This is a genomic window from Pelomonas candidula (genome assembly GCF_043555985.1).
In the GTDB taxonomy this organism is placed as follows: domain Bacteria; phylum Pseudomonadota; class Gammaproteobacteria; order Burkholderiales; family Burkholderiaceae_C; genus Pelomonas; species Pelomonas candidula.
The window spans coordinates 1-224,600 of record NZ_JBIGIC010000012.1 but is presented as its reverse complement, the minus strand read 5'-3'; the positions used below and the strand labels follow the sequence as shown (position 1 = coordinate 224,600).

At 69.6% G+C, this 224,600-nt stretch carries 203 protein-coding genes, 2 tRNA genes and 1 other RNA gene (1 of these 206 running past the window's edge); 115 read left to right on the top strand and 91 right to left on the bottom strand.

Annotated features, from left to right (window positions below; translation table 11 throughout):
* A protein-coding gene (locus ACG04R_RS22130) for an OmpA family protein (RefSeq protein ID WP_394415794.1) crosses the window boundary here: on the top strand, nt 1-539 show its 3' portion. Its footprint begins 334 nt before the window's first position; the window shows 539 of its 873 coding nt (coding positions 335-873); its start codon lies beyond the left edge, outside the window; the stop codon is at nt 537-539.
* Nucleotides 540-575: 36 nt separating this feature from the next.
* Entirely contained in the window at nt 576-986 is a 411-nt protein-coding gene (locus ACG04R_RS22125) for a hypothetical protein (protein ID WP_394415793.1), read from the top strand.
* A gap of 98 nt (nt 987-1,084) precedes the next feature.
* Here the strand turns inward: ACG04R_RS22125 and ffs are convergent.
* From ffs to ACG04R_RS22105, 4 genes are all read right to left on the bottom strand, one after another.
* An RNA gene (gene ffs / locus ACG04R_RS22120) (signal recognition particle sRNA small type) lies at nt 1,085-1,181 on the bottom strand.
* A 10-nt stretch (nt 1,182-1,191) separates the two neighbouring features.
* Nucleotides 1,192-1,578, bottom strand: a complete 387-nt coding sequence (locus ACG04R_RS22115) for a SirB2 family protein (RefSeq protein WP_394415792.1) — start codon at nt 1,576-1,578, stop codon at nt 1,192-1,194.
* 19 nt (nt 1,579-1,597) lie between these two features.
* Nucleotides 1,598-2,707, bottom strand: a complete 1,110-nt coding sequence (locus tag ACG04R_RS22110; protein ID WP_394415791.1) for an AIR synthase-related protein — start codon at nt 2,705-2,707, stop codon at nt 1,598-1,600.
* Between the two features lie 38 nt (nt 2,708-2,745).
* Nucleotides 2,746-3,708, bottom strand: coding sequence for a zinc-binding dehydrogenase (locus tag ACG04R_RS22105; protein WP_394415790.1), 963 nt, complete (start codon nt 3,706-3,708; stop codon nt 2,746-2,748).
* Nucleotides 3,709-3,796: 88 nt separating this feature from the next.
* Between ACG04R_RS22105 and ACG04R_RS22100 the strand changes: the two genes are divergently transcribed.
* The 5 genes from ACG04R_RS22100 (at nt 3,797) to ACG04R_RS22080 (ending at nt 8,109) form a co-directional block, all read left to right on the top strand.
* On the top strand, nt 3,797-4,687 hold the full coding sequence (locus ACG04R_RS22100) for a LysR family transcriptional regulator (protein WP_394415789.1): 891 nt from the start codon (nt 3,797-3,799) through the stop codon (nt 4,685-4,687).
* Between the two features lie 43 nt (nt 4,688-4,730).
* A complete protein-coding gene (gene dnaX, locus ACG04R_RS22095) occupies nt 4,731-6,641 on the top strand; it encodes a DNA polymerase III subunit gamma/tau (protein WP_394415788.1) in 1,911 nt (636 codons plus the stop codon).
* A 16-nt stretch (nt 6,642-6,657) separates the two neighbouring features.
* Nucleotides 6,658-6,984, top strand: a complete 327-nt coding sequence (locus tag ACG04R_RS22090; RefSeq protein ID WP_394415787.1) for a YbaB/EbfC family nucleoid-associated protein — start codon at nt 6,658-6,660, stop codon at nt 6,982-6,984.
* 136 nt (nt 6,985-7,120) lie between these two features.
* Nucleotides 7,121-7,702, top strand: a complete 582-nt coding sequence (recR, locus tag ACG04R_RS22085; RefSeq protein WP_394415786.1) for a recombination mediator RecR — start codon at nt 7,121-7,123, stop codon at nt 7,700-7,702.
* A gap of 14 nt (nt 7,703-7,716) precedes the next feature.
* Nucleotides 7,717-8,109, top strand: a complete 393-nt coding sequence (locus ACG04R_RS22080) for an MAPEG family protein (RefSeq protein WP_394415785.1) — start codon at nt 7,717-7,719, stop codon at nt 8,107-8,109.
* Nucleotides 8,110-8,113: 4 nt separating this feature from the next.
* Here the strand turns inward: ACG04R_RS22080 and ACG04R_RS22075 are convergent, their stop codons facing one another.
* Both ACG04R_RS22075 and gloB read right to left on the bottom strand, forming a co-directional pair.
* Nucleotides 8,114-9,709, bottom strand: a complete 1,596-nt coding sequence (locus ACG04R_RS22075) for a transglycosylase SLT domain-containing protein (protein WP_394415784.1) — start codon at nt 9,707-9,709, stop codon at nt 8,114-8,116.
* Nucleotides 9,706-10,488: a hydroxyacylglutathione hydrolase gene (gene gloB, locus ACG04R_RS22070; RefSeq protein ID WP_394415783.1), complete on the bottom strand. Its 783-nt coding sequence runs from the start codon at nt 10,486-10,488 to the stop codon at nt 9,706-9,708. The genes ACG04R_RS22075 and gloB overlap by 4 nt, the downstream gene beginning before the upstream one ends.
* Nucleotides 10,489-10,522: 34 nt before the next feature.
* On the opposite strand from gloB, the gene ACG04R_RS22065 reads away from it, so the two are divergent.
* The 5 genes from ACG04R_RS22065 to dcd all read left to right on the top strand — a co-directional run bounded on the left by ACG04R_RS22065 (nt 10,523) and on the right by dcd (nt 16,244).
* Complete coding sequence (locus ACG04R_RS22065) at nt 10,523-11,230, top strand: class I SAM-dependent methyltransferase (protein ID WP_394415782.1); 708 nt, start codon at nt 10,523-10,525, stop codon at nt 11,228-11,230.
* Nucleotides 11,227-11,709, top strand: a complete 483-nt coding sequence (rnhA, locus tag ACG04R_RS22060) for a ribonuclease HI (RefSeq protein WP_394415781.1) — start codon at nt 11,227-11,229, stop codon at nt 11,707-11,709. Before ACG04R_RS22065 ends, rnhA begins: the two co-directional genes overlap by 4 nt.
* 35 nt (nt 11,710-11,744) lie before the next feature.
* Nucleotides 11,745-13,772 carry an amidohydrolase family protein gene (locus ACG04R_RS22055; protein WP_394415780.1) on the top strand — a complete coding sequence of 676 codons (2,028 nt, stop codon included), beginning with the start codon at nt 11,745-11,747 and terminating at the stop codon, nt 13,770-13,772.
* Between the two features lie 5 nt (nt 13,773-13,777).
* Nucleotides 13,778-15,328: an ABC transporter substrate-binding protein gene (locus tag ACG04R_RS22050; RefSeq protein ID WP_394415779.1), complete on the top strand. Its 1,551-nt coding sequence runs from the start codon at nt 13,778-13,780 to the stop codon at nt 15,326-15,328.
* A gap of 349 nt (nt 15,329-15,677) precedes the next feature.
* The gene (gene dcd / locus ACG04R_RS22045; RefSeq protein WP_394415778.1) at nt 15,678-16,244 is read left to right on the top strand and encodes a dCTP deaminase; all 567 of its coding nucleotides are present in this window, start codon (nt 15,678-15,680) and stop codon (nt 16,242-16,244) included.
* A 14-nt stretch (nt 16,245-16,258) separates the two neighbouring features.
* Here dcd and ACG04R_RS22040 read toward each other — a convergent pair whose 3' ends face one another.
* Nucleotides 16,259-16,660 carry a GFA family protein gene (locus tag ACG04R_RS22040; RefSeq protein WP_394415777.1) on the bottom strand — a complete coding sequence of 134 codons (402 nt, stop codon included), beginning with the start codon at nt 16,658-16,660 and terminating at the stop codon, nt 16,259-16,261.
* A 338-nt stretch (nt 16,661-16,998) separates the two neighbouring features.
* On the opposite strand from ACG04R_RS22040, the gene ACG04R_RS22035 reads away from it, so the two are divergent.
* Nucleotides 16,999-17,376 carry a hypothetical protein gene (locus tag ACG04R_RS22035; protein WP_394415776.1) on the top strand — a complete coding sequence of 126 codons (378 nt, stop codon included), beginning with the start codon at nt 16,999-17,001 and terminating at the stop codon, nt 17,374-17,376.
* Nucleotides 17,377-17,489: 113 nt separating this feature from the next.
* Nucleotides 17,490-19,682, top strand: coding sequence for a S46 family peptidase (locus ACG04R_RS22030; protein WP_394415775.1), 2,193 nt, complete (start codon nt 17,490-17,492; stop codon nt 19,680-19,682).
* 60 nt (nt 19,683-19,742) lie between these two features.
* On the opposite strand, the gene ACG04R_RS22025 is transcribed toward ACG04R_RS22030, so the two are convergent.
* Complete coding sequence (locus ACG04R_RS22025) at nt 19,743-20,312, bottom strand: YceI family protein (protein ID WP_394415774.1); 570 nt, start codon at nt 20,310-20,312, stop codon at nt 19,743-19,745.
* Between the two features lie 93 nt (nt 20,313-20,405).
* Here ACG04R_RS22025 and ACG04R_RS22020 point away from each other — a divergent pair, with 93 nt between their 5' ends.
* Complete coding sequence (locus ACG04R_RS22020; RefSeq protein ID WP_394415773.1) at nt 20,406-21,725, top strand: hypothetical protein; 1,320 nt, start codon at nt 20,406-20,408, stop codon at nt 21,723-21,725.
* Nucleotides 21,726-21,739: 14 nt separating this feature from the next.
* Nucleotides 21,740-22,303 carry an Lcl domain-containing protein gene (locus ACG04R_RS22015; protein ID WP_394415772.1) on the top strand — a complete coding sequence of 188 codons (564 nt, stop codon included), beginning with the start codon at nt 21,740-21,742 and terminating at the stop codon, nt 22,301-22,303.
* Between the two features lie 9 nt (nt 22,304-22,312).
* Here the strand turns inward: ACG04R_RS22015 and ACG04R_RS22010 are convergent, their stop codons facing one another.
* The gene (locus ACG04R_RS22010; protein WP_394415771.1) at nt 22,313-23,878 is read right to left on the bottom strand and encodes a methyl-accepting chemotaxis protein; all 1,566 of its coding nucleotides are present in this window, start codon (nt 23,876-23,878) and stop codon (nt 22,313-22,315) included.
* A 184-nt stretch (nt 23,879-24,062) separates the two neighbouring features.
* On the opposite strand from ACG04R_RS22010, the gene ACG04R_RS22005 reads away from it, so the two are divergent.
* Nucleotides 24,063-24,398, top strand: coding sequence for a YnfA family protein (locus ACG04R_RS22005; RefSeq protein ID WP_394415770.1), 336 nt, complete (start codon nt 24,063-24,065; stop codon nt 24,396-24,398).
* A gap of 1 nt (nt 24,399) precedes the next feature.
* Nucleotides 24,400-25,281: an alpha/beta hydrolase family protein gene (locus ACG04R_RS22000; protein ID WP_394415769.1), complete on the top strand. Its 882-nt coding sequence runs from the start codon at nt 24,400-24,402 to the stop codon at nt 25,279-25,281.
* 3 nt (nt 25,282-25,284) lie between these two features.
* On the opposite strand, the gene ACG04R_RS21995 is transcribed toward ACG04R_RS22000, so the two are convergent.
* Nucleotides 25,285-26,442, bottom strand: a complete 1,158-nt coding sequence (locus tag ACG04R_RS21995) for a serine hydrolase domain-containing protein (RefSeq protein WP_394415768.1) — start codon at nt 26,440-26,442, stop codon at nt 25,285-25,287.
* 345 nt (nt 26,443-26,787) lie between these two features.
* Between ACG04R_RS21995 and ACG04R_RS21990 the strand changes: the two genes are divergently transcribed.
* Nucleotides 26,788-27,339: a GNAT family N-acetyltransferase gene (locus ACG04R_RS21990; RefSeq protein ID WP_394415767.1), complete on the top strand. Its 552-nt coding sequence runs from the start codon at nt 26,788-26,790 to the stop codon at nt 27,337-27,339.
* Complete coding sequence (locus ACG04R_RS21985) at nt 27,332-27,718, top strand: nuclear transport factor 2 family protein (RefSeq protein ID WP_394415766.1); 387 nt, start codon at nt 27,332-27,334, stop codon at nt 27,716-27,718. Before ACG04R_RS21990 ends, ACG04R_RS21985 begins: the two co-directional genes overlap by 8 nt.
* 10 nt (nt 27,719-27,728) lie before the next feature.
* Here ACG04R_RS21985 and ACG04R_RS21980 read toward each other — a convergent pair whose 3' ends face one another.
* From ACG04R_RS21980 to ACG04R_RS21970, 3 genes are all read right to left on the bottom strand, one after another.
* A complete protein-coding gene (locus ACG04R_RS21980; protein WP_394415765.1) occupies nt 27,729-28,883 on the bottom strand; it encodes an alpha-hydroxy acid oxidase in 1,155 nt (384 codons plus the stop codon).
* Between the two features lie 69 nt (nt 28,884-28,952).
* On the bottom strand, nt 28,953-29,873 hold the full coding sequence (locus ACG04R_RS21975) for a LysR substrate-binding domain-containing protein (protein WP_394415764.1): 921 nt from the start codon (nt 29,871-29,873) through the stop codon (nt 28,953-28,955).
* Between the two features lie 44 nt (nt 29,874-29,917).
* Nucleotides 29,918-30,694, bottom strand: a complete 777-nt coding sequence (locus tag ACG04R_RS21970; RefSeq protein ID WP_394415763.1) for a tetratricopeptide repeat protein — start codon at nt 30,692-30,694, stop codon at nt 29,918-29,920.
* Nucleotides 30,695-30,909: 215 nt separating this feature from the next.
* Here ACG04R_RS21970 and ACG04R_RS21965 point away from each other — a divergent pair, with 215 nt between their 5' ends.
* Nucleotides 30,910-31,266, top strand: a complete 357-nt coding sequence (locus ACG04R_RS21965) for an MmcQ/YjbR family DNA-binding protein (RefSeq protein WP_394415762.1) — start codon at nt 30,910-30,912, stop codon at nt 31,264-31,266.
* 20 nt (nt 31,267-31,286) lie between these two features.
* Here the strand turns inward: ACG04R_RS21965 and ACG04R_RS21960 are convergent, their stop codons facing one another.
* The 6 genes from ACG04R_RS21960 to ACG04R_RS21935 all read right to left on the bottom strand — a co-directional run bounded on the left by ACG04R_RS21960 (nt 31,287) and on the right by ACG04R_RS21935 (nt 37,996).
* Entirely contained in the window at nt 31,287-31,676 is a 390-nt protein-coding gene (locus ACG04R_RS21960; RefSeq protein ID WP_394415761.1) for a VOC family protein, read from the bottom strand.
* 57 nt (nt 31,677-31,733) lie between these two features.
* Complete coding sequence (locus ACG04R_RS21955; protein WP_394415760.1) at nt 31,734-33,044, bottom strand: anthrax toxin-like adenylyl cyclase domain-containing protein; 1,311 nt, start codon at nt 33,042-33,044, stop codon at nt 31,734-31,736.
* 87 nt (nt 33,045-33,131) lie between these two features.
* A complete protein-coding gene (locus ACG04R_RS21950; protein WP_394415759.1) occupies nt 33,132-33,779 on the bottom strand; it encodes a CAP domain-containing protein in 648 nt (215 codons plus the stop codon).
* A gap of 98 nt (nt 33,780-33,877) precedes the next feature.
* A complete protein-coding gene (locus ACG04R_RS21945) occupies nt 33,878-34,381 on the bottom strand; it encodes a DUF7482 domain-containing protein (protein WP_394415758.1) in 504 nt (167 codons plus the stop codon).
* A gap of 94 nt (nt 34,382-34,475) precedes the next feature.
* Nucleotides 34,476-36,788 carry an ATP-dependent DNA helicase gene (locus ACG04R_RS21940; RefSeq protein WP_394415757.1) on the bottom strand — a complete coding sequence of 771 codons (2,313 nt, stop codon included), beginning with the start codon at nt 36,786-36,788 and terminating at the stop codon, nt 34,476-34,478.
* Nucleotides 36,788-37,996 carry a DNA polymerase Y family protein gene (locus ACG04R_RS21935; RefSeq protein WP_394415756.1) on the bottom strand — a complete coding sequence of 403 codons (1,209 nt, stop codon included), beginning with the start codon at nt 37,994-37,996 and terminating at the stop codon, nt 36,788-36,790. Before ACG04R_RS21935 ends, ACG04R_RS21940 begins: the two co-directional genes overlap by 1 nt.
* A 158-nt stretch (nt 37,997-38,154) precedes the next feature.
* On the opposite strand from ACG04R_RS21935, the gene ACG04R_RS21930 reads away from it, so the two are divergent.
* Complete coding sequence (locus ACG04R_RS21930; RefSeq protein WP_394415755.1) at nt 38,155-39,540, top strand: patatin-like phospholipase family protein; 1,386 nt, start codon at nt 38,155-38,157, stop codon at nt 39,538-39,540.
* A 26-nt stretch (nt 39,541-39,566) separates the two neighbouring features.
* On the opposite strand, the gene ACG04R_RS21925 is transcribed toward ACG04R_RS21930, so the two are convergent.
* Complete coding sequence (locus tag ACG04R_RS21925) at nt 39,567-40,547, bottom strand: aldo/keto reductase (RefSeq protein ID WP_394415754.1); 981 nt, start codon at nt 40,545-40,547, stop codon at nt 39,567-39,569.
* 110 nt (nt 40,548-40,657) lie between these two features.
* Between ACG04R_RS21925 and ACG04R_RS21920 the strand changes: the two genes are divergently transcribed.
* Nucleotides 40,658-41,086 (top strand): YidB family protein, encoded by a 429-nt coding sequence (locus ACG04R_RS21920; RefSeq protein ID WP_394415753.1) that lies wholly within the window; start codon nt 40,658-40,660, stop codon nt 41,084-41,086.
* Here ACG04R_RS21920 and ACG04R_RS21915 read toward each other — a convergent pair.
* From ACG04R_RS21915 to ACG04R_RS21900, 4 genes are all read right to left on the bottom strand, one after another.
* On the bottom strand, nt 41,083-41,385 hold the full coding sequence (locus tag ACG04R_RS21915; RefSeq protein WP_394415752.1) for a high-potential iron-sulfur protein: 303 nt from the start codon (nt 41,383-41,385) through the stop codon (nt 41,083-41,085). The two genes, ACG04R_RS21920 and ACG04R_RS21915, sit on opposite strands and share 4 nt — an antisense overlap.
* Nucleotides 41,386-41,399: 14 nt before the next feature.
* Nucleotides 41,400-43,082 (bottom strand): PhoH family protein, encoded by a 1,683-nt coding sequence (locus ACG04R_RS21910; protein ID WP_394415751.1) that lies wholly within the window; start codon nt 43,080-43,082, stop codon nt 41,400-41,402.
* A 166-nt stretch (nt 43,083-43,248) separates the two neighbouring features.
* Entirely contained in the window at nt 43,249-43,728 is a 480-nt protein-coding gene (locus ACG04R_RS21905) for a peroxiredoxin (RefSeq protein ID WP_310324952.1), read from the bottom strand.
* Nucleotides 43,729-43,869: 141 nt separating this feature from the next.
* A complete protein-coding gene (locus ACG04R_RS21900) occupies nt 43,870-44,244 on the bottom strand; it encodes an Mth938-like domain-containing protein (RefSeq protein WP_394415750.1) in 375 nt (124 codons plus the stop codon).
* Between the two features lie 118 nt (nt 44,245-44,362).
* Here ACG04R_RS21900 and ACG04R_RS21895 point away from each other — a divergent pair, with 118 nt between their 5' ends.
* Genes ACG04R_RS21895 through speD form a run of 6 tightly spaced genes read left to right on the top strand, consistent with a single transcriptional unit; the run spans nt 44,363 to nt 50,179 of the window.
* Nucleotides 44,363-45,589, top strand: a complete 1,227-nt coding sequence (locus ACG04R_RS21895) for a pyridoxal phosphate-dependent aminotransferase (protein WP_394415749.1) — start codon at nt 44,363-44,365, stop codon at nt 45,587-45,589.
* A 16-nt stretch (nt 45,590-45,605) separates the two neighbouring features.
* Nucleotides 45,606-46,925 carry a homoserine dehydrogenase gene (locus ACG04R_RS21890; RefSeq protein WP_394415748.1) on the top strand — a complete coding sequence of 440 codons (1,320 nt, stop codon included), beginning with the start codon at nt 45,606-45,608 and terminating at the stop codon, nt 46,923-46,925.
* A 15-nt stretch (nt 46,926-46,940) separates the two neighbouring features.
* The gene (gene thrC / locus ACG04R_RS21885; protein WP_394415747.1) at nt 46,941-48,332 is read left to right on the top strand and encodes a threonine synthase; all 1,392 of its coding nucleotides are present in this window, start codon (nt 46,941-46,943) and stop codon (nt 48,330-48,332) included.
* Nucleotides 48,325-49,533: a molybdopterin molybdotransferase MoeA gene (locus tag ACG04R_RS21880; RefSeq protein WP_394415746.1), complete on the top strand. Its 1,209-nt coding sequence runs from the start codon at nt 48,325-48,327 to the stop codon at nt 49,531-49,533. The genes thrC and ACG04R_RS21880 overlap by 8 nt, the downstream gene beginning before the upstream one ends.
* Nucleotides 49,530-49,787 (top strand): MoaD/ThiS family protein, encoded by a 258-nt coding sequence (locus tag ACG04R_RS21875; RefSeq protein ID WP_394415745.1) that lies wholly within the window; start codon nt 49,530-49,532, stop codon nt 49,785-49,787. The genes ACG04R_RS21880 and ACG04R_RS21875 overlap by 4 nt, the downstream gene beginning before the upstream one ends.
* Nucleotides 49,788-49,792: 5 nt before the next feature.
* Nucleotides 49,793-50,179: an adenosylmethionine decarboxylase gene (gene speD / locus ACG04R_RS21870; protein ID WP_394415744.1), complete on the top strand. Its 387-nt coding sequence runs from the start codon at nt 49,793-49,795 to the stop codon at nt 50,177-50,179.
* Here speD and ACG04R_RS21865 read toward each other — a convergent pair.
* From ACG04R_RS21865 to ACG04R_RS21835, 7 genes are read right to left on the bottom strand one after another with little or no spacing between them, the layout of a single operon-like run.
* Nucleotides 50,137-51,687: a flavin monoamine oxidase family protein gene (locus ACG04R_RS21865; RefSeq protein WP_394415743.1), complete on the bottom strand. Its 1,551-nt coding sequence runs from the start codon at nt 51,685-51,687 to the stop codon at nt 50,137-50,139. The genes speD and ACG04R_RS21865 overlap by 43 nt on opposite strands.
* On the bottom strand, nt 51,684-53,249 hold the full coding sequence (locus ACG04R_RS21860) for a polyamine aminopropyltransferase (RefSeq protein WP_394415742.1): 1,566 nt from the start codon (nt 53,247-53,249) through the stop codon (nt 51,684-51,686). The genes ACG04R_RS21865 and ACG04R_RS21860 overlap by 4 nt, the downstream gene beginning before the upstream one ends.
* A 1-nt stretch (nt 53,250) precedes the next feature.
* Nucleotides 53,251-53,592 carry a YciI family protein gene (locus tag ACG04R_RS21855; RefSeq protein ID WP_394415741.1) on the bottom strand — a complete coding sequence of 114 codons (342 nt, stop codon included), beginning with the start codon at nt 53,590-53,592 and terminating at the stop codon, nt 53,251-53,253.
* A gap of 7 nt (nt 53,593-53,599) precedes the next feature.
* Nucleotides 53,600-54,280 (bottom strand): hypothetical protein, encoded by a 681-nt coding sequence (locus tag ACG04R_RS21850; RefSeq protein ID WP_394415740.1) that lies wholly within the window; start codon nt 54,278-54,280, stop codon nt 53,600-53,602.
* Nucleotides 54,273-54,494: a DUF350 domain-containing protein gene (locus ACG04R_RS21845; RefSeq protein WP_394415739.1), complete on the bottom strand. Its 222-nt coding sequence runs from the start codon at nt 54,492-54,494 to the stop codon at nt 54,273-54,275. The genes ACG04R_RS21850 and ACG04R_RS21845 overlap by 8 nt, the downstream gene beginning before the upstream one ends.
* Before the next feature lie 12 nt (nt 54,495-54,506).
* Nucleotides 54,507-56,102 carry a DUF4178 domain-containing protein gene (locus ACG04R_RS21840; protein WP_394415738.1) on the bottom strand — a complete coding sequence of 532 codons (1,596 nt, stop codon included), beginning with the start codon at nt 56,100-56,102 and terminating at the stop codon, nt 54,507-54,509.
* The gene (locus tag ACG04R_RS21835) at nt 56,095-57,123 is read right to left on the bottom strand and encodes an SPFH domain-containing protein (RefSeq protein ID WP_394415737.1); all 1,029 of its coding nucleotides are present in this window, start codon (nt 57,121-57,123) and stop codon (nt 56,095-56,097) included. The genes ACG04R_RS21840 and ACG04R_RS21835 overlap by 8 nt, the downstream gene beginning before the upstream one ends.
* 113 nt (nt 57,124-57,236) lie before the next feature.
* On the opposite strand from ACG04R_RS21835, the gene ACG04R_RS21830 reads away from it, so the two are divergent.
* From ACG04R_RS21830 to clpB, 3 genes are read left to right on the top strand one after another with little or no spacing between them, the layout of a single operon-like run.
* Nucleotides 57,237-57,710, top strand: coding sequence for a molybdenum cofactor biosynthesis protein MoaE (locus ACG04R_RS21830; RefSeq protein ID WP_394415736.1), 474 nt, complete (start codon nt 57,237-57,239; stop codon nt 57,708-57,710).
* Nucleotides 57,707-58,072 (top strand): fluoride efflux transporter CrcB, encoded by a 366-nt coding sequence (gene crcB, locus ACG04R_RS21825; RefSeq protein ID WP_394415735.1) that lies wholly within the window; start codon nt 57,707-57,709, stop codon nt 58,070-58,072. Before ACG04R_RS21830 ends, crcB begins: the two co-directional genes overlap by 4 nt.
* A 59-nt stretch (nt 58,073-58,131) precedes the next feature.
* Entirely contained in the window at nt 58,132-60,723 is a 2,592-nt protein-coding gene (clpB, locus tag ACG04R_RS21820; protein WP_394415734.1) for an ATP-dependent chaperone ClpB, read from the top strand.
* An 88-nt stretch (nt 60,724-60,811) separates the two neighbouring features.
* On the opposite strand, the gene ACG04R_RS21815 is transcribed toward clpB, so the two are convergent.
* The 3 genes from ACG04R_RS21815 to ACG04R_RS21805 all read right to left on the bottom strand — a co-directional run bounded on the left by ACG04R_RS21815 (nt 60,812) and on the right by ACG04R_RS21805 (nt 64,191).
* Nucleotides 60,812-62,137 (bottom strand): GGDEF domain-containing protein, encoded by a 1,326-nt coding sequence (locus ACG04R_RS21815; protein WP_394415733.1) that lies wholly within the window; start codon nt 62,135-62,137, stop codon nt 60,812-60,814.
* 87 nt (nt 62,138-62,224) lie between these two features.
* Entirely contained in the window at nt 62,225-63,208 is a 984-nt protein-coding gene (locus ACG04R_RS21810) for a DUF2804 domain-containing protein (protein WP_394415732.1), read from the bottom strand.
* The gene (locus ACG04R_RS21805; protein WP_394415731.1) at nt 63,208-64,191 is read right to left on the bottom strand and encodes an AraC family transcriptional regulator; all 984 of its coding nucleotides are present in this window, start codon (nt 64,189-64,191) and stop codon (nt 63,208-63,210) included. Before ACG04R_RS21805 ends, ACG04R_RS21810 begins: the two co-directional genes overlap by 1 nt.
* A gap of 126 nt (nt 64,192-64,317) precedes the next feature.
* Here ACG04R_RS21805 and ACG04R_RS21800 point away from each other — a divergent pair, with 126 nt between their 5' ends.
* Nucleotides 64,318-65,193, top strand: coding sequence for a sterol desaturase family protein (locus ACG04R_RS21800; RefSeq protein WP_394415730.1), 876 nt, complete (start codon nt 64,318-64,320; stop codon nt 65,191-65,193).
* A gap of 13 nt (nt 65,194-65,206) precedes the next feature.
* On the opposite strand, the gene ACG04R_RS21795 is transcribed toward ACG04R_RS21800, so the two are convergent.
* Both ACG04R_RS21795 and ACG04R_RS21790 read right to left on the bottom strand, forming a co-directional pair.
* The gene (locus ACG04R_RS21795) at nt 65,207-67,267 is read right to left on the bottom strand and encodes a S46 family peptidase (protein ID WP_394415729.1); all 2,061 of its coding nucleotides are present in this window, start codon (nt 67,265-67,267) and stop codon (nt 65,207-65,209) included.
* 133 nt (nt 67,268-67,400) lie between these two features.
* Entirely contained in the window at nt 67,401-69,407 is a 2,007-nt protein-coding gene (locus ACG04R_RS21790; protein ID WP_394415728.1) for an alpha/beta hydrolase family protein, read from the bottom strand.
* Nucleotides 69,408-69,628: 221 nt separating this feature from the next.
* On the opposite strand from ACG04R_RS21790, the gene nadB reads away from it, so the two are divergent.
* Nucleotides 69,629-71,233: an L-aspartate oxidase gene (nadB, locus tag ACG04R_RS21785; RefSeq protein ID WP_394415727.1), complete on the top strand. Its 1,605-nt coding sequence runs from the start codon at nt 69,629-69,631 to the stop codon at nt 71,231-71,233.
* Here the strand turns inward: nadB and ACG04R_RS21780 are convergent.
* From ACG04R_RS21780 to nadA, 3 genes are all read right to left on the bottom strand, one after another.
* Nucleotides 71,211-71,663, bottom strand: a complete 453-nt coding sequence (locus ACG04R_RS21780) for a hypothetical protein (protein WP_394415726.1) — start codon at nt 71,661-71,663, stop codon at nt 71,211-71,213. The genes nadB and ACG04R_RS21780 overlap by 23 nt on opposite strands.
* Nucleotides 71,664-71,666: 3 nt before the next feature.
* A complete protein-coding gene (locus ACG04R_RS21775) occupies nt 71,667-71,957 on the bottom strand; it encodes a late competence development ComFB family protein (RefSeq protein WP_394415725.1) in 291 nt (96 codons plus the stop codon).
* Between the two features lie 196 nt (nt 71,958-72,153).
* Nucleotides 72,154-73,254, bottom strand: coding sequence for a quinolinate synthase NadA (gene nadA / locus ACG04R_RS21770; RefSeq protein WP_394415724.1), 1,101 nt, complete (start codon nt 73,252-73,254; stop codon nt 72,154-72,156).
* Nucleotides 73,255-73,391: 137 nt separating this feature from the next.
* Between nadA and ACG04R_RS21765 the strand changes: the two genes are divergently transcribed.
* Nucleotides 73,392-74,129, top strand: coding sequence for a substrate-binding periplasmic protein (locus ACG04R_RS21765; protein ID WP_394415723.1), 738 nt, complete (start codon nt 73,392-73,394; stop codon nt 74,127-74,129).
* 11 nt (nt 74,130-74,140) lie between these two features.
* On the opposite strand, the gene ACG04R_RS21760 is transcribed toward ACG04R_RS21765, so the two are convergent.
* The 4 genes from ACG04R_RS21760 to ACG04R_RS21745 form a co-directional block, all read right to left on the bottom strand.
* A complete protein-coding gene (locus ACG04R_RS21760; protein WP_394415722.1) occupies nt 74,141-75,079 on the bottom strand; it encodes a DnaJ-like protein C-terminal domain-containing protein in 939 nt (312 codons plus the stop codon).
* Between the two features lie 122 nt (nt 75,080-75,201).
* A complete protein-coding gene (locus ACG04R_RS21755) occupies nt 75,202-75,738 on the bottom strand; it encodes an RNA polymerase sigma factor (RefSeq protein WP_394415721.1) in 537 nt (178 codons plus the stop codon).
* A complete protein-coding gene (locus ACG04R_RS21750; protein ID WP_394415720.1) occupies nt 75,735-75,938 on the bottom strand; it encodes a YgaP-like transmembrane domain in 204 nt (67 codons plus the stop codon). Before ACG04R_RS21750 ends, ACG04R_RS21755 begins: the two co-directional genes overlap by 4 nt.
* 87 nt (nt 75,939-76,025) lie before the next feature.
* On the bottom strand, nt 76,026-76,835 hold the full coding sequence (locus ACG04R_RS21745; protein WP_394415719.1) for an AraC family transcriptional regulator: 810 nt from the start codon (nt 76,833-76,835) through the stop codon (nt 76,026-76,028).
* A gap of 70 nt (nt 76,836-76,905) precedes the next feature.
* On the opposite strand from ACG04R_RS21745, the gene ACG04R_RS21740 reads away from it, so the two are divergent.
* From ACG04R_RS21740 to ACG04R_RS21730, 3 genes are all read left to right on the top strand, one after another.
* Nucleotides 76,906-78,162 carry an MFS transporter gene (locus ACG04R_RS21740; RefSeq protein WP_394415718.1) on the top strand — a complete coding sequence of 419 codons (1,257 nt, stop codon included), beginning with the start codon at nt 76,906-76,908 and terminating at the stop codon, nt 78,160-78,162.
* A gap of 87 nt (nt 78,163-78,249) precedes the next feature.
* Entirely contained in the window at nt 78,250-78,693 is a 444-nt protein-coding gene (locus ACG04R_RS21735; protein ID WP_394415717.1) for a hypothetical protein, read from the top strand.
* A gap of 46 nt (nt 78,694-78,739) precedes the next feature.
* The gene (locus ACG04R_RS21730) at nt 78,740-79,489 is read left to right on the top strand and encodes a hypothetical protein (protein ID WP_394415716.1); all 750 of its coding nucleotides are present in this window, start codon (nt 78,740-78,742) and stop codon (nt 79,487-79,489) included.
* A gap of 99 nt (nt 79,490-79,588) precedes the next feature.
* On the opposite strand, the gene ACG04R_RS21725 is transcribed toward ACG04R_RS21730, so the two are convergent.
* Nucleotides 79,589-79,717, bottom strand: a complete 129-nt coding sequence (locus ACG04R_RS21725) for a hypothetical protein (protein WP_394415715.1) — start codon at nt 79,715-79,717, stop codon at nt 79,589-79,591.
* Between the two features lie 9 nt (nt 79,718-79,726).
* Here ACG04R_RS21725 and ACG04R_RS21720 point away from each other — a divergent pair, with 9 nt between their 5' ends.
* The 3 genes from ACG04R_RS21720 to ACG04R_RS21710 all read left to right on the top strand — a co-directional run bounded on the left by ACG04R_RS21720 (nt 79,727) and on the right by ACG04R_RS21710 (nt 82,454).
* The gene (locus ACG04R_RS21720) at nt 79,727-80,233 is read left to right on the top strand and encodes a hypothetical protein (RefSeq protein WP_394415714.1); all 507 of its coding nucleotides are present in this window, start codon (nt 79,727-79,729) and stop codon (nt 80,231-80,233) included.
* A gap of 300 nt (nt 80,234-80,533) precedes the next feature.
* On the top strand, nt 80,534-82,246 hold the full coding sequence (locus tag ACG04R_RS21715) for a thiamine pyrophosphate-binding protein (protein WP_394415713.1): 1,713 nt from the start codon (nt 80,534-80,536) through the stop codon (nt 82,244-82,246).
* The gene (locus ACG04R_RS21710; protein WP_394415712.1) at nt 82,239-82,454 is read left to right on the top strand and encodes an RNA-binding S4 domain-containing protein; all 216 of its coding nucleotides are present in this window, start codon (nt 82,239-82,241) and stop codon (nt 82,452-82,454) included. Before ACG04R_RS21715 ends, ACG04R_RS21710 begins: the two co-directional genes overlap by 8 nt.
* A 3-nt stretch (nt 82,455-82,457) precedes the next feature.
* Here ACG04R_RS21710 and serB read toward each other — a convergent pair whose 3' ends face one another.
* The gene (gene serB / locus ACG04R_RS21705; protein WP_394415711.1) at nt 82,458-83,165 is read right to left on the bottom strand and encodes a phosphoserine phosphatase SerB; all 708 of its coding nucleotides are present in this window, start codon (nt 83,163-83,165) and stop codon (nt 82,458-82,460) included.
* A gap of 50 nt (nt 83,166-83,215) precedes the next feature.
* Nucleotides 83,216-86,683 (bottom strand): transcription-repair coupling factor, encoded by a 3,468-nt coding sequence (gene mfd, locus ACG04R_RS21700; protein ID WP_394415710.1) that lies wholly within the window; start codon nt 86,681-86,683, stop codon nt 83,216-83,218.
* A 119-nt stretch (nt 86,684-86,802) separates the two neighbouring features.
* Between mfd and ACG04R_RS21695 the strand changes: the two genes are divergently transcribed.
* A complete protein-coding gene (locus tag ACG04R_RS21695) occupies nt 86,803-88,587 on the top strand; it encodes a DUF885 domain-containing protein (RefSeq protein WP_394415709.1) in 1,785 nt (594 codons plus the stop codon).
* Between the two features lie 46 nt (nt 88,588-88,633).
* Here ACG04R_RS21695 and ACG04R_RS21690 read toward each other — a convergent pair whose 3' ends face one another.
* Nucleotides 88,634-89,257 carry a PEP-CTERM sorting domain-containing protein gene (locus ACG04R_RS21690; RefSeq protein ID WP_394415708.1) on the bottom strand — a complete coding sequence of 208 codons (624 nt, stop codon included), beginning with the start codon at nt 89,255-89,257 and terminating at the stop codon, nt 88,634-88,636.
* 281 nt (nt 89,258-89,538) lie between these two features.
* Here ACG04R_RS21690 and ACG04R_RS21685 point away from each other — a divergent pair, with 281 nt between their 5' ends.
* The 4 genes from ACG04R_RS21685 to ACG04R_RS21670 all read left to right on the top strand — a co-directional run bounded on the left by ACG04R_RS21685 (nt 89,539) and on the right by ACG04R_RS21670 (nt 96,201).
* A complete protein-coding gene (locus tag ACG04R_RS21685) occupies nt 89,539-90,879 on the top strand; it encodes an MFS transporter (protein WP_394415707.1) in 1,341 nt (446 codons plus the stop codon).
* Nucleotides 90,857-92,689, top strand: a complete 1,833-nt coding sequence (locus ACG04R_RS21680; protein ID WP_394415706.1) for a sensor histidine kinase — start codon at nt 90,857-90,859, stop codon at nt 92,687-92,689. Before ACG04R_RS21685 ends, ACG04R_RS21680 begins: the two co-directional genes overlap by 23 nt.
* A gap of 10 nt (nt 92,690-92,699) precedes the next feature.
* On the top strand, nt 92,700-94,061 hold the full coding sequence (locus tag ACG04R_RS21675) for a sigma-54-dependent transcriptional regulator (protein ID WP_394415705.1): 1,362 nt from the start codon (nt 92,700-92,702) through the stop codon (nt 94,059-94,061).
* A gap of 118 nt (nt 94,062-94,179) precedes the next feature.
* Nucleotides 94,180-96,201, top strand: coding sequence for a PEP-CTERM sorting domain-containing protein (locus tag ACG04R_RS21670; protein WP_394415704.1), 2,022 nt, complete (start codon nt 94,180-94,182; stop codon nt 96,199-96,201).
* A gap of 6 nt (nt 96,202-96,207) precedes the next feature.
* On the opposite strand, the gene ACG04R_RS21665 is transcribed toward ACG04R_RS21670, so the two are convergent.
* From ACG04R_RS21665 to ACG04R_RS21635, 7 genes are all read right to left on the bottom strand, one after another.
* The gene (locus ACG04R_RS21665; protein WP_394415703.1) at nt 96,208-99,339 is read right to left on the bottom strand and encodes an efflux RND transporter permease subunit; all 3,132 of its coding nucleotides are present in this window, start codon (nt 99,337-99,339) and stop codon (nt 96,208-96,210) included.
* A gap of 12 nt (nt 99,340-99,351) precedes the next feature.
* Nucleotides 99,352-100,554, bottom strand: coding sequence for an efflux RND transporter periplasmic adaptor subunit (locus ACG04R_RS21660; RefSeq protein WP_394415702.1), 1,203 nt, complete (start codon nt 100,552-100,554; stop codon nt 99,352-99,354).
* Between the two features lie 3 nt (nt 100,555-100,557).
* A complete protein-coding gene (locus ACG04R_RS21655; RefSeq protein ID WP_394415700.1) occupies nt 100,558-101,715 on the bottom strand; it encodes a TolC family protein in 1,158 nt (385 codons plus the stop codon).
* Between the two features lie 164 nt (nt 101,716-101,879).
* Entirely contained in the window at nt 101,880-102,221 is a 342-nt protein-coding gene (locus ACG04R_RS21650) for a hypothetical protein (protein ID WP_394415698.1), read from the bottom strand.
* A 19-nt stretch (nt 102,222-102,240) separates the two neighbouring features.
* Nucleotides 102,241-102,840 (bottom strand): chalcone isomerase family protein, encoded by a 600-nt coding sequence (locus ACG04R_RS21645; RefSeq protein WP_394415696.1) that lies wholly within the window; start codon nt 102,838-102,840, stop codon nt 102,241-102,243.
* An 89-nt stretch (nt 102,841-102,929) separates the two neighbouring features.
* Complete coding sequence (locus ACG04R_RS21640) at nt 102,930-103,967, bottom strand: RNA methyltransferase (RefSeq protein WP_394415695.1); 1,038 nt, start codon at nt 103,965-103,967, stop codon at nt 102,930-102,932.
* A 29-nt stretch (nt 103,968-103,996) separates the two neighbouring features.
* Entirely contained in the window at nt 103,997-104,434 is a 438-nt protein-coding gene (locus ACG04R_RS21635; RefSeq protein WP_394415693.1) for a hypothetical protein, read from the bottom strand.
* A gap of 80 nt (nt 104,435-104,514) precedes the next feature.
* Here ACG04R_RS21635 and ACG04R_RS21630 point away from each other — a divergent pair, with 80 nt between their 5' ends.
* The 3 genes from ACG04R_RS21630 to ispD are packed head-to-tail and all read left to right on the top strand — an operon-like array spanning nt 104,515 to nt 106,964.
* Nucleotides 104,515-105,264 carry a class II aldolase/adducin family protein gene (locus tag ACG04R_RS21630; protein ID WP_394415691.1) on the top strand — a complete coding sequence of 250 codons (750 nt, stop codon included), beginning with the start codon at nt 104,515-104,517 and terminating at the stop codon, nt 105,262-105,264.
* A gap of 31 nt (nt 105,265-105,295) precedes the next feature.
* Nucleotides 105,296-106,243 carry a bestrophin family protein gene (locus ACG04R_RS21625; protein ID WP_394415689.1) on the top strand — a complete coding sequence of 316 codons (948 nt, stop codon included), beginning with the start codon at nt 105,296-105,298 and terminating at the stop codon, nt 106,241-106,243.
* A gap of 7 nt (nt 106,244-106,250) precedes the next feature.
* Nucleotides 106,251-106,964, top strand: a complete 714-nt coding sequence (gene ispD, locus ACG04R_RS21620) for a 2-C-methyl-D-erythritol 4-phosphate cytidylyltransferase (RefSeq protein ID WP_394415687.1) — start codon at nt 106,251-106,253, stop codon at nt 106,962-106,964.
* Here the strand turns inward: ispD and ACG04R_RS21615 are convergent.
* Nucleotides 106,937-109,123, bottom strand: coding sequence for a patatin-like phospholipase family protein (locus ACG04R_RS21615; RefSeq protein WP_394415685.1), 2,187 nt, complete (start codon nt 109,121-109,123; stop codon nt 106,937-106,939). The two genes, ispD and ACG04R_RS21615, sit on opposite strands and share 28 nt — an antisense overlap.
* Before the next feature lie 40 nt (nt 109,124-109,163).
* On the opposite strand from ACG04R_RS21615, the gene ispF reads away from it, so the two are divergent.
* Entirely contained in the window at nt 109,164-109,649 is a 486-nt protein-coding gene (gene ispF, locus ACG04R_RS21610) for a 2-C-methyl-D-erythritol 2,4-cyclodiphosphate synthase (protein ID WP_394415683.1), read from the top strand.
* A gap of 34 nt (nt 109,650-109,683) precedes the next feature.
* Nucleotides 109,684-110,388: a hypothetical protein gene (locus ACG04R_RS21605; protein WP_394415681.1), complete on the top strand. Its 705-nt coding sequence runs from the start codon at nt 109,684-109,686 to the stop codon at nt 110,386-110,388.
* A 57-nt stretch (nt 110,389-110,445) separates the two neighbouring features.
* Here ACG04R_RS21605 and ACG04R_RS21600 read toward each other — a convergent pair whose 3' ends face one another.
* Nucleotides 110,446-111,765, bottom strand: a complete 1,320-nt coding sequence (locus ACG04R_RS21600) for an ATP-binding protein (protein WP_394415679.1) — start codon at nt 111,763-111,765, stop codon at nt 110,446-110,448.
* A 148-nt stretch (nt 111,766-111,913) separates the two neighbouring features.
* Nucleotides 111,914-112,648: an osmolarity response regulator transcription factor OmpR gene (gene ompR / locus ACG04R_RS21595; RefSeq protein WP_394415676.1), complete on the bottom strand. Its 735-nt coding sequence runs from the start codon at nt 112,646-112,648 to the stop codon at nt 111,914-111,916.
* Between the two features lie 134 nt (nt 112,649-112,782).
* On the opposite strand from ompR, the gene ACG04R_RS21590 reads away from it, so the two are divergent.
* Nucleotides 112,783-113,493 (top strand): SIMPL domain-containing protein, encoded by a 711-nt coding sequence (locus ACG04R_RS21590; protein ID WP_394415674.1) that lies wholly within the window; start codon nt 112,783-112,785, stop codon nt 113,491-113,493.
* 6 nt (nt 113,494-113,499) lie between these two features.
* On the opposite strand, the gene ACG04R_RS21585 is transcribed toward ACG04R_RS21590, so the two are convergent.
* Nucleotides 113,500-114,270: a 3-hydroxybutyrate dehydrogenase gene (locus tag ACG04R_RS21585; protein ID WP_394415672.1), complete on the bottom strand. Its 771-nt coding sequence runs from the start codon at nt 114,268-114,270 to the stop codon at nt 113,500-113,502.
* 46 nt (nt 114,271-114,316) lie between these two features.
* Between ACG04R_RS21585 and ACG04R_RS21580 the strand changes: the two genes are divergently transcribed.
* The 3 genes from ACG04R_RS21580 (at nt 114,317) to ACG04R_RS21570 (ending at nt 117,567) form a co-directional block, all read left to right on the top strand.
* Nucleotides 114,317-115,198 carry an alpha/beta fold hydrolase gene (locus ACG04R_RS21580; protein ID WP_394415670.1) on the top strand — a complete coding sequence of 294 codons (882 nt, stop codon included), beginning with the start codon at nt 114,317-114,319 and terminating at the stop codon, nt 115,196-115,198.
* Nucleotides 115,195-117,444, top strand: a complete 2,250-nt coding sequence (locus ACG04R_RS21575; protein ID WP_394415668.1) for a RelA/SpoT family protein — start codon at nt 115,195-115,197, stop codon at nt 117,442-117,444. The genes ACG04R_RS21580 and ACG04R_RS21575 overlap by 4 nt, the downstream gene beginning before the upstream one ends.
* Before the next feature lie 46 nt (nt 117,445-117,490).
* Nucleotides 117,491-117,567 (top strand) — tRNA-Val (locus ACG04R_RS21570).
* A 248-nt stretch (nt 117,568-117,815) separates the two neighbouring features.
* On the opposite strand, the gene ACG04R_RS21565 is transcribed toward ACG04R_RS21570, so the two are convergent.
* The 10 genes from ACG04R_RS21565 to uxaC form a co-directional block, all read right to left on the bottom strand.
* Nucleotides 117,816-118,475, bottom strand: a complete 660-nt coding sequence (locus ACG04R_RS21565) for a GntR family transcriptional regulator (protein ID WP_394415667.1) — start codon at nt 118,473-118,475, stop codon at nt 117,816-117,818.
* A 110-nt stretch (nt 118,476-118,585) separates the two neighbouring features.
* On the bottom strand, nt 118,586-120,457 hold the full coding sequence (locus ACG04R_RS21560) for a glycoside hydrolase family 28 protein (protein ID WP_394415665.1): 1,872 nt from the start codon (nt 120,455-120,457) through the stop codon (nt 118,586-118,588).
* Entirely contained in the window at nt 120,450-123,059 is a 2,610-nt protein-coding gene (locus ACG04R_RS21555; protein WP_394415663.1) for a pectinesterase family protein, read from the bottom strand. Before ACG04R_RS21555 ends, ACG04R_RS21560 begins: the two co-directional genes overlap by 8 nt.
* 5 nt (nt 123,060-123,064) lie before the next feature.
* Nucleotides 123,065-123,838, bottom strand: a complete 774-nt coding sequence (locus ACG04R_RS21550; RefSeq protein WP_394415661.1) for a rhamnogalacturonan acetylesterase — start codon at nt 123,836-123,838, stop codon at nt 123,065-123,067.
* Nucleotides 123,835-125,769 (bottom strand): glycoside hydrolase family 28 protein, encoded by a 1,935-nt coding sequence (locus ACG04R_RS21545; protein WP_394415660.1) that lies wholly within the window; start codon nt 125,767-125,769, stop codon nt 123,835-123,837. Before ACG04R_RS21545 ends, ACG04R_RS21550 begins: the two co-directional genes overlap by 4 nt.
* Before the next feature lie 26 nt (nt 125,770-125,795).
* On the bottom strand, nt 125,796-128,522 hold the full coding sequence (locus ACG04R_RS21540) for a TonB-dependent receptor plug domain-containing protein (RefSeq protein ID WP_394415658.1): 2,727 nt from the start codon (nt 128,520-128,522) through the stop codon (nt 125,796-125,798).
* Nucleotides 128,523-128,573: 51 nt separating this feature from the next.
* Nucleotides 128,574-129,884: an MFS transporter gene (locus ACG04R_RS21535; protein ID WP_394415656.1), complete on the bottom strand. Its 1,311-nt coding sequence runs from the start codon at nt 129,882-129,884 to the stop codon at nt 128,574-128,576.
* A 48-nt stretch (nt 129,885-129,932) separates the two neighbouring features.
* Nucleotides 129,933-131,342, bottom strand: coding sequence for a tagaturonate reductase (locus tag ACG04R_RS21530; protein WP_394415654.1), 1,410 nt, complete (start codon nt 131,340-131,342; stop codon nt 129,933-129,935).
* Nucleotides 131,339-132,952 carry a UxaA family hydrolase gene (locus ACG04R_RS21525; protein WP_394415652.1) on the bottom strand — a complete coding sequence of 538 codons (1,614 nt, stop codon included), beginning with the start codon at nt 132,950-132,952 and terminating at the stop codon, nt 131,339-131,341. The genes ACG04R_RS21530 and ACG04R_RS21525 overlap by 4 nt, the downstream gene beginning before the upstream one ends.
* Before the next feature lie 2 nt (nt 132,953-132,954).
* Nucleotides 132,955-134,349 carry a glucuronate isomerase gene (gene uxaC / locus ACG04R_RS21520; RefSeq protein ID WP_394415650.1) on the bottom strand — a complete coding sequence of 465 codons (1,395 nt, stop codon included), beginning with the start codon at nt 134,347-134,349 and terminating at the stop codon, nt 132,955-132,957.
* 399 nt (nt 134,350-134,748) lie between these two features.
* Between uxaC and ACG04R_RS21515 the strand changes: the two genes are divergently transcribed.
* Both ACG04R_RS21515 and ACG04R_RS21510 read left to right on the top strand, forming a co-directional pair.
* The gene (locus ACG04R_RS21515) at nt 134,749-135,711 is read left to right on the top strand and encodes a cation diffusion facilitator family transporter (protein ID WP_394415648.1); all 963 of its coding nucleotides are present in this window, start codon (nt 134,749-134,751) and stop codon (nt 135,709-135,711) included.
* A 6-nt stretch (nt 135,712-135,717) separates the two neighbouring features.
* On the top strand, nt 135,718-138,240 hold the full coding sequence (locus tag ACG04R_RS21510; RefSeq protein WP_394415646.1) for a cation-translocating P-type ATPase: 2,523 nt from the start codon (nt 135,718-135,720) through the stop codon (nt 138,238-138,240).
* A 2-nt stretch (nt 138,241-138,242) separates the two neighbouring features.
* Here the strand turns inward: ACG04R_RS21510 and ACG04R_RS21505 are convergent, their stop codons facing one another.
* Nucleotides 138,243-138,980: a cytochrome b/b6 domain-containing protein gene (locus tag ACG04R_RS21505; protein ID WP_394415644.1), complete on the bottom strand. Its 738-nt coding sequence runs from the start codon at nt 138,978-138,980 to the stop codon at nt 138,243-138,245.
* Between the two features lie 120 nt (nt 138,981-139,100).
* Between ACG04R_RS21505 and ACG04R_RS21500 the strand changes: the two genes are divergently transcribed.
* From ACG04R_RS21500 to ACG04R_RS21490, 3 genes are read left to right on the top strand one after another with little or no spacing between them, the layout of a single operon-like run.
* Entirely contained in the window at nt 139,101-139,475 is a 375-nt protein-coding gene (locus ACG04R_RS21500) for a PepSY domain-containing protein (RefSeq protein ID WP_394415642.1), read from the top strand.
* Nucleotides 139,472-140,134, top strand: coding sequence for a response regulator (locus ACG04R_RS21495; protein WP_394415641.1), 663 nt, complete (start codon nt 139,472-139,474; stop codon nt 140,132-140,134). The genes ACG04R_RS21500 and ACG04R_RS21495 overlap by 4 nt, the downstream gene beginning before the upstream one ends.
* Nucleotides 140,135-140,194: 60 nt before the next feature.
* A complete protein-coding gene (locus ACG04R_RS21490) occupies nt 140,195-141,529 on the top strand; it encodes a sensor histidine kinase (RefSeq protein WP_394415639.1) in 1,335 nt (444 codons plus the stop codon).
* A 10-nt stretch (nt 141,530-141,539) separates the two neighbouring features.
* Here ACG04R_RS21490 and ACG04R_RS21485 read toward each other — a convergent pair whose 3' ends face one another.
* Together ACG04R_RS21485 and ACG04R_RS21480 are read right to left on the bottom strand one after the other, a co-directional pair.
* Complete coding sequence (locus ACG04R_RS21485; RefSeq protein ID WP_394415637.1) at nt 141,540-142,313, bottom strand: alpha/beta fold hydrolase; 774 nt, start codon at nt 142,311-142,313, stop codon at nt 141,540-141,542.
* A gap of 63 nt (nt 142,314-142,376) precedes the next feature.
* Nucleotides 142,377-142,886 carry a hypothetical protein gene (locus tag ACG04R_RS21480; protein WP_394415635.1) on the bottom strand — a complete coding sequence of 170 codons (510 nt, stop codon included), beginning with the start codon at nt 142,884-142,886 and terminating at the stop codon, nt 142,377-142,379.
* A 153-nt stretch (nt 142,887-143,039) separates the two neighbouring features.
* Here ACG04R_RS21480 and ACG04R_RS21475 point away from each other — a divergent pair, with 153 nt between their 5' ends.
* From ACG04R_RS21475 to ACG04R_RS21465, 3 genes are all read left to right on the top strand, one after another.
* A complete protein-coding gene (locus tag ACG04R_RS21475; RefSeq protein WP_394415632.1) occupies nt 143,040-143,357 on the top strand; it encodes a hypothetical protein in 318 nt (105 codons plus the stop codon).
* A gap of 140 nt (nt 143,358-143,497) precedes the next feature.
* On the top strand, nt 143,498-144,964 hold the full coding sequence (locus ACG04R_RS21470) for an ATP-binding protein (protein ID WP_394415630.1): 1,467 nt from the start codon (nt 143,498-143,500) through the stop codon (nt 144,962-144,964).
* An 88-nt stretch (nt 144,965-145,052) separates the two neighbouring features.
* Nucleotides 145,053-146,366 carry an MFS transporter gene (locus ACG04R_RS21465; RefSeq protein ID WP_394415628.1) on the top strand — a complete coding sequence of 438 codons (1,314 nt, stop codon included), beginning with the start codon at nt 145,053-145,055 and terminating at the stop codon, nt 146,364-146,366.
* Here ACG04R_RS21465 and ACG04R_RS21460 read toward each other — a convergent pair.
* The 4 genes from ACG04R_RS21460 to ACG04R_RS21445 form a co-directional block, all read right to left on the bottom strand.
* Nucleotides 146,363-148,846, bottom strand: a complete 2,484-nt coding sequence (locus ACG04R_RS21460; RefSeq protein WP_394415626.1) for an ATP-binding protein — start codon at nt 148,844-148,846, stop codon at nt 146,363-146,365. The two genes, ACG04R_RS21465 and ACG04R_RS21460, sit on opposite strands and share 4 nt — an antisense overlap.
* Nucleotides 148,843-151,644, bottom strand: a complete 2,802-nt coding sequence (locus ACG04R_RS21455) for an ATP-binding protein (protein WP_394415624.1) — start codon at nt 151,642-151,644, stop codon at nt 148,843-148,845. Before ACG04R_RS21455 ends, ACG04R_RS21460 begins: the two co-directional genes overlap by 4 nt.
* A complete protein-coding gene (locus tag ACG04R_RS21450; protein WP_394415622.1) occupies nt 151,634-153,733 on the bottom strand; it encodes a TonB-dependent receptor in 2,100 nt (699 codons plus the stop codon). The genes ACG04R_RS21455 and ACG04R_RS21450 overlap by 11 nt, the downstream gene beginning before the upstream one ends.
* Nucleotides 153,734-153,908: 175 nt before the next feature.
* Nucleotides 153,909-154,586, bottom strand: a complete 678-nt coding sequence (locus ACG04R_RS21445) for a LuxR C-terminal-related transcriptional regulator (RefSeq protein ID WP_394415620.1) — start codon at nt 154,584-154,586, stop codon at nt 153,909-153,911.
* Nucleotides 154,587-154,787: 201 nt separating this feature from the next.
* On the opposite strand from ACG04R_RS21445, the gene ACG04R_RS21440 reads away from it, so the two are divergent.
* From ACG04R_RS21440 to ACG04R_RS21385, 12 genes are all read left to right on the top strand, one after another.
* Nucleotides 154,788-155,555 carry an SDR family oxidoreductase gene (locus ACG04R_RS21440; RefSeq protein ID WP_394415618.1) on the top strand — a complete coding sequence of 256 codons (768 nt, stop codon included), beginning with the start codon at nt 154,788-154,790 and terminating at the stop codon, nt 155,553-155,555.
* Between the two features lie 34 nt (nt 155,556-155,589).
* Nucleotides 155,590-156,519 carry an alpha/beta fold hydrolase gene (locus ACG04R_RS21435; protein WP_394415616.1) on the top strand — a complete coding sequence of 310 codons (930 nt, stop codon included), beginning with the start codon at nt 155,590-155,592 and terminating at the stop codon, nt 156,517-156,519.
* A 36-nt stretch (nt 156,520-156,555) separates the two neighbouring features.
* A complete protein-coding gene (locus ACG04R_RS21430) occupies nt 156,556-157,161 on the top strand; it encodes a flavodoxin family protein (protein ID WP_394415614.1) in 606 nt (201 codons plus the stop codon).
* Nucleotides 157,158-157,556, top strand: a complete 399-nt coding sequence (locus ACG04R_RS21425) for a DoxX family protein (protein WP_394415612.1) — start codon at nt 157,158-157,160, stop codon at nt 157,554-157,556. Before ACG04R_RS21430 ends, ACG04R_RS21425 begins: the two co-directional genes overlap by 4 nt.
* Entirely contained in the window at nt 157,553-158,260 is a 708-nt protein-coding gene (locus ACG04R_RS21420) for a YoaK family protein (protein ID WP_394415610.1), read from the top strand. The genes ACG04R_RS21425 and ACG04R_RS21420 overlap by 4 nt, the downstream gene beginning before the upstream one ends.
* Nucleotides 158,261-158,337: 77 nt before the next feature.
* Complete coding sequence (locus ACG04R_RS21415; RefSeq protein WP_394415607.1) at nt 158,338-158,994, top strand: hydrolase; 657 nt, start codon at nt 158,338-158,340, stop codon at nt 158,992-158,994.
* An 11-nt stretch (nt 158,995-159,005) separates the two neighbouring features.
* On the top strand, nt 159,006-159,260 hold the full coding sequence (locus ACG04R_RS21410; RefSeq protein WP_394415605.1) for a XapX domain-containing protein: 255 nt from the start codon (nt 159,006-159,008) through the stop codon (nt 159,258-159,260).
* Entirely contained in the window at nt 159,257-161,122 is a 1,866-nt protein-coding gene (locus ACG04R_RS21405; RefSeq protein WP_394415603.1) for an amidohydrolase, read from the top strand. Before ACG04R_RS21410 ends, ACG04R_RS21405 begins: the two co-directional genes overlap by 4 nt.
* A 207-nt stretch (nt 161,123-161,329) precedes the next feature.
* On the top strand, nt 161,330-164,152 hold the full coding sequence (locus ACG04R_RS21400) for an ATP-binding protein (RefSeq protein WP_394415601.1): 2,823 nt from the start codon (nt 161,330-161,332) through the stop codon (nt 164,150-164,152).
* A complete protein-coding gene (locus tag ACG04R_RS21395) occupies nt 164,149-166,980 on the top strand; it encodes an ATP-binding protein (protein WP_394415599.1) in 2,832 nt (943 codons plus the stop codon). The genes ACG04R_RS21400 and ACG04R_RS21395 overlap by 4 nt, the downstream gene beginning before the upstream one ends.
* A 157-nt stretch (nt 166,981-167,137) precedes the next feature.
* Nucleotides 167,138-168,127: an alpha/beta fold hydrolase gene (locus tag ACG04R_RS21390; RefSeq protein WP_394415597.1), complete on the top strand. Its 990-nt coding sequence runs from the start codon at nt 167,138-167,140 to the stop codon at nt 168,125-168,127.
* A 58-nt stretch (nt 168,128-168,185) separates the two neighbouring features.
* A complete protein-coding gene (locus tag ACG04R_RS21385) occupies nt 168,186-169,328 on the top strand; it encodes an MFS transporter (protein ID WP_394415815.1) in 1,143 nt (380 codons plus the stop codon).
* Here ACG04R_RS21385 and ACG04R_RS21380 read toward each other — a convergent pair.
* Complete coding sequence (locus tag ACG04R_RS21380; protein WP_394415595.1) at nt 169,300-170,283, bottom strand: alpha/beta fold hydrolase; 984 nt, start codon at nt 170,281-170,283, stop codon at nt 169,300-169,302. The two genes, ACG04R_RS21385 and ACG04R_RS21380, sit on opposite strands and share 29 nt — an antisense overlap.
* A gap of 152 nt (nt 170,284-170,435) precedes the next feature.
* On the opposite strand from ACG04R_RS21380, the gene ACG04R_RS21375 reads away from it, so the two are divergent.
* Genes ACG04R_RS21375 through ACG04R_RS21365 form a run of 3 tightly spaced genes read left to right on the top strand, consistent with a single transcriptional unit; the run spans nt 170,436 to nt 173,256 of the window.
* Nucleotides 170,436-171,704, top strand: coding sequence for a hypothetical protein (locus ACG04R_RS21375; RefSeq protein ID WP_394415593.1), 1,269 nt, complete (start codon nt 170,436-170,438; stop codon nt 171,702-171,704).
* The gene (locus ACG04R_RS21370) at nt 171,701-172,462 is read left to right on the top strand and encodes an Ig-like domain-containing protein (RefSeq protein ID WP_394415591.1); all 762 of its coding nucleotides are present in this window, start codon (nt 171,701-171,703) and stop codon (nt 172,460-172,462) included. The genes ACG04R_RS21375 and ACG04R_RS21370 overlap by 4 nt, the downstream gene beginning before the upstream one ends.
* A gap of 2 nt (nt 172,463-172,464) precedes the next feature.
* Nucleotides 172,465-173,256, top strand: a complete 792-nt coding sequence (locus ACG04R_RS21365) for an SDR family NAD(P)-dependent oxidoreductase (RefSeq protein WP_394415589.1) — start codon at nt 172,465-172,467, stop codon at nt 173,254-173,256.
* Nucleotides 173,257-173,283: 27 nt separating this feature from the next.
* On the opposite strand, the gene ACG04R_RS21360 is transcribed toward ACG04R_RS21365, so the two are convergent.
* The 10 genes from ACG04R_RS21360 to ccmA all read right to left on the bottom strand — a co-directional run bounded on the left by ACG04R_RS21360 (nt 173,284) and on the right by ccmA (nt 182,473).
* Nucleotides 173,284-175,485, bottom strand: coding sequence for an alpha/beta hydrolase domain-containing protein (locus ACG04R_RS21360; protein WP_394415587.1), 2,202 nt, complete (start codon nt 175,483-175,485; stop codon nt 173,284-173,286).
* A 227-nt stretch (nt 175,486-175,712) separates the two neighbouring features.
* Nucleotides 175,713-176,936 carry a c-type cytochrome biogenesis protein CcmI gene (ccmI, locus tag ACG04R_RS21355; RefSeq protein ID WP_394415585.1) on the bottom strand — a complete coding sequence of 408 codons (1,224 nt, stop codon included), beginning with the start codon at nt 176,934-176,936 and terminating at the stop codon, nt 175,713-175,715.
* Nucleotides 176,936-177,397, bottom strand: coding sequence for a cytochrome c-type biogenesis protein (locus ACG04R_RS21350; RefSeq protein WP_394415583.1), 462 nt, complete (start codon nt 177,395-177,397; stop codon nt 176,936-176,938). Before ACG04R_RS21350 ends, ccmI begins: the two co-directional genes overlap by 1 nt.
* The gene (locus tag ACG04R_RS21345) at nt 177,394-177,915 is read right to left on the bottom strand and encodes a DsbE family thiol:disulfide interchange protein (RefSeq protein ID WP_394415581.1); all 522 of its coding nucleotides are present in this window, start codon (nt 177,913-177,915) and stop codon (nt 177,394-177,396) included. Before ACG04R_RS21345 ends, ACG04R_RS21350 begins: the two co-directional genes overlap by 4 nt.
* Nucleotides 177,912-179,867, bottom strand: a complete 1,956-nt coding sequence (locus ACG04R_RS21340) for a heme lyase CcmF/NrfE family subunit (protein WP_394415579.1) — start codon at nt 179,865-179,867, stop codon at nt 177,912-177,914. The genes ACG04R_RS21345 and ACG04R_RS21340 overlap by 4 nt, the downstream gene beginning before the upstream one ends.
* Nucleotides 179,864-180,292, bottom strand: coding sequence for a cytochrome c maturation protein CcmE (ccmE, locus tag ACG04R_RS21335; protein WP_394415577.1), 429 nt, complete (start codon nt 180,290-180,292; stop codon nt 179,864-179,866). Before ccmE ends, ACG04R_RS21340 begins: the two co-directional genes overlap by 4 nt.
* Nucleotides 180,289-180,471, bottom strand: coding sequence for a heme exporter protein CcmD (ccmD, locus tag ACG04R_RS21330; protein WP_394415575.1), 183 nt, complete (start codon nt 180,469-180,471; stop codon nt 180,289-180,291). Before ccmD ends, ccmE begins: the two co-directional genes overlap by 4 nt.
* Entirely contained in the window at nt 180,449-181,201 is a 753-nt protein-coding gene (locus ACG04R_RS21325; protein ID WP_394415573.1) for a heme ABC transporter permease, read from the bottom strand. Before ACG04R_RS21325 ends, ccmD begins: the two co-directional genes overlap by 23 nt.
* A gap of 4 nt (nt 181,202-181,205) precedes the next feature.
* On the bottom strand, nt 181,206-181,871 hold the full coding sequence (gene ccmB / locus ACG04R_RS21320; protein WP_394415571.1) for a heme exporter protein CcmB: 666 nt from the start codon (nt 181,869-181,871) through the stop codon (nt 181,206-181,208).
* Nucleotides 181,868-182,473 carry a cytochrome c biogenesis heme-transporting ATPase CcmA gene (gene ccmA / locus ACG04R_RS21315; RefSeq protein ID WP_394415569.1) on the bottom strand — a complete coding sequence of 202 codons (606 nt, stop codon included), beginning with the start codon at nt 182,471-182,473 and terminating at the stop codon, nt 181,868-181,870. The genes ccmB and ccmA overlap by 4 nt, the downstream gene beginning before the upstream one ends.
* Before the next feature lie 420 nt (nt 182,474-182,893).
* Here ccmA and ACG04R_RS21310 point away from each other — a divergent pair, with 420 nt between their 5' ends.
* The 6 genes from ACG04R_RS21310 to ACG04R_RS21285 are packed head-to-tail and all read left to right on the top strand — an operon-like array spanning nt 182,894 to nt 189,430.
* Nucleotides 182,894-183,793, top strand: coding sequence for an FAD:protein FMN transferase (locus tag ACG04R_RS21310; RefSeq protein ID WP_394415567.1), 900 nt, complete (start codon nt 182,894-182,896; stop codon nt 183,791-183,793).
* Between the two features lie 40 nt (nt 183,794-183,833).
* The gene (locus tag ACG04R_RS21305; protein ID WP_394415565.1) at nt 183,834-186,866 is read left to right on the top strand and encodes an HzsA-related protein; all 3,033 of its coding nucleotides are present in this window, start codon (nt 183,834-183,836) and stop codon (nt 186,864-186,866) included.
* Between the two features lie 5 nt (nt 186,867-186,871).
* Nucleotides 186,872-187,453, top strand: a complete 582-nt coding sequence (locus tag ACG04R_RS21300; protein WP_394415563.1) for a hypothetical protein — start codon at nt 186,872-186,874, stop codon at nt 187,451-187,453.
* Nucleotides 187,441-188,217, top strand: a complete 777-nt coding sequence (locus tag ACG04R_RS21295; RefSeq protein WP_394415561.1) for an SH3 domain-containing protein — start codon at nt 187,441-187,443, stop codon at nt 188,215-188,217. Before ACG04R_RS21300 ends, ACG04R_RS21295 begins: the two co-directional genes overlap by 13 nt.
* Before the next feature lie 14 nt (nt 188,218-188,231).
* The gene (locus ACG04R_RS21290; RefSeq protein WP_394415559.1) at nt 188,232-188,894 is read left to right on the top strand and encodes an outer membrane beta-barrel domain-containing protein; all 663 of its coding nucleotides are present in this window, start codon (nt 188,232-188,234) and stop codon (nt 188,892-188,894) included.
* A 29-nt stretch (nt 188,895-188,923) separates the two neighbouring features.
* Nucleotides 188,924-189,430, top strand: coding sequence for a TlpA family protein disulfide reductase (locus ACG04R_RS21285; RefSeq protein WP_394415557.1), 507 nt, complete (start codon nt 188,924-188,926; stop codon nt 189,428-189,430).
* On the opposite strand, the gene ACG04R_RS21280 is transcribed toward ACG04R_RS21285, so the two are convergent.
* Complete coding sequence (locus ACG04R_RS21280) at nt 189,394-189,576, bottom strand: hypothetical protein (RefSeq protein WP_394415814.1); 183 nt, start codon at nt 189,574-189,576, stop codon at nt 189,394-189,396. The two genes, ACG04R_RS21285 and ACG04R_RS21280, sit on opposite strands and share 37 nt — an antisense overlap.
* Here ACG04R_RS21280 and ACG04R_RS21275 point away from each other — a divergent pair.
* From ACG04R_RS21275 to ACG04R_RS21225, 11 genes are read left to right on the top strand one after another with little or no spacing between them, the layout of a single operon-like run.
* The gene (locus tag ACG04R_RS21275; RefSeq protein WP_394415813.1) at nt 189,490-189,684 is read left to right on the top strand and encodes a DUF4266 domain-containing protein; all 195 of its coding nucleotides are present in this window, start codon (nt 189,490-189,492) and stop codon (nt 189,682-189,684) included. The two genes, ACG04R_RS21280 and ACG04R_RS21275, sit on opposite strands and share 87 nt — an antisense overlap.
* On the top strand, nt 189,671-190,825 hold the full coding sequence (locus ACG04R_RS21270; RefSeq protein ID WP_394415555.1) for a DUF3570 domain-containing protein: 1,155 nt from the start codon (nt 189,671-189,673) through the stop codon (nt 190,823-190,825). The genes ACG04R_RS21275 and ACG04R_RS21270 overlap by 14 nt, the downstream gene beginning before the upstream one ends.
* Nucleotides 190,826-190,836: 11 nt before the next feature.
* Complete coding sequence (locus tag ACG04R_RS21265) at nt 190,837-191,454, top strand: AraC family transcriptional regulator (RefSeq protein WP_394415553.1); 618 nt, start codon at nt 190,837-190,839, stop codon at nt 191,452-191,454.
* Between the two features lie 41 nt (nt 191,455-191,495).
* Complete coding sequence (locus tag ACG04R_RS21260) at nt 191,496-193,391, top strand: tetratricopeptide repeat protein (RefSeq protein ID WP_394415551.1); 1,896 nt, start codon at nt 191,496-191,498, stop codon at nt 193,389-193,391.
* On the top strand, nt 193,375-196,215 hold the full coding sequence (locus ACG04R_RS21255) for a tol-pal system YbgF family protein (RefSeq protein ID WP_394415549.1): 2,841 nt from the start codon (nt 193,375-193,377) through the stop codon (nt 196,213-196,215). Before ACG04R_RS21260 ends, ACG04R_RS21255 begins: the two co-directional genes overlap by 17 nt.
* Nucleotides 196,202-196,900, top strand: coding sequence for a tetratricopeptide repeat protein (locus tag ACG04R_RS21250; RefSeq protein ID WP_394415546.1), 699 nt, complete (start codon nt 196,202-196,204; stop codon nt 196,898-196,900). The genes ACG04R_RS21255 and ACG04R_RS21250 overlap by 14 nt, the downstream gene beginning before the upstream one ends.
* Complete coding sequence (locus ACG04R_RS21245; protein WP_394415545.1) at nt 196,897-197,205, top strand: hypothetical protein; 309 nt, start codon at nt 196,897-196,899, stop codon at nt 197,203-197,205. Before ACG04R_RS21250 ends, ACG04R_RS21245 begins: the two co-directional genes overlap by 4 nt.
* 31 nt (nt 197,206-197,236) lie before the next feature.
* Nucleotides 197,237-197,899 (top strand): MotA/TolQ/ExbB proton channel family protein, encoded by a 663-nt coding sequence (locus ACG04R_RS21240; protein WP_394415543.1) that lies wholly within the window; start codon nt 197,237-197,239, stop codon nt 197,897-197,899.
* Between the two features lie 39 nt (nt 197,900-197,938).
* Nucleotides 197,939-198,442 carry an ExbD/TolR family protein gene (locus ACG04R_RS21235; RefSeq protein ID WP_394415541.1) on the top strand — a complete coding sequence of 168 codons (504 nt, stop codon included), beginning with the start codon at nt 197,939-197,941 and terminating at the stop codon, nt 198,440-198,442.
* 12 nt (nt 198,443-198,454) lie between these two features.
* Nucleotides 198,455-198,940 carry an ExbD/TolR family protein gene (locus tag ACG04R_RS21230; RefSeq protein WP_394415539.1) on the top strand — a complete coding sequence of 162 codons (486 nt, stop codon included), beginning with the start codon at nt 198,455-198,457 and terminating at the stop codon, nt 198,938-198,940.
* Nucleotides 198,941-198,942: 2 nt separating this feature from the next.
* Nucleotides 198,943-200,025: a TonB family protein gene (locus tag ACG04R_RS21225; protein ID WP_394415537.1), complete on the top strand. Its 1,083-nt coding sequence runs from the start codon at nt 198,943-198,945 to the stop codon at nt 200,023-200,025.
* Nucleotides 200,026-200,076: 51 nt separating this feature from the next.
* On the opposite strand, the gene ACG04R_RS21220 is transcribed toward ACG04R_RS21225, so the two are convergent.
* Nucleotides 200,077-202,410: a TonB-dependent receptor plug domain-containing protein gene (locus ACG04R_RS21220; RefSeq protein ID WP_394415535.1), complete on the bottom strand. Its 2,334-nt coding sequence runs from the start codon at nt 202,408-202,410 to the stop codon at nt 200,077-200,079.
* A gap of 113 nt (nt 202,411-202,523) precedes the next feature.
* On the bottom strand, nt 202,524-203,432 hold the full coding sequence (locus tag ACG04R_RS21215) for a DUF3034 family protein (protein ID WP_394415533.1): 909 nt from the start codon (nt 203,430-203,432) through the stop codon (nt 202,524-202,526).
* A 118-nt stretch (nt 203,433-203,550) separates the two neighbouring features.
* Between ACG04R_RS21215 and apbC the strand changes: the two genes are divergently transcribed.
* The 19 genes from apbC to ureC all read left to right on the top strand — a co-directional run bounded on the left by apbC (nt 203,551) and on the right by ureC (nt 221,335).
* Nucleotides 203,551-204,642, top strand: a complete 1,092-nt coding sequence (apbC, locus tag ACG04R_RS21210) for an iron-sulfur cluster carrier protein ApbC (protein WP_394415531.1) — start codon at nt 203,551-203,553, stop codon at nt 204,640-204,642.
* Nucleotides 204,643-204,799: 157 nt separating this feature from the next.
* The gene (gene fdnG, locus ACG04R_RS21205) at nt 204,800-207,871 is read left to right on the top strand and encodes a formate dehydrogenase-N subunit alpha (RefSeq protein WP_394415529.1); all 3,072 of its coding nucleotides are present in this window, start codon (nt 204,800-204,802) and stop codon (nt 207,869-207,871) included.
* A 14-nt stretch (nt 207,872-207,885) separates the two neighbouring features.
* Nucleotides 207,886-208,788 (top strand): formate dehydrogenase subunit beta, encoded by a 903-nt coding sequence (fdxH, locus tag ACG04R_RS21200; protein ID WP_394415527.1) that lies wholly within the window; start codon nt 207,886-207,888, stop codon nt 208,786-208,788.
* Nucleotides 208,789-208,800: 12 nt separating this feature from the next.
* On the top strand, nt 208,801-209,424 hold the full coding sequence (locus ACG04R_RS21195; RefSeq protein ID WP_394415525.1) for a formate dehydrogenase subunit gamma: 624 nt from the start codon (nt 208,801-208,803) through the stop codon (nt 209,422-209,424).
* A gap of 73 nt (nt 209,425-209,497) precedes the next feature.
* Nucleotides 209,498-210,493 (top strand): formate dehydrogenase accessory protein FdhE, encoded by a 996-nt coding sequence (fdhE, locus tag ACG04R_RS21190; RefSeq protein ID WP_394415523.1) that lies wholly within the window; start codon nt 209,498-209,500, stop codon nt 210,491-210,493.
* Nucleotides 210,493-211,917: an L-seryl-tRNA(Sec) selenium transferase gene (gene selA / locus ACG04R_RS21185; RefSeq protein WP_394415521.1), complete on the top strand. Its 1,425-nt coding sequence runs from the start codon at nt 210,493-210,495 to the stop codon at nt 211,915-211,917. The genes fdhE and selA overlap by 1 nt, the downstream gene beginning before the upstream one ends.
* Nucleotides 211,914-213,782, top strand: coding sequence for a selenocysteine-specific translation elongation factor (gene selB, locus ACG04R_RS21180; RefSeq protein ID WP_394415519.1), 1,869 nt, complete (start codon nt 211,914-211,916; stop codon nt 213,780-213,782). Before selA ends, selB begins: the two co-directional genes overlap by 4 nt.
* A 4-nt stretch (nt 213,783-213,786) precedes the next feature.
* Nucleotides 213,787-213,882 (top strand) — tRNA-Sec (locus tag ACG04R_RS21175).
* Nucleotides 213,883-214,023: 141 nt separating this feature from the next.
* The gene (locus ACG04R_RS21170) at nt 214,024-214,458 is read left to right on the top strand and encodes a glycine cleavage system protein H (RefSeq protein WP_394415518.1); all 435 of its coding nucleotides are present in this window, start codon (nt 214,024-214,026) and stop codon (nt 214,456-214,458) included.
* A complete protein-coding gene (locus ACG04R_RS21165) occupies nt 214,455-214,835 on the top strand; it encodes a DsrE family protein (RefSeq protein ID WP_394415516.1) in 381 nt (126 codons plus the stop codon). The genes ACG04R_RS21170 and ACG04R_RS21165 overlap by 4 nt, the downstream gene beginning before the upstream one ends.
* Nucleotides 214,836-214,861: 26 nt before the next feature.
* Nucleotides 214,862-215,731: a putative selenate ABC transporter substrate-binding protein gene (locus ACG04R_RS21160; RefSeq protein WP_394415514.1), complete on the top strand. Its 870-nt coding sequence runs from the start codon at nt 214,862-214,864 to the stop codon at nt 215,729-215,731.
* The gene (locus tag ACG04R_RS21155; RefSeq protein ID WP_394415513.1) at nt 215,728-216,534 is read left to right on the top strand and encodes a phosphonate ABC transporter ATP-binding protein; all 807 of its coding nucleotides are present in this window, start codon (nt 215,728-215,730) and stop codon (nt 216,532-216,534) included. Before ACG04R_RS21160 ends, ACG04R_RS21155 begins: the two co-directional genes overlap by 4 nt.
* Before the next feature lie 8 nt (nt 216,535-216,542).
* Nucleotides 216,543-217,352 carry a phosphonate ABC transporter, permease protein PhnE gene (gene phnE, locus ACG04R_RS21150; protein ID WP_394415511.1) on the top strand — a complete coding sequence of 270 codons (810 nt, stop codon included), beginning with the start codon at nt 216,543-216,545 and terminating at the stop codon, nt 217,350-217,352.
* Between the two features lie 92 nt (nt 217,353-217,444).
* On the top strand, nt 217,445-218,179 hold the full coding sequence (phnE, locus tag ACG04R_RS21145) for a phosphonate ABC transporter, permease protein PhnE (protein WP_394415510.1): 735 nt from the start codon (nt 217,445-217,447) through the stop codon (nt 218,177-218,179).
* The gene (locus tag ACG04R_RS21140) at nt 218,176-218,757 is read left to right on the top strand and encodes a nitroreductase family protein (protein ID WP_394415508.1); all 582 of its coding nucleotides are present in this window, start codon (nt 218,176-218,178) and stop codon (nt 218,755-218,757) included. Before phnE (ACG04R_RS21145) ends, ACG04R_RS21140 begins: the two co-directional genes overlap by 4 nt.
* A 78-nt stretch (nt 218,758-218,835) precedes the next feature.
* On the top strand, nt 218,836-219,138 hold the full coding sequence (gene ureA / locus ACG04R_RS21135) for an urease subunit gamma (protein WP_394415506.1): 303 nt from the start codon (nt 218,836-218,838) through the stop codon (nt 219,136-219,138).
* Between the two features lie 9 nt (nt 219,139-219,147).
* Nucleotides 219,148-219,315, top strand: a complete 168-nt coding sequence (locus ACG04R_RS21130; RefSeq protein WP_394415504.1) for a hypothetical protein — start codon at nt 219,148-219,150, stop codon at nt 219,313-219,315.
* Nucleotides 219,315-219,620 (top strand): urease subunit beta, encoded by a 306-nt coding sequence (locus ACG04R_RS21125; RefSeq protein ID WP_394415812.1) that lies wholly within the window; start codon nt 219,315-219,317, stop codon nt 219,618-219,620. Before ACG04R_RS21130 ends, ACG04R_RS21125 begins: the two co-directional genes overlap by 1 nt.
* Complete coding sequence (ureC, locus tag ACG04R_RS21120; protein WP_394415502.1) at nt 219,617-221,335, top strand: urease subunit alpha; 1,719 nt, start codon at nt 219,617-219,619, stop codon at nt 221,333-221,335. Before ACG04R_RS21125 ends, ureC begins: the two co-directional genes overlap by 4 nt.
* A gap of 127 nt (nt 221,336-221,462) precedes the next feature.
* Here the strand turns inward: ureC and ACG04R_RS21115 are convergent, their stop codons facing one another.
* Nucleotides 221,463-222,041 carry a PEP-CTERM sorting domain-containing protein gene (locus ACG04R_RS21115; protein ID WP_394415500.1) on the bottom strand — a complete coding sequence of 193 codons (579 nt, stop codon included), beginning with the start codon at nt 222,039-222,041 and terminating at the stop codon, nt 221,463-221,465.
* 381 nt (nt 222,042-222,422) lie between these two features.
* Between ACG04R_RS21115 and ACG04R_RS21110 the strand changes: the two genes are divergently transcribed.
* Complete coding sequence (locus ACG04R_RS21110) at nt 222,423-223,055, top strand: REP-associated tyrosine transposase (protein ID WP_394415498.1); 633 nt, start codon at nt 222,423-222,425, stop codon at nt 223,053-223,055.
* A gap of 66 nt (nt 223,056-223,121) precedes the next feature.
* Here the strand turns inward: ACG04R_RS21110 and ACG04R_RS21105 are convergent, their stop codons facing one another.
* Nucleotides 223,122-224,474, bottom strand: a complete 1,353-nt coding sequence (locus ACG04R_RS21105; RefSeq protein ID WP_394415496.1) for a tryptophan halogenase family protein — start codon at nt 224,472-224,474, stop codon at nt 223,122-223,124.
* Between the last annotated feature and the right edge of the window lie 126 nt (nt 224,475-224,600).

Genomic DNA, 224,600 nt, shown 5'->3' with positions numbered 1-224,600 from the left:
AGCGGGCCCGCGCCGACGCGAATGCGCGCCGTGCCAGCGCCGCCCAGACCCAGGCCGCCGACGCTCAGATCGCCGCGGCCAATGCCAGCGCCGACGCCAACGTGGCGCGCCAGCAGGCCGCCGCGCTGCAGCAAGAGCTTGCTGACCTGCAGGCCAAGCAGACCGATCGCGGCATGCTGGTCACGCTGGGCGACGTGCTGTTCGAGTTCGGCCGGGCCGAGGTCCGGCCTGCCGCCCAGGCCTCCATCGCCAAGCTGGCTCATTACCTGAACCAACACCCCGACCGCCGCGTGCTGATCGAGGGCTTCACCGACAGCGTCGGCAGCGACGCAGCCAACCTTGCGTTGTCGCAACGTCGCTCCCAGGCCGTGGCTGCCGCGCTGCGCGCCCAGGGCGTGGACCCGGCCCGCGTCGACACGCGCGGCTACGGCGAGGCCTACCCGGTGGCCAGCAATGCCAGCACATCCGACCGTGCGATGAACCGTCGCGTCGAGGTTTACATCTCGAACGACAACCAGCCGGTCCGCGCCCGCGGCTGACCGCCGCGCCGTCATCAACCGTCAAAGGAGATCGCGATGACCACTTCCATCACCCTTCGATGTATCGCCGCCGGCGTGCTGGCCCTCAGCGGGCTCGCCCATGCCGGCCCGGCAGCCCGGAACGTCGACCCGCTGCGCCTGCAGTACGAGCGCGAGCGCGCCGCATGCATGCAGGGGCAGACCCGCCAGCCGCGCGACGTCTGCCTGCGCGAGGCGGGAGCCGCCTACGCCCAGGCCCGCCACGGCGGGCTGGCCGGCCCGGGCGATGGCCCGCAGCAATGGGCCGCCAACGCCCTCAAGCGTTGCCAGGCCCAGCCGCCGGAAGACCGCGAGATGTGCGAGCGCCGCGTGCGCGAAGGCCGGGTGGTCGGCAGCGTCGAGGCCGGCGGCCAGCTGACGACGCTGACCGTGCGCTCGACGGACATCCCGCGCTCGCCGGGCGGTTGAGCTTGGAGCGGCGGTGACACACCAGGAAGACACAGAGACCGCCGCTAAGTCGTTGCTACGACCTAAGTTCTTGATATAGAAGGGCGGCGGGCAAAAAGGGTGACGAGCCTGACCCCGGCACTGGTTGCAACGCTTAGGGCTGCTTGGTTCCCCACCTGACCCGGTTGGGCGCGCTTCCATGCGGGGAGGCCCGTCGAGGAGCATTCTAACCGGGCAGGAGCTGTCGATTGATCGAAAGGTCCATCGCGAGTGCCAACAGCGCCAGCGCGGTCAGGTAACCGAGCACGTGCAGGCGCTGCTGGGTCATGGCCCAGTGGCCGCAGCTCCAGTAGCCGATGAGCGCGACCAGCTTGACGCCCAGCCACCAGTCGGTGAGCGGGTTGTAGCCGATGGAACCCCACAGGCTCAGTCCGGTCACGACGAGGCAGGCGTTCACGCCGAACACCAGCACCATCAGGCGCGCATCCTGGGCAATGTCGCGCAGGCGCGGCGTGCCGAACTGGAACATCGCGCCGCGCGTGAAGAACAGGCCGACGCTGCACCAGGCCAGCAGCACATGCCACTGGACCATCTGCGAGTAGTACCAGTCCAAAGGCGACGCCTGCTAGGGGTCAGCGCAGGTGCAGGTCGTCTTCGCTGAAGCGGATGCCCAGCGGTTCGATCAGCAGTTGCTTCTCGCCCGCCTCGACGGTGCCGGCGACCCAGGCCTCGATGCCGCAGTCGCGGGCGACTTGTGCCGTGCGCTCGGCGTCCTCGGCCTTGACGAAGATCGCGAAGCCGGCGCCCATGTTCAGCGTCGAGTAGGCCTCGCGGTCGTCCTGGCCGGCTTGCTTCTGGATGAAGTCCAGCACCGCGGTCTTGGGCGGCACGGTGTGGATGCGATAGGTGAGGGCGTTGGGGTGGCGCAGCAGCTTGCGCCAGCCGTGGCCGGTGATATTGGCGCAGTAGTGCGGCGCGATGCCGGCCTTCCACAGCGCTTCGGTGACGGGCGAGTACAAGGCCGTCGGCGCCAGCAGCGCTTCGCCGTAGGTCAGGCCCGGTTCGATCTCGGTCAGATAGCCCTGCGGCAGGCGCTCGGCCAGCTTTCGGGCGAGCGACAGGCCGTTGGCGTGGATGCCGCTGGAGGCGAGCAGCACGATGGCGTCGCCGGCGCCCAGCTTGTCGCCGACGGACAGGCGCTCCTTGGGATTGATGAGGCCCGTGCACGACGCGGCCAGGTCGATGCGGCCGTCCTCGACGATGCCGGCCAGCGCGGGCGTCTCGCCGCCGCCCCAGGCGACCTGGCAGGTGTCGCAGGCGGCCTTCCAGCCGGCCACCAGCGCCTGGGCGCGCTGGGCATCGCCGAACCAGTCGCTGCCGCCGGCGGCCCAGTAGGCCTGCACGACCAGCGGCGTGGCGCCGACGGTGATGAGGTCGTTGACGGCCATCGCGATCGTGTCCTGCGCGATGCCGGCGAAGAAGCTCTTGCCCGTCAGCTTGGCCATTTCGTCGGCGACAAGGGTCTTGGTGCCCAGGCATTCGACGATGGAAGCGATGTAGAACGGACCCACGTCCACGACGTAGGCCGACTCACCGCGCGATGCCTTGACCTCGGTGAAACCGTGGCCGGCGAGGTGGGAGGCAGTGGCGGCGGCGGCGCGCTGGGCGGTGACCTTCAGCGGGTCGATGAGGTCGTAGTTGACGCCGGCCTGGTCGTAGGTGAGGGGTGCTTGCGAGGTCATGGCGCGGGATTATCCCCGCGCCGTTCCGGCGCAGGCCTTCAGTTCACCTCCACGACGATCTTGCCGCCGGCCATCTCTGCGTCCAGCAGCCGGTGCGCAGCCTGGATGTCGTCGAAGCGGAACACCGCCGCCGGCCGGGCGCTCAATTCGCCTCGCTCGGCCTGGTCGACGAGAGACTGGAAGGGGATGTCGGCAAGCGGGTAGTCGGCCGTGCCATAGACGAAGGCGCTGCCGAAGAAGCTCAGCTGCCGGCCGCTGGGCAGGTCGCGCAGCGGATCGAATTCGGCCAGCGGCGCACCGCCGCCGAGGAAGCCGGCCACGCAGGCCCGGCCGCCGCGGCCCAGCCTGCGCAGGCTGTCCCGCAGGGTGGTCGTGCCGATCAGGTCCAGCACGGCGTCCAGGCCCTGGGGCTCGCTGAGCTCGTCGAGACGGCCGGCCGCGGTCGCGCCCAGGGCTGCGGCCCGTTGCGCGCTGCGGGGGCTGCGGGTTTCGGCCAGCACGGTGGCGCCGGCACGGGAGGCCAGCTCAATGGCGGCCTGGCCCAGCGCCGAGCCGGCGCCGCGCAACAGCAGCCGGTCGCCCGCCCGCAGCGACAGGTTGTCGTGCAGGCAGCTCCAGGCGGTGGCATAGGTTTCCGGCAGGCTGGCCAGGCGGGTCCAGTCCAGGCGGGTGTCGACGGCAACGACGTTGCTGGCCGGCACGCAGACCTTCTCGGCGTAGCTGCCGGCGCGGCTGCGGCCCATGCCACCCATCAGCGCGATGACGGTCTGACCACGCTCGAGCCGGCCGCCGGGGTCCGCCTCGACGGTGCCGACGCACTCGATGCCCGAGATGGCCGCGACCTCGCCCCAGAGCCCCTGCCTGAAGTACTGCTCGGCCCGGTTCAGCCCGAAGGCGCGCACCCGCATCAGCACCTCGCCGGCGGTGGGCTCCGGGTCGGGGACGGTCTGGATGCGCAGCTGGTCGGGGTCGCCGAATTGCTGTCTGACGATGGCTCTCAAGGGAATTCCTCCGTGGTTTCGAGAGCGCCCAGCGTAGTGAGGCCAACGTTTTGAAGAAATTAAATAGTTCTGGCTCAGAATGTCATGGATGCAGACAATCCACTTCACGTTGCAGGCGCTGCAATGCCTCGACGCCGTCGTGTCCGAGGGCAGCTTCCAGGCCGCGGCCGCCAAGCTTGGGCGCAGCCACCCGGCGGTGCATGCCGCCGTCGGCAGCCTGGAGCGCGGCACGGGCCTTGCGCTGCTGGACCGCGAGGGCTATCGCACGCGGCTGACGGCGGCCGGCAAGGCCTTCCACCGCCAGGCCGCCGACGTGCTGGCGCGGGCCGGTGCGCTGGAGACGTTGGCCCGGCAGCTGGCTCAGGGCGACGAGACCGACCTGCGCGTCGTCGTCGGCGACCTGACGCCCACGGCGCCGGTGCTGCGTCACCTGAAGAAATTCTTTGCGGCCAGCCCCGCGACGCGGCTGCACCTGCACTTCGAGTCACTCGGCGGGCCCTGGCAGCGGCTGCTGGCTGACGACGCCGACCTGATCGTGCATCACATCGACAAGTCCGACACCCGCTTCGAGTGGCTCGACCTCCAGGCCATCACGCTGGTGCCGGTGGCGGCGCGTGGCTTCCTGCCCTTCGAGCCGAGCGCGCAGCTCCGCCCCGAGGAGATGAAGTCGCTGGTACAGGTCGTCATCCGCGACTCGGCCGACACGCCCGGGCGCGACTACTTCCTGATTGCCGGCGCGCCCAGCTGGACCGTCGCCGACCAGCAGACCAAGAAGGACCTGATCCTGAACGGCATGGGTTGGGGCCACATGCCGCTGCACCTGATCGACAAGGAGCTGCGCGCGGGGCGCCTCGTCTCCCTGGAGGGGCGGCACTTCAAGCGCTCGCGGCTGGACATCGTCGTGGCCCGGCGGCGTGGCCGTGCCATCGGCGCTGTGGCCGAGGCGCTGTGGCGGTCGTTCACCGAGCTCGCAGCCTGACTTCGCGAGGGCGACCCCGTCGCCCTCTCTAGAATCCGCCGCCATGAGTTATCTGGTCCTGGCCCGCAAATACCGTCCGCAGAGTTTCGAGCAGCTCGTCGGCCAGGAGCACGTCGTGCAGGCGCTGGCCAACGCGCTGACGCAGGGCCGGCTGCACCACGCCTACCTGTTCACCGGCACGCGGGGCGTGGGCAAGACGACGGTGTCGCGCATCCTCGCCAAGAGCCTGAACTGCACCGGGCCGGACGGCACCGGCGGCATCACGGCCCAGCCCTGCGGCGTCTGCGCTGCCTGCCGCGACATTGATTCGGGTCGCTTCGTCGACTACGTGGAGCTGGACGCGGCGTCCAACCGCGGTGTCGAGGAGATCTCGCAGCTGCTGGACCAGGCGGTCTACAAGCCCGTCGTCGGCCGCTTCAAGGTCTACATGATCGACGAAGTGCACATGCTGTCGAACACCGCGTTCAACGCGATGCTGAAGACGCTGGAAGAGCCGCCCGAGTACCTGAAGTTCGTGCTGGCGACGACCGACCCGCAGAAGGTGCCGGTCACCGTGCTGTCGCGCTGCCTGCAGTTCAACCTGCGGCCCATGGCGGCGGCCGATGTGCAGAGCCACCTCGGCAACGTGCTGGGCGCCGAGAACGTGCCGGCCGAGCCGGGCGCGCTGCGGCTGCTGTCGCGCGCCGCGCGTGGTTCCATGCGCGATGCGCTGTCGCTGACCGACCAGGCCATCGCCTTCGGCGCCGGCCAGCTGACCGAAGCCGGCGTGCGCCAGATGCTGGGCAGCGTGGACCGTGGCCATGTCGTGGCCATCGTCGATGCGCTGGCGGCTGCCAGCGGCGAAGCCGTCGTCGCCCAGGCCGATGCGCTGCGCGGCGCGGGCCTGTCGGCCGCCGGCACGCTGGAGGACCTGGCGACGCTGTTCCAGCAGATGGCGCTGGCACAGGCCGCACCCGCCGCGCTGGACGATGCCGACAACGAGACCGCCGAGATCCGCCGCCTCGCGGCCGCGCTGCCGGCCGACGAGATCCAGCTGATGTACAGCATGGCGCTGCACGGTCGGGCCGAGTTGCACCTGGCGCCCGACGAATACGCCGGCCTGCTGATGGTGCTGCTGCGCATGCTGGCCTTTCGCCCTGCCGGCACGAGCCCCAAGCCCATGAAGGCCGCGGCGCTGGTGCGCCCGCCCGCAGTGGCCAAGGCCGTCGTGGCGGTGCCGCTGCCGAAGGCCGTGTCGTCGGTGCCCGCGCAGGTTGCGACGGCACCAGTCGCAGCTCCCGTGGCCGTGTCTGTCGCGGCCCCTGTCACGGCCCCGGTTCCGGCGCCGGTCGTTGCTCCCGTTGTGGCGGCTCCGGCACCTGTGCCGAAGGCGGCCGAGCCGGCGTCCAGCTTCGGCTCGCGGCTGCGCCCACGCCCGGTGGAGCACGCGCCGGCTGTTGAGGACGACGCGGGCTTTGACGGCCCGCCGCCCGACGACGCACCGCCCCCTTGGATGGAGGCCGACGACACGCCGGTGTCGCCCTTCCGGGCAGAACCCGAGGCGCCGCGCCGCGTCGAGCTGCGCGAGACGCCCGAAGGCGCGCGGTGGGCCGAGCGCATCGCCGCGGCCAATGTCGTCGGCATGACCGGCGAGCTGGCGCGCCAGGCCCAGGCGCTGGGCTGCGAGATGGTGGACGGCCGCGAGGTCTGGAAGCTGCGCGTCGAGCGTGAATCGCTGCGTGCGCCGGCCCTGGTCGCCAAGCTTGAGGCCGCGTTGAACGCGAAGCTCGACATTGAGGCCGGCGTGGCCGAGGACACCATCTCGCTGCGCAACACCGCCCGCGTCGAGGCGCAGCAGCGCGCGGCCGAGGACCTGGCCGCGTCGCACCCGATGACGCGCACGCTGCTTTCCCAATTCCCGTCGGCACGCATCCTGCCGGGCTCCGTGCAGCCCGTGCTGACTCCCTCTACGTAGACACAAGGACACGATCATGATGAAAGGTCAACTCGCCGGCTTGATGAAGCAAGCCCAGGCGATGCAGGACAACCTGAAGAAGGCGCAGGAAGAGCTCGCCAATGTCGAGGTCGAGGGCCAGAGCGGCGCCGGTCTCGTCAAGGTCGTCATGACCTGCAAGAACGAAGTCCGCCGCGTCACCATCGACCCCAGTCTGCTGGCCGATGACAAGGACATGCTGGAAGACCTCGTCGCTGCCGCCTTCAACGACGCGGCCCGCCGCGCCGAGGCCACCAGCGCCGAGAAGATGGGCAAGCTGACAGCCGGCATGCCGCTGCCCCCCGGCATGAAGTTCCCGTTCTGATGGCCCACCCCCGAAGCGCTTCGCGCTTCCCCCTCAAGGGGGCGCAGCCAGTGGCCTGGCAAAGCCAGTTCCACGGCTGCCGTTTGATGGGATCGCGCCTGCGGCGGCGATCATCTGCTGACAGGGCGGCTGCAGTTTGAATGCGCTGGATACGTTGATCGAGGCGCTCAAGCGCCTGCCCGGCGTGGGCCAGAAGTCGGCGCAGCGCATGGCCTACCACCTGCTGCAGCACGACCGGCTGGCCATGCCGCGGCTGGCGGCCGCGCTGACGGCGGCGGGCGAGAACATCGGGCACTGCGAGCGCTGCCACACGTTCAGCGAGACGCCGATCTGCAGCGTCTGCGCCGACGCCGGGCGCGACGGCCGGCTGCTGTGCGTCGTCGAGACGCCGGCTGACCAGGCAGCGTTCGAGCGCACTGGCTCCTATCGCGGCTACTACTTCGTGTTGCTCGGCCGGCTCAGCCCGCTGGATGGCATCGGCACGCGCCAGATCGGCGCGGCCGAGCTGCTGGAGCGGGCTTCGGAAGATGGTGTGGAGGAGGTCATCCTCGCCACCAGCTTCACGGCCGAGGGCGAGGCCACGGCCCACGTGCTGGCTGAGGCGCTGAAGGCGCGCGGCATCAAGTCGACGCGGCTGGCGCGCGGCGTGCCGGTGGGCAGCGAGCTGGAATACGTGGACCTGGGCACCATCGCCCACGCGCTCAGCGACCGCCGCTAAAGGAAAAGCTCGGGATGACCATCGCTCAACTCTGCCTGCTCGTCGCCTGCCTGCTGCCCGTGGGTTGCGCGGCACTGGCCAAGTCCAAGGGCTTCGGCAAGCGCCGCCGTGACGGGGGCTTTGACAACAACGCGCCGCGCGAGTGGCTGGCCAGGCTGGGCGGCTGGCAGGCGCGCGCCAACGCGGCGCAGGCCAACAGCTGGGAAGCGCTCCCGCTGTTCATCGGCGGGCTGTTCGTCGCCTATCAGCACCAGGCCGCGCAGGGCGCGGTGGACGCGCTGGCGCTGGGCTTCATTGCCGCGCGGCTGGCCTACATCGGCCTTTACGTGGCCGACAAGGCTTCGCTGCGCTCGCTGTTGTGGGTGACCGGCGCGGGCCTCTGCATCGCGCTGTTCTTCGTGCGCTGAGCGCTCAGGGGTTGGCGGCGGCGACGACGCCGCGGCCACCCTTGCCGCCCTTGGCCTTCGGCTGGGCCGCGACCCTGACGGACTTCGAGCTGCGCGTGACCTTGGCCACGGCTTGCGCCTTCGCCACCACCGGCGCGGCCGCCTTGGCGGTTGTCGTGTTCGCCGTGTAGACGACGACCGCCTGGCCCGGCTTGAAGCGCGCACCGCTGCCGACCTTGTTCCACTGCGCCACCTGCGTCGCGCTCACCTTGTAGCGAGCGGCGATGCCGGCGACGGTGTCAGCCTTGCCGGCCTTGAAGCTGACGCGGCGCAGCGGGGGCGCGTCGGGCGCGAGGTTCAGCGCGGCGGTGTCGGCCAGGCGCTCGGAGACGTCGTCCTGCACATGCTCGCCGCGCGGCACCAGCAGCGTGGAGCCCGCCTTGACGAGCATCTTGGGCGGGATGTGGTTGACGTCGCGCAGCGCGGCCTCGGCCATGCCGGTACGCCTGGCGGCCTCGGCCGGGCTCATGGTCTTGGGCACCACCCAGGCCGTCCACGTCGCCAGGGGGCCCGTGTGGCGGGCCAGGTTCTCGGCGAAGGCACTGGCCTGGTCGTAGGGCAGCAGCACCTGCGGCGTGGCGGCCGCCAGGATGACCGGCTTGTTCATCTGCGGATTGAACTGCTGGAAGGTTTCCAGCGACAGGCCGGCCAGCTCGGCGGCGAGCGACACGTCGATGTCGCGCTCGATCTTCACGCTCAGGAAGTAGGGGTGGTTGGCCACCGGCGGCAGGGTCAGCGCGAAGCGGTCGGGGTTGAGAACGATGTTCTTCACGGCCTGCAGCTTGGGCACGTAGTAGCGCGTCTCGTCCGGCATCTTCAGGCTGGCGTAGTCGGTCGGCAGGCCCAGGCGCTGGTTGCGGGCGATGGCCTTCTGCACGTTGCCCGGGCCCCAGTTGTAGGCGGCCAGCGCGAGGTGCCAGTCGCCGAACATCTTGTTGAGCCGGCCGAGGTAGTCCAGCGCGGCGCGCGTGGACGCGAGCACGTCGCGGCGGTCGTCGCGGAAGATGTTCTGCTTGAGGTCGAAGTCGCGGCCCGTGGCGGGCATGAACTGCCACATGCCGGTGGCCTTGGTGCTGGACACGGCGTGCGTGACGAAGGCGCTCTCGATGAAGGGCAGCAGCGCCAGCTCGGCGGGCATGTCGCGCTTCTCGACCTCCTCCAGGATGTGGAACAGATAGCGGCTGCCGCGCGTCGTCATGCGCTCGACGTAGTCGGGCCGCGCGCTGTACCAGGCCTCGGCCTTGCGCACCCAGTCATCGTCCAGGTCCTGCAGCTGCAGGCCGGCGCGCAGGCGGGCCCACAGGTCGGAGTTCACGTCAGGGCTGTCGAGGTCGATCTTCTCGCCGGGGCGCAGGTTGTCTTCCAGCAGCTCGGCCGCCATGGCGTGCGCGGGCGCCGGTGCCGTGGCCTCGGCCTCGGTGGGCGGCGCGGTGTCGACGGTGGGGGTGGGGGCGGGGAGGGGCGCCGGGCCCGCCGGGGCGGTGGGCGGCGGGGTGGTGGCGCAGGCAGTCAGCAGCGCCGCGAGGGCAATAGGGGCAAGTCGATGGATCAGCGTCGTCATCGGAATCCGTTCTTCCATTCGCGCAGCGTCGCGAAGACGTCGACCGGGCTGGGCACGGCCGGGAGTTTCAGGGGCGCATGGCGCCGCGCGGACTCGCGCAATGCCGGTTCGGCGCAGCGCAAGAAGGGGTTGATCTGGCGCTCGGTGCCGACGCGGGCCGGCAGTGTCGGGCGGCCGGCGGCGCGCTCGGCCTCGCACCAGGCGGCGTAGGTGGTCAGCGCCGGGTTGGCCGGGTCCACCTCGCGCGCGAAGCGCAGGTTGGACAGCGTGTACTCGTGCGCACAGCAGACGCGGGTCTGCAGAGGCAGCGCTGCCAGCGACTGCAGCGACGCGTGCATCTGCGTGGGCGTGCCCTCGAACAGGCGGCCGCAGCCGGCGCTGAACAGCGTGTCGCCACAGAACAGCAGCGGATCGGCCCCGGGCACCTCGGCGAAGTAGGCGATGTGGCCGGCCGTGTGGCCCGGCACGTCCAGCACGGAAAAGCGCAGGCCCAGCAGCGTGACGGCGTCGCCACCCTGCACGCGCTGCACCGGTTCGGGCATCTGCTCGCGCGCCGGCGCGTAGATCGGGCCCTGCAGGCGGTCGCGCAGCGCGTTGACGCCGCCGACGTGATCGCCGTGATGGTGGGTCAATAGAATGCCGGCGAGCGTCAGGCCACGGGCATCAAGAGCTGCGGCCACGGGCGCTGCGTCGCCGGGGTCGACGACCAGGGCCTCACGGCCGTTGTCCAACAGCCAGAGGTAGTTGTCGTCGAAAGCGGGGAGAGGCGTGAGCGTCAACGTGAGCGTCACCGATAAAGGGCCGAGTATAGATTTGGCAGCCTGGCTGCAGACGCCGCCGGGCCGCTACCTGCTCGCATGGGAGCAGGCCCAGGTCGACGCGGCCGTGGCCGACCTGTTCGGCTTCCATGCGCTGCAGCTGGGGCTGCCCGAACTGAACGGTCTGCAGACCAACCGCATGCCGCACCGCTGGCTGGCGGGGCGCGATCTGCAGTGCGACTTCGACGCACTGCCGTTCGAGAGCGCGAGCCTGGACCTGGTGCTGCTGCCGCACTCGCTGGAACTGGCCTGCGATGCCCACGCGCTGCTGCGCGAGGTGGAGCGCGTGCTGCGGCCCGAGGGGCGGCTCATCGTCTTCGGCCTGAACCCGGCCAGCCTGTGGGGCCTGCGCCAGAACCTCGGCCGCCTCAAGCGCCGCGGTGAGCCCTACCTGCCGCGCGACGGCGATTTCATCGGCTACTGGCGGCTGCGCGACTGGCTCAAGCTGCTGAGCTTCGAGGTCGAGGCGGCGCGCTTCGGCGTCTACCGCCCGCCGCTGCGCACCGAGGCCTGGCTGGACCGTTGGCAGTGGGTCGAGGGCGTGGGCTCGCGCTGGTGGCCGGTGCTGGGCGCCGTCTACTTCATCCAGGCGGTCAAGCGTGTGCAGGGCATGCGCATGATCGGCCTGGCCAGGAACCAGCGCGCGGCGGCCAAGAAGGCGCCGGCCGTCGCGCTGAACAACCATCACAACAAAGAAGAATGACTGAAACACCGAAGCCTGCGCTGGCCATCAAGAAGCCCCAGGTCACGATCTACACCGACGGCGCCTGCAAGGGCAACCCGGGCCCCGGCGGCTGGGGTGCCTGGCTGTCCAGCGGCGGCCACGACAAGGAGCTTTTCGGCGGCGAGCGCGAGACCACCAACAACCGCATGGAGCTGACGGCGCCCATCGAGGCGCTGGCCTCGCTCAAGCGCAGCTGCGACGTGGTCGTCTATCTGGACAGCGAGTACGTCCGCAAGGGCATCACCGAATGGATCACCAACTGGCAGCGCCGTGGCTGGAAGACGGCCGACGGCAAGCCGGTGAAGAACGCCGACCTGTGGCAGCGGCTGGACGCGCTGCGCAAGCTGCACAAGGTGGAGTGGCGCTGGGTCAAGGGCCACGCGGGCGATCCGGGCAACGAGCGCGCCGACATGCTGGCGAACAAGGGCGTGGCGTCCATCGGCAAGGCGCGTCAGTAAAGTCCGGGCCACCTGAACGACTGCTGGGATCGCCCATGAAGCTGTTGCCCATCTGGTTCGTCGCTGCGCTGCTGGCTGGCGGTGTGGCCCAAGCGCAGACCTACACCGTGCTGTGCGTGAAGACGCCATGCGGCCACCTGCGGGTGAACGACGGCCCGGGCCGGCTGGAGACGGACTACAGCTACCGCAACAACGGCCGCGGCCCGGACCAGAAGGAGGTCGCCGAGTTCGCCCCCGACGGCGCGCTGATCTCCTACCGCAACGAAGGCACGGCCACCTACGGCGCGCGCATCGATGAGAGCTTCCAGCGCGGCGCTGACGGCAAGGTGGCCTGGCGCTCGCCGGTCGACAAGGGCGAGCGTGGCGGCGTGGCCCGCGACGCCGTCTACCTGCCGGTGGCATCCAGCCCCGCGTGGGAGGCCAGGCTGGCGCAGAGCCTGCTCGCTGCGAAGGCGTCGCGCACCGAGGCGCTGCCCGTGGGCAAGGTCGCCATCGAACGGGTGCAGAAGCTTGGCTTGCCGGGGCAGCCTTTCGAGATCGGCCTCTACGCCATCGACGGGCTGGACCTGGAGCCGACCTACGTCTGGCTGCGCGAGGACAGCCGCGCGCTGTTCGCGACGGTGGACCCGGGCTGGGGCGGCACGGTGCTGCAGGGCTTCGAGGGCCAACTGGACCGTCTCGGCGACGCGCAGAAGGCCGCCCAGCTGGAGCGCCTGAAACGCCTGGCCCGCGAGCTGCCGCAGCCGCTGCCGGGGCTGACGGTCATCGAGGGCGTGCGCTGGTTCGATGCGCAGGCGGCGCAGCTGCGCGGCCCATCCGACGTCTACCTGCGCGACGGCCGCATCGCCTTCATCGCCAAGCCCGGCACGCTGAAGAATGCCGCGCCGGACCAGCGTATCAGCGGCGTGGGCCGGACGCTGCTGCCGGGCCTGGTCGACATGCATGTCCACCTCGAACCCGCCGAGCTGCTGCAGCATCTGGCGGCCGGCGTGACGGCGGTGCGTGACGTCGGCAACAGCAACGCCGGGCTGGCCGAATTGCGCGGTCGCGTCGAGCGCGGCGAGCTGCTGGGCCCGCGCATCGCGGCCAACGGCTTCATCGAGGGCAAGAGCCCGTTCTCGTCGCAGGCTGATTTCGTCGCCGACAGCCTGCCCGAGGCGCTCGCCGCCATCGACTGGTACGCCGCCCACGGCTATCGCCAGCTCAAGCTCTACAACTCCATCCGCCCCGAGTGGGTCAAGCCGATGGTGGCGCATGCCCGCGAGCTGGGGCTGCGCACCGGCGGCCACGTGCCGGCCTTCATGACGGCGCGACAGGCGGTCGAGGCGGGCTTCGACGAGCTGCATCACATCAACCAGGTCACGCTGAACTTCCTCGTCGGCAAGGGCGACGACACGCGCACGCTGCTGCGCTTCAACCTCGTCGGCGATAAAGCCGCCGACCTCAGGCTCAACGACCGCCGCACGCAGGACTTCATCGCGCTGCTGAAGAAGAAGGGCACGGTCGTCGACGCGACGATGACTGCCTTCGAGGCCCAGTACACGCAGCGCCAGGGCCAACCCAACCCGAGCTATTCGATGGTGGCCGCCAACCTGCCGGCCGTGCTGCAGCGCGGCCTGCTGTCGGCCGAGGTGGACATGGACGACGTGAAGGCCAAACGTTGGGGTGCGAGCTGGAAGGTCATGATGGACCTGCTGCGCCGCATGCATGCGGCCGGCATTGCGCTCGTGGCAGGCACGGATTCGACGGCAGGCTTCGGCCTGCAGCGCGAGCTGGAGCTGTACGTGCAGGCTGGCATTCCGACCGCACAGGCGCTGAAGATCGCGACGTGGAACGGCGCGAAGTACAGCGACCGCCTCAACGAAATCGGCGGCATCGAGCGCGGCAAGCGCGCCGACCTGCTGCTGGTGGACGGCGACCCGGTGGCAGACATCCGCGCCATCCGCCGCGTGGCACTGGTCATCCAGGGGCTGAACAACGAGACGCGGGCGCTGTCACCGGCGGCGCTGTATCAGTCGATGGGCGTGCTGCCGTTCGTGCCGGCCGCGGAGATCGCGAAGTGAGGTGGATGGCTGCCTGCCTGCTGGCGCTGCCGCTCTGGGCCGGCGCCGACACGACGCTGCGCTTCTGCACGGCCGGCAGCCCCAAGACCTTCGACCCGGCCATGAGCGACAGCTATGTTGACCATGTGGCCGACGGCCCGGTCTTCGGCACGCTCGTCGAACTCAAGCGCGGCACCGACCAGCTCGTCCCCGGCCTGGCCACGGGCTGGACGATCAGCCCGGACGGTCTGGCCTACACCTTCGAGCTGCGTCGTGGCGTGACCTGGCACACCGTCGACGGCTTCAGGCCGACGCGCGAGTTCAATGCCGACGACGTGCTGTTCACCTTCGGCCGCCTGCTCAGCCGCGACAGCGCGTTCGCCAAGGCCTTGCCCAGCGTGTCGCCCTATGTGCTGTCGCTGGGCTGGGAGAAGTTGATCCGCAAGGTCGAGAAGCTCGGCGAGTACCAGGTGCGCATCACGCTGGCCGAGCGCGACGCGTCCTTCCTGTCGGCGCTGAGCTTCATGTTCACGATGATCCAGTCCGCCGAGCTGGGTACCCAGCTGCTGAAGGCGGGCACGCCGCAGCGCATCGCGCAGATGCCGGTCGGCACCGGCCCCTTTCAACTCAAGAGCTTCCGCGCCGACAGCGTCATCCGCTACGTGAAGCACCCGACGTGGTGGCGCCGGGACGAGCGCCCGCGCGCAGACCAGCTCGTCTTCGCCGTCACGCCGGATGCCAGCGTGCGCGCCCAGCGCCTCAGGCGTGATGAGTGCGACATCGCTGCGCCGGTCGGGCCTGCCGAGCTGGCCGAGCTGCAGCGCGACTCCGCCGTCAAGCTCGCCACGGTGCCGGGGATGAACATCGGCTACCTGGCCTACAACACGCACCGCCCGGCGCTCGCCAAGGTCGACGTACGCCGGGCGCTGGACATGGCGATCGACAAGGCCGCCATCATCCGCGCCGTCTACGGCGACGCCGGCACGCTGGCCCGCAGCACCGTGCCGGCCGCCAACTGGGCGCACGACGACACCCTCAAGCCCACACCTTACGACCCGGCCCAGGCCAGGGCGCTGCTGCAGAAGGCCGGCGTGCTGCCGCTGAACCTCACGCTGTGGGCCATGCCCGTGGTGCGCAACTACAACCCCAACGGCCAGCGCATGGCGCAGATGATCCAGGCCGACTGGGCCAAGGTGGGCGTCACGGCGCGCATCGTCAGCTATGAGTGGGGCGAGTACCTGCGCCGCATCGACGCCGGCGAGCACGACACGGCCCTCAGCGGCTGGAACAGCGACCCCGAGCCCGCCAACACCTTCGGCCAGCTGGCCTGCGGCGCCAACAGCGGCACCTACTGGTGCAGCCCGGCCTATGACAAGCTGCTGGCCGAGGCCCGCCAGGCCCTCACGCGGGAAGAGCGCAAGCCGATCTACGCCAAGGCGCAGCGCATTGCCATGCAGGAGCTGCCGTGGAGCCCCATCGCCCACGGCCGTCTGGCCGTTCCCGAACGCGCGGCGGTCAGGGGCTTCGTGCTGGACCTGGACGGCGGCATGTATTTCGACGGGGTTCTGCCGCGTTGAAGACCCACGGGTGGGTAGAGGCTCCGATTTCTTTGCTGGTTAGGTCTTTGTGTAACATCCCCCCAAGAATTAGGGATTCAGGGGGAAGCGATGGGAGTCATCGCGCGTGGATTTGCTCGATTGATGGCTTGGTTTGATCGTCCCCGGGAAGACGATCCTGTCGAGAGGGCCTGGTTGGACTTTCAGGACACGTGGGACTGGGCACACGAGCCACCGTCCCGTGACATCTTTGCAGCCGGGTACGAGGCTGGCGAGAGAACCAAGGCGCCGCCGATGCGATAGCCGCACTGGCGATGTCTTGCGTAGGCGTGAGAATGCGGGTCTCTCGCAGACAAGACCGCAAAGCGCAATGAGCATCAAGAGCGACAAATGGATCCGCCGCATGGCCGAGCAGCACGGCATGATCGAGCCGTTCGAGCCCGGCCAGATCCGCGAGCAGAACGGCCGCAAGATCGTCAGCTACGGCACCAGCAGCTACGGCTACGACATCCGCTGCGCTCCCGAGTTCAAGGTCTTCACCAACATCCACTCGACGGTGGTGGACCCGAAGAACTTCGACGAAAACAGCTTCGTCGACATCAACAAGGACGTCTGCATCATCCCGCCCAACAGCTTCGCGCTGGCGCGCACGGTGGAGTACTTCCGCATCCCGCGCAACGTGCTGACCGTCTGCCTGGGCAAGAGCACCTACGCCCGCTGCGGCATCATCGTCAACGTGACGCCGTTCGAGCCCGAGTGGGAAGGCTATGTGACGCTGGAGTTCAGCAACACGACGCCGCTGCCGGCCAAGATCTACGCCGGTGAAGGCTGCGCGCAGGTGCTGTTCTTCGAGAGCGACGAGGTCTGCGAGACCAGCTACAAGGACCGCGGCGGGAAGTACCAGGGGCAGGTGGGGGTCACGCTGCCCAAGACCTGAGCGAGTCGCCGCGGCTACTGCTGCGGCGCCCCTGCTACATCCCGCAAACCGTCGACCCATGGCTGCTCGGAGTGCTGCCAGATCTGGAAGCCCGGCTTCAGCTGCGCGCGCTGGTCGATGCAGCCCAGCCGGATGACCACCGCCGTGGCGTTCTCCGGCGCCGTGCCCCACAACGCCGTACCGCAGTCGGGGCAGAACACCTGCGCCCGCCGGTTGCCGCTCTGCGCGACCTTCACGTAGGTCTTGGGCGAGCCGCGCAACAGCGAGAACTTGTCGATGGGCGTCGGGATGACCGCCCGGAACGGCGCGCCGGACATGACCTGGCAGTCGTTGCAGTGGCAGACCACCACGCGAGACGGGTCGATCTCGGCCGCGAAGGCGATGGCGCCGCAGTGGCAGGCTCCGGTGATGTTCATCGTGTCGGTCCCTGGTAGAGGAATGAAGCGTGCAAAGCATGCCAGACCGGGGTGCGTCCGCGGGCCGTTCCGGGTGACGTTGCGGACCGTGGCGTGCCGCCGGCATGACCTGGTCCGGTTGCGTGGAACGCCGCCCATCGGGTGAACTTGAGCCGCATCAGCGGTCGTTAAGGCCGGCTTTTCCGCCTTTATCCGCCCTTCAGTTTTCCGAGGCCCCGGCACGATGACGGCACACGCCAGAAGTCCGACGAGGCCGCCATGACAACCCCCACGCTCACTCCGTTCGCGGCCCCCCAGGGGGGCGTGTCAGCACCTTCGGACGGCCGGGCGGTGCTGCCATGCTGATCCCGCTGCACCTGATCCCCGTTCCCGCCGACGAACCCCGCGGCCTGGGCGATCCGGGGCATGCCTGGCAGCAGGACACGGGCCTCAAGATCGCGCACGGCGTGCATCTGGGCGACATCCGCGCGCTGGGCCTGACGGTGGCCGGCGCCACCCACGGCCCGGTCAGCAGCCGCGACCTGCTGCGCTTCGGCCAGCTGATGAACGACGCGGGCCTGCCCATCAACCCCACGCGCATGCTCTACGACCGCCACTACGTCCACGAGCGCCTGGCGGACGGCCTGGCCAGCGACCACCCGGGGCTGTGCGACCTGGCGCTGGACCTGTTCGACGCCTACCAATCCGCCGGTGAGTGGATCGGCATGGCGCACTGAGGCCTAAGGGTCTGCCCGAGGCTTCTCTCCGTCCGAAGCCTGTCTTTCCTCACTCGGGTCGTCCGGCCGTCCCGCAGTACGCTCGCGGTTTCGTCTTTTTGCCGAACCGCCCGATGAACCGTCACACTCTCTCGCTGCTGGCCGCTGCTGCTCTGGCGGCGCTGGCCACCACCGCCCATGCCGAAGAAGGCATGTGGATGCCCAAGCAACTGCCGCAGATCTCCAAGGCGCTGAAGGCCGACGGCCTGGCGCTGGACCCGGCCAAGCTCAAGGACCTGACCGCCTTCCCGATGGGCGCCGTCGTCTCGCTGGGCGGCTGCACGGCCAGCTTCGTGTCGCCGCAGGGTCTGGTGGTCACCAACCACCACTGCGCCTACGGCAGCATCCAGTACAACTCCAAGCCCGACCGCGACCTGCTGAAGACCGGCTTCTACGCCGCGACTCTGGCCGACGAGCTGCCCGCCGCGCCCGGTAGCCGCATCCTCGTCACCGTCGACATGAAGGACGTGACGGCCGACATCCTGAACCCGCAGACGCTGGCGCTGGCCGGCAAGGCGCGCACCGACGCCATCGAGGCCACCGAGAAGAAGCTGGTCGCCGCCTGCGAGGCCGATGTCGGCCACCGCTGCAACGTCTACCCCTTCTTCGGCGGCCTGCAGTACCAACTGATCAAGCAGCTCGAGATCCGCGACGTGCGCCTGGTGCACGCACCGGCCACCGGCGTGGGCCTGTTCGGCGGTGATGCCGACAACTGGATGTGGCCGCGCCACACGGGCGACTACAGCTTCTACCGCGCCTATGTGGGCCCGGACGGCAAGCCGGCCGACTTCAGCAAGGACAACAAGCCCTACCAGCCCAAGCTGCATCTGCAGGTCGCGTCGCCAAAGACCAGCCCGCTGAACGAGGGCGACTTCGTCATGGTCACCGGCTACCCGGGCCGCACCAACCGCCACCGACTGCCCACCGAAGTCGACTTCGCCTTCGGTTGGCAGCAGCCGGCCATGATCAAGGCCATGGGCGAGTCCATCGCCATCATCAAGGCCGAGACCGCCGGCCGCCGTGACGGCGAGATCAAGATGGCCGCGCGCATGCAGGGCCTGCAGAACTACTTCAAGAACCTCGAAGGCCAGCAGCAGAGCTGGGACGGCAGCGACATCCTGGCCCGCAAGCAGGCCGACTTCGCCAAGCTCAAGGCCTGGGTCAACGGCTCGCCCGAGCGCCAGGCCAAGTACGGCGCCGACCTGACGACCACCGAGAGCCTGATCGCCGAGCGCCAGCGCATCGTGCGCGCCGAGCTGCTGATGAACTTCATGTCGCCGGCACTGCTGAACTCGGCGCGCCAGCTCTACGAGATCGCCGAGCAGCGCGCCAAGCCCGACGCCGAGCGCAAGAGCGGCTATCAGGAGCGCGATCTGCCGCGCCTGAAGGCCAGCCAGCAGTCGCTGGACCGCCGCTACGACGAGCAAAGCGACAAGCGTCTGGTCGCCCACTTCCTCGCGCAATACCTCGCGCAGCCGGCCGACACGCTGGACGCCGCCTGGCTGAACACGCTGGGTCTGAAGGCCGGCCAGGACGAAGCCGGCATCCGCGCGCAGATCGACAAGCTCTACGCCGGCAGCAAGCTGTCCGACACCGCCACCCGGATGGCCTGGCTGGACAAGGATGTCGCGGCCTTCAAGGCCAGTGACGATGCCTTCATCAAGGCTGCCGTCGCGCTGTACGACGACGACCAGATGCGCGAGAACCGCGACAAGGAACTGGCCGGCAAGCTGCAGAAGGCCTATGCGGGTGCGCAGCAGGCGCTGATCGACTACCACGCCAGCCGCGGCGAGGCCGTCTACCCCGACGCCAACAGCACGCTGCGCATCAGCTTCGGCAAGGTGCAGGGCCGCGACATCGGCCGCGACGGCGAGACCTGGAAGGCCTTCACGACCGTGAACGGCATCGTCGCCAAGCACAAGGGCCCGGACGAGGCCGGTGGCGAGTTCAACGCGCCGGCCGAACAGCTGGCCGCCATCAAGGCGCGCAACTTCGGCGACTACTACGTGAAGTCGCTGAACTCGGTGCCGGTGAACTTCCTGTCGACGCTGGACACCACCGGCGGCAACTCCGGCAGCCCGGTGCTGAACAAGAAGGGCGAGCTGGTGGGGCTGCTGTTCGACGGCACGCTGGATGCGGTGATCTCGGACTGGGACTTCAACCCCAAGATGGTCCGCAGCATCTGCCTGGATTCGCGCTACATGCTGTGGCAGATGAGCACCGTCGACAAGACCACGCGTCTGCTCGACGAGATGGGTATCAAGTAAGCCACCAGGCCCAAAGAAAAACGCCTCCTCGGAGGCGTTTTTTCATGGGCGGTTGGCGCTCTACTCCTTCGCCACGGCTTCCACCTGGATGCGCAAATTGACATCCATCTTGAAGCCCCAGTCCTTCCCCGCGCTCAGGCCGAAGTCCTCGCGGTTGAAGCTGCCCGACGCGTCCGCACCGCACCAGTCCCGCTTGAGCATCGGGTGGGCCGTGCACTTGAGCTGGTTGACCGTCAGCGTCATCGGCCTGGTCTTGCCGTTCAGCGTCAGCTCGCCCACCACGCGGGCGGGCACGCCGCCCGTGGCGCCGTCGAAGCGGCCCTTGAACGTGGCCGTCGGGTTCTTGTCGACGTTGAAGAACTTGTCGCCCCTGGCCCAGGCGTTCATCGCATCCAGGCCGAAGTCGATGCTGGCCAGGTCGAGCAGCACATCCACGCTGCCGGCGCCGGTGGCCTTGTCGTAGACGATGGTGCCGCTGTTCTTCGTCAGTTTGCCGCGCCAGTAGGACATGCCCATGTGGTCGGCCTCGAAGCTGGGGTAGGTGTGCGTGGGGTCGATGTCGTAGGTGACCGGCGCGGCCTGGGCAAGGCTGGCAGCGAGCAGGAGGACAGGGGCGAACAGACGCTTCATCGGAGTTCCTTGGTGGCGGCTTTGGGAGGGCGGGATGCCTGACACTACGACGAAGCAGCCGCCCGGATTTCGACAGCGGCCATCATCGCCGCCATGAATTTCCGCTCACTGCTTCTCCTGTCCGCGCTTGCCCTGACCGCCTGCGCCCCGCTGACGCCCCAGCAGCCATCCCCTGCCGAGAAGCGCTACACCGCCGCCGAGCTGCTGGCGCTGAAGCCCGCCGATTTCTCCTGGCCCGCCACGTCCGTCGACGGCGAACGCGCGCTGCGCGAGGCGGCGGTGGCCGACATCCGCGCCCGCCTCGCGCTGCCGGCCGGCCCCGAGCGCGATGCGGCGTTGCCCAAGCTGTTCGACCTCGTCGCGCAGTACAACGCCGAGATCCCCGCGGCCCGGCCGCTGTTGCTCGATGCGCTGCCGACGCTGGACCAGCGAGACCCCGAGTTCCAGCGCGCGCTGCTGACCGCCGCGCACACGCTCTATGCGCAGGACGCCGCGCCGCTGCTCTGGCCGCTGCTGCCGCAGCTGACGGCCAGCAAGCCCTTCGCCATCGCCGCCTACACGCTGCTGCAGGCCGACGGTGCCGCGGCCGACCGCCTGCGTGCGCTGGTGCCGCAGCAGTTCCCCGCCTGGGCCGACGACCCGCGGCTGACCGCCTTGATGCGTCGCCTCACGCCCTCCGCCGCCGTGCCGCCGCCTGTCCCAGAGCTGCTGGCCGCGCCGCTGCGGCCGGGCTTCCCGGCCATCGTCAGCCTGCAGCGCCCCGGCCGCCAGCAGCTGGGCTTGGCGCTGGTGCGTGCGGCCGATGGCCGCTTCGTGCGTGACGCGGCGGGCCAGCTGTTCACGTCGCCGCAGCTGGCGCTGGCGCGTACCGGCCTGCCGGGCACCCTCACCAACGGCAACACGCCGCAGGGCCTGTTCACGCTGGTCGGTGCCGGCACGGCCACCAACCCCAACATCGGCCCCACGCCGTACCTGCACACCAAGCTGCCCATCGAGGCCACGCCGGCCGAGTTCGAGCACGCCGAGGCCGCCGCCGACTGGAGCGAGGCCGTGTACGACAGCTTCCTGCCCGAGAGCTGGCGCGGCGTGTCGCCGCTCAAGGAAGCCTGGCTGGCCGGCCGCGCCGGCCGCGATGAGCTGCTGGTACACGGCAACACGATCAATCCGGCCTATTACGCCGGCAGCCCCTGGTTCCCCGGCGCGCCGCAGCAGGGCTGCCTGATTTCCAGCGAGGACTGGGACCCGGCCACCGGCCGTCTGCTCGCGAGCCGCCAGCTCACGCTCGCGCAGACCTACGCGGCGGCCAGCCCGCGTGCCGACCTGGCCGGCTATCTGATCGTCGTCGAACTGCCCGGCGACGGCCCCGTGACGCCGGCCGAAGCGCTGGCGCTGGTGACGGCGGCCGGCCGCTGAGGCAGGATGCGGTGATGCGCACCGCTGTCTTCACTGCCTTGCTGACTCTCGCCACGTTGGCCCGTGGCGCCGAACCGCCTCCCGCCGCGCCCGGCTTCGTGCCTGGCGCCGATGGCACGGAGTTGATCGACGCCGCCAGCGGCCAGGCCTGGTCGCGCTGCGTCGAAGGCATGCGCTGGGACGGCCACGCCTGCCAGGGCCAGCCGGCGCTGTTCACGCATGCCGAGGCACTGGCGATGGCGCGTGCGCGCAGCCAGGCCGATGGGCATGCCTGGCGCGTGCCGCGCGTGCCCGAGCTCAAGCATTTCGCCGACCGGCTGGCGCACGCACCGCAGCCCGCCACGCTGGCGCCGGCCGCGCCCCCGGGCTGGTACTGGACCAGCACCGTGCGCATCGAGAGCGAGTCCGTGAACCCCTATGCCTACCGCAACGTGCAGCGCGGCGTGACCGAGACGCAGGCCAACCGGCTGGTCGTGCAGGCCGGCTGGGCGGTGGACGCACGCAGCGGCGAGGTGCGTGGCGACATGCCCAAGCGCGAGCGCCTGCCGTTGCGTCTGGTGCGCAGCCTGAAAGACTGACCTCGCGCGTCAGGCCATGGCCGGCTCCGCCTTGAAGGCGGCGACGGCGCTGGAGAGCAGATCGGCCTGGTGCCGCAGGCTGGCGGCCGCGGCGGCGGCTTCCTCCACGAGCGCGGCGTTCTGCTGCGTGGTGGTGTCGAGCTGCTGCATGGCCCCGTCGATCTGCGACACGCCGGCGCTCTGCTCCGAGGCCTCCAGCGCGATCTGCGCGATGAGGCCGCTGACGCCTTCCACCTGCTCCACCACCTCGCGGATGGTGCCACCCACGCCGCCGATGAGGGCCGAGCCGCTGTCGATCTGCTCGACGGACTCGGTGATCAGCTGCTTGATCTGCTTGGCCGCCTCGGCGCTGCGCTGCGCCAGCGTGCGCACCTCGCTAGCCACCACGGCGAAGCCTCGGCCCTGTTCGCCGGCGCGTGCGGCCTCGACCGCGGCATTCAGCGCCAGGATGTTGGTCTGGAAGGCGATGCCGTCGATGACGCCGATGATGTCGGCGATGCGGCGGCTGGCCTGCTGGATGCCGCCGAAGGTCTGCACGACGTTGTCCATCGCGCTGCCTGTGCGGCGGGCCACCTGCACGGCGTCCTGCGCCCGGCGCTGGGCGTCCTGCGCATTGCCGGCAGTGCTTTGGATGGTGCTGTTGAGCTGCTCCATCGACGCAGCCGTCTGCTGCAGGCTGGAAGCCTGCTCCTCCGTGCGTGCGCTGAGGTCGTGGTTGCCCTGGGCGATCTGGCCGCTGGCGGTGGCCACGCTGTCGACACCCTGGCGCACCGTGTGCACGAGCTGGTTCAGCGTCTGGCGCATCGACTGCATCGAAGCCATCACGCTACCCGCGGGCGCGACTCGGGTGGTGGCCTGCAGCGTGAGGTCGCCCGATGCCACGCGGTTGGCCACGGCCGCCAGCTCGTGCGGTTCGGCCCCCAGCTGGCGGGTGATGCGGCGGGTGATCAGCGTCGTCGTGACGCTGGCGATCACGCCGCTGGCGATGCCCAGCAGCAGGATGAACAGCAGCTGTCGGTGGTTCTCCGCGCTGGCGTCCTCGTAGGTTTCCTTGGCCACGCGCACCTGCAGCGCCAGCAGGGATTCCAGGCTTTTCTCAGTGGGCGGCGAGAGGCGGCTCACCGCGCCGCCCAGCAACTCGCGGCTGGCGGCGTAGTCATGACGCCGCAGCGCTTCCGCGGCGGGGCGCAGGCCGTCGTCGACGTAGGCCTGCATGTCGCCGACCTGTTTTTTGGCTAGCAGCGCTTCCTCCGGCGTCAGGAAGGTGGCCATGTAATCGACCCAGCGTGCCTTGGCCGTGGCCCGGTTCGCGTCGAACTCGGCGAGGCGCTTCTCCGTGCGCGCCGCGTCCTCGGCCTGGGCGGCGTCGTTCAGGATGACGCGGTCACGCGTGGCCAGGTAGCGGATGTCGCCCAATTGCCCCATCGGCACCGTGCGGTCCTCGTAGACGCTCTTCATGGCGGCGTCCGAGCGGTCGAGCGCGCGCCAGGCGAAGCCGGCGATGAGCAAGAGCAGTGTCAGCAGCAGGCCGAAGCCCAGGATGAGTCGCTGGGCGACGGTGGTTTCTCGGCGCATGGGCTTCCTCTGGGTGACGATGGTTCGGAGCACGGCATTCAAGCCGGACGGGTCGGAATGCTGTTCAGTCTAGAAGTCGAGTCAGAAAAAATGAAATGCAAATGATAAATTTGATAAATGCAATGCGTGAAATGATGGCGTTCCCGCAGGATGAATGCGGGCAGCGGCGTGCCCACAATGACGCATGGACATGTTGAAGACCCTTGCACTCTTCGTCGTCACCGCACTGGCGGAGATCGTCGGCTGCTACCTGCCCTGGCTGTGGCTCAAGCAGGGCGGCTCGGCCTGGCTGGTGTTGCCGGGCGCGGCGAGCCTGGCGCTGTTCGCGTGGCTGCTGTCGCTGCATCCGACGGCCGCGGGCCGGGTCTATGCGGCCTACGGCGGCGTCTACATCGGCGTGGCCATCGTGTGGCTGATGGTGGTGGACCAGGTCAGGCCCACGACGACCGACTGGATCGGCGTGGCGCTGTGCCTGGCCGGCATGGCCGTCATCATGTGCGGCCCGCGGACGGCTGGCTGAGATGACGGCCGACCTCACGGCCGGTTGCCGGCTGGTTTCCTTTCGTGATGCGGTGCAGGGCGCCGACATCCCGCTGGTGCTGATGTACCCGGCCCGTGTCGCCGCCGTCACGCGGCAGTTCGGGCCCTACGACGTGAGCGCCGCGTGGGATGCCGAACCTGCGGGCGCGGGCCTGCCGCTGGTCGTCATCTCGCACGGCAACAACGGCTCGCCGTGGACGTTGCGCGATCTGGCGGCGCACCTGGCGCGGGCCGGTTTCGCAGTGGCGCTGCCGGAACACGTGGGGAACAGTCGCCACGACGCCAGCCTCGCCGGCACGCTGGCCAACCTGCGCAACCGGCCTCGGCATGTGTCGCTGGCCATCGATGCGGCGCGCGGCGATGCGCTGCTGGGGCCCTGCCTGGACCGCGGGCCGGTGGGGGCCGCGGGCCTGTCCATCGGCGGCTACACGGCGTTGGCCGCAGCCGGCGGGCGGCCTTGGTGTGGGCCGCACGAGTCGCCTGATGGCCATCCGCACCCGGTCGACGTGACGCCCGACGCCCGCATCGGTGCGCTGGTGCTGCTGGCGCCGGCCGTGTTCTGGTTCATGGCCGACGGCGCGTTGCGTGGCGTGACCCAGCCGATCCTGATGCGCACCGGCAGCCGCGATGCGGTCACGCCGGCCGAGCATGCCGCCACCGTGTTGAATGGCGTGCCCGACCCGGCGCGTGTCGCGCATGAAATGGTCGATGGCGCCGGCCACTTCTCCTTCCTCAGTGCGTTTCCGCCGGCCATGACGCGGCCAGACTTTCCACCCTCGCAGGACCCGCCCGGCTTCGATCGGCTCGCGTTGCAGCCGCAGCTGTTCGCGGACATCGCCGCCTTCCTGCGCCGTTCGCTGTGACGCTCAGTCCGCGAAGCGCAGGCTGCCGTACTCCCAGCGCCACGGCGCGCCGGTCTCGCCGAGGATGAACCCGACGAGGCGCGGGAAGGCCGCTTCGGCGCGCACGTCGTTGGCGAGGATGACGACGCAGCGCTTGTGCGCCTTGACGCAGACCCAGGTGTTGCCGGTGGCGTCGTCGTGCCCGCCCTTGTAGAAGCCCGGCCCCTGCGGCCCGTCGAAGACGACGACACCCAGCCCGGCAGCGAGGTCGGGGCGGCGCTGCTCCGGCGGCAACTCGGCCTGCAGCGTCGGGAACTGCGTGGCCGTCGTGATGGGCAACTGCGGCGACGTCAGCGCGGCCGCACCCGCCGCGGACAGGCCCTGTCCGTTGACGTAGCCGGCGGCCATGCGGGCCATGTCGGCGATGGTCGTGTCCATCGAGCCCGCCACGCGCACCCGGCGGCGCTCGTCGTGCGGCCGCGGCTGGCCGTCGCTGGTCCAGCCGTCGGCCAGGTTGGGGCGGAAGTCGGCTCGCCACGTCATGGCGGTGCGCGCCATGCGCAGCGGCTCGAACACGCGGCGCTGCATCTCGGCGCCGACGTCCAGCCCCAGCCCGCGCTCCAGCACGAACTGCAGCAGGGTCATGCCCGTGCCCGAATACGCGTAGCGCGTGCCCGGGTCGAAGTGAATGCGCAGCTTGCGGTCGGGTTCCAGCGAGACGAAGTTGGCGAACCCGCCGCTGTGCGTCAGCAGCATGCGCGCGGTCAGCGTGCGCCAGCGCTCGTCGCCGGCCAGGTCGCGCCAGGGGCCGTACCTGGCGTCCAGCGGGTAGTCGGGCAAGGGCCTGTCGAGGTAGGCGGCGAGCGGCCGGTCGAGGTCGAGCCGGCCTTCCTCCACCAGTTGCATCAGGGTGAAGGCGAACACGGTCTTGGTCAGCGAGGCGGCGTACATGACGGTGTCGGTCTGTAGCGGGGCGCCCACCGCGTTGCGCTTGCCGTAGGCGGCCACGTGGGTCACGCGCCCTTCGTCGACCACGGCGACCGCGAGGCCCTGGGCCTTCGTCACCCTCATCAGCCGCGCGACTTCGGCGTCGATGGCGGCGCCGGACGGCATGGCCGGCTGGGCCCAGGCTGTCAGCAGCGGCAGCGTGGCCAGCAGGCCGGCAAAACGGGTCAGTCGCATGGCACCTCCAGAGCGCAGCATAGGGCCTGTTCACGCTACGGGAGTAGGCCGCGAAGGCCCGCCGCCAGGGGCCAATCAAGGCGCGGCGCGCAGCCCGCATTGATATGCGGGCCAGCGGTGCAACGCTGAGTGGCCCCTGGCGGCGGGCCTTCCCTTCGGGTTGTGGCCAGAAAACCTGCGCGCGGCGTTGCAAATCCTTGCCGGGTATCGAACCCGGCTGCGGTTTGCGCCTTGCTCGCAGGCTTTCTGGTCACAACGCGGCCTGCTTCCGTAGCGTGAACAGGCCCTAGCGGATCTGCTGCGGTGATCGGGCATGCTGCCGAGGGCTGCTCCAATGCGGGTGCCATGCCCACCCTCCAGCTCATCCCGCCCACCCTCGACTGCGCCGACGAACTGCTGCGCTTCGAGACCGACAACCGCGCCTTCTTCGAGGCGCGCATCAACTCACGCCCCGCGGCCTACTACTCACCCGACGGCGTGCGCGCCGCCATCGTGCTGGCCGAGCGCGAGGCCGCGGAGGACAAGGGCTACCAGTTCCTCGTGCGCACCGACGCGGGCGAGCTGGTCGGCCGCGTGAACCTGATCGGCGTGAGGCGCACGCACTTTCAGATGGCCGACCTCGGCTACCGCATGGCCGAGTCCGCCTGCGGCAAGGGCTATGCGAGCGAGGCGGTGCGGCTGGTGCTGGAGAAGGCCTTCGGCGAGCTGGGCCTGGTGCGGCTGGAGGCCAACGCCCGCGTCGGCAACGAGGGTTCGATCAAGGTGCTGCTGCGCAACGGCTTCCGCGAGTTCGGCCGCTCGACGCAGAGCTTCCTGCTGGGCGGTGTCTGGTACGACCGCTTGCATTTCGAGCGGCGCGCCGGCGAAGGCCGCCCGGACAATGCGACGCATGGATGAGCTCTTGTTCGAATTGCAGCGCCTCGAGGTGACGCTGCACCATCCCGGCGTGCCTCTCGAAGAGGCTCGGCTGCAGGCGCTGCTGCATGCCGGCTTTCATGAGGTCGGTCGATCCGGCTTTCCGTACGACCGGCCGACGGTGCTGAGCTTCCTGGCGGAACAGGGCGAGGGGAACGGCGCGTTGGTCGATGTCGTGTCCGACGCCTTTGCCGTGCGTTCACTGGGCCCCGCGGCGGCCCTGCTGACCTACCGCTCGGCCCAGCGCCAGCCCGACGGCACGCTCACGCGGCACACGCTGCGTTCGTCGGTGTGGGTGAAGACGAGCGACGCCTGGCAGTTGCTCTACCACCAGGGCACGCCGGCCGGCACGCCCTGGTGACTCGGGCCGCTCAGGCAGTCGGGTAGGTCCCGGCCCTGAGGATGTCGCGTGTCACGTTCGTCAGCTGCGTGTGGCCGCAGAAGGCCATCGTCACGTCCAGCTCCTTGTGCAGGATGGCCAGCGCCTTGGCGACACCTTCCTCGCCCATCGCGCCCAGGCCGTAGACCATCGCCCGGCCGATCATCGTGCCGCGGGCACCCAGCGCCCAGGCCTTCAGCACATCCTGGCCGGAGCGGATACCGCCGTCCATCCAGACCTCGATCTGCGAGCCCACCTCGGCCACGATGGCGGGCAGCGCGTGGATGCTGCTCGGTGCGCCGTCCAGCTGGCGGCCGCCATGGTTGCTGACGACGATGGCATCCGCGCCGGCCTGCACGGCCAGCTTGGCGTCCTCGACTTCCATGATGCCCTTCAGGATCAGCTTGCCGCCCCACTTTTCCTTGACCCAGGCGACGTCGGCCCAGGACAGGCGCGGATCGAACTGCTCGTTGGTCCAGGCCGACAGCGAACGCATGTCGCTGACGCCCTTCACATGGCCCACGAGGTTGCGGAAGGTGTGGCGTTTCGTGCCAGCCATGCCCAGGCACCAGCGCGGCTTGGTGGCGAGGTTGATGATGTTGGCCAGCGTGGGCCGCGGCGGGGCGGTGAGGCCGTTCTTCAGGTCCTTGTGGCGCTGGCCGATGACCTGCAGGTCCAGCGTCAGCACCAGCGCCGAGCACTTGGCGGCGCGGGCGCGCTCGATCATGCGGGCCATCGCGTCGCGGTCGCGCATCATGTAGAGCTGGAACCAGAACGGCGCCGAGGTGTTCTCGGCGATGTCCTCGATGGAGCAGATGCTCATCGTCGACAGTGTGAACGGAATGCCGAACTTCTCGGCGGCACGCGCGGCATGGATCTCGCCGTCGGCGTGCTGCATGCCGGTCAGGCCCACCGGCGCGATGGCCACAGGCATCTTGGCGTCCTGGCCGATCATCTTCACGGCCGTGCTGCGGCCTTCCATGTTGACGGCCACGCGCTGGCGCAGCTTGATGGCCTGGAAGTCGCTTTCGTTGGCGCGGTAGGTGCCTTCGGTCCAGGAGCCGGAGTCGGCGTAGTCGTAGAACATGCGCGGCACGCGTTTCTCGGCGAGCTGGCGCAGGTCTTCGATGCGGGTGATGACGGGCATGGCGGGATCGCGGGGCTGGGAAAGACCGGCATGCTAGGCCGCCTCGCCCCGGCCGTGTCGGAAAAAACCTCAGCGGGCGCCGGAAGAGTTTTCCGCGCCGTCGAGCCCCTGGCAGTGGTTGCGCAGCCAGTTCGCGAACGCCTCGGCCGCCGGGCTGGGCCGGTGCATGACGAGGCCGTAGTGCCGCTCGGCCGGCACCGTCAGCGCGAACGGCTGCACCAGGGCGCCCTCGGCCAGCTCGTGGCGGGCCAGGCTCAGCCGCGCGAGCGCCACGCCCTGGCTGGCCAGCGCGGCGGCCAGCACCAGGCCCAGGTCGACGAGGCGGGGGCCGTCGTCCGGCTCGGGTGTGTCGGCCAGTCCCGCGGCGGCCAGCCACGGCGCCCAAGGCTGCAGCGGCGTGCGCAGCAGCGGCAGCGCCAGCAGGTCGGCGGGCGTTTGCAGCGGGGCGTGGCGGGCCAGCAGCGCCGGCGAGGCCAGTGGCGTGAGCCGGTCGTGCAGCAGCACCTGGTCGGCGGCGATGTCGTCTGGCACGGCGCCATGGCGGATCTCGACGTCCGCGCCCGCGTCGCCCTCGGCCAGCAGCGGCACTGACAGCGTCAGCTCCAGCTCGATGTGAGGATGGGCGGCCGTGAAGCCGGGCAGCGCAGGCACGATGAGCTGGCGCGCGAACGTCGGCGTGGAGCTGACGCGCAGCCGCTCGCGCCGCGGGCCGGCACGCTGGTGCAGCGGCATGGCCTGCAGCAGCGCCAGCGCCTGGCGCACCTGCGGCAGGTACTCGTGGCCGGCGGGCGTGAGGCTCAGGCCGCGGGGCGGCTGGCGCACGAACAGCGGCTGGTCCAGCCGCTCCTCCAGCCCGGCCACGCGCTTGGCGACGGCACTGGCCGTCAAAGCCAGTTCGGCCGCGGCAGCCTCGAAGCTGCCGGCGCGCGCCACGGCATCGAAGGCGAGCAGCGCGTCCAGCGACGGCAGGCGTATGGGGCGCAGGGTCATGCGGGCATCGTACCCAGCGGGTGGGTGCGGAGCGCCCCGGGGCGTCAGAACGTCAGCGTTGTCGGCCCGGCGTCGCGTGAGGGCGGGCGCAGGTAGCCCCCCAGCGTGCCTGCCATGGCGGCGACGACGCTGGCGGCAAACCGCCAGGCCTGTGGCTTGGTCGGGCTGGCCGCGGGGCGCGGCTTGGGCTGCGTGATTGCCTGCACCAGGGCCAGCTCCTGCTGGCGCTCCTGGATCAGGAAGATCAGCCGGTTCGCATCCGCGAAGCGCAGGGCCAGCGTGCGCACGGCCTTCAGCTCGCGCTTATGCACCAGCACGCCTTGTGGGCGCAGCGTGCAGCCGAGCGTGCGGCTGCGCAGGTACAGAGCCTTGGCGGCCAGTCGGTCGGGCAGGCAGCCCACGCCGGCGTACAGGCAGTTGGCGAGGTTGAAGGTGGCTTCGCCATGGCCCGCGGCGGCCGCCGCGATATAGGCCGACAGGCCGCGGGATTCATCGGCCGGGCCGCCGCGGCCGGTCATCAGCACGCGGCCGAACTGGAAGCGGCCGATGGCGCTGCCGCGCGCCGCCGCGCGCTCCAGCAGCACGCGGGCCTGCACCGGGTCGGCAGGCATGCCCAGACCTTCGAGCTGACACAGGCCCAGCATCGCCAGGCCGTCACCGTCGTTGGACTCCGCGGCCGCGCGGAACCAGCCGACGGCGCGACGGTAGTCGGGCGTCACAGCGGTGAAGAGGGCGAGCCCGTGCTCGACGGGATTGACCGGCGGCGACGTGAGCGTGGATGCCGTCGGGAGTTGGCCAAGGCCGGAATCTCGGGAATTCATCTTGCAAACGACTCGTGATGGAGGGCCGGGGTGTCCGGCGGCGACCAGCGTGGCCCTGGCTGCCGGACCGGATGGGACCGACAAGGCTCTACCGCGATTGTCTGCCATGCCTCGCGTCGGGCGGCCCCCGCGTGTGAGCGCGTGACGCAGCGATTTCCCGCAATGCGGATCGTTAGCGTGAGAATTGCACGCCAGCGGATCAATCACTCATCGCCATGAGTTTTTCAGCCCTCGCCCGATTCGCCATGGCGCTGCCCGGCGCCACGCAGGACATCAAGTGGGGCGCCGACTGGGTCGCCAGCGTCGGCGGCAAGATGTTTCTCGTTGGTGGCCCGCACCCGGGGACGTGGACGCACTGCAGCTTCAAGGTGGACGACCACCGTTTCCTGGAGCTGACCGGGCTGCCCGGCCTGGCACCCGCGCCTTACGCGGCGCGCTACCACTGGGTGGCCGTGTCGGACGCCAAGGCGCTGCCGCTGGCGGAACTGAAGGCGTTGGTGAAGCGCTCGCACGAACTGGTAGCGGGCAAGCTGCCAAAGAAGCTTCGCCTGAGCCTGGGAATCGGGGCCTGACGCCGCCCCGGTGGATTCGCTCACCGGCCGGCCGGCGGCTCCCACAGCTCCAGCTTGTTGCCTTCCGGGTCCATGACCCAGCCGAACTTGCCGTACTCGGACTCGTCCACCTTCTCCAGCACCTCGCAGCCTTCGGCCCGCAGCGCCGCCAGCAGCGCGTGCAGGTCCGCGACGCGGAAATTGATCATGAAGGGCGCGGTGCTCGGCGCGAAGTAGTCGGTGTCGGCCTTGAAGGGCGTCCACAGCGTCATGCCGGCACCGCCGGGGTTGTCCTCGGCCCACTGGAACTTGGCGCCGCCCCAGGGGCTGACGTTGATGCCGAGGTGGCGCTGGTACCACTCGTTCAGCGCCTTGGGGTCTTTGGACTTGAAGAATATGCCGCCGATGCCGGTGACGCGTTTCATGGGCATGCCCGCAAGAGTTCCTGGGGCCGACAGCGTAGCTTGCGGCAGGAAATTCGGCGAGCCTCAGACACCCCAGATCCAGTTCTTGGGCACGTAGTAGCCGGAGGCCTTCAACGCGTCCGCATAGGCCTTGAAGTCCGCGAGGTCCTCCAGCGTGCAGACGTCGCCGTAGCGGGCGCAGGGCTTGAAATGAGTCGAGAGAGCCGCGCCGCTGTAGATGGAGCGGGGCTGGAAGACCGTCAGCGGGAAGCCGTCGCCGTAGCTCTCGCCTTCCTTGATCGTCGTCATGTCGTCACGCGTCAGCGCACCGAAGGCGCGGTTGCGGTGTGACTCGGCGTTGTGGTGCACGCGTCGCCGCGAGGCGTTTTCTCCCACCGCGCCCATCGCGACGTTGAGTTCGTTGATGCAGCGCAGGATGCGTGGCGTGAGGTTGCCCATGTCGCCGTGCTCGCTGTGCAGCGAGGCGCCTCGGTAGGCGTCCGACTGCTGCTTGGTCAGCGCGCCGATGGCGCCGAGACGGGCGTCCTTGCGCAGCCCGAAATCGCCCTTGCGGCTTTGCGTGTTCAGCGACGGGTCGAGCACGTTGTCCATGCCCTGGCCGGCGCGGAAGGCGACGCCCTTGTGCAACTGGCCGTCGGCGTTCTGGATGCCGGCCTTGACGATGTCGCGCGGCGCAGCGCTGCCGTACTGCGCCCATGACGGGCAGATCGCGAACAGGTCGTAGTCGCCGGTCATCGGCAGGCCGGCGCCGATCTCGTTGGAGGTCATCACCTCGAAGGGAATGGACCGCTTGCCGTCCCTGTCCTTGTCGAGGATGGTGTTGATGTTGGGGATCAGCGAGCCGATCGGGTAGAGGCGGATCTCGAAGCTGCCGTCCGCCTGAGCCACGGCGCGGAAGGCGACGAGTTGCTTGTCGCCGCTGCGGCGGGCGATGAGGATCTTGTCCTTGCTGCCCGGCACGTCGTGGATGGCTTCCATGGCCGTGCGCTTCGGATTGCCTTCGGGCACGGTCAGCTGTTCCTGGATCTGCTCTCGCGTCAGCATCAGCGGCGTCTTGCCGGCGAAGCCGGAGTTCAGGCCCTTGATGTTCTCGCCCGTGCCTTTGGCCGCCTTGCCGGTGTCGTAGCCGACCTTGCTGTAGACGCCGTCGTAGGGCACCAGGCCGGCGTGCGGTCCCCAGTCGGAGCTCTTGCCCTTGACGTGGAAGTTCTTGCTCGGGTAGCCGCGGTTCAGCCAGCGCTTGGACCAGGGGCCGGTGGAGCGAAAGATGATGACCTCGTCCAGCCGGTCCGCCACGCGCTTGGTGGCCTCCATGTCGCTGCGGGTCATGCCGTTCTGGTTGTGGTCGAACGACGGACCGAATCCGAGAATCATGGGCTTCCCCAGGCGGTAGTGGCGGGCGCGGAGTCTAGCGCCGGGCCTTGGGGTCCTGGAAGGTCGCCGCGGCGACCGTGGGCGTGCCTAGCGCGGCGTGCCGAAATCCTGCGTCCAGTAGGTGCGATAGGTGTTGCTGGCACCGCCTGCCACGCAGGCCACGCCGATGTCCTTGTACGACGCGTTCATCAGGTTGGCGCAGTGGCCGTCGCTCTTCATCCAGGCATCGACGACGTCGGCCACCGTGGCCTGTCCGGCGGCGATGTTCTCGCCCAGGCCGCTCCACACATAGCCGGCGGCGGTGGCGCGGGTGCCCAGCGTGCTGCCGTCGCTGCCGGTGTGGCTGAAGTAGTTGTTCGCCACCATGTCGTCGCTGTGCGCTGCGGCGGCCTGGGTGAGGGTGGCGTTCCACGCCAGGTCCGGCGCCGCGGGGAAGCTGCCGTTGGCACCGCAGGTGGCGCCGGCACGCCGCCGGGCGTTGACGGCGGCCAGCATGTCGGTCTGGAAGTTGGCGAGATTGCAGGTCAGCCGCGTGCCGGCGGTGGTGACCGGCGTCGTGGTCGTGCCGCCCGTGGTGGTGCCCGTCGTGCTGGTGCTGCCGGCGCTGCCCGCATCCGCGTTGCCGCCACCACCACCACCGCCGCCGCAACCGGCCAGCGCCAGCAAGGCGGCCAGCGTGGCGAAGTGATGTGTCTTCCTTTGGGCGGGCGATGGGGCGGTACGACGGAGATTCATAGACTGCCAGCGTCGCACGCCAGGCGCCGGCCCGGGTTACCGGGTGCTGCCGTGCGACACGCCAGGCAACATCCCCATACAACTGGGTTCGACGGTGCTCAGTGCACGCCCTGCAGCGCGGCGCCGCGGGCGCGCACGACGGGCCAGTTGGCGACGATCTTCGTGCGCGTCAGCTCGACCTCGCCTTTTTCCTCGGCGGCCAGCACGGCCTCCTCGGAGGTCAGCGTGTGCGGCGTGACGCCGGGCTTCCAGCGGACCATCACCAGCACCCACAGCGGGCTGTAGGTCGCATCGGCGTTGGCCCCGCCCACGGGGCGCGGGATGGACGGCAGCACGGTGGCCTGCTCGTCGCCGGGGAACTTGTAGGCGCGCTCGACCGGCATGCCGGGCTTGAGCGTGTCCGCCAGCGCAGGCACGTAGTTGATGCCCTGCTTCCTGGCGATGCCGGGGTCGGAGATGTCGGTGCTGACGTAATGGACGATCTGGCCTTCGAACCATGCCTCCTTCAGCGGCAGCGTGATCTCCTGGGCCTGGGCGAAGGCCGAGGCGGCGCCCAGCAGCAGGGCGGAGCCGAGCACGCGGCGGACGAGGGGATTGAGCATCGAGACTCCTGGCAAGGGTGGAGCCTGGATTCTTGCGATGCGCACCGGCCTGGCAAGTGCAGAGTGCGCAGTTCGGTCACGCCATGGGTCAGGGTTAGACCTGCCACCACGCCGGCAGCAGCGCCCGCACGTCGGGCCGGGCATAGCGCTTGTCCAGCAGCCAGACCCAGCCGCGGTCGTCCACCGAGCGCAGCACGCGGCCGGCCGCCTGCACGACTTTCTGCATGCCGGGCACGAGGTCGGCGTAGCCGTGGTCGGCACCGAACATCGTGTCGAGCCGCTCTCGCACCTGGTCCTGCAGCGGCGACACGGGCGGCAGGCCCAGTGTGGCGATGAAGGCGCCGATGAGCCGCGTGCCGGGCAGGTCCACGCCTTCCGCGAACGCGCCGCCCAGCACGGCGAAGCCGATGCCGCGGCCGTCTTCCACGAAGCGGTCGAGGAAGCCGCGCCGCGCCGCATCGCCCATGCTGCGCGACTGGCTCCATTGCGGCAGCCCGGGGTGGCGCAGCGCCAGCCGCGCGGCGGCCTTGTCGAGGTAGTCGAAGCTGCTGAAGAAGGCCAGGTAGTTTCCGGGGTGCTGCTCGTACTGCGTCGCGAGCACGTCGACCAGCGCGTTCAGCGACGCGTCGCGGTGCTCCCAGCGCGTGGACAGCTGGGCCACCTGCACGGTCAGGTGTTCGGGCGGGAAGGGCGCGGGCACGTCGATCCACGCGGTGTCGTCGGGCAGGCCCAGCAACTGGCGTGGGTAATCGGGCGGCCCCAGCGTGGCCGAGAACAGCGTGACGCTGTGACAGCCCTCGAAGCGTTCCTTCAGGAAGTGGCCGGGCACGATGTTGCGCACCGAGAGCAGCACGTCGGTCGCGCCGTCGTCGTCGTCTTCCAGCAGCGACAGGTTGCGCGGCTCGTCCAGCGGCGACGGCTGGCGCGGGGCGGCGCTGCGCTGCAGGTCGCACAGCGAGTGCGTGTCGAGCCGGTCGAGCAGGCGCTGCAGCCCCAGCACGTCGAAGTAGAACTCCAGCATCGGGCCGACTTCGAGCGGGTGGTTCTGCACGTACTCGCCGAGGGCCGTATTGGCGCGCTGCAGCGCCTCCGCGAGGGCGTCGGGCACGGTGGCCAGCGGTGCGTAGTCGGCCGCCTGCGCGCGGCCCAGCGTGGCGAGTTCCTTGGCCAGCCCACGCAGCGGCCCGCGCAGGCTGACGGGCGCGTCTGATGTCGCCGCGCGCACGCGCTCCAGGCTGAGGCTGGTGCTGTACATGTCGCGGGCGCGGTCGATGAGGTTGTGCGCCTCGTCCACCAGCAGCGCGAGCTTCCAGCCCTGCGCCTGCGCGAGGCCGTAGAGCTGGCCATAGGGGTCGAAGGCGTGGTGCACGTCGCCGACGACGACGTCGGCCCAGCGCAGCAGCTCCTGGCCCAGGTAGTAGGGGCAGACGCCGTGCTTCAGCGCGATGCGGCGCTGCACCGATGCGTCCAGCCAACCGGCCTGCACGGCTTCGGCGCGAGCGGCGGGCAGGTTGTCGTAGAAGCCATGGGCCAGCGGGCAGGCGTCACCGTGGCAGGCCTTGGTCGGGTGCTCGCAGGCCTGATCCTTGGCCACCAGCGTCAGCACGCGCAAGGCCTTCGTCGGCGTGGCCTCCCGCAGCGCGGACAGCGCCTCCAGCGCCGTGATGCGGCCGGTGCCCTTGCAGGTCATGTAGCCGATCTTGTCGAGCTGCTGGCCGGGCATCGCGCGCAGCAGCGGGTAGAGCGTGCCCAGCGTCTTGCCGATGCCGGTAGGCGCCTGCGCGAGCAGGTGGCGGCCGTTGGCAGCAACGCGGTAGACGGCCTCGGCCAGCAGGCGCTGGCCCGGGCGCAGTTCGCCGAGCGGGAAGGGCAGGGCGCTCAGGTCGGCATCACGCGCCGCGCGGTGCGCGGCCTCCTGCGCGGCCCAGGCCTCGAACTGCGCGCAGCGGCCCTCGAACGCGGCCTGCAGCGCGGCCGCCGTGAGCTTGTCGCGGATCACCGTCTCGTTCTGCGTGTCGGCGCCCACGTAGACCAGGGCCAGCTCCAGCTCCTCCAGCCCGCGGTCGGCGGCGATGAGGGCGCCGTAGGTCTCTAACTGGGCCCAGTGCAGCGCGCGGCGGTTTTCGGGGATCAGGTCGACCGGGCCGCGGATGGTCTTGATCTCCTCCAGCCGGTTCACGTCGGCCTCGTAGCCGTCGGCGCGGCCGCGCACGCGCAGGTGGCCGTGCACGGCTTCCAGCGGCAGCTCGATCTCGTAGCCCGGCGAGCGCCGCGCCAGCACGGCCAGCTGCATGGCCTGGCCCTCCAGCGCCGTGGCGGACGGCGTGAAGCGCCGGTCCAGGCTGCCGCGCTTGGCCGTGAACTCGCACAGGCTGCGCACGGAGACGGTGTAGGTCCAGTCGGCCATCAAAAGAGCGAGAGGTTTTCCCGTTTGGGCTCGTCGACGCGCTCCTTCGCGGGTGCGGCGGCCTGCAGCTCGCTGGCGTGCACGAGGTTGCCGATGCGCACGCCCATCAGCCGCAGCCGCTTGTCGAACTTGACGCGCTTGAGGCACAGGCCCACGGCGTGGCGGATGTCGGCGGCACTGCTGATCGGGACCTTGACGGTCTGGTCGCGCGTGACGGTCACGAAGCCTTCGAAGCGCAGCTTGATGCCCACGGTCTTGCCCGCGTAGCGCTTGCGTGCCAGGTCGCCGGCCAGGCGCTCGCACAGCTCGTCCATGATCTGGCCCAGCAGCACCTTGTCGTGCCTGGCGCTCAGGTCTCGCTCGAAGGTGGTCTCGCGGCTGATGGACACCGGCTCGCTGTGCGTGACGACGGGGCGCGAATCACGCCCGTGCGAAGCGTTGTGCAGCCAGTTGCCGTAGCTGTCGCCGAACTGCTCGACGAGCCAGCGCGGGTCTGCGGCGGCGATTTCGCCCACCGTTTCCAGCCCGAGCTTGACGAGCTTGTCGCCGGCCTTCGGTCCGATGCCGTTGATCTTGCGCACGGCCAGCGGCCAGATGCGGGACGGGATGTCGTCCAGCGTCAGCACCGTGATGCCGTCGGGCTTGTCCAGCTCGCTGGCGATCTTGCTGAGCAGCTTGTTGGGCGTGATGCCGATGGAGCAGGTCAGCCCCGTCGCGCGGCCCACCGAGTTCTTGATCTCGCGTGCAACGGCCTTCACGCCGCCCAGCGGGTCGTGGCCCACGGCGTCGCGCACGCCGGGCACGTCGGTCAGGTCGATGTAGATCTCGTCGATGCCGCGGTCCTCGATGACGGGCGCGACCTCGGCGACCGCGGCCTTGAAGAGGCGCGAGTACTTGCGGTAGCTGTCGAAGTCGGCTGGCAGCAGGATGGCGTCGGGCGCGCGCAGCGCGGCTTTCATGAGGCCCATGGCCGAAAACACGCCGAGGTCGCGCGCGGCGTAGGTGCTGGTCGTGACGACGCCGCGGCCGGTGTAGTCGCGCAGCTTCGAGTAGCGCCAGCTGCCGTCTTCCAACTGCTGCGGCGCGTCTGCACGGCGTCCCCCGATGACGACCGCCTCGCCCTTGAGCTGCGGATAGCGCAGCAACTCGACGGACGCATAGAAGGCGTCCATGTCGAGGTGGGCGATCCACCGGTCGGGCAACAGCATGGTGCGATTGTCACTGGGAATAAAGACAGGGGCTCGCGCGCCGCCGATTTCTCCGTTTCGCTGGACTAGCAGGGGTGCCATCCCGAAGGAGGGATGCGACCCGGCACCGGCGTCGGCAGAATGCGGCGGCCTTCCACGCCTTCTCCGAAAGCCGCCCGATGCGCGCTCTGCTGCTCCTCCTCACCTGCCTGGCACTGGCCGCCTGTGCCAGCGCGCCGATGAACCCGCCGCGCAACAAGCCGGCGGCAGCTCAGACGCTGCAGCGTGCGCCACGGCCGGTGGAGTCGGACACCTTTGTCGCGCTGAGCTTCTCCGGCGGCGGGCTGCGGGCCGCGGCGTTTTCCTATGGCGTGCTTGAGGGGCTGCGCGAGATGCCGTCCAGGCGGGGGCACACGCTGCTGGATGACGTCAGCTTCATCACCAGCGTGTCGGGGGGCTCGCTGACGGCGGCCTATTTCGGCCTGCATGGCGTGGACGGCCTGCGCGAGTTCCGCGACAAGGTGCTGCTGCGCGATGGCGAGGCGGGGCTGCGTTTCAGTCTGTTCAACCCCAACAACCTGCGTCGGCTGTTCGCCGGCGGGCTGAATGATCGCAGCGACTTCAACGACTGGCTGGAGAAGGACGTGTTCAAGGGCGCCACCTTCGCCGACATGTTCAAGCGCCCGCAGCCCGTGGTGTGGATCAATGCGAGCAATGTGCAGTACCGGCTGGCCTTTCCCTTCCACGAGCGCACGTTCGACGCGCTGTGCAGCGACCTCGCGAGTTATCCGGTCTCCGAGGCCGTGGCGGCATCGATGGCCGTGCCGCTGTTCTTCGCGCCGGTCGTCGTGGAGCGCTTTCCCGGCCAGTGCGACCTGAAGCTGCCGCCGGGCCTGAACGTGCGCCGTGGCGACGAAGGCGATGACCAGCACCGCCTGCGCGTGGCGCTGGCCCGGCTGTTCCGTGACAACCTCGACCCCAAGACCGGCCGTTACCTGAAGCTGGTGGATGGCGGGCTGACCGACAACCTGGGTCTCGTCGCCATCCTGCAAAGCCGCGTGCTGCTGAACACGCCGTACGGCCCCATCCCCGAGCAGGACGCGACGACGATGCGGCGGCTGCTGTTCATCGTGGTGGACGCCGGCCAGGGGCCGAGCGCCGACTGGGCGCGTGAGGTGGCCGGGCCCTCGGGCGTTGATATCGCGGCGGGGGCCGTCGACACGGCCATCGAGAGCACGATGCGCATGAGCTATGCGAGCTTCCTGCCCATGGTGCGCAACTGGGAGCGTGATCTCGTCACCTACCGTTGCAGCCTTCCCGACGAGCGCAAGGCGGCGCTGGTGGCGCAGAACCCCGATTGGCGCTGCGAGGACATCAAGTTCAGCGTGACGCAGGTGAGCTTCGGCGATCTCCCCGAGGCCGAGGAACAGGTGCTGAACGGCATCCCGACGCGGCTCAAGTTGCCAGCCGAGCAGATCGACCAGCTCATCGCCGCCGGGCGCAAGGCGGCATCGGCTGACAGCGTGGTGAAGCGCTTCTCCGCTACTGTGCAGCGTGGCGAGTAACGTGCGCCGCCACGCTCAGGGGCGCGTCACCAGAGGGCGTGCACCTGCGGCGCGATGCGGCGCTTGTAGAGGTCGGCCAGCGCGTCCATCAGCGGCGCGGGCAGCGCGGCGAGGTCGGCGGCGCTGACGTTCTCGTCCACTTGCGCCGGCGTGCGCCCGCCGGGGATGGCGGTGGTGACGGCCTCGTGCATCAAGATCCAGCGCAACGCGAGCCGGGCCATGCTCACGCCTTCAGGCAGCAGGCCGCGCAGTTCCTCGATGGCGGCCAGGCCCTGCTCGTAGTCGACACCGGAGAAGGTTTCTCCCTTGTCGAAGGCCTCCCCCTGGCGATTGAAGGCGCGGTGATCGTCGGCGCTGAACTTGCTGTCGCGCGTGAACTTGCCGCTGAGCATGCCGCTGGACAGCGGCAGCCGCGCCAGCACGCCGACCCGGGCCGCCTGCGCGGCGGGCAGGAAGGCTTCCGCAGGACGCTGGCGGAACAGGTTGAAGATGATCTGCACCGACTGCACGCCGGGGAACTTGATCGCTGCCAGCGCTTCATCAATGCGCTCGACGCTGACGCCGTAGTGGCGCAGCTTGCCGGCCTTGACGAGGTCGTCCAGCGCGCCGAACACCTCGGGCATCGTGTAGACGGCGCTGGGCGGGCAGTGCAGCTGCAGCAGCTCGATGGCGTCGGTGCCGAGGTTCTGCAGGCTGCGCTCGATGAAGGGCCGCAGGTCGCGGTAGCCGTCGGCCACGTGCGGGTTCAGGCGGCGGCCGGCCTTGGTCGCGACGTGGAACGGATCGTTCGGGCGCTCCTTGCGCAGGCGAGCCAGCAGGCGCTCGCTGTGGCCGTCACCGTAGACGTCGGCGGTGTCGAAGAAGTTCACGCCGCGGTCGAGCGCGCGGTGCAGCGAAGCCAGCGCGGCCGTGTCGTCGGTGTCACCCCAGGTGCCGCCGATGGCCCAGGCGCCGAAGCCGATTGCAGAGACGTTCCAGCCGGTGCGGCCGAGGGGACGGTAGATCATGGTGGTGCGGAATGAAGTGGTCGGCGCATTGTGATTGATAGCGCTCTCATTTATTGCTGTCACGGCTTTTTGCCTAGACTGCCAGCAGGTCATTTCACCGGAGACAAGTGATGGGACTTCTGGACAACGTGCTTGGCGCCGCCACTCAGGCTTTGGGTAATCAGCAAGGGGGCCAGGCCGATTGGACGACGCTGATTGCCGGCCTGCTGGCCAACGGCTCCGCCCATGGCGGCTTGGCCGGGCTGTTGCAGCAGTTGCAGGCCGGGGGGCTGGGTGAGCAGGTTCAGAGCTGGATCTCGACCGGCGCCAATCTGCCCGTGTCGGGCAGCCAGCTCGGCAGTGCGCTGGGCGGCGCGGGTGGGCTGCTGGGGCAACTGGCCCAGCAGGCCGGCGTGTCGCACGCCGAGGCGGGCGAGCAGCTCAGCCAGTTGCTGCCGCAGATCGTCGACCAGTTGACGCCGCACGGCCAGCTGCCGCAGGGCGGTGCCGGCGGCCTGGGCGACATCGTGGGGATCCTGGGCGGCCTGCTGGGGCGCTAGGCCTTCTTCGCCCAGGCATTGCACCAGCCCTTGGCCAGCACGTCCTTGCCGTAGAAGAGGGCGCAGCCGCCCGAGGGCTTGTCGCCGTCGGGCGCATAGAGGCTGCAGTTGGCGCAGGTCTGCCCCGGCGCGTACTTGGGTGATTTGGCCTTGTCGACCTTGCTCGCGTCCGCGTGGTAGTCCGTGGCCTTGGCCTCGTCGTCGTCTTCCTGCAGCAGCGGCTGGGACTGGGCGGAGGCGAGCCCGGCGCCCAGCAGCGGCGCGATCTGGATCAGTCGGCGGCGCGAGATCAAGGCCATGGCAATCTCCCGTTTCAGAGCACCTCGGAGGCGAAGTCCGCCAGCCGCGAACGCTCGCCGCGGGCCAGCGTCACGTGGCCGCTGTGGGCCCAGCCCTTGAAGCGATCCACTGCAAACGTCAGGCCCGAGCTGCCTTCGGTCAGGTAGGGCGTGTCGATCTGGGCGAGGTTGCCCAGGCAGACGATCTTGGTGCCGGGGCCGGCGCGGGTGATCAGCGTCTTCATCTGCTTGGGCGTCAGGTTCTGGGCCTCGTCGATGATGACGAACTTGTTCAGGAACGTGCGCCCGCGCATGAAGTTCAGGCTCTTGATCTTGATCTTGCTGCGCACCAGGTCCTGGGTCGCGGCGCGGCCCCACTCGCCGGCGGACGAGCCGCCCTTGGCCAGCACTTCGAGGTTGTCGTCGAGGGCGCCCATCCAGGGGCCCATCTTTTCTTCCTCGGTGCCGGGCAGGAAGCCGATATCCTCGCCGACCGGCACGGTCACGCGGGTCACGATGATCTCGCTGTAGCGGCGGTCATCGAACACCTGGGCCAGTGCAGCTGCCAGCGTCATCAGCGTCTTGCCAGTGCCGGCGGTGCCGGTCAGCGTGATGAAGTCGCACTCCGGGTCCATCAGCAGGTTGAGTGCGAAGTTCTGCTCGCGGTTGCGCGACGTGACGCCCCACACGGCGTGCTTCTGGTTGCCGTAGTCCTTCAGCGTGCGCAGCACGGCGGTCTTGCCGGTGATTTCGGTGACCTTGGCATACAGCGGCGTGGTGCCGGGCGCCTCCAGGTAGACGAGCTCGTTGATCAGCAGCGTCGGCACCAGCGGGCCGCTGATGCGGTAGAAGGTCGTGCCGCCCTGCTGCCAGCTCTCCATGGTCTTGCCATGGCGATCCCAGAAGTCCGCCGGCAGCGCCTGGACACCGGTGTAGAGCAGGTCGGAGTCTTCCAGCGTCTTGTCGTTGCGGTAGTCCTCCGCCGGCAGGCCCAAGGCGCGGGCCTTGATGCGCATGTTGATGTCCTTGGACACCAGCACGACCTCGCGGCCCGGATGCAGGCCCTTCAGCGCCTGGACGACGCCGAGGATCTGGTTGTCGGCCTTGCCTTGCGGCAGGCCCTGCGGCAGCGGCGTGTCGATCAGCTGGGTCTGGAAGAACAGCTTGCCCTCGGCCTCGCGGTGGCCGGTGCCGGCCAGCGACAGGCCCTTGGCCATTTCTTCGATGGAGCTGGATTTGAGGCTGGCGGCGAGCTGGTCCAGTTCGCGGCTGACCTGGCGCACGTTGCGGGCGACCTCGGTCATGCCCTTCTTGTGGCCGTCCAGCTCCTCGAGCGTGATCATCGGCAGGTAGACGTCGTGCTCCTCGAAGCGGAACAGCGACATCGGGTCGTGCATCAGCACATTGGTGTCGAGCACGAACAGCTTGGCCGCGCCGGCTGGTTTGCGCGTGCGTTTGGGCGCGGTGGCCTTGGCCGTCTTCGCGGCAGCCGGGGCGTTGCCGGCCGGTTTGGCGGCGGCCGGGCTGGAGGCGGGGGTGGGGAGGCGCAGCACTTCGGCTGTCGGTGCCTGCGCGGGTGTCGCGGGCGCCAGGGCGGGCGCGGCGACGTGCGCGATGGCGGGCGCTGCAGCCCGCGGTTTGCTGGGGGTCAGAGTGGCCGAGTAAGCAGTGGCATCGAGGCGGCTGGCGCGTTGTGCAGGAGGCTTAGGCAGTGGCATGTACGGCGTGTCGACGGGAAGTGAACCCCACGCGATCCCGGCTCCAGAAAGCAAAAAGCCGCACAGGATGAGTGCGGCTTTTTAATCTGAGACATGGATGCGGCCCGGGGCATGGGTCGATTATGCACATCCCGCGGTAGCCCGCGATGTCAGCTTGCAACGCGCGTCAGGCGGCTTCCTTCTTCAGGCCTTTGACAGCCTTCAGCACCTCGTCGACGTGCCCGGCGACCTTGATGCCGCGCCACTCGCCCACCAGGATGCCGGTCGGGCTGATCAGGAAGGTCGAGCGCTCGATGCCCTTGACCTTCTTGCCGTACATGATCTTGTTCTTGACCACGCCGAACATGTGGCAGAGCTTTTCTTCCGTGTCGGCGATCAGCTCGAACGGCAGTTCCAGCGCCTGCTTGAACTTGTCGTGCGAGGCCATGTTGTCGCGCGACACGCCGAACACGACGGCACCGGCCTTCACGAAGTCCTTGTGGCGATCGCGGAATTGCATCGCTTCGGTGGTACAACCCGGCGTGTTGTCCTTCGGGTAGAAGTACAGCACGACCGACTTGCCCAGGAAGGCGTTGCCAGTGAACTTCACGCCGCCGGTGGCTTGAGCCTCAATTTCCGGCAGGGGTTTGTTGAGCGCAGGCGTCATTGGGGGGTGCGGCAAGTTGGGCTCACGGGGTCCCCGGTTCGTGATTGCCCCGTGAAGCTTTTCACTGAAGCAATCAACGCGGGCGCCCGCAAGCAATAGCCCGTGATTATAAGGCCTCGTCCTACGACCAGGCGCCGGACCTCATCCCTCGATCAGCAATGCTGCCAAGACGTTGCGGCCTTCGCTGGCCAGCACGTTGTAGGTGCGGCAGGCGGCGGCGATGTCCATGACCTCGAAGCCGATGCGCGCCTCGACCAGCCCGCGCCAAAGTGCCGGGCTCGGGAAACGCAGCTTTGCGCCGCTGCCGAAGACGACAAGCTCGGGGTTGAGAGCCTTGATTGCTTCGAAATGCGCGGGCTGAAGTTCCTCGAAGCGCGAAGGCGTCCAGGCGACGACTTCGCCCTTCCACGGCACGAGCACGCTGGCCGTGTGCGGCTGGCCGTTGACCCAGACGCCCTGGGTGTCGTGGCGCGAGATGCTGTTGCCGCCTTGCGGCTCGTCGAGCTGGAACTTCATCGAAAACGGGGCGGGATGGCCGGGCCGCGAGTGTCGCCCAGAACGGTATTACCCATGTCCGGCCCCTTAAACTTCGGGGTTCCCCTGTACTGCGGTAAACGCCGCTTCCGGAGCCCCTTTGAAACCCATCGCCAAGTCCAGCAAGCTCGCCAGCGTCAGCTATGACATCCGCGGCCCGGTGCTGGACAAGGCACGGCAGATGGAGGAAGAGGGCCAGAAGATCATCAAGCTGAACATCGGCAACACCGCCGTGTTCGGCCTGACGCCGCCGGACGAGATCGTGCAGGACATGATCCGCAACCTCGGCGATGCCGGTGGCTACACCGACAGCAAAGGCCTGTTCGCGCCGCGCAAGGCGGTCGTGCATTACATGCAGCAGAAGGGCGTTAAGGGCGTAACGGTGGACGACGTCTACCTCGGCAACGGCGCGTCCGAGCTGATCCAGATGTCGATCAACGCGCTGGTCAACGACGGCGACGAGATCCTGATCCCGGCGCCCGATTTCCCGCTCTACACCGCCGTCGTGGGCCTGTCGGGCGGCCGTCCGGTGCACTACCTCTGCGACGAAGGCGCCGGCTGGCTGCCCGACCTGGCGGACATCGAAAGCAAGATCAGCCCGCGCACCCGCGGCATCATGGTCTGCAACCCGAACAACCCGACCGGCGCGCTGTACCCCAACGACCTGCTGCTGGGCATCATCGAGCTGGCCCGCAAGCACCAGCTCGTCGTCTTCGCCGACGAGATCTACGACAAGACGCTGTACGACGGCAACACGCACACCGCCATGGCGTCGCTGGCCGATGACGTGCTGTTCATCACCTTCAACGGCCTGTCCAAGAACTACCGCAGCTGCGGCTACCGCGCCGGCTGGATGGTCGTCAGCGGCGAGAAGCGCCACGCCCGCGACTACATCGAGGGCCTGAACATGCTGGCCTCGCTGCGTCTGTGCTCCAACACGCCGGGTCAACTGGCGATCCAGACGGCGCTGGGCGGCTACCAGAGCATCGACGACCTCGTCGCGCCCACCGGCCGCCTGTGCCGCCAGCGCGACCTGGCCTACGAGCTGCTGACGCAGATCCCCGGTGTCAGCGTCGTCAAGCCGAAGGCCGCGCTGTACATGTTCCCGCGCCTGGACCCGAAGATGTACCCCATCGCCGACGATCAGCAGTTCGCCTACGAGCTGCTGGCCGACGAGAAGGTGCTGATCGTCCAGGGCACCGGCTTCAACTGGCCCGAGCACGACCACTTCCGCCTCGTCTTCCTGCCCAACGTGGACGACCTGCGCGAGGCCATCGGCCGCATCGAACGTTTCCTGGCGGGTTATCGCCGCCGTCATTCCTCCTGATCTGAGAGTTCTGCAGATGAAGCCCATCCAAGTCGGCCTGATCGGCCTCGGCACCGTCGGTGCCGGCACCTTCAACGTCCTGCAGCGCAACCAGACCGAGATTCGTGGCCGCGCCGGCCGGGGCATCGAGATCGCGATGGTGGCCGCCCGCAACGCCGAACGCGCCAAGGCCTACCAGGCCATCGTGGGCGACGGCGTGCCCTGCACGGGCGACGCGCAGCAGCTCGTCAACAACCCGGCCATCGACATCGTCGTCGAGTTGATCGGCGGCATCGAGCCGGCGCGCACGCTGGTGCTGCAGGCCATTGCCAACGGCAAGCACGTCGTCACGGCCAACAAGGCGCTGCTGGCGCTGCATGGCAGCGAGATCTTCGCGGCGGCCCGCGAGAAGGGCGTCACCGTCGCCTTCGAGGCGGCCGTGGCCGGCGGCATCCCCATCATCAAGGCGCTGCGTGAAGGCCTGACGGCCAACCGCATCGAGTGGATCGCCGGCATCATCAACGGCACGACGAACTTCATCCTGTCGGAGATGCGCGGCAAGGGCCTGGACTTCGGCACCGTGCTGAAGGAAGCCCAGCGCCTGGGCTATGCCGAGAGCGACCCGACCTTCGACATCGAAGGCGTGGACGCCGCCCACAAGCTGACGCTGATGAGCGCCATCGCCTTTGGCGTGCCGGTGCAGTTCGACAAGGCCCACGTGGAGGGCATCTCCAGCCTGCAGGCCACCGACATCAAGTACGCCGAGCAGCTCGGCTATCGCATCAAGCTGCTGGGCATCACGCGTCGTCGCGAGAACGGCATCGAGCTGCGCGTGCACCCGACGCTCATCCCGTCCAGCCGCCTCATCGCCAACGTCGAAGGCGCGATGAATGCCGTCGTCGTGCAGGCCGACGCCGTCGGCACGACGCTGTACTACGGCAAGGGTGCCGGCGCCGAGCCGACCGCCTCGGCCGTCGTCGCCGACCTGGTGGACGTGACCCGCCTGGCCACGGCCGACCCTGATCACCGCGTGCCCCACCTGGCCTTCCAGCCGGACGCGATGAGCGACACGCCGGTGCTGCCGATGGCCGACGTGCACACCGCCTTCTACCTGCGCCTCGTCGTCGCCGACCAGGCCGGTGTGCTGTCGCGCATCACGACCATCCTGGCCGAGCACGACATCTCCATCGACGCCGTGCTGCAGCGCGAGTCCGCCGAGGGCGAGCGCCAGACCGACCTCATCATCCTGACGCACGACACGGCCGAAGGTCGCATGAACGAGGCGCTGGCCAAGATGCAGGGCCTGCCCACCGTGCTCGCGCCCATCGTGCGTATCCGCAAGGAAGAGCTGGCCTAAATACATCGGACTGCCATGAAATACATCAGCACCCGAGGCGACCAGACCGAGCGCGGCTTCTCCGACATCCTGCTCGAAGGCCTGGCGCCCGATGGCGGCCTTTACCTGCCCAAGGCCTATCCCAAGATCGACGCCGCCACGCTGACCCGCTGGCGCGGCCTGGCCTACGCCGACCTCGCGTTCGAGATCCTGTCGCTCTACATCGACGACATCCCCGCCGACGACCTGCGCGCCATCACGCGCCGCGTCTACACGGCCGAGGTGTTTGGCACCGAGCAGATCACGCCGCTGACCTGGCTGGGCGAGGGCATCGCGCTGGAAGGCCTGTCCAACGGCCCGACGCTGGCCTTCAAGGACATGGCGATGCAGTTGCTCGGCGCACTGTTCGAGTACGAACTGGGCCGTCGCGGCGAGACGTTGAACATCCTGGGCGCCACGTCCGGCGATACCGGCAGCGCCGCCGAGTACGCGATGCGCGGCAAGAAGGGCGTGCGCGTCTTCATGCTCAGCCCCGAAGGCCGCATGAGCCCGTTCCAGCAGGCGCAGATGTTCAGCCTGCAGGACGCCAACATCCACAACATCGCCGTGCAAGGCGTGTTCGACGACGCGCAGGACATCGTCAAGGCCGTGTCCAACGACCTGGCCTTCAAGCGTGAGCACCGCATCGGCACGGTGAACAGCATCAACTGGGCGAGGCTGTTGGCGCAGGTCGTCTACTACTTCGCCGGCTACTTCCAGGCGACGAAGACGAATGACCAGAAGGTCAGCTTCACGGTGCCATCGGGCAATTTCGGCAACGTCTGCGCCGGCCACGTCGCACGCCAGATGGGGCTGCCCATCGCCAGGCTTGTCGTCGCGACCAACGAGAACGACGTGCTGGACGAGTTCTTCCGCACCGGCAACTACCGCCCGCGCGGCACGGCCGATACGCACGAGACGTCCAGCCCGTCGATGGACATCTCCAAGGCCAGCAACTTCGAGCGCTTCGTGTTCGACCTGCTGGGCCGCGACGGCGCGCGCGTGAAGCAGCTGTTCACGGCGCCGAACTTCGAGCTGAGTGCTGGCGAGCATGGATCAATAGCGGGCTTCGGCTTCAGCTCCGGCCGCAGTACGCACGCCGACCGCATCGCGACCATTCGCCGCTGCCACGCCGAGCACGGCATCGTCATCGACCCGCACACGGCCGACGGCCTCAAGGTGGCGCTGGAGAAGCACGAGCCGGGCACGACCATGCTGGTGCTGGAGACGGCGTTGCCGGCCAAGTTCGCCGCCACCATCCACGAGGCGCTGGGCATCGAGCCGCCGCGGCCCGCCGGGCTGGAAGGCATCGAGGACCTGCCCAAGCGCGTCAAGGTCATGCCGGCCGACGTCGCCCAGGTGAAGGCCTACATCCACGCCCATGTCTGACGCGCCGCGCAAGCCTTTGCTGCCGCTGGACGATGCGCTGGCGGCGCTGCTTGCGCAGATCGCGCCGCTGACCGGCACCGAGACGGTCGCGACCGCCGACGCGCGCGGCCGTGTGCTGGCCGCGGACCTCGTGTCGCCGGTGGACGTGCCGCCCGAGGACAACTCGGCGATGGACGGCTACGCGCTGCGCTTTGCCGATGCGCAGTCGTCGTTGCCGGTCACGCAGCGCATCCCCGCCGGCAGCGTGCCGGCGCCGCTGCCTGCGGGCGAGGCCGCGCGCATCTTCACCGGCGCCCAGGTGCCGCCAGGCGCAGATACGGTCGTCATGCAGGAGTTCACCGAGCTGGTCGACGGCCGGCTGCGTGTGACCGAAGCCATCAAGGCGGGCCAGCATGTCCGCCGCCGTGGTGAGGACGTGCGCACCGGCTCGGTCGTGCTGCCGGCCGGCACGCGGCTGGATGCCGTGTCGCTGGGCCTCGCGGCCACGGCCGGCGCCGCACGGCTCACCGTCACGCGCCGCCCGCGCGTCGCGCTGTTCTCGACGGGCGACGAGCTCGTCATGCCCGGCGAGCCGCTGCCGCCCGGCGCCATCTACAACTCCAACCGCTTCACGCTGCGCGCGCTGCTCGAAGGCCTGGGGTGCGAGGTCATTGACCTCGGCATCGTGCCGGACAAGCTCGATGCGACCCGCGCCGCGCTGCGCGAAGCGGCGTCCAAGGCCGACGTCATCCTGACCTCCGGCGGTGTGTCCGTCGGTGAGGAAGACCACCTGCGCCCGGCCGTGCAGGCCGAGGGCCGGCTCGACCTGTGGGCCATTGCGATCAAGCCCGGCAAGCCGTTCGCGTACGGCAAGGTGGGCGACGCCCACTTCATTGGCCTGCCCGGCAACCCGGTGTCCAGCCTCGTGACCTTCCTGATGCTCGTGCGCCCGGCGCTGCTGAAGCTGCAGGGTGCCACGCGCCTGGCGCCGCGCGGCTACCGCATCCCGGCCGGCTTCGACTGGCCCAAGCCCGACAAGCGCCGCGAGTTCCTGCGCGTGCGGCTGGACGAGGACAGCGGGCTTGCGCTGTTCGGCAACCAGAGCAGCGGCGTGCTGACCTCGGCCTTCTGGGCCGACGGCCTGCTGGACAACCCGGCCGGCCAGGCGTTCGCCAAGGGCGACGCGGTGCGCTTCATCCCGTTCGTGGAGCTGCTGGCATGACGGTCACCGTGCGATTGAAGTTCTTTGCGTCGCTGCGAGAGAAGCTGGGCGAGGGCGATACGCTGGCCCTGCCTGACGGCAGCACCGTCGCTGCTGCCCGCGAGGCGCTGCGCTCGCGCGGCGGTGTCCATGCCGAAGCGCTGGCGCCCGGCCGCGCCGTTCGTTCGGCGTTGAACCAGAAGATGTGCGCGGAGACCGCGGCGCTGGCGGATGGCGATGAACTGGCGTTCTTCCCACCCGTGACGGGCGGCTAGACGCGTTGGACGGCCTGCACCTGACGGCAGACCTGCGCGGTGTCGACCCCGCGCTGGCGCCGATGCGAGACCCCGACGCGCTCGCCGCGCTGTGCCGCAGCGCCGTCAAGGCCTCGGGCCTCACGGGCGTTGCGGAGCTATTCCATCGCTTCTCGCCCGATGACGAGCAGAGCGGCATCACCGGCGTCGTGCTGCTGGCGGAATCCCACCTGGCCATCCACACCTGGCCCGAACTGGGCGGCGTGACGCTGGATGTCTACGTCTGCAACTACGGGGCGGACAACAGCGCCAAGGCCGAGACGTTGATGGCGGCGTTGATCGCGGCGTTCGCGCCGACGGTGGTCAGCCGTCAGAGCCTCAACCGTGCCGCCGCCTCCACGCCCGCCGTGTAGGCCTCCTCGAACACCGAGTAGCTGCCCAGGTCGGCGTGCGCGAAGACGACGCGGCCCCGGGCCTCGTTCAGCGCAGCCAGCGCCGCCGAGCCGCGCAAGCCGGGCACCGGGATGCTCATCGCGTGGCCGAAGCGGCAGAGGTCGGCGCGTTCGACCTTGCCCGGCAGGTCCGGGTGCGTCTGCGCCAGTTCGTCGGTGACGACCTGGGCCCAGTGCTGCCAGGGTTGCTTCAACAACTCGCTCCGCTGCGAGGTGGGCAGCGCGAGGTAGGCCGTCAGCAGCGGCGGGCGCGGTGTCGGGTCCAGCGACTGGTGGCGCGCGTCCACGTAGCCAAGCGCCGTGGTGCCGTAGCGCACGTTGTCCCAGGCCAGGGGCGCGCCGGGGCGCACCAGCAGCGGCTCGCGCAGCGCGAGGTTGGCCGTCAGCCACGGCGCGTAGCTGAATCGGGCTGCGGCCTGGCGCAGCGCGTCGGGCGGCGTGGCCAGCAGCCGTGAGGCGATGAACAGCGGCGTGGCCATGACGACGGCGCGGGCCTGCCAGCGTTCGGGCGCGCCGGTCGCTTCGTTCCAGGCCAGCAGTTCGATGCCGTGCTTCTGCTCCGTCACGCGCAGCACGACGCGCCCGAGATGCACGCGGTCGCGCAGCGGCGTGGCGAGGCGGGCCGAGAGCCAGCCGTTGCCATCGGGCCAAGTGAGCACCGGCTCGCGCTCGCCGGCTTCGTCGCCCGGCGCGTGGAAGCCGTGGCGGCTGGCGAAGTAGTGCAGGCCGGCCCAGGCGGACACGGTGGCCGCGCCAGCGCCGAAGTCGTCGCGGCAGCAGTAGTCGAGGTACCAGCGCAGCCGGGTGTCGGTCAGCGCGTTGGCGTCCAGCCACCGGGCAAACGTCTGCGCGTCCAGCGCCGCGTGGCCTGGCTTCCAGCGCGCGCGACGCGTGGGCATCGCGAAGCCGAGGTCGCGCTGGGCCTGCGAGACGAGGGCCGAGAAGCGCTGGTACTGCTCTCGCGCAGCCGGTGACTCGGGCATCGGCAGCAGGCCTTCGCGCCATTCGCCGTCGATGAAGAGGCGCTCCTGCGGGCTGTGGCACAGGTGGCGCTCGTCCCACTCGGTGCGGCCCAGCACCTGGCGCGACAGGCCCAGCTCGGCCAGCAACTGTGAGACCTCGCGCGCGTCCGGGCCGGGCAGCGGCAGGTAGTGGGCACCCAGCGGGCAGGGCGCGCCGGCCACGACATGGCCGCGGCTGTTGCCGCCCGCCTGGTCTTCGAGGTCCAGCAGCGCGATGTCGGTCACGCCGCGCTGGCTCAGGGCCCGCGCGCAGGCCAGGCCGGCGATGCCCGCGCCGACGATGACGACATCGGCCTGGCGCAGCGGCCCGTCGGCGCGGGGCAACTCGCCGCGCAACCGGTGGCCGCGTTCCGGGTGCGTGCCGACCCAGCCGCCTTGCAGTGCGGGGGTGTCGGGCGTGCAGCCGGCGGCGGCCAGGCCAGCGAGCAGGACACTGCGGCGCTTCAATGCACCTTGCCCCACTCGGCCTCGAACTCCTGCACCAGCACCTGGTTGGACAGGCGGTTCACCTCGGTGGGCACGCGGGCCATGTCGGGCGGGAAGTCCAGCAGCGCCGGCAGGCTTTGCGGGCTGACGAAGCGCAGGCCCGGCGGAAACTGTGTCGGCAGCCGGAAGGGCCGGTGCGACGCCAGCACGAAACCCCATTCGCCGAAGCTCGGCACATGGGCGTGGTAGGGCGTCGTCGTCAGCCCGGTGGCCTCGATGGTCGTGACGACCGTCCAGAAGCTGCGTCGCGCGATCAGCGGCGATGTGGTCTGCACGACGGCGTAGCCGCCCGCGCTCAGATGCTGGTCCACCAGTTCGTAGAAGCTGGCCGTGTAGAGCTTGCCGAGCGCGAAGTTGGACGGGTCGGGAAAGTCGACGACGATGACGTCGAAGCTGTCCTGCTGCTGCTCCAGCCAGCCGAAGGCATCGGCGTTGACGATGGTCAGCTTCGGACTCGACAGCGAGTGGCCGTTCAGCGCGGCCAGCTTGGGCGTGTCGCGGAACAGCGTGGTCATGTGGGGGTCGAGCTCGACGAGGGTGACATGCTCGACGCTGGCGTACTTCAGGATCTCCCGCACCGCCATGCCGTCGCCGCCGCCCAGCACCAGCACGCGCTTCGGGGCCCCGTGCGCGGCCATCGCCGGCTGCACGAGCGCCTCGTGGTACCGGTATTCGTCCTTGGAATGGAACTGCAGGTTGCCGTTCAGGAACAGCCGCGTGCCGGCACGGCCGTCGGTGACGACGATGCGCTGGTAGGCGCTGCTCTCCTTGAAGATGATGTGCTCGCCGTAGAAGCGGTCCTCGGCCCAGGTCGTCAGCTGCTCGGCGCCCAGCAGTGCGGCGAACAGCAGCAGGGCCGACAGCGCGCAGGCTGCCGTCAGCGAAGCGCGGGCGCGCAGCTCGGCGCGGAACAGCCACAGTGCCCAAACGGCCACGCCCACGTTCAGCAACCCGAAGGCGATGCCCGTGCGCACCAGGCCCAGCTGCGGCACCAGCAGCAGCGGAAAGGCCAGCGCCACGAGCAGCGCGCCGAGGTAGTCGAAGGTCAGCACCTGCGAGACCAGGTCCTTCAGCCCGTAGCGCGCGCTGAAGTGGCGCTTGAGGATGCGCATGACCAGCGGGATCTCCAGCCCCACCAGCGTGCCGACCAGCATCACGAGGGCGTACAGCAGCACGCGGAACGGCGCGGCCTCACCTGGCGGCAGCAGGCTGTGCACGGCGAACAGCGCCGCCGGCATCAGCCCGCCGATGACGCCCACCAGCAGCTCCACCTGCAGGAACACGCCGACGAGCTGACGGTCGACGAAGCGCGACAGCCAGGAGCCCAGCCCCATCGCGAACAGGTAGACGCCGATGACGGTGGAGAACTGCAGCACCGAGTCGCCCAGCAGGTAGCTGGCGAGCGCACCGGCCGCCAGCTCGTAGACCAGGCCGCAGGCGGCGATGACGAAGACGCTGGCGAGCAGCAGCAGCTCGGCCAGGTTGGGGCCGTGCTTGGTGTTCGAGGTGTCGGCGGTGGTCACGCTAGAAGGAGACGGGCTGGGGCAGGGCTTTGCTCCAGTAGAAGATGTCCCAGCCGGCGCGCAGGCCGCCGGTGGTGAAGGGGTCGGTGGCGATCAGGGCCTCAACGGCGGCCTTGTCCGGCGCGCGCATCACCCACAGCGCACCCACGGGCGTGGCGTCGGGCGACTCTCGCAGCGAGCCGGCGACTCGCACCACGTCCTGGTGCGCCGCCACCCATTCGAGATGGGCCTGCAGCAGCTGGCGGCGCAGCTCGCTGGCGCCGGGCTTGTCGTGGAAGCGGACGGCGAACAGCGTCCAGTCTTCGTGGGCGTTGGCGGTCAGGGCGGCGAAGTCATGGCTCATGGCGTGGTCATTCGCAGCGGACGTCGCGGGCGCTGGCCGGCTCGCTCAGTGTCCAGCCGCGACGGTCATGCATCAGGCGGACGGTGGCTGTCGTGCCGGTGGCGCCCGGGCAGAAGTTCAGGAAGGAGTGGCTGTACAGCGCGAGTTCGGCCGTGTCCTTGCCCGTCCATCGCTTGAAGGTGAACAGGCCGTAGTCTGCGTGCCTGAGGCGCGCGCGTTGGACGAGCTGGTCACCGGCAATTTCCCAGATGAACACGCCCTCGGGGCCGAATGCCTCGCGGGCGAGGGCCGTTACCGCGTAGCGCCCGTCGGGCGAGACCGCCGGCTCGGCATGGACCTCCGTCTTCGCGCCGGTCGCGCGCGACACCCAGTAGGTGGTCTCGGTTTCATAGAAGAGGCCGTACACGGTGAAGAACTTCCCGTCCGGCGTCACGCCGGTGAGGCGGTAGTCCTCGACCTGCGCTTCGTGGTTGGCGTCCGGGTGGTTGCTGTCGAACGTGACGACCTGGCCGTTCGCGGCCCGCAGCTGCAGCCGCGGCCCCTGGCGTGTGGCCGAGCCACCGAGCGACGCGAGCAGCCGGGCTTCTGCTGCCGCCCCGTCCCCATCCGGTGGGGCCGCGCGGCTGCCCCCGGCCAGCGAGGCAAGGCAAAGCACGGCGACGGCACACAGCCGCCCGTGCTCAGCCATGGATCGCCGCGGCGACGATGTTGCCGATGGAGATGCACATCGCGCCAACGACGATGGCCAGCGCGACGTTCTTGTGCTCGACGAGTTCTTCCCACAGCTTGTAGGGCGTGATCTTGTCGACGATGACGAAAGAGACCCAGAAGACGACGACGCCGATGATGGCGTAGAGGATCGAGCCGAAGACGATGTCGGGTTTGAGCCAATCGAGGGTCATGGTCAGTGCTCCTTATTTGTGGCCGCCGCCACCGCTGCTGTAGCCGCCGTAGCTGCCGCCGGAATTGCCGCTGCCGTAGTAGCCGCCGCTTCGTGCGCTGGCGCGGCATTGCTGGTACTCGGTGCTGTTTTCGCCAAAGCTGTCCTTGTACCGCTGGCAGTCGTCGCTGGAGCAGGCACGCAGCAGCGCGAACAGCAGCACGACGAGGAAGATGCCGATGATGATGTTGCGCAGCAACGTGCCGCCACTGCTCTTGAAGGCGGAGGCGTCGCGCGCGAACTGCGCCGCCGGCGCGGACAGGCCGAAGGCCTTCTGCACCGCGGTGGCGGGCAGCGTCTGGCCGGCGCTCCAGGTGACCTCGGGCCCCTGCTGCTCGCGGCTCAGCAGGTACTGGCCGTCGGGGCTGGCGAAGTCGGTGACCTGGACGCGGTCCTCCAGCCGCACGGGCCAGTAGAACTCGCCGAGCACATGGGTCGTCTTGGCGCCGTAGACCCAGCGCTGCGCGTAGTTGCGGCCCTGCCAGCTGACGCCGCCGCGGCCTTGTCCGGGAGCGCCGGTCAGCGTGCGCACGAGACTCCAGCCCTCGCGCGTGTCGACGAGGAAGGCGAAGCCGGCCAGCCGGTTGTAGAGCAGGTACTCGCGCCAGAAGCTCTGTTCGTCCTCGGCGTCCTCCGGAATGTCGCAGCGCTCCTGGTAGCCGACGACGGTCCAGCTCTCGGGCTTGCCACCGGCCAGGGCCAGCGTGCCGGTGCGGCCCAGCGGGATCAGTGGCGGCAGGCCTTGCGGCTGTGGCGTGAAGCCCAGCGCCTTGGCATCGCCGGAGGGCAGGTCGACGACGGCCTGGCACTGCGCGCAGACCATGCTCCTGCTCTGCGACAGCTTGGGTTCCAGCGGTGCGCCGCAGCTGGGGCAGGCGATGCTGCGGCCGACGAACTTCGCCTCGGCGATGGACTCGCCCTCGGCCGTCGTGCGCAGGCCTTGCAGCGCCAGGTCGGCCAGCTGCACGCCGCGGCCGACGGACCAGACCGGTGGCCCGTCCTCGCGGAACTCCAGCGAGCCGACCTCGTCCTGCGGGTTGCGCAGCTCGACGACGCGGCCGGTGCGTGGCACGCGCGGCAGCTCGCCTTCGGCGGCACGCACGGCGGCGTCGACGACGGCGGCGACCTGCCAGCGCTGGCCGGCCAGCGTGAGCGGCAGGCCCGGCTGCAGGTTCAGCGGCGGCGCTTCGGCGAGCGGGGCTTCCAGGCTGAGGACGAACTGGCCGTTGTCTTCGCTGAGCCAGGCGACCCGAGGCTTGTCGCCGGCGTCGAACAGCAGATGCCACTCATTCCAGTTGCCCAGCTCCGAGCCGCGCTGTACGCGGCCGACGACGGCGAAGCCGCTGCCCATCCAGCGGCCGGTCGAACCGAGCTGCAGCGGCGAGTAGTCCTCGAAGATCTCGGCGCTCTGGCCGATGCGCTCCAGCGTGTCGCCATCGCGCAAGAGGGTGCTGCGGCAGAAGCCGCAGACGGCGCTGGCCGACGCGGCGCTGGCGAACTCGACCGGGGCGCCGCAGTTGGGGCAGGCGGCGCGCCAGCGGCGCTGCGCGCCTGAGGCCTGATCAGCCAAGTTTCTTGAGGAGATCGGCCTTCTTCGCGGCGAATTCCTCGTCGGTCAGGATGCCCTTGGCCTTGAGGTCGCCGAGCTTTTCCAGCAGCGCGACGATGTCGTCGGGCTTGCTGGCGGCCGGCGCGGGGGCGGCGGCGCCGACGCCGGCCAGCCCCTGGCCCAGCGTCTGCGCGAGTGTCTGGCCCAGCGCCACGCCAGCGCCCAGGCCCACGGCCTCGCCGGCGATGCCGCTGCCGGAGCCAGCGCCCTTGGCGAGCTCGGGGATGGCCTGCGCCGTCTGGTACTGCATGAACTGGCCCATGTTCTGGCCGATGATGCCCATGCCGATGCGCTGGTCGAGGATCTTCTGCAGTTCCTCGGGCAGCGAGACGTTCTGCATGGTCACTGACAGCAGCTCCAGCCCCAGCGCCGCGAAGGCGGGCGAGGTGGCATTCTTCAGCGCGTTGGCGAACTCGATCTGGTTGGCGGCCAGGTCCAGGAACGGCGTGCCGCTGCCGGCGACGGCGTCGCTGATGTGTTGCAGCATCAGGCCGCGCAGTTGGCCTTCGAGGTCGGCGACCGTGTAGCGCTCGCGCGTGCCGGAGATTTGCGTGTGGAAGGCCTTGGCGTCCTGGATGCGGTAGGCGTAGTTGCCGAAGGCGCGCAGCCGCACGGCGCCGAAGTCCTTGTCGCGGATGGAGATGGGCTGGCTGGTGCCCCAGCGCTGGTCGATCTGCTGGCGGGTGCTGAAGAAGTAGACGTCGCTCTTGAAGGGCGACTCGAACAGCTTGTCCCAGTTCTTCAGGTAGGTCAGGATGGGGAGCGTCTGCGTCGTCAGGCGGTGCGTGCCCGGGGCGAAGACGTCGGCGATCTGGCCTTCGTTGACGAAGACGGCGACCTGCGATTCACGCACGACGAGCTGGCCGCCGTTCTGGATTTCCATGTCGCGCATCGGGAAGCGCCAGGCTAGCGTGCCGTCGCCATCCTCCGTCCACTGGATGATGTCGATGAACTGTTTCTTGATGAAATCCATCAGGGCCATGTCGTTTCCCGAATGCGGTGAAGAGAACGTTGTAAGGAGTATCGGCCTGCGGCTGGAGGCGGCCTGTGTCAAACAGGTGAATCTCACCGGACGGCCCGGCGAGAATCTGTGCCATGCCACGAGTTTGCATCCAGGCCGAGGATTTCGATGTCGGCCATGAGACCCATGCCCTGCGAAGTGAGGATGGCGGCGTCGGCGCCGTCGTCGCCTTCGTCGGCACCGTGCGCGAGCACAGCAGCGGCCAGGCCGTCAGCGGGATGGAGCTGGAGCATTACCCGGGCATGACCGAGGCGGCCATCGAGGCGATGGTGGACGCGGCGTTCGCCCGCTTCGACATCCGCGCCGCCAAGGTCATCCACCGCGTCGGCCAGTTGCAGGCCCGCGACCAGATCGTTCTCGTGCTGGTCACCAGCGCTCACCGTGGACAGGCCTTCCAGGCCTGCGAATTCCTGATGGACTACTTGAAGACCCAGGCACCGTTCTGGAAGAAGGAACACACGCCGGACGGCGCCCACTGGGTGGACGCCCGCGTGGCGGACGACGAGGCGCTGGCGCGCTGGGGCATCGCCGGGGGAAATGCCTCGTGAACGCCGTTGCCGTTTCGATCGGTGCCGCGCTGGGCGCCTTGACGCGCTGGCAGGCCGGCCTGATGTTCAACACGCGCTGGGCAGGTTTCCCGCTGGGGACACTGCTGGTCAACCTCGTCGGCGGCTTCCTGATCGGCGTCGCGCTGGAGTGGTTCGGCCGGCAGCCGAACGAGGTGCTGAAGCTGCTGCTGGTGACTGGCTTCCTGGGCGGCCTGACGACGTTCTCGGCCTTCTCCGGCGAGTCGCTGGCGCTGCTGAAGACCGGCCAGCTGGGCATGGCGCTGGCCCACACGCTGGCGCATGTGGCCGGATCGCTTTTCGCCGCCTGGGCGGGCATGCGACTCGTGCAGGCCTTGATTTGAGTCAACTTGAAAAGCGCTGAAGGGCGCCCACTTGGCTTCGCAACTGGAGGATTCATCCCATGCGTGCCGACAAGTTCACCACCCGTTTTCAAGAAGCCCTGAGCGACGCCCAGAGCCTGGCGCTGGGCCGCGACAACCCCTACATCGAGCCCGTCCATGTCCTCTCAGCGATGCTGGCGCAGGACGAAGGTCCGCGTGCGCTGCTGGAGCGCGCCGGCGTAAAGGCGCCCGCGCTGAAGGCCGCGCTGGACAGCCTGATGGCCGGCTTGCCGCAGGTCAGCGGCGCCGGACAGACCGTGCAGGCGGGCCGCGACCTCGTCGCGCTGCTGCAGGCGGCGGAAAAGGAGGCCACCAAGCGTGGCGACCAGTTCATCGCCAGCGAGATGTTCCTGCTCTCGCTGGCCGACGCCAAGACAGACCTGGCTGGCGTCGTGCGCGGCCATGGCCTCACGCGCAAGGCGCTGGAAGCCGCCATCGAGGCGGTGCGTGGTGGCCAGAACGTCGATTCGGCCGAGGCCGAAGGCCAGCGCGAGGCGCTGAAGAAGTACACGCTGGACCTGACCGAGCGCGCCCGGCTGGGCAAGCTGGACCCGGTCATCGGCCGTGACGAAGAGATCCGTCGTGCCATCCAGGTGCTGCAGCGCCGCAGCAAGAACAACCCGGTGCTGATCGGCGAGCCGGGCGTCGGCAAGACGGCCATCGTCGAAGGCCTGGCGCAGCGCATCGTCAACGGCGAGGTGCCGGACAGCCTGCGCAACAAGCGCGTGCTGGTGCTGGACATGGCCTTGCTGCTGGCCGGCGCCAAGTACCGCGGCGACTTCGAGGAGCGGCTCAAGGGCGTGCTGAAGGAGGTCGCTCAGGACGAGGGCCAGACCATCCTGTTCATCGACGAGATCCACACCATGGTGGGCGCCGGCAAGGCCGAAGGCGCCATCGACGCCGGCAACATGCTCAAGCCGGCGCTCGCGCGCGGTGAACTGCACTGCATCGGCGCGACGACGCTGGACGAATACCGCAAGTACGTCGAGAAGGACGCTGCGCTGGAGCGTCGCTTCCAGAAGGTGCTGGTCGACGAGCCGAGCGTGGAGGCCACCATCGCCATCCTGCGCGGCCTGCAGGAGAAGTACGAGGTGCACCACGGCGTGGAGATCACCGACCCGGCCATCGTCGCCGCGGCCGAGCTGAGCCACCGCTACATCACCGACCGCTTCCTGCCCGACAAGGCCATCGACCTCATCGACGAAGCTGCCGCCAAGATCAAGATCGAGATCGACTCCAAGCCCGAGGCGATGGACCGGCTCGACCGCCGCATGATCCAGCTCAAGATCGAGCGCGAGGCCGTGCGCAAGGAGAAGGACGAGGGTTCGCTGAAGCGCTTCGCCCTCATCGAGGACGAACTGCAGAAGCTGCAGCGCGAGTACGAGGACCTGGAAGAGATCTGGACCGCCGAGAAGGCGCAGGCCCAGGGCTCGGCGCAGGTGAAGGAGCAGATCGACCGCATCCGCCAGCAGATCGAGGAACTCAAGCGCAAGGGTGACTTCAACAAGGTCGCCGAACTTCAGTACGGCCAGTTGCCGGAGCTGGAGAAGCAGCTCAAGGCCGCGCAGGACAAGGAGGCCGGTGCCAAGGGCTCGGACAAGCCGCGCCTGCTGCGCACGCTGGTCGGCGCCGAGGAGATCGCCGAGGTCGTTGCGCGCGCCACGGGCATCCCCGTGTCCAAGCTGATGCAGGGCGAACGCGAGAAGCTGCTGCAGATGGAAGCCAAGCTGCACGACCGTGTCGTGGGCCAGGACGAGGCCATCCAGGCCGTGTCCGACGCCATCCGCCGGTCGCGCGCCGGCCTGTCTGACCCGAACCGGCCGCTCGGCTCCTTCCTGTTCCTCGGCCCCACGGGCGTCGGCAAGACCGAGCTGTGCAAGGCGCTGGCGGGCTTCCTGTTCGACAGCGAAGACCACATGGTGCGCATCGACATGAGCGAGTTCATGGAGAAGCACTCGGTGAGCCGCCTCATCGGCGCGCCTCCGGGCTACGTCGGCTACGAGGAAGGCGGCACGCTGACCGAAGCCGTGCGGCGCAAGCCCTACTCGGTGCTGCTGCTCGACGAGGTTGAAAAGGCGCACCCGGACGTGTTCAACGTGCTGCTGCAGGTGCTGGACGATGGCCGCCTGACCGACGGCCAGGGCCGCACCGTGGACTTCAAGAACACCGTCATCGTCATGACGTCCAACCTCGGCTCGCAGCACATCATGGCGCTGTCGGGCGAGAAGGACGAGGTCATCCGCGAGGCGGTGTGGGGCGAGGTCAAGAGCCACTTCCGGCCCGAGTTCCTGAACCGCATCGACGAGACCGTCATCTTCCACGCGCTGGGTGCCGAGCACATCAAGTCCATCGCCAAGATCCAGTTGCGCCAGCTCGAGGCGCGGCTGGACAAGCTGGAGATGAAGCTGGACGTGTCCGATGCTGCGCTGGACGAGATCGCCAAGGTCGGCTTCGACCCGGTGTTCGGCGCGCGTCCGCTGAAGCGGGCCATCCAGCAGCGTGTGGAGAACCCGTTGTCCAAGCTCATCCTGGAGGGCAAGTTCGGCCCGAAGGACGTGATCCCGGTGGACGTGGACGGCGGCTACTTCTCGTTCGGGCGGGTCGTGCACTGATTGCTGCGTTCCGGGCCGCGGCGCCGGCCGGCCTGGCGATGTTCGCGGCTCAATGCCGTGAGCATCGCCATCCCCTCGGGCGAGGGGCTCAAACAGTCGTTGGCGAGTCGCTGACCAGCGACTTGTCCGTCTCCACGCGGTTGCGGCCGGCTTCCTTGGCGCGGTAGAGCGCCTCGTCGGCGCGCTTGAGCGCCCCGGCGGCCGGCGCGCCGGGCGGTGCCAGCGCGACCCCGAAGCTGGCCGTCACGGTGATGCGGCCGGCCGAGCTGTTGATCTCGCTCTGCTGCACGCGCTCGCGCAGCTTTTCGGCCAACCGTGCAGCGTCGCGCACGCGGGTGCCCTGGCAGGCGATGAGGAACTCTTCGCCGCCCAGGCGGCCGAACACGTCGCTGGCGCGCAGGTTGGCCGCAACGACGGCGGTGACACGCTTGAGCACCTCGTCGCCGCAGTCGTGGCCGTGGCGGTCGTTGACGTGCTTGAAGTGGTCGATGTCCAGCATCACCAGCGTCATGCCCTGGGCGGCTTCCTCGAAGTCGTCCAGCGCCTGCTCCAGGCCGCGGCGGTTGAGCACGCCGGTCAGCTCGTCGATGGTGGCCAGGCGGCGCAACTTGTCCTGCTCGACGCGCAGCTGGCGGGTGCGGGCCGTCAGCGCGTCGATCTCGCGCTGCTGGCGGGTGTTGCTCTGGCTCAGCTGCTTCCAGCCGCGCAGCACCATCAGGCTCGCGCCCAGCAGCCAGGCGCACAGGATGGCCAGGTAGACGCGGTCACGGCTGACCCACTCGCCCTTGAGCACGAGGCGGCGCAGCTGCAGTTCGTGCTCCTGGCCCGTCAGGTCGGAGGGCAGGTCGATGGACAGCGCCGTGGCGTTCTCCAGGCTGGGGCGGTTGTACTCGCGGGGCAGGTCGAACTGCTGTATCCACCACTCGGGCACCGTCAGCTCGCTGAGGTCCAGCGTCACGGGCCGGGCGATGTCGCGAGGCCGCAGGTTGACAGAGTGGATGCGCGAGCTGTTGCCGTCGTCCAGCCTCGAGAAGCGTGGGTCGAAGTTGCGCACGGCCACACGCACGAAGTGCGCCGGCCCCTTGTAGGCCAGGTCCATCTCCAGCGTGTCGAAGCGGCTGAGGTCCATGCCGTGCGCGGGGTCGTCGCCGGTCAGCGAGAAGGTCAGGCCGCAGGGCTGGTAGTTCGCAGCGGCGGTGTAATGGCAGCGCCAGCGCAGGTGCTCGGCATCCACCCACTGCACGGGCGCCTGGCCGGGCGTCTCGCCGGGCGTCGACAGGTAGAGGTTGCCGACGGCACCGGGCGCCGTCAGCTCCAGCGTGCGCTGCGGCGCCAGCTCGAGTCCGGCCAGGGCGGCCAGCGTCAGCACGATGCCGCCCATCAGCAGATTGGGTTTACTCAGGTCGAAGTGCACGCAGAGGTATCGGCAGCTGCAGTCATGGGCACTTTAGGGCCTGCAGGGCTCGCCGGCTGCTGTAACTGCGACGGCCTGTGGCATAGGTCACCATCGGGAGCGATGGTCCTCGGTCACGCCGGAAAGACCCGCGACGGCGCGGGGCGGGGCCCCGGGCCCGGCCCGGACGGTGCCGGCGAAGTTGCCCACCGGCTGGATGTAACGGCTGGCGGCGAAGCCGAGGTTCTTGTCGGCCGCCCGTGCGCCTTCGGGCGTGAAGACGAGGTCCAGCAGGCCGTCGTCGGTGTGTACGCGCCAGGGCGCGAGCGGCCGGGCGGCGTCGAAGTCGAAGCGCGCGGCGCCCAGCGCGATGGGCCGGCCGTCCAGCCACAGCAGGTTCTCCTGATCGCCGAAGTAGCCCTGCTGCAGGTTGAAGCCGACGTCCGGCCGGTGGGCGCTGGCCCAGCGCCAGGCGGTGTCGCGGGCCAGCAGGCCGTTGGACGCGTCGACAGCGGCCCAGGCGGCGTCCAGCGTGAAGCGCCGGCCGCCCGCTTCGGCCCAGCCGCGGACGGGCAGGGCGGTGGTCTTCTGCGTCGCGTGGGCCAGGCCGCCGTCGACGGGGCCGATGGCCAGCAGCGGCGGCGCCATGCCGGCCAGCGCCAGTTCGGCCTCGACGCGCAAGGCCCGCGTGGCGACGCTCAGCCGCAGCCGGTCGTCGGCTTCGTGGCGCAGCGACAGCCCCGCGCCAGGGCCGCGGAACCAGGCATGCGCGCCGGCCAGCGGCGCGTCGCCCACGCGGGCCTGCAGGCCGGGCAGGCCGTCCTGGCTCCAGTCCGCCAGCAGCGCTCGGCGGCGGCGGTCGAACAGGTAGGCGAAGGCGCTGGCGGCCCAGCCGACGTCGACGATGGCCACGCCGATGAAGACCGTGTCGTCCCCCAGACCCACGTAGTGCCAGCGCTTGTGGTGCAGCCGCCGCCACAGCCAACCCGGGCGGGGGCGCAGCGGTGACCAGTCGAAGCGATCGAGGCGGCCGCTGTAGCGGCCATGGTTCGGGGCGCCGTCGAGGACGACGCTGGCGGGCGCCGGCTTCATCAGCCATGCTCCCGGCGCCATTGCAGCGGCGCCTGCCCGGTCCATTGCCGGAAGGCGCGCGTGAAGGCGCTCTGTTCGGAGTAGCCGAGCAGCAGGGCCACCTCGGCCAGCTCGACGCTGGCGTCGCGCAGCCAGGCCTCGGCCAGCTGTTGGCGCGTCTGGCCCAGCAGCGTCTGGAAGCTGTGACCTTGCTGGGCCAGGCGGCGCTGCAGGCTACGCGGGCTCATCTGCAGGGCCTGGGCCAGGTCGGCGAGTTGCGTGCGGCCGCTGCGGATCAGGCCCACCAGCGCCTGGCGCCACACGCCCACGGGCTCGCTTACGGCCGCCACCTCGCGCAGCAGCCGTTCGGCCTGGTCGTCCAGCAGCGCGAGCAGGGCCGCGTCCGCGCCGCGCAACGGCAGTTCCAGGTCGCGGGCGGCGAGCACGACGCGCGTGCACGGCCGGCCGAAGCGCACCGTGCCGCCGAAGAAGTCCTCGTAGGGCCGAACGTCGGCCGGGCGTGGGTTGACGAAATCAACGGCCAGCGCACGCACTGGCCGGCCCGTGAACTCACGCGTCAGCTGCAGCAGCGCGGCGATGGCAGTTTCGTCCACCAGCGCGCCGGGCCGGCCACGCTCCACGCCCCACTCGATGCACAGACCCTCGGCGCATGGGCGCACCTGGGCAAGGTTGACGTCGTAGACCGCGCGGTGGTGGCGTTCCAGTCGTTGCAGCGCCTCGGCCAGCGTGCCGCAGGCCAGCGCCGCGAAACCGACGATGCCGAAATGCCGTGGCGCGATGCCGCGCGCCAGCCGCAGCGCAAAGGTCGCCCGGGGGCCGGGGTCCAGTTCGCGAGCCCGCTCCAGCAGCGACTGCCAGCGGCGCAGCGCGACGAAGGGCTCGGTCGGCGCCGGCGGCGTGCCCAGCGCGTCGGCGCGACCCAGCGCGGCCATGTGCTCGAAGAGCAGGCGCACGTAGCTGGCGGCAACGCGGGTGTCATCCATCGCCGGGGATCATCCCGCAGCGTTTTCGCGCTGGCCGTGAGGAATCTCCCCAGCCGTGGCGCGATCCGTCAAAAACCCGGGGTTTGCCGTCAAGAAGCCCGGCGCGTTTGGCGCCAATATCGCGGCATGGACTGGCTGCTCGACCTTTACCAACGCCATTTCGACTGGCGCGACCTGACGCTGGTCGTGCTGTCGCCCGTGTTCGGCGTCTTCATCGCGATGGAGGCCTGGCGGTTCCGGCGCACCGGCGTGTTCGACTTCCGCGACACGCTCGACAGCATGAACAGCGGCGGCAGCTACCTCGTGGCCGACCTGTTCCTGCTGACGGTGCTGGTGCTGCCGGCGATGGGCTGGGTCCACGACCATCGCCTCTTCAGCATCGCCGTCACGCCGCTGCGCTTCGTGGGCTTGTTCCTGCTGGTGGAATTTCTGTATTACTGGTTCCACCGTGGCAGCCATCGCATCCGCTGGTTCTGGTGCGCCCACGTCGTGCACCACGGCTCCGAGAAGATGAACTTCGGCACGGCGCTGCGGCAGAGCTGGTTCTACCCCGTCGCCGGCAATTGGCTGTTCTACCTGCCGGCCGTGTGGCTGGGCTTCGAGCCGCGCTGGGTGCTGTTCGCGCTGTCGCTGAACCTGGGCTACCAGTTCTTTGTCCACACCACCTGGGTCGACCGCATGCCGGCGTGGTTCGAGCTCGTCTTCAACACGCCGTCGCACCACCGCGCCCACCACGGCCGTAACCCGCAGTACATCGACAAAAACTTCGGCGGCACGCTGATCGTGTTCGACCGCCTGTTCGGCACGTTCGAGCCGGAGCGCGAGCCGGTGGACTACGGGCTGGAGCACCCGTTCCCGACGCACAACCTGTTCTGGCTGAACGCCCACGAGTGGCGGGCCATGTTCCGCGACATGGCGCACGAGAAGACCTGGGGCCTGCGCTTGGCCCATCTCTGGAAGCCGCCGGCATGGCGGCGCCATTCCAACGGCTTCCGGGAGTGACAGCGCGGCGCCGTCAGCGCTTGCCGGTCAGTTCCTTCAGCAGCGCCTGCGCGTCGTAGACCTTGTCCAGCGCCTCCACGATGATGGCCGTGTCCACCGCCACGGCGCGGTTGTTGCGCGGGTCGTAGCCGAAGGCGCCGCCCAGCGAGTGGATGTTGCCGTCGAAGACCAGCCCCACCACTTCGCCCTTGGCGTTCAGCATCGGGCTGCCGGAGTTGCCGCCGATGATGTCGTTGGTGGTCACGAAGTTGAACGGGCGGTTCGGGTCCAGCCTGGCCTTGGCGGCCAGCCAGCTCGGCGGCAGCGCGTAGGGTTCGGCGCCGGTGGCGCGGGCGAACAGGCCGGCGGTGCGGGTGAAGGGCGGGACGTCGTTGTCACCCTCCTTCCAGCCCTGCACGCGGCCGTAGCTCAGGCGCAGCGTGAACGTGGCATCGGGATAGATACCGGTGCCGCTCTGCGCGAAACGGGCCGCCGCGATCAGCTCGGTGTTCTTCTGGACGACGGCCTCCACCTCGCGCTCGTAGCGCTTGCGCAGGTCGCGCGCGGCGTCGTCGATGGCCAGTGCCAGCTTGACCATCGGGTCGTCGCTGGCGCGCACGGCCGCGGCGCCGCCGTCCCACAGCTGGCGGCGCACGGCCAGGTCGGCCAGCTTGCTGCCGTCCACCAGCCGGGCGGCCACCTGCTCGGGGCTGTCGCCGCCCAGCACCTGCTTGACCAGCGGGTGGTCGGTGCCCAGGTACTCGCGCATCTTGGTGAGCGTGAAGCCGAGCTTGTTTTTCTCGAAGTCCGGGTAGACAGGCGCCTTGGAGAAGAGCAGGGCCTGCATCTGCGGCATCGCCGCTTCGGCGTACTCGGGCAGGCGCTTCTCGTTGGGCAGCTCGCGCTCGACGGTGCCGCGCACCAGGCGCCGCGCCTGGCGGAACAGCGCGCTGTCGAACGCCGCGCCGTTGGCGATCATCAGGTTCGCGTTGCGGAAGGCGTCGTAGCTCGTCAGCGCGCCGGCGATGGCGTCCCAGGCCTTGGCCGTCTCGGGTGGCAGGTCCTTGCGACCGGCGACGAACCGGCGCAGCGCCGCCTCGTCCCTGGCCTTGGTGGCCATCAGCGTCTCGTCGTTCAGCGCGGCCAACTCGCCGTTCAGCGCCTTGAAGCCGTTCTCCACGCCGAACAGCGTGGCGTTGGCCTGGCGGGCGGCCTCGGGGCTGCGCTCGCTGTAGCCGATGAGCCGGCCGCGGAACTCGGACAGCCTCAGCAGCCAGCCCAGCAGGTCATGCGCGCGCAGCTCCTGCAGCTGGGCCATCGTGTAGCCGCGCTGCGTGCTGCCGGGGTGGCCGGTCACGAAGACGGCTTCGCCGGCCTGCGGGCCGTTGGGGTTGATGGGCAGCCAGTCCTTCACGGCGGCGGGCTTGCCGTCCTCGTAGACGCGTACGACCGACATGTCGAAGTCGTAGCGCGGGAAGTTGAAGTTGTCCGGGTCGCCGCCGAAGAAGGCCACCGGCTGCTCGGGCGCGAACACCAGTCGCACGTCCTGGAAGCGGTGGTAGCGGTAGAGCTTGTACTGGCCGCCGTGGTACAGGTCCACCACGTCGCAGCGGCGCGTGGCACCGGCGTCGCCGGTGCAGGCTTGCGTGATCTTGGCGGTGGCGGCGTTGTAGGCGTCCTTGAAGGCCTGGCCCTGCAGCCCTTTGGTGGCGGCCTTCACGTCCTTGGTCACGTCGGAGATGGCCTCCAGCCGGTTCACCTCCATCGCCGGGCAGGCCACCTCCTGGCTGCGCTCCCGGGCCAGGAAGCCCTGCTTCACGCGGTCCTGCTCGGGCGTGGACAGCTGCTCCACACAGTTGACGGCGCAGTGGTGGTTGGTCAGCACCAGGCCTTCGGGCGACACGAACGACGCCGAGCAGCCGCCGGCAATGCGGGCCGAGCCGCGCATCACGTGCTCGAACCAGGCCGCGTCCGGCGCGGCGCCCAGCTCGGCCTTCATCCTGGCCAGCGGCGGGTTGTCCAGCGTCCACATCCCTTCGGCGGACCAGGCCAGCGGCGTGCTGGCGAGCAGCACGGTCAACATCGTCTTGCGCATGGGGCGCACTCCTGAGGTTGGGAAAGCGCCGACTTTCCCACCGCGCCTCGGTGGCGGGCCGCCGGGCTAACCCCAGGCCGAGGCTGCTCATCCACAGGATGAAGCAGGCAATGCTGCCTCGTATCTTGCAGGCTCAGGGCTGAAGGTGCTTGGCCAGGAAGGCAGCCATGCGCTCGGCGAAGTCGATGCGGTTCTTCACGTTGCCGAAGCCGTGGCCCTCACCGGCGTAGGTGATCCAGACCGGGTCGTTGCCGGCCTCGCGCAGCGCATCACGCATGCGTTTGCCGTGCGTCAGCGGCACGCGGCGGTCGTCCTCGCCGAAGGCCAGCAGCACTGGCGCCTTGATGCGCGCGGCCTGCTTCACTGGCGAGTTGGCGGCGATCATGGCGGCGTCCTTCGTGGCGTCGCTCACCAGGTCAGGGATGGAGTACTTGCGGGCGCTTTCGCCGATGTCGTCGAAGACGCTCCACGAGCCGTTGACGTAGAGGTCCATGTCGGTCACTGCCATCCAGGCGACGCCGCAGCGGTACAGCTTGGGGTGCTTCACCAGGCCCATCAGCGTGCTGTAGCCGCCGTAGCTGGCGCCGGCAATGCAGGCCTTGTCGCTGGCGATGCCCTGCTGCTGGGCCCACAGCAATGCGTCGGCCACGTCGTCTTGCATGGCCTGGCCCCATTGCTTGAAGCCCGCGCGGTAGAGGCCATAGCCGTAGCCGGTGCTGCCGCGGAACTCGGGCTCGATGACGACGTAGCCGCGCGAGGCGAGGAACTGCGCGTCGGCGTCCCACCGCCATTGCGTACCGCGCACCCACGGGCCGCCGTGCACCAGCACCACCGCGGGCAGTGGGCCTTTGGCACCAGGCGGGCGGGTGATCCACACCGGCAGCTCCAGCCCGTCACGTGCCTTGACGCGCTGCAACTCCAGTGTCGCCATCTGCGCGGGGGCGATGTCCGGGCGAACGGCCTGGAGGAACTGCCAGTTCTGCTGGCCCTCTGGCGGCTTGGCCTGGAACAGGTAGAGGGCGCCCGGGTCCTGGTCGCTGTAGGAACGCACCAGCGCCACCATGTCGGGTGCGCCGCAGCGACGGCAGCTGATGCGGTTGACGTGATTGGGAAACTCGGTGTCGACGCGGTCCTGGAAGGCCTTCATCGCCGGGTCGAACCAGGCGGTCGTCTCGCCGTCAACGGTGACGCGCACGCCCAGCGTCTTGCCCGCGTCGCCGGTGACGAGGAAACCCTGGAAGTCGAAGCCGGGCGTGGACACCAGCGGCTTGTCCTCGGGCGCGCCGCGCTTGGCGTCGTAGCGGCTCAACACGGCGTCGCCCCGCGGCCCCTGCGGGCGCGATACGAACAGGGTGCCATTGCCGTCGATGGCCTCGACCTGGAATGGCTGGTCGAACAGTCCGCTTTCGTAGAGCCTCGACCACTTCTGGCTGCCTGGCTGCAGCCAGTAGGCTGAAATGCGGCTCTTGTCGTACGTGAAGGCGACGCGCGGCTGGCCCAGGCTGTCGGTCATCCAGGCGCTGGCGCCGCCCGGCAGTTGCCGGTCGTCGACCAGGCGCGTGGTGGTCTTGACCACGTTCAGCCACATCAGGCTGACGCTGGTGTCGCTTTCATCCGTCCCGAATTCCTCGAGCAGGACTTCTTCGTTGACTTTGCCGGGTTGCGACGGTGGCACGGCAACAAGGCGATGGTTCCAGCTCAGTCGCCAGCTGTGCGGATCGCTCACGCCGCCATCAGCTGCCCAGCTCCGGTTCACGAGTTGGCGAAAGTGCGAACCGTCCGCCTTCACGGTGAAGAGGCCTGGGCCGTCATCGACCGTGCCACTGCCGTCGACGAGGTCCGTCACGCTGAATACCAGCTGCTCGTCATTGACCCAGCGCACGTCTGCCACGTCGGCGTAGGTCACCCGTGTCGTGCTCAGGCGCCCGCCGGCAGGGGCAAGGTCGATCACCACCATCCCGACGCGTGGCATGCCTTTGCTCGTCGTCAGCGCCAGCAGTCGCCCGGAAGGGGATAGCACCGCCTCCAGGATGTCCGCATCCTTGTAGAACAGCTCGGCCGGCGGCAGCGCGGCGCGCGCGCAGGTCGCGAACAACAACACGCCGGCGATGGCGCCGGCCCAGCGTTTGACAGTCTTCAAGGTCTCCTCCACGGCTGCTTCTGCGACAGCGGCGCGGAGCATAAGGCCGCGTCCCACCGTGGCGTTACGCAAGCAGGTGCTTATTTGCCCCCCGGGACCGCGGGCTGCGGGGCGGTGGCGATGAGCGCCACGGCACGATGCGGCGCCTGCATCAAGCGATCCTCCCCGGGATACGAAAGCCCAGCGGCATGGAGCCAGATCGCTGCGGGACAATGCCTGCCATGACTGCTGCTCCCCCGGACGACGCCCCCGTCGTCATCATCGGCGCCGGCCTGGCCGGTCTCACCGTGGCCCTGCACCTGGCCGACTCCGTGCCCGTCGTCGTGCTGGCCAAGCGCGAACTGGGCGAGGCCGCCACGGCCTGGGCCCAGGGCGGCATCGTCGGCGTGCTCGGCAGCGACGACAGCATCGACAGCCATGTGCGCGACACGCAGGATGCCGGCGCCGGCCTCGTCGACGAGGGCACGGCCCGCTTCATCGCCGAGCGCAGCGCCGCCGCCGTGGGCTGGCTGGTGGAGCAGGGCGTGCCGTTCACGCCAGACGACACAGGCCCGATGGGCCTGCACCTGACGCGTGAGGGCGGCCACGCGGTGCGCCGCATCGCCCACGCGGCCGACGCCACCGGCAAGGCCATCCACGAGCAACTACTGGACGTGGCGCGCCGCCACCCCAACATCAAGCTGTGTGAACGCTGGATGGCGCTGGACCTCATCACGTCCCGCCACGCGCAGCGCGACGAGCCGCCGCGCGTCTATGGCGTCTACGCGCTGGACATCGACACCCAGCGCGTCGAGACGCTGGCCGCGCGTGCCGTCGTGCTGGCCACCGGCGGCGCCGGCAAGGTCTACCGCTACACGACCAACCCGGACACGTCGACCGGCGACGGCATCGCGATGGCCTGGCGCGCCGGCTGCCGCGTCGCGAACATGGAGTTCATCCAGTTCCACCCGACCTGCCTCTACCACCCGCAGGAGCGCAGCTTCCTCATCACCGAGGCGCTGCGCGGCGAGGGTGGCCACCTCAAGTTGCCCGACGGCACACGCTTCATGGCCGCGCACGACGAGCGCATGGAGCTGGCGCCGCGCGACATCGTCGCCCGCGCCATCGACTTCGAGATGAAGAAGCACGGCCTCGACCACGTGTGGCTGGACGCCACCCACCTGGGCGAAGCCTTCCTCATCGAGCATTTCCCGACCATCCACGCGCGCTGCCTGAAGCTGGGCATCGACATCGCCAAGCAGCCCATCCCTGTCGTGCCGGCGGTGCACTTCACGTGCGGTGGCGCGGTGACGGACCTGTCCGGCCGCTGCGACCTGCCAGGCCTGTACGCGGTGGGCGAGACGGGCTACACCGGCCTGCACGGCGCCAACCGTCTGGCCAGCAACTCGCTGCTGGAGTGCGTCGTGCTGGGCCAGACCTGCGCGGCCGACATCCTCAACCAAGCACCGCAGGAGGCCGCGCCGCTGCCGGCATGGGACGAAAGCCAGGTCGAGAACGCCGACGAGCAGGTCGTCATCGCGCACAACTGGGATGAGCTGCGTCTGCTGATGTGGAACTATGTCGGCATCGTGCGCACGACCAAGCGGCTGGAGCGCGCGCTGCACCGCATCGCGTTGCTGAAGAGCGAGATCGACGACTACTACGCCAACTTCCGCGTCACACGTGACCTGCTGGAGCTGCGCAACCTCGTGGACTGCGCGGAGCTGATCGTGCGCTCGGCGCTGATGCGCCACGAAAGCCGTGGCCTGCACTACAGCCGCGACTACCCGCAGACGCTGCCGGTGAGCTTCCCGACGGTGTTGATCAGCGAGCGGCGGAGGCGCTGAGTGCCGGTGCGGGAGCACTAGCCGCCTTCCTGTCCGGTGCCTTCTGCGCCGAGCACTTCTGGTGCTCGCAGACCTTCTCCAGCGGCTGGTACTCAGCGTTGGGCATGTCGAACCATTGCACGACCTTCAGGTCCCGGCTGACGCGGAAGTGGTCGATGGCGGGGAAGGTCTTTGGATCACCACCGCACGACGGCTTGTGGTTTTCGTGAACCGCGATGTCGGTCCACCCGGGCTCGCATGACCATTCGATCAACGACAGGCAGTCCGGGCGGGTCCAGTTCCGGTAAAGCTGCAGCTCATCCAGCTTGCGTGCCAGCACCGGTGACGCCGGGCTGCCCGCCTGCAATAGCTGACATTCGGCCGTAGCTGCGTCGATGCACGCAAGCGCGATGGCGACGCCGGCCAGCCGCACTGCGGCGTCATACGTCAAGCGTCATTTCCTCGCCCGCAGCGCCGTCCTCGCCTGCACGAAGTTGAAGGCATAGCCGACCGCCTCGGCGATGGCGTTGTCGATCTCCAGGCGCTCGTGTTCGGTCAGGTAGAAGCTGAAGTCCACCTCATGGCGGATGTAGCGCGGGGGCAGGCGGTTCAGCGCCACGCAGGCCACGTCGCACAGCAGGTCGTTGCTGTCCGCGATCTCGGGGTAGTCCTTGGACGCATCGATCACGGCCGCGAAGACTTCGCGCTCGTGGTGGTTGTAGAGGGAGCTGAAGTCGGCATTCATGGCGCGGTCTCCGATGGAATGCCGATTTATAGCGCGGGAAACACCGGACGAGCCCCCGCGATGCAGCGCGCCCGGGTTGGGAGTGTGCTGCAAGGCGCAAAGCGCTGCCGGGTTGAACACCCAGCGAGCATTTGCAACGCAGCAGGACGCCCCAAGCCGGGATGCGCTGCGCGCGAGGGGCTCGCCCGGTGTTTCCTCAGGCGGCGCCGATGCCCGGCGTCATGCCGGCAGCGGCCTTCTTTCGCGCGGCCGTGAAATCGAGCATGCGGTTGATGCAGCGCTGGGCCTCGATGCGGATGGGCTCGTCGACGTGGATCTCCGGCTGGCCGCTCTCCAGGCAGTCCACCAGATTGGCCAGACCGTTCATTGCCATCCACGGGCAGTGGGCGCAGCTCTTGCACGTGGCGCTGTTGCCGGCCGTCGGCGCCTCGATCAGCGTCTTGCCCGGCGCCAGCTGGCGCATGCGGTGCAGGATGCCGTTGTCGGTCGCGACGATGTACTCCTGCGCCGAACCCTCGACGACGGCCTTGATCAGTGCCGACGTGGAACCCACCACGTGGGCCATGTCGACGACGCTCTTGGGCGACTCGGGGTGGACGAGGATCTGTGCGCCCGGGTGCTGCTCGCGCAGCAGCTCCAGCTCCAGCCCCTTGAACTCGTCGTGCACGATGCAGGCGCCGTTCCACATCAGCATGTCGGCACCGGTCTGCTCCTGGATGTAGCGGCCCAGGTGGCGGTCGGGCGCCCAGAGGATCTTCTGGCCCCTGGCGTGCAGGTCGGCCACGATCTCCAGCGCGCAGGAGCTGGTCACCATCCAGTCGGCGCGCGCCTTCACGGCGGCGCTGGTGTTGGCGTAGACGACGACCTGGCGGTCCGGGTGGGCGTCGCAAAAGCGCGCGAAGTCGTCGGCCGGGCAGCCCAGGTCCAGCGAGCAGGTGGCGTCCAGGTCCGGCATCAGCACGCGCTTTTCCGGGCTGAGGATCTTGGCCGTCTCGCCCATGAAGCGCACGCCGGCGACGACCAGCGTCTGCGCCGCGTGGTCGCGGCCAAAGCGGGCCATTTCCAGCGAGTCCGACACGATGCCGCCGGTCTCCAGCGCCAGGTCCTGCAGCAGGCCGTCCACGTAGTAGTGGGCGACGAGCACGGCGTCGTGCTTCTTGAGCAGTGCCTTGGCGCGATCGGCCAGCGCGTGGCGCTCGGACGGGCTCAGTGGCGCCGGCACCTTGGCCCAGGCGTGCGCGGTGGAGCAGGCGCCGGCGGCGTCCTGCCTGGTGTAGTCGAACAGCTGTGTGTCCATGGGAACTCGGTCTCTTGAGTGACGCCGGCGCCATGGGCGCGGCAGCTTTCTAAACTCGCGGCATGGCGATACGCACGGATTGTCCGTCCGAGAAGGCTCCTGCCGGCGCAGGCGCCGCAAAGCCCGCAATCGGCCGCGTGGCAGGGCTGCTGGTGGCTGGCGCGTGGCTGGCCGCCGTGCAGGCGGCGCCCGCTGAGAAGCCGGTACTGCGATTCATCGTCGGCGAGGACTGGGCGCCACCTTACCTGGAGCTGCGCGGCGGCCGGCCCGTTGGCGGGCTGGCCTTCGAGCTGATGGAGCAGGTGGCCCGTGCCGCGGACGCGCGGCCGGTGTACGTGATGCTGCCGCCCAAGCGCACGCAGCCGGCGCTGCACGCGGGCCAGGCGGACCTGATGTGCATGATGGCGCCGAAGTGGGTGGTCGAGCCGCTGGGCAGCGATCGCGTCGGCCCGCCGATGGTGGTGCTGGAGGACGTGCTGGCCGTCGGCCGGGGCGGCCTGACCCGGCCGCTGGACCTGGCGGCGCAGCGCGGCCTGCGGGTGGGGACCGTGCTCGGTTACCACTACCAGGAGCTGGGCCCGCTGTTCGATGCCGGCCAGCTGGTACGCGACGACGCCGTCACGCAGCAGGGCGTCCTGGAGAAGCTGGCCCGGGGGCGCACGCCGGCCGCGGTGGTCGACCGGCTGGTGCTGGCGCAATACAACCGTGGCCACCCGCCGGCCGAGGCGCTGCGGCCGCTGCAGGTCGTCAGCCAGACGGTGACGCATTGCCTGCTGGGCGGCACGACGCAACTGCCCGCGGCCCGGCTGCAGCAGGCGCTGCGCGCCGTCGTGGAGCGCGGCGACGTGGCTCGGCTGGTGCAGCGCTACCGCTGACGCCGCCGTCGTCAGGGCAGGCGAATCCAGTCGCCCTCGTTGGCGCGCTGGGTGTTCGTCGGCCCGCCTTCAAAGCGGTAGACGACGGTCAGCGTCTTGCGCTGGCCCGGCGCCGGGTCGACGCCGAAGAGGCTGTTGTCGACCTGGGCCTCGAAGCGGCCACCCCGCACCTGGGCGCGCAGCGCCTGCGTCACGTCGGCGTCGCGGCCACGCGCGCCGTAAATGGCGCTCTCGATGAAGAGCCGACCGCCCGGGCGCTCCGGCCCGCGATCACCGCGGCCCCAGTCGCCACGGCCCCAGCCGATGAACTGGGCGCCGTCCACGGTGGCGTACTCGCGGTACTCGAAAGTGCGCTGCTGGCCCATGCGGTCCCGGGCCACGATGCGCAGCACCTTGGTCTGGCCGGGGTCGGGGTCCAGGCCGCCGAAGGTGTCGTTGCCGAGGCGAAAGCGCACGTCGCGCCGTGCCAGGTCGCGCAGGCGGTCGGTCACGTCGACCTCGCGGCGGCCAGTGCCGTAGGTCGCGTACAGGATGGTGAATTCGCCGTCGTCGTGACGGTCATCCCGGCGCTCCTCGGCGCCCTGCCAGCCGCGCGGGCCGCCGTCGCCCCAGTTGCCGCCGCCCCAGCCGATGAACTGGGCGCCGTCGATCCAGTCGTACTCGCGGTACTCGAACGTGCGCTCGCGTCCGCTGCGGTCGCGGGCAAAGATGCGCAGCGTCTTCGTGCGGCCGGGGTCGGGGTCAACGCCGAACAGCTCGTTCTCCAGCTTGAAGCGTCGGTCGCGTCGCGCCAGCTCGCGCAGTCGGCCGGTGACGTCCACGTGGCTGCGCTCGGTGCCGTAGCGCGCGTGCAGGATGAGGAAGTCGCCGTCGTCGTCGGCACGGGCCGTCAGGGCGATGCCGGCGAGCAGGCTGCTGCCCAGGCCGAGGAGCAGGGGGCGTCGTTGCATGAGGGGTGTCCTTGTTGTGATTGTTGGCTGCGCTCATCGTCGCATAGCGCCCCTTCACAACGCGGCGGCTCCCGCCCGCGCGGACGGCCCGCGACGGGCCGCCGTAAGGGTTGGTAACCGTGTCAGGCGGCGGCGGGGCGGCCGCCCAGCAGGTACTCCCGCGCCAGCGCGCGGGCGCGGTGCAGCCGGCTCTTCACGTTGGGCCGCGTCAGGCCGGTGCGATGGGCGATCTCCTCGATGGTCAGTTCCTCCACGTCGCGCAGCAGCATGACCTCGCGGTAGTGCGCCGGCAGCGATTCGAGCGCCGCTACCAGCTCCCGGCGCAGCCCGGCTTCGTCGTGCGCGACCAGCCACTGCGCGAGTTGCTCCTCGTCGTACGGGTCGTAGCGCAGCGCCACCCGCCCGAGCCGCCGGCACTCGCGCTGCACGAGGCGGATGGCCCAGCCCGAGAACGCCGCCAGCACGCGCAGCTGGGGCAGCTTGCGCGAGACGATGAGCAGCGCCTCCTGCACCGCGTCGTCGACGTCGCTGATCAGGCAATGCCGCTGCGCGTAGCGGCGGATGTCCGGGCGGGTGACACGCAGCAGCTGCTCCAGCGCCCGCGGGTCGCCGCCGTGGGCGGCCGCGAGCAGCGGCAGATGCTCGGCGGCCAGGCTCATGGCTGCCTGAGCTTGCGGCCCACCATCGCACAGGCGGGGCAGAAGCCGAGCAGGCCGGACAGCACCAGCCCGCCCGCGCTGGCCGCGATCAGCCAGCCGGCCATGCCACCCACCATCAACACACCCGCGCCCGCTGCGCCCGCTCCGAGCAGGATGCGCAGCACGCGCTCGCCGTTCGGCACGTTCTTCACATAGACCATGGTGCAACTCCAGATGTTCGAGGACGACCCTCGGACACCAAGAGGTGGGCAGTGCGGAAAAGGATTCGTGGCGCGCAAGATATTTTTTCAGGCCCGCTCGAAGAACCTGCTCGGCGGCATGCCCACCGTGCGCGTCACCATCGCCGTGAACGCGCTGGCGCTGGCGTAGCCCAGCTCGGTGGCGATGTGGCTCATCGGCCGGCCGCGGGCCGCCAGCGTCAGCGCGTGGGCCAGCAGCAGCTGCGAGCGCCACTGCGCGAAGCTGGTGCCCAGCTGCTCGCGGAACAGCCGGCTCAGCGTGCGCGGGCTGGCGCCGGCCTCCCGTGCCCATTCGTCCAGACCCGTGTGGCGGCCGGGCTCGTCCAGCATGGCCTTGCAGAGGCGGCGCAGCCTGGCGTCCTGCGGCAGCGCCACGCCCAGCGCCAGCGGCCTGGCGCGTTGCAGCTCGACCAGCACGAGGCGCTCGATGCTGCAACGCCGCTCCGCGTCCTCGGCGGTTTCCGGGGGTGTCGGGTCGGGCAGGGCGGGCAGGGCCAGCACCAGCTCGCGCAGCAGCGGCGACACCTCCAGCACCCGGCCCACCTGCCAGGCCTCGCCGGCCAGCAGCTCGGGGCCCAGGTAGAGCGTGCGCAGGTCGCACTGCTCGATGGCCGTCACCGCGTGCACGAGGCCGGGCGGAATCCACACCGCGCGCGACGGCGGCACGATGTAGGTCGCCGCCATGGTGTTCACGCGCACGGCGCCGGTCATCGAGAAGACGAGCTGGGCCCAGTCGTGGCGGTGCGGCTGGATGTCGGCCAGATGCTCCAGCACCCGGGCCTTGGCGCGCAACGGGCGTTGCCGCGTCGGCGCGAAGCGCTCGGGCGAGAAGGCAGGGAAGCTCTGGCGGCCGGGCATGGCTGGATTTCGATAGAACTTGACGAACCATCGTAACTGGGCCGGCAGGGGTCTTCCTACAGTGCGGAGCATGGACACCACCCTCGCAGCAACTCCGGGCGCCGCCAGCCGGCGCCGGAGCGACATCACGACGATCTCGACCATCGGCGTCGCCCACGGCACCTCGCATTTCTTCCACATGCTGTTGCCGCCGCTGTTCCCGGCCTTCATCCAGGCCTTCGGCCTGAGCTACTCGGAGCTGGGCCTGCTGGTGACGACCTTCTTCGTCATCTCGGGCACGGGCCAGGCGCTGTCGGGCTTCGTCGTCGACCGCATCGGTGCGCGGCCGGTGCTGTTCGTGGCGATGGCGAGCTTCTTCCTGGCCTCGGTCGCGGCGGGCCTGGCGCAGGGCTTCGGCGGGCTGATGCTGGCGGCGGCGCTGGCGGGCGTCGGCAACGCGCCCTTCCACCCGGCGGACTTCACCATCCTGAACAAGCGCGTTTCGCAGCCGCGGCTGGGCCACGCGTTCTCGGTGCACGGCATCAGCGGCAACCTGGGCTGGGCGTTCGCGCCGGTGTTCTCCATCGGCATCGCCGAGGCGACGGGCAACTGGCGCTTCGCCTATGTCGGCACGGCGCTGGTCGCGCTGGCGGTGATGGCCTTGCTTTTCTGGCAGCGCTCGGCCATCGACGACCGACAAGGCTCCTGGGGCCACGCCAAGCCGGCAGCAGGCGCCAAGGCGGAGCACCCGATGGCCTTCCTGAAGCTGCCGTCGGTGTGGCTGTGCTTCTCGTTCTTCTTCTGGACCACGGCGGCGCTGTCGGCCATCCAGAGCTTTGCCAGCCCGGCGCTGCATCAGATCTACGACCTGCCGCTGGCGCAGACGGCCTACGTCGTCACCGGCTACATGCTGGCCGGCGCGGCGGGCATGGTGTGCGGCGGCTTCCTCGTCGCCCGCGCCGAGCGGCTGGAGCGCGTCATCGCCTGCGCGATGGCGTTCGCTGCCGGCATGCTGCTGCTGACGGCCACCGGCTCGCTGCCGGGCGGGCTGGCGGCGGTGATCGCCTCGCTGGCCGGCTTCGGCACCGGGCTCGCCGGCCCGTCGCGCGACATGCTCATCAAGCGGGCCGCGCCGCCCGGCGCCACGGGCCGCGTCTACGGCACGGTGTACTCGGGGCTGGACATCGGCTTCGCGCTGGCAGCGCCGGTGTTCGGCGCCATCCTGGACCACGGCATGCCGCGGGGCGTGTTCGCGGGGTCGGCAGCGGCCCTGGTGCTGGGTGTCGCGTCGGCGGGGCTGGTGGGGCTGGGCCTGTCGCGCCGGTCGGCAGCCGCGGTGCCGGCCTGATGGACGGCGGAGCGAGGTGATTCGGCACGGCGTGCGGGGGGTAACCCGCCGCTACAGTCCGCGCCACTGCCATGCTCGCCGTCTGCCATGCCGTTCCGTGGTCTCGTGGTTCTCGTTGTCGTCCTGTCCGCGCTGGGCCTGGCCTGGCAGCAGCGCGAGCGTCTGCGGGCCGCGGTGATGCCCGAGCCGGTCGTCGTCATCGGCCCGGGAGGGGGGGACCTCGCTGGCGCGCCGCGTCCGGCCGGCGAGGCTGCCGCCCGCCCGACATCGCGATCCGGCGCGCTGCGCAAATGCGTGAAGAGCCAGCAGGTGGCCTACACCAACGTCGAGTGCCCGGCCGGCTTCAAGGAGCAGGCCGTGACCGCGGCGCCCGTCAATGTCGTGCCGGCCACGCCGGTTGCGCGGGGCGCCGAACCCCAGACGTCAGGCAGCAGCGCGCCGTCGGCCCTCCACGAGGCGCTGGGCCTGACGCGCGACGACAAGCTCAGGGACCGCATCACCGAGCGGGCCATCGAGGGGGCGACGCGGTGATGGCCTCCCTTCGCCCCCGCCGGGGATCGTGATGCGCCACGGCGCCATGCGCCGCTCGTGGGCGGCGTTGGCGGTCCTCGCCTCGGCGTCCGCCGGGGCCATGCCTGCCGGCGGCCTGGAGCCGGAGCCGGGCGTCTTCGCCTCGGAGCACGCCCCCGATCCGGCAACGCTGGCATTGCGCGACGCGCTGCTCGGCGGGTATGCCTACCGCCAGTGCCAGTTCCTCGTCGAGCCTTCGCTGCGCACGCCCTACGCCGTCTTCCTCGTGCGCCAGGCGGGTGGCGTCATCGTCGTCAGCCGCACGCTCGATGAGCAGCGCTGGAGCCGGCTGGAAATAGAGCGAATCCGCGCGCTCAAGCCGGACGTCTTCCCGCTGGATGCGGCAACCGAGCGTGCGCTGCTGAAGCGCTTTCCCGTCGTCGCGCAGACGCGGCAGGCGCCGCTCGATGCGGAGAGCACGGCGGTGCTGACGGATCTCTGCCGCGACGTGTTGCTGCAAGTGCGCTACCCGAAGAAGTTCGAAGAAGGTCTGGACGGCGTGACCTACCACGCGGGCCACTGGACGCAGGAACGTTTCCTGTCGGGCACGGCATGGTCACCCGATGCCGACTCACTAACGGGCGACTACGTCGCGATGGGGCAGGCGTTGAAGGCCTTTGCCGACGCGCCGGAGGCGCAGCGCGAGGCGCGCAAGGGCGAGTTGCTGGAGCGTGCAAGGCGCGTGGCGGACCGGCTCAGGGACAGTCGCCCGGCGGAGTTGGACCGCCCGTCGCCGCTACAGTCCCGACATGACTAGACAAGCCACCTCCCCACGCCTCGCCGGCCACAAGCTGGTCGAGGCGCTGCTGGCCCAGGGCGTCGACACCGCATTCGGCGTTCCTGGCGATAGCCTATCTCAACCCTCGCCGAGCAGCTCGCTATGAGCCGGTCCGCAGCAACTTCTCCGGGTGAGGAGATTGACCGACGCGCGCTTTTTCTTCGGACGCTTGAGGAGATGCGTGCGCGAATCGATGGCGATCAGCATGATGCGATCATGCTGTCAGCGCTACTTCGAAAGCTGTTGATCGACGGCACGCCCTTGCTAGCGCTCGTCAATCGCAGATTCAAACAGCGCGTGCGCTTTGGCGTTTTATTGCCCAGGGGACCGGTGGCCTTGCCGTCGGGGCCTCCGGAGTTTTGGATGGTGGGCGATGCTATTTGGCCAAAGGTGCAAGGAACATTCGGGCCACCTGCACAGGTCAGCCTCGATGAATTTTTGAGCATGCCCATCGTGCTGGCGCTTGGCCACAAATTGACGGTTCGCGATGTGATTCACTACGGCGCACACGTGCATGGCGCAGTGCATGCCGGCGCGCCGAGCAGTGAGAAAGATCGCCGCATGCTGGCCATTGAACAGTGGATAGGCAAGGTGCTAAAGGAAAGTCGCCAACCAGGCTTTGACGCCATCGCAACGCAGTTGCGGTCGATTGGCAGAGTGGTTGTCGACTCGTTGGGGGTTTTAGAGAGGTCTGTGCAAGACAGCGTGCTTGCAGATTCCTAGCGAAGAAGAAAAGGCCCGCATCAGCGGGCCTCTTTGTTTGTCCAGGCGTCTGACTAGGTGGTGCGGGTGCTCCTTCTGCACTGTGGCCTGCGGCTTGCTGAGCATGCGCAGGTGGCCGTGGCCTTGGAGGCGCTGGCGGTAGCTGTTGCCTGAGACGGCCTCGGCTTCGCGAACCGCGGCTTTGCCAACGCTAAGGATGTTGCGATCATCGTCGACGATGGTCAGACGGCTGGCTTGCCGTCCATAGTCACGCTAGACCTTAGCGGTTAGCCTGCCTGTGCGGCCAGCTAAAGTCTCCACATGACTAGACAAGCCAATACCCCCAGCCTCGCCGGCCACAAGCTGGTCGAGGCGTTGCTGGCCCAAGGCGTGACCGACGTATTTGGAGTTCCTGGCGAATCCTTCCTGGCCGTCCTCGACGGTTTTCATGAGTACCGCGACAAGATCCGCTTCGTTGCGTGCCGGCAGGAAGGCGGTGCGGCCTTCATGGCCGAGGCGCAAGGCAAGTTGACCGGCCGCCCCGGCATCTGCTTCGTCACGCGCGGCCCGGGCGCGACGAACGCCAGCATCGGCCTGCACACGGCCTTCCAGGATTCGACGCCGATGATCCTGTTCATTGGCCAGGTCGCCAGCGACCAGCGCGATCGCGAGGCCTTCCAGGAGGTGGACTACCGCCAGATGTTCGGCCCCGGCACGCTGGGCATGGCCAAGTGGGTGGGCGAGGTGCACGACGCCGAGCGGCTGCCCGAGTACGTGGCGCGGGCCTTCCACGTGGCGATGCAGGGCCGGCCCGGCCCGGTCGTGCTGGTGCTGCCGGAGGACATGCTGACCCGCGCCATCACGGCCGACATCGTCGCGCCCGCGCGGGCTGCCGAAGCCGCGCCGACGCCGGCCGCCCTGGCCGAGGTGCGCGAGCGCCTGGCTGCGGCGAAGCGGCCGCTGGTCATCGCCGGTGGCGGCGGCTGGACGGCCGAGGCGACCGAGGCGCTGCAGCACTTTGCCGAACGCTGGCAACTGCCGGTCGGCTGCGCCTTCCGCTTCCAGGACCTGTTCGACAACAGCCACCCGAACTACGCCGGCGACGTCGGCATCGGCATCAATCCCAAACTGGCAGCGCGCGTGAAGGAGGCCGACCTCATCCTCGCAGTCGGGCCACGCCTGGGCGAGATGACGACCGGCGGCTACACGCTGCTGCAGGCGCCGCGCCCCGCGCAGCAGCTCATCCACATTCACGCCGGCGCCGAGGAGCTGGGCCGCGTCTACACGGCCGAGCTGCTCATCAACGCCAGCATGAGCCAGGCCGCCCCGGCGCTGGCCTTGCTGCCGCCGCCTGCCGACATCCCCTGGAGCGACTGGACCGCCGCTGCCCACGCCGACTATCGCGCCAACCTCCAGCCCACGCCCGTGGCGCCGCTGGACATGGCGGAGGTCATCCGCCTCATCGACGAGAAGCTGCCCGAGGGCACCATCTTCACGAACGGCGCCGGCAACTACAGCGGCTGGCTGCACCGCTTCCACCGCTACACGGCGCTGCACCGCTTCGGCAAGACACAGCTGGCGCCGACCTCCGGCGCGATGGGCTACGGCGTGCCGGCCGCCGTCGCGGCATCACTGCTGCAGGACCGCTGGGTCGTCAACATCGCCGGTGACGGCGACTTCCTGATGACCGGCCAGGAGCTGGCCACGGCCACGGGCTATGGTGCCAGGAAGCTGCTCGTCGTCGTCGTCGACAACGGCACCTACGGCACCATCCGCATGCACCAGGAGCGCGAGTACCCCGGCCGCGTGTCCGGCAGCGACCTGTTCAACCCCGACTTCGCCAAGCTCGCCGAGGCCTTCGGCTTCGCGGCCTTCAAGGCTGAGAGCACGGCGCAGGTCGGCCCGGCGCTCGACGCGGCCATCGCGTCAGGCAAGCCGGCGCTGCTGCACCTGCGCCTGTCCAGCGACGTCTCCACCTCCCGCTCCACGCTCACGGCCATCCGCGAAGCGGCACAGAAGAAGAACCATGCTTGAACTCCAACTCCGCGGTGATTACATCGAACTCGACAAGCTGCTCAAGGCCCTGGGCCTCGTCGAGAGCGGCGGCCGCGCGCGGGTGCTGATCGCGGCCGGCGAGGTCAGGGTGGACGGCCAGGTCGAGCTGCGCAAGACGGCCAAGATCCGCGCCGGCCAGGTGGTCGACTTTGACGGGCAGCAGGCGCGGGTGCTGGCCGCGGGCTGAGCGTCAGCGCAGCAGTTCAAGCAGGCGGTCCAGCCCGCCGTCGTTGATCGCGACGCGGGCCTGCTCGCGGACCTTGGGCTTGGCGTGATAGGCCACGGACAGGCCGGCCGCGCCCATCATCGGCAGGTCGTTGGCGCCGTCTCCGACGGCGATGGCCTGGTCGGGGCGGCAGCCGATGTCCTCGCAGCGGGCCAGCAGCATCAGCCGCTTCTGCTCGCCATCGCAGATGTCGCCCCAGTCCTGCATGACGACGCGGCCGGTGAGGGCGCCGTCGACGATCTCCAGCTCGTTGCTGCGCACGAAGTCCATGCCCAGTTCTGCCGCCACGAAGCGCGTGAAGAACGTGAAGCCGCCGGAGACGAGCACGAGCTTGAGGCCGGCGGCCTTGAGCGCCGCGCACAGTTCGCGCGCGCCGGGGTTGAAGGTCAGCCGCTCGGCCAGCACGCGGTCCAGCACGGTGGCGGGCTCGCCGGCCAGGATGGCGAGGCGGCGGCGCAGGCTGTCCTTGAAGTCGGTGATCTCGCCGCGCATCGCGGCCTCGGTGATGGCGGCCACCTCTTCACCCTTGCCGGCCAGCGCGGCGATCTCGTCGATGCACTCGATGCTGATCAGCGTCGAGTCCATGTCGAAGGCGGCGAGCTTGAAGTGCGACAGCGGGGGCAGGGCGGGGCCGTCGCGCAGGACGAGGCCGTCAGAGGCAGCAGAGGTCACGAGGGCAGGGCGTAGCGTGCGGGAAGGCCCGCATTATCCCGGTGCCCTGTTCAGCCAGCCTTCACCGGTTGACCCAGCAGCCTCAACACCTCGCGCACGGCCTGTGCGCGGTCCTGCGGGTTGCTGAGCGCCTTCTCCACGCGCAGCTTCTCGTTGCCGACCAGCTTGATGTTGCGGTTCTTCTGCACCAGCTCGATGACGCGCATCGGGTCGATGGGCGGGTTGGGGCGGAAGTTGATGTTGATGATGCTGGGCGCCGCGTCGACCTTGATGACGCCGTAGGGCTTGGCCAGCACGCGCAGGCGGTGCAGGTCGAACAGCGTCTGGCCTTGCGCGGGCAGCTTGCCGAAGCGGTCGGTGATCTCCTCCAGCATCGTGTCGATCTGCTCGGACTTCTCGGCCGTGGCCAGGCGCTTGTAGAGCGAGAGCCGCACCTGCACGTCGCCGCAGTAGGCGTCGGGCAGCAGCGCGGGGGCGTGCAGGTTGATCTCGGTGTTGGTGGAGAACGCGCCGGTGGGCGACAGCAGGTCGGGCTCGCGGCCTGATTTGAGCGCTCGCACGGCCTCGCTGAGCATGTCGTTGTAGAGCTGGAAGCCCACCTCCATCATGTTGCCGCTCTGGTTGTCGCCCAGCACCTCGCCGGCGCCGCGGATCTCCAGGTCGTGCATCGCGAGGTAGAAGCCGGAGCCCAGTTCCTCCATGGCCTGGATGGCGTCCAGCCGCTGCGTGGCCTGCTTGGTCAGGCCCTGCAGGTCCGGCACCATCAGGTAGGCATAGGCCTGATGGTGGCTGCGGCCGACGCGGCCGCGCAGCTGGTGCAGCTGGGCCAGGCCGAACTTGTCGGCGCGGGCAATGATGATGGTGTTGGCGCTCGGCACGTCGATGCCGGTCTCGATGATGGTGGAGCACAGCAGCAGGTTGTGCTTGCCCTGCACGAACTCGCGCATCACGCGCTCCAGCTCGCGCTCCGGCATCTGGCCGTGGGCGATGACGATGCGCGCCTCGGGGACGAGTTCCTCCAGCTTCTGCCTGCGGTTCTCGATGGTCTCGACTTCGTTGTGCAGGAAGTAGACCTGGCCGCCGCGCTTCAACTCGCGCAGCACGGCCTCGCGGATGGTGCCGCTGCTCTCGGCGCGCACAAAGGTCTTGATGGCCAGGCGCCGCTGCGGCGCGGTGGCGATGACCGAGAGGTCGCGCAGGCCCTTCAGCGCCATGCCCAGCGTGCGCGGGATGGGCGTCGCGGTCAGCGTCAGTACGTCGACCTCGGCGCGCATGGCCTTCATCGCCTCCTTGTGGCGCACGCCGAAGCGGTGTTCCTCGTCGATGACGAGCAGGCCCAGGCGGTTGAACTTGACCTCGCTGGACAACAGCTTGTGCGTGCCGACGACGATGTCGATGGTGCCGTCGGCGATGCCTTCCATCGCCGCCTTGATCTCCTTGGCGGAGCGGAAGCGGCTCATCTCCGCCACCTTCACCGGCCAGGCGCCGAAGCGGTCGGCGATGTTCTGGTAGTGCTGCTCGGCCAGCAGCGTCGTCGGCGCCAGGATGGCGACCTGCTTGCCGCCCATGACTGCGACGAAGGCCGCGCGCAGCGCCACCTCGGTCTTGCCGAAGCCCACGTCGCCGCAGACCAGGCGGTCCATCGGCTTGGGCGAGATCATGTCCTGGATGACCGCGTGGATGGCGGCGCGCTGGTCGGGCGTTTCCTCGAAGCCGAACGACGCGGCGAAGGCCTCGTAGTCGTGGCCCGAGTAGCGGAAGGCGTGGCCTTCGCGGGCGGCGCGGCGGGCGTAGAGGTTGAGCAGCTCGGCGGCGGTGTCGCGCACCTGCTCGGCGGCTTTGCGCTTGGCCTTTTCCCACTGGCCGGAGCCGAGCTTGTGCAGCGGCGCCTCTTCCGGCGACACGCCCGTGTAGCGGCCGATCAGGTGCAGCTGCGACACCGGCACGTACAGCGTCGCCTTGTCGGCGTACTCCAGGTGAAGGAACTCGCTCTTCTGGCCGTCGCCGAGGTCGATGTTCACCAGGCCCTGGTAGCGCCCGATGCCGTGGTTGATGTGGACGACCGGGTCGCCCACCTTCAGCTCGGACAAGTCCTTGATCAGCGCGTTGACGTCGCTGACCTGCTCCTGCTTGCGGCGGCGGCGCGTGGTGGGCGTGGTGGCGAAAAGCTCGGTCTCGGTGATGAGCTGCAGTGGGCGCTCGGGGTCCACCCAGAAGAAGCCCGCGGCCAGCGGCGCCGCCGTGATGGCGTATTTCTCGTCGCCTGCCCAGAACTCGGCCAGGTCCTTGACGGACGGCGGGTCGATCTTGCTGTCGCGCAGCTGCTCCAGCAGGCTCTCGCGTCGGCCCTCGCTTTCGGCGACCAGCAGCACGCGGTGGGTGGTGGCCTTCAGATGCGCTTCCAGCCGCGCCATCGGCTCCTGCGTGCCGCGCTCGACGCTGACGTCGGGCAGGGGGCGGGCGAAGTCCACCGGTTCCGACCCGCGCACGGACAGCACGGCGTGCGGCTTCGTCAGGCCGAAGAAGTCCTCGGCCGTCAGGAAGATCTCGGCCGGCGGCAGGATGGGCCGTTCGGGGTCGTGCTGCAGGAAGCGGTGGCGTTCCTTGGTGTCGGTCCAGAAGCGCTGGATGGCTTCGTCGACCTCGCCGTGCAGCGCCAGGCCGGCCGTGTCGCCCAGGTAGTCGAACACGCTGGCCGTCTGCTCGAAGAAGATGGGCAGGTAGTACTCGATGCCGCCGGAGGCGATGCCCTCGCCGATGTCGCGGTAGATGCGCGACTTGGTCGGGTCGCCCTCCATCTTCTCGCGCCAGCGGTTGCGGAAGGCCTTGCGCGCGGCCTCGTCCATCGGGAACTCGCGGCCCGGCAGCAGGCGCACGTCCGGCACCGGGTACAGGCTGCGCTGGCTGTCCGGGTCGAACACGCGGATGGAGTCCACCTCGTCGCCGAACAGGTCCACGCGGTAGGGCACGTTGGAGCCCATCGGAAACAGGTCGATGAGGCCGCCACGCACGGCGTATTCGCCGGGCTGCACGACCTGGCTCACGTTCGTGTAGCCCGCCAGCGTCAGCTGCGAACGCAGCGAGGCTTCGTCCAGCCGCTGCTTCTGCTTGAAGTTGAAGGTCGTGCCGGCCAGGAAGCTGGGCGGCGCGAGGCGGGTCAGCGCGGTGGAGGCAGGCATCAGCACCACGTCGATGCTTTTCGTCTTCCTGCTCTGCAGCAGCTCCCACAGCGTGGCCAGGCGCTCGGAGATCAGGTCCTGGTGAGGGCTGAAGCTGTCGTAGGGCAGGGTCTCCCAGTCGGGGAAGACGGCCACCTTCAGCTCCGGCGCGAAGAACTTCAGCTCGTCCTCCAGCCGCTGGGTGTCGCCAGGTTCGGCCGTGAAGATGGCGGCCATGCGGCCGGCGTCGCGCTGCGCCTGCGCGAAGCGGGCGAGCAGCAGGGCGTCGGCAGAGCCCAGGGGGCGGGGGTGGGTGAACTTCTTGCCCGGTGCGATGACCGGCAGCGACGGCAGAGACATGCAGACCTACAAACGACGACAGCCCCGAAGCGGGGCCTGGGCGAATTCTAGAGACGCCATGTCCTTTGGCTGGGTCCTGGGGGCATGGCAGCATCGCGGCACTTCCTACCGGAGATTCCATGCGCCGCCGCCACGCCATCAGCCTGCTCGCGACCTCCCTGTCCCTTGCCCTGCCGTCGACCAGGGCGCTTGCCGCCGCCAACGAGAGCCAACGCTTCCACCGGTGGCTGGATGCCCAGTGGGAGCTGACGCTGCAGCGCCAGCCCATCCTGGCCACGTCGCTGGGCGACCCGCGCTACAACGACCGCTTCGTCGACGACACGACCGCCGCCTACCGCGCGCGCAGCAAGCGCGAGTCGCAGCAGCAGCTCAAGGAACTCAAGGGCTTCAACAAGGCGAAGCTGGAACCGAAGGACCGCGTCTCCTACAGCATCCTCGAGCTCGACCTGGAGCAGGACCTGGCCGGCCAGCGCTTCCCTGAATGGATGCAGCCCATCAGCCAGATCGGCGGCATGCCCAGCTTCCTCGCGCAGATGGGTACCGGCCAGTCCATCCAGCCCTTCCGCACGACCAAGGACTACGACGACTGGCTCAAGCGCCTGGCGCTGGCCGTGCCGACCTTCGACGGCACCATCGCCAACATGCGCGCCGGGCTGAAGGCCGGCGTGACCCAGCCCCGCGCCGTCATGGACAAGGTGCTGCCGCAGTTGCAGTCGCTGGCCGTGACCGACCCGGAGAAGAGCCTGTTCTGGGGGCCGATCCAGAACTTCCCCGACGCCGTGCCCGCCGCCGACCGCGAACGCATCACGACCGCGATGCGCCAGCTGCTGTCCAGGGATGTGCTGCCCGCCTATGCGCGCCTGCTGGCCTTCGTTCGCGACGAGTACCTGCCCCAGGCCCGCACCAGCACGGCCTGGTCGGCGCTGCCGGACGGCAAGGCCTGGTACGCCTACCGCGTGGAACAGTCCACGACGCTGAAGCTGACGCCCGACGAGATCCACGCCATCGGCCTGAAGGAGGTGGCGCGCATCCTCGGCGAGATGGAGGGGGTGCGCAAGCAGGTGGGCTTCCAGGGGGACCTGAAGGCCTTCTTCAAGTACCTGCAGGACGACCCGAAGTTCTACTTCACGAAGCCGGAAGACCTGCTGGCCGGCTACCGCGAGCTGCAGAAGAAGATCAACGGCCTCACACCGAAGCTCTTCGACATCGCGCCCAAGGCGGACTACCAGGTCAAGGAGGTCGAGGCCTTCCGTGCCGAGAGCGCCGCCGGTGCGTCCTACGAGGAACCGGCCGCCGACGGCTCGCGCCCCGGCGTGTTCTACGTCAACACCTTCAACCTGAAGGCCCAGCCGATCTACGGCATGGAGACGCTGTCGCTGCACGAGGCCTCGCCGGGCCACCACTTCCAGATCTCCATCGCGCAGGAGGACACGACGCTGCCCGCCTTCCGCCGCTTCGGCAGCCACTACACGGCCTACGTGGAGGGCTGGGCGCTGTACTCGGAGAGCATTGGCAAGGAACTGGGCCTGTTCACCGACCCCTACCAGTGGTATGGACGGCTGTCCGACGAGCAGCTTCGCGCGATGCGGCTGGTGGTCGACACCGGCCTGCACGCCAAGGGCTGGACACGCGAGCAGGCCATCCAGTACATGCTGGACAACTCGTCGATGGTCGAGAGCGACGTGGTCTCCGAGGTCGAGCGCTACATCGTCTGGCCCGGCCAGGCGCTGGGCTACAAGATCGGCCAGCTGGAGATCACGCGGCTGCGCCGCGAGGCCGAGGCGGCGCTGGGTGACCGGTTCGACGTGAAGGGCTTCCACCGCGTCGTGCTGACGGCGGGCCAGGTGCCGCTGCCGGTGCTGCGTGAGCTGGTGCAGGCCTGGGTGAAGAAGCTTCGCGGCTGAGTCCGGCGCGCAAGCAAAAAGGCCCGCATCAGCGGGCCTTTGTTCATCAGCTGCGGCGACGCTTCAGCAGCGGCACCATCAGCAGGCCCGCCGCCATCAGCAGCGCCGAGGCGGGCTCCGGTACGGCACTGACCGTCAGCACATTGCTGTCGACGTAGCCGTCCAGGTCCGAGCCCACGGAGCGCACGAAGTTCATCGTGTAGGCGATCTTGACCGTTCCAGTCGGGATCGCGAAGCTGCCGCTGTACTGCTGCCAGCTGCCCAGGTGCGAATCGACTGCCGGCGTCGAGACCGTCTGCAAGACGCTGTTGGCGCCGTTCAGGAAGCTCAGCGACACGTAGGCGTGATCGCTGGGCGTGCCCTGGTTCAAGCCTTGTTCCCAGAACGACACGTTGGCGATGCCATGGCCGCCCAGGTCGGCGATGGTCACGGTCTGCGTCAACGAGCCGAAGGCGCCGTTGCCTCCGACAAAGGAGAAGCTGCCTTCGAAGGGGTTGATGCCGGGATTGAAGCTGCCGTTGTCGACGCGGACGCTGGCGGGCCCTCCGACGGTCCAGCCACTCAGGTCGCCGGCTTCTGCGCCCGGGTTGACGAGCAGGTTCTGGGCGGAGGCCGCCGAGGCCGCGAGCAGCAGGGCGACGGGCAGGGCGGAACGGAATGACAGCGACATGGTCAAGTGCGTGATGACAACGATGGCGCAGATTTTCGGGCGACCTCGTCAAGGTCGCAGGCCTCGGGTGAGGGTCTTCCAGGGGACATGAGCCGATCAAGTGGCCCGAGTTCTAGGGGTGCTGGCGGCGGATTGCCGCCGGTGGCGGTCGTTGCATCGGGCCTGCTGGCGGATTTCCGCCGATTCGGCGTGCGGCCCACCGTGCCCGCCCTGGGGCTTCGCCACGCACCGCCTTGGCACGTAAGCTGCTCATCCTGGGGCACACAACCAGGAGGCAGCACATGTCCGCGATCTATCCCCCGAGTTCGGCACGCCCTGCGGCGGCGCCGGACCCCATCGAGTTCAAGCGCGTCAAGGCCATCTTCGTCGGCTCCATCGGCAACCTCGTCGAGTGGTACGACTTCTACTGCTATGCCGCGTTCTCGCTGTACTTCTCGTCGGCGTTCTTCCCGAGCAGCGATCCGGTGGCGCAGTCCATGTCCACGGCGGCCATCTTCGCGCTGGGCTTCTTTGTGCGGCCCATCGGTGGATTGCTGTTCGGCTACATCGGCGACCGCCACGGCCGGCGGCTCGCGCTGATGACATCCGTCACGTTGATGTGCGGCGGCTCGCTGCTCATTGCCTGCTCGCCCACCTACGCGTCGGTGGGTGTCTGGGCGCCGGCCATCCTGCTGATCGCACGGCTGCTGCAGGGGCTGAGCCTGGGTGGCGAGTACGGTTCCAGCGCCACCTACCTCTCCGAGATGGCCACCTCCAAGCACCGCGGCTTCTATTCCAGCTTCCAGTACGTGACGCTGATCGGCGGCCAGCTGACGGCGCTGGTCGTGCTGCTGGTGCTGCAGAACTTCGTGCTCGACACGGCCGAGCTGAAGGCCTGGGGCTGGCGCATCCCGTTCTTCATCGGCGCGGGCCTGGCCATCGTCGCGCTGATCATGCGGTCTGACCTGCCCGAGACGCAGGCCTTCAAGGCCGAGAAGCAGCGCAGCCAGGACCGCATGGGTGGCTTCAAGCTGCTGCTGCAACACCCGCGCGAGTGCCTGATCGTCATCGGCCTGACGATGGGTGGCACGCTGGCCTTCTACGTCTACACCACCTACATGCAGAAGTTCCTGAAGCTGTCGGTGGGCCTGACGGACGCGCAGACCACGGCCGTGTCCGCGGGCAGCCTCATCTTCGCGGCGCTGTTGCAGCCGGTCTACGGCGCGCTGTCGGACAAGATCGGCCGCAAGCCACTGCTGCTGGGCTTTGCCATCCTCGGCACGCTGTTCACGGTGCCGCTGCTGACGGCCATCCGCCATGCGCAAGGCCCGTGGGAAGCCTTCGGCCTCATCGCCTGCGCCTGGCTCATCGTCAGCGGCTACACGTCCATCAACGCGGTCGTGAAGGCCGAGCTGTTCCCGGCGTCCATCCGCGCCACCGGTGTGGGCGTGCCCTACGCGATCGCGGTGTCCGTCTTCGGCGGCAGCGCCGAGTACATCGCGCTGTGGTTCAAGCAGCAGGGCATGGAAAGCGGCTTCTATTGGTACGCCACCGCGGTGATCGCCTGTTCGTTGCTCGTCTACGTGCTGATGCGCGACACGCGCCGGCATTCGAGGATCGATGCCGAGTCTGCCAGCCACTGACGCGCCCAGGCGCCCCCGCTGGCAACGCAGCCTCTTGCTGCTGCTGGCGGTGGTGCTGGGTGGCGCCGCAGTGGCCTACGCCGCATGGCGGGTGTCTCTGGATCTCGCCCTGGCGCAGACCCGCGATGACGCCCAGCGCCACCTGCGCTTCGTCGCCCACGAGCTGACCGGCACGCTGGACAAGTACGAGGCGCTGCCCCAGGTGCTGGCCCGCCACCCGGCGCTGGCCGGCCTGCTGGCCGAGCCGACCTCGCCGGCCCGCGTGGCCGAGGTCAACGCGCTGCTCGTCGAGGTGGCGCGCGATGCCGCCGCCGCTGCCATCTTCTTCATCGACGCGAACGGCCTGACGCTGGCCTCCAGCAACTGGCGCGACCCGCAGACCTTCGTCGGCCAGAACTACGCCTACCGGCCCTACTTCCGCGACGCGATGGCGCGCGGTGGCGGCCACTTCTACGCGCGCGGCTCCACCACCGGCACGCCGGGCTACTTCATCGCCCACCGCCTCGGCGGCCCGCATCCGGGTGTCGTCGTGCTGAAGGTGTCGCTGGACGAGATGGAGGCCAACTGGGCGCGCAGCGCCGGCGAGCTGATGCTGGCCGACGCGCGTGGCGTGGTGTTCCTCGCCAGCCGGCCGGAGTGGAAGTACCGCACGCTGCAGCCGCTGACCACCGCCGTGCGTGCCGAGCTGCACGACACGCAGCAGTACGGCGACCTGCCGCTGGCGCCGCTGTCGCGCGAGCTTTCGCGCCTGTCGACCGAGCTGCGCGTCGAGCGCATCGGCACCGCGACCTCGAAGCTGCGCGCGCTGGTCACCGAGCAGCCCGTCGAAAACCGCGGCTGGACGCTGCTGTCCTTCACCGAGATCCGCGGTGCCGAGCAGATCGCCGCTGGCCGCGCCTGGGCCGCGGCGCTGGGCTGGGTCTCGCTGCTGCTGCTGCTGGCCTATCTGCAGCTGCGCCGCCGCCGCACGCGGGAGCGCCTGGCCGCGCAGGGCGAGCTGCGCGCGGCCTACGACAGCCTGGAGGCGCGGATCAAGGAGCGCACGCGGGAGCTGCAGGCGCGCGTCGACGAACTGCACCGCACCGAGCGCACGCTGCGCGCGACGCAGGACGAGCTGGTGCAGGCCGGCAAGCTCGCCGTGCTGGGCCAGATGGCCGCCAGCATCACGCATGAGATCAACCAGCCGCTGGCCGCGCTGCGGGCGCTGAACGACAACGCCCGCGTGTTCCTGGAGCGCGGCATGCAGGCCGATGCCGAGAGCAACCTCGACGCCATCGACCAGCTCACGCAGCGCATTGCCGCCATCGTCGCCCAGCTCAAGGGCTTTGCGCGGCGCGACGAGCTGCGCGTGCAGCCGGTGCCGGTGGCTGCGGCCTTCCAGGCGGCGGTGGCCCTCGTCAGCGCCGAGGCGCGTCGCCAGCGCGTGACGATCGAGTGCCCGCCCGTGCCCGACGGCCTGGCCGTGCTGGGCCAGCAGGTTCGCATCGAGCAGGTGCTCGTCAACCTGCTGCGCAACGGCATCGACGCGAACGCGGAGAAGGGCGGCGGCACCGTCACGTTGCGGGCCGACGTCGAAGCGGGCCAGGCGCTGCTGCGTGTCACCGATGAAGGCCCGGGGCTGAGCGACGACGTGCAGGCGCGGCTGTTCGAGCCCTTCTTCACGACCAAGCGCCGCGGCGACGGCCTGGGCCTGGGGCTGTCCATCTCCGCGTCCATCGCCAACGCGCTGGGTGGCTCGCTGCAGGGTGGCAACCGACCTGAATCCGAGGGTGGCGGTGCGCAGTTCACGCTGCGCCTGCCCCTCGCCTGACAATCCCGCGATGGCCTGGACCGACCCCACCGATGTGCTGCTCGTCGAAGACGACGAACACGTGCTTCTCGCCACAACGCAGAGCCTGAAGCTGGCGGGCCTGGCCACGCAGGGCGTCGAGTCCGCCGAGGCGGCCCGCGCATGGCTGAAGCCGGGCTTCGCCGGCGTCGTCGTCTGCGATGTGCAACTGCCGGGCGACAGTGGCCTGCAGCTGCTGCAGGCGCTGCGCGAGCAGGACCCCGAGCTGCCGGTCATCCTCGTCACGGGCCATGGCGACATCGGCATGGCTGTCGAGGCGATGCGCGACGGCGCCTGGGACTTCATCGAGAAGCCGTTCGCCGCCGAGCACCTCGTCGAGGTCGTGCGCCGCGCGTTGGCGCAGCGCCGCCTGGTGCTGGAGAACCGGCGGCTGAAGGCCCAGCTCGGCGGCGGCCCGGCCGACGGCCTGCTGGGCGCCAGCGCCGCGATGGAGCAGGTGCGCACGCTGATCCACACGCTGGGCCCGGCGCGCGTGGACGTGCTCATCCACGGCGAGACCGGTGCCGGCAAGGAGGTCGTCGCCCGCGCGTTGCACGCGGCCAGCGGCGCGCGCGGCGCCTTCGTCGCGATCAATTGCGGTGCGCTGCCCGAGAGCGTGTTCGAGTCCGAGATCTTCGGCGCCGAGGCCGGCGCCTACACGGGCGCCAACAAGCGCCGCATCGGCAAGCTGGAGTTCGCCGGCGACGGCACGGTCTTCCTCGACGAGATCGAGTCCATGCCGCTGGCGTTGCAGGTCAAGATGCTGCGCGTGCTGCAGGAGCGCAGCGTGGAGCGTCTTGGTGCCAACACGGCGCAGCCGCTGGCCTGCCGCATCGTCGCGGCGACCAAGGTGGACCTGCTGGACCTGGCGAGGGAAGGGCGTTTCCGCGAGGACCTGTTCTACCGCCTCGACGTGGCCAGCATCGCGCTGCCGCCGCTGCGCCAGCGCCGCGACGACATCCCGCTGCTGCTTGGCCACTTCTGCGCCCAGGCGGCCGAGCGCCTGCAGCGCCCGGTGCCGGTGTGGACCGCCGCGCAGATGGCGGCCTGGGCCGCGCGCGACTGGCCCGGCAACGTGCGCGAGCTGCGCAACTTCGCCGAGCGCTGGGTGCTGGGCCTCGTCGCAGAAGCGCCACCGCCCGCGCTGCCGACGACGGCTGCCGAGCCCACCGCGCTGCCACAGGCACCGCTGGACGAGGCGCTCGCTGCCGTCGAGCGGCAGTGGATCGTGCAGGCCTTGCAGGAGAGCGGCGGCAACATCGCCAAGGCCGGCGATCGCCTGGGCCTGGCGCGCAAGACGCTGCATGACCGCATCAAGCGGCTGGGCCTGGATGCTGATGCGTACCGGGCCTAGTTTCGGCCCGTGACGACTTGATGACGTCGGTCCCGAAAACGGGGCCCCGTTCACGCGGTGCACGCGGCGAGGCTGGCTCGATAAGGTGCCGGCTTTTGCCACCCCGCTCCCCCCGACCATGTTGCAGTTGTCCGTCCGTTCCTTCGCCCACCGCCCCGTCGCGCTGGCCTGCCTTGTCGCGGTCTGCGCCGTGCAACTGCCCGCCCATGCGGCCAACTTCAACGTCACCGGGTCGTCCAGCAGCGCGCAGACGCTGAGCGCCGGCCAGACCGGCACGGTCGGCAGTGCGGGCTCGCTGACGGTCTCGGGCTCGACGGTTGCCGTCACGGTCACCGGCAACAACGCCAGCCTCACCAACCAGGGCGGCATCGTCCAGAGCGGCAATGGCCGCGTCATCCGCGACAACACCGGCGTGACCGGCCTGGTCGTCACCAACGGCAGCACCACCAACGCGACCGCGCTGATGCAGGCGGCCGATGCCGACGTGATCCAGATGAACAAGAGCCCGGCCAGCGTCACGCTGAACAACTACGGGCAGATGATCTCGCTGAACGCGTCGGCGGGCGGCAGCCAGGTCGTGGACTTCAACGCCATCACCAGCGGTGCCAACGTCGTCAACAACTACGCCGGCGCGCTGATGAAGTCGAGCGAGGCCGACGCGGTGCGGCCGGGCGTCAACGGCGTCGTCAACAACTGGGGCACGATCCAGTCGATCACGACGACCGGCTCCAGCAGCGACGGCATCGACGGCCAGGCCAACAGCGGCATCGCGGTCGTCAACGCCGGCCTCGTGCTGGGTGGCCGCCACGGCATCACCGGCGGACAGGAGACGGCCGCCAAGTCGTTCGCAATGTCCGTCACCAACGTGGCCAGCGGTGTCATCCAGGGCAACAACGGCTCGGGGCTGAACATCGACGGCTTCAACAACCTGCAGATCGTCACCGTCGACAACGCCGGCAGCATCATCGGCAACGGTGTCACGGGTGACGGCGACGGTGTCGACGTCGACGGCGTCGTCAACATCACCAACCGCGCGGGCGGCATCATCCGCTCGGTCAACTCCTTCAGCGCCGTCGCGTCGGGCCTGGCCTACAGCGAGGGCCTGTCGGTGGGCGGTGGCCAGATCACCAACGCCGGCCTCATCGAAGGCCTGGTGGCCAGCGGCAACACCAACGCGGTGGGCCGCGGCATCTCGCTGGTCGGCAACGACATCACGACCGGCATCAACGCCGGCAAGCGCGAGGCGATCTACGCCAACGCCGTCGTCATCAACCAGGCCGGCGGCACCATCCGTGGCCAGAGCGACTCGGCCATCTACGCCGGCGGCCTGACGGGCAGCGGCTACACCGTCAGCATCCAGAACGCCGCGGGCGGCAAGCTGGTCGGCGGCGGCGCCAGCAGCGCGGCCGTCGTCGTCGCGAACGACTACGCGACCACCATCACCAACGCCGGCCTCATCGACGGCAGCAGCAGCGGCAAGGCCATCGCGCTCGGCAGCGGCCAGAACACCGTCATCATCAGCGGTGGCCAGGCCCAGGTGCTGGGCGACATCGACGGCGGCTCCGGCGCGGCCAACGTGCTGCGTGTCGACGCTGGCGCCGGCAACGGCTTCAGCTACGCGAACTCGCTGTCCAACTTCGCCAGCGTGCGCCTCGAGAGCGGCCACACGGTGCTCAGCGGTATCAGCAGCTACACCGGCACGACCACGGTGCTGAGCGGCGCCACGCTGGAACTGGCCGGCGCCAACCGCCTGGCCGCGGCCAGTTCGCTGGAGCTGGCCGGCGGCAAGCTGGTGCTGGGCGGGGCACAGTCCTTCGCCACGCTGTCTCTGAGCGCGAGCTCCGAGATCGACCTTGGCGGCTCCGTGCTGAGCTTCGCGTCGGTCGGCAGCCTGGCCCAGGGCGCGCAGTTGGCCGTCAGCCATGCCGGCCTGACCAGCCTGCGCTTCACGGGCGACCAGCTGGGCAATGCCAGCTTCCAGAGCCTGTTGGCGGTCACCACCATCAATGGCCTGCACGCGGTGGCTAACTTCGACGGCAGCTTCACCACCATCAGCGCCGTGCCCGAGCCGAGCATGGCCTGGCTGTTGGCCGCCGGGCTGGCCAGCTTCGCACTGCTGCGCCGCCGCCAGCCCCGCTGACCGGCGTCAGGCCGGCGACAACGCCGCACGCGCACCGCGCTCGCGGTGCGCCCAGCGGTACAGCAGCGGCAGCACCAGCAGCGTCAGCGCGGTGGACGACAGGATGCCGCCGATGACGACGGTGGCCAGCGGCCGCTGCACCTCCGCACCCGTGCCGGTGGCCAGCGCCATCGGCACGAAGCCCAGCGACGCGACCAGCGCCGTCATCAGCACCGGCCGCAGCCGTGACAGCGCGCCGTCGCGCACGGCCTGGTCCAGCGGCAGGCCCTCGTCGCGCAGCGAGCGGATGAAGGCGATCATCACCAGCCCGTTCAGCACCGCCACGCCCGACAGCGCGATGAAGCCCACGCCGGCCGAGATCGACAGCGGGATGTCGCGCAGCCACAGCGCCGCAATGCCACCGGTCAGCGCGAACGGCACGCCGGTGAAGACCAGCAGGCCGTCGCGCACGTTGCCGAACATCGCGAACAGCAGCGTGAACACCAGCGCCAGCGCCACCGGCACGACGACCTTGAGCCGCGCGGTGGCGGACTGCAGCTGCTCGAAGCTGCCGCCCCAGCTGGTCCAGTAGCCCGTCGGCACCTTGACCTGCTGGCCCAGCTTCGCCTGGGCCTCGGCCACGAAGGAGCCGATGTCGCGGCCGCGCACGTTGGCCGTCACGACGACGCGGCGCTTGCCGTTCTCGCGGCTGACCTGGTTGGGCCCGGGCGACTGCTCGAAGCGCGCGACCTCGCCCAGCTGCACGTGGCCACCGTTCGGCAAACGGATCGGCAGCCGCTGCAGCGCGTCCACATCGCTGCGCACCGCGTCGGGCAGGCGCACCTGGATGTCGAAGCGGCGGTCGCCCTGGAACAGAACGCCGGCCTCCTGGCCGCCGATGGCCGTGGCCGCCGTCTGCTGCACGTCGGCCACGCTGAGGCCCAGCCGCGCCAGCCGCGCGCGGTCGATGTGCAGCGTCAGCACCGGCAGGCCCGTCGTCTGCTCCACCTTCACGTCCGACGCGCCGGGCACGTCCTGCAGCACCTTGGCGATCTGTTCGGCCGTGCCCTCCATGACGGCCATGTCGTCGCCGAAGACCTTGACGGCCACGTCGCTGCGCACGCCGGAGATCAGCTCGTTGAAGCGCATCTGGATGGGCTGCGTGAACTCGTAGTTGTTGCCCGGCACGCCGGCCGCGAGCGTCTGCAGGGCTTCGAGGACCTCGGCCTTGGGCCGCTGCGGATCGGGCCATTGGTCACGCGGCTTGAGCATGACGAAGGTGTCGGCCACGTTCGGCGGCATCGGATCGCTGGCGATCTCGGCTGTGCCGAGCTTGGAATAGACCCGCGCGACTTCGGGTGCCTGCATCAGCGTGCGCTCCAGCTCGCGCTGCATCTCGACGGCCTGCGTCAGGCTGGTGCCGGGGATGCGCATCGCATGCACGGCGAGGTCGCCCTCGTCGAGGCTGGGGATGAACTCGCTGCCCATGCGCGTGGCAATCAGTGCGCTCAGGGCCACCGTGACGCCGGCCATCGTGAGCACCAGCGGCGGATTCGCCAGCGTGCGGTCCAGCAGCGGCTCGTAGCCGCGCCGCGCCCAGGTCATCAGGCGGTTCTCCTTCTCGCCGACCCGCTCGCCGATGAACAGCGCCACGGCCGCCGGCACGAAGCTGACCGACAGCAGCATGGCGCCCAGCAGCGCCGCGACGACCGTGAAGGCCATCGGGTGGAACATCTTGCCCTCCACGCCACTGAGCGCAAACAGGGGCAGGTAGACCACCATGATGATGAGCTGGCCGAACAGCAGCGGCCGGCGCGCCTCACGAGCGGCGGCGAAGACCTCGTCAAAGCGCTCGCCGCGCGTCAGCGCGCGGCCCGCCGCGGCCTGCGCGTGGGACAGCCGCCGCACGCAGTTCTCCACGATGACGACGGCGCCGTCGATGATGATGCCGAAGTCCAGTGCGCCCAGGCTCATCAGGTTGGCGCTGACCTTGTTGGCCACCATGCCGCTGAACGTGAACAGCATGGCCAGCGGGATCACCGCCGCGGTGATGACGGCTGCGCGCAGGTTGCCCAGGAATGCGAACAGGATGACCATGACGAGCAGCGCGCCCTCCAGCAGGTTCTTCTTCACGGTCGCGATGGCCTTGTCGATCAGCAGCGTGCGGTCGTAGACCGTCTGTGCGACGACGCCGGCCGGCAGGCTGCGGTTGATCTCCTCCAGCCGCCTGTCCACGGCCAGCGAGACCTGCCGGCTGTTCTCGCCCATCAGCATGAAGACGGTGCCCAGCACGACCTCGTTGCCGTTGCTGGTCGCGGCGCCGCTGCGCAGTTCCTGGCCCAGGCCCACGTCGGCCACGTCGCGCACGCGCACGGGCACGCCCTGCACGTTGGCGACGACGATGTCGGCGATGTCGTCGACACCGCCCACCTGACCCGGCACGCGGACCAGCACCTGCTCGCCGCGGCGCTCGATGTAGCCGGCGCCGATGTTGGCGTTGTTGCGCTCCAGCGCCTGCACGAGGTCGGCCAGGCCGAGGCCGCGCGCCAGCAGCCGGTCCGGCCATGGCGCGACCTGGTATTCGCGGACGTGGCCGCCAATGGTGTTGATCTCGGTCACGCCCGGCACGGTTCGCAGCTGCGGCTTGACGATCCAGTCCTGGATCTCGCGCAGGTCCATCGGCGTGTAGGGCGTGCCGTCCGCCTTCAGCGCACCGGCCTTGGCCTCGACGGTCCACATGTAGATCTCGCCCAGCCCCGTGGCGATGGGCCCCAGCGTCGGCGTCAGGCCGGCCGGCAGGCTGTCGCGGGCCTGCTGGATGCGCTCGCCGACGAGCTGGCGGGCGAAGTAGAGGTCGGTGCCCTCCTTGAACACGACAGTCACTTGCGACAGGCCGTAGCGCGACAGCGAGCGCGTCTGCTCCAGGCGCGGCAGGCCGGCCATGGCCGTCTCGATGGCGAAGCTGACGCGCTGCTCGGCCTCCAGCGGCGAATAGCCCGGCGCCTCGGTGTTGATCTGCACCTGCACGTTGGTGATGTCGGGCACGGCGTCGATGGGCAGGCGCTGGTAGGCGAACCCGCCCAGCACAGCCATGCCCGCCACGGCCAGCAGCACCAGCCAGCGCTGGGTGATGGCGAATCGGATGAGGTTTTCAAACATGGCGGCGTGTCCTCAGTGCTCGTGCTCGGCGGCCGATTTGCCGATGTCGGCCTTGATGAGGAAGCTGTTCCTCGCCGCGTAGCGTTCACCAGGCGCCAGGCCCTTCAGCACCTCGACGTGCCGGCCGTCGCTGCGTCCCGCCTCGACCGCACGCGCCTCGAACTGCTGCCCCTGGCGCACGAAGACGACGTGGCGGCCGTCCAGCGCCTGCACGGCGTCGGCCGTCACGGCTACCGATGCGTCGATCTCGGCCGATGTCAGCGCCACCGTCACCGGCAGGCCGGGCCGCCACACCCCCTTGGGGTTGGCGAGCACCAGCCGGGCCGTCGCGCTGCGGCTTTGCTCGCCGACCAGCGCGCCGACGTAAGCCAGCTTCGCGTCGCCCTGGGCGTCGAACGCCGTGGCCTTCACCCGTGCCGCCATGCCTTCGGTCAGCACCGGCAGGTCCTGAGCCGGCACCGTCAGCTCCACCCACACGCTGAACAGGTCGGCCACCTGGAAGACGGTGGCGTCCTCCTTCAGCGCCTCGCCGACGCTCAGCGTCTTGGCGACGATGACGCCCGCGATCGGCGAGCGGATCTCGTGGCGTGCCAGGCCTTGCGCATCGCCGGCCGTGGCGCCCAGCGCGGCGAGCTTCTGCTTCGCCGACTCGACGGCAATCTCGGCCTCCTGCAGCGCCTGGCGCGCGGCGAGGTAGTCCTGCTGGGCGGAGATCTTGTCTTCCCACAGCTGCTTCTCGCGGTCGTGCGTGGTGCGGGCCAGCGCCAGCCGCTTCTGCGCGGCGAACAGGTCGGCGCGTTGCTCGGCCAGCGCGGGGCTGGAGACGATGGCCAGCACCTGGCCGCGCTGCACGCGGTCGCCGGCGTTCACGCGCACGGCTTCGACGAGGCCGGCAAGGCGCGGCGTGACGACGACGGTGCGGTCCTGGTTCAGCTTGACCTCACCCAGCAGCTGCAGCGCGGTGGCGATGCGCGCCGGGCCGGCCGTGGCGAGCGTGATGCCGTTGTGGCGCAACTGCTCGTCGCTGAAGCGGGCCTGGGGTGCGCTCGCCGCAGCGCTGGCCGGGGCGGCCGGCTTCTCCGCGTGGTCGCCAGCCTCTGCATGCTCGTGGTCGTGCGCTTCTTCGCCTTGCTGGCCGCTTCGCAGGATGGCCGCGGCCAGCAGCGCGCCGATGGCGAGCACGGCGGCGATGGCGATGGTGTTCTTCTTGTCCATGGGTCAGTTCCCTTCGGTGTTCTGGGTGGACCGGCCGAGCAGGCGGTCCAGGTCGGCGGCGGCACGGTGCGCCTCGGCGCTGGCTTGCAGCTGCTGGCGGCGCAGCTGGAACAGCGTTCGCTGCGCGTCCAGCACGTCGAGGAAGGCGAACTTGCCGAGCTCGTAGCCTTTCAGCGCCGCGTCGTAGGCCGCCTGCGCGGTGGGCAGCGCGTCGTTGCGCAGCAGCAGCGCCTGATCACGGTTCAACCCCAGCCGTGAGGCGGCCTCGGCCACGTCGGTGTGCAGCTTCAGCGTGGCGGCCGTCAGCGCCTCGCGGGCCTGGTCTTCGCGGCGCAGGGCTTCCAGGAGAGCGCCCTGGTTGCGGTCGGCAACGGGCAGCGGCAGCGAGAAGCCGACGACGGCCTGCGTGCGGCCCAGCTCGGCGTCGCGCTTGGCGCCGACGGTCACCGTCACGTCCGGCACGCGGCGGGCGCGCTCGGTCTCGGTCAGCGCCTGGCGGCGCGCGATGTCCAGCTGCGCCAGCCGCAGCGCGGGGGCCTCGGCCATCCATTCGCCCAGCCGCCGATCGTCTGGCGGCACGGGCAGCGCGGTGGCGTCGCCGTCCGCGGGCGTCATGGCCTGCAGCGGCTGGCCCAGCAGCGCCGCGAGCCGGCTGCGCGCCAGCAGCTGGCCGTTGTCCGCCTGGGCCAGTTCGGCACGCGCGCCGGCTTCGGCGACGCGGGCCTTGGCCAGCTCCAGTGGCGGCACCTTGCCGGCCTGCAGTCGCTTGTCCGCCGCCGCTGCCGCGCTGTGCGCCAGCATCAGCGACGACGCGGCCAGGCGCTGTTGCTCCTGCGCGGCGATCAGGTCGAAGAAGGCTGCGGCGACGCCGGCGCGCAGCTCGGCCTGGCGGGCGGCCAGGGCCACGGCGGCCTGCTCGCGCGCCTGGGCGGCCGCGGCCTGCCGGGCCTCGCGCTTGCCACCCAGCTCGATGGCCTGCGACAGCTGCAGGGTCGTCGTGCGCGTGGCGCGGCGGGTGTCTTCCAGCAGCATGCCCAGCTCGGGGTTGGGGCGGGCGCCGGCCTGCTGCTCGGCGCCTTGCTGCGCCTGCAGTTCCAGCCGCGCGTGGGCCAGGTCGGGGTTGTGGGTGAGGGCCAGGCGTTGCGCCTCGGCCAGGGTCATGGCGTGGGACGCACAGGCCCACAGAAGAAACAAGCCAACAGCAGGGCTTCGCATCGAACTCTCCAAGGTTGTGGAAACAACGGCGGACGGTTCGGCGCGCGGCCGGCACCCGGCGGGTGCCTCGCTTCAGAATAACAGGGGGAGGGGAGAAGCGGCGCGCCGAATCAGGCGCGCAGCCAGTTGGGGCGTTCGAGCCCGGCAGGAATGTGGGACTTCAGCCGCGCAGCCATGGCAGGGGCTGGCGTGAAGAGTCGGGGGGTGACCAGGGCGTCGCGCTCGGCCAGCGGCGTGGCGCAGCCGGCGTGATGGCAATGGCAGTGACCGGCTTCGCAGGCCGGATGCTTGTCGCCGGCCTGGGCTCCGTGGGCCTGCTCGCCGGCGACGAGGGCCGTGGTGGTGTTGCCGCTCTTGCCCGCTAGTTCATCGACGCAGCACAGCGCCGCGCCGGCCCATGACAGCTGGGCTGTCACGAGCAGGACGAGGAGGGCGATGAACCAGCGGCGCATGGACACCGATTCTAGGCGGCTAGTTCTTGCCGCCGTCGAGCAGCGCGTCGCGCAGCTGCGTGTCGGCCGGCGAGTCGCCGAACCAGATGCGCAGCACCATCGTGAAGAACTCGTCGTCGCCGACCGGCTCGCCCTGGGGCTGACCCTGGATGTAGAACTGCGTTCCCTTGCCGGGGATGAAGTCCATCGCGAAGGTGTCGCCGGTCACGAGCTTGGGCTTGCCCGAGAAGATGTCGATAAGGCGGGTTGTCGACAGCGCGTGGCGGGTCAGCTGGGCCGGCGTCGCGTTGTCGCTCATGCCGCGCAGGAACAGGCGGCCCAGGTCGGTGCCGGGCAGATCGCGCAGCGCGACGAACTGCAGGCGCTTCGGCCCGGGCAGTGCCAGCAGCTCGGCCGGCGTCGTGACGTGCTTGGTGGTGTAGAGACCCAGGTCGTAGGCCTTGAAGACCAGGCGCACGCGCGTGCCCTTGCCGTTGAGCTGCAGCGTGCTGCCGCCCAGCTGGGCCGTGGGCTCGTACTTGTTGACCGTGGTGGCGGCGCCGGCTTGCAGGCACAGGGCCATGCCGGCGATCAGGGCGGTCATGCGGGCGTGGGTGGCCAGTGACTGAAGCGGGGTCATCTCTCCTCCAAGGGTCATTTTTCGCTGCCCCGGATTCTGCGTTGCATGCGGCCAGCCGCTGTCACCGTTTGTGGTGGCTCTTGCCTGCGTCAGCCGTGAATCCTCACGACCCGGGCAGGCCGGCCGACGGCCTCGCGGGCGCGCAACTGGCCACAGCCGCCCTCGACGTCCTGGCCTGCGGAGTCGCGCAGCTTGGTCAGCACGCCGCGGCTGGACAGCTCGGCGGCGATGGCCCGTGCGCGCTCCCAGCTGGGGCGCTGGAAGGGCAGGCCCTCGGCGCTGTTGAACGGGATCATGTTCAGCAGGCCGTAGCGGCCCTTGAGCAGCCGCACGATGCCGTCCAGTTCCTCGGGCCCGTCGTTGACGCCGTCCAGCAGCGTCCACTGGTACTGGATGGGGTAGCCGCTGGCGCGGGCGTAGGCGTCGGCGGCTTCCACCAGTGCTTCCGGCGACAACCGCGGCGCACGCGGCAGCAGGTCGGCGCGCTTGGCGGCGTCGGTCGTGTGCAGCGACAGCGCCAGTGCGGGCTTGACCTCGGCCTCGTTTAGCGCCGCGAAGGCGCGTTCGTCGCCGACGGTGGAGAACACCAGCTGCTTGTGTGCGAAGCCGCCTTCGCGGCCCAGCAGCGTGATCGCGTCCAGCACGCTGGCGAGGTTGTGCGACGGCTCACCCATGCCCATGAAGACGACCTTGCGCAGCTTGGGCTGCTTGCGGCGGGCAAGGACGACCTGGGCCACGATCTCGGCGCTGCCGACCTGGCGGATCAGGCCGTCCACGCCGGTCATGCAGAAGCGGCAGCCCACCGCACAGCCCACTTGGCTGGACACGCAGACACCCTCGCGCGGCAGCAGCACGGTCTCCACCGTCTGGCCGTCGTTGAGGCCCAGCAGCAGCCGCGCCGATTCGCCGTCGCTGCCGGCGTGCTCGCTGCGCAGCGCAACGAGGCCTTGCAGCTCGGCCATCAAACCCGGCAGCGCCTCCATGACCGCTTTGGGCAGCCAGCCGTGCAGCGGCTGCTTGCCGGCGTCCAGCGGTAGGCATTGCACCCAGTGGCGCAGCACGCGGCTTTCATGGGCAGGATTGGCGCCCAGCGCGCGCAGGCGCTGGCGAAGGTCGGAGATCAGCATGGATGCCGGATTGTCCCCGAGGCGTTTGGCTAGGGCTTCTTCAGGAACCCGCCGAGATCGGCCTTGCCGTCTCGTATCTCTTGCAAGGCAATTTCGCAACCGTCCTTTTTGGCAGATCGTTCGGCGACGTTGCTCCGGATGGTGTTGTCATTGATGCGGTGTATCCGCGCCCAGGTCTCGTCGCGCTCGCGCGCGTCGGGCATTTGGGACTCCAGGTCGGTGTGGCATTGGCCCTCCAGCGTGGCGGCGTCGCGGGCATTCCTTGCCGTCCATTCAGCCACCAGCGTGGCATACCGGCCACGCAACGCGGGCTCGGAGGCGAGGCAGCCCTCGATGAAGCCCTGAGTGACGCGGACGGGCTCGCATGTCAGAGCCCCCAGCACCGCGAGCCCCTCGGAGGCCTGCGCAGGTCCGACTACCAGTGCAGCGCCCAGGCAGGAAACAAGTGCGACGGGCTTGAGCTGCATAGAGTGGGAGGACGAACGCAACGAAGGCGACATTCTGGCGAGATCGTGCGGATTATCCTGGGCCGCCACAAGGAGATCACATGGCCAAACCTGCGCACATCAGTCCCGACGAATGGCAAGTCCGCTGCGACCTCGCCGCGCTGTACCGCCTGGCGGCGCTGCACGGCTGGGACGACCTGATCTTCACGCACATCTCCGCGCGCGTGCCCGGCCCCGAGCACCACTTCCTGATCAACCCCTATGGCATGTTGTTCGACGAGATCACGGCCAGCAGCCTGGTCAAGGTCGACCAGGCCGGCGAGAAGGTCGAGCCCAGCGGCTACAACGTCAACCCGGCCGGTTTCATCATCCACAGTGCCGTGCACGAGGCACGCGAGGATGCGCTGTTCGTGATGCACCTGCACACGGTGGCCGGCGTGGCCGTCAGCACGCAGCGAGAGGGCCTGCTGCCGATCTCGCAGCACAGCCTGTTCCCGCTGGCCTCGCTGAGCTATCACGACTATGAAGGCGTGGCGCTGAACCCCGACGAGAAGGCCCGGCTCGTCGCCGACCTGGGCCGCACGTCGCTGATGATGCTGCGCAACCACGGCCTGCTGACGCTGGGCCGCAGCGCGGCGGACGCCTTCCTGAAGATGTTCATGCTGCAGCGCGCCTGCGAGATCCAGATCGCCGCGCAGGCCGGTGGTGGCGAGCTGATCCGCATCCCGGCGCAGATCCTGGCCGGCATCCGCGCGCAGAGCGACAAGGTCATGCGCGGCTCGGGCGGCGAGCTCGCCTGGCCGGGGCTGCTGCGGCGCTTGCAGCGGCAGAACCCGGGGCACGACGACTGAACCAGCGCCTGCGGCCGCCGACAATGCGGCCATGATCCTGCGCGAGCGACCCTCGGCCCTGCAGCTGTTCTTCGTGCTGCGTGGCTCCATCCTGGCCCGCATCCGCGGCGTGCTGGTGGCCAACATCCTGCTGGCGGTGCTCGTCACCGTGGCGCACCGCGCGCTGGCCAGCCACAACGCGGTGCTGGTGTCGACCATCCCGTTCACGATGATGGGCCTGCCGCTGGCCATCTTCCTGGGCTTTCGCAACAGCGCCTGCTACGACCGCTACTGGGAGGCGCGCAAGCTCTGGGGCGAGCTGCTGCTGCGATCTCGCAACCTCGCGCGACAGGTGCTGCACCTCATCGACCTGCCCGCGCCGGTGGCCGACCCGCGCGACCTGGGCGACGTGCGCGTGCGCCTGCTGCTGAGGGCGCATGCCTTCTGCGTCAGCCTCAAGCAGTTGCTGCGCGACGAGCCGGCGGCGCCGGAGTCGCTGGCGGGCCTGGTCCAGCCCGACGAGCAGCGCGCGCTGGCGGCAGCGCGCAACCGACCGGCCGCGCTGATGATGAGCATGGGCGCCGACCTCGCGCAGTGCCGCCGCGACGGCCAGCTCGACAGCGTCCGTGCCGTACACCTCGACACCACGCTGAGCGCGCTGACGGCCGCTGCCGCGAGCTGCGAGCGCATCCGCAACACGCCGCTGCCGTTCTCCTACGCGCTGCTGCTGCATCGCACGGCCTATCTCTACTGCTTCCTGCTGCCCTTCGGCATCGTCGATGCGGTCGGGCTGATGACGCCGCTGGTCGTCGCCATCGTGGCCTACACCTTCTTCGGCCTGGATGCGCTGGGCGACGAGATCGAGGAGCCGTTCGGCACGCAGGCCAATGACCTGCCGCTGGAGGCGATCTGCCGCGGCATCGAGATCGACCTGCGCCAGGCGCTGGGCGATCGTGACCTGCCGCCGGCACTGGAGCCGGTGGACTACCTGCTGCTTTGATTTCCCGATGAGCCAAGACCTTCGCAGCCCGCGCTGTTTCGCACTCGTTCCCGCCGCCGGCATCGGCGAGCGCTCCGGCGCCGGCATGCCCAAGCAATACGTCGAGATCGCCGGCAAGCCCATGCTGGCCCACACGCTGACCGCGCTGGCCGCCGTACCGCGTGTCGAGCAGACTTTGGTCGTGCTGTCGCCCGCCGATGATCGCTTCGAGGCCGCGCTGCCGGGGCACACCGGCTGGGTGGCCCGCGTTGGCGGTGCCAGCCGCGCCGAGAGCGTGCTGGGCGGCCTGGCCGAGTTGCGCCGTCGCGGCGCGACAGACGACGACTGGGTGCTGGTGCACGATGCGGCGCGCTGCCTGCTGCGGCCCGAGTGGGTCGACGCATTGATCGACGCCTGCGAGCACGACGCCGTGGGCGGCCTGCTGGCCCAGCCCATCGCCGACACGCTGAAGGCCGGCGACGCTGACGGCCGCGTCACGGCGACGGTGGACCGCCGCGACAAATGGGCGGCTCAGACGCCGCAGATGTTCCGGCTCGGCCTCGTCGAGAAGGCATTGGCGGCGATGGGCGCCGCCGCGACCGACGAGGCCAGCGCCGTCGAGGCGCTGGGCCTGGCGCCGCGGTTGGTGCGGGCGTCGATGGCCAACTTCAAGGTGACGTGGCCGGAGGACTTCGAGCTGGCGGAGCGCTGGCTTTACCAGGTGGGCCCCAGCAGCAGATAGGCCGCCGTGTCCCCGCCGCGCGTCGACCCCAGCGCCAGGAAGAACGGCCCGAAGCGCGTGTCCACACTGAGGAAGCCGCTGGCCGCCTGCTGCCAGCCGTGGCGGGGGAGGTTGGAGAGCTTGAGCCCCGCACCCGAGCCCACCGCGCCGGTCTCCAGCGAGAAGCCGATGCGCACGGCGCCGCCCAGGCCCACCGGCATCTCGCCGATGCGCCGGGCCATGACGACGCGGGTCAGCGCCATGTTCTCGCCGGTCAGCGAGCCGTCCGGCGTGCCCGACAGGCGCAGATAGCCGCCCAGCGACCGCGTCTGCCCGCGCTCGGCGTGCGCGAACTCGCCGTACAGCTGGCCGGCCCACTCGCCCAGGCGGAAGGCCGACAGGCCCAGCAGCGAGGCGTTGATGACGCCGCCCTCGCCGCGCGGCTGCAACCACTCGATGCGTGCCGTCGTCCACTGGCCGCGGCTGGGGAAGGCCAGCGAGTCCAGCGAGTCGGTGTGCAGCTCGATGTACTGCTGGCCGTAGTCCTGCGATTTCCGGCCGCCGCTGGTCACGGGCAGCACGACCTCGTCGCTGGCGCGCAGCCGGCCGATGCCGATGCGCAGGTCGCCCAGGCCGGCGATGTGGTGGCCCAGTTCCAGCTGGGCACTGGTCAGGCTGCTCGACAGGCGCAGCGCGCGCTGGCCTTGCTCGAACACGTCGCTGGCGCCGGCCGAGTAGCCGAGCTTGGCGCTGAGGAACCAGCGCGAGCCGGGGCCCAGCGGCTGGTAGAACTCGGTGTTGAGGCCGCGCGACGAGCCGATCCGCGCGACGGTGCGCAGCTCGGCGCCCCAGGGGTTGAGCCAGTTGGCCACGTGCATGGCCACCAGCGAGTAGCTGCTGGCGTCGGCGAAGTCGCTGTACAGCTCCAGCCCCAGGCGCACGCGGCTGGCGGCCCAGTCGGCCTCGGTGAGCTTGAACTCGACGTTGCGCTGGCCGTCGCGGTCGTCGATCTCGGTCTCGATGCGGTCCAGGTCGCCTGTGCCGTCCAGCCGTTCGACGGCGCGGGTCAGTTCGGCGCGGCCCACGCCGTCGCCCGGCTGCAGCCCCAGCTCGGCGCGCAGCGCCTCGGCGTTGACGCGGTGCGTGCCGGTGATCTTGAGCTCGCCCAGCGGCAGCGCGGGCAGCGCAGCCTCGGGCACGCCCAGGCGCTGCGCCTGCAGGGCAGCGAAGGCGGTGGGCGAGGCGAGGGCGGCCAGGCGGTCGCCGATGGCCAGCGCCGCGCGCCGGCCGGTGGCCATGGCCTCGTCGGCGCGCGAGAAGTCCATGAAGCCCATGCCGGGCAGGTCCGGGTCGATGATCATGTCCTGCGGCTGCAGTTCGCGCAGCGAGCGCTGCACGTTCTGCTCGGTCAGGATCTGCAGCATCTGGTTGGCCACCATGACGGCGCTGGTGATCTCGCGGTCTTCCAGCAGCGGTGTGCCGACGTTGACGGCGATGATGATGTCGGCCCCGAGCTGGCGGGCCAGGTCGATGGGCAGGTTGCGCACCAGGCCGCCGTCCACGCGCGGCCGGCCGTTGACGCGCAGCGGCGCGAACACGCCCGGCACGGCCATCGACGCGCGCAGCGCCTCGAACAGCGGCGTGTCGGCCTGGTCCAGCATGGCGCCGGAGAGCAGGTCGGTGGCGACGGCGCGGAACGGGATGGGCAGCCGGCGCAGCGGGTCGTCGGCCCGCGTGGCGGGTATCAGCGACGACAGCGTCGCCTCCAGCTGGCCATTGCCGGCGGCGCCGCCGGGCAGCATGGCCCCGCGCTCCAGATTGAAGCCGAACTCGATGCGCGAGGGCAGGCGCTCGTCGTCCTCGCGGCGGCGGATGGCGAGACGGTCGCGCGCAGGGCGGTCGGCCAGGATGGCGTTCCAGTTGGCGCTCTTCACCAGCGCCTCCAGCTCGTCGACGCTGCGGCCGGACGCGTAGGCACCACCGACGACGGCGCCCATGCTGGTGCCGACGATGATGTCCACCGGCACCTGCATCTCCTCCAGCACGCGCAGCACGCCGATGTGGGCGAGCCCCCGCGCGCCGCCGCCAGACAGGACGAGACCGATCTTCGGGCGGGGCGGGGTCTGGGCGAAGGCGGCCTGTGCAAGGGCCAGCAGGCAGACGATGACGAGTCGTTTCATGGCGGGCCGCACCATAGCAGCCCGCGGCGACAATGCCCGCATGACTTTTCCCGCGCTCAGAATCGGCGAAGGCTGGGACACCCACCAGCTCGTCACCGGTAGGCCGCTGATCCTCGGCGGCGTCACCATCCCGCACACGCACGGCCTGCTGGGCCACTCCGATGCCGACGCGCTGGCGCACGCCATCACCGACGCGTTGCTCGGCGCCGCTGCGCTGGGCGACATCGGCAAGCTCTTTCCCGACACGGCGGCCGAGTTCAAGGGGGCCGACTCGATGGTGCTGCTGGCCGAGGCTTACCGCCGCGTGCGCGAGGCGGGCTGGCAGCTCGTCAACCTGGACACCACCATCGTGGCCCAGGCGCCCAAGATGGCGCCGCACATCCCGGCGATGCGCGCGCGGCTGGCTTCGGTGCTGGGTGTGGACGCCGGCCAGATCAATGTGAAGGCCAAGACGGCCGAGAAGATGGGCCCGGTGGGGGAGGGGCGCGCCATCGAGGCGCGGGCGGTCTGCCTGCTCAGTCGATAACATCGCCGGCCGTCGCCACTCTCCGCGCCCGCCCATGCATGTCGAACCGCCCAGCCACGCTCCGACCAACCTGAAGGAGCTGGGCATCCACTACCTCATGATCGTGGTGGGCATCCTGACCGCGCTGGGGCTGGAGTCCGGCATCGAGGCGCTGCATCACCGCCGCCTGTCGCACCAGACCATCGAACAGGTGGAGAGCGAGCTGCAGGCCAACCTGGCCGACGCGCGTGCGTCGCTCAAGCAGAACCAGACCGCGCTGAAAGACCTGACGGCCCTCACGAACGACGTTAAGCAGCTGATCCGGGACGGCCAGGCCAAGCCCGCCGTGCTGGAGCCGCTGTTGACGCAGCGTCTGCACATCGGCATCGCCGTGCCCGGCCTGCGCCGCGACGCCTGGGACACCGCGGTGGCCGACCAGGCCCTCGTGCACCTGCCGCGCGCCGATCTGCGGCGCTTGTCGGAGGCCTACACCGCGCAGCGCGATGCGCAGATGTCCATCCAGGCCAGCTTCAGCGCCGTGGGCTCGTTCACGCGCCTGACCGATGCCATGGTCGACGCCCAATTCGGCCGCGGCGACCCGATCGACCTCGTCAAGGCGCTGAATGCCTACCGGTTGACGATCAGCGCTGTCGTCAGCGTCGAAAGCTCGCTGGAAGGCCAGCTGGCTGAATCGCTTGCCGGCGCAGCGCACGCGCCGGCCGCGGCGGCATCGGCCGCGAGCCCGGCTTCGGCGCACTGAGTCTCGGCGCGGCGTCTCGTCGCTGCCGGCATCGCCACGAGGCGATGCGCTTGCGGTTCAGCCCGCCTGTAGCTTCAACACGGTGATGAGACCGCCGCCGTCGGCGTTGCTGATGGACAGCGTGCCGCCCAGGCGCTGAACGGACTTCTCCACGATGGCCAGCCCCAGGCCCGCGCCGCTGGCGGCCGTGCGCGCGGCGTCGCCGCGGTAGAAGGGGGTCGTGAGCCTGACCAGGCGGTCGGGCGGTACACCGGGGCCGTGGTCGCGCACGCGCAGTTCCACCCACGAACCCTGGCGTGTCGCGCTGACGTCCACGCGGGCTGGCTCGCCCGGTTCGTGGCCGTAGCGGCGCGCGTTCTCGAACAGGTTCAGCAGCACGCGGCCCAGCTCGGTCTCGTCGACGAGGACCTTCAGCGCCTGGCTGACCTGCACGCGGAAGCGGATCTGGTCGGGGTCGCGGAAGCCCTGCACCTCGCGCTCGACGATGTCGGTCAGCTTGGTCTCGCGCAGCTGCGTCTCGTTGGGCCGCGCGTAGTCCATGAACTTGCTGATGATCGCGTCGAGCTGGTCGATGTCCTGCGCCATGAAGTGGCGGGCCTGTTCGTCGGCCACACTCATCTCGGTCTCCAGCCGCAGGCGTGCCAGCGGCGTGCGCAGGTCGTGCGAGATGCCGGCGAGCATGACGGCACGATCCTCCTCCAGCTTGGCCAGCTCGCGGGCCATGCGGTTGAAGCCCATGTTGACCTCGCGGATCTCGCTGGTCATCGTGTTCTCGTCCAGCCGGGAGTCGTACTCGCCGTCACGGATGCGGCCGGCGGCCTCGGCCAGTTCGCGCAGCGGCTGGTTGATGAGCCTGGCGATCAGCGCCGAGCCGACGACAGTGGCCAGCAGCGCGATCGCCACCCACCACCAGTTGCCCGCCAGCGGTACGGACAACGGCGTGGGGCTGGTCTTCAGCCAGAACGCGTCCTCGCCGACGACGTAGCGCACCCACAGGCCCTCCGTGTCGTTGACGCTGCGGGCGATGATGGTTTCCTGGCCCAGCGTCTTGCGCAGCTCGGCGGTGAGCTTCTTGGCAAAGGGGCTGGTGTCGTAGGGCAGCCAGCGGTCGTGGGTCTCGGCGACGCGCACCTGCACCGTGTCGCCGCGCGACATCGACGTGATGACGGCCACGCGGTTGATCGGGTCCGTGTGCTCCAGCGCGATGCGGCTGAGCTTGACGAGGCCCGCCAACTGCTCGGCGGACTCCAGCGCGCGCGGCTCGGCCTCCAGCAGCTTGAAGGTCTGCTGCCAGGCCAGCACCGCGCCGGCCAGCAGCAGGGCCAGCCACGCGAAGGTGCGCCAGAAGAGGTTCAGTGCGAGTTGGGGGCGGGGCATCACAAGCCCCTCGCCCAGTCTTGCCGCGCTGCACGCGGGCAAGCCTGGTCGGTCCCCCGAGGGGACGGCGATGCTTGCCGGATCGACCGGCAAGCACATCGCCCAGCGGGCCGGCTTGGGGCGGCCCGGCGCTTGGCCCGAATGAAACTCACGTGTTCTCGTCGGGGACGAACACGTAGCCCACGCCCCACACGGTCTGGATGTAGCGCGGCTGGGCCGGGTCGGCCTCCAGCATCTTGCGCAGGCGCGAGATCTGCACGTCCAGGCTGCGGTCGAAGGGCTCGAACTCGCGGCCGCGGGCCAGCTGGGCCAGCTTGTCGCGGCTCAGCGGCTGGCGCGGGTGGCGCACCAGCGTCTTCAGCATCGAGAACTCGCCGGTCGTCAGCGGCAGCTGTTCGCCGTTCTTCATCAGCCGGCGCAGCGCCAGATCGAACTCGAACGGGCCGAAGGTCACCGTCATTGGCTCCTTGCTCGGCGCGCCCGGGGCTTCCGGCGGCGGGCGGCGGCGCAGCACGGCGTTGATGCGCGCCAGCAGCTCGCGCGGGTTGAACGGTTTGGCGAGGTAGTCGTCGGCACCGACCTCCAGGCCGACGATGCGATCCACGTCCTCGACCTTGGCCGTCAGCATGATGATGGGTGTCTGGTCGTTGGCGGCGCGCAGGCGGCGGCAGATGGTCAGGCCGTCCTCGCCGGGCAGCATGAGGTCCAGCACGATGAGGTCCACCGTTTCACGGGTGAGCTGCTTGTTCAGCGCCCGGCTGTCTTCGGCGAGCAGGACTTCGAAGCCCTCCTGCGTCAGGTAGCGGCGCAGCAGGTCGCGGATGCGGGCGTCGTCGTCGACGACAAGAATGCGGTTCTGGCGGGGTGTCGCGGCGCTGTTCATCGCGGGTCCTGAATTTGTAACAGCCGCATTGTGTGCAGGTTTGAAACCCGGCCGTGTAGGACAGCAGGCTGGCGTTACAGCTGGTTGCCAACTGGACGGGCTAAGCTGGATGTTCCGTCTTGCAAGGAAGTTCCATGCGTGCAGTGATCCTGTGTTCCGCCTTCGTCATGACCTTGTCGGCCCAGGCCGGCACCGAGCCTCCGCGCGACCGCCTGAGCCTGTCGGCCAGCGCCAGCACCGAAGTCACGCGCGATGTGCTGGGCATCGCGTTCTCGACGGCTCGGGAGGGCACCGACCCCGCGCAGGTGCAGACTGCGCTGAAGCAGGCGCTGGACGCGGCGCTGACCGAGGCGCGCCGGATCGCACACCCCGGCCAGGTGGACGTGCAGACCGGCAACTTCTCGCTGACGCCGCGCTACGACCCCAAGACCGGCAGGATCAACGGCTGGCAGGGCAGCGCCGAGCTGCTCGTGGAGGGCCGGGACACTGCCGCGATCGCGCAGCTGGCCGGGCGCATCTCCACGCTGGCGGTGCAGCGCGTGGGCTACAGCCTGTCCAGGGAAGCACGCGAGAAGGTCGAGGGCGAGGTTGCCGCCCAGGCCATCGCACGCTACCGGGCCAAGGCGGCCGACTACTCGCGCCAGTTTGGCTACGGTGGTTTCGTCCTTGGCGAGGTCAGCATCAACGCCGAGGAGGCTGTCCCGCGGCCGGCATTCAAGGTGATGCGGGCCGCGGTGTCGTCGTCCGTCGCCGACGAAGCCTTGCCGACCGAGGCCGGCAAGGCCACGGTCAGCGTGACCGTCAGCGGCAGCGTGCAGTTGACGCGGGAGACGGTGCTGCGCTGAGCGGGCTCAGACGGCCGTCCAGCCGCCATCCATCGCCCAGGCCTGGCCGCGCACATTGATCGCGGCGTCTGAGCTGAGGAACACGGCCAACGCGCCGAGTTCGTCCGGCGTCGTGAACTGCAGGGACGGCTGCTTCTCGGCCAGCAGGCGGCGCTTGGCCTCGTCGTTGCTGACGCCGTCCTTGGCGGCCAGCGCGTCGACCTGCTTCTGCACCAGCGGCGTCAGCACCCAGCCGGGGCAGATGGCGTTGACGGTGACCGGCGTCGTGGCCGTCTCCAGCGCGATGCTCTTCGTGAAGCCGACAAGGCCATGCTTGGCAGCCACGTAGGCCGACTTCTGTGCCGACGCGACCAGGCCGTGCGTGGACGCGATGTTGATGATGCGGCCCCAGTTCTTCTTCAACATGCCGGGCAGCGCCAGGCGTGTCGTGTGGAAGGCGGACGTGAGGTTGATGGCGATGATCGCGTCCCACTTCTCGACCGGGAAATCCTGCACCGGCGCCACGTGCTGGATGCCGGCGTTGTTGACGAGGATGTCGATGCCGCCGAACTCGGCGTCCGCGTAGGCCACCATCGCGGCGATGTCGTCCGGCTTGCTCATGTCGGCGCCGTGATAGCCGACCTTGACACCCAAGGCAGCCACTTCGGCCTTGGGGCCGTCGACGTCGCCGAAGCCGTTCAGGATGACGTTGGCACCTTCACGGGCGAACGCGAGGGCGACACCGAGACCGATGCCGCTGGTGGAGCCCGTGACGAGGGCGGTCTTGCCTTTCAACATGGAGGGGTCCTTCCGGGTTGCTACGATGGTTTGAAAGGACTCCATCATGACCCAGCCCGACCTGCGTTTTGTGAATTGCCTGGACGCCACCGGTCTTCACCGCATGGCCTACTGGGAGTGGGCCGGCCCGAGCGCAGAAGCGCCGGTGCTGGTTTGCGTGCACGGGCTGTCGCGCCAGGGCCGCGATTTCGATGCGCTGGCCCGTGCCATGAGCGGCCGCTACCGGGTCATCTGCCCGGATGTCGTCGGCCGCGGCGTGTCGGACTGGCTGCGCCAGCCCGGCGGCTACCAGATCCCGGCTTACGTGTCCGACATGGTCGCGCTGCTGGCGCGGCTGGACGTGGCGCAGGTGGACTGGGTCGGCACGTCGATGGGCGGCCTCATCGGCCTGGGCCTGGCGTCGCTGCCGCGGCCCGAGGGTGTGGCGCCCGTCATCCGTCGCCTGGTGCTGAACGACGTCGGCCCGGCCATCCGCTTCGAGGCCTTGCAGCGCATCGGTGCCTACCTGGGCAAGGTGCAGCGCTTCGCCTCGCTGGCCGAAGGGGCGGCCTATCTGCGCACGATCTCCGAGGGCTTCGGACCGCACACCGACGCCGAATGGCTGGCCTTGTCCGAGCCGCTGTTCCTGCAGGATGGCAGCGAGTGGCGGCTGCGCTACGACCCGGCCATCGCGTTGCCGTTCGGCGCCGTGACACCCGAACTGGCCGCCGCCGGCGAGGCCGCGCTGTGGGCAGCCTATGACACGCTGACCTGCCCGACGCTGTTGATCCGCGGCGCCGACAGCGACCTGCTGAGCGCCGAGACTGCCCGCGCGATGACGCAGCGGGGCCCCGGCGCCCGCCTTGTCGAGCTGCCCGGCATCGGCCACGCCCCCACCTTGATCCACGACGACCAGATCGCCATCGTGCGCGACTTTTTGAGTTCATGAAGACAGGCTTGATGCCCGAGGGCGCGGCCACCGCGCCCATCGTCGCGTTGCTGGACTCCAGCACGGGACATTCCAACGCCGAGGTTGCCCGCGCCCGCGCCTTTGCCGAGCCGCTGCTGGCCGCCGAGACGCTGGACACCGGCGAGAACGCGCTGGCCCACGCCGACGGCGTTGCCACCATCCTGCAGGCCATCGGCACCGCGCAGGAACTGCAGGCCGCGGCCTACCTCGTGTACGCGTCGGACTTCCTCAACAAGCCAGAAGAGGTCGTCGCCAAGGCCTTTGGCGACAGCCATGCCAGCCTCGTCACGCACACGCGCAAGCTGGTGCAGATGCAGCGCGCCGCTCGCGCCGCCAAGGTCAGCACCGACCAGCGGGCCGAGCAGACCGAGCGCGTGCGCAAGATGCTGCTGGCCTTCTCGAAGGATTTGCGTGTCGTGCTGCTGCGCCTGGCCTCGCGCCTGCAGACGCTGCGCTGGTACGCGGCCAGCAAGACGCCGTGTCCGCCGGAGCTGGCGGCCGAGTCGCAGGCGGTGTTCGCGCCGCTGGCCAACCGGCTGGGCATCTGGCAGATCAAGTGGGAGCTGGAGGACCTGGCCTTCCGCTTCCGCGAGCCCGAGGCCTACAAGGCGCTGGCGAAGGGGCTGCAGGAGAAGCGTGTCGAGCGCGAGCAGCGCATCGAGACCGCACGAGCGACGCTGCAGGCCGACCTCTACGCGCAAGGCATCGCCGCCGAGGTGCAGGGCCGGCCCAAGCACCTCTACAGCATCCACAAGAAGATGCAGGGCAAGGACCTGGCGCTGGACCGCGTCTTCGACCTGCGCGCGTTGCGCGTTATCGTCGCCAGCGTTGCCGATTGCTACGCCGTGCTGGCGCGGCTGCACGAGCTCTACACGCCGGTGCCGGGCGAGTTCGACGACTACATCGCCAAGCCCAAGCCCAACGGCTACCAGTCGCTGCACACCGTCGTGCAGGGCGCGGACGGGCGTGCGATGGAAGTGCAGATCCGCACGCGCGAGATGCACGACCATGCCGAGCACGGCGTCGCCGCGCACTGGGCCTACAAAGAGGCTGGCGCGCGGGGCTATGCGGGTGTCAGCGCGGCCGGGGAGTTCGAGGAGCAGGTGGCCCGCGCTCGCAAGGCCGTGCTGAACCAACTGCTGGCCTGGGAGCGCGACGCCGTGCAGGGCGAGGAAGGTGCGCCGGTGTTCGACGAGCGCATCTACGTCTTCACGCCGCAGGCCACCATCGTCGAGCTGACACCGGGCGCGACGCCGGTGGACTTTGCCTACGCGGTGCACACCGACCTCGGCCACCGTTGCCGCGGCGCTCGCATCGACGGCCAGATGCTGCCGCTGAATACGCCGTTGCGCAGCGGCCAGACGGTGGAGATCACCGCGGCGCGCGAAGGCGGGCCGTCGCTGGACTGGCTCAACCCCGAGCTGGGCTATCTGCAGAGCCAGCGCTCACGCGCCAAGGTGCGTGCGTGGTTCAACGCGCTGCAACAGGCGCAGACCATCGCCAAGGGCCGCGAGCTGGTCGAGAAGCTGCTGCAGCGCGAAGGCAAGACGGCGCTGAAGCTCGACGAACTAGCTTCGCGGCTGGGTTTCAAGGGCGCGGACGCGCTGTTCGAAGTTGTCGGCAAGGACGAGTACTCGCTGCGCAACATCGAACTGCTGCTGCGTCCGCCCGAGCCGGCGCCCGACGAAGACGAACTGCTGGCGCAGCGCCACACGCGCAGCGCCAGCAGCGGGGCGCGCAGCGGCGTGCTGGTGGTGGGCATCGACTCGCTGCTGACGACGCTGTCGCGCTGCTGCCGTCCAGCGCCACCCGATGCCATCCAGGGCTTCGTCACGCGCGGCAAGGGTGTCGCCATCCATCGCAGCGACTGCAGCAACCTGGCCGAGATGAAGCGCCGCTCGCCCGAGCGGGTGATCGCGGTCGAATGGGGTGGTGGCGAGCCGGTGGGCAAGAGCGCACCGGTCTATCCGGTCGATGTACTCGTGGAGGCGGGCGACCGCCAGGGCCTGCTGCGCGATGTGCTGGAAATCTTCGCCAAGGAGAAGATGAACGTCGTCGCCGTCAACACGCAGTCGCTGCAGGCCGGTGCGGCCAAGCCCAAGACGGGCGGTGGCGACACGGCTTGGATGAGCTTCACGCTGGAGCTGTCCGACGCGACCAAGCTGACCAAGGTGCTGCGCGATCTCTGCGCGATCCCGGGGGTCCGTTCGGCACGTCGGAAGTGAAAGTTGGACAGGTCTCAAAAATCCATGCTATAGTGCGCAGCTCTTCAGGCGCGTAGCTCAGTTGGTTAGAGCACCACCTTGACATGGTGGGGGTCGTTGGTTCGAATCCAATCGCGCCTACCAAATTCGGTAGGCAAGAAGCCCGGTAAGTTCAAAGACTTACCGGGCTTTTTCTTTGCCCGAATCCTGAGTGGAGACGCGGGTGACGCGATCCTGACGGTCGGCCGACACGCGGACGGCGTGAGAGGCTGAAGACGGACCGCAGAGCCTGTCTTCGACTTCGTGCGGGGTGTCAGCGCAGCGGGTGTGCGGAACGCGCTACCGCCACCTCGGCCCGGTTGGCGCAGGGATGCGCCAGATCCTCGCGGGATTCAGCCGTTGCTCACGAAGAAGTCCGGCCGGAATCCGCGTGTGACCTTGATGGCCGGCAGCACGTGATCCAGATGCTCCCGCATGGCGTCGGCGGCGCGGGCGGCCTGGCCGCTTTCCAGTGCGTCGATCACCGCGACATGCTCGACGATCACGCCGTCCATGCGGCCAGCGATGGGCAGCGTGAGGCGGCGAAAGCGGTCGACCTGGGCCTTGCTGGCCTGGATGGTGCGCCACACGCCGGGATGGCCGGCGATCTCGGCCAGTGCCGAGTGGAAGGCCTCGTCGCTGCGGTGGAAGCCCGCCTTGTCTTGCGCTGTCGCGCAGATCTTCTGCTCCTCGACGATGCTGCGCAGCAGGGCCACGGCCTCGGGCGTGATCTTCTCGGCCGCCTTCTGGATCAAGGTGACTTCGAGGACCGTTCGCACGAGCATGGCGTCTTCCAGGTCGTCCACCGGGATGCGCGCAACGAAAGTGCCCGCGCGCTGCATGATCTCGACCAAGCCCTCGTCGGCCAGGCGTTGCACGGCTTCGTGCACGGGCGTGCGGCTGACCTGGTGCTCGGCCGCGATGTCGCGTTCGACGATGCGCATGCCCGGTTCCATGCTGAGGTCCAGGATGCGCTCGCGCAGGATGTCGTAGATGCGGCGCGAGGCGCTCATGCCTTCGCTCTCGCCCTCGGCACCCGTGCGTGCCCTGCGCCGCGCTGGGGCTCCGGCCGACGCAAGGCCTGGAGACACGGTCTTGTCTTGGGATCTGTCCATTGTTGCTGTCAGGATACCCCTGCCGTCGCGCCGGGCGCTGCCGAGAGGGTGGTGTTGAAGACCTGGCCGCCCACGGTCACGTTCTTCAGCGTCAGGTCTCGAACGTTGAAGAGGTAGAAAGGCTGGGCTGCGTTGGCGGGCGTTCCGAAGTCGCAGTCGCTGATGCTCACGTCGGACACCGGCAAAACGGCCGGTGCGGGCGTTGGGCCGTTGTAGTCGGAGGCCACCGGCCCGAGGATGACCACGGCCTGGAAGCAGGACTGCTGCCGGCCGTCGCGGTTGACGTTGCCGACCCGGACATCCGAGATGTGCACCTGCGACACCTGCGGCGGGCGTGTGCGCACCGTATCGGCCCGCGGCGTGTAGTCGCAGTCGAAGGTGACGACGGCACCCGCTGCGGTCGCCACGCTCCTGGGCGCGATCGGCGAGCCCTTCAGCGGCGAGTAGAAGGCAGGGGTGGTTTGCACGCCGTTGGGGATGTCGATGTGGCGCACGTAGAAGTGGCGCAGCCAGCCGCCGCGGTTCATGTTCGTCTTGAGCCGGATCGCGGTGTTGAGCGGATTGGTCTGCCAGTGGATGTTCTGCAGCAGCAGGTGCTGGGCGTAGACGTTCTGGATGCCGCCGGCCATCTCGCTGCCCAGGGTCACGGCGCCATGGCCGCTTTGCATGGTGCAGTGCTGGATGACGATGTTCTGCGAGGCGCCGTACTGCGTGTCCAGGTTCTTGCCGGACTTGATGGCGATGCAGTCGTCGCCCGTGTCGAAGGTGCAGTGTTCGACCAGCACGTGGTCGCAGGACTCGGGGTCGAAGCCGTCGTTGTTGGGGCCCAGGCTGTTGGCGTGCACGCCGCGGATCACGAGGTTGCGGCAATCCACCGGGTGGTGCTGCCAGAACGGCGTGTTCGTGACCTGGTAGCCCTGCAGCAGCACGTTGGTGCAGCCGATGAGGTGGATCATCGACGGGCGCAGATGGTGGCCCAGGCCGAAGACGCGCTTCTCGATCGGCACGCCGGCTTCGCTGAGCGCGGGCAGGAAGGATTCGTCGGCCCGCCAGTGGTCGCCCTCGCCCTGGATCAGCGCGCGCTCGGCGGGGCTCAGGTCCGGCGCGATGGCCGCGAGCGAGGTCGGGTTGCGTGGATTGGTGATGCGGCTCGACGGCTTGCCGTCCTTGTAGCCCGGCGTGCTGCTCTGCGCGATGGCGCCGATGGTCTCGTTGCGCCCCTTCCATGTCCACCAGCAGTCGCTGCCTCCGGGGAAGGGCGTGCCGGCCTGGCCGTCGAGCACGCTGGTCCAGTCTTCCCCGGTCAGCGCGATGTTGTCCTGCCCGTAGGCGTAGACCATGGACGAGAAGTTGAGGCAGTCGTTGCTCTGCCAGCGCGAGCGCACGAGGCGGCCGTTGGGGCCGCAGTCGAAGTCGCCGTGGCGGGCGTAGTCGGCCGGGTCGTTGGAGAAGTAGACGCGTGCGCCGGCCTGCAGGTGCACATGGACCCGGGAGCGCAGCACGATGGGGCCGGCGCAGAACCAGTTGCCCTTGGGAATGACGACGCGCCCGCCACCGGCGTTCACGCAGGCGGCGATGGCCTGGGCGAAGGCGGGGTAGCAGTCCGGCGAGCCAGGCACGGGCGTGTCGACGTCGGCCTGGTCCTCGTGCGAGACAAAGGCCCGCGCCTTGGTCAGCCCGCAGGGCTTGGCGCCGAAGTCGGTGACGAGGAAGTCGCGCGGGGGAAAGCTCGGCGGCACGGACAGCCGGTCGATGATCGCCTGCGCGTTGAGCCACGGATCGCCGGGGATGCGCGCCGCCCAGGTCTTGGGAAGGGCCGACGCGAGGCCGGCGGCACAGGCCGCCTGCAACAGCGCGCGGCGTTGAAACTGATCACTCATCGATGTTCTCGAATTCCGCGAGGAAGGGCTCGGCCGTTTGCGGCTGCGGCGCGTATCCCCACGCCTTGACGGGGTCGATGCCAATGGAGCGCAGGTGGGCCCAGAAGTCGTCCGTGTCGAACTGCACCGGGCGGAAGGACAGCTTGCCGCTCTGGTTCCAGTCCGCCCAGGGGTGGCTGCGCTCGATGTGGCGGCCGATGCTGGAGTGCATCACCACCATCTTGCCGACGGTCTCCAGCACGCTGCGGCTGATGGTGCCCCGTGGTGGCGCATAGCCGTCTGCGTCGGCCAGCGTACAGCTGTAGCCGGGCACGGCCATGGCGCCGAAGGGCGTGCAGCGCTGGTTGTGGAACCACTGGCGCGCCAGCCGGAACTTGCCGGCCAGGGCCTTCGGCGAGCCGTCGTGGGTGAACCGGCAGCGGTCGAACACCAGGCCGTAGCGGGCAGCGATGGGGGTGTCCGGCGCGCCAACGTAGGAGATGTCGCGGTCGCCGAGGGACTTGATCTCGCAGTCCTCAAAAAAGGCCGTCGCGTCGCCGAAGATGAAGTCCACGTCGCCCTCGATGTAGACGCGGCGGAAGTGGTTGCGTGCCGTGCGCCGGCCTTCCTGTGCCTTCATGTACAGCGTGTCCTGCAGGCCCAGCAGCCGCAGGTTCTCGAACTGCGCGCGGTCGGCGCCGTCGACCATCAGGGCCACGGCCTGGTGCGATACCGGCGTGGCCTGCGCGGCGCGGCAGTCCTCGACGCAAGGGGCGGCTGGCGGGCGGCGGTAGCCGTTCTCGATCGTGAGGTTCAGCGCCTGGAAGCCGGCGTTGCGCGTCCACAGCGTGGCAGTGTTGAACGTGCCGAGCGTCGCGCGAGCCCGGGCCGCTTCGAACATCGCCTTCACGTCGGGGTCGGCGTCGGCGAACTGGGCGCCGTACTGCGCGGCGTAGGCCGCTCCCGTCACGGCGGCGTCGAGGCCGGCCGTGATGACCGTGCGCGTGGCGTCGTTGGCTTCGCCGTACAGCGTGATCGGCGCCGGTGCGGCCGGCACGTAGACCAGCTCGCGGTAGACGCCCGGCTTGACGAGGATGAAGCGCCGGCGCGGATCATGGCTGGCGCGGATGTCAGCCAGCGCGCGGTTCACGGCAGCCTGAACGGTGGGCAGGGCCGTGGCGCTGGCCGGGTCCACGATGTAGTCGGCCCGGGTGGGCGCGAGCGGCTGCGGGTCCCAGGGATCGGGCTTCTCGTGGCCGATGGGGCCGGCGTGGCCCAGCACCTCGGCGCGCGTGTAGTGGCGCGCCTGCTCGGGCGTGAGCTGCGGGCGGCTCGTGCGCACGACGGTCTGCGGAAAGGCCGGGAAGCGCTGCTCGCAGGAGATGGGGGCCGCCGCCGGCCGGCTGAAGATGTCGGCGGGCGAGATTTGCGCGTGCTCGAGCTGCAATTGCGGCGCCTGGTCGAACTGCACGTTGGCAAAGCGCGCCTGCACGGGGCGGTCGGCGTCGTGGCCCAGCACGATGACCTGGCCGCCGGACACGTTGCGGACGTCCTCGAAGCTCAGACCACGGAAGACCGGAACGAGCTCGCCCGTGGCGCCCCGGGTGTAGTGCGTGCTGATGTCGATGGGGGCATGCACATCGCGCAGGCAGATGTTGCGGTAGCTGATGTCCTCGACCAGACCGCCGCGCGACACGTCGCTCTTGATGCGCAGGCCCGAGGTGGTGCCGTCCATGCTGAGGTTCTCCACCCGCACATGGCGCACGCCGCCCATCGTCTCGCTGCCGATGGACATGCCGTGGCCGCTGTAGAAATGGTTGTCGACGACGGAGATGTATTCGGACGGACCGCTGTTGTTGGCCTTGATGGCGACGTTGTCGTCGCCGACGCGGATGTGGCTGCGCGTGATGGTGATGTTGCGTGAGGAGACCGGGTCGATGCCATCGGTGTTGCGCGCCGTGGCGGGCGTGTCCAGGCGCACGCTCCAGGCGGTGAAGCCATCCACGTTGTTGAGCGTGACGTGGAAGTTGGGCGAGTTGCGCAGCGTGATGCGGTAGAGCGCGAAGTCGCGCGCGCGGTTCACCTCGATCAGGCGCGGCACGTTGTGCTCGCTGTGCTCCTTCTGGGCGCGCCGCGCGATCTGCCACCAGGACTCGCTGCGGCCGTCCACGCGCGCGCCGCCCTGGCCGTCGATCACGCCGTCGCCCATGAGACCGCCGCCCTGGCCGCCATCCACCGTGATGAAGGTCTTGCAGCCATGGCCGGTGGACGCGGTCTTGCCGCAGGTGCCGCGGCCTCGGTCATAGGCCGAGGGGTCGGTGCTGGCGTAGAGCGTGGCGCCACCGTCGACGACCAGCGTCACGCCGCCGCGCAGTTGCAGCGGGCCGGCGACGAAGGCGTCGTATTCGTTGCTGGCCGCCAGGTGCACGGCCTGCCCGGCCGGGCAGGCATCGATGGCGCGCTGGATCAGGGCCGTGTCGTCGGGATGCGCCACGGGACCGGTCTTGTTGGAAACCAGCACGGCGCAGGCCGGCGGCACGCGCGGCTCCTCGACCTTGCGTGTGTCCTGGGCACAGGCAACGCCTGCGAAGCCCAAGCCCACCAGGGGAAGCAAGCGGTGCATCAACTTCATTCCGGTTTGCCTGACGTTGCCAGGGCCGGCACGGCCTTGCGCAGCAGCGGGGCCACGATGTCGGCGAAGAGAGCCGCGCCCTTGGGGCCGACGTGGGTGCGGTCGAAGGCGCTCTTCTTCGTCGTGACGGCCTCGACCGCATTGAGGTCCTGCGGTGCCGATGCTGCCGCTGCAGGCGGCGGCTCCACGGCCAGCGTATCGGCCTCGGCCTGGCCCATGGCCTGCACGGCCTCGCGGCTGGCGGCCAGCAGGTCGACCAGGGGCACGTGCTTGTCCAGTGCGACGGTGCGCGTTGCCTGCGCCCAGAGCGCGAGGTCGTCGACGAGCTGCCCGTCCTTGAAGGTGCGCCGCGTCAGCGGCGTGGCCAGCACGGGCGTGGCGCCGGTGGCGCGAACCTCGTCCACGTAGCGCGCCAGGTTGACGGGGAACTCGGTCTTCAGGTCGGTGGAGCGGCCGGGCTTGCCCGGCTGGTCGTTGTGGCCGAATTCGATCATCACGTAGGTGGCGCTGAAGTCGGCGTTGGACTGCAGCAGCGTCATGACCTGCTGCCACGAGCCTTCGGCGCGGTAGCTGCCGGAGCTGCGGCCGTTCTTGGCCAGGTTCAGGCACTGCAGCCTGGGCTGGAAGCGGGCACACAGCGCATCGCCATAGCCGTTGCGCGGGGCGAGTGTCGAGTCGCCGATGAGCAGCAGGCGTGCGGGCTTGTCGGCCTGCGCGCCTGCGGTGCCCAGCATGCCGAGGCCGAGCATGGCCGCGAGGATGAGCTTCATGCCTTGCCTCCCGTTGCTGAGAGCGTCTCGTTGTGGACCTTGCTGCCGATCTTCACGTTCCTCAGCTTGAGGCCTTTGACGTTGAAGAGGTAGATCGGCTGCTCGCCGTTGACCGGCGTGCCGAGGTCGCAATCGCTGATGGTGATGTCGGTGACCGGCCGGATGACGGGCGGCGGACTGGCGGGGCCGTTGTAGTCGCTGGCGATGGGGCCCAGCACGACGATGGCCTGGTAACTCGAGCGCGGGCCATCCGGCGTGGCGACGTTGCCGACCGTGACGTTGGAGATGTGCACGTTCTCCACCACGGGCGGGCGCGTGCGCACGTTGTCGAGCACGGCGTCGTAGCCGCAGTCGATGGTGACGATGCCGCCTGCGTTGACGGACACGCTCTTCGCCGGAATCAGCCCGCCCGGTCGGCTGCTGTACCAGCCGGGCGTGGTGCGGATGCCGTTGGGCACGCTGATGTTGCGCACATGGACGTTACGCAGGAAGCCGCCGCGGTTCATGCTGCACTTCAGCCGGATGGCGACGTTCAGCGGGTCGGTCTTCCAGTGGCTGTTCTCGAACACGAGGTTCTGCGCGAACACGTTCTGGATGCCGCCGGACATGATGCTGCCCAGTGTCAGCGCGCCGTGGCCGCTCTGCATGCGGCAGTTCTGGATGACGAGGTTCTGGCAGGGGCCGTACTGGATGTCGGGGCCCTTGCCGGCGTCGATGGCGATGCAGTCGTCGCCGGTGTTGAACTGCGAATCCTCGATGAGCACGTGGTCGCAGGCCTCGGGGTCGAAGCCGTCGTTGTTGGGCCCCATGCTGTTGGCGAAGATGCCCTTCACGTGCACGTTCCTGCAATGCACGGGGTTGTGCTGCCAGAAGGGCGTGTTGGTGGTCTGGTAGTTCTGGAACAGCACGTCGGTGCAGTTGATGAACTGGACCATGTGCGGGCGCAGGAAGTGGCCCTGGCCGAAGACGCGTTTGGCCAGCGGCACGCGAGCCTCGCCGAGGGCGCGCAGGTAGTCGGCGTCGCGGCGCCAGCGATCGCCGGGCCCTTGAATGAAGGCGGCTTCCTCGGCGCTCAGCTGCGGGGCGACCTCGCGCAGCGACGTCGGGTTGAGCGGGTTCACGTGCACTTCGGTGCGGCCGCTGTTGAGCACGTGGCGCTCGGCATGGCCCTGCGCGACCTGCTCGCGGCCCTTCCAGGACCACCAGCAGTCGGTGGGGCTGTCAGCTGATCCGTTGGGGAAGGCCAGGCCGGCCTGGCCATCGAGCACGCTGGTCCAGCCCTCGCCGGTCAGGGCGATGTTGCTTTGCCCGTTGGCGTAGACCAGGGGCGAGTAGTTCAGCACGTCGTTGCCTTCCCAGCGCGACACGGTCAGGTTGCCGTTCTTGCCGCACGGCACGTCACCGTACCTGGCGTAGTCGGCCGGGTTGTTGGAGAAGTAGAGGCGTGCGCCCGCCTGCAGGTGCACGTTGACGTTGGAAAGCAGCACCACCGGGCCGGCACAGAACCAGCTGCCGGCCGGGATCAGCACGCGGCCGCCCCCGGCCTTGCTGCAGGCCGCGACGGCGGCCTTGATGGCGGCGTAGCAGTCGGTGGCGCCGGGCTTGGGCGTGTCGACCTCGACTTCGTCGACGAAGGAAATCCAGGCCTTGGCGCGGGTCAGTTCGCAGGGCTTGGCGCCGAAGGCGGTGATGGGGAAGTCCTCATCGCGAAAGCGCAGCGGCAGGGCGAAGCGGTCGATGATGGCCTGGGCTTGCAGCCAAGGGTCGTTGGGAGCCTGGGCGGCACGGGCCAGGCCGCCGGTGAACGCAAGGCCGGCGGCGCTGGCGCCCAGGCTGAGGATGTCGCGGCGCTTCAAGGGCTTTTCCTGTGGTCGTGCGGGGATGTTCGAGATGTCGAGGATGCCGCCAGGCACCAGGGTGCCCGGCGGCATCGCTGCCGACTTCAGCTCAATGCCGATCAGAAGTGGTAGGTGGCCGAGAAGTTGAAGGCTCGTCCGATCGGGTTGGCGGCACTGCTCAGGTAGCCGAACGTGTAGGCGCTGTGGTTGGTCTGCGGCGGCATCACGTCGGTCAGGTTGTTGATGCCGAACATCAGGTCCGTGTGCGGCCAGCCGCGATAGCTGATCGTCCAGTTCACCAGGGAGTAAGACGAGATCCGGTGGTTGTTGGCCGCGGCGACAGTCGTCAGGTTCTGGTCTTCGTAGCCTGAATTGAAGGACTCGGTGACCTGGGTGCTCCAGTCCTTGAACGTGTAGCCCAGGCGCAGGTTGTGCTTCCAGCGGAAGCTCAGGATCGGGAAGCTGCTGGTCGTGCCGTTGCTGGCCAGGCCAAAGCGTCCGATGTTGGAGGACCAGGGGCCACCCTTGTCGATCTGGTTGTCGAACTGTGTGAGGTAGGTGCCGTCCAGGCCGAGGTTGACGACGCCGCCGTTGGCTGCCTTGTACTGGTAGTTCGCGCTGAGGTCGAGGCCGGCGGCTTTCTGGCCGCCCAGGTTCATCGTGACGTTCTTGATGTAGGCCAGGCTGCCGTCGGGGTTGCGCACGAACAGGCTGAGGTACTTCAGCGGGTCGTTCGTGTAGGCGTTCTCCGGCAGGTTCGCGATCATGTCGGTCATCGAGATCCTCCAGTAGTCCAGCGAGACCGTGGCGTTCTTGATCGGCTCGAAGACCATGCCCAGCGTGAAGTTGCGCGACTTCTCGGGCTTCAGATCCGGGTTGGCGCCGGTCTGCTTGGGCTGCTTGGCATTGCAGACGATGGACGAGATCTGGCCAGCGATGGCAGTGCCGGTACCCGCGATGTTGGGCGTGGGGCTGGGGCAGAGGACCGGATCGTCCATGGCCACCGAGGTCGTCGAGTTGGCGCCGGGAACGCGGTAGCCATAGCGGTCGAACAGGGTCGGCGCGCGGAAGCCCGTGCTGGCCGCGCCGCGGAACATCAGGTCATGCGTCGGCTGGTAGCGGAAGCTGACCTTGGGGTTCACGGTGCTGCCGGTGTCGCTGAAATGGTCGGCGCGCACGGCGGCGTTGATCGTCAGCTGCTTGGTCCACGGCATGTCCAGTTCGCCGAAGAGGGCTTCGACCTGGCGATGGCTCTCGGCGAACGTCGGCGTGGCCGCGACGGGGGCGGCATAGGTGCCGATGGCCTTCTTGTCGTCGCGCGTCGTGTCCTGGTGGGCTTCAGCGCCCAGGGCGATGGCCATCATGCCGCCACCGAGCTTCATCAGCTCGCGGTTGATCGTGACGTCCACGCCGGTGAAGGTGCTCCTGGCGGCACGCAGTGCCTGGTCGTTGTTCAGGCTGATGCTGTCCAGGTAGGCCTGGCCGGCGGCGTCCTGCGCGCCGAAGGGGTTGATGATGCCGTTGGAGATGCCCTGGTTGAGCGCGTTGCCGTCCAGGATGCCCTGGTGCAGTCGCACGGTGCGCTGGCTGAGGCCCAGGTCCACGCCGGCCTTGTAGTCCCAGCCGAACAGATGGCCTTCGTCATTGACAACCAGTCGCTGGTTGACCTGGGTGTCGCGCGTGCCTGCGAGGGTCGGCGAGCTGTACAGCACGGTCAGCGGTTCGCCCTTGAGCGCGGCGATTGCCGGCACACCGCCGGAGCCGCCCGGGTACCACTTGCTCGCCGTGGTCAGCGTGGCCGCCGCGGTCGTGGGCGTGACGGTGCTGATGGTGGCGCTGGTGGCCGGGTTGCGCACGCTGTCGATGTACTCCTGGCCGCGCGAGTAGTCGACCGTCAGCAGGTGGTCCTCGCTGAACTTGAAGCTGCCCTTGGTATAGAAGGACACCTGGGAGTTGCCGTACAGCGCGGTGGCGTAGTAGGCCGAGTTCAGCAGGCACGTGCCCTTGGCGCCCTGGATCGAGTAGGGCGCGTCGCAGCCCGTCGAGTAGTAAGGGTTGTAGGAGATCTTGGTCTTGGTCGACACCACGTTGGCGGGGAAGGCGTAGGAGCCGGTGCCCAGCGAGGGCGCGCGACCGAGCGCGGTCAGCTGGGCGGCGGTACCCAGGTTCGGGCGGTCGGACTCGGCCAGGCGCTCGCGCCTGTGCATGTCGATGGTGGCGTAGATGTTCCAGCCATCGCTGTCCAGGTTGCCCCAGCCGGTGATGATGCTGCCGCGCTTTTCCTGCCCACCGCCCTCGCGGTTGGGGAGGACCGTCTGGAGCGTGACCGCCGTACCGTTGTAGGTCGGCTTGGTGATGAAGTTCACCACGCCGCCGATGGCGTCGGAACCGTAGATCGACGAGGCGCCGTCATTCAACACTTCGGTGCGGGCCAGCGCGCTGATGGGGATGTTGTCGAGGTTGGCGTAGCCGTCGGCGATGGCCTCGTTGGCCATGCGGCGGCCGTTGAGCAGCACCAGCGTGCGGTTCACGCCCAGGCCGCGCAGGTTGATGTTGGTGCCGGAGCCGGCGTTCGACGGCTGCAGCGAGATGGACTGCGGCAGCGTCATCATCAGGTCGGCCAGCGTCGTGATGCCACGCTTGGCGAACTCCTCGGCCTTGACCACCGTGACGGGCAGGGCCTCCTCGTTGGCTACGCGCTTGATGCTCGAGCCGGTGACTTCAACGCGCTCCATCGTAGTGGTCTGGGGCGCCTGGTCTTGCGCATGTGCCTGTTGGACCATGCCGAGCACGCCGAGCGCGACGGCCGACAGCATCCATTGCTTCGAGGTCTTCTGATTCTTCACGTGTTGTCTCCAGTAAGTTGATTGAGGTCTTGTCGGGCGCCGCCGGAAGCGTCAGGCTTCCTTGAGTGCCGTCGCGGGAACCTTCTGAGGGGGAACTTGGGTTCGAGAAAGAACATCGGCGTGCTGCCGCGCCATCAAGCAGACGGCCACGGCAGCGAGCAGATCGAAAGCGGCCAGCGCCGCGAACAGCGCGCTGTAGCCAACCTGGGTCACCAGGACGCCGAACGCCGCGGTGAAGGCCGCGGCGCCGAGGTAGCCGAACATCCCGCCCATGCCCGTGGCGGTGGCCACCTCATGCTTGCCGAAGACGTCGGAGGTGATGGCGTAGAGCGCGCCCGACAGCGTCTGGTGCGCGAATCCGCCCACGCACAGCAGGGCGATGGCGGCCATGGGGCTGCCGACCAGGCCCACGCAGGCCGGGCCGATCATGCACACGGCGCCCGTCACGACGACGAGCTTGCGGGACGTCAGCAGCGAGACCTTGGCGTAGCGGTAGTACAGCGGGCTCAGGTAGCCGCCCAGCACGCAGCCGATGTCGGCCGCCAGGAAGGGTAGCCAGGCAAACAGGGCCACGTCCTTCAGGTTCATGTGCCGCTCGGTCATCATGTAGAGCGGAATCCAGGCGTTGAAGGTCTGCCACGCCGGCTCGGAAAGGATGCGCGGGATGCCGATGGCCCAGAAGTTGCGCCGCTTGATGATCTCGAGCCACGAGGCCTTGACGGCCGGCTCGGTCGACACCGGTTCCTGGCCCTGGACGATGTAGTCGCGTTCCTCGGCCGAGAGCCGCTTCTGCTGCGTCGGATGCTTGTAGAGCAGGGACCACGCGATGGTCCATGCCAGGCCCAGGCCGCCCACGATCAGGAAGGCCAGCTGCCAGCTGCCATTGCTCAGCGCCCAGACGACAAGCGGTGGCGCGAGCAGGGCGCCGAGCGACGAGCCGATGTTGAACCAGCCGATGGCGACCGAGCGCTCCTTGGCCGGGAACCAGTCCGTCGTGGCCTTGACACCGGCCGGGATGCCGGCCGCCTCGGTCATGCCGAGCAATCCTCGGAAGAAGGCGAGACTCTGCCAGCCCTGCGCCAACGCCGCCGCGGCGCAGGCCAGCGACCACGCCAGCGCGAAGACCGCAAACCCGAGCTTGGTGCCGACGACGTCGATGATCCAGCCGGCCACCGGTTGCACGAAGGCATAGCAGAGCTGCCAGGCCACAACCACGTGCGCGTACTGCTCGGTCGTGATGCCCAGTGTCTGCATCATCGTGGGCGCAGCCACCGAGAGTGTGTTGCGCGCCAGATAGTTGACGACCAGCCCGGCCGTGACCAGGCTGACCATCCACCATCGCATGCCTTTGAACTTTGTCATCTTGTCTCCTGCTGTTCTTGTTGCCTGCGGTGCCGGGAGCGACGGGCGCTAGCTCACCAGCAACCGGCGGACGCCCTGCTCGCGAATGGCGTGCAGGTCATGAATCAGTGCGTCGCTCAGGCCGGGTACCTCGTTGAGGTCGCGGCCCCAGAGCACCGGGCGTGCGAGCCAGCCGCGCGCCACGTCGTCCAGCGTCATCGAGCGGGCCTGCGCGAACCAGTCAAGGTGGGCGCGGTCGTCGCCCAGTTCGATGGTCGGGTGCAGGTACAGCTCGATCGTGGCGGCCAGCGCCAGGACCAGGCGGCGCGGCAGGCGGCCGGTCTGGGCCTGGTAGCTCAGCAACTGCGGCATGACGCGGGCTGCGAACTTGGACCAGCTGTTCAGCGCGATGGACGCCAGGCGGTGCTGGATGAACGGGTTGCCGAAGCGGCGCAGCACATCGGCCGCGAAGGGCTCGAGGTCGCTGCGCTGCAAGGGCAGGGCGGGGATGATTTCCTCGGCGATGGCTTCGCGCAGGAAGCGGCCTACCTCTGCGTCCGCCACGGCCTCGCCGACGGTGCTCAGGCCCGCCAGCAGGGCCACGGGCACGAGCGTGGTGTGCGCGCCGTTGAGGATGCCGACCTTGCGCTGCTTGTAGGGCTTGATGTCGTCGACGAGCCGGATGTTCAGGCCGGAGCCGGCGAGCTTAAGCTCGTCGGCCAGCGAGGCCGGCCCCTGGATCACGAAGAGGTTGAAGTGCTCGCCGGCGACGAGGAAGTCGTCGCGATAGCCCAGCTCCGCCTCCAGTGCGGCCATCTCCTCGGTGGGGTGGCCGGTGACGATGCGGTCCACCAAGGTCGAGCAGAAGCTGCAGTGCGTGAGCAGCCAGTCCGCGAAGCCCGCGGGCAACTGCCACAGGCGTGCGAAGTGGAGCAGGGCGCGTTGCAGGGCAGGGCCGTTGTCGTCGATCAGCTCGCAAGGCAGGAAGACCAGGCCGCTCGCGGCCGAGCCGCCGAAATGCTCGTAGCGTTCGTGGAGCCATCGGGTCAGCTTGGCCGGGAAGCTGGCCGGTGGCGCATCGTCGAAGCGGTCGCTGTCGTTGACGGCGATGCCGGCTTCGGTGGTGTTGGAGACGACGAAGCGCAGCTCGGCGTTGTGTGCCAGCGCGAGGTAGTCGGCCCACATGCTGCGCAGGTCGATCTCGCGCTGCACGCAACCGATGCGGCGGAACTCCCGCGTCACCTGGCCCGCTTCGTCGAGGCCGCGCATCAGCGTGGTGTAGAGGCCGCCCTGGGTGTCGAGCAGCGGCGCGGTCGAGCGCGTGGTGGGGCGCACGATGACGACATCGGCGTCCAGGCCGGTGCGCTCGTTCAGCACGTCCACGTACCAGTCGACGAAGCCGCGCAGGAAATTGCCCTGGCCGAACTGCAGCACGCGTACCGGGCGCGTGCTGGGCTGGGTGCGTTGCAGCGTCGTCACAGTGAGATGTCCCGCTTCCAGAAGATGAAGTCGTACTGCTCCAGGCGGTCCGCCTTGGCGCGGTAGCTGCCGCCGGCCGTGGCGATGACCTGGTCGAGCAGGCCGGCGGCGACCTCGGGCACGGGCTTGCCTTCGATGACCGGGCCGCAGTCGTAGTCGATGATTTCGGACAGCTTGGCGGCCACGCGGCTGTTGCTGGCGATCTTGAGCACCGGCACGATGGGGTTGCCCGTGGGCGTTCCCAGGCCCGTGGAGAACAGTACGACGTTCGCGCCCGAGGCGACGATGCCGGTGACCGATTCCACGTCGTTGCCCGGCGTGCACAGCAGCGTCAGGCCCTTGGCGTCGGTCTGTTCGCCGTAGTCAAGCACGCTGACGATGGGCGAGGTGCCGCCCTTCTTGGCCGCACCGGCGGACTTCATCGCGTCGGTGATCAGGCCGTCGCGGATGTTGCCGGGGCTGGGGTTGTCGGCGAAATGCGTGCCCACCGCTTCGGCCTTGGCCTCGAAGTCGCGCATCAGGCCGAGGAAGCGGCGCTTGTCGTCATCGTTGACGCAGCGCTCGATCAGGTTGGCCTCGACGCCGCAGAGCTCGGGGAACTCGGCCAGGATGGACGAGCCCCCCAGGGCGACGACCATGTCGGAGACCATGCCCATGGTCGGGTTGGCCGAGATGCCCGAGAAGCCGTCCGAGCCACCGCACTTCACACCGATCTTCAGGTGCGAGAGCGGCACCGGCTGGCGCTGGACCTTGTTCGCCTCTTTCAGCGCCGCCAGCGTGTCCTGCAGCACCGACTTCATCATGGCCTGCTCGCCGCCGTCCCACTTCTGCTGCTCGACGATGACGAGCGGCTTGTCGAAGGCGGCGTTCTGCCTGGCCAGCGCGTCCTTGAACATCGCGATCTGCGCGTTCTGGCAGCCCAGCGAAAAGACCGTGATGCCGGCCACGTTCGGATGGTCGGCGTAGGCGGCGAGGATCTTGCACAGCGCGCGCGCGTCGGCACGCGTGCCACCGCAGCCACCCGTGTGGGTGATCATGCGGATGCCGTCGATGTTCGGGAACGGCCGCACGACGGGCTTCGGTGCGTCCATCTCCTCGTTCATCAGCGCGAGCGTGAAGGCGGCGAGGTCGTCGCTGGCGTAGCCCAGCGGGCGCTCCAGCGCGTTGCGCAGGTGCTCGACGTTGCGGTTCTCGCAGAACACCAGCGGGAAGATCAGCCAGTAGTTGGCGGTGCCCACGCGGCCGTCTGGGCGAACGACGCCCATGAAGCTGCCGCCCTGCCATCGCGCCACGTCGGGCGCGGTCCAGGTGTAGGGCTTGCTCTCGCCCAGGTCCACGTCGGCGGCGTAATGCGCGAGGTTGTCGGTGGTGACGCTCTCGCCCTTGGCGATGGCCTGGGTGGCCTTGCCCACAGGCACGCCGTAGAGCTTGAGCACGTCGCCCACGGCAAAGCTGCGGCGAGCGAACTTGTGCTTGCGCTGCACCGGCGTGCCGATCAGGAAGCTCTCGTTCTCCCAGCGCAGCACTTCGCCCTGGGCCAGGTCTTCCAGGGCGACGAGCATGTCGTCGTCCGGGTGGATGAGCAGCAGCTTCTGCTTGGGGGCGTCCATCGTCACAGCCCGAAGTAGTGCTTGGCGTTCTCGTAGCAGACGCCGCGGACGATGTCGCCCAGGGCCGCCATGTCGTCCGGGTACTCGCCGGCCTCGACCCACTGGCCCAGCAGGCGGCAGAGCAGGCGGCGGAAGTAGTCGTGGCGCGGGTAGGACGCGAAGCTGCGCGAGTCCGTCACCATGCCGACGAAGGTGCCCAGCACGCCGTGGTTGGCCAGGGTGGCGAGCTGCGCGAGGTTGCCGTCCTTGTGGTCGTTGAACCACCAGGCCGGGCCGAACTGCAGCTTGCCGCGCACGCTGCCGTCCTGGAAGGCGCCGATCAGCGTTGACAGCACTTCGTTCATGGCCGGGTTCAGGCAGAACAGCAGGGTCTTGGGCAGCTCGTCCGTGCTGTCCAGCGCGTCGAGGAGGGCGGCCAGCGAGCTGCTGCAGCTCATGTCGGAGATGGAGTCGTAGCCCGTGTCGGGCCCCATCTCGCGCATGCGGCGGCTGTTGTTGTTGCGGTGGGCGCCGATGTGCAGGCACATGGCCCAGCCGTGGCGGGCGTAGACGCGGCCCAGGGCTTCCATGAGGCCGCGCAAATAGACCCCGGCTTGCGCCTCGCTGAGCTCGGCGCCGCCCAGGCGCCTGGCGAAGAGAGCCTCGCACTCGGCGGCGCTGACGGGCGCGACCGAGAGCGGGATGTCCAGCGCGTGGTCCGAGATGCGCGCGCCGCGGGCGTGGAAGTAGCCGACGCGGTCGTCCAGGGCCTTCACCAGCGCGGCGAAGGAGTCGATCGTGATGCCGGCGGCCTTGCCCAACTGGCCCAGGTACTCGGCGAAGTCCGGCTTGTTGATGCGCATCGCGCGGTCCGGGCGGTAGGCCGGCAGCACGCGCGTCTTCAGTGCGGACCTGGCCAACTCGTCGTGCTGGGCCAGGTCGTCGGCCGGGTCGTCCGTCGTGCAGGCGATTTCGACCTTGGCCTGTTCCAGGAAGGCCCACGTGTCCATCGTGGCGAGCTTGGCATTGGCCAGGGACCAGATGTCACCGGCGTTGGCCTCGTTGATGGACAGCTCGATGCCGAAGAGGCGTTTGAGCTCGAGGTGGCACCAGTGATGGATGGGGTTGCCGGCGGCCAGGGGGAGCACCTTGCAGAACGCGCGGAACTTCGCCTCGTCGCTCTGGTCGCCGGTGATGAACGACTCGTCCACGCCGGCCGTGCGCATCAGGCGCCATTTGTAGTGGTCACCGCCCAGCCACAGCTCGGTGATGTTGGCGAACACCTTGCGCGCGGCAATCTCACCCTGCTGAAGGTGGGAGTGGTAGTCGATCACCGGAAGGTCGGCCGCCACCTCCCGGTACAGCCGGCGCGCGATCAGGGTGTCGAGCAGGAAATCGTCGTCGTTGAAACCACGCACAGCTTGTCTCCGGTACGGCGGTCTCTTGTCTGGCTGCGGTACGTCGCCAGCAAGGACGCGCATCTTTTGCGCTTCTGAAATACCAGTGTATACATCCTGATATTTCAGAACAACGGTTCAGAAAGTAAAGTGCGGATCAACAACGTCAGTGCTAACCCGCATCGGTCGAGGGGCGCGTGTTCCGGACTGCGGGGGTAGGGCGCCAAGCCATGCAGTCCCAGGGCGCTGTCCGGCGCGTGTGGCGCGGCGTGTTGTCTCTCAGCAGCCTGCCGGGCGGCGCTCGGTCATACCGGGGCCGGCCTGGACTGCCGGCCCGCATCGACGTTCATCCAAGGTTCAGGTGGCCGCACTATCCTGCGGTGGCCTGCCCGACTGCAGTCCCCATTGCCTCCTGCGCCCGTGACGACACCACTGCCTCCGACCGAAGACTCTGAAGCCACCGAGCACACCACCGCCGAGCGTGCCGCGGCGGCGTCCCGCAGCACCTGGGTCAGCGTGGCCGTCAATCTGGCGCTGACGTCGACCCAGATCGTGGCGGGGTTGCTGACCCGGTCCCAGGGCCTGGTGGCCGATGGCGTGCATTCGCTGTCGGATCTGATCGCCGACTTCGTCGTGCTGCTGGCCAACCATCACAGCCAGAAGGATGCTGACGAGGACCATCCCTACGGACACCATCGCTACGAGACGGCGGCCTCGCTGGTGCTGGGCCTGCTGCTGCTGGCCGTGGGCCTGGGCATGTTGTGGTCGGCCGCCGTCAAGCTGGAGCAGCCGGAGGCCATCCCCCAGGTGCACATGGCCGCGCTCTGGGTGGCGCTGGGCGCGCTGACGGCCAAGGAACTGCTGTTCCGCTACATGCTGGCGGTTGCCAAGCGGGTCAAGTCCAGCATGCTGGTGGCCAATGCCTGGCATGCGCGTTCGGACGCCGCGTCGTCGCTGGTGGTCGGACTGGGCATCATCGGCAACCTGGCGGGCTACCCCATCCTGGACCCCATCGCAGCGGCCATCGTGGGCTTCATGGTCACCAGGATGGGCTGGGAATTCGGCTGGGACGCGCTGCATGACCTGATGGACCGCGCCGTGGACGACGAAGAAGTGGCCGCCATCCGCCAGACGTTGGCGGAAACGCCAGGGATCATGGGCGTCCACGACATCCGCACCCGCAAGATGGGCGACATGGTGGTGGTGGACGCCCACATCGAGGTGGATGCAACGCTGACCGTCGAGGCCGGGCACGACATCGCCGTGGAGGCGCGGCGCCGGGTGATGCAGCGCCATCGTGTGTTGAACCTGATGACCCATGTGGACCCCTGGCACCGTCCGGATCGTGACCATGACAAGGTGTCGCCCGAGCCGGCGCGCTGAGCGGCCATGAGCATGCCGGCGCACGAGGGCCTGAGCACCCAGGAAGCGCAAGCCCGGCTGCGCCGCGACGGCCCCAACGAACTGCCGTCGGCCGCACGCGCCGGGGCGGTGCAGTTGCTGTGGGAGGTCGTGCGCGAGCCGATGTTCCTGCTGCTGGTGGCCTGCGGTGCGATCTACCTCGCGCTCGGCGACCGCCACGAAGCCCTGATGCTGCTGGGCTTCGTGCTGGTGGTGATCGCGATGACCTTCGTGCAGAAGCGCCGCAGCCAGGCGGCGCTGGATGCGCTGCGCGACCTGTCGAGCCCGCGCGCGCTCGTGATGCGAGATGGCGAGCCGGTGCGTGTCCCGGGCAAGACGCTGGTGGTGGGCGACCTCGTGCTGCTGGCCGAAGGCGACCGGGTGCCGGCAGATGTCGAATTGCTGCAGGCCGGCTACCTGACGGTCGACGAGTCGCTGCTGACGGGCGAATCCCAACCCGTGCTGAAGCAGGCCCGCGAGGCGACGGACACGGCGCCAGCAGCGCCGCACCAGCTCTGTTTTTCCGGGTCGCTGGTCACGCAGGGCACGGCGCAGGGCCGCGTGGTGGCCACCGGTCCGCGCAGCGCGCTGGGGCGCATCGGCGCCGCGCTGGGCGGCACGGCGATGGAAGACACGCCCATCCAGCGCGAGACGGCGCAGGTCGTGCGGCGCATGGCAGTGGCCGGCGCCGCCATCGCCTTGCTGCTGGCGCTGGGGTGGGCCGTCAGCCGCGGCGACTGGCTCACCGGCCTGCTGGCCGGCCTGACGCTGGCCATGGCCATCCTGCCGGAGGAGCTGCCGGTGGTGCTGACCATCTTTCTGGGCCTGGGCGCGTGGCGGCTGTCCCGGGAACAGGTGCTGACGCGCCGCATCCCCGCCGTGGAACTGCTGGGCGCGACGACGGTGCTGTGCGTCGACAAGACCGGCACGCTGACGCGCAACCAGATGGAAGTGCGCCGGCTGTGGGTGGACGGCGCGGGCTTCGAGCTGGCGGGCCAGCCCATCGACGCAATGTCGCATGCCTTCCACCCGGTGCTGGAGTACGCCGTGCTGTCCAGCCACCGCCATGCCTTCGACCCCATGGAGGCGGCCATCGGTGCCGCGGGACGGCACTGGCTGCAGGGCTCCGAGCACCTGCACGCGGAGTGGACACTAGTGTCCGACTACCCGCTGTCGCGCGAGATGCTGGCGATGTCACGGGTATGGCGCTCGGCGGACCGGCGCGAGCTGCTGGTGGCGGCCAAGGGAGCGCCCGAGGCCATCGTCGACCTGTGCCACCTGCCGCCGGCCCGGCGCCAGCAGATTGCCGACCAGGTGGCGGCACTGGCCGCCGACGGCCTGCGCGTGCTGGGGGTGGCCCGCGCGGTGTTCGCGGCCGGGGCACTGCCCGCCATCCAGCACGATTTCGACTTCGAGTTCGTCGGCCTGGTGGCGCTGGAGGACCCGGTGCGGCCCGACGTGCCGGCGGCCATTGCGGAGTGCCGGGCTGCGGGCATCCGCGTGGCCATGATCACCGGCGACCACCCGGCCACGGCGCTGGCCATCGCGCGGCAGGCGGGCTTGGATGTGGCCGGTGGCCACCTCACAGGCACGGAGCTGGATGCGCTGGATGACGCTGCGCTGACCGGGCGGTTGCGCGACATCCAGGTGTTCTGTCGCGTGCGTCCCGAGCAGAAGCTGCGCCTGGTGCGGGCCTTGCGCGCGCGCGGCGACGTGGTGGCGATGACGGGCGATGGCGTGAACGACGCCCCGGCGCTCAAGGCGGCGCACATCGGCGTGGCCATGGGCGGTCGCGGCACCGACGTTGCCCGCGAAGCCGCCGACCTCGTGCTGCTGAACGACGACTTCCGCTCACTGGTCACGACCATCCGCTACGGCCGGCGGGTCTTCGCCAACCTGCGCAAGGCCATCGCCTTCGTGCTGGCCGCGCACCTGCCCATCATCGGCCTCGCCCTGGTGCCGCTGCTGATGGGCTGGCCGCTGATCCTGATGCCGGCGCACATCCTGTTCCTGCAGCTGGTCATCGACCCGGCCTGCTCCATCGTCTTCGAGGCCGAGCCGCTGGAGCCGGGCGCCATGAGCCAGCCGCCGCGCCGCTCCGATGCCAGGCTGTTCGACGCCGCGCTGGTGCGGATGGGCCTGCTGCAAGGCGCCGGGCTGCTGGCGGCGGTGCTTGCCGGGTACGTGTTGGGTGAGCATGTGGGCGGTGACGCCGATGCCGGTCGCACGGCCGCCTTTATCGTGCTGGTGCTGGGCAACCTGGGCCTGATCCAGGCGAACCGTTCCTGGGCGTCATCGGCCGCCGGGCCGCGCACCGTGAATGCGGCCTTCCGCGGGATCGCGCTCGGCACCGTGGTGCTGCTGGCGCTGGCCCTCGGGGTGCCCGAGGTCGCGGCGCTGTTCAAGTTCGCCGCGCCGTCCGGCCCGTTGTTGGGGATGGCCGCCGCGCTGTCCCTGCTGGCCTGGGCGTGGTGCACGGCGGTGGTCGCACGCCGCCGCCGCCAGCCCTGAGTTCAGTCATCGTCGTCATGGTCTCCGCCGCGATGCTCGCCGTGCCGTGTTGACGCACCGGCCGGGTCGGCCTGGACGGTCTGCCAGCCGACGAAGCCCAGGTAGGCCACCAGCACGAGCAGGGCCAGCCCGCCACGATTGGCCTTGACGAGGTCGGGGCCCGGCCCCGGTGTGCGGCCGGTCAGCATCGGGGCTGCCAGATTGCGGCGGCGCAGGACGGACAGCAGCACGATGAGCGCCAGGTGCGCCAGCACGAGGGCCAGGGCCGAGTTCGCGAAGAACTCGTGGACCTCCTCCATGGCGTCCTCCATGCCCAGCCAGTCGACCTCGCCCGCATAGCCGGACAGCACCAGCGGCGCGGCCACGACCATCAGCAACAGCATCGCCGCGCCCATGCCGAGGGTGGCCGCCCGGGGCAGGTCGACGCGCCCGGCCCGGGCGCCGCGCAACCAGTCGCCCAGGCCTGAGACGCGATGCCACAGCAGGCCCAGCCGCGCCTGCCGCGGGCCGACGAGGCCATAGACCAGCCGGAACAGCAGCAGTCCGCCGAAGGCGTAGCCCAGCGTCACGTGCAGACCTCGCCAGCGCTCGGATTCGGCCGTCAGCCAGGCGCCGGCAAAGCTCAGCGCGAACAGCCAGTGGAAGGCCCGCACCGGCGCATCTATCGTCAGCCGCGCCGCTCGGGCGGCAGGGGCCTGGCCGGCAGCCGCCGGTGCCAGGGAAGGGGGCGTGGAAGTCATGAGGTGCTCCTCGAGTCGGGTGTCCTGGGGTTGACGCAGCCATCATCGGAAGCTGCCCTTGAACCCTTGCTGAACCGGTCGTTCATTCACCGTTCAGCTTCGCCGCACGACACTTGCGCCATGAAGGCTTCCCGCTGGCCCGCCGTCCTGCCCTGCGTTGCCGCGCTGTGCGTCGGTGCCGCTGCGGTCTCGCCCGTCCACGCGGACGACCTTCCGGACCACGACCGCGCGCGCGCCGCGCTGAAGGCCGGTGAAGTGCTGCCCTTGCAGGAGGTGCTGGACAGATTGCAGCGCAGTCATCCCGGCGAGGTGCTGGAGGTGGAACTGGAGCGCGAGGACGGACGCTGGATCTACGAGTTCAAGCTGCTGCAGAGCGGCGGCCGGCTGCTGCGCCTGGATGTGGACGCCAGGACGGCCACGGTCCTGAGAAGCCGGCAACGGCCGGCACCCGACGGCGCAGGTAGACCTGCCTCGGTCCCGGAGCGCCGGCCATGAGGGTGCTGCTGGTCGAGGACGAGGCCGTCCTGAGGTCGCAGCTCAGGCAGATGCTGGAGCAGGCCGGCTATGCCGTGGACGAGGCGGCGGACGGGCAGGCAGCGCTGCACCTCGGCGCGACGGAGCCCTACGACGCGGTGGTGCTGGACCTGGGGCTGCCCCTGCTGGATGGCCTGACGGTGTTGCAGCGCTGGCGCGGCCAGGGGCGGACCGTGCCGGTGCTGATCCTGACCGCGCGCGACAGCTGGCACGAGAAGGTCGCCGGCATCGACGCGGGGGCGGACGACTATCTGGCCAAGCCGTTTCATACCGAGGAACTGCTCGCCCGTCTGCGCGCACTCGTGCGGCGTTCCCACGGCCTGGCGTCGCCGCTGCTGCAGCAAGGCGACATCACGCTGGACACGCGCACCGGCACGGTCACCCTCAAGGGGGGCACCGTCAGCCTGACGGCGCACGAATACCGGCTGCTGGCCTACCTGATGCACCGCGCGGGCCAGGTGGTGTCGCGCGGCGAACTCGTCGAGCATCTGTATGCGCAGGACTTCGACCGCGACTCCAACACCGTGGAGGTCTTCGTGGCCCGGCTGCGGCGCAAGCTCGGCGCCGACCTCATCGAGACCGTCCGCGGCATGGGCTACCGGCTCGTGCCGGCCGGCTGAACGGCGGGAGTCTCGTTGGTCTCGTTGAACCTCGCGTCGCTTCGTCACCGCCTGCTGCTGGTGACCCTGCTCAGCGCGGGCCTGACGCTGGTGACCTGCGGCCTGCTGTTGTCCGCCCTGTTCCGCGACCACGTGCGGCAGCAGTTCATCGAGCGCCTCACTGCCGACCTGGACCAGGTGCTTGCGAGGCTGGAGGTGGACGGCCAGGGGCAGCCCAGCCTCGACGCGACGCGGCTGTCGGACCCGCGCTGGACCCGTCCGCACTCCGGCCTGTACTGGCAGGTCGACGGCGCCGGTGCCGCCGGCAAGCCGGGCCTGCTGCGCTCGCGATCGCTCTGGGATGAAGACCTGGTCGCACCGCAAGACATGCCGGTGCAGGGCGAACTGCATGTGCACGAGGTGCTGAACCATCGCAAGGAGCCTCTGTTGCTCATCGAGCGTGGGCTGCATGCCGACGGTGCATCCCAGCCGTGGCGCGTCATGGTGGCCGCGAGCACCGGCCCGCTGGAGCGCGCTGCCGCGAGATTCGACAAGGTCCTGCTGGTGGCACTCACGGTGCTGCTGCTGCTGCTGTGCGCCGGTGCCGTGCTCCAGGTCACGCTGGGACTGGCGCCGCTGGGCCGGCTGCGCGTCGCGCTGTCCGCGCTGAGGGACGGGCAGACGCAGCGCCTCGAAGGCCACTATCCGAGCGAAGTCCAGCCGCTGGTCGACGACCTCAACGGCGTGCTGGATCGCCAGGCCTCGACGCTGGAGCGGGCGAGGGCGCAGGCGGGCAATCTCGCGCATGCCCTGAAGACGCCGCTTGCCATCCTGGGCCAGGGGGCCGCGAACGCGGCGTCCAGCGACGCGGCGCGCGATGAGCTGCCCGCGCTGGTGCTGGACCAGATGCAACTGGCGCGCCGGCACATCGACTGGCACCTGGCGCGGGCGCGCGCGGCGGCCGCCCAGGGCCTTGGCGGCCTCAGGACGCCACTGCAGCCTGTCGTCGACGGCCTGGTCCGCGTCATGCAGAAGGTCCATGCGGGCAGGACGCTGTCGATCCGCGCCGACGTCGATGCGCGCCTGGCATTCGCCGGCGAGTCCCAGGACCTTCAGGAGATGCTGGGCAACCTGCTGGACAACGCCTGCAAGGCCGCCCGAACCCAGGTGCTCGTCAGCGCCGTGCAGACCGGCAGGCTGCTGCGCGTGACCGTCGACGATGACGGGCCAGGCATCCCCGCGGCGCAGGTGACCGAGGCGCTCAAGCGCGGCAGCCGCCTCGACGAGACGACCCCGGGAAGCGGTCTGGGGCTGGCCATCGTGCAGGAGCTGGCCACGCTGTACGGTGGCTCGGTGACGCTGGGTACCAGTCCCCTCGGTGGCCTGCTGGTCACGTTGACGCTGCAGGCGGGCTGAGTCGCTCCGGCTATTGCGCGGCTTCGCTGATGAGCGCCGCAACCGCGCCAGGGTGCGACACCATCAGGGCATGCGAGCCTCCCTTCACCACGACGACCTTCTTCGCCCGGGCGCGCTCGGCCATGAAGCCCATCGCCTGAGGCGGGATGTTCAGGTCCGCGCTGCCGTAGATGGCCCAGGAAGGGACCGTCTTCCAGGCGGGCGCCGGTGCGGCTTCCGACAGCGCGGCGGCCTTGACGGGGCGCTGCGTCGCCGCCATCGCCTTGGCCTGGGCCGGCGGTACGTCGGCGGCGAACTGGTGCGGAAACTTGTCCTGCTGCACATACAGGTCTTCGCCGCCATCGGCGAGTTTGACGGGCGCGGCCAGCGTCGGCGGCAGCGTGGAGCCCGGGAACTTGCCGGTCAGGTCGAGCGCGCTTTCGCCCTCGTCGGGCGCGAACGCGGCCACGAACACCAGTGACTTCACATTGGGCACGCCGTTGGCCGCGGCCGAGATGACGGCGCCGCCGTAGGAGTGGCCGACCAGCACCACGGGGCCGCTGATGGAGCGGGCCAGCGCCGCGACGTAGGCACCGTCGCTGGCGACGCCGCGCAACGGGTTCGCCGCGGCGATGACGGTGTATCCCTTCCGGCTCAGTTCGGTGACGACGCCGTTCCAGCTCGACGAGCCGGCGAACGCGCCGTGCACCAGCACGATGGTGGGCTTGGCGTCGGCCGCCGGCGCGGGCGCGACGGCGAAGGTCAGGGCGCCGGCGGCGACGGCGTGTTTGATGAGGTTCAGCATGGGGCGTCCTTTCGAAGGCGTGCCGCCGGACGGGGCACAGGTTGTGATTGGGGCGGTCGGTGCTCAGGCGGGCCAGCTTCGGCGCAGGGGCGAGGGCGTCTTCCGGATGTGCCGTACCTGCAGCGCAATGCCCAGGGCGTAGGCCAGGAACATGAAGCCGATGACGCGCTGCAGCCGCGGATCGTCGGGTCCGGTGAAGAGCGGGGCGTCCGCGGGGAAGCGTGTGAACGTCTCGTTGAGCGCCGGGATCAGGTGGAAGAACAGCGTGGTCGAGAACCCCAGCGTTTCAACGTAGATGGCGATGCGGCTGGCGTCTTTCGACCGGCTCGCCGCCACGGCCACGCCCAGCACGACGAGGGTCATCAGCGCCAGGCTGTGCGCGGCGTTGAAGCCGCCGTGCATGAAGATGCCCAGGCTGGTCAGGCAGGCCAGTGCGGTGCAGGCGACGTAGGCCTTGCCGAGCGGGAGGTCGGTGCCGATGCGTCCGAAGCGCAGCGTCATCGCGAAGCCGCAGAACACGGCGATGAGGGCGATGGCGGTGTGCACGGCGCCCAGGGCAGACAGTCCAAGCATGGCGGAACCTCGCGGAGTGATCGAGCCTGAAGGCTAGGGGCCTGCTCGCCGACGCACCTCCCCACGATGGCCGTGCGGGCCTCTCCCATTTGGACGGTGCCGGTCTGCGGGGTCGCGTTCACATTGGTCGGCCGTTCACGACTGGAGGCCGCCATGAGCGGGCAAGCGGGCCTGTCACGATCCATCCATCGCTTGCCGGGCGCGGTCGCCACGCTGCGCGAGCACGTCGGCGGCGAGTCCGTCGTGCGGCACGTCTTCGGGCTGATCTGGCCGCAGGCCCGCATCGACTGCGTGCCGGGCAAGGAGGGCTGCCGGGTGGACGTGCGCGAGCGAGGGCTCTGCCACGTGGTTCTCGTGCCCTGGGCGATGGTTGAGGCGGACCGGGGCCTGTGTCTCGCACGGGCGGTCTTCCGCCGCGGCCTGCCAGGGGCCTTCGAACGCGCCGCGTCTGGGTTGTCGCTGTCGCTTTGAGGTGGTGGCCCTTGCTTCATCCCGTAGCAAGCCCTTGCCGACCCGCAGATCCCTAACCAGGAAACTGCGAGTGTCTTCCCGGTGGTAGCGTCACCTTCTAAGAGCTAGCATGCGGCCCGCATCTTGCAAGCTTGTTTCCCATGCCGTTCTCGGTTTCCTCTCCGGAAAGTCAGGTCTACGTCTTCGACGGATTCACGCTCGATGTGCAGCGCCGTTCCCTGTCGCTGGGTGCCAGCGAGGTGGCTCTCGGCAGCCGAGCGCTGGACCTGCTGATCGCGCTCGTCGAGCAGGCCGGCGAGGTGCTCAGCCGCGAGCACCTGGTGGCGCGCGTCTGGCCGCGCACCTTCGTCGAAGACTCCAGCCTGCGCGTACACGTCGCGGCGCTGCGCAAGGCGCTGGAGGCGGGTGCCGGCGAGCGCAGGTACATCACCAACGTGCCAGGGCGCGGCTACAGCTTCGTGGGCCAGGTCGACCGTCGGCCGCGCCCCCTGCCGGTGCCGGCCGTCGCGGCGGAACGGCCAACCGGTGCGCGGCTGACCGGGCGCGAGTCCACGCTGGCCACGCTCATCGCCATGGTGGAGCGCTGCCCGATCGTCAGCATCGTCGGGCCGGGCGGTATCGGCAAGACCAGCGTCGCGCGGGAAGCGCTCGCGCGCCTCGCGGCCGGGTTCACCGGCGGCACCTGCTGGGTGGACCTGTCCGAGCTTCATCCGGCCGGCGCCTTGGCCCAGGTGGCGTCCGCACTTGGACTGCCGGGCGCCGGGCTGGCGGACCTCGCTGCGGCGCTGAGGCATGTCGAGCGGCTGGTGGTGCTGGACAGCTGCGAGCAGGTGCTGGAGGAAGTCGCTTCGCTCGTTGAAACCATCAGCCGCCAGGCACCGGGCCTGCGCCTGATCTGCACCAGCCGCGAGCCTCTGAGCGTGGCGGGTGAGCATGTGCTGCGGCTGGAGCCACTGGCCGTGGCGCCGGCGGCCGCGGGGACGCTGGCCGATTCGCTGCAGTCGCCGGCCGTCGCCCTCTTCGTGGAGCGCGCCCGGGCCGCGGCGGACACGGTGGTGTTCAGTGACACGGACGTGCCCGACCTGCGCGAACTCTGCCGGCAGCTCGACGGCATTCCGCTGGCGCTGGAGCTCGCTGCCCGGCGCGTGCCGGCGCTTGGCCTGAAGGGACTGCTGGCGCGGCCCGAGGACTGGCTGGCCCTGCTGACCCGCGGCCGCCGCGGCGCCCAGCCGCGCCACCAGTCTTTGCGTGCGGCCATCGATTGGAGCCATGACCTGCTCGATGCGACGGAGCGCCGCGTGCTGGCCTGCCTGGCGGTCTTCGACGCCCCGTTCTCCCTGACCAGCGCGGCAGCGGTGGTGCGGACGTTGCCGGGGCAGGCCACCACCGAAGAGGTCGTGCTGCGTCTGGTGGACCGGTCGCTGCTGCTGCCCCTGTACGCCCGTGACACGGACGACGGCACCGCCTACCGGCTGCTGCGTGCCGTGCGCTTGTACGCGCTGGAGCGCCTGGCCGACCAGCCCGACGCCGGCGCCGTGCGCGCGCGGCATGCGCTGGAGATGCAACGCCTCGCCAGCCGCCGGCCGTCGGCCACGGTCGACGCGTGAATCGTCGTGAATCCGCGGCGTGCGACGTGCGCGCCGTGGTGAAGATCGCGTAAGGTCCATCGCTTCTTCACCAGACTGAAAGACGAGCTTGGCTGCTGCCTCCGACGCGTCCGACATCGCCCTGCGGCTGGACCGGTTGCCGCTCACGCGGCTGCATCTGGGCCTGGTGCTGGTTTGCACCTGCGCCATGGCCGCGGCCATCAGCGAGATGTCGCTCAGTGGCGCGCTGTCCGCCATCTTTTCCACCGGCGCCAGCAAGGCGTCCTCGGGCCAGCTGTCGGCACTGCTGTCGTCGGTCTATGTGGGCGCGGTCATCGGCGCGCCGTTGTTCGGCTGGCTGGCCGACCGTGTCGGCCGGCTCAACATGCTGGTCGCCACGCTGTCCTGGGTCTGCCTGACCTCGCTGGCCGCCAGCTTCGCGCACGACATCCTGCAGCTGACGATCTGCCGCGGTCTGGCTGGCCTGGCACTGGGCGCGATGCCGCCGCTCGTCATCTCGCTGCTGGCCGACATGCTGGCACCACGGCACCGCGGGGCGGCGACGTTCTGGTGCATCGCGTTGTCCACCGTCGGCCCCTTCTGCACGCTGATGTTCCTGCGCGGCATGGCCACCTCCGCCTGGTTCGGCGGCGAATCCTGGCGGTTGACGTTCGTCGTGCTGGCGCTGCTGTGCCTGCTGGCTGCGGGCGCCGCGGCATTGCTGCCGGAATCGCCGCGCTCCCTGGCGGCGCGTGGGCGCATGGCCGATGCGGCGCGGTCCCTTGCGCGCTTCGAGCGGTCGCCCGTGTTGCCCTGGCAAGGCGATGCCACCGCGGCACCGGTGGTGGCCGGCGCGCGGCCCACGCAACCCAGGCATCTCATCTACACCTTGTTCGCGCTCAGTCCTTGGGCCACCGCGTCGTTCACCATCCTGTGGGGCGCGGTGCTGACTCAGCGCGGCTTCGCGCTCAACGACGCGTTGATGGTGGTGGGCATCTCCATGGTCGGTCCGATGCTCGGCAATATCGTCGGCTCGATGAGCCTCGATCGGATCGACCGGCGACATGGGCTGGCGGGCTGTTCGGTGGTCATGCTGCTGTCCGGCGCGGTGTTCGTGTCGTCCGACATCACGTGGCAGGTCGTGGTCGCCGCCACCGTCTTCGGCACGGTCACGTCCATCTACCTGTCCCTGATGAACCTGTATGCCGCCGAGTTGTTCCCCACTGAGGCTCGCAGCCGCCTGCTGGCGAGCGCCTGGGCGTTGAACCGCGTCGGTGCGGCCGTGGCGCCGCTGCTGCTGGTGCCGCTGCTGCGCAATCATGGGCCCCAGCAGATGTTCGCGGTCATCGCCGGCACCATCGTGGCGGCCATCGTCGTGACCTGCCTGTCGCCCGCCGGCCGGCAGCGGCAGGCGGTCGCCTAGGACCGCCCCAGCAGTTCGCGGGCCAGGCTCAGGTCGCGCGTTTCCAAGCCCTCGGTGAAGCGGTCATAGACGGCCGCCAGGCGTTCGAGTTCGGCCGTCGGCTCCGGCCCGCCCCGGCGCCGGGACAGCCGTACGCGGCTCATCGCAACGCGAAGTTCCCAGCCCAGCGCACCCTGCCGGCGGGCCATGGCCTGCGCCTGCGCCAGCAGCGCGCTGGCCTCGGCCTGGGCGCCCGGACCCGCGGCCGCGGCGACATGCTCGGCCTTCACCCGCAGGATCTCCGGCGCGCACCAGCCGACGGCACCCCTCTGCACGCGCACGAAGGAGTCGACGCTGATGTCGTCCGGCTCGAACGTGCTGAGATGGTCGCGGTACTTGGTCTGCTCGTTGCTTGTCAGCGTCTTAAGGGCCTCGGCGTGCGCCGGCAGGTTGCTGCCACCGGCGTCGAGCACGCGTTCGGTCAAGCGTGCCCAGGCGATGAAGTAGCGGAATTCATAGCGACTGGCCTGCTCCAGCAGTTGCGCCGCCAGCGCCGCGCAGACATCCCGGCGCCCGCACCACAGCGCCACCGGGATGGCGGCGAGGGCCAAGGCCTGGCAGATGGCCGGCGGAGGGTCTTTCTCGGCGAAGGCCAGGCAGTCCTGCACCGTTTGCCAGGCCTGGGCGGGCCGGCCTTCGATCCAGTGGATGCGCGCGAGCACGATGCGCATCGACACCTCGAGACTCACGGGCGATGGCGTGTAGGCCAGCGGCACACGCCGGCTGGCCTCGGCAAGCGCCGCGGTCGCCAGCGTCCGGGCGGTGGCATGCTCGCCCAGGAAGTGCAAGGCCTGCGCACGCGTTCGCCGCGACGTGAGGTCGATGACCCAGTCCGAGTCGGAGAGTCGCTTGATGTCCGCGGCGCCCCGCAAACAGTCCCGGTAGTCGCCGAGCTGGAAGCTGTTCGCCCACAGCGCCAGCAGCGCGCCGAGCTTGGTCGCGGCCGACGCGGGCAGGGCGTGGATGTCTTGCGCCTTCGCCACTGCGGCGGATTGATGCGATTCGTCGTCCGGCAGTCTCAGGTACCCGAACGTCGGAAAGACGTGCAGCCTTGCGGCCAGTTCCGGCCGGGGCGGATCGAGCCGGCTCACTTCGCGCAGCGCGCGGCTCGCAAAATCAGTGAAGCCGGCAAAGAGACCGCTCTGCTCGGCCAGTTGCAGCACGGCCACCATCAGCTCGGCTCCAAGCAACGAGTCTCCGGTGTCCGAGAAGGCCCAGCCCAATGCATGGCGCACATCCTCGATCCAGACGCCGTAGCAGCGGAGCCAGTCGGCCCTCTCCATCGAACTCCACTGCTGATCCGCCACCGCGAGCAGCTGCATCAGCGCTTGCGCGTGGCGGGTGCGGGCGGTGCGATATTCCACCTCGTCAGCCCGCTCCAGCCGGGCGCTGGCATAGGTGCGCGTCAGATCGGGCATGCGGTAAAGCGTTGCATCACCCACCTGCAGCGTCATCAGCAGCGACTTGTCGGTCAGGTCCAGCACGCTGTCCATCGTCCCGGCCCGAGGACCGCCGGCAACGCGCACGGCGGTTTCGAGGTCGAAACTGCCCCGCAGCGTGGACAGCGCCCGGAAGATGCGCCGTTCTTCGTCCAGCAGAAGCCGATAGCTCCAGTCCAGCACGGCCTCCAACGAGCTGTGGCGACCGGTCTGCCCGTCGGCGCCCAGGCTCAGCAGCTCCGGACCGAGCTCCGCGGTGATGCCGGGCATGCCGACCCGCCTCGCGTGCGAGGCCACCAGCGTGATGGCGAGCGGGCTGCCGTCGAGCCGGCTGCACAGGGCCGAGGCCTGGGCGAGGTTGCTCGGCGTTGGGGCGAACGTGGCGTCGCGGGACTGCACCAGGCTGAAGAACAGCTGCAGCGCGGAATAGGTCATCGCCAGCCACGCCGGCAGCGCAGCCGACTCGGGCGGCGAGGCCAGCGGCGCCAGGCGGTGCACCCACTCGCCCTGCGCGCGCAGCGGCTCGCGGCTGGTGGCGAGGATCAGCAGTTCCGGCACCGCGGCCGACAGGTCCTCCGCCAGCTCGGCCGCCGCGCCGATGACCGTCTCGCAGCAGTCCAGCACCAACAGCAGGCGCTGGCCGTTCAGCCGCTGCCGCAGGCCTTCCCGCGAGACGCCGGCCGAGCCGTCCATGCCAAGCGCGAGGCCCAGCTCCGCCTCCAGCACGGCGCCGTCGCGCAGGCGCGCCAGGTCCAGGAAGCAGATGCCACCCGTCATCATCTCGGTGAGCCGCCAGGCCACGGCCACCGCCAGCGTCGTCTTGCCAAGCCCGCCGGGCCCGACCACCGACACTAGGCGGCGTTCGAGCAGCGTGGCGGCGAGGTCCCGGGTCACCTCGTCCCGCCCGACGAAATGGCGAGGCAGCTCGGGCAGTTGCGTGCGCACCGGCGGCCGGGGCCCGACGGGTGACTCCAGGCCTGCTGCGGGCGGCGCTTTGGTCATGCGCGGTCCTTCAGCAGCGCCCGGGCTGCGGCCAGTTCGGGGATGGCACTGCCGTCGTCCAGGCACGACAGCAACCGGCGCACGGTGGCCAGCGCCGGCGCGGCGGTGCCGGGGGCGATGTTCGCCATGCTGAGTGCGATGCGCAGCATCCAGAACCTCGCGCCTTGTTCCTCGGCCAGCTTCAGCGCCGCCTCCAGGCGTGTCATGGCCATGTCCGTCGCGTCGCAGTCGGCCTCAAGCGCCAGCAGGCGCAGGACTTCCGGCGCGCACCAGCCCACCTCGCCAGCCTCGACGCGCAGACGCGTGTCCGGCGGTGGGCCGACCGGGCGCATGGTCGCCACCACGTCGCCCAGCTGCGCGCATTGCGCCACCGCGATCGCGGCCTCGTCGCCGGGCTTGATGGCGTCGCCGGCCAGCACGCGCATGAACACCAGCGCGAAGGCCCGCCAGTACGGCAGGCTCTGGCGTTCGGCCACCTCCCAAAGATCACGGGCCCATTGGCTCGCCTGCGCGACGTCGCCGCGCCAGAAAGCCATCGGTACTGCCGCGGTCCCCAGCGTCTGGCAGAGGGCGAAGACGTGAGCGTTCATGCTGCCTTCGAGCGCCTCTGTCAGCATCTGCCAAGCCTGCTCGAAGTCGCCCCGTACCCATTGCAGTCGAGCCAGCAGGACGCGCATCGACACGCCGAACGGCACCACACTGAGGAACTGCCGCCCGATGCGCACGCCGTTGAAGGCGAGGACGCGCCGCGCCAGCGTTTCCGCTGCGTCGTTCCTGCCCAACGCGTGCAGGTTCAGCGCCGCGACGCGGTCGCTGATGGCGATCGACAGGGGCGCGTAGTCGCCGTCGGCGAGCGTGCGTATCTCCTCGCACAGGGCGAGTGAAAGCCGGTAGTCGCCGTGGCCGAATGCCGTGGTGCTCATGCTGTAGAGCGCCTCGATGCGGTCCTCCTTCGTGCCCAGTCTGTCCAGCAACTCACGCATGCGTGTGAACAGCGGCCGGCAGAGTTCCCGGCCGTCGACGGCATGCCCGGTCATGAAGACCGCCGCCATCCGCAAGGGCAGCTCGAGGCGATCCCGGTCGGACTCGGCGGCGACGGCCTCGGCCCTGGCCATCGCCAGGGCGTTGAGCTGCAGATACTCCTCGGCCCGGCCCACGTCGGCGTACAGGCGCTTGGCGAGGGCCGTCAGCTGGACACCCAGCTCCACATCGTTCTCGCCGGCCAAAGCCCAGTCGATGGCCGCCCGCACGTCGGCGATGGAGGAACCCAGCGCGGGCGACCAGTGATAGCGCGACATGCCGGCGCCGGCCTGGCGAGCGCGCTGCAGGCCCTCCAGGATGAAGGTGGCATGACGCCGATGCACCGCAGCTGCGTCCGCGCTGTTGGCCAGCTGCTTCTCGGCGTACAGCCGCGTGATGTAGAGCAGCCGGTGCAGCGGGCGCTCGTCGTCCGCGGCGTCCGGCACGACGAGGGACTTGGCGCACAGGGCGAGCACGTCTTCGACGATGCGCTGCTGCGTCAGCGCGCCGTCCGAGGCCACCGTCACCGCGCCGTCCAGGTCGAAGGCACCGCGGAACACCGACAGTCGCTGCAGCACCAGCCGTTCGCTGTCGCTGAGCAGGTCGTAGCTCCAGTCCATCACGGCCTGCAGCGTGCGGTGCCGGGACAGCGCCGTGCGCCGGCCGCGCGTCAGCAGCTCGAAGGCGTTCTCCAGCCGGTGCAGCAGCCCCTGCACGCCGAGGCTGTCCACGCGCGCCGCGGCCAGCTCGATGGCCAGCGGGATGCCGTCCAGGAAGCCGCACAGCTGGCGCACGGCCGGCGCGTGCGCGTCCGTCAGCTCGAAGGTCGCGCTGATGGCGCGGGCGCGTTCGACGAAGAGCTGGATGGCGGGGTAGGCCAGCAGGTCTTGGGCGTCCAGCGTGTCCTCCACGTCGGGCAGGGACAGCGGTGGCAGCTTGAACACCCACTCGGCCTCGATCTCCAGCGGCTCGCGGCTGGTGGCCAGGAAGGCCAGGCCGGGACATGTGCGCATCAGCCGGTCGACGAGGCTGGCGACGGCATCGACGACGTGCTCGCAGTTGTCGATGAAGAACAGCATCTGCTTGTCGCGCAGTGCGGCTTCCAGCATCGCCAGCGGGTTGTCGCGGGGCACGATCAGGCCCAGTGCCTGACCCAGTTCACCGGCCACGAGTGCCGGGTCGGACAGCCGCGACAGGTCGACGAGGCAGGCGCCGTGCGCATAGGTCGCCCGCAGGCCCGCCGTGACCGCGAGTGCCACCGTCGTCTTGCCCATGCCGCCGGCGCCGACGATGGAGACCAGCCGCTCGCAGGCGAGCAGTTCGCCGATCTGGGCGATGACTTGCTCCCGGCCGATGGGGCGGCTCAGTGAGGCGGGCAGAGCGTCGGCAGGCGGTGGCGCCAGCGCGTCGCCGCCGGGTGACGGGTCGGCGCGCAGTTCGCCGACGAAGGCATAGCCCCGCCCGGGTACGTTGGCGATGTAGCGGACGCCGCCCTGTCCGTCGCCCAGCACCTTGCGCAGCGCCGACACGTGTACGCGCAGGCTGGTCTCCTCCACCACCGTCTGGGGCCAGACGCGCGTGACCAGTTCTTCGCGGCTGTAGAGCCTGCCGGGTTCCTCCAGCAGCACGTCGAGGATGTGCAGCGCACGGCTGCCCAGGCGCAGGCGGCCTTGGCCGTCGCTGATCTCCCGGCGCGCCCGGTCGTAGCGAAAGGGCCCGAACTCGATGACCGCGGGGGACAGGACGGGCGCCGTCTGCACTGCCTCGCTAGAGGTCATAGCGCAGATTGGCCATGATCGTGCGCGGGGCGTTGTAGTAGGCCGTGTCGACGCCCACCGGCGGGATGCGGGTGCGGGCCAGTGCGTAGGCGCGGTCCGAGGCGTTGCGCACACGCAGCGAGGCCTGCCACGGCGAGCCGTCGGGCGCGTAGGTCAGCGCGAAGTTGGCGTAGGACTGGCGGGGAGCGCGCAGCGTGGCGGTGTTGGCCACGTCGGTGAACTGCTTGTCGATGAGCTGCAGCCAGGCATCTGCCGTCAACTGGCCCTTGCCCAAAGTCGTGCGGCCCTTCACGCCCAGGGCGATGCTCCAGCGCGGCGCGTAGGGCAGCTCATGGCCGGTGAAGTCGCTGGCCGCAGAGCCGCTGGGGTTGAGGAAGCTGCGGAAGTTGGCGCGCAGCCACTCGACCGACCCGTTGACGCTGACGGCGGAGCTCAGACCCTGCTCGGCTTCGAAGTCGAGACCATAGGTACGGGCGCTGCCGGCATTCAGGAAGACGGAATCCGTCACCAGCGTGCCGTTGATGGTGGCGCCGGTCAGCCCGGCGAGGTAGTCCTTGTAGTCGTTGTAGAAGGCCGCCGCGCTCAGCCGCAGCCGCTGCGGTGAGGCGTTCAACTTCAGGCCCGCTTCGTAGGTCGTGACCTTTTCAGGGTTCGCCGCGACGCCGGCCGAGGTCAGCGACTCGGCGGCGCGGTTGAAGCCCGCGAACTTCTCGCCGCGCGCGACGCTGGTGTAGAGGAAGGTCGTCGGCGAGACGGTGTAGTCCAGCCCCAGCCGCGGCAACAGCCCGCTCTTGCTGGTGTGCAGGTTGGGGGCGTTGTAGACCTGCTGCGTCTGAACGAACTGCGCGTTCGTGCGCCAGAACGCATTGGCTGCGTCCTGTTGGGTGCGGTAAGCGCGCAGGCCCAGCGTTGCCGACAAGGCCTCGCCCAGGCGCCAATGGCCTTGTGCGTAGACGCCTGCATCCCGCGTCAGCTGGTGGGTCAGCGCCTGGGTGTAGCCGGGCGCTGGCGCGGCCAGCGGGAAGGACGCGACGAAGCGATTGAAGTCGAACTGGTCCCGCATCAGCATCAGTCCGGTCACCAGGTCCAGGTCGGTGCCGCGCCACACCAGCTGCAGTTCCTGCGTCAGCGTGCGTTGGCGCACCTGCTGTGACAGTTCATAGCGTTCCACCTCCGTGCCGCTCCAGTCGACGACCGTCGGGTCGTCGGTGTAGCCGCGGTAGGCGGTGATGGAGCGCAGCTTGGTGCTGGCGGTCACGTCCCACTCGGCCGTGGCGGACGCACCGCCGGCCTTGCGCTTGAAGGCGCCGGCGTCCGACGAGTTGAACGACACGCGCGGCGCGGCACCGGCGTGGTTGACGGGAAAGTTGGTCGTGTTGGTGTCGGAGCGGTCCAGCAGGCCGTCGACGGCGAAGGTGACGTGGGCCGACGGGCCGAGGCCGACCTTGACCTTGGCGCGGAACTGCGTTGCGTCGAGCTTGTTGATGTCCTCATGCCGGGTGGCGTTGTAGGCGAAGCCATCGTTGGTGCGGCGCGAAACCGCGAGCGACGCGCTCAGGTCGGGCCGGATCTTGCCGGCGAACAGCCCGCGCGCCTCCTGCTGGCCCAGGTTGCCCAGGCCCACGGTGAACCACGAGCCGGCGATCTCGTCCGGGTCGACGGACACGAGCTTGACGGCACCGGCCGTCGAGCTCTGCCCATACAGCGTGCCCTGCGGGCCGCGCAGCACCTCGTAGCGCACCACGTCGGGCAGGTCCCACAGGCCGGTGGCATAGCCGCGCAGCAGCGGCACGTCGTCGACGTAGATGCCCACCGCCTGCGCCATGGCCGGCTGCGACACGCCCACGCCGCGCAGGCCGACGGTCTGCGGCATGTTGCTGGAGCCGTTGGGCACGGCCATGCCGGCGACGATGCCGACGAGATCGTTGAGCTGGAAGATGCCCTTCTTCTCGATGCTGTCCTGCGACACGACGGCCACCGACACGGGCGCCTCGTCGGCAGGCTCGGGCATGCGGCTGGCCGTCACGACGACGGGCGGCAGCGACGCGTCGGCCTCCGCCCAGCCGGCCTGGGGCGCCAACGCGATCACGACCGGCGCCAGCGCCGCAACGGCGCGATGCCTCCCGTGAACCCGACGACCACCAGCCTTGGAACCCTTCCCAACCCGCATGAAATCCTCCGTGCGCCCAGCCCAATGTGCGCAGAAGAATCATCAGGGGCGCCGCGTGAGGGCGGCGTGAATCGGCGTGAATCTTCGAGAAAGCTCAGGCCGCGAGGCGGCGCCCGCTGCGCCCGAGGATGAAGTCGCCCACCATCGCGTCCAGCAGGCCGCGACGCTTGGCGATGTCGGCCGCAGCCGTGCGCGTCGGCGCGTCCAGCTTGTCCAGCAACGCTTTGACGTGCGTCTTGACGGTGCCACAGCCGATGTTCAGCTCCGCGGCAATGGCCTTGTTGCACAGGCCGGTGGCCATCAGCCGCAGCACGTCGATCTCGCGCGGCGTGGGCAGGTCCTGCGCGACGGTGTCGGCCAGGCGCTGCACCACGCTTCCCTCCAGGTAGCGCTGGCCGCGAGCCAGGGCCAGCACGGCGTCCACCAGCTGGCCCGGCTGGCAGCCGTGCGTCAGATAGCCCTTCACGCCGCGCTCCAGCGCCCCGCGGATGCTGAGCTCGCCGTCCAGGTGCGACAGCACCAGCACGACAGGCGGTGCCGGATCTCGCCCCGCCCCGTTGCTGCGCAGGTGCAGGGCGGTGTCGAGGCCGGTGGCCAGGTCCGTGACGACGACGCGCGGCGGCGTCGCCTCGCACCGCGGCAGTGTGAACTCGCCGGGGGCTTGCTCGGCCACGCAGAAACGGCTGTCGGTGCTCAATGTGGAAACGATTCCGCGATGGACGAGCGGTTCGGCGTGGGACACGAGCACGCGGGTGGCGGTGGGCATCAGCATGGGCTTCTCCGTCGAGGGGGGCGGGTTTCAGGCCAGGCGATGTTGGGTGCGGCGGCGGGCCGGCGCCAGTGAAGCGGCGTGAAGGCTTGTGAGGACCGCCGATTCACGCCGGGGTTGACGATGAATCACGCCGATTCACTCGCGCATTTCGGGGGCATGGACCAACCTTCGGTCCATCGAATCCACGCATTAGGAAAGCGCATGAGCCAACGTCTGAAGGGCAAGGTCGCCCTCGTCACCGGTGCCAGTTCCGGCATCGGCCATGCCAGCGCGCTGCTGTTCGCGGCCGAGGGCGCCAAGGTCGTGCTGGGCGCGCGCCGTGCGGCGGAGCTGAAGGACCTGGCCTGTGAAATCGACGCCCGCGGCGGCACCGCGATCTCGCTGGCCGGCGACGTGCGCGACGAGGCCTATGCCAAGGCCCTCGTCGCGCTGGCCGTGCAGCGCTTCGGTCGGCTGGACGTCGCCTTCAACAACGCCGGCACGCAGGGCGAGAAGGGGGCGTCGACCACGGTGTCGGCGCAAGGCTTTGCCGACACGCTGGCCGTCAACCTGACCGGCGCCTTCCTCGGCGCCAAGCACCAGATCGCGCAGATGCTGAAGCACGGCGGTGGCTCGGTGATCTTCACGTCCACCTTCATCGGCTACAGCGCCGCCTTTCCCGGCGTGGCGGCGTATGCGGCGAGCAAGTCCGGCCTCATCGGCCTGACGCAGACGCTGGCCGCCGAGTTCGGCCCGCAGGGCGTGCGTGTGAACGCGTTGCTGCCCGGCGCGGTCGACACCGACATGTACCGCGAGAAGTACGTTACCCCGGAGTCGCAGGCCTTCATCACCGGGCTGCACGCGCTCAAACGCACGGGCGCGCCGGAGGAGGTGGCCCGCTCGGCGCTCTACCTCGCCTCGGACGACTCGTCCTTCGTGACGGGCACGGCCTCGCTGGTCGATGGCGGCGTGTCGATCACGCGCACCTGATTCCCCCCCCCCGCAACCCCACCAAGGAACTTCCATGTCCATGTTCACCCGGCACCTGCTCGGTGCCACGCTGCTGGCCGCTGCCGCGCTGACGGCCACGCCGCACGCGGCGGCCCAGCCCAAGCCCTATCCGGCCACGTTCAAGCAGCAGGACATCGCCACCAACGGAACGACCCTGCACGTGCGCGTTGGCGGCAGCGGCCCGGCGGTGGTGCTGATCCACGGCTTCGGCGATACCGGCGACATGTGGACGCCGCTGGCCGTCGAGCTGGCCAAGAACCACCGCGTCGTCGTGCCCGACCTGCGCGGCATGGGCTTGTCGGCCAAACCGGAAAGCGGCTACGAGAAGATGAACCAGGCCAAGGACATCCGTGGCGTTCTGGAGAGTCTGGGCATCGACCAGGCCGACGTTGTCGGACACGACATCGGCGTCATGGTCTCGTATGCCTATGCAGCCAGCTATCCGACAAAGACGACCCGGCTGGTCGTCATGGATGCGCCGCCCCCCGGCATCCCGCCGTGGGATGAGGTTGTGCGCAACCCCAAGCTGTGGCATTTCGACTTCTACGGCAAAGATGTCTTCCGCCTGCTGCAGGGCCGCGAGCGCATCTTCCTGGACCGTTTCTACAACGACTTCGGCGGCCAGCCCGAGAAGATCGACGAGGGCACGCGCAACCACTACGCCAGGCTGTACGCGCGGCCCGGCGCCATGAAGGGCGCGCTGTCGCAGTTCCAGGCCTTCCGGCAGGACGCCAAGGACAACCTGGAGGCGATGAAGACCAAGCTGACCATGCCTGTGCTGGCCATCGGCGGTGAGAAGTCGTTCGCCGGGCTTGAAGCCGTGGCCATGCGCAACGCCGCCACCAACGTCACCGAACTCGTCATCCCGCGTTCGGGCCACTGGCTCATGGAGGAGGAACCAGCCGCCACCGTCCAGGGCATCAAGGACTTCCTGGCCAAGTAGGCCGCCCCCATTCAGCCGACTTTCAGGAGCGTTTCCATGAACAATCCCTTCCACATCCGCCTCGCCGTCGTCTATCACAGCGGCTACGGCCACACCGCGAAACAGGCGCAGGCCGTGGCGCGCGGCGCCGATGCGGCCGGCCACGTCGACGTGACCCTCGTGCCCGTCGAAGAGGCCGATCAGCACTGGGACCTGCTGGCCCAGGCCGACGCCATCATCTTCGGCGCGCCAACCTACATGGGCAGCGCGTCGGCGCAGTTCAAGGTGTTCATGGACGCCACGTCGCGCACCGTGTTCGCCAAGGGCGGGCTGTGGCGCGACAAGGTCGCGGCCGGCTTCACGAACTCCGCCGCACGCTCGGGCGACAAGCTGCACACGCTGCAGCAGCTCGCCATCTTCGCCGCGCAGCACGGCATGCACTGGGTCAACCTCGGCCTGCCGCCGGGCCACAACAACTCCAAGTCCACCGAGGAGGCGCTCAACCGCCATGGCTTCTTCCTCGGCGCGGCCGCGCAGTCCAACGCCGACGAAGGCCCGGACGTGGTGCCGCCGCCGGCCGACCTGCTGACGGCCGAACATCTGGGCAAGCGCGTGGCCACCGTGGCACGGCAGCTGCTCGCCGGCCGCGCGGCGGTGGCATGAGCGGGGTCGCGAGCTGGCGGCGCCTGGCGCTGCTGGCCTTGCTGCTGCCCTACCTGATCAGCGGCGTGCTGAAGCTGCTGGACTTCGCCGGCGCCCAGGCCGAGGTGGGGGGGCTGGTGAGCTGGGTGGGTGGCGCCGCCTTGGCGCCGTTGACGGTGGCGGTCATCGTCCTGCAACTCGGCGGCAGCGTGCTGCTGCTGCTGCGTGGCGGCCGGCTTGCGGCTCTGGGTGGCGCGGCGCTGGCGGCCTTCACGCTGGCGGCCACCTTCCTGGCCCACACCTGGTGGCAGCTGCCGCCGGGGCCGGAGCGTGCGCATGCGTTCAATGGCTTCTGGGAGCACATTGCGCTGGTCGGCGCGCTACTCTTCGCCGCACTTGCGGAGCTGAGACCTTGAACGATTCGCGACGACTCGTCCTGCGCGGCGCGCTGCTGGCGCTGGCCGCGGCCTATGTGGACACCTGCGGCTTCATCGGCCTGTTCGGGCTGTTCACGGCCCACGTCACCGGCAACTTCGTGCTGATCGGCGCCGACGTCGTCAACCGCCATGTCGACATCCTCACCAAGTCGCTGGCGCTGCCGGTGTTCATCGCCAGCGTGGTGCTGACCAATCTGGCCGAAGTAGCCATGCGGCGTCGCGCGATGGCCGCGGCAACCTGGCTGCTGGGCGTCGAAGGGCTGTTGATCGCTGCCGCCGCGCTGGCTCCGCGCTGGACGGGGCTGCCTGGGCAGCCCGACGACGCGGCCTCGGTCGCCATCGGCTTCCTGCTCATCGTGGCCATCGGCGTGCAGAACGCGTTGATGCGCACCAGTCTGGCCGGCCCGGTGCAGACGACGGTCATGACCGGCAACGTGACGCAGCTCACCATCGACCTGCTGGCCCTGGCCACCGGCCGGGCGGACGCCGGCGCGCGCACCCGCATCGCGGCGATGTGGCCGGTCGTCGCGGCCTTCGCCGTGGGTTCGGCGCTGGGCGCGGCGGGTTACGCGTGGCTGCGCTTCGACTGCCTGTGGCTGGCCTCCGTGCTGGTGGGCGGCGCCGCGTGGCTGGTGCGCCGCGAGGACGCAGCCAAAGGATCGGCCGCGAGGTCTGCCATCTGAGAGAGGCCGCGGGGTGCGCGCACTCCTATCGTTATCGGGCGGGATGTACCGCCCCCTCAAACACCGGAGTCCACACCATGTCGATCGCCAAAGCCGTTCCCGCCAAAGCCCTGCTCAGCCCTGCCAACCATGCCCTGGTGCTGATCGACTTCCAGTCCCAGATGGCCTTCGCCACCAAGTCCATCGACGCCGTCGAGCTGCGCAACAACGCCGCGTTGATTTCGCAGGCCGCGGCCGGCTTCAAGGTGCCGACGGTGCTGACGACGGTGGCCGAGAAGAGCTTCAGCGGCCCGATGTTCGATGAAATCAAGGCCGCCTTCCCCGGCCACGCGGTCATCGATCGCACGTCGATGAACACCTGGGAGGACGAGAACATCGCCATCGAGATCAACCGCATCGACCGCAACCGCCTCGTGCTGGCGGGGTTGTGGACGTCGGTGTGTATCGTCGGCCCGGTGCTGTCGGCGCTGGAGCAGGGCTTCGAGGTCTATGTCATCGCCGATGCCTGCGGTGACGTCAGCACCGCGGCGCACGAGTTCGCGATGCAACGCATGATCCAGGCCGGCGCGCGGCCCATGACCTCGCTGCAATATCTGCTGGAGCTGCAGCGCGACTGGGCGCGCGGCGAGACCTACGGCCTCACCACCGGCATCGCGCGGACGAACGGCGGCGCCTACGGCCTGGGCATCGTCTACGCATCGACGATGTTCTCGGCGTCCGAAGGCGGCCACTGAAAGACCCTGTCATGAAGCTCTATCTCCTGTCGGTGGCTGCGGGCCTGCTGGTCGGCGTCATCTACGCGCTGCTGCACGTGAAGTCACCCGCGCCGCCCGCCGTGGCGCTGCTCGGCCTGCTGGGCATCGCCACCGGCGAGCAGCTGGGCACGATGGCGCAGCGCCTGCTCAACGGTGAGCATGTCAGCGTCGCATGGTTCAAGCAGACCTGCGTGCCCAAGATCACCGGCATCGATATCAAGCAACCCGAGGAAAGGCAGTCATGAGCGCCGACCTGATCGTTACCAATGCCCGCATCACGACCCTGAACCCGGCGCAGCCACAAGCCAGCGCCCTGGCCGTCAAGGACGGTCAACTCGTCGCCGTGGGTGACGAGGCGGACGTGGTGGCGCTGATCGGCGCCACCACGCGCCGCATCGATGCGCAGGGCAAGCGTCTCATTCCCGGCCTGATCGACAGCCACATCCACCTGATCCGCGGTGGCCTGAGCTTCAACCAGGAGCTGCGCTGGGACGGCATTCGCACGCTGGCCGACGCGATGGCCATGTTGAAGGTGCAGGTGGACGCGACGCCCGCGCCGCAGTGGGTGCGCGTGATCGGCGGCTTCACCGAACAGCAGTTCGACGAGAAGCGCCTGCCCACGCTGGATGAACTCAACGCCGTGGCACCCGACACGCCGGTGTTCATCCTGCACCTCTACGACCGCGCGTTGCTGAACGCCGCCGCGCTGCGCGCCGTGGGCTACGACAAGGACACGCCCAACCCGCCCGGCGGCCAGATCCAGCGCCGCGCCGACGGCACGCCCACCGGCCTGCTGCTGGCCCAGCCCAACGCCTGGATCTTGTATGCCACGCTGGCCAAGGCGCCCAAGCTGGACCCCGAGGACCAGGTCAACTCGACACGGCTTTACATGCGCGAGCTCAACCGCCTGGGCGTCACGTCCATCTGCGATGCCGGCGGCGGCTTCCACAACTATCCCGACGACTACAAGGTCATCGAGCAGCTGGCGGCCGACAACGAGCTGACGCTACGCATCGCCTACAACCTCTTCACGCCGCACAACGGCGGCGAGAAGGCCGACTTCGAGCGCTGGACCGAGATGCTGCCGGCACTGTCGGGCACCAGCACCTACCGCCACAACGGTGCGGGCGAGATGCTGGTCTTCAGCGCCGCCGACTTCGAGGACTTCCGCCAGCCGCGGCCCGAGCTGCCACCCGAGATGGAGGACGACCTCGAAGACGTCGTGCGGCTGCTGGTCGAGAAGCGTTGGCCGTTCCGGCTGCATGCCACCTACGACGAGTCCATCGGCCGCGCGCTGGACGTGTTCGAGAAGGTCAACCGCGACACGCCCTTCGCCGGCCTGCACTGGTGGTTCGACCACGCCGAGACCATCTCCCAGCCCAACATCGAGCGCGTCGCAAGGCTGCAGGGCGGCATCGCCGTGCAGCACCGCATGGCCTACCAGGGCGAGTATTTCGTCGAGCGCTATGGCGCCCGCGCCGCCGAGGCCACGCCGCCCGTCAAGGCGATGCTCGAAGCCGGCGTGCCGGTCGGCGCGGGCACGGACGCCACGCGCGTGTCCAGCCACAACCCCTGGGTCTGCCTGAGCTGGCTGGTAACGGGCAAGACCGTCGGCGGCCTGCAGCTCACGCCCGAGCGCAACCTGCTGGACCGCCACACCGCGCTTCGGCTGTGGACCCAGGCCAACACCTGGTTCAGCCACGACGAGGGGCGCAAGGGCCAGATCGCCGTGGGCCAGTACGCGGACTTCGCCGTGCTGTCGGCGGACTACTTCGGCGTCAGCGAGAGCGACATCTCTGACCTGTACTCGGAACTCACCGTCATGGGCGGCAAGGTTGTCCACGGCGTCGGGCCGTTTGACGACCTGGCGCCGCCGTTGCCGCCGGCCAGCCCCGACTGGAGCCCGCTGCGCCGCTTCGAGGCCTACAAGCACCGCAACCCGGCGGCGGGCTTGTTCACGCGTGCCGGCGAGCGCACCGCGATGGGCTGCGGCTGCGCCAGCGCCTGCGGTGTTCATGCCCACGCCCACGTGTGGGACCGCCAGGCACCGGCGGCGGATGCTCGCAGCTTCTGGGGCGCGCTGGGTTGTTCCTGCTGGGCGTTCTGACCGGTCCGCACGCATCGCCCGCCGACGCCGGCGCCCGGCGGGCCACGGCCTGCGCGAATTCACGGTAATTCACACCCGGTCGAAAGCGCTTTCTTCCATGATGGAGCCCTGCCTGCAGCGGGGTGCTGCAGGCCCGCGTGAGCGCCGCACGGTATGGCCGTGCCGCAGCGACACTCCCGCGGTTCACTCCTTGCAGGGGATTCCAGCATGGCGGAGCAGGCCGCCCACAACCCGCCGACGGCCTTTGACTTCGGGCCGTTCCGGTACGACCCCGTGCGTCGCGAGCTTCGCGACGGGCGTGGTGCCGTGCGCGTGGGCAGCCGGGCCCTGCAGCTGCTGGCAGTGTTGCTGCAGCGTCCGGGCGAGCTCCACAGCCGGGACGAGCTGGTCGCTCGCGTCTGGCCGCAGACGGTGGTCGAGGAGACCAGCCTGCGCGTGCACATGTCCGCGTTGCGGCGTGCGTTGGGCGACGGGCAGGACGGGGCGCGCTACATCACCAACGTGCCGGGCCGGGGTTACACCTTCGTCGGCGACGTCCGTGCCTCACAGCCCGAAGCCGCGGCTGACCCGCCTCCGCGGACCGAGCCTGTGGGGCGGCTGCCTCCACGCCTGACCCAGCTCATCGGGCGCGCAGCCGATATCGCACGCATCCGCGAGCTGCTGTCCAGCGAACGTCTCGTCTCCATCGTCGGGGCTGGCGGCATCGGAAAGACGACAGTGGCCCTCGACGTTGCGGAGCAGCACACCCTGCTGTACGGACAGGAGCCGTTCTTTGTCGACCTCTCGACGCTGGCGGACCCGGCCCAGGTGACCACCGAGGTCAGCCATGCCTGTGGGCTGGACGTCGCGCGCGGCGATGCGCTGTCCGCGTTGGAGAGCGCCCTGCACGACCAGCAGGTGCTCATCGTGCTGGACAACTGCGAGCATGTGATCGACGCCGTGGCGGCGCTTGTCAGCCAGCTGCTTCGCGGCTGCACAAGGCTGTCCATCCTGGCCACCAGCCGGGAGCCGCTGGAGGTTGAGGCCGAGTGGGTGTTCCGCCTCCCGCCCCTGGGCATGCCGGCGCCGACCGAGGCCCTGGACGTCGACGCGCTGCTGCGCTACCCCGCCATCCAGCTCTTCGTCACCCGGGCGCGGGCTGCAAGCAACGCTTTCAAGCTGACTGCGGCCAACGCTGCGGCGGTTCGACAGCTTTGCGAGTCTCTGGGCGGCCTGCCGCTGGCGATCGAGCTGGCCGCGGCGCGCATGAACAGCCTGGGCGCGGCTGGGCTGCTGCAGCGGCTCGAAAGTGCGCTTGAGCTGCTGACGCGTGGCCGTCGGCTGGCCATGAGCCGGCACCAGACGCTGCACGCCGTGCTGAACTGGAGCTACGAGCTGCTGACCGAGGCCGAGCAGTGCGTGCTGCAGCGCCTGTCCGTGTTCCGCAGCAGCTTCGAGCTGGACAGCGCCCTGGCCGTGGCCGCGTCGGACGACCTGCCAGGGCCGCGCGTCATCGAAAGCGTGCTGGGCCTGTGCGGCAAGTCGCTGCTGGTGCCGGAGGCCGGCAGCGACGGTGCGCCACGCTACCGGCTGCTCTACGTCACGCGGCTGTTTGCCGAGCGCATGCTGGCGTCCCGTCCGGAGTGCCTGGCCGTGCAGCGCCGCCATGCCGTCTGGGTGCTGCACAGCACGCTGGCGATGAAAACGGTGCGCCAGCCACTGGCGCGCCAGCACCGTGGGCAGGCGCTCGCGTCCACGGTGACCGAGTTGCGCGCGGCCCTCGCGTGGACGCTGCTGGAGGAAAACGACCTGCTGCTCGGCATCGAGACCGTCGTGGAGTCCATGCACCACTGGAACGTGGTGGGCCTGGTGGAGGAGTACCGGTCCTACGTGGTCGCCGCCGTCGACAAGGCCCCGCGCGTCGATCTGGAGGGCAAGCAGCTGAGTGTCCGGTTGCAGGTGGTGCAGGCCTATCTGGCCGGGCAGTCGCTGGCCGACAGCGAGAGCTACCGGCGCGCCGACGCCATCGACCGCAGCCTGGTGGACCATTTCGAGAGCCCGGCGGACAAGATCGACGCGCTGTTCGGGCTGTGCGGCAGCACCTTCGTGCGCGGCGACTTCCGCAACACCTTGAGCTGCGCCGAGGAGATCCGTGCGCTGGCGCAGGGCGAGCTGCAGCCGCTGTCCATCGCCCTTGGTGAACGCTTCTCGGTGATGGCGCTGCACGAACTGGGTCGGCACGACGAAGCCGAGCCGCTGGCCCACCGGGTCATGCAGTTCAACGCCGACGGGCTGGAGCCGCGCTTCCAGACGCCCATTCCGTACCGTGTGTCCATGGGGCTGCGGCTGGCCCGCATCCACTGGCTGCGAGGCGAATTCCGGCAGGCCTGGGCGCTGGTGCAGGACATCCTGCCGCGCGACGACGACGCCCACGTCTACACCCTGTGCCACCCGCTCGCCTTCACCGCCGTCCCCATCGCCATCTGGAAGGGTGACGTGCCGGCCGCGGCACGCTGGAACCAGGAGCTGCTGCGTCACGCCGTGCGCGGCAACGTGCCCTACTGGCGGTCGTTTGGCGAGGTGTACGCCTGCCTGCTGGACGGCCGGCCGCTGCTGCCGGGCAGCCACGAGGCGCACCTGGTGGCCCAGAACATCGCGCTGATGGATGTCTGCTCCGCCCTGCAACTGGTGGCCCCGGACCCGGTCACGCTGCAGCGCGTGCGCCAGGGCGATGTCGGCTGGTGCGCGCCCGAGGTGCTGCGCCTGGCCGCGCTGGCCGGGTTCGATCCGCAGGACGAGACCAGCCGGCTCCGCTGCCTGGCGGGGCTTCGCGAGGCGCTGGCCGTCAGCGAGACGCAGCATGCCCGCTTCTGGTCGTTGCGCATCGCGGTCAGCCTCTGGGAGGTGGCCGGACCGGGCAGCGCGGACAGGGCGGCCAGCCGGGACCTGCTGCACTCGCTGCTGGATGCCATCGACGACGGCTCGACACAGCCCGACCTGCAGCAGGCCCGGCGGCTGCTGGGGCGTGACGCTGCGACGATGCAGCCATGAACTCCAACACGGCAGAGCAGGGCGCCCCTGCGCAGCCCCGAACCGTCGGCTTCGGGCCGTTCCGCTACGACCCCGTCCGCCGCGAGCTGCGCGATGCAGGCGGGCCGGTGCGTGCCGGCAGCCGTGCACTGCACCTGCTGGAGGTGCTGCTGGAGAACGCCGGGCGGGTGTGCAGCCGCGACGAGTTGGTGGCCCGCGTCTGGCCGCGCACGGTGGTCGAGGAGACCAGCTTGCGGGTCCATGTGTCCGCACTGCGGCGGGTGCTGGGCGACGGGCAGAACGGTGCGCAATACATCGCCAACGTGCCGGGGCGGGGCTATGTTTTCGTTGGCGAGGTGACAGCGCTGCCTCCCGAGTCACCGCCCGAGTTGCCGATGCCGGCCGAGTCGCTGGAGGTGTCATCCCGGTTGCCGGGCCGCCTGACACGGCCCATCGGTCGCGGGCCGGATATCGCCGCCGTGGCCGAGCTGCTGTCCCGCGAGCGCCTCGTCTCCATCGTCGGCGCCGGTGGCATGGGCAAGACGACGGTTGCGCTGGCGGTCGCCGAGATCCAGGGCCCGCTGCATGCGCAAGGGGTGTTCTTCGTCGATCTCTCGCTGCTGTCCGATGCGGCGCTGGTGGTCGTGCAGGTGGGGCAGTCCTGTGGGTTGGATGTGGCGCGCGGCGAACCCTGGGCGACGCTGCAGAACGCGCTGCGCGGCCAGCAGGCGCTGATCGTGCTGGACAACTGCGAGCATGTGGTGGATGCGGTGGCGACTCTGGCGGAGCGGCTGCTGCGCGCGTGCCCGCGGCTGCGCATCCTGGCCACCAGCCGCGAGCCCCTGGAGGCCGAGTCCGAGTGGGTGTTTCGCCTGCCGCCGCTGCGCGTGCCGGCCTCCGGAGCCACGCTGTCGCTCGATGTCGTGCTCTGCTACCCGGCCATCCAGCTGTTCGTGGAGCGCGCACGCGCCACCAACCAGGCCTTCCGGCTGACAGCGGCCAACGCGGCGGCGGTGCGGCAGCTGTGCGAGTCGCTGGACGGCATCCCGCTGGCCATCGAGCTCGCCGCGGCCCGGGTGGACGGCCTGGGCCTCACGGTTCTGCTGCAGCGGCTGGAGGAGATGTTCGAGCTGCTCACGCGCGGGCGGCGCACGGCCATGAGCCGGCACCAGACGCTGCACGCTGTTCTCAACTGGAGCTACGAGCTGCTGGCCGAGCCCGAGAGGCTCGTGCTGCAGCGGCTGTCGGTGTTCCGCAGCGCGTTCGACCTGGACGGCGCCGTCAAGGTGGCCAGCGGCGGCGGGCTGGCGGGGCAGCGCGTGGTGGACCTCGTGCTGGGCCTCTGCGAAAAGTCGCTCGTGGTGACGGAGATGACGGACAACGGCGTGCCCCGCCACCGGCTGCTCTACGTGACCCGGTTGTTCGCCGAGCGGATGCTGGCGAGCGCGGCGGACGCCACCGAGGTGCACCGCCGGCATGCCCTCTACGCGTTGGGCTGCCTGGTGGAGACCAGCAAGACGCGGGAGGCGATGGCCCACTACCGCCGCACGCCCGCGCTGGCGTCGGCCATCGCCGAACTGCGGGCCGCCATCACCTGGGCGCTGCTGGAAGAGAACGACCTGCGGCTGGGCGTCGAGATCACGGCCAAGTCCATGTGGACCTGGATCTCCGCCGGCCTGCTGGAAGAGTACCGGCTGCACATGAACGCCGCCGTCGACAAGGCCGGCCGCGCCGGCGTGGAAGGCACCCAGTTGGGCTCCCGGCTGCAGCTGGCGCTGGCCTTCCTGTCCGGCCTGGCGTTGACGGACAGCGTGAGCCACCGGCGAGGCGCGGCCGTCGACCGGAGCCTGATGGAGCAGTTCGACGACGCTGCGGACAAGATCGAGGCGCTCTATGCGCTGTGCGTCAGCAACTACGGGCGGGGCGATTTCCTGCAGGTGCTGTCGCACTGCGAGGAGGTGCGCGAGCTGGCGCACGGCGTGCACGAGCCGCTGTCCATCGCCGTTGGCGACCGGTTCTCCGCACTCGCACTGCACGAACTGGGCCAGCATGACGCGGCGGAACTGCTGGCCTATCGCGTCGCACGGTTCGACGTGAAGACGGTGGACCCGCGCTTCCACGGGGCGATGCCGTTCTCGCGGTCCATGCACATGCGGCTGGCGCGCATCCACTGGCTGCGCGGCGACTTCCGGCAGGCCTGGGCAATGGCGCAGGAGATCACCGTGGAGGACGAGGAGGCCCACCTCTACGCGAAATGCCAGCCGCTGGCCCTGTCGGCCATCCCCATTGCTCTATGGAAGGGGGATTTGCCCACAGCGCAGCGCTGGAACGCGGCGCTGCTGCACCACTCGACACAAGGCAGCTTGCCGTACTGGCTTCCTTTTGCGGAGATCTATCGCTGCCTGCTGGAGGGGCGGCAGTTGCTGCCGGACACGCCCGAGGCAGAGGCGATCACCAAGAACGCGCTGCTGATGGACATCTGCGCGACGCTGCAGCCCACGGCGCCGAACGCCGCCATGCTCGAACGGGCAGGCCAGGGCGAAGTGGGCTGGTGCACGCCTGAGGTGCTGCGCCTGGCTGCGATTGCTGGGCTGGATGCGCAGGACGAAGCCAGCAGGACACGCTGCATCGCGGCGCTGCGCGAGGCGTTCGACCTCAGCGCGGAGCAGGGCGCGCGGTTCTGGTCGCTGCGCATCGCCATCAGCCTGTGCGAGGTGGCGGCCGATGACGGCGCGGCGCGGTCCGCGGCGATGGAGTTGCTGCTGCCGCTGCTGAATGCCATCGACGACGGCTCCACGCAGCCGGACCTGCAGCAGGCCCGCCGCCTGGTGGCGCTGCAGGTGCAGTAGGCGCGTCTCTCTCTCTTCCGGCAGACCGGCGGGTCTGCACGCTGGCACCCGTTCTCGCCAGCCTTCCGGGATGCGACGCGGGCCGGGCTGAAAACGACGATGTCGCCGTTCAGCCGCCAAGACGGCTGGGCCTATTCAACCGGAACGGGAGCGCGACATGACACGGCACGAGATGCAGATGGACCCTGCGCGGCGCGAGCTGCTGACGGGGGCGGCCGCGTTGGCGGCGATGGCATCGGTGCCGCTCGTGGCGACTCTCGCGCCCGCACCGGTTGCCGCGGCCACGCCGCCGGTCTCCACCACGCAAAGGAAGGTCATGAGCACCATCACCACGAAAGACGGCACCCAGCTCTATTACAAGGACTGGGGCCCCAAGGACGGCCCGGTCGTCGCCTTCAGCCACGGCTGGCCGCTCTGCGCCGATGCCTGGGACGCGCAGATGTTCCACCTCGCATCCCATGGCTTTCGCTGCATCGCGCATGACCGCCGCGGCCACGGCCGCTCCAGCCAGCCCTGGAACGGCAACGACATGGACACCTACGCCGACGACGTGGAGGAGCTGTTCACGCGCCTCGAGGTCAAGGGCGCCATGTTCGTCGGCCACTCCACGGGCGGCGGCGAGGTGGCGCGCTATATCGGTCGCCATGGCAGCAAGCGCGTGTCCAAGGCCGTGCTGATGGGCGCCGTGCCGCCCATCATGGTCAAGTCGCCCAACAACCCGGTGGGCCTGCCGATCGAGGTCTTCGATGGCTTCCGCAAGGCCTATCTGGCCGACCGTGCGCAGTTCTTCCTGGACGTGGCCAGCGGCCCGTTCTTCAACTTCAACCGTCCCGGCGCCAAGGTGTCGCAAGGGCTGATCCAGTCCTGGTACCTGCAGGGCATGATGACCGGCTTCAAGAACGCCTACGACTGCATCAAGGCTTTCAGCGAAACGGACTTCACCGAGGACCTGAAGAAGTTCGACATCAAGACCCTCGTCATCCATGGCGATGAGGACCAGATCGTCCCCATCCAGGGCGCGGCGATGCTGACGGTGAAGCTGGTGAAGGGCGCGCAGCTGAAGGTCTACAAGGGCGGCAGCCACAGCCTGGGCGACACGTCGCGCGAGCAGCTGAACGCCGACCTGCTCGAGTTCGCCAAGAGCTGACGGGCACGCCATGACGGAAGCCGCCTCGCCGCTCGCCACGCCGCCGAGCGCGGCGCGTCTGCCGCTGCCCATTCTCGCGCTGGCGCTTGCCGCCTTCGCCATCGGCACGACCGAGTTCGTCATCATGGGCATCCTGCCCGACGTGGCCGCGGATCTGGGCGTGTCGCTGTCGCTCGCGGGGCTGCTGGTCACCGGCTATGCGGGGGGCGTGGCGGTGGGCGCGCCGCTCATCGTCTGGGCCACGGCGCGCTGGCCGCGCAAGGCTGTACTGCTCACGCTGCTGGGCGTGTTCATCGCCGGCAACCTGCTGTCGGCGCTGGCGCCTGGTTATGGCGTGCTGATGGTCGGACGCGTGATCGCGTCCTTCGCCCATGGCTCATTCTTCGGCATCGGCGCGGTCGTCGCCACGAGCCTGGTGCCAGCCGAGCGCCGGGCGTCCGCCATCTCGCTGATGTTCAGCGGGCTGACGCTGGCCAACGTGCTGGGTGTGCCGGTGGGTACGCTGATCGGGCAATGGGCCGGCTGGCGGGCCACCTTTCTGACTGTGGTGGTGCTGGGCGCCTTGGCTTTCGCCGCCGTGGCCGCGCTGTTGCCTGCCTGCCCCGCCACGAGCGGCAACGGCGCGGGACGGCCTGGCGGCCTGTGGCGCGCGCCGGTGCTGCTGGGGCTGGTGTTGACGGCGTTCTCGTTCGGCGGCGTGTTCACGGGCTTCACCTACATCGCGCCGATGCTGTCGCAGCTGGCCGGCCTGTCGCCGTCGGCCATCACCGGCTGCCTGTTCCTGTTCGGCCTTGGCCTCACGGTGGGCAATTCGCTGGGCGGCCGGCTGGCGGACTGGCGGCTCATGCCCTCGCTGGTGGGCATCCTGGCCGTGCTGACGGTGGTGGAGCTGCTGCTCACGCAGGCGCTCGTCTCGCCCGTGCTGGCGGTGCCGGCCGTGTTCCTGTGGGGCGTGGCCGCGTTTTCCGTGGTGCCGGGGCTGCAGGCCAACGTGGTGGGCGAGGCGGGCGACGCCGCGGCGCTGGCGTCGACGCTGAACGTGTCGGCGTTCAATGTCGGCAACGCGGCGGGCGCCTGGCTGGGCAGCGCGCTGATCGCGGCCGACGTGTCGCTGCGACTGCTGCCGGCATTTGCCGCCGGCATGTCGGCCATCGCGCTGGCCCTGGCCAGCTTCATTCTGGTGATGAAGCGGCGCGCTTGACCTCGTTGTCGAGGAAGCCGCTCACCGCGGCGATCAGCTCGGCCGGGCGCTCCTCCAGCACCCAGTGGCCGGAGCCGGGGATGACCTGCTCGGTGACATCGTCCGCCACGGCCCGCATGATGGTGGCCATCAGCTTGCCGTAGGAGCGCTCGCCGCCGATGGCCAGCACCGGCATCGTCAGCCGGCCGGAGGCGGCGAAGGCGCGGTTGTCGGCGGCGTCCTGGTCGAAGGCCTTGAACTGCTCGAAGGCCGCGTGCATGGCACCGGGCTGGGCGTAGAGCGCTGCGTAGTGCTCGCGCCAGGCCTCGGGGTAGTGGTTGCCGGGTGCGGTGAACTCGTTCCAGAAGCGGTCCAGATAGATACGCTCGCGCCCGGCCACGAGGCGCTCGGCGTCGGGGCCCCAGAACGACCAGTGCCACACCGCATGCCGCTGTGTGAGCTGCTCCCACGGGCCGATGCCGGGCAGCGGTGCGTCGATGAGTGCGAAGCGGGTGACGCGGCGCGGGAACTGCGCCGCGAAGGCGTAGCCCACCATGTTGCCGATGTCGTGCGTGACCAGCGCGACGGCGGGGATGCCCAGCGTGTCGAGCGCCTTCGCCAGCTGCTGCGCCTGCGTCTTCTTGTCGTAGCCGCCGGCCGGCCGCGACGACAGACCCATGCCGCGCAGGTCGGGCACGACGACGGTGAAGCGTTGCGCCAGCGCGGTGGCCAGCGGCGCCCACATGTCGCCCGTCTCGCCGAAGCCGTGCAGCAGCACGACGGCGTCCCCGTGGCCGCCGACGCGCAGGTGCAGCGTGGCACCCGCGGCCTCGACGTCGCGCACGGCGAAGGTCTCCGGCAGCACCGGGATGGTGGATTGCGCGGTGCTGGCGGTGCTGGCCAGCGCCAGGGCGAGCGCCGCAGTCAGGCGGTGCAGGGTTCTTGAGGGTGGGCGGGCGAGGGCGTGCGCAAGCATCGGAGTCTCCAGAGGTGGTTTCCCACCGCAGTCTCCGGGCGGGCGTGGCATCCGACGTGGCTCCGACGGGTGACGCGGGCCTCACCCATTGGAGAGTGGGCGGCGGGCGCGAACGATTCGACAGTGCCTCCACAACCCGAGGAGCACTCCGCATGAATCCGCAAACGCCATCCCTGTTCCACCGTCGCGTCCGCCGGACGCTTTACGCCGCGGCGCTGGCCCTCGGCATGAACGCCGCGTTGGCGGCGACAGCGCCGGTGCGGTCCGCCGGCACACTGACCTTCGTCGATGCCAACACCGTCGTCATCTCCGATTGGCGCGGCGGCCAGCTGCACGCGTTCACGCTGCCGCCGGTGGCGCCCGGCGTGCCGGCCTACTTCAACCTGAAGAACCTGTCCGGGGCCATCGCGAAGACGCTGCACACCACGCCCGAGAAGCTGCGCTTCGAGGACATGGCCGTGCGCCCCGGCAGCGAGCTGGCCTACATCACGCTGTCGGTGGAGGGCAAGACGGCCAACGCCACGCCGACGCCCGCGCTGGTGACGGTGGACACGGCCGGCAAGGTCGGTGTCGTGCCGCTGGACCGTGGCCAGCGGACGTCGGTGGCCATCGGCAACATCCCGTCGCCGGACAAGCACCTGTGGCGCGACACACCCATGGCGGCGTACACGGTGACCGACATGGCCTACGCCGACGGCAAGCTCTACGTGGCGGGTCTGTCCAACGCCAGCTTCGCGTCGGCGTTGCGCGTCTTCGACTTCCCGTTCAAGGGCGACGCCGCGGTCGCCAGCATCGAGATGTACCACCCGGTGCACAACCAGCTGGAGACGCGGGCGCCCATCCGCAAGATGGTGATCGCCAACCTCAACGGCGAGCCCACGCTCGTGGCGGCCTTCACCTGCTCGCCGCTGGTGACCATCCCGCTGAAGGACCTGAAGGACGGCGCCCACATCGCCGCCAAGACGATTGCCGAGTTCGGCTGGGGCAGCGCGCCGGTCGGCATGGTCAGCTTCGACGCCGGCCAGGGGCCCATGGTGCTGCTGACGCACTCGCACAAGTCGGCCGACCTGATGTCGGTGGCCGACATCGCGGACGCGTCGACCAAGCCCGGCGTCACCACGCCGATCAAGTGGCCGACGGAGCCGCGGCTGGGCCTGAACTCCATCTACGTGCCCATCTCCGGCGTGGCGCACATCAGCAACCAGGACAAGGACTTCCTCGTCACGCTGCGGCGCAACGAGGCGAGCGGCGCGATGGAGCTGGTGTCGATGCGCAAGGGGCTGTTCCTGCGGCTGAGCGACTTCGTCAACGAGTACGACTTCGCCGACTTCCAGTACGGCCCCAAGGACGGCTGGCGTGACGTGCACCGCATGCTGCGTACCGACGAGGGCTATGCCGACCTGGCCCCGCCCAAGCCATGAGGACCTGGCTCGCCGCGGCGGCCTTGCTGGCGGCCTTGCCGTCGGCACGGGCCGCCACCGTGGAGATCCACCCGGCGGGGCCGACGGTGCCCGAGAACCTGCTGCGCATCGAACTGCGCTTCGCGCAGCCGCAGCGGCTGCCGTTCGACATCGAGCGGGTGAAGCTGCTCGATGCCGATGGCCGCCAGATCGAGCACGCGTTGCTGGACCTTGCGCTGCCGAGCGCGGACGGGCGCCGCATCACCGTCCTGATGGACCCGGGGCGGGTCAAGAGCGGTGTCGGGCCCAATCGTGATGCCGGGCGCGCCTTGCATGCCGGCGAGACGGTTCGCCTGCAGGTCGACGACCCGACGGGCGTCGAGGCACCTGCTGTCAAGGCCTGGCAGGTCACCACAGCCGCGTCGCGCCCGCTGGACATCTCCGGCTGGCAGCTCAACGAGCCGCGCGTTGGCAGTCGCGACGCGCTGGTCGTCGACCTGCGTGCGCCGATCAGTTCTTCCGGCGAGCCGCTGATCGCCGTGGTGGACGCCACCGGGCGCCGCGTCCCCGGCACGACTTCCCTCGCCGAGGGCGACGCGGTGTGGCGCTTTACGCCGGCGCGGCCGTGGGCGTCGGGCCCGCATCGGCTGGTCGCCCACGCCGACCTGGAGGACCCCGCCGGCAACCGGCGCTGCGCGGCCTTCGAGCAGGTCCGCGAAAGCGCCGTCCGCTGCGACGCCGACGCCAGCCTCAACTTCCTTCCCCAAGCACGGAGATAGCCATGGATCTGCAACTCAAAGGCAAGCTGGCCCTGGTCAGCGGCAGCACGGCCGGCATCGGCTACGCCATCGCACGCACGCTGGCCCAGGAAGGTGCGCGCGTCATCGTCAACGGGCGGACGCAGCCAGCCGTCGACGAGGCGGTCGCGCGCCTGCGTTCCGAGACGGGCGGGACGATCGCCGGCCATGCCGGCGATCTGAGCCGCGCCGATGCGGCCGAGGAGGTCGTGCGCCGGCATGCCGGCATCGAGATCCTCGTCAACAACCTCGGCATCTTCGAACCCAAGCTCTTCGAGGACATCCCCGACGAGGACTGGCTGCGGTTCTTCGACGTCAACGTGCTGAGCGGCGTGCGGCTCGCGCGGCTGGTGCTGCCGGCAATGAAGCGCGCCAACTGGGGACGCATCATCTTCATCTCCAGCGAAAGCGCCGTGCAGATCCCGACCGAGATGGTTCACTACGGCGTGTCCAAGACTGCCCAGATCGCAGCTTCACGCGGCCTGGCCGAGTCGGTGGCCGGCACGGGCATCACCGTCAACAGCGTGTTGCCCGGGCCGACGAAGTCGCGCGGCGTGGGCGACTTCGTCGAGGGCATGGCGCGCGGCAGCGGCAAGAGCTTCGAGCAGGTCGAGGCCGAGTTCTTCGACCACGTGCGCCCCACCTCCCTCATCAGGCGCTTTGCCTCGCCGCAGGAGACGGCGTCTCTCGTCGCCTACGTGGCAAGCCCGCTGGCTTCAGCCACCACCGGCGCGGCACTCCGCGTGGATGGTGGCGTGGTCAAGAGCGCGTTCTGAGGCAATCGCCGTGGCCCAGGCCGGCCGCTACGGGCGGGGCAGCAGCCGCGGTGAAACCCTGGCGCCGTTGGCATGCAAGACATGCTCGGCGTCCAGCGGGAGCAGCAGGCCCCGGGCCACGAGGGCATCCGTCGCCGCGCTGAACTTCGCGATGTAGTCGGCGCGCCCCCGGTAGCGGGCGGACAGCGGCGGGCGCGGGTCGGCAGGAGATCTCGAGGCCTCGTCGACGGCCAGCGGAATGACGCCGCCTGAGGCGCTGCAGCCTTCGCCTTCGGTGTGCCCTTTGCCGCGCAGGTTCCAGCCCAGGTAGGTGGCCAGCGGCACCTTCACTTCGGGCGTCTCGATGCCTGCGACCTCGTTGCCGTCTGCGTTCAGCCTGGGCACCAGCAGCCGGTAGGGCTTGTCCAGCTGGACGCGTGGCACCGCGTCTGCGTGGTCGGTCACGAACAGCGGGTTGAGGCGGCCCACGCCGGCGATGGTCAGGGAGGTCGGCCCGCCGTCGCCGCCGCCGGGCACCGCGATCGTGACGGGCAGCGCTGCCGGCGCGAAGAAGCCCAGGGACGCCGCATCGGGCGCGGCCAGCTGACCGCTTGCGACGCTGGGGTAGGCCGAAGGCGGTGGCGCCGCGCCCTGGACGACCCAGTTCTCCATCGCGAGCAGCAGGGCACGCTCGAAGGGCGTCATCGTGACCGGACTGTTGGCGAACTGGCATTGGCTGCCAGTGGCCGGTGGCGTGACCAGGCCCGTCGTCACGCCGCTACCGCCGCCGTGCTGCGTGCCGGGCACGAAGTAGTAGCGCACGTTGGCGGGCAGGGGGACGTCGTGGCCGGCGCCGTCGGTCACGTTCAGCGAGGCCCGCCCGCCCCACCATTCGAAGCTGCCGTCGATCTGCATGATCTTCGGGCAGGTGTTGTCAGCCGTGCAGCGCTGCAGCAGCCCGTCGGTCCGGCCGCTGACGGGGTCGGTCAGCGTCGTGTAGCTGAACGGGAACTGGTCGCCTTGCATGAAGTGGTCTTCGTGCTGGCGCGACCAGCGGCCCTGCTGGGCGAAGCGCGTGGCCGTCCAGGTGCGGCGGGCGCCGGGGATGATGGCCAGCAGGCCGTCGAAGACCGGCCTGCCGTCGGCGGCCCGGTTGAAGCCGCGGTAGAGGAAGTCGCGCAGGAAACGGCCGGACTGCGAGGTTCCTTCGCCCAGCACCACGTCGAAGTTGCCGGCGGGGTCGGTGGGGCAGTCCTTGCCGGCCGCGCAGGGCGCCGCCTTCATGTCGTTCAGCGGGTTGGGCCGGCCCTGGGCGTCGGCGGGCGAGCTCTTCAGGAAGCTCAGCAGGTCGCGCACGGCGGCGAAGCCGATGGCGGCGACGCGCGGCTCGGCGGCGCGGTAGACGAAGCTGTAGATCGTGCCTCCGTCGGGGGGCGCGGTTCCGCCACCGGCCAGCGGCAGTGCGGCCGGCGGCGTGAAGCGCACGGCGACCGTGCCGTCGGGGCGCGTCAGGTATTGCCAGTCGGTGACGGGTGCCGAAGGGCTGCTGGCGTAGTCGGCCTCGCCCTTGGCGTTGAGCCAGGAGGCGCGGGCCGTGAAGGCGACCTCGGAGCGGTCGTCGGGCGACGCCGGTGGGTAACCCAGCGCCAGCATGTGGCCACCGCCGGCCTGGTCGGGGATGAATTCCTCGCGGCTCATGCCGGTGAGGGGCTTGCCGTCCACAGCCGTGGCGACGGGGAAGCGCGTGCCCAGCGCCGCCGAGGCTCCGCGGCCGGTCTGCGCGATGTCGCCCTGCCAGCCGCTCCACACCACCGTGTAGCCACGGCGCAGCAGCGACGGGAACTCGGCGCCCGGCGCTGCGCCGTCGGTCAGCGAGCCGCCGCCGATGAAGACGCCCTGGCCCAGCCGGCCGCCGCGGTTGACGACGTCGTAGAACAGGATGCGGCGCGCGTCCGCCGCGCGCTTGGGGCGCAGCACGGTGGCATCGGTCGAGTAGTGCACCCAGCCGTCGGCGTCGCGCGGCGCCAGTGGCAGGTCGACGATGCCGGCGTTGTCGGGGTGGGCCGGGTCCAACCGGCCGTGCACGATGGCCGTGATGACGACGTAGGGCCCGGCCGCGCCGGCCGGCGTGGCGCCGTTGTAAGCGTCCTGCGTGGACAGGATCTCGAAGCGGTCGACGACGCCGGCCGGTGCGGCCAGCGCGCCGGAGCCGGCCAGGGTCAGGAAAAGCAGGGTCGTCGGCAAACGCATTCGAGATCCATCCTTCCAGGTCGTTCGGAGGCGGCGGTCTCTATCCGGTCGCTGCCACCGACGCTCTCCTGGTTCATTGTGATCGGGCGGAATTGGAGTCGGTTCCAATGCCGGGCGGGCGCAGTCTCCGAGCCAGCCTGGGAGCGATCAATCAACCTCGGCGAGACACGTTTACGCCAGACGCAACGGTTGCGGGTTTGCCCGGCAGGCAGCCCTCACGAAGCCGGTCAGGGATGCACGCGGTCGATCTGCAAGTTCAAGCCCCGGGAGCCGGTGGCCACCACTTCGCCTTCAGCGACCAGGTCGCCGGCAGAGGGCATCGCGTTGCCGCTGTGGGAGATGCGGGCATCCACGCGCACGCGCGCGGCGCCCGAGAGCCGCGCGGCCGGGCTCATGGCCAGGCTGTCATCGAGCGTGAAGGCCAGGGGTAGCGAGCCGGCCCGGGCGCGCAGCACCGCCAGCGGCATGCGGCCGTCCACCGGACGGGCGTAGACGAACAGCGTGTCGCCCGGCTGGACCTGCGCGGCCAGCGCCGGCGCAAGCGTGACGCGGCCGGTGATGGCGGTGGGCTCCGGCGCAGGGGCCGGCACGCCCGCGGCGGGCGGCTGGCCGCGGGCGGCGCGGGTGTCGGCCAGCACCTGGGTCAACCAGGTCGCGTCTTCGGAGCCGGGCGGCGCCAGCACCAGGGCCTTCTCCCACGTGCTGATGGCCAGGGCCGTGTCCTGGCGGCGCAGGGCGGCCGTGGCGAACAGCGACAGCGCCGGCACGTTGGCGGGGTCGAGCTCCAGCGCGCGCTGGACGAGTTGCAGCGGGCGCCCCTCCAGGTTGCCGTTGGCCAGCGCGGCCAGCACGTCGGCGTACTCCACCAGCAGCGCGGGGGACTTCTGGATGTCGGCGCCGACGCGCTCGAAGGCGCGGGCCGAGTCGGGCAGCCGGCCGAGCAGGCGGTAGGAGCGCGCCAGCATCACCCAGTCGCGCGTGTTGCCGGGGTTCTTTTCGGCACGGGCGGCGAGGTCGGCCAGCATCTTCTCGACCTGGGCCTGGCTGACGTTCGGGGTGACGTTCGGGCCGGCAGGCGGTGGCGCCGGTGGCGTCAACGCGGTGGGCGTGCCCAGCCAGGCGTACAGCGCCGCGGCCAGCAGCGGCAGTGCGAGCGTCAGCACCCAGGCCGTCCTGCGGGTGTTGGGCGCCGTCACGTGGGCCGGGAGGGCGTCGGCATCTTCCAGCAGGCGGCGCTGCAGCTCGGCGACCGACAAGGCGTGGTCTTCGGTGCGCAGCGTGCCGGCGGCGAGGTCGCGGTCGAGTTCGGCGAGCTGGTCGCGGTAGACGCGGGCGGCGAGGTCGCGCGCATCGACGGTGGGGTGGTCGCCGCCGGCACGCTTCCACGGCCGCAGCAGCAACAGCAGCGTCAGGGCGACCAGCAGGGCCGCGGCGAGCAGGAAAGACAGCATCAGTCGGTTCCGTCCAGCAAGGCGGCTGCCTTGCGCTGTTCTTCTTCGGTCAGCGCTGCCGGCGCGGTGGCGCTGCGGCGCCGCAGGAACAGGAGGAGCCCCGCCAGCCCGGCCAGCAGCGCGGCGAAGGGCCCCAGCCACAGCAGGCCGGTCGTCGCGTTGAACGGCGGGCGGTAGCGCACGAAGTCGCCGTAGCGGCTGACGAGGAAGTCCATGATCTCGGTGTCGGTCTTGCCCTGCCTGATCTGCGCACGGATCTCGCGGCGCAGGTCGTTGGCGAGGTCAGCCTGCGACGCGGCCAGCGATTCGTTCTGGCACACCAGGCAGCGCACCTCTTCGGCGATGTGCAGCAGCCGCGCCTCTACGGCCGGGTCCTCGGCCAGCGGTGCGGCTTCGTTGGCGTGCGCGGCAGTCGCCAGCCAGAGCAGAGCCAGAAGCATGGTGGTCAGCAGCTTGTTCATCGCCGCAGCTCCCGGATCAGCGGCAGCAGCCTGTCGTTGAGCACTTCGGTGGTGACGGGGCCGATCTGCTTGAAGCGGATGGTGCCGGTCTTGTCGATGACGTAGGTCTCCGGCACGCCGTAGACGCCGTAGTCGATGCCGACGCGGCCGTCGGCATCCAGCGCGACCAGCGTGTAGGGGTTGCCGAACCGGGTGAGCCAGCCCTGCGCGTCGGCAGGCCGGTCCTTGTAGTCCAGGCCGACGAGCGGAACGACACCGCTGCGGGCCAGGTCGAGCAGCACGGGGTGTTCCTCGCGGCAGGCGACGCACCAGGACGCCCAGACGTTGAGCACCCACACGCGGCCCTTCATGTCCTGCGGGCCGAACGCCGGTCCGCCGCCCAGCGTGGGCAGCGAGAACGCCGGCGCCGGCTTGCCGATCAGTGGCGACGGTACCTCGCGCGGGTCGCGGTTCAGGCCGATGCCGAGGAAGACGGCCAGCACGAGGAACAGGCCCAGCGGGATCAGGAAGCGCTTCATGCCTGTGCTCCGGCGCCGGCAGGCACTTCACGCGGCGCCTTCTTCAGCCGGTAGCGCCTGTCGGCCGCGGCGATGCCGCCGCCCAGCGCCATCAGCAGGCAGCCGAACCAGATCCACATCACGAAGGGCTTGTAGTAGACGCGCACGCTCCAGTCGGGCGTGAGGCCCCGGGAGGCGAGCGGCTCGCCGAGCGACACGTAGAGGTCGCGGGTGAAGCCGGTGTCGATGGCGGCTTCGGTCATCACCGATTGCGTGGCGTGGTAGCGGCGCTTCTCGGGCCTCAGCTCGCGCAGCCGTTGGCCGCCCCTGGCCAGCGAGAACACGCCTTGCCGGGCCGTGTAGTTGGGGCCCTCGAACTCGCGCATGCCGAGGAACTCGACCTGGTAGCCGCCGATCTCCACCGTGTCGCCCACGGCCATGCGCACGTCCTTCTCCACCTCGTAGCCCTTGACCATGCCGACGCCCGCGACGAACACAGCCACGCCCAGGTGGGCGACGTGCATGCCCCAGAAGCTGGGCGGCGGCCAGCCGGATTTCAGCCGCTGCTGCACCTGGCACAGGCTGCTCGCCGCGATCCAGACGGCCAGCAGCACGGCCAGCGCGACGCCCGGCGTCCAGCCGCCAGCCAGCAGCGGCACGGCGATGCCAGCCGCCACGGCCAGCACGGCCGCGACGCGCAGGCGCCGAGCCATGTCGCGCGCGTCGGCCTGCTTCCAGCGTGCCAGCGGTCCGATGGCCAGCAGCACCAGCAGCGGCACCATGACCGGTACGAACACCGCGTTGAAGTAGGGCGGGCCGACAGACAGCTTGCCCAGGTGCAGCGCGTCGATGATCAGCGGGTACAGCGTGCCCAGCAGCACCGTGCCGCAGGCCACGGCCAGCAGCACGTTGTTGACGAGCAGCAGCGTCTCCCGCGACAGCAGCGCGAACGCACCGCCCAGGCCCACCTTGGGCGCGCGCCACGCGAACAGCGTGAGCGAGCCGCCCACCACGACGGTCAGGAAGGCCAGGATGAAGATGCCGCGCCTGGGGTCGCTCGCGAACGCGTGCACCGACGTCAGCACGCCCGAGCGGACGAGGAAGGTGCCCATCAGCGACAGCGAGAACGCGACGATGGCCAGCAGCACCGTCCAGTTCCTGAAGCTGCCGCGCTTCTCGGTGACGGCCAGCGAATGGATCAGCGCGGTGCCGGCCAGCCAGGGCATGAAGGAGGCGTTCTCCACCGGGTCCCAGAACCACCAGCCGCCCCAGCCCAGCTCGTAGTAGGCCCAGTAGGAGCCCAGTGCGATGCCCAGCGTCAGGAACATCCAGGCCGCGTTGGTCCAGGGGCGCGACCAGCGTGCCCAGGCGGCGTCCAATCGGCCCGCCAGCAGCGCGGCGATGGCAAACGCAAAGGCCACCGAGAAGCCGACATAGCCCATGTAGAGCATGGGCGGGTGGATGACGAGGCCGGGGTCCTGCAGCAGCGGGTTCAGGTCCTGCCCCTGCGGTGCGGCTGGCAACAGGCGCTCGAAGGGGTTGGACGTGAGCAGCATGAAAGCGAGCAGCCCCACGGCCACCAGGCCCAGCACGCCGATGACGCGGGCGACCATGGCATCGGGCAGCTGGCGCGACAGCAGGCTCACGGCGAAGGTCCAGCCGCTGAGCATCAGCAGCCACAGCAGCAGCGAGCCCTCGTGCCCGCCCCAGACGGCCGCGGCGCGGTAGACCGTGGGCAACTGCGAGTTGGAGTGCTGGGCGACGTAGAGCACCGAGAAATCGTTGGCCAGGAAAGCCTGCATGAGGCAGCCGAACGCGAACAGCACCAGCACGAACTGCGTCTGCGCCGCGGGGCGCGCCAGCGCGATCCAGCCCTGCTGGCCGCGGTGCGCGCCGATCAGCGGCAGCGTGCCCTGGACCATCGCGACGAGGCCGGCGAGGATCAGCGCGAGGTGGCCGAGCTCGGGCGTCATGGCTGTGTCTTTCCGGCCTGATCGACCGCGTGCTTCGCTTCGGGCGGCATGTAGTTCTCGTCGTGTTTGGCCAGCACGCTGGTGGCGACGAACCGGCCCTGGTCGTCGAAGCGGCCTTGCGCCACGGCGCCTTTCCCTTCCTGGAACAGGTCGGGCAGGATGCCGGTGTAGGCCACCGTCACGTCCCGGGCGGTGTCGGTGACGACGAAGGTCGCGGTCAGCTCGTGGCGCTGCAGCGAGCCCTGGCGCACCAGTCCGCCGACGCGGAAGGCCCGGTCCTTGGGCGCTTCGCCGGCCGCGACCTGCGTGGGCGTGTAGAAGAACGCCGCATTGCTGTTCAGCGCGTTCAGCACCAGCGCGGTCGCAATGCCCAGCGCGGCCAGGCCGACGGCGACGAACGCCAGGCGCTTCTGGTAGGCCTTCATGGCGCCTCGCCGGCTTGTGCGTCGAACTGGTCGCGCAGCGATTGCTCGATGGCCCGGCGTTGCCGGACTATCAGCCAGGGCTCCGCCAGCATCGCCACCGCGCACGCGCCGAGGCTGCCCCAGACATAGAAGGCGTAGCCGCCCATCAGGAAGAACTCACGAGCGCTGTTCCACTGCATCGCGCACCCACTCCGTATGCCGCTCTCGTTCGAGGATGATGTTGCGCACCCGCGCCATGGCCACGGCGATGGCATAGGCCCAGAAGGCCAGCGCCATCAGCAGCATGCCGCCCAGCATGGTGTGTGCCATCGAGGGCGAGCGGGTCATCGAGACCGACGCGCCCTGGTGCAAGGTGTTCCACCAGGTCACCGAGAAATAGATGATGGGGACGTTCACCACGCCCACCAGTGCGAGTACCGCACCGGCCCTGTCGGCGCGGCGCGGGTCGTCGATGCCGGCCTGCAGCGCGATGAAGCCCAGGTACAGGAACAGCAGCACCAGCTCCGATGTCAGCCGGGCATCCCACACCCACCACGTGCCCCACATCGGCTTGCCCCACAGCGCGCCGGTCACGAGGGACAGCAGCGCGAACATCGCGCCGGTCGGCGCCAGCGCCGTGGCCATCATGGCCGAGAGCCGCGTGTTGAACACCAGCCCCACGCCGGCCCACAAGGCCATGGCGCAGTAGATGACCATCGACATCCAGCTCGCCGGCACGTGGACGAAGATGATGCGGTAGCCCTCGCCCTGCTGGGCATCGGTCGGTGCGATGAAGAAGCCGACCCACAGCCCGGCCAGCGTCAGCAGCAAGGCGGCGATGGCGAACATGCGCTGCAGGCGCCCGGCCAGCGGGTAGAAGGCCGCCGGCGACGCGTAGCGCATCCAGCGCGGGGAGTGGTTCAGGTCCATCGAATCATTCCAGCGCGATACGCAGGGCGGCGGCCGTGGCCCAGGGCGTGAACACCAGCGCGACGATCAGCAGCGCGCCGAGGAGGGAGAGCTGCGGCGTGGCGTCCAGCCCGGCGGCGTACGACTCCACCGCGCCGGTGCCGAACACCAGCGTCGGCACGTACAGCGGCAGCAGCAGCAGGGCCAGCAGCGCACCGCCGCCGCGCACGCCCAGCGTCAGCGCCGCGCCGACGGCGCCGATGAGGCTGAGCACGGGCGTGCCCAGCAGCAGAGCCAGCACCAGCACCTGTTGCGAGCCGCCGTCCAGGTTGAACTGCATGCCCAGCAGCGGCGCCAGCAGCACCAGGGGCAGGCCGCACAGCAGCCAGTGCGCCATCACCTTGCCCGCGACCAGCAGCACCAGCGGTTGCGGCGACAGGGCCATCTGTTCCAGCGTGCCGTCGGCATGGTCGGCCGCGAACAGGCGCGGCAGACCCAGCAGCGTGGCCAGCAGCGCGGCGACCCAGATCACGCCGGGCGCGATGCGCTGCAGCAGCTGCGCCTCCGGCCCGATGCCCAGCGGGAACAGGCTCACCACGACGACGAAGAAGGCGAGCGACGTCATGACCTCGCTGCGGCGGCGCGCGGCCAGCCGCAGGTCCCGCTGTAGCGAGACGAGCAACGCCGTCACAGCGCCACCGTGCCGCCCTGCGGCAGCGGGACCGGTTGGTGGCTGCTCAGCAGCGCCATGCCGCCGCTGGCCAGATGCCGGGACAGCAGTTGACCCAGCCAGTCGGTGGCTGCGGCGTCCAGCGCGGCGAAGGGTTCGTCGAGCACCCACAGCGCGGCGGGGCGCAGCAGCAGGCGGGACAGCAGCACGCGGCGCTTCTGACCGGCCGACAGGAACCGGGTGGGCAGCCGGCCGCTGCCGGCCAGCCCCGCGGCCTTGAGCGCGGCCCGTGCCTTGGCCTCGTCCACGGCGTGGCCGTCCAGCGCGGCGGAGGTCATCAGGTTCTCGACCGGCGTGAGCTCGTCCTTCACGGCGGCCTGGTGGCCCAGGTAGCAGAGCGCGCGGCGGAAGTCCTGGCGCTGGTCCTGGGTGGGCCGGCCCTGCCACTGCACGCTGCCATCGTCCGGCGCCGCCAACCCCACCACCGTGCGCAACAGCGTCGTCTTGCCGGCACCGTTGTCGCCCGTCACGTGCAGCCACTGGCCCGCCGCGAGGCTGAAGCTCAGGTGCTTGAACAGCGGGCGTTCGCCGCGCGAGCAGGCAAGGTCGGTGACGCTGAGCATGAAGTGGCCAGGCGGTGAAGGGGATTGATCGCGAGGGCCAACTGTGGTTGCCAGGTGCGCGAGGCGGCGCAGTATCGGCGCACACGCCCGGGTTGGCGGCCTCCACGGCCACTACTGTTGCGCCGCAATTGCTGGCAATTGAATCTTGTGCGACCGAATGTAAGGTGTTCGCGGTTTGCTAACCAATAGCCCCTTCTTCTAGGGAGTTCGCCGCCATCATGCCGCCCTCGTTGCGACCTCCTGGCGTGACGGCGCCTGCCGGCGCGGTGCACCAGGAGCCTGTGCCCCGCCCCTCAGGGTCATTTCGGAAACCCCATGAGCCTTGCTCAGAAGACCGTCGATCACCGGCCGAGCTTTGCGGTTCTCCCGCGTGGACACGCGCGTCCGGCCGACGGGTGGTGGCGACGCAGCGAAGCCATCATGGGCACGGCGATCCAGGTCGAACTGTGGAGCGAGGACCGCGCGCAGGCTGAAGCGGCGATGGCCGCGGTGATCGCCGAGATGCATCGCATCGACGCCGCGATGAGCCCGCACAAGGCCACGTCCGAGCTGTCGCGCATCAACCGCGAAGCCTCCGCCCGGCCCGTGCCGCTCAGCGAAGAGATGTTCGGGTTGCTGACCAGAGCGCTGCATTTCTCGGCGCTGTCCGACGGCGCCTTTGACGTCACGTTCGCCAGTGCCGGCCAGCTGTACGACTACCGCGCCGGCGTCGGTCCCAACGACGCGGCGCTGGAGGTGGCGCGCACGCTGATCGGCTGGCGCGGGCTGCTGCTGCAGCCCGACACGCGCAGCGTGCGGTTCGCGCGCCACGGCATGCGCATCGACCTGGGCGGCTTTGCCAAAGGCCACGCGGTGGACAACGGTATCGCCATCCTGCGCCGCCATGGCATCGCCCACGCCATGGTCAGCGCGGGCGGTGACAGCCACGTGCTGGGCGACCGCCGCGGGCGCCCCTGGACCATCGGCGTGCGGGACCCCCGGCGCGAAGGCGAGATGGTGGCGGTGCTGCCGTTGGAAGACGTGGCGATCTCGACGTCGGGCGACTACGAGCGCTTCTTCGAGCGCGACGGCGTGCGCCATCACCACCTGATCGACCCCCGCACGGGACAGTCGGCGCGCGGCGTGCGCAGCGTGACCATCCTGGCCGACGACGGCCTGACCAGCGAGGCGCTGTCCAAGTGCGTGTTCGTGATGGGGTGGGAGCGTGGGCTGCGGTTCATCGAATCCCAGCCCGGTGTGGACGCCGTGGTGGTGGACGCCGACGGCGGCCTGCACTACTCGTCGGGCCTGCTCAACCAAACGGACGGGCGTGCGCAGTGAATCAACTGACTTTCCCGTTGACTTGCCTGGAGGACGGCGCATGAAGATCGCGACTGGAACGCGGGCGCTGGGTGGCGTGACCGCCCTCGCAACGCTGATGCTGGCCGGCTGCGGCAGTGGCGACAGCACCACCGGCGCCACCGCCGACAAGGACACGCTGACGGTGCAGGGCGACGTGCCCATCGCCTACGTCAAGCGGGCGGCGTCGATCAACCTCAATCCCACGACCGGCGTGAGCTTCCAGCCGGGCGGCGACCTGATCATTCGCGACAAGTCGTCCGCCAGCGCGGCCGAGATCAACGTCACCCAGGCCTATACGCAGGGCAAGGGCGACGTGTCCGACCCCGAGGCCTCGTACGACGGCAAGAAGATCGTCTTCTCGATGAACTGCCCGGTGGCGAACAACACGCTGTGCACCGGCCACTGGAACATCTGGGAATACGACATGACCAGCGGCGGGCTGTCGGGTGGCACGTTGAAGCGGTTGACCAACTCGACGACCGGCGACGACGACGTCGATCCGGCCTACCTGCCGGCCGGCGCGGGCTTCGTCTTCGCCTCCAACCGCCAGCGCACGACGGTCGACCTGCCCAGCGGCACCGATACCTACCCAGCGCTGGACGAGTACGAGCGCGAACGCGTGCTCAACCTCTACACGATGGACGCCAAGGGCGGCGCCATCACGCAGATCTCGGTCAACCAGAGCCACGACCGCAACCCGGTGGTGCTGATGGACGGGGACATCATGTTCTCGCGCTGGGACCACGTCGGCGGCCGCAACCACTTCAAGATCTTCACGGTCCGGCCCGACGGCACCAACATGTTCGTGCGCTACGGCGCGCACAGCGAGGGCAACAGCTTCCTGCATCCGCGCGAGATGGACCCGTCGGGTGCGTACAAGGGCTTCCTGGCCTCGGACCTGATGCCGCTGTCCCGCACCCACGAGGGCGGGGCGCTGGTGTTCGTCGACGCCGCCAACTTCTCCGAGCAATACGCTCCCGCCAACGCCTCCGTGAAGGCGACCTCGGGCCAGACCTACCCGACCGAGCAGGCGCTGAACTTCGACCGGGGCGTGTCCCGCTACGGCCGCATCACGACGCCGTATCCGCTGTGGGACGGCAGCAACCGCGTGCTGCTGTCGTATGCACCCTGCCAGGTCAACAAGCGTTCGTCGGCCACCGCGGACTTCGTCGTCACGCCCTGCGCCAACCTGACCGACGCCGAGCTGGCGTCGATCACCGACGACATGAACCAGACGGCGGACCAGCTGGCCACGGCCAACATCCGCGACAACGTGCCGCCGGTCTACGCGGTCTACATGTTCGACCCGCTGAAGAAGACCATGCTGATCGTGGCGGCACCGCCCGAGGGCTTCATCTACACCGACCCGATCGCGCTGCAGGCCCGCCAGGAGCCCAACCCGGCGAGCACGACCGCTGCGTCGTCGATGCGCACGGCGCTGGCCGCGTCGTCGTCGGGCATCCCCGCGGGCATGGGCCTGCTGTCGGTGCGCAGCGTCTACGACACCGACGGCCTGGGCCGCATGGGTGCGCCGGTGCTGGCCGACGCCGACACGGCCAATGGCTGCACGACGCCCATTCCCACCATCGCTCCCACGGACCCCGACGACACGCGGCCGCAGGTGGCCGACCTGCTGTCGCTGAAGGACCCGGCCAAGCCTGCCTACTACTGCGGGCCGGCCCGCTTCGTGCGCGTCGTGCGCGCCGTGGCGCCCAAGCAGGGCATGGGTACGCGCCAGGCGATCGGCGAGACCGACTTCGAGCCGCAGCAGATCCTGGGCTACGCACCGATCGAGCCCGATGGCTCGTTCCAGATCTACGTGCCGGCCGACACGCCGCTGGGCGTGGCCGTCATCGACTCGGCCGGGCGCGCGTTCCAGACGCACACCAACTGGATCCAGGTGCGCCCCGGCGAGACCCGCACCTGCGACGGCTGCCACAGCCCGCGCCGCGGTGCCGCGCTGAACTCGTCGGTGATCAAGGACACGGTGCCGGCGGCGCTGACCACCACCTTCGCCCGCAACGCCGGCGAGACGATGGCGCAGACGCGTACCAACAACGTCGCGTCGCTGCTGTCCCTGGCGCTGGACATGAGCTACACGGACGTGTGGGCCGACACGACGAAGACCGCCGGCAAGAAGCGCGCCGACATCTCGCTGAAGTACACGGGCAACACGCTGCCCAACGGCACGCCCGACCCGACGAACGATCTCGCCACGCCCGTGCCGACCAAGGGCATCATCAACTACCCGGACCACATCCAGCCGCTGTGGTCGCGTGACCGTGGCGCCAACACCTGCACCCGCTGCCACGACGCGTCCGCCAAGATCGACCTGAGCGGCACGCTGGCCGGCACCGGCCGCCTGGTGTCGTACGAGAAGCTGATGATCGGCGACCCGAGGCTCGACGCGAAGACGGGCCTGCCGGTGACGCACATCGAGGATGGCGAGGTGATGATCGACCGCCTGCCGGCGCTGGTCGACAGCATGGCCAACGAAAGCGATGCGCTGGGCATGGCCCGCAAGAGCCGGCTGATGGAGATCCTGTCCGGCCAGACGCTGATGGCCAGTACCGAGGCGCGCTCGGTCCACCCGACGCCCACGGGCCTGGATCACAGCAAGCTGCTGAACAAGGCCGAGCTGCGCCTGCTGGCCGAGTTCATGGACCTGGGCGGCAAGTACTACAACGACCTGAACGCCGGTGGCGTGACGGCGGTGGGCAAGCTGACGCAGGCCTCGTTCGAGAAGACCGTCTACCCGATCCTGCAGTCCACCTGCGCGGCCAGTTGCCACCAGGCCATCGGCAGCAAGAGCACGTCGGCCGGCACCAGCTTCCGCCAGAACCGCTTCGTGCTGACCGGGGCGGCCGAGGGCGACTTCAACGTGACGCTGACGATGATCTCCAACGTCTGTGCGCCGTCGTCCAACTACCTGCTGAGCCGGCCGTCCACGGTGCCGCACCCGGCCGCGGCGTCGGCGTCGGCGCCGGCCGTGCTGCCGGTGGGCAGCGCGAACTACAACGTCATCGCCAACTGGATTGCGGGAGGCTGCTGAACGCCATGTCGATCGCGTCTCCCTCTCAACGCCTGCCGCGCATCCGCTCCGGCGCCTGGCTGCTGAGCCTGGCCCTGGCGGGCTGCGGTGGCGGCTCGGCGCTGGACAACCCGTCCGACATCAGCAACCCCGCGGCGGACGCGGGGCAGAAGCTCTCGTTCGCCTACTACCAGAAGTGCATCAACCCGATCTTTCTGGCATCGCTGCCCATCCAGGGGACGTCGGTGACCAACACCTGCGCCGCCGGTGGCTGTCATGACGTGAACACGGGCAGCGGCGGGTCGTTTCGCATCAACCAGGGCGCGACCGACGTGACGATCGGGGCCACGCCGGATGCCGCTGCCCTGCGCCTGACCGACATGTACAAGAACTTCAAATCGGCGCAGGGGCAGGTAGTGTTCGCCGACCCGTCGGCCAGCCGGCTCATCAACAAGCCGCTGGTCCGCGGCGTGCTGCACGGCGGCGGCCGCATCTTCCTGGACGACACCGATCCGAACGCCCGCCTGCTGCTGTACTGGATGTCGCACCCGGCGGCCCAGGGGCAGGACGAATTCAGCGCCGCGGCGCCCGCATCATGCGCAGCCTGAGCGCGGTCACGCACTGGGCGCGGGCAGGGCTGGCGGCGCTGTTCGCCGGTCTCTCGCTGCTGGTCACCCTGCCGGCCCGCGCGGCCGACGAGCCCGCGGAGCAGGTCCAGGTGGCCGATGCCTACCTGGAATTGCACACCCAGCCCGGCCGTGGCTACCCGGTGTTCCATGTCGCCGCGCGCGGCGAATGGGTCGAGATCCTGTCCCGCCATACCGACTGGTTCAAGGTGCGGCTGGCCAATGGCAAGGAGGGCTGGGTCGAGCGGGCGCAACTGGAGACCACGCTGACCCAGTGGGGGGCTCGCAAGACCTTCCGCGACGTGCTGCTGGACGACTACCTGAACCGCCGCGTCGAGATGGGCATGGCCTGGGGCCGCTTCAAGAACGAGCCCATGCTCAAGCTCTGGACGGCCTACCGGCTCAGCGACACGCTGTCCGCCGAGGCCACGGTCGGCCAGGTGCAGGGCGTGTTCGCGGGCACGGACTTCTGGCACATCGGCCTGAACGCCGAGCCCTGGTCCGACCAGCGGCTGTCGCCCTTCCTCGGCATCGGCCTGGGCAAGTTCAAGAACATCCCGAACACCAGCCTCGTCAGTGCGTTCACCACCAACGCCAAGCTGGCGCATGCCGTGGCCGGCGTGCGCTGGCACCTGAACGACCGCTTCGTGCTGCGGGCCGACTACAGCATCTACACCGCCAACGTGGCCGACACGCGCTCCAGCGAATACCGCGCGCTGACGGCGGGCATCTCGTTCTTCTTCTGAGGCAGACCGGCACCATGCAGACTCCCCGTTCACTTCAAGCCCTGCTGGCGGCTGCGCTGGCCATGGCGCCGTTCGTCGCAAAGGCGGCCGACGCCGCCGCCAAGCCCGAACCCAAGGCGGCTAGCGAGCAGGTCATCGTGCCCGAGGTGGACCGGCGCGACGTCAAGGTGCCGCGCATCCCGTCCAACGACTTCACCGTGGGGCTGTTCGCGGGCACCTACGCCACGCAGAACTTCGGCTCCAGCGCGGTCGGCGGCATCCGCCTCGGCTATCACATCACCGAGGACTTCTTCGTCGAAGGCAACCTCGCGCAGACCAAGGTCAGCGACGAGATGTTCCGCCAGATCCTGCCGGGCGGCATCTTCGTCAGCGAGAAGCAGAAGCTCACCTACTACAACATCCTGGGCGGCTGGAACGTGCTGCCGGGCGAGGTGTTCTTCGGCCGGAACAACGCCAAGGCTTCGGCGCTTTACCTGGTGCTGGGCGTGGGCAGCACCAAGTTCGTCGACCAGAAGCACCAGACCATCAGCTACGGCCTGGGCACGCGCGTGTTCCTGGCCGACTGGGCCTCCGTGCAGGTCGACCTGCGTGACCACCGTTTTTCGCTGGACCTGCTGGGCAAGCGCCAGAGCAGCAACAACCTCGAATTCACGCTGGGCACCACCTTCTTCTTCTGAGCCTGCGCCGGCTCGCGCCTGACCCGTTCATGACCTCGACCCCTCTCCACTTCTCGCGACGCCTGCTGGCGGCCGCGCTGCTCGCCACGCTGGCCGGCGTGTGCGCCGCGGCGCCCGCTGGCAGCGCCCCCGACTTCACGCTGCGCACGGCGGACGGCAACAACCTGCGCCTGGCCGAGCAGCGCGGGCGCGTCGTGCTGGTGAACTTCTGGGCCACCTGGTGCGGCCCCTGCAAGCAGGAGATGCCGCTGCTCAACCAGCTCTACCAGAAGTACCAGGGCTCCGGCTTCACGCTGCTGGGCATCAACGTCGACGCCGACAGCCGCAACGCCATCAGCGTGGCGAACAAGCTGGGCGTGAGCTTCCCGGTGCTGCTGGACGGCGACAAGAACGTCAGCAAGCTCTACGACCTGAGCAGCATGCCGTCCACGCTGCTGATCGATCGCGACGGCAAGGTGCGCTACGTGCATCGTGGCTACCAGGCCGGCTACGAGGCGCTCTACGAGAAGCAGATCCGCGAACTGCTGAAGGAATGAGGACCACCATGCGTACCCGTCTTGTCGTGCGTGCCGGCGTCCTGCTGGGCAGCGCGCTCGTGCTTGGAGGCTGCTCGTCGATGCGGCCCATCGAGCCCTGGGTCAAGCCTTACGAGCGTGAGCGCCTGGCCGACCCCATCATGCAGGCCGCGCGCAATCCGCTGTCGGCCAAGCATTTCGAGCATGTGTACGAGGTGCGCGAGGGCGCGCGGGGCGCCAACGGCGTGCAGGGAGGCGGCTGTGGCTGCAACTAACCTCTGGCTGGCGGCCACCGAACGCCTGCGGCGCGGCCTGGCGCTGCTGCGGCGCCGGCGCATCCGCAGGCCGGCGCACGTCATGGCGCTGATCGGCACGGCGCTGTCCGTCACCGAGGCGCACGCGGTCGTGCTGCCCGAAGACCAGGCCGAGGCGATGTTCCACATCTACGACGCCGACGGCCTGCGTGCCAGCGGCCCCGCGGTGCTGGTGCGCAAGAAGGTCGGCTCGTCGGTCTCGCTGCAGGGCAGCTACTACGTCGACCAGGTCAGCAGCGCGTCCATCGACGTGGTGACCACGGCCAGTCCGTTCAAGGAGACCCGCAAGGAGTTCACCGTGGGCGGCGACTACGTCGTCCGGGACAGCATGATCTCGGTGTCGAGCACCCAGAGCACCGAGCCCGACTACAAGGCCTCCACGGTGAACGTCGACGTCTCGCAGGACATGTTCGGCGGCATGACCACCGTCGCGCTGGGCTACTCGCGCGGCGTGGACGACGTGGGCCGCAAGGATGTCGGCTTCTTCGACCACGCGCGCCACTGGCGCTACCGCCTGGGCGTGACGCAGATCCTCTCGCCGACCTGGCTGGTGACGCTGAACAGCGAGGTCGTGTCGGACGACGGCTACCTGGGCAACCCTTACCGGTCGGCCCGCGTGGGTGGTGCCTTCGTGCCCGAGAACGACCCCCGCACGCGTTCCAGCCGCGCGGTGAGGATGGGCGCCACTGGCACACTGGCCCCGGGCAGCGCCGTGCACGCCAGCTACCGCTATTTCTGGGACAACTGGGCCATCAAGGCCCACACGCTGGAAGGCGGCTACAGCCGCTACTTCGGCGACAAGATCCTGGCCGACTGGACCGCGCGCGTGCACTCGCAGACCAAGGCGCTGTTCTACAGCGACAACGCGGTGACCGACACGGTCTACCTGTCGCGCAACCGGCAGCTCAGCACGTTCACGAACCTGGGCCTGGGCGCCAAGCTGACCTACACCGCCGGCAAGGTCGGCGAGTACGACGTGAAGCTGAGCGCCGCCTACGAACTGCTGCATTTCAAGTACAGCGACTTCACCGACATCCGCACCGGCAAGGCGTACGCATTGAACGCCCACGTCCTGCAGCTGTTCGCGTCCGCCACATTCTGAGGAGAAGGCGATTGAGCGCCCACGCCCCGTTCATTCCCTGCCTGCGGCTGCTGTCCGCCTGCGTGATCGCCCTGTCGGCCTGCATGCCCGCATGGGCGGCTGATGCGCCTGCGGAGGCCGCGAGCGCGCCTGCCGTGGCTGCATCCGCGCCCGCCGAGTCGGCCAGCGCGCCGGCCGCCGCACCGCAGCGGCTCGACGACCGCATCCAGGACGTCAAGGGCGACGTGATCCGCCTGAACCGCGACCTGCTGGTGCTCGAGGAGGAACTGCTGTTCCCCGCCAACACGCAGGTCGCCGTGTTCGTGTCGATGGATGTGGGCAAGATGTTCGAGCTCGACTCGCTGCAGCTGAAGCTGGACGACAAGCTGGTCGCCAGCTACCTCTATTCGCCGCTGGAGGTGCAGGCACTGCACCGGGGCGGCATGCAGCGCGTGTACCTCGGCAACCTGAAGTCGGGCGAGCACGAGGTCGTGGCCTTCTTCACCGGCAAGGGGCCGCACTTCCGCGACTACAAGCGCGGCGCGATGCTGAAGTTCGAGAAGGGCGCAGACCCGAAATACATCGAGCTGCGCATCCAGGACTCCACCGGCAAGCTGCAGCCGGAGTTCGACATCAGGGTCTGGCAATAAGCGTCGACGTGGGCATGGCCTTGAGCAGTTCTTCAACTCGCGTGGAACGCGCGTGGCGCCGGGCCGGCGCCAGGGTGGGCGCCGTGGCGGCGCTGGCCTGCGTGCTCGGCACCGCACAGGCGGCCGACACGCCTCCGCCCAAGCTGGTGCGGGACCCGCACTACGGCGACACGCTCTTCCACTTCTACCAGGACCACTACTTCACGGCGGTCACGAGCCTGATGGCGTCGCAGCGCTTCCAGCGCGTCAGCCGGCATGCCGACGAGGCCGAGCTGCTGCGCGGCGGCCTGCTGCTGTCGTACGGGCTGCACCGCGAGGCCGGCGACGTGTTCGCCAGCCTGCTCGAGAAGAGCGCGTCGCCGCCGGTGCGTGACCGCGCCTGGTTCTACCTCGCCAAGATCCGCTACCAGCGCGGCTTCATGGCCGAGGCACTGGACGCGCTGGGCCGCATCGGCAAGCAGCTGCCGCCGGAGCTCGACGAGGAACGCGTGCTGCTGCACGCCAACGTGCTGATGGCGACCCAGGACAACGCCGGCGCCGCCAGGGTGCTTGACGAGCTGGCGAAGCGGCCGGAAGCCGGCCTGTATGCCCGCTACAACCTGGGCATCGCGCTGATCCGGGGCGGCGACGTCGCGGCCGGCAGCGTGTGGCTGGACCAACTGGGCAAGGCCGTTTCGCCGCCGATGCCGCCCACCGACGAATACCGCAGCCTGCGCGACCAGGCCAACCTGGCGCTGGGCTATGCCTCGCTGCGGGACGACAAGCCCGAGGCCGCCTGGGGCTATCTGCAGCGCGTGCGCCTGGAAGGCTTGCAGGCCAACAAGGCGCTGCTGGGCTACGGCTGGGCCCTGGCCGCCGCAAAGAAGCACAGCGAGGCGCTGGTGCCGTGGACCGAGCTGCTCAAGCGCGACGGCCGCGACTCCGCCGTGCTGGAGGCACGTCTGGCCGTGCCTTACTCGTACACGCAGCTGGGCGCCTTCGGCCAGGCGCTGGAGCGCTACAACGAAGCCATCGCCGTCTACGGCAAGGAAGACGCCGCGCTGGACGAATCGGTCGCTGCCATCCGCGCCGGCAAGCTGATCGACGGGCTGCTCGCCGCCAACCCCGGCGTCGAGATGGGTTGGTTCTCCAGCATCCAGCAGTTGCCCGAGATGCCGCATGCCGGCCACCTGACCGATGTGCTGGCCCAGCATGAATTCCAGGAGGCGTTCAAGAACCTGCGCGACCTGCAGTTTCTCGCCGGCAACCTGAAGGCCTGGCAGGACAAGCTCGCCGTGTTCGACGACATGGTCGCCACGCGCCGCCAGGCCTATGCCGAGCGGCTGCCCAAGGTGCGTGCGCAAGCCGGTGCCGCCGGGCTGGATGCGCTGCAGAAGCGTCGTGACGACGTCGCGACCGAGCTGAAGCGCGTCGAGAAGGAAGTCGACTTCGAAGCCTTGCCCACCGACCGGCAGCGCGCGCTGATCGAGCGCGTGAAGCGGGTCAACGAGAACCTGGAAGCGCTGGGCCCCGAGGCCGCGCCGGATGCCGCCCGCCGCGCCCGCCTGGCCACCGGCCTGCTGACCTGGGACCTGGCGCAGGACCACGTGGCCCGGCTGTGGGCCGCGCAGAAGGACTTGCGCATCATCGACCGCGAACTGGGCGAGGCCATCCAGCGCGATGCCGCGTTGGCCCAGGCCCAGATCGACGAGCCGGCCAGGTTCGACGCGTTCGCGAAGCGCACGGCCGAGCTGGCGGTTCGCATCGCCGCGCTGATCCCGCGCGTGGCCACGCTGGCACAGCAACAACAACAGGCGGCGCAGGACATCGCCGTCGCCGAGCTCGTGCGGCAGAAGGAGCGGCTGGCGCAGTACAGCGTGCAGGCGCGCTTTGCCGTGGCGCAGCTCCATGACCAGGCCAACGGGTCCAGGGAGGCCGATCGTGCGCCCAAGCCTTAGCCCTCACAGCCTCACGCTGTTGCTGGCCTGCGGGCTGGCCGCCTGCGCCGGCAGCAAGCAGGCTATCCCGCCCGAGACGCCGACGCTGAAGACCCTGGCCGGCCGCACCGTCAAGGTCGAGAAGGACGCGGGTGTCGCGGCCAGCGAGGAGCAGACCATCGCCGCCTACCAGAAGTTCCTGGAGGTGGCGCCGCGCGCACCGCAGCGCGCAGAAGCCCTGCGCCGCCTGGGCGACCTGGAGATGAACAGCGCCGACAACCGCTCGGCCACCAGCGCTGCCGCGGCCAACCCCGACTACGCCGCCGCACTGACGCGCTACCGGAACTACCTGAAGGCCTACCCCAAGGACCCCGGCAACGACCGCGTGCTCTACCAGATGGCGCGTGCCTACGAACAGAGCGGGCAGCTGGAGGTGGCGATGGCCACGCTGGACCGGCTGGTGGCCGAATACCCGAAGACGGCCTACCTGGACGAGGCCCAGTTCCGCCGCGGCGAGATGCTGTTCACGCTGCGCGACTACGCCAAGGCCGAACAGGCCTACGGCAGCCTGCTGGGCGCCCGTGCCGGCAACCCCTTCCAGGAGCGCGCGGCCTACATGCAGGGCTGGTCGCGCTTCAAGCAGGCGAAGCTGGAGGAGTCGCTGCAGTCCTTCTTCAGCGTGCTGGACCAGAAGGCCGCCGTGCTGAGCGGCCCGGGCGAGCTGCAGAGCCTGCCCGGCCTGACCCGTGCCGAGCGCGAGCTGCTGGAAGACACCTTCCGCGTCACCAGCATCAGCCTGGCCAATCTGCAGGGGGCTGACTCCATTCAGGCTTACATCACGTCGCCGCAGCGCCGTGCCTACGAGTTCCGTGTCTACGAGCAGTTGGGCGAGCTGTACCTGAAGCAGGAGCGGCTGAAGGATGCCGCCGACACCTTCGGCGCGTTCGCGCGGCGTGAGCCGCTGAATGCGCAGGCACCGCTGCTGCAGGCCCGCGTCATTGACATCTATCAGGGCAACGGCTTCGTCAACCAGGCGCTGGACGCCAAGAAGGACTACGTCGCCCGCTACGGCGCCGGCAGCGAGTTCCGCCAGGCCAACCCCGAGGGCTGGGACAAAGCGCAGCCGCTGGTGAAGACCCACCTGGCCGAACTGGCCCGCCATCACCACGCGCTGGCGCAGCAGAAGAAGGCGTCGGCCGATTACCAGGAGGCGGTGCACTGGTATCGCCTGTACCTCACGTCCTTCCCGAAGTCACCCGAGGCGGCGCAGAACAACTTCCTGCTGGCCGAGCTGCTGTACGAGGACAAGCGCTACGCCGAGGCCGTGCCGGAGTACGAGAAGACCGCCTACCAGTACCCGGCCCACGAGAAGAGCGCCGACGCCGGCTACACCGCGCTGCTGAGCTATGCCGCGCTGGAGAAGGCAGCAGCGCCCGCCGAGCTGCCCGCGCTGCAGAAGACGTCCGCCGCCAGCGCGCAGCGCTTTGCCGACGCCTTTCCGAGCGATGCGCGCGTCAGCCCCGTGCTGACCCGTGCCGCCGAGCAGCTCTACGCACTGGGCGAGGGCGCCCAGGCCGCGGCCGTGGCCCAGCGCGTGCTGGCGCTGCAGCCACCGGCTGCCGCGGCCCAGCGCCGCGTGGCCTGGACCGTCGTGGCCCACACCGCCTTCGAGCGCAACGAGTTCGACAAGGCGGAGAAGGCCTACGGCGAAGTGCTGGCGCTGACGCCGGCCACCGAGCCCGGCCGCCGCGACCTGACCGAGCGTCTGGCTGCGTCCGTCTACCGGCAGGGCGAGCAGGCGCGGACCGAGGGCCGTGCGCGCGACGCGGTGGGGCACTTCATGCGTGTCGGCAGCGTCGCGGCGGACTCGCCGGTGCGCGCGACGGCGCAGTACGACGCTGCCGCCGTGTTGATCGGCCTGAAGGACTGGGACGCCGCCGCCGCGACGTTGGAGGACTTCCGCACCCGCTTCCCCAAGCACACGCTGCAGGGCGAGGTGAGCAACAAGCTGGCCTTCGTCTACACGGAGAAGGGCAACTGGGCCCAGGCCGCCGGCGAGTACGAGCGCCTGGCCGGAACGCAGCCAGACGCCAAGCTGGCTCGCGCCGGGCTGTGGCAATCGCTGCAGCTGCGCGAGAAGGCCGCCGGCAAGACGCCGGAGACCATGACGCCCGCAGCGCGTGCCATGCTGGTCCAGGCCTACGAGCGCTACCTCAAGCAATACCCACAGCCGCTGGAGCCTGCCGTCGAGGCGCGCTACCGCCTGGCAGTGCTGGCGCGCGCCGACGGCAGCGCCGCGCGCGAGCTGGCCTCGATGAAGGACGTGTTCCAGGCCGACCAGGCTGGTGGCGCCGCGCGCACGCCGCGCACGCAGTTCCTGGGCGCGATGGCGGCGCTGTCGCTGGCGCAGCCGGCCGTCGAGGCCTACCGCAAGGTCCAGCTGGTCGAGCCGCTCGCCAAGCAACTCAAGGCCAAAAAGGCCAGGATGGAAGAGGCGCTCAAGGCCTACGCCGTGGCGGCTGACTACGGCGTCGCTGACGTCGTGACGGCGGCGTCGTACCACACGGCCGCGCTGTACCAGGACTTCGGCAAGGCGCTGCTGGACTCGCAGCGCCCCAAGAAGCTCTCCAAGCTGGAGCTGGAGCAGTACAACGTGATGCTGGAAGAGCAGGCCTATCCCTTCGAGGAGAAGGCGACCGAGCTGCACGAGCTGAACGCGCGCCGCACGACGCAGGGCATCTACGACGAATGGGTCAGGAAGAGCTTTGCCGCGTTGCGCGAACTGCGGCCGGTCCGCTACGGCAAGGACGAGCGCAGTGAAGGAGGTGTCGATGCGATCCGTTGAGCATCGGGCGGCCTGGGTGGTGCTCGCCTGCATGGCGTTGGCTGCCTGCGCCACGAAGCCGGAGCCCGGGGCCGCCAGCGACGTGAAGGCACCGCAAGCCGTGGTCGCCAGCGCCGCGCCGGCCTCAGCCCCCGAGCCCGCCCCGGTGAAGGCCGTCGAGCCGGAGGTCGTCGTGACGCCGGCCGCGCAGCGCGCCTTCGACGATGCGCGCCGGCTGATGCGCGCGGGCCGCACGGATGACGCCGAGCGGGCCTTCCTCGCGCTGACGAAATCCGACCCGGACCTGGCCGGCCCGCACGCCAACCTGGGCGTCATTTACCGCGACCACGGCAACCGCATCGAGCCGGCGGTGGCGGAGCTGGAGCGCGCCGTGAAGCTGAGCCCGCGTCAGGCTGCGTTCCACAACGAGCTGGGTGTCGCCTACCGCCAGGCCGGCCAGTTCGACAAGGCGCGCCAGGCCTACGAACAGGCACTGGCGCTGGACGCGAACTTCGCGCCGGCGGTGCTGAACCTGGGCATCCTGTCCGACCTCTACCTGGGCGACGGCGCGCGGGCGCTGACGCTGTACGAACGCTATCTGGCGCTGACGCCGCAGGGTGATGCGGCGGTGACCAAGTGGGTCGTCGACCTGAAGAACCGCAAGCCGTCGCCGGTGGCTTCAGCGGCCAGCAAGGAGAAACCGTGAAGCCCCTGCCACTGCTTGCCTTGGCGATGCTGGCCTTCGGGGCGCATGCCCAGGACCGCGCCGAGATCGACCAGACCAAGATCATCGGCAACCGCGAGCTGCCCAAGGTGCTCTACATCGTGCCGTGGAAGAAGCCGTTGCCCGGCCAGTTGTCCGGCAAGCCGGCCACCAGCGTGCTGGACGAAGTCCTCGCGCCGGTGGACCGGGATGTGTTCCGCCGCCAGGTCCAGTACCACTCGCAGGTGGAGGCCGCCCAGGCCGCCCCCGCCGCTGCGGCGTCTTCGGCGCCGCAAGCCCGCCCCTAACGTTTGAATCCGCCTTTTTCAGGAGAAGCCCATGAGCGTCGTTGATTTCGCTGTCAAATTCTTTCAGGACAGCGGCGTCGCTATCTACTTCAGCATCGCCATCATGGCGGTGGGCCTGTCGATCGCCGTTGAGCGCTTCGTCTTCCTGCGCAAGGCGCGCAGCGACAACCGCAGGCTGTGGGCCAAGATCCTGCCCGTGCTGCAGGGCGGGCAGTTCAAGGAGGTGCACAGCATCGCCTCGGGTTCCGACGCCGCCGTCGGCAAGATCGTCGTCAACGGCCTGGAGCGCATGCAAAGCCCCGGCCGACGCGAGGACTTCGATGCCGCGATGGAGGAGGGCATGATGGAAATCGTGCCGCGCCTGGAGAAGCGCACCCACTACATCGCGACGCTGGCCAACGTCATCACGTTGGTGGGCCTGCTGGGCACCATCATCGGCCTGATCAAGGGCTTCACGGCGGTGGCGGCCGTCAACCCGGCCGAGAAGGCGGAGCTGCTGTCGGCGTCGATCTCCATCGCGATGAACAACACCGCGTTCGCGCTGTCGGTGGCCATCCCGTTCCTGCTCATCCACGCCTTCCTGCAGGCGCGCACGACCGAGATCGTCGACGGCCTGGAAGCCGCCAAGATCAGCTTCCTGAACGTGACGGGCCGCATCCGCGCCGAGCAGCAAGCCGCGGCCGGCGGTCGATGACATGACGCTGCCTCATCACCCCGCCCAGGAGGCCTGATCATGCCGGTACGCCGTCCGCGCAAACACGCGGTGCACCTGGAGGTGACCGCGTTCATCAACGTGATCGTGGTGCTGGTGCCGTTTCTGCTGTCCACGGCGGTGTTCTCGCACCTGGCCGTGCTGGACATGGCACTGCCGGCGCAGAGTTCCGGACCTGCGCAGATCGACCCCGACAACCTGCTCAAGCTGGAGATCGTCATGCGCCCCGACGCGCTGGAGGTGGGCGACCGCGTCGGCGGGCTCATCCAGCGTATCCCGTCGACGCCGCAGGGCTACGACCTCGCGACGCTGTCCACGCTGCTGCAGACGATCAAGGCCAAGTACCCCGCCGCCCGCGCGGCCAGCGTGCTGGCCCAGCCCGACACGTCCTATGACAGCCTGGTGCAGGTGATGGACGCCGTGCGCCAGGCCCGACCGCCGGGCGCCACGGGCAAGGTGCCCGACATCGAGCTGTTCCCCGACGTCTCGATCGGCGACGCGCCCACGAGCGCCAGCAAGAAGTAGCAGAGGCCGCGCATGAAACTGACGCCTGTCCAGAAGCGCGCCGCCCGCATGGCACGCAACAACTCGGGGCTGGACATGAACCTGGTCGCCCTGATCGACATCTTCACCATCCTCATCTTCTTCCTGATGTCCAGCACCGGCATCGAGACGCTGACCAACGCGCGGGCCGTGAAGCTGCCGATGTCGGTGGCCGAGAAGACGCCGCGCCAGACCATCACCGTGTCGGTGAGCGACACCGAGATCGTCGTCGAGGGCCGCAAGGTCGCCGACGTGGCCGACGTGCTGAAACAGCCCGACGACCTGATCCCCGGCCTCAAGGCCGAGCTGGACCTGCTGGCCAGCCGCCCCGTGCTGGGCGCCGACAAGGACGGCACCAGCAAGGCCGTGACCATCCTGGGCGACAAGCACATCCCGTACAGCCTGCTGCGCAAGGTGATGGCCACCGGCGCGCGCGCCGGCTTCGCCGAGATCGCCTTCGCCGTGCAGAGGAAGACCTGAAGATGGCTGCGCTCGCAATCACGTTCCGCCCGGACGTGCTGGCCTGGGCCAGCGTGCCGGAAGACGATGCGCGCTACCGCCGCATCCTCCACACGGTGCTGGCCGCCGTGGCCCTCGTGTGCCTGGCGCTGCTGCTGGCGCCCAAGCCGGAGGTGGACCGGGCCAAGCCGCCCGAGCTGCCGCCGCGCCTGGCCAAGCTGCTGGTCGAGAAGAACCTGCCGCCGCCGGTCAAGCACAAGCCCGAAACACCGGCCCGGGGCGAGCCCGAGAAGGCCACGGCCGAGGCGGCCAAGCCCTTGCCCAAGGCAGAGCCGCTCAAGGGCGCGCCGGTGCCCGAGGCGCGCAATCCGCAGCCCGACCGGCCCGCGGGTGAGGTCGCCGCCGCGCGCCGCAAGGCCGCGGGCGTGGGCCTGCTGGCGTTGAAGGACGAGATCGGTGCGCTGCACGGCGCGCCGGCCGCTGTGCAGCTCAGCCAGAACATCAAGCAGGGGCCCGGCGTGGGCACCGGGACCGGCCCTGGCGTGGGCGCCGGCACCGATGCCGGCATCCCCGATCGCAACATGATCACCTCCAACGCCGCCGGCGGCAGCGGCGGCATCAACACGGCGAGCTACAGCCGCGACACCGGCGGCGGTGGGCTTGCCGGCCGGTCCACCACGCTGGTCGAAGGCGTGGTGGGCGGTGGCGGCGGTGGTGGTGCCGGCGGCGGCGGGCAGGGCGGCAAGGGCAGCACGCTCGGTGGCGGCAACGGGGGCGGTGCCGGCGGCTCGCTGCAGCGCGGCGGCAGCGGCAAGGCCTCGCGGTCGCTGGAGGACGTGCGCCTCGTGTTCGAGCGCAACAAGGGCTCGATCTACGCGATCTACAACCGCGCGCTGCGGGACGACCCCGCGCTGCAGGGCAAGGTCGTCGTGGAGCTGAAGATCGCGCCCTCGGGCGAGGTCGTGGACTGCCGCGTCGTCTCCAGCGAGCTGAAGACGCCAGACCTGGAGCGCAAGCTGCTCGCCCGCATCAAGCAATTCGACTTCGGCGCCAAGCAGGTCGACCAGATGGTGGTGACCTACCCGCTGGACTTCCTGCCGTCCTGAACCCGCCGACCGGTGCGGTGGGCTGCCCCGCTGCGCCGCCGCTTCAGCCCGCTAGATCTTCATCTCCAGGCGCACCTGCCACAGCGTGTAGCTCGGGCCGCCGCTGCGTGACGCGATGACGGCCTTGTCCGTCGTGACGACGCTGCCGGTGGTGTAGTTCAACGGCGCCAGGTTGCTGGCCGACAGCCGCACGCCGACCTCGGGGTTGAAGGTCCACAGCGCGAAGGCGTCGGCGACGCGCTTCTTGTCCAGGTCCGTGAGCTGCAGCTCGGTCTGCTGGATCTGGTAGCCAGGCGTGTAGTTGACGTTGCCGCCCACCGTCAGCGGCAGGCTGTGCAGGCGGTAGTCGAAACCGAGGTTGGCGGTGCCGGGCGGCTGCTGGTCCAGCGTGTTGTGCGGGCCGGGGATCTGGTTGACGTGCGAGCGGAACAGGCTCAGGTTGGAGCGGATGTTGACGGGCAGCGCGTCCTTGACGAACTGGTCCAGGCGGAACTTGGCCTCGAACTCGATGCCGTAGGTCGTCGCGTCGCCGATGTTGCGCGGCCGGGCCACCCAGCGCGGCACGGCGGCCCAGGACACCGTCTCCAGCTCCGGCTCCACGCGGATCAGGTCCTGGATGCGGCGGTAGAAGGCGTTGACGCTGAGGATGCCGCCCAGGCTGAGATAGTTCTCGTAGGCCAGCTCCAGCCCGCGCGCGACTTCGGGCTTGAGATCGGGGTTGCCCATGCGGTCCGCGTAGTTGATGACGTTGGGGCCGCACAGCGCGTTGTCGGGGCAGGCGTACTGCGAGTTGATGCTGGGCCGCGCGATCATGTCCTGCAGGTTGGGGCTGCGGTAGGAGCGGGTCAGGCTGGCGCGGATCTGGTCGCGGCCCGCCTCGTCGAACTTCCAGACCGCATGCAGCAGCGGCGTCCAGACCGATGAGCGGTTGCTGACCGGGTTGCCGGCGTTGGCGCTCGACGTGGTGATGGTCTCGCCGCGCAGGCCCGCGTAGAAGCCCCATTGCTTGCCCACGCTCCACTCGTCCTGCGCGTAGTAGGCGTAGCGCCGCGTGGACGCGGACAGGTTGTCGCCGAAGTCCTGCAGCGCCGACTGGCGCACGCCGTTCTGCAGCGTCACGCGGCTCTGGTCCAGATCCTGCCCCTCGGCCTCCAGGCCGGCCACGAGGCTGTGCTCGCCGCCCAGTTGGTGGGACAGCTTGCCCGCCAGGCTCCACGAGTCGTGGTGGTTGTCGGTGGTGTCGTCCTGGGTGCGGAACAGCGCGCCGTTCTCGCGCTCCTCGCGGTAGCTGTGGCCCGAGCCGTTCATGCGGCCCACGGCCGCGCGCAGCTCCAGCCGCGTGCTTTCGTCCAGGCGGTGCTGCCATTGCCCGTGCAGGCGGAACATCGACGAGCGGTTGCTGCTGTCGGTGTCGGCGTGGTTGTAGTTCAGGCAGCGGATCTGGCTGGTCGGATCGACCTTCGGGTCGACGCAGCCGGTCTGCTGCTGGTCGAAGACGTTGGTGCTTGAGCCCTTGTTGATGACGACGAAGGGCTGCAGCGCGAAGCTGTCGCCACTGGCCTCCTTCCACTGCACGCGGGCGTTGACGTTGAGCGACTCGTTGGCCGCGTTGTTGCGGCCGGCGTTGATGACCGTGCTGTCCTGGCCCGTGGCGAGCAGGTGCGTCGTGCTGGTGCTGTGGAAGTCGTCGATGCGTTCGTTGCGGGTCGCGTTCAGCGTGACGTTGTAGGCGCCGGTCTGGCCGAACTTGTCGTTGCGCGTCCAGCCGATGTTGGGGCGCAGCTTGCCGCGCTCCTCGGCCAGCTGCACGCGCAGGTCGTTGATGCGCTTTTGCAGCGCCTCGCGCAGCACGACGTTGATCGTGCCGGCGATGGCGCGCGCGCCGTACTCGGCCGTCGGCGCACGCAGCACCTCGATGCGCTCGACCTGGTCGGGTGGCAGCTGGTCCAGCGAAAAGCCCGGCGGCATGCGCTCGCCGTTGACGAGGATCTGCGTGTAGCCGCCGCCCATGCCGCGCATGCGGATCTCGCCGCCGCGGCCCGGGCGGCCACCGGTGGTCACGCCGGGCAGGCGCTTGAGCACTTCGCCGACGGTGGAGTCGCCGAACTTCTCGATCTCCTCGCGGCTGATGACGATCTTGCTGGCCGTGGACGCGCGGCGGATGGAGTCGTCGCTGGCCGAGCCGTTGACCTCCACGCGCTCCAGTTGCTGGTTCTTCGTCTCGGCGGGGCGATGCTCGGGCGGCCTCGGGCGCCTCGCGGGCATGGAGGCCGCAGCATCGGGCGCAGCAGGCACGGCGGGCGTGGTCTGGGCGAACGCCGCGGCGCAGCTGCCGCAGGCCACCAGGGTGGCAACGGTGGTGAGACGGAGACGGTGAATTTGCATGGGCGGGCAGTTTGCCCGCCGGTATCCGGCAGCTTGTGGCGCCGCGGTTAACGCAAGATTTCTTTACGGACGGTGCTGCAATTCACTCAGCGGCGTGAGCGATGCGGGTGGGGCTAGTACGCGAACTGGGCCGACAGATAGCCGCCTGTCTGCCGCTTGGGCTGCACGCCCGGGGCGATGCGGCCCAGGTCCACCCAGGCGGCCGTGAGGGACACATGCTTGTTGGGCGCCCAGGCGAGGAAGACATCCTTCCAGTCGTCTTCGGCCAGCGCGCCGGAACCCAGCACGGACTCGTGCAGGTTGTCCGGCTTGGCGCGGTACTCGGCGCCGATGGCGAGGTTCTTGGCCAGCAGCTTGGCGACGGAGAACTCCGGCTGGATTTTGGTGCCGCCGCCCTGGGCGCCGCCGAAGCCCAGCAGGCCGTTCTGGTTGGCCCGGGTCGCGCGCAGCGTCAGGTTGACGAGCACGCCGGGCGCGAGGAACAGCTTGGTGGCGCTGACGTAGAAATCCGTCCCCGAGTCCTTGGCGCCCAGCGGGCCGAACAGCGTGGGTCCCAGTGCGCCGACGTGCGCCTTCTTGTGCTCAAGGCCGATGGCGATCTGCGGCATCAGCGTGTCGCTGTCCAGTACCGCGTCGCCGGCGAGGCGGACCTTGGCGCCGAAGATGTCCTGCTTCAGGTGCAGGCCATCCAGACCCAGGGGGCTCAGATTGCTCTGCGTGTCGAAATCCTGCCTGGCGATGCTCAGCTCGACGCGGTCGTACAGGCTGACCGCGGCGCCGTAGGTCCACAGGCCGTAATTGCCGGTCTTGGCACGGGTGACGAAGGCGGTGCCGCCGACCTCGCCGGCGGTGGCGTAGCTGCCGGTCAGCGCCCAGGGCGTCAGCCCGCCACCGGCCGCGCCGTCGATGCTGGACACGCCACCCGTCAGCAGCAGCTTGCCGTTGCCGGACTGGGCCAGCACCGTGCTGCCCAGCAGGGCGGCGGCAAGCCCGATGGCAAGCGTGAGGGCAGGGCGGCGCATGGAGTCTCCAGGCTGGGTTGCAGGATCGCCGCACTCTACGCACAAACCCCGCGCGCCGGGTGTCGCGGTGGCCAGGGCTAGACTGCCTGCCCTGTCTTCCCGTGAACTGTTTCCTGCCATGACCGCCATCTCCGAAGCCGCGCTTCAACCCCTGCTGCAGGCCGTGGCCGACCCCGAGGGCCGTCCGTTGGGCGAGGCCCGCGCGATCAAGTCGGCCAAGGTCACCGGCAGCGACGTGGCCATCACCGTCGAGCTGGGCTATCCGGCCGCCAGCCAGCACGCGGCGCTCACCGCCGCGCTGACCGCCGCGGCCAAAACGCTGCCCGGCGTCGGCAACGTCAGCGTCGCCATCACGACCAACGTCATCGCCCATGCGGTGCAGCGCGGCGTGCAGCTGCTGCCGGGCGTCAAGAACATCATCGCCGTCGCGTCCGGCAAGGGCGGTGTCGGCAAGAGCACGACGGCCGCCAACCTGGCACTGGCGCTGCATGCCGAGGGCGCCCGCGTGGGCGTGCTGGACGCCGACGTCTACGGCCCCAGCCAGCCGCTGATGCTGGGCGCCAGCGGCCGCCCGGAGACGCTGGACGGCCAGAACATGGAGCCGCACCTCGCTCACGGGCTGCAGGTCAACTCCATCGGCTTCCTCGTCGACGACGACCAGGCCATGATCTGGCGCGGCCCCATGGCCACGCAGGCGCTGGAGCAGCTGCTGCGCCAGACCCGCTGGCAGGACCTGGACTACCTCATCGTCGACATGCCGCCCGGCACGGGCGACATCCAGCTCACGCTGTCGCAGCGCGTGCCCGTCACCGGGTCCGTCATTGTGACCACGCCGCAGGACATCGCCCTCATCGACGCCAAGAAGGGCCTGAAGATGTTCGAGAAGGTGGGCATCCCCATCCTCGGCATCGTCGAGAACATGGCCGTTCACATCTGCTCCAACTGCGGCCACGCCGAGCACATCTTCGGCGCCGAGGGCGGCCAGAAGATGGCGGCCCAGTACGGCACCGAGTTGCTGGCCTCGCTGCCGCTGGCCATGAGCATCCGCGCCCAGGCCGACTCGGGCACGCCCACCGTCGCCGCCGAGCCGGACGGCGATGTCGCCGCGCTGTACAAGGGCCTGGCCCGCAAGGTGGCGGCCAAGATCGCGGCGCAGGCCAAGGACTACTCGGCCAAGTTCCCGACGATCTCGATTTCCAAGTCAACCTGAACGCCGGGGCACATATCCGAGCGGTTTTGTCCCCCTGGAATGCCCTGATTGGACAAGGGCTTTGCTTTGTGAAGAAATCGGGTCACGGTTGCCGCGTGACGGTCCGCTTTCAAGTTCGCAAAGGAGCGGACCTCGGTGTCCGCAGGAGACAGACCTTATGGACATGGACCGGAGGCAATTCTTCCGGGTGAGCGGTGCGGGGCTGGCGGCGTCCAGCCTGGTGGCCCTGGGGTTCTCGCCGACGGCGGCCCTGGCCGAGACGCGCAACTTCAAGCTCGCCCGGGCGACCGAGACCCGCAACACCTGCCCCTACTGCTCGGTGGGCTGCGGCATCATCATGTATTCCTTGGGCGACAAGGCGAAGAACGTCACGTCGTCCATCATCCATATCGAGGGCGACCCGGACCACCCGGTCAACCGCGGCACCTTGTGCCCCAAGGGCGCAGGCCTGCTGGACTTCGTGCACAGCCCCAACCGGCTCAAGTACCCGGAGATCCGCGAGCCCGGCGCGACGGAGTGGAAGCGCGTCAGCTGGGACGAGGCGATGAGCCGCGTCGCCAAGCTGATGAAGGCCGACCGCGATGCCAACTTCCAGGCCACGAACGCGGCGGGCCAGACCGTCAACCGCTGGACCAGCACAGGCATCCTGGCCGCCTCGGCCTCGTCCAATGAAACAGGCTACATCACGCACAAGGTGATGCGCAGCCTGGGCATGCTCGTCTTCGACAACCAGGCACGTGTTTGACACGGCCCGACGGTGGCCAGTCTGGCCCCGACGTTCGGCCGCGGCGCGATGACCAACCACTGGGTGGACATCAAGAACGCAGACCTTGTACTCATCATGGGCGGCAATGCCGCCGAGGCCCACCCGTGCGGCTTCAAGTGGGTCATCGAGGCCAAGCACCACAACAAGGCCAAGCTCATCGTCGTGGACCCGCGCTTCACGCGCTCGGCCGCGATGAGCGACTACTACGCGCCCATCCGCGCGGGCTCCGACATCGCCTTCCTGGGCGGCGTCATCAACTACCTGCTGTCCAACGACAAGATCCAGGCCGAGTACGTCCGCAACTACACCAACGCGCCCTTCATCGTCGGCGAGTCGTACAAGTTCGAGGACGGCATCTTCAGTGGCTACGACGAGACCAAGCGCAGCTACAACCCCGCCTCCTGGGGCTACGAGCTGGACGACAAGGGCTTTGCCAAGGTTGACATGACGATGCAGCACCCACGCTGCGTGCTCAACGTCATGAAGCAGCACTACGCGCGCTACACGCCGGAGCAGGTCAGCAAGATCACCGGTACGCCGCGGGACAAGTTCCTCAAGGTCTGCGAACTCATCGCCAGCACGTCCGTGCCCGGCCGCACGATGACCATCATGTACGCGCTGGGCTGGACGCAGCACAGCATGGGCTCGCAGATCATCCGCACCGGCGCCATCGTGCAGCTGCTGCTGGGCAACATCGGCGCGGCGGGGGGCGGCATGAACGCGCTGCGCGGGCACAGCAACATCCAGGGCCTCACGGACCTGGGCCTGCTGTCCACGTCGCTGCCGGGCTACCTCAGCCTCGCGCGCGACCCCGAGCAGGATCTGGAGACCTACTACAAGACCCGCGCGCTGAAAGCCCTGCGCCCCGGGCAGATGAGCTACTGGCAGAACTACCCGAAGTTCTTCGTCAGCTACATGAAGTCCACGTTCGGCAAGGCCGCCACGGCCGAGAACAGCTGGGGCTACCACTGGCTGCCCAAGTGGGACGTCGGCTACGACGTGCTGCGGGCCTTCGAGATGATGAACCAGGGCAAGCTCAACGGCTACATCTGCCAGGGCTTCAACCCGGTCGGCTCGTTCCCGAACAAGAAGAAGATCGTCGCGGGCCTCAGCAAGCTGAAGTACCTCGTCATCATCGACCCGCTCATCACCGAGACGGCGGAGTTCTGGAAGAACTACGGCGAGCACAACGACGTGAAGTCGGCCGACATCCAGACGACGGTGATCCGCCTGCCGTCCACCTGCTTCGCCGAGGAGGACGGCGCGCTGACCAACTCCGGCCGCTGGCTGCAGTGGCACTGGAAAGGCGCCGAGCCGCCCGGCGAGGCGCGCGGCGACCCCGAGATCATTGCCGAGCTGTTCATGCGCCTGAAGGCCGCCTACGCCAAGGACGGCGGCGCGCTGCCCGACCCCATCCTCAACCTCACCTGGCCCTATCTGCAGCCCAACAAGCCGTCGGCCGAGGAACTGGCCAAGGAGTACAACGGCAAGGCGCTGGCCGACCTGACCGACCCCAAGGACCCGACCAAGGTGCTGGCCAAGGCGGGCGAGCAGATCAGCGGCTTCGGGCTGCTGCGCGACGACGGCACGACGGCCTCGGGCTGCTGGATCTACGCCGGCGCCTGGACGCAGGCCGGCAACCAGATGGCGAGGCGCGACAACGCCGATCCGTACGGCATCGGCCAGACGCTGAACTGGGCCTGGGCCTGGCCTGCCAACCGGCGCGTGCTCTACAACGCCGCGTCGTGCGACCCGACCGGCAAACCCTGGAATGGCACGCGCAAGCTCGTCAGCTGGACCGGCGACAAATGGGCGGGCTCCGACGTGCCCGACATCCGGCCCGATGCCAACCCGACCGACGCCGATGCCGTGCGGCCCTTCATCATGACCGCCGAAGGCGTGGCCCGGCTGTTCGCGCCCAGCGGCATGGCCGACGGCCCGCTGCCCGAGCACTACGAACCCTTCGAGTCGCCGCTGCCCACCAACCCCATGCACCCCAACAACGCCAAGGCCAAGAGCAACCCGGCCGCGCGCGTCTTCAAGGGCGACATGGAGGCCTTCGGCACGCCCAAGGACTTCCCGTACGTGGCCACCAGCTACCGGTTGACCGAGCACTTCCATTACTGGACCAAGAACGTGCGCAGCAATGCGGTCATCCAGCCGCAGCAGTTCGTCGAGATCGGTGAGGAGTTGGCCAGGGAGAAGGGCGTCGCCAACGGCGACTGGGTCAAGGTGACGAGCAACCGCGGCTTCATCAAGGCCGTGGCCGTCGTCACCAAGCGCATCGCGTCGCTGGACGTGGACGGCAAGCGCGTGCACACCGTGGGCCTGCCCAACCACTGGGGCTTCGTCGGCGTGGCCAAGCCCGGCTATCTCGTCAACACGCTGACCCCCTTCGTGGGCGACGCGAACACGCAGACGCCGGAGTTCAAGAGCTTCACGGTGAATCTGGAAAAGGCCTGAAGGGGGATCGCGCCATGTCATCACTCCAATCCCTCGACATCGCCAAGCGCTCCGCCACGACGACGCCGTCCACCCAGGCGCGCACGCACGTCGCCGAGGTCGCCAAGCTCATCGACGTGACCTCCTGCATCGGCTGCAAGGCCTGCCAGGTGGCGTGCATGCAGTGGAACGACCTGCGCGACGACGTCGGCGAGAACCACGGCACCTACGACAACCCGCGCGACCTCACGCCGCAGAGCTGGACGGTCATGCGCTACTCCGAGGTGGAGGTCGAGAAAGACAAGCTCGAATGGCTGATCCGCAAGGACGGCTGCATGCACTGCGAGGACCCGGGCTGCCTGAAGAGCTGCCCGGCGCCCGGTGCCATCGTCAAGTACACGAACGGCATCGTCGACTTCATCTCCGAGCACTGCATCGGTTGCGGCAACTGCGTGACCGGCTGCCCGTTCGACGTGCCGCGCATCAGCAAGGTCGACAGCAAGGCCTACAAGTGCTCGCTCTGTTCCGATCGCGTCGGCGTGGGCCTGGAGCCGGCCTGCGCCAAGGCCTGCCCGACCGGCGCGATCCGTTTCGGCACCAAGGAGGACATGCTGGAGTTCGGCGCCGAACGCATCGTCGACCTGAAGGAGCGCGGCTACGCCAACGCGGGCGTCTACGACCCGCCGGGCGTGGGCGGTACTCATGTCGTCTACGTGCTGCAGCATGCCGACAAGCCCGAGCTTTACCACGGCCTGCCGGCCGACCCGAAGATCAGCCCGCTCGTGTCACTGTGGAAGGGCGCGGCCAAGCCGCTGGCCGTCGCGGCCATGATCGGCGCGGCGATCGCCGGCTTCTTCCACTACACGCGCGTCGGGCCCATCGAGGACCCGGACGACCCCGCGGCGGACCGCAACGCCGACCGCAACACCACCGTCTGACAGGAGCACGCCATGGCCACCCGCTTCCTGCAGCGTTACAACGCTGGCGAGCGCACCAACCACTGGTTGATCGTGCTGTTCTTCCTCGGTGCCGGGCTGTCGGGTCTGGCCTTCTTCCATCCCGCGTTCTTCTTCCTGACGGCGCTGTTCGGCGGCGGCACCTGGGCGCGCATCCTGCATCCTTTCCTGGGGCTGTTGATGGCGCTGTGCTTCCTCGTCATGTTCCTCAAGCTGTGGCGCCACAACGTGATGACCGACGCCGACCGGGAATGGATGCGGCACAGCGGCGAGATGCTGCGCGGCGACAAGAGCCGCATGCCGCCCGCGGGCCGCTACAACGGCGGCCAGAAGCAGGTGTTCTGGCTGATGGTCGTGAGCCTGACGATGCTGGTGCTGACGGGCTTCCTGTTCTGGCAGCCGTGGTTCGCCAACGCCTTCCCCATCCTGCTGCGGCGCGTCGCCGTCCTGCTGCATGCGCTATCGGCCACGGTGCTGATCCTGACCGTCATCGTGCACGTCTACGCGGCGATCTGGGTAAAAGGCACCTTGCGCGCGATGACGCGCGGCACGGTCACCGAAGGCTGGGCGCGTCAGAATCACGCGCAGTGGCATCGGGAAATGACTGGAAAGCAATGAGACCCGCACGGCCGCCCGAAGGGGCTCAGCTCCCGCCTGGCGGGACAGCACGAAGCGCGAAGGGTGAACACCTGTGACCGTCGGCACCACGCACAAGATCCTCAGCCCGGAAGAGATCGCTGTCCGCGCCGGCGAGCAGCTGACCTTCCTGCACCTGCCCGAGGTCGGTGTCTTCGCCGAGCGCGCGCTGCGCCTGCGCCAGCTGGCGGCGGAGCACGCGATGCGCGACTTCCTGTTCTTCGTCGCCGAGCTGGCCGATGCCCAGCACCGCGCGCTGTCGGCCCGCGTCGACGTGCCGCTGCCTACCGCCGAGCAGGTCGAGGCGGCCGCCCGCGCGGGCCAGCCGCTGCTGCCGGCCCAGAGCTGGCCGCGCACCGCGGTGTGGCGCGACTCGCTGCGCGCGCTGCTGGCTGACCTGGCCCACCGCCTGCCTGATGGCCCGGCCAGGGCGACGGCGCTGGCGCTCGCCGTGGCCGCCGACGATCACGTGGAAACCCAGGCCGACCGCCTGCTGAATGGCGTCATGCTGGGGCTGGATCTGGCCAGCGCGCCACTGATTGCTGCCGGCCTGCAACTGCATTGGGTGCGCCTGGTCCAGCAGACCGCGGCCCGCGTCGAAGCACAGGTCGCCCCCTTCGGGCGCGTCGACGATCCCACCCGTTGCCCCTGCTGCGGCTCGGAACCGGTGGCCTCGCTGGAGCGCCTGGGTAGCGAGGGCGCCCGCTACCTGGCCTGCGGCCTGTGCACCACCCAATGGCATTACGTGCGCGTCAAGTGCGCGCACTGCCAGAGCACCAAGGGCATCTCGCTGCAGAGCCTCGTCGCGGCGGACGGCAGCAGCGCCGAGACGCAGCCCGCCGTGCAGGCCGAGTGCTGCAGCGAATGCGGCCACTACCTGAAGCTGATGCACCCGGTGCGCGACAACGGCATCGAGCCCGTCGCCGATGACCTCGCCACGCTGACGCTGGACCTGCTGGTCAGCGAGTCCGGGCTGCAGCGCCACGGGCTCAACCTGCTGCTGCTGTTCGGCGAGCCGGACGACCCGGCACCGCCAGGGAAACCCCACTGATGAACGCGCCCGACGAATCCGTGGTCCACGGTTCCAAGGCGAGGCCCCAAGACCTGCCGGCCCTGGACAGACTGCTGCGCGACTGCGCGCCGCTGGTCGCCGAGCATGGCCACACGCTCGTCGCGCGCGAGGCGAGGGCGTTGCTGGACGGCCTGCGCGCCCGCGCCGTTGCTGGCGACCTGCTGCGTGCCGAGGTCGCCGCGCTGCCGCAAGCCTTGGCGGCGCGCGTCGAGTCCCGCATGCAGCCGGCCATGCGCGCCGTGCTCAACCTGACCGGCACCGTCATCCACACCAACCTCGGCCGCTCGCTGCTGGCCGACGCGGCGCTTCAGCAGGTCATGGCGCTGATGGGCTCGCCCAACAACCTGGAGTTCGACCTCGAGCGGGGTGCCCGCGGCGACCGCGACGACCTCATCGAAGACCTGCTCTGCGAGCTGACCGGCGCCGAGGCCGCCACCGTCGTCAACAACAACGCCGCCGCCGTGCTGCTGGGCATCGCGGCGCTGGCGCGTGGCCGGGAGGCCATCGTGTCGCGCGGCGAGCTGGTCGAGATCGGCGGCGCCTTCCGCATGCCCGACGTGATGAGCGCGGCCGGCGCGACGCTGGTGGAGGTGGGCACCACCAACCGCACCCACCCGCGCGACTACGAGCAGGCCATCACGCCGCGCACCGGCCTCATCGTCAAGGTCCACACCAGCAACTACCAGGTGCAGGGCTTCACGTCGTCGGTCGACGAGGCGACGCTGGCGCCCATCGCGCGGCAGGCCGGCGTGCCGCTGATGACCGACCTCGGCAGCGGCGCGCTGGTGGATTTGTCCAAGTGGGGCCTGCCCGCCGAGCCGCTGCCGCAGGCCATGCTGGCCGCGGGCTGCGACGTCGTGACCTTCAGCGGCGACAAGCTGCTGGGCGGCCCGCAGGCCGGATTGATCGTTGGCAGCAAGGCCGCCGTGGGCCGCATCCGCAAGTTCCCGATGAAGCGCGCGCTGCGCCTGTCCAAGCTGCCGTTTGCGGCGCTGGAGGCAACGCTGCGCCTCTACCTGCGGCCCGAGCGGCTGGTGCGGGACCTGCCCACGCTGCGGCTGCTGACCCGGAATCCGGCACAGATCGCCGACCTCGCGCAGCGCCTGCTCCCCGACATGGCCGCCGCCGTCGCGCCACGCTTCGCGGTCGAGACTGTCGCGCTGCAAAGCCAGATCGGCTCCGGCTCGCTGCCCGTCGAACGCATCCCGTCGGCGGGCCTCGCCATCACCGCGGCCGATGGCCGTGGCCGCACGCTGGAGGCGCTGGCCACCGCGTTGCGCGGCCTGCCGCGGCCCGTCATCGGCCGCATCCACGACGACCGCCTGCTGCTGGACCTGCGCTGCCTGGAAGCGCCTGCGCTGCTGACCTCGCAGCTGGGCGTGCTGAAGGAGGCGCTGGCGTGATCGTCGGGACGGCCGGCCACATCGACCACGGCAAGACGACGCTGGTGCACGCGCTCACCGGCGTCGACACCGACCGCCTTCCCGAGGAGAAGGCGCGCGGCATCAGCATCGAGCTGGGCTATGCCTACGTCGACGTGCCGGGGCTGGGCGAGCGCCTGGGTTTCATCGACGTCCCCGGCCACGAGAAGCTCGTCCACACGATGCTGGCCGGCGCCAGCGGCATCGACTTCGCGCTGCTGCTCGTCGCGGCCGACGATGGCGTCATGCCGCAGACCCGCGAGCACCTGGCCGTGCTGAGCCTGCTGGGCCTCACGCGCGGCGCCGTGGCCATCACCAAGGTGGACCGTGCCGAGCCCGGCCGCGTCGACGCGCTGGCCGGCGAGATGCGCGCGCTGCTCGCCGGCACGGGGCTGGACGCCGCGCCCATCCTGCCCGTCTGCGCGCCCACGGGGCAGGGCGTTCGCGCGCTGCGCGAGCTGCTGTTCGACGCCGCCCGCCACACGCCGCCCCGCCACACGCATGGCCTTGCGCCGCGGCTGGCCGTGGACCGCGCCTTCACGCTGGACGGCGTCGGCACCGTCGTCACCGGCACGCTGCATGCGGGCGAGATCAGCGTCGGCGCGGAACTCCAGCTCACCGGGAGCCGTGCCCGCGTGCGCAGCCTGCACGCGCAGAACCGGCCGGTCGAGCGCGCCCAGGCCGGCCAGCGCTGTGCCGTGGCCCTGGCCGGCATCGCCAAGGAGGATGCGCCGCGCGGCGCCTGGCTCACCGCGCCTCACGTGGCGCTGGCCACGGACCGGCTCGATGCCCGCCTGCGTCTGTGGCCCGGCGAGCCGCGGCCGCTGCGCTCCGGCGCGCGCGTGCACCTGCATGTCGGTGCACAGAGCATGACGGCCAGCGTGGCGGTGCTCGACGGTGACCAGATCGAGCCGGGCGCCTCCGGCCGCGTGCAGCTGGTCTGCCAGGGCACCGTCGGTGCGTGGCGTGGCGACCGTCTCGTGCTGCGCGATGCCAGCGCCACCCGCACGCTGGCCGGCGGTGTCGTGCTCGACCCCTTCGCGCCGGCGCGCTACCGCCGCACGCCGGAGCGGCTGGACGAGCTGGCCGCCTGCGAGCTGCCCTCCACGGCGCGCCGCCGCGAGCGGCTGCTGGCGCTGTCCCGGCTGGGGCTGGACCTGGCCCGCTTCGGGCAGGCTGAGGGGCTGGCCGAGCCGCAGCAGGGCTGGGCGCTGGGCGAGGCCGCCGGCGCGGTGCTCACGCAGCGGCTGCTGGCCGTGCTGGCCGAGTTCCACGCCCGCTCGCCCGACGAGCTCGGGCCGGACGCCGCCCGCCTGCGCCGGCTGGTGGCGCCGCGCATCGCCGATGCGCTGTGGCGGGACGTGCTGGCCGACCTGCGAGCGACGGGCCACATCGCCGTGCGCGGCGCCTGTGTGCACTTGCCGGCCCACGGCGTTCAGCTGTCCACCGCCGAGCAGCGCATCGCGCAGAAGATCGCCCCCCACCTCGCCGCCGCGGGTGCCGAAGGTGCCTGGGCGCGCGACCTGGCCAAGGACTGTGCCGAGCCCGAGCCGCTGCTGCGCGCGACGCTGGCGCGGCTGGCCCAGCAGGGCGAGCTGCACCAGGTCGTGAAAGACCTCTACTGCGACACCGCGACGATGACGCGGCTCGCGACCCTGGCCCGCGCGCTGGGCGCCGAGCATGGCAAGGTCACGGCAGCGGCCTTCCGCGACGCAACCGGCCTGGGCCGCAAGCGTGCCATCCAGCACCTGGAACATTTCGACCGCGTCGGCCTGCTGCGTCGCGTGGGCGACGAGCACAAGTTGAGGCCGGACAGCGCGCTGTTTGCGCCGGTCGTATCGTCATGAACAGGGAAAGAGAACGACACCGGTGTGTCGGCCGGGCTTCAAACCCGGTGGGTGGCGCCACGCGTCGCCGGGTGGGTTCGACTCCCACCTCTTTCCGCCATTTGGCATTCATTCGGCGGCTGCGCGACCCGATCTCGCGCCTGCGATGCTCGCCGTACCCGAGTACGGCTGCGCTTCTCGACGCAACCTCGGGCCGCTCGCGACGCCGACTGAAGGCCAAATCGTGTGGAGAGATGCGTCCATGACCGCCGCCGATCTGCCTCCCGGCTTCTGGCTCTGGCCCGAGGACCAGACCTGGGCACAGCCGCTGCTGGGCGGGCATGTGCTCGTCGGCATCACGGCGCTGGGCCTGAAGGCGTCGGGTGATATCTACATGTGCCGGCCCAAGCCGGTTGGCAGCGAGGTGGCGCAGGGCCGCTCCATCGGCGTCGTCGAGCTGTCCAAGTCCATCGTGTCGGTGAAGTCGCCGCTGTCCGGCGTCGTCGTGCGCGTCAACGTCGCACTGGAGGATCGGCCCGAGCTGATCCACCAGTCGCCCTACGACGCCGGCTGGCTGGTCGAGCTGGCGCCGTCGAAGCTCGACGGAGAGAAGCCCAGGCTCGCGGTCGATGAGGCCGCCATCCGCGAGGCGCAGGCCCGCTGGGTCTGGTTCAACAAGCTGGACACCGCGCCGTGAAGCGCAGCGGCCTCGCCATCCTGCTGTGGGCGGCCGACCCCGGCGACCCGGTGCGCCTGGCCACGCCGTTTGCGCACGCGGCTGCGGCGGCGGCGCTGGAGATGCAGGTGGAGGTCTATTTCTCCGCCCGCGCCGTGCTGTTGCTCAAACCGGGCGTGGCGGCGCAACTGCGCGCGTCCGACCGCTTCGACAAGACGATTGCCGACTGGATGGACGATGCGCTGGAGCATGGCGCGCGCTTCTTCGCCTGCGCCGACGCGCTCGCCGCGCAGGGGCTCACGCACGACGACCTGATCCCCGCCGGCCGGCGCCACGGTGGTGCTGTCCAATACGCCTCCCGCGCCGCCCATTCGGCGTGGGCCACCCTGGTGTTCTGACACCTCAACCCCTCAGGAGAATTCACATGGCCCTCTCTCGTGTCGTCGCCAGTCTGGCGCGCGGTGTGGTGATGTCGCTGGCGCTGGCCGGCGTGGCGGCGCAGGCCCAGCAGGTGCTGCGCGTGACGGCCATCCCCGACGAGTCCCCCACCGAGCTGGCGCGCAAGTTCGCGCCGCTGGGCCAGTACCTGGAGAGCAAGCTGGGCATGAAGGTCGAATGGACGCCGGTGACCGACTACGCCGCCGCCGTCGAAACCGTCGTCAGCAAGAAGATCGACCTGGCCTGGTTCGGCGGCTTCACCTTCGTGCAGGCCAGCGTGCGCTCGGGCGGCAAGATCGTGCCGCTGGTGCAGCGCGAGGAGGACGAGAAGTTCCGCTCCGTCTTCATCACCGACAAGGCCAGCGGCATCAACAAGCTGGAAGACCTGAAAGGCAAGACGCTGTCCTTCGGCTCGCAGAGCAGCACCTCGGGCCACCTGATGCCGCGCAGCTACCTGCTGGCCGCGAAGATCAATCCCGACACGGACCTCAAGCGCGTGGCCTTCAGCGGCGCGCACGACGCGACCATTGCCGCCGTGGCCAGCGGCAAGGTGGATGCCGGCGCGCTGAACATCTCGGTGTGGGAGAAGTTCGTCGCCGACAAGAAGGTGGACACGAGCCAGGTCAAGGTCTTCTACACGACGCCGCCTTACTTCGACTACAACTGGTCCGTCCATGCCGACATGCCGCAGGCGCTGCAGGACAAGATCAAGGCCGCCTTCCTGGCACTGGACCCGAACACGCCGCAGGGCAAGGAGATCCTGGGCCTGCAGCGTGCGACGAAGTTCGTGCCGACCAAGCCCGAGAACTACACCGGCATCAAGGCCGCCGCCGAGAACGCGGGCCTGTTGAAGTGATCGAGCTGTCCGGCATCGACGCCGCCGCGCTGGGCGGCACGGTGCGGGTGCTGAACGGCGTCAACCTCGCCATCGCGAAGGGCGAGCCGCTGGCCGTCATTGGCGCGTCGGGCGCGGGCAAGACGACGCTGCTGAACCTGCTCGCGCTGATGCAGGCGCCGCTGGCCGGCCGGTTCACGCTGGACGGCGACGAGCCGTGGGCGCGCAGTCGTGGCGAGCGCCAGCGCCTGCGCGCCGGCATCGCCTTGGCACCGCAGCAGCCACCGCTGCCGCCGCGCCAGCGCGTGGCCGTGGCGGTGCTGGCGGCGCGGCTGCCGGGCATGTCGCTGGCGCGCAGCCTGCGCACGCTGTGGAGCCCGCCGGATGCGCCGCTGGCCCAGGCCGCGCTGGAGCAGCTGGGCCTGCCCGATAAGCTGTGGCTGCGCGTGGACCGCCTCTCCGGCGGCGAGCGCCAGCGTGTGGGCCTGGCGCGGCTGCTGGTGTCCGAGTCGCGCCTGTGGCTGGCCGACGAGCCGCTGGCCGCGCTGGACCCGGCCCGTGCCGGGATGACGCTGACCGTGCTGCGCCGCGAAGCCGCCGCGCGCGGGGCGGCGCTGGTGTGCAGCCTGCATCAGGTGGACCTGGCGCTGAAGCACTTCCCGCGCGTCGTCGCGCTGCGCGCCGGCCGCGTCGTCTACGACGGCCCGCCCGACGCCATCGACGAAGACCTGCTGGAGGAGCTCTACCGCAGTCAGGACGAGGCGCCGCCGGAGATCGCGCCGCTGCCCCAGCCGGTGCCGCTGCCGCAGGCGATGTGTCGCTGATGCCGGCGATGACATTGCGCGACCCCGCCCTGGCACGCCGCTGGGCGCTGCTGCTGGCCGCCCTCGTGCTGGCCTGGCCGCTGCTGGTGCTGGCCGAGTTCAAGCCGTGGACGCTGCTGGACGAGCGCAGCCTGCGCTTCACCGGCCGCTACCTCGCGCAGTTCTTTCCGCCGCGCGTGGAGGCCGCCTTCCTGGCCGAGCTGGCGCGCGAGACCTGGCGCACCGTCGCCATCGCCACGTCCGGCATGACGCTGGCGCTCGCTATCGCCGTGCCCACGGCGCTGCTGGCCACGGCGCGGCTGTCCGCCAGCACGCTGGAGGGGCGCCCCGGTCCGGCGCGCTGGCTGCGCCGCGCGGTGCGGGCGCTGCTGGTGGCGCTGCGCTCCATCCCCGAGCTGGTGTGGGCGCTGGTGTTCGTGCGCGTCGTGGGCCTGGGGCCCACGGCCGGCGTGCTGGCCATCGCCATCGCCTACGGCGGCATGCTGGGCAAGGTCTACGCCGAGATCCTGGAGAGCGCCGACCCCGCGCCCACGCAGGCGCTGCTGCGCGGCGGAGCCGGCCGGCTGCAGGCGCTGCTGTTCGGCGCGCTGCCCGGCTGCCTGCCCGAGCTGCTGAGCTACACCGTCTACCGCTGGGAGTGCGCGGTGCGCTCGTCCGTCGTGCTGGGTTTCGTCGGCGCGGGCGGGCTGGGGCAGCTGCTGGACAGCGCGTCCAAGATGTTCGCCGGCTCGGAAGTCAGCACCATCCTGCTGGTGTTCATCGCGTTGGTGATGGCCAGCGACGCGTTCAGCCGATGGCTGCGTGGGAGGCTCGATTGACGCAGCCCCCACGCTCACTTCGTTCGCTGCCCCCCGAGGGGGCGTCGGCGCCTCCGGGCGGCCGAGCGGCGCCGAGGCTTTCCACCGCCGCCGTGCTGCTGGGCCTGGTTGTCCTCGTCGTCGCGAGCTTCGTGTCGCTGGACCTGCAGTGGGCCGCCTTCCTCGGCCCTCAGGCGCTGGGGGACATGGGCCGTTTCGTCGGCGGCTTCTTCCCGCCCGAGACGGCGCCGGGCTTTCTCGCCAAGACCGGCTGGGCGCTGCTGGAGACGCTGGCGATGTCGGCGCTGGGCACGGCGCTGGCCGTCGTCGGCGGCCTGCTGTTGGCGCTGCCGGCGGCCGGCCGCGGCGTGACGCGTGCGGCGGCCCGGCTGGTGCTGAACGCGCTGCGCAGCGTGCCGGAGCTGGTCTGGGCCGTGCAGCTGCTCATCCTCGCCGGCCTGGGCCCGCTGCCGGGCACGCTGGCGCTGGCGCTGCACACCAGCGGCGTGCTGGGCCGGCTGTTCGCCGAGAGCTTCGAGAACGCGCCGCCCGACGCCGCCCTCGCGCTGCGCCAGCGCGGCGTCGGCGCGGTGCGCGTGTGGCTGTTCGCCACACTGCCGCAGACGCTGCCGCAGCTGGCCAGCTACACGCTCTACCGCTGGGAGAACAACATCCGCGCGGCCAGCGTGATGGGCGTCGTCGGTGCCGGCGGCCTGGGGCAGATGCTGAGCTACCACCTGGGCCTGTTCCAGATGCACGAGACCTGCACCGTGCTGGCGGCGATGATGCTGCTCGTGGCGCTGGTGGATGCCCTGTCCTGGCGCCTGAGACAAGGCCTGACCCGATGACCGACTCTGCCCTCGATACGCTGCTGACCCGTTACTCGGTCGGCCCCAAGCACCTCGTCGAGCCCGGCCCCGACGACGCCCAGCTCGCGCTGATGGCGCAGGCCGCACTGCGTGCACCGGACCACGCCGAATTGGTGCCTTACCGCTTCAAATTGGTGCGAGGTGCTGCGAAGCAGGCCATGGCCGACCTGTTCGCTGACGCGGCCCGCGAGGCCGGCAAGGGCGAGGACGGCGCCGCGCTGGATGCCGAACGCGCGCTGCGGCCGCCGGTCACCGTCGCCGTCATCGCGCGCATCGACTTGGGGCATCCGCAGGTGCCGGCCCACGAGCAGTGGGCGGCGCTGGGCGGCGCTGTCGCCAACTTCCTGACGGCGGCGCACGCGCTGGGCTTCGGCGGCAAGATGCTCAGCGGCGCCAAGGTCCGCCACCCGGCCATCGCCGCGGCGTTCTGCGCACCAGGCGAGACGCTGGTGGGCTGGATCGCGCTGGGCACGCCAGCCCGCAAGCCTTCCGGCCTCGCCCGCAAGCCCTCCGCCACCGACGTGATGCAAGATTGGCATCCGCCTTGCAAGCCCTGACACCATGGAACTGACACCTAGAGCTCGGCCGGCCTTGGCGGCCGCACGTGCTAACTGAAAAGAATCGAGCGAAGCGAGATGGAATTAACTCCACGTGAGAAGGACAAGCTGCTGCTGTTCACGGCAGCGCTGCTCGCCGAGCGCCGCAAGGCCCGCGGCCTGAAGCTCAACTACCCCGAGGCCGTGGCGCTCATCAGCGCCGCCATCCTCGAAGGCGCCCGCGACGGCAAGACCGTTGCCGAGCTGATGAGCGACGGCCGCACCGTGCTGACACGCGCCGACGTCATGGACGGCATCGCCGAGATGATCCCGGAGATCCAGGTCGAGGCCACCTTCCCGGACGGCACCAAGCTCGTCACCGTCCACCAACCCATTGCCTGAGGCCTTCCCATGCGCAAGATGCTTCTGTTGCTTCCCCTGATCGGCGCCTCCGCCATGGCCCACGACGGCCACGGCATGGCCGGCCCGCATGTTCACGGTTGGGACAGTGCCGGCCTGATGGCCCTCGTCGCCGTGGCCGGCGTGGCCGTGTGGTGGCTCACCCAGGGCCGCAAGTGATGATCCCCGGCGAGCTGATCACCGCCGACGGCGAGCACGAACTCAACCCCGGCCGCCGCACGCTGACCCTCAAGGTCGCCAACACCGGCACCCGGCCCATCCAGGTGGGCTCGCACTACCACTTCGCCGAGACCAACGCGGCCCTCGGCTTCGACCGCGACGCCGCGCGCGGCATGCGCCTCAACATCTGCAGCGGCACTGCCGTGCGCTTCGAGCCCGGGCAGACGCGCACTGTCGAGCTCGTCGACCTCGGCGGCGACCGCGCCGTGTGGGGCTTCCGCGGCCTCGTCCAGGGAAAACTATGAAGATCAGTCGGCGTGCCTATGCCGAGATGCTCGGCCCCACCGTCGGCGACAAGCTGCGCCTGGCCGACACCGCCCTCGTCATCGAGATCGAAAAAGACTTCACGCTGGCCGCCGGCGGCTACGGCGAGGAAGTGAAGTTCGGCGGTGGCAAGACCGTGCGCGACGGCATGGGCCAGTCGCAGCGCCCGAACGGCCCCGGCGCCGGTGACGCGGTCGACACCGTCATCACCAACGCCGTCATCGTCGACCACTGGGGCATCGTCAAGGCCGACATCGGCCTGCGCGGCTGCCGCATCGCCGCCATCGGCAAGGCCGGCAACCCCGACGTGCAGCCCGGCGTGGACATCGTCATCGGCCCCGGCACCGAAATCATCGCGGGCGAGGGCTTCATCGTGACGCCCGGCGCCATCGACACGCACATCCACTTCATCTGCCCGCAGCAGATCGAAGAGGCGCTGATGAGCGGCGTGACGACCATGATCGGCGGCGGCACCGGCCCCGCCACCGGCACGCTGGCCACCACCTGCACGCCCGGCCCGCACCACATCGCCACGATGCTGAAGGCGGCCGAAGCCTTCCCGATGAACCTCGGCTTCCTCGGCAAGGGCAATGCGTCACGCCCCGAAGGCCTGATGCAGCAGATCGACGCCGGCGCCATCGGCCTGAAGCTGCACGAGGACTGGGGCACCACGCCCGCCGCCATCGACAACTGCCTGAGCGTGGCCGAGCTGACCGACACGCAGGTCGCCATCCACACCGACACGCTGAATGAAAGCGGCTTCGTCGAGGACACGATTGCCGCCTTCAAGGGCCGCACCATCCACAGCTTCCACACCGAAGGCGCGGGCGGCGGCCATGCGCCGGACATCATGAAGGTGGTGGGCGAAGCCAACGTGCTGCCCAGCTCCACCAACCCGACGCGGCCGTTCACCGTCAACACGCTGGACGAGCACCTCGACATGCTGATGGTGTGCCACCACCTGGACGCTGGCATCGCCGAGGACCTGGCCTTCGCCGAGAGCCGCATCCGCCGCGAGACCATCGCCGCCGAAGACATCCTGCACGACCTCGGCGCCATCAGCATGTTCAGCTCCGACTCGCAGGCCATGGGCCGCGTGGGTGAGGTCTCCCTGCGCTGCTGGCAGACCGCGCACAAGATGAAGGTGCAGCGCGGGTCAATGCCGGGCGACGGCGCCGGCAACGACAACGCCCGCGTGAAGCGCTACCTCGCCAAGCTGGCCATCAACCCCGCGCTGGCCCACGGCATCAGCCACGAGGTGGGCTCGATCGAGGTGGGCAAGTGGGCCGACCTCGTGCTGTGGAAGCCGGCCTTCTTCGGCGTGAAGCCGGCGCTGATCCTGAAAGGCGGCTTCATCGCCGCCGCCGCGATGGGCGACCCCAACGCCTCCATCCCGACGCCGCAGCCGGTGCACTATCGGCCGATGTTCGGCTCGTTCGGATCAGCCCTGTCGCAGGGTTCGCTGACGTTCGTGAGCCAGGCCGGCCAGGGCAACGTCGAGAAGCTGGGCCTAGCCAAGACGCTGGTGCCGGTGAAGGGCTGCCGCACGGTGAAGAAGACCGACATGGTCCACAACCACTACCTGCCGACGATGGAGATCGACGCGCAGACCTACGAGGTGAGGGCGGACGGCGTGCTGCTGACCTGCGAGCCAGCGAAGGAGTTGCCGATGGCGCAGAGATATTTCTTGTTCTGAGTGCGGCCTCTGGCGGCGCTTGCTGTGGCGTCTGCGCGGGCAGGCGGCTGCCGGTTGCAAGCCGGGGCGGGGCGCTGGACAAGCCCTTACCGGCCAGCTCCCAGCGCCGAGCCCCGGCGAACGTGATTCACGACGACGTCGGGTGCCGGCGACGACGCGGGACGTACAGCGCCAGCGCCAAGCCCAGGCTCGCCAGTCCCAGCGTTGCGGGTTCGGGCACCGTACCACCGCCTCCCGAGACCGGGATCAGGACGGGGTCTGCCGTGAAATTGAGCGAGATGGAGCCGGGCGGGTCCGACACGGTCAGATATCCGCCCGTGATGTTCCGGAACGCAACGCCGAAGGGACTGCCGGGCGTGGGATTCGAAACGCCTTCACCCGACTCCAGTGCGATGCCGCTGCCGGTATCGAGGCAGTTCAGCGTGGCGCCGCACACGCTGAGCAGCAGCCCAGCGCCGGGAATCGTCGACGGAATTTCTTCAAAGATCAGCGCCATGTTGTGGCTGCCGCTCGTGCCGGGATAGTCGTTGGTGCGGATGTTCAGGGTCGTCAATTGCTTGCCGCCGTACACGAGCAGCGGGTTGAGCGTCGCCACGGAATTGGTCGTGTCGTAGACGAAGTCGGTGAAATTGAAGCCGCCGTAAGTGCCGGCCGTGACCTCGAAGTTCCAACTGGCCAGGCCCGTGCCTGTGGCGTTGAGCGTCATGGACCCGCCCAGCTTGCCACCGCCCTGAAGCGGCAGCGGTTGTAGCGCCCCAACAGGCGCCGGGTTCGCGACTGCTGTCACAGGCACGAGAGCCTGTGCAGTCAGTACGCTTGTTATGACGGCCAGCGTCCTGGCCGCTTTGCAAATTCGCATCATGCGCTCCTTGATATTGAATTGAGTCAGACCTTGGCGAATGCCAGTCCTGACCGCTCCATTCGCACACCTTGCGCCGGATACGTCAGTTAGAACATCCACGAGCGCAGGCTAGCAATTGCCCGTTGCCTTGGCTGTCCCGCCTTCACGGCATACGGTTCTAGGGGTGAGGAGCCTTCTGAACGCGGGTTGCCGCCACGACGACTTCGGCGAAAACCGCCGCTGATCATGACGGGCGGCCTCATCGCCGAAGCTGCGATGGGCGATGCGAATGCATCTGTCTCGATGCCACGGCCGGTGCACTGCCGGCCGATGTTCGGTGAGTTCCGAGCAGCCTTGTCGCAGGGCTCACTGACCTTCGTCAGCCAGCTCGGTAGGTTGCTGAATGCGGCTGACCGCAGTGGCAGCCTGCTGACGGACCACATCGACGCGCTGCGCGACAGCTTCCGCACGGTGCGCCGGTCACGTCCGTTCGAGATGGACGCGATTTGCGTGCTGCCCGACCACCTGCACCTGCTGATGACATTGCCGCGCGAAGACGCTGACTTCGCCACGCGCCTCATGCTGCATCAAGCAAGGTTTCTCGCGGCGGATACCGCAAGGCGAACGCATATCAGCGCAAGCCGTGCTTCCAAGGGCGAACGAGGGCTCTGGCAGCGGCCCTACTGGGAACACCTCGTCCGCGCCGACGCTGACTTCGAGCGGCATGTGGACTACATCCATTTCAATCCGGTCAAGCATGGCTGGGTCGAGCGAGCCGCCGACTGGCCGCGCTCCAGCATTCATCGCTTCATTCGCGATGGTGTCGTCGATGCTTCGTGGGCGAGCGTGAGCGGCGTGGAGATGGATGCGGGCGAGTAGGGCGTTGGGGTTCGCAAGCTCACCCCAACCTACAAGCTGCCGCTGCTTTCCCAGCCTCCGGCGCGTTCACCGGCCTGCCGGCATCCAGCGCGCAGAGGTGTCCTCCGGCACCGGCGCTGGGCAGAAGCTCTGGAGCCAGGCCTGGTGCTTGGGTAGCTTCGCGAATGTCCGCGCCACCTCCTTGCGAATGCCGTTCAGGAAATCCGCGAGATCGCCGTTCGCCATCTGGCGGGTGATCGGGTGGTGGGCCTTGGGCGTGATGCCCTGGCCCATCATTACCTGCACCCAAGAGTTCTCGGCGAACAGCTCCAGCGGCGCGATCACGACACGGGCCGTGTCGCGGAACAGCTGGATGCGATGCCGGAGCTTTTCAGGCACGTCCATGTCGCGGCAGTAGCGCCAGAACTCCGTGTCGTCGCGGTTGGTGACCTTGTAGTGCAGCACGACGAAGTTGCGGACGACTTCGATGGCCTCGTTGGTCTGGTTGTTGTATTCGTCGATATCGCTCTGGCAGATGCCGTCGGTCGGGAACATCTCGATCAGGCGGGTCACGCCCTTCTGGACCAGGTGGATGCTGGTCGACTCCAGTGGCTCGATGAAGCCGGTCGACAAACCGATGCCGACGCAGTTGTGCTTCCACACCTGCTTGCGTTGGCCCGGCGTGAACTTGATGACCTTGGGCGTGCGCAGCACTTCCCCTTGCACATTGGCGAGCAGCGTCGCCTTTGCATCGTCGTCGCTCAGGTACTTGCTGCAGTAGACGAGGCCGTGGCCCACGCGGTGCTGCAGGGGGATCTGCCATTGCCAGCCCCAGGGGTGGGCGATGGCACGGGTGTAGGGCACCGGATCGCGCGCCGGCGTGGTCTGCGTGGCCACGGCGCCGTCGCAGGGCAGCCAGTGCTGCCAGCTCTCGAAGGGCACGCCCAGCGCGCCGCCCAGCAGCAGCGAACGCATGCCGGTGCAGTCGACGAAGAAGTCGCCTTCGATCAACTCGCCACTGGCCAGCGCCAAGCCGGTGATGTGGCCGCTTTGCGCATCGGTACGGACCTCGGCGATCTTGCCTTCGATGCGCTTCACGCCAAGGGCTTCGGAGAAGCGGCGCATGAATTGGCCGTACAGGGCCGCGTCGAAGTGGTAGGCGAAGTTGATGCCGTTGTCCGGCAGCGTCATGAACCGGTCGTCCTGGGCCGCGCGCAATTCGAGGCAGTAGTCGCCATAGTCGCTGGCCAGGCCGCGCTTCCTGGCTTCCAGCCAGAAATGATGGAAGCCAGCCGTCCAGTGTCCCTGGCCGGTCCTGCCGAAGGAGTGGATGTAGTTTTCGCCGATGTTGCGCCAGTTCTCGAAACTGATGCCCAGCTTGATGGTGGCCTGGGTGGCCTGCATGAACTCCTTCTCGTCGAGATCGAGGACGGTATGCATTGTTGGCGCCGATCTAAATTTGACCCACCCTGCCGATTGAACTTTGACCCAGGGCTTGGGGCCGGCATCGGCTGACGCCGGCTGTGGACAACTGTAGCGCTGAGCTCGGTCAGCCCGCCTCGTCGC

What these genes read in the sequence shown, in the direction of transcription:
- ACG04R_RS21850 (WP_394415740.1), bottom strand. Translation starts at nt 54,280, where the DNA reads ATGGCTGAGCACGGGCGGCTGTGTGCCGTCGCCGTGCTTTGCCTTGCC.
- ACG04R_RS21975 (WP_394415764.1), bottom strand. Translation starts at nt 29,873, where the DNA reads ATGACCCTGCGCCCCATACGCCTGCCGTCGCTGGACGCGCTGCTCGCC.
- ACG04R_RS21970 (WP_394415763.1), bottom strand. Translation starts at nt 30,694, where the DNA reads ATGAATTCCCGAGATTCCGGCCTTGGCCAACTCCCGACGGCATCCACG.
- ACG04R_RS21375 (WP_394415593.1), top strand. Translation starts at nt 170,436, where the DNA reads ATGAATCCGCAAACGCCATCCCTGTTCCACCGTCGCGTCCGCCGGACG.
- ACG04R_RS21660 (WP_394415702.1), bottom strand. Translation starts at nt 100,554, where the DNA reads ATGGACAAGAAGAACACCATCGCCATCGCCGCCGTGCTCGCCATCGGC.
- ACG04R_RS21955 (WP_394415760.1), bottom strand. Translation starts at nt 33,044, where the DNA reads ATGATTCTCGGATTCGGTCCGTCGTTCGACCACAACCAGAACGGCATG.
- ACG04R_RS22100 (WP_394415789.1), top strand. Translation starts at nt 3,797, where the DNA reads ATGCAGACAATCCACTTCACGTTGCAGGCGCTGCAATGCCTCGACGCC.
- dnaX (WP_394415788.1), top strand. Translation starts at nt 4,731, where the DNA reads ATGAGTTATCTGGTCCTGGCCCGCAAATACCGTCCGCAGAGTTTCGAG.
- ACG04R_RS21915 (WP_394415752.1), bottom strand. Translation starts at nt 41,385, where the DNA reads ATGGCCTTGATCTCGCGCCGCCGACTGATCCAGATCGCGCCGCTGCTG.
- ACG04R_RS21670 (WP_394415704.1), top strand. Translation starts at nt 94,180, where the DNA reads ATGTTGCAGTTGTCCGTCCGTTCCTTCGCCCACCGCCCCGTCGCGCTG.
- ACG04R_RS21325 (WP_394415573.1), bottom strand. Translation starts at nt 181,201, where the DNA reads ATGGACCTGAACCACTCCCCGCGCTGGATGCGCTACGCGTCGCCGGCG.
- ACG04R_RS21380 (WP_394415595.1), bottom strand. Translation starts at nt 170,283, where the DNA reads ATGCTTGCGCACGCCCTCGCCCGCCCACCCTCAAGAACCCTGCACCGC.
- ACG04R_RS21500 (WP_394415642.1), top strand. Translation starts at nt 139,101, where the DNA reads ATGAAGGCTTCCCGCTGGCCCGCCGTCCTGCCCTGCGTTGCCGCGCTG.
- ACG04R_RS21560 (WP_394415665.1), bottom strand. Translation starts at nt 120,457, where the DNA reads ATGAGTGATCAGTTTCAACGCCGCGCGCTGTTGCAGGCGGCCTGTGCC.
- ACG04R_RS21360 (WP_394415587.1), bottom strand. Translation starts at nt 175,485, where the DNA reads ATGCGTTTGCCGACGACCCTGCTTTTCCTGACCCTGGCCGGCTCCGGC.
- ACG04R_RS21505 (WP_394415644.1), bottom strand. Translation starts at nt 138,980, where the DNA reads ATGACTTCCACGCCCCCTTCCCTGGCACCGGCGGCTGCCGGCCAGGCC.
- ACG04R_RS21935 (WP_394415756.1), bottom strand. Translation starts at nt 37,996, where the DNA reads ATGCTGTTGCCCGACCGGTGGATCGCCCACCTCGACATGGACGCCTTC.
- ACG04R_RS21475 (WP_394415632.1), top strand. Translation starts at nt 143,040, where the DNA reads ATGAGCGGGCAAGCGGGCCTGTCACGATCCATCCATCGCTTGCCGGGC.
- ACG04R_RS22025 (WP_394415774.1), bottom strand. Translation starts at nt 20,312, where the DNA reads ATGAAGCGTCTGTTCGCCCCTGTCCTCCTGCTCGCTGCCAGCCTTGCC.
- ACG04R_RS22005 (WP_394415770.1), top strand. Translation starts at nt 24,063, where the DNA reads ATGGACATGTTGAAGACCCTTGCACTCTTCGTCGTCACCGCACTGGCG.
- ACG04R_RS21195 (WP_394415525.1), top strand. Translation starts at nt 208,801, where the DNA reads ATGGCCACCCGCTTCCTGCAGCGTTACAACGCTGGCGAGCGCACCAAC.
- ACG04R_RS21635 (WP_394415693.1), bottom strand. Translation starts at nt 104,434, where the DNA reads ATGCAGCTCAAGCCCGTCGCACTTGTTTCCTGCCTGGGCGCTGCACTG.
- ACG04R_RS21585 (WP_394415672.1), bottom strand. Translation starts at nt 114,270, where the DNA reads ATGTTGAAAGGCAAGACCGCCCTCGTCACGGGCTCCACCAGCGGCATC.
- ccmD (WP_394415575.1), bottom strand. Translation starts at nt 180,471, where the DNA reads ATGCAGTGGAACAGCGCTCGTGAGTTCTTCCTGATGGGCGGCTACGCC.
- ACG04R_RS21460 (WP_394415626.1), bottom strand. Translation starts at nt 148,846, where the DNA reads ATGACCAAAGCGCCGCCCGCAGCAGGCCTGGAGTCACCCGTCGGGCCC.
- ACG04R_RS21115 (WP_394415500.1), bottom strand. Translation starts at nt 222,041, where the DNA reads ATGACGCTCAACGCCACAGGCACGGGCCTGGCCAGTTGGAACTTCGAG.
- ACG04R_RS22000 (WP_394415769.1), top strand. Translation starts at nt 24,400, where the DNA reads ATGACGGCCGACCTCACGGCCGGTTGCCGGCTGGTTTCCTTTCGTGAT.
- ACG04R_RS22075 (WP_394415784.1), bottom strand. Translation starts at nt 9,709, where the DNA reads ATGACGACGCTGATCCATCGACTTGCCCCTATTGCCCTCGCGGCGCTG.
- ACG04R_RS22030 (WP_394415775.1), top strand. Translation starts at nt 17,490, where the DNA reads ATGAACCGTCACACTCTCTCGCTGCTGGCCGCTGCTGCTCTGGCGGCG.
- ACG04R_RS22090 (WP_394415787.1), top strand. Translation starts at nt 6,658, where the DNA reads ATGATGAAAGGTCAACTCGCCGGCTTGATGAAGCAAGCCCAGGCGATG.
- ACG04R_RS21640 (WP_394415695.1), bottom strand. Translation starts at nt 103,967, where the DNA reads ATGCTGATCTCCGACCTTCGCCAGCGCCTGCGCGCGCTGGGCGCCAAT.
- ACG04R_RS21345 (WP_394415581.1), bottom strand. Translation starts at nt 177,915, where the DNA reads ATGAAGCGCTTCCTGATCCCGCTGGGCCTGTTCCTCGTGCTGGCCGTC.
- ACG04R_RS21390 (WP_394415597.1), top strand. Translation starts at nt 167,138, where the DNA reads ATGACACGGCACGAGATGCAGATGGACCCTGCGCGGCGCGAGCTGCTG.
- ACG04R_RS21615 (WP_394415685.1), bottom strand. Translation starts at nt 109,123, where the DNA reads ATGAAACGACTCGTCATCGTCTGCCTGCTGGCCCTTGCACAGGCCGCC.
- ACG04R_RS21590 (WP_394415674.1), top strand. Translation starts at nt 112,783, where the DNA reads ATGCGTGCAGTGATCCTGTGTTCCGCCTTCGTCATGACCTTGTCGGCC.
- ACG04R_RS21910 (WP_394415751.1), bottom strand. Translation starts at nt 43,082, where the DNA reads ATGCCACTGCCTAAGCCTCCTGCACAACGCGCCAGCCGCCTCGATGCC.
- ACG04R_RS21835 (WP_394415737.1), bottom strand. Translation starts at nt 57,123, where the DNA reads ATGGCCCTGATGGATTTCATCAAGAAACAGTTCATCGACATCATCCAG.
- ACG04R_RS21715 (WP_394415713.1), top strand. Translation starts at nt 80,534, where the DNA reads ATGACTAGACAAGCCAATACCCCCAGCCTCGCCGGCCACAAGCTGGTC.
- ACG04R_RS21240 (WP_394415543.1), top strand. Translation starts at nt 197,237, where the DNA reads ATGAGCGTCGTTGATTTCGCTGTCAAATTCTTTCAGGACAGCGGCGTC.
- ACG04R_RS21535 (WP_394415656.1), bottom strand. Translation starts at nt 129,884, where the DNA reads ATGACAAAGTTCAAAGGCATGCGATGGTGGATGGTCAGCCTGGTCACG.
- ACG04R_RS21675 (WP_394415705.1), top strand. Translation starts at nt 92,700, where the DNA reads ATGGCCTGGACCGACCCCACCGATGTGCTGCTCGTCGAAGACGACGAA.
- ACG04R_RS21580 (WP_394415670.1), top strand. Translation starts at nt 114,317, where the DNA reads ATGACCCAGCCCGACCTGCGTTTTGTGAATTGCCTGGACGCCACCGGT.
- ACG04R_RS21830 (WP_394415736.1), top strand. Translation starts at nt 57,237, where the DNA reads ATGCCACGAGTTTGCATCCAGGCCGAGGATTTCGATGTCGGCCATGAG.
- mfd (WP_394415710.1), bottom strand. Translation starts at nt 86,683, where the DNA reads ATGTCTCTGCCGTCGCTGCCGGTCATCGCACCGGGCAAGAAGTTCACC.
- ACG04R_RS21525 (WP_394415652.1), bottom strand. Translation starts at nt 132,952, where the DNA reads ATGGACGCCCCCAAGCAGAAGCTGCTGCTCATCCACCCGGACGACGAC.
- ACG04R_RS21805 (WP_394415731.1), bottom strand. Translation starts at nt 64,191, where the DNA reads ATGGATGACACCCGCGTTGCCGCCAGCTACGTGCGCCTGCTCTTCGAG.
- ACG04R_RS21110 (WP_394415498.1), top strand. Translation starts at nt 222,423, where the DNA reads ATGACGGGCGGCCTCATCGCCGAAGCTGCGATGGGCGATGCGAATGCA.
- ACG04R_RS21405 (WP_394415603.1), top strand. Translation starts at nt 159,257, where the DNA reads ATGAGCGCCGACCTGATCGTTACCAATGCCCGCATCACGACCCTGAAC.
- ACG04R_RS21295 (WP_394415561.1), top strand. Translation starts at nt 187,441, where the DNA reads ATGCGCAGCCTGAGCGCGGTCACGCACTGGGCGCGGGCAGGGCTGGCG.
- ispF (WP_394415683.1), top strand. Translation starts at nt 109,164, where the DNA reads ATGACTTTTCCCGCGCTCAGAATCGGCGAAGGCTGGGACACCCACCAG.
- ispD (WP_394415687.1), top strand. Translation starts at nt 106,251, where the DNA reads ATGAGCCAAGACCTTCGCAGCCCGCGCTGTTTCGCACTCGTTCCCGCC.
- ACG04R_RS21900 (WP_394415750.1), bottom strand. Translation starts at nt 44,244, where the DNA reads ATGAAGTTCCAGCTCGACGAGCCGCAAGGCGGCAACAGCATCTCGCGC.
- ACG04R_RS21545 (WP_394415660.1), bottom strand. Translation starts at nt 125,769, where the DNA reads ATGCCGCCGGGCACCCTGGTGCCTGGCGGCATCCTCGACATCTCGAAC.
- ACG04R_RS21395 (WP_394415599.1), top strand. Translation starts at nt 164,149, where the DNA reads ATGAACTCCAACACGGCAGAGCAGGGCGCCCCTGCGCAGCCCCGAACC.
- ACG04R_RS22020 (WP_394415773.1), top strand. Translation starts at nt 20,406, where the DNA reads ATGAATTTCCGCTCACTGCTTCTCCTGTCCGCGCTTGCCCTGACCGCC.
- ACG04R_RS21650 (WP_394415698.1), bottom strand. Translation starts at nt 102,221, where the DNA reads ATGCGCCGCTGGTTCATCGCCCTCCTCGTCCTGCTCGTGACAGCCCAG.
- ACG04R_RS21470 (WP_394415630.1), top strand. Translation starts at nt 143,498, where the DNA reads ATGCCGTTCTCGGTTTCCTCTCCGGAAAGTCAGGTCTACGTCTTCGAC.
- ACG04R_RS21250 (WP_394415546.1), top strand. Translation starts at nt 196,202, where the DNA reads ATGCGATCCGTTGAGCATCGGGCGGCCTGGGTGGTGCTCGCCTGCATG.
- ACG04R_RS21690 (WP_394415708.1), bottom strand. Translation starts at nt 89,257, where the DNA reads ATGTCGCTGTCATTCCGTTCCGCCCTGCCCGTCGCCCTGCTGCTCGCG.
- ACG04R_RS21730 (WP_394415716.1), top strand. Translation starts at nt 78,740, where the DNA reads ATGCGCCGCTCGTGGGCGGCGTTGGCGGTCCTCGCCTCGGCGTCCGCC.
- ACG04R_RS21285 (WP_394415557.1), top strand. Translation starts at nt 188,924, where the DNA reads ATGACCTCGACCCCTCTCCACTTCTCGCGACGCCTGCTGGCGGCCGCG.
- ACG04R_RS22125 (WP_394415793.1), top strand. Translation starts at nt 576, where the DNA reads ATGACCACTTCCATCACCCTTCGATGTATCGCCGCCGGCGTGCTGGCC.
- ACG04R_RS21410 (WP_394415605.1), top strand. Translation starts at nt 159,006, where the DNA reads ATGAAGCTCTATCTCCTGTCGGTGGCTGCGGGCCTGCTGGTCGGCGTC.
- ccmI (WP_394415585.1), bottom strand. Translation starts at nt 176,936, where the DNA reads ATGCTGTCTTTCCTGCTCGCCGCGGCCCTGCTGGTCGCCCTGACGCTG.
- ACG04R_RS21855 (WP_394415741.1), bottom strand. Translation starts at nt 53,592, where the DNA reads ATGAGCCATGACTTCGCCGCCCTGACCGCCAACGCCCACGAAGACTGG.
- ACG04R_RS21735 (WP_394415717.1), top strand. Translation starts at nt 78,250, where the DNA reads ATGCCGTTCCGTGGTCTCGTGGTTCTCGTTGTCGTCCTGTCCGCGCTG.
- ACG04R_RS21750 (WP_394415720.1), bottom strand. Translation starts at nt 75,938, where the DNA reads ATGGTCTATGTGAAGAACGTGCCGAACGGCGAGCGCGTGCTGCGCATC.
- ACG04R_RS21875 (WP_394415745.1), top strand. Translation starts at nt 49,530, where the DNA reads ATGACGGTCACCGTGCGATTGAAGTTCTTTGCGTCGCTGCGAGAGAAG.
- ACG04R_RS22015 (WP_394415772.1), top strand. Translation starts at nt 21,740, where the DNA reads ATGCGCACCGCTGTCTTCACTGCCTTGCTGACTCTCGCCACGTTGGCC.
- ACG04R_RS21645 (WP_394415696.1), bottom strand. Translation starts at nt 102,840, where the DNA reads ATGACCCCGCTTCAGTCACTGGCCACCCACGCCCGCATGACCGCCCTG.
- ACG04R_RS22110 (WP_394415791.1), bottom strand. Translation starts at nt 2,707, where the DNA reads ATGACCTCGCAAGCACCCCTCACCTACGACCAGGCCGGCGTCAACTAC.
- ACG04R_RS21630 (WP_394415691.1), top strand. Translation starts at nt 104,515, where the DNA reads ATGGCCAAACCTGCGCACATCAGTCCCGACGAATGGCAAGTCCGCTGC.
- ACG04R_RS21685 (WP_394415707.1), top strand. Translation starts at nt 89,539, where the DNA reads ATGTCCGCGATCTATCCCCCGAGTTCGGCACGCCCTGCGGCGGCGCCG.
- ACG04R_RS21710 (WP_394415712.1), top strand. Translation starts at nt 82,239, where the DNA reads ATGCTTGAACTCCAACTCCGCGGTGATTACATCGAACTCGACAAGCTG.
- ACG04R_RS21990 (WP_394415767.1), top strand. Translation starts at nt 26,788, where the DNA reads ATGCCCACCCTCCAGCTCATCCCGCCCACCCTCGACTGCGCCGACGAA.
- ACG04R_RS21235 (WP_394415541.1), top strand. Translation starts at nt 197,939, where the DNA reads ATGCCGGTACGCCGTCCGCGCAAACACGCGGTGCACCTGGAGGTGACC.
- ompR (WP_394415676.1), bottom strand. Translation starts at nt 112,648, where the DNA reads ATGAACAGCGCCGCGACACCCCGCCAGAACCGCATTCTTGTCGTCGAC.
- ACG04R_RS21130 (WP_394415504.1), top strand. Translation starts at nt 219,148, where the DNA reads ATGCGCAAGATGCTTCTGTTGCTTCCCCTGATCGGCGCCTCCGCCATG.
- ACG04R_RS22050 (WP_394415779.1), top strand. Translation starts at nt 13,778, where the DNA reads ATGGCTGCCTGCCTGCTGGCGCTGCCGCTCTGGGCCGGCGCCGACACG.
- ACG04R_RS21485 (WP_394415637.1), bottom strand. Translation starts at nt 142,313, where the DNA reads ATGCTGAACCTCATCAAACACGCCGTCGCCGCCGGCGCCCTGACCTTC.
- ACG04R_RS21430 (WP_394415614.1), top strand. Translation starts at nt 156,556, where the DNA reads ATGAACAATCCCTTCCACATCCGCCTCGCCGTCGTCTATCACAGCGGC.
- ACG04R_RS21350 (WP_394415583.1), bottom strand. Translation starts at nt 177,397, where the DNA reads ATGAACAAGCTGCTGACCACCATGCTTCTGGCTCTGCTCTGGCTGGCG.
- ACG04R_RS21225 (WP_394415537.1), top strand. Translation starts at nt 198,943, where the DNA reads ATGGCTGCGCTCGCAATCACGTTCCGCCCGGACGTGCTGGCCTGGGCC.
- ACG04R_RS21680 (WP_394415706.1), top strand. Translation starts at nt 90,857, where the DNA reads ATGCCGAGTCTGCCAGCCACTGACGCGCCCAGGCGCCCCCGCTGGCAA.
- ACG04R_RS21445 (WP_394415620.1), bottom strand. Translation starts at nt 154,586, where the DNA reads ATGCTGATGCCCACCGCCACCCGCGTGCTCGTGTCCCACGCCGAACCG.
- ACG04R_RS21415 (WP_394415607.1), top strand. Translation starts at nt 158,338, where the DNA reads ATGTCGATCGCCAAAGCCGTTCCCGCCAAAGCCCTGCTCAGCCCTGCC.
- nadB (WP_394415727.1), top strand. Translation starts at nt 69,629, where the DNA reads ATGACTGCTGCTCCCCCGGACGACGCCCCCGTCGTCATCATCGGCGCC.
- ACG04R_RS21365 (WP_394415589.1), top strand. Translation starts at nt 172,465, where the DNA reads ATGGATCTGCAACTCAAAGGCAAGCTGGCCCTGGTCAGCGGCAGCACG.
- ACG04R_RS21230 (WP_394415539.1), top strand. Translation starts at nt 198,455, where the DNA reads ATGAAACTGACGCCTGTCCAGAAGCGCGCCGCCCGCATGGCACGCAAC.
- ACG04R_RS21845 (WP_394415739.1), bottom strand. Translation starts at nt 54,494, where the DNA reads ATGACCCTCGATTGGCTCAAACCCGACATCGTCTTCGGCTCGATCCTC.
- ACG04R_RS21220 (WP_394415535.1), bottom strand. Translation starts at nt 202,410, where the DNA reads ATGCAAATTCACCGTCTCCGTCTCACCACCGTTGCCACCCTGGTGGCC.
- ACG04R_RS21745 (WP_394415719.1), bottom strand. Translation starts at nt 76,835, where the DNA reads ATGCCCGGCCGCCAGAGCTTCCCTGCCTTCTCGCCCGAGCGCTTCGCG.
- ACG04R_RS21695 (WP_394415709.1), top strand. Translation starts at nt 86,803, where the DNA reads ATGCGCCGCCGCCACGCCATCAGCCTGCTCGCGACCTCCCTGTCCCTT.
- ACG04R_RS21215 (WP_394415533.1), bottom strand. Translation starts at nt 203,432, where the DNA reads ATGCGCCGCCCTGCCCTCACGCTTGCCATCGGGCTTGCCGCCGCCCTG.
- ACG04R_RS21290 (WP_394415559.1), top strand. Translation starts at nt 188,232, where the DNA reads ATGCAGACTCCCCGTTCACTTCAAGCCCTGCTGGCGGCTGCGCTGGCC.
- selA (WP_394415521.1), top strand. Translation starts at nt 210,493, where the DNA reads ATGAACGCGCCCGACGAATCCGTGGTCCACGGTTCCAAGGCGAGGCCC.
- ACG04R_RS21480 (WP_394415635.1), bottom strand. Translation starts at nt 142,886, where the DNA reads ATGCTTGGACTGTCTGCCCTGGGCGCCGTGCACACCGCCATCGCCCTC.
- ccmA (WP_394415569.1), bottom strand. Translation starts at nt 182,473, where the DNA reads ATGCTCAGCGTCACCGACCTTGCCTGCTCGCGCGGCGAACGCCCGCTG.
- ACG04R_RS21440 (WP_394415618.1), top strand. Translation starts at nt 154,788, where the DNA reads ATGAGCCAACGTCTGAAGGGCAAGGTCGCCCTCGTCACCGGTGCCAGT.
- clpB (WP_394415734.1), top strand. Translation starts at nt 58,132, where the DNA reads ATGCGTGCCGACAAGTTCACCACCCGTTTTCAAGAAGCCCTGAGCGAC.
- ACG04R_RS21775 (WP_394415725.1), bottom strand. Translation starts at nt 71,957, where the DNA reads ATGAATGCCGACTTCAGCTCCCTCTACAACCACCACGAGCGCGAAGTC.
- ACG04R_RS21565 (WP_394415667.1), bottom strand. Translation starts at nt 118,475, where the DNA reads ATGAGCGCCTCGCGCCGCATCTACGACATCCTGCGCGAGCGCATCCTG.
- ACG04R_RS21625 (WP_394415689.1), top strand. Translation starts at nt 105,296, where the DNA reads ATGATCCTGCGCGAGCGACCCTCGGCCCTGCAGCTGTTCTTCGTGCTG.
- ACG04R_RS22080 (WP_394415785.1), top strand. Translation starts at nt 7,717, where the DNA reads ATGACCATCGCTCAACTCTGCCTGCTCGTCGCCTGCCTGCTGCCCGTG.
- ACG04R_RS22035 (WP_394415776.1), top strand. Translation starts at nt 16,999, where the DNA reads ATGCTGATCCCGCTGCACCTGATCCCCGTTCCCGCCGACGAACCCCGC.
- dcd (WP_394415778.1), top strand. Translation starts at nt 15,678, where the DNA reads ATGAGCATCAAGAGCGACAAATGGATCCGCCGCATGGCCGAGCAGCAC.
- ACG04R_RS21435 (WP_394415616.1), top strand. Translation starts at nt 155,590, where the DNA reads ATGTCCATGTTCACCCGGCACCTGCTCGGTGCCACGCTGCTGGCCGCT.
- ACG04R_RS21125 (WP_394415812.1), top strand. Translation starts at nt 219,315, where the DNA reads ATGATCCCCGGCGAGCTGATCACCGCCGACGGCGAGCACGAACTCAAC.
- ACG04R_RS21400 (WP_394415601.1), top strand. Translation starts at nt 161,330, where the DNA reads ATGGCGGAGCAGGCCGCCCACAACCCGCCGACGGCCTTTGACTTCGGG.
- ACG04R_RS21495 (WP_394415641.1), top strand. Translation starts at nt 139,472, where the DNA reads ATGAGGGTGCTGCTGGTCGAGGACGAGGCCGTCCTGAGGTCGCAGCTC.
- ACG04R_RS21425 (WP_394415612.1), top strand. Translation starts at nt 157,158, where the DNA reads ATGAGCGGGGTCGCGAGCTGGCGGCGCCTGGCGCTGCTGGCCTTGCTG.
- thrC (WP_394415747.1), top strand. Translation starts at nt 46,941, where the DNA reads ATGAAATACATCAGCACCCGAGGCGACCAGACCGAGCGCGGCTTCTCC.
- ACG04R_RS21905 (WP_310324952.1), bottom strand. Translation starts at nt 43,728, where the DNA reads ATGACGCCTGCGCTCAACAAACCCCTGCCGGAAATTGAGGCTCAAGCC.
- ACG04R_RS21170 (WP_394415518.1), top strand. Translation starts at nt 214,024, where the DNA reads ATGACCGCCGCCGATCTGCCTCCCGGCTTCTGGCTCTGGCCCGAGGAC.
- ACG04R_RS21510 (WP_394415646.1), top strand. Translation starts at nt 135,718, where the DNA reads ATGAGCATGCCGGCGCACGAGGGCCTGAGCACCCAGGAAGCGCAAGCC.
- ACG04R_RS21550 (WP_394415661.1), bottom strand. Translation starts at nt 123,838, where the DNA reads ATGAAGCTCATCCTCGCGGCCATGCTCGGCCTCGGCATGCTGGGCACC.
- ACG04R_RS21725 (WP_394415715.1), bottom strand. Translation starts at nt 79,717, where the DNA reads ATGCTGATCGCCATCGATTCGCGCACGCATCTCCTCAAGCGTCCGAAG.
- ACG04R_RS21600 (WP_394415679.1), bottom strand. Translation starts at nt 111,765, where the DNA reads ATGCCCCGCCCCCAACTCGCACTGAACCTCTTCTGGCGCACCTTCGCG.
- ACG04R_RS21140 (WP_394415508.1), top strand. Translation starts at nt 218,176, where the DNA reads ATGACCGACTCTGCCCTCGATACGCTGCTGACCCGTTACTCGGTCGGC.
- rnhA (WP_394415781.1), top strand. Translation starts at nt 11,227, where the DNA reads ATGACTGAAACACCGAAGCCTGCGCTGGCCATCAAGAAGCCCCAGGTC.
- ACG04R_RS21665 (WP_394415703.1), bottom strand. Translation starts at nt 99,339, where the DNA reads ATGTTTGAAAACCTCATCCGATTCGCCATCACCCAGCGCTGGCTGGTG.
- ACG04R_RS21340 (WP_394415579.1), bottom strand. Translation starts at nt 179,867, where the DNA reads ATGACGCCCGAGCTCGGCCACCTCGCGCTGATCCTCGCCGGCCTCGTC.
- ACG04R_RS21655 (WP_394415700.1), bottom strand. Translation starts at nt 101,715, where the DNA reads ATGACCCTGGCCGAGGCGCAACGCCTGGCCCTCACCCACAACCCCGAC.
- ACG04R_RS21890 (WP_394415748.1), top strand. Translation starts at nt 45,606, where the DNA reads ATGAAGCCCATCCAAGTCGGCCTGATCGGCCTCGGCACCGTCGGTGCC.
- ACG04R_RS21305 (WP_394415565.1), top strand. Translation starts at nt 183,834, where the DNA reads ATGAAGATCGCGACTGGAACGCGGGCGCTGGGTGGCGTGACCGCCCTC.
- ccmE (WP_394415577.1), bottom strand. Translation starts at nt 180,292, where the DNA reads ATGAAGGCCTACCAGAAGCGCCTGGCGTTCGTCGCCGTCGGCCTGGCC.
- ACG04R_RS21605 (WP_394415681.1), top strand. Translation starts at nt 109,684, where the DNA reads ATGCATGTCGAACCGCCCAGCCACGCTCCGACCAACCTGAAGGAGCTG.
- nadA (WP_394415724.1), bottom strand. Translation starts at nt 73,254, where the DNA reads ATGGACACACAGCTGTTCGACTACACCAGGCAGGACGCCGCCGGCGCC.
- apbC (WP_394415531.1), top strand. Translation starts at nt 203,551, where the DNA reads ATGACCGCCATCTCCGAAGCCGCGCTTCAACCCCTGCTGCAGGCCGTG.
- ACG04R_RS21995 (WP_394415768.1), bottom strand. Translation starts at nt 26,442, where the DNA reads ATGCGACTGACCCGTTTTGCCGGCCTGCTGGCCACGCTGCCGCTGCTG.
- ACG04R_RS21940 (WP_394415757.1), bottom strand. Translation starts at nt 36,788, where the DNA reads ATGGCCGACTGGACCTACACCGTCTCCGTGCGCAGCCTGTGCGAGTTC.
- ACG04R_RS21555 (WP_394415663.1), bottom strand. Translation starts at nt 123,059, where the DNA reads ATGCACCGCTTGCTTCCCCTGGTGGGCTTGGGCTTCGCAGGCGTTGCC.
- ACG04R_RS21740 (WP_394415718.1), top strand. Translation starts at nt 76,906, where the DNA reads ATGGACACCACCCTCGCAGCAACTCCGGGCGCCGCCAGCCGGCGCCGG.
- ACG04R_RS21880 (WP_394415746.1), top strand. Translation starts at nt 48,325, where the DNA reads ATGTCTGACGCGCCGCGCAAGCCTTTGCTGCCGCTGGACGATGCGCTG.
- ACG04R_RS21930 (WP_394415755.1), top strand. Translation starts at nt 38,155, where the DNA reads ATGCGCGCTCTGCTGCTCCTCCTCACCTGCCTGGCACTGGCCGCCTGT.
- ACG04R_RS21160 (WP_394415514.1), top strand. Translation starts at nt 214,862, where the DNA reads ATGGCCCTCTCTCGTGTCGTCGCCAGTCTGGCGCGCGGTGTGGTGATG.
- ACG04R_RS21755 (WP_394415721.1), bottom strand. Translation starts at nt 75,738, where the DNA reads ATGAGCCTGGCCGCCGAGCATCTGCCGCTGCTCGCGGCCGCCCACGGC.
- ACG04R_RS21370 (WP_394415591.1), top strand. Translation starts at nt 171,701, where the DNA reads ATGAGGACCTGGCTCGCCGCGGCGGCCTTGCTGGCGGCCTTGCCGTCG.
- ureC (WP_394415502.1), top strand. Translation starts at nt 219,617, where the DNA reads ATGAAGATCAGTCGGCGTGCCTATGCCGAGATGCTCGGCCCCACCGTC.
- ACG04R_RS21455 (WP_394415624.1), bottom strand. Translation starts at nt 151,644, where the DNA reads ATGACCTCTAGCGAGGCAGTGCAGACGGCGCCCGTCCTGTCCCCCGCG.
- ACG04R_RS21920 (WP_394415753.1), top strand. Translation starts at nt 40,658, where the DNA reads ATGGGACTTCTGGACAACGTGCTTGGCGCCGCCACTCAGGCTTTGGGT.
- phnE (WP_394415511.1), top strand. Translation starts at nt 216,543, where the DNA reads ATGACATTGCGCGACCCCGCCCTGGCACGCCGCTGGGCGCTGCTGCTG.
- ACG04R_RS22055 (WP_394415780.1), top strand. Translation starts at nt 11,745, where the DNA reads ATGAAGCTGTTGCCCATCTGGTTCGTCGCTGCGCTGCTGGCTGGCGGT.
- ACG04R_RS21760 (WP_394415722.1), bottom strand. Translation starts at nt 75,079, where the DNA reads ATGCAACGACGCCCCCTGCTCCTCGGCCTGGGCAGCAGCCTGCTCGCC.
- ACG04R_RS21965 (WP_394415762.1), top strand. Translation starts at nt 30,910, where the DNA reads ATGAGTTTTTCAGCCCTCGCCCGATTCGCCATGGCGCTGCCCGGCGCC.
- ACG04R_RS21810 (WP_394415732.1), bottom strand. Translation starts at nt 63,208, where the DNA reads ATGAAGCCGGCGCCCGCCAGCGTCGTCCTCGACGGCGCCCCGAACCAT.
- ACG04R_RS21980 (WP_394415765.1), bottom strand. Translation starts at nt 28,883, where the DNA reads ATGCCCGTCATCACCCGCATCGAAGACCTGCGCCAGCTCGCCGAGAAA.
- ACG04R_RS22040 (WP_394415777.1), bottom strand. Translation starts at nt 16,660, where the DNA reads ATGAACATCACCGGAGCCTGCCACTGCGGCGCCATCGCCTTCGCGGCC.
- ACG04R_RS21800 (WP_394415730.1), top strand. Translation starts at nt 64,318, where the DNA reads ATGGACTGGCTGCTCGACCTTTACCAACGCCATTTCGACTGGCGCGAC.
- ACG04R_RS21575 (WP_394415668.1), top strand. Translation starts at nt 115,195, where the DNA reads ATGAAGACAGGCTTGATGCCCGAGGGCGCGGCCACCGCGCCCATCGTC.
- ACG04R_RS21945 (WP_394415758.1), bottom strand. Translation starts at nt 34,381, where the DNA reads ATGCTCAATCCCCTCGTCCGCCGCGTGCTCGGCTCCGCCCTGCTGCTG.
- ACG04R_RS21105 (WP_394415496.1), bottom strand. Translation starts at nt 224,474, where the DNA reads ATGCATACCGTCCTCGATCTCGACGAGAAGGAGTTCATGCAGGCCACC.
- ACG04R_RS21985 (WP_394415766.1), top strand. Translation starts at nt 27,332, where the DNA reads ATGGATGAGCTCTTGTTCGAATTGCAGCGCCTCGAGGTGACGCTGCAC.
- fdxH (WP_394415527.1), top strand. Translation starts at nt 207,886, where the DNA reads ATGTCATCACTCCAATCCCTCGACATCGCCAAGCGCTCCGCCACGACG.
- ureA (WP_394415506.1), top strand. Translation starts at nt 218,836, where the DNA reads ATGGAATTAACTCCACGTGAGAAGGACAAGCTGCTGCTGTTCACGGCA.
- ACG04R_RS21310 (WP_394415567.1), top strand. Translation starts at nt 182,894, where the DNA reads ATGGGCACGGCGATCCAGGTCGAACTGTGGAGCGAGGACCGCGCGCAG.
- ACG04R_RS22010 (WP_394415771.1), bottom strand. Translation starts at nt 23,878, where the DNA reads ATGCGCCGAGAAACCACCGTCGCCCAGCGACTCATCCTGGGCTTCGGC.
- ACG04R_RS21925 (WP_394415754.1), bottom strand. Translation starts at nt 40,547, where the DNA reads ATGATCTACCGTCCCCTCGGCCGCACCGGCTGGAACGTCTCTGCAATC.
- ACG04R_RS21950 (WP_394415759.1), bottom strand. Translation starts at nt 33,779, where the DNA reads ATGAATCTCCGTCGTACCGCCCCATCGCCCGCCCAAAGGAAGACACAT.
- ACG04R_RS21300 (WP_394415563.1), top strand. Translation starts at nt 186,872, where the DNA reads ATGTCGATCGCGTCTCCCTCTCAACGCCTGCCGCGCATCCGCTCCGGC.
- ACG04R_RS21720 (WP_394415714.1), top strand. Translation starts at nt 79,727, where the DNA reads ATGCTGTCAGCGCTACTTCGAAAGCTGTTGATCGACGGCACGCCCTTG.
- ACG04R_RS21795 (WP_394415729.1), bottom strand. Translation starts at nt 67,267, where the DNA reads ATGCGCAAGACGATGTTGACCGTGCTGCTCGCCAGCACGCCGCTGGCC.
- ACG04R_RS21960 (WP_394415761.1), bottom strand. Translation starts at nt 31,676, where the DNA reads ATGCCCATGAAACGCGTCACCGGCATCGGCGGCATATTCTTCAAGTCC.